The sequence below is a fragment of the Chthoniobacterales bacterium genome, assembly GCA_036569045.1.
Classification (GTDB): Bacteria; Verrucomicrobiota; Verrucomicrobiia; order Chthoniobacterales; family JAATET01; genus JAATET01.
The window spans coordinates 1-168368 of the sequence record DATCRI010000007.1 but is presented as its reverse complement, the minus strand read 5'-3'; the positions used below and the strand labels follow the sequence as shown (position 1 = coordinate 168368).

The window sequence follows — 168368 nt, the reverse complement described above, 5'->3', positions numbered from 1 at the left end:
GATTTGTTCCCCGCGCTGGACCGGGCTTTGCGGTCCGTCGGTTCGGTGGATCGCGTTGCGGTCGGCATCGGGCCGGGTTCCTACAACGGCCTGCGGACGGCGATCGCGGCGGCGGAGGGGCTCCACATTGCGACCGGCGCGGAACGGGTCGGCCTCGTTTCGCCGCGCGCGCTGGATTGCGCGGAGCGGGAGTATTTCGCGCTGGGAGATGCGCGCGGCGGCGTGCTGTGGGTGGCGCGAATCGTCGATGGGGAAGTTGCGGAGGATTTCGAATTGTTGCCCACCCCGGAGCTGCTGGCCCGGCTCGAGGCTCGGCCCGCGGTGCCTCGGTTCTCGGCCGCCCCGCCGGATGGGATTCCGAATGTCGGGCTCGCGGCGCCAAGTGCCGAGGGGCTGGCGCGGCTCGCCGTAACCAGCCCGGCGGCGACCCGGGCGATCGAGCCATTGTATTTGAAGCCCGCGCATATCACCCAGCCGCGGGCGCGGGGGAACGCGCGCTGAGGGCAGGGTTGCGGGTTGCGTTGGGCGGGCGGCTGCTTTAGCTGTGAGGGCTCCGATTTTCATGAAGCAGTTTCTTTGTCTTGCCGCCAGTTTGGGAATGATTGCCGCCGCCGGAGCCCAGGATGCCGTGCTGGACAATACGGGCCCCGTGGAGAATCCGAAGCCGACCTGGGAAACCCAGAAGCAGGCGCGCACGTGGCAGCTGGCCATCCCGGCGCCGCGCGGGCTCATCACGGACCGCAACGGCAAGCCGCTCGCGCAGTCGCGCATGAGCTACAATCTCGCGATCAGTTTTCCGACGCCGCTCGACATGGACGACCGGCAGGTCGTGGATTTTGCCCGCCAGCAGGTCACGCTCGCCAAGGGGCTGCTCGGTCGGGACATCTCGCTCAACGAGAAGGCCGTCGTCGACCACTACAAGAATCGCGGCGTGCTCCCTTACGACATCATCGAGGATCTCTCGCCGCAGGAGCTCGCCATCGTCGCGAAGGGGCTCACCCCGACGCTCATCCTGCGCCAGACCTACGCGCGTTTTTATCCCGAGGGACAGACCGCCGGCAGCGTGATTGGATATGTCGGCCGACAGGCCCCGCTTTCGCTGCGTCCGATCGAAAATGGCGACGTGATTTTTCCGCGAGTCGAGGGACGCGAGGGGCTCGAGCAGATTTACGATGACGAGTTGCGCGGTCAGCCGGGCATCCTCCACGTCACCTTCGACGCCAATGGCCGCAAGACCTCCGAGCGGATCGCGCAGCCGCCGGTGCCGGGCTACAACGTCATCACAACGCTCGACCGTGATCTCCAGGCGCTTTGCGAAGACGTGCTCTCGAAGAACGCGAAACGCGGCGCGATTGTCATCATCGATCCAAATACCGGCGAAGTGCTCGCTCTGGCCTCGTGGCCGACCTTCGATCCGAATGTCTTCGTGCCGTTCGTGGATGCGGCAAAATTCGAGGCCCTGCAGAAGGATCCCGCCGTGCCGCTACTGCCGCGTGCGTATCGTTCGGCCTATCCGCCCGGGTCGACGTTCAAGACGTTCGTCGGCCTTGCCGGCTTCGAGGACGGCAAGATCAAGCCGGGCACGGAGTTCGGCTGCCCGCCGTCACTTGGCGTGGGCAACTTCGTTTTCCGAAACTGGAAGAAGGTCGATGCCGGATCCTTGAATTTCGTGCAGGCGCTCACGCAGTCCTGCAACACGTGGTTTTATCAGGCCGGCCTGAAGATGGGCTCGAAGCCGATCATCGCCTGGACGAATCGCCTTGGCCTCGGCCAGAAAACCGGACTGCCGCTGAATGCGGAGGAGAAGGGCAACATCCCGAACGACGACTACATGATGCGCGTTCACAAGCGGAAGATTCTCCAGGGCGACGTGGCCAACATGTCCATTGGACAGGGCGACATCCTGATCACGCCGCTCCAGATGGCGCAGGCGATGGGCGTGATCGCGAACGGCGGGCAGTTTCACCAGACGCGCCTCGTCATGCAGATCCAGAGCCTCGACAACAAGGTGGTCGCCGCTTATCCGGACCGCCTCCGGGACAATCTCGCGATCAAGCCCGAGATCATGGACCAGCTCCGCAAGGCGCTGGTCGCCGTCACGGAAGACGGCAACGGCACGGCCCATCGCGCACAGGTGAAGGGCATTCACGTTGCCGGAAAGACCGGCACGGCGCAGTGGGGCGGCGGCCGCGACAGCGACAAGGCGCGCACGGCGGCGTGGTTCACCGGCTTCGCTCCGGCGGACAATCCGCGCTACGCCTTTGCGGCCGTCTACGAGGGCGAGCCGGGCGATAATGACGTCCACGGCGGTTCGCACGGTGCGCCGCTCATCGGCAAGACCCTCAAGCAGATTTTTGCCCCGTCGAAATCCGACGAGGAGTCCAAGGAAGAGGAAGCGACCGACGAGTCGGATTAAGCCGACGTCGAATTTTCGAAAACAAAAGGGCCGGTCGCGAGACCGGCCCTTTTTCGTGAACTTTTGGGGAGGCTGCTTACGTCTGGGTCGCGACGATTTCGCGGAGGACGAAGGGCAGGATGCCGCCGTGGCGGTAGTAATCCACCTCGATCGGGGTGTCGATGCGCAGCATCACGGTCTGATCGACAACGGTGCCGTCGGCCTTGGTGATGCGCAGCGTGACGTCCTGGCGCGGCGTGATTTCGTCGGACAGGCCGACCACGTCGTAGGTCTCCGTGCCATCGAGGCCGAGCGTTGCGGCGCTCACGCCTTCCGGGAATTGCAGCGGGAGGACGCCCATGCCGCAGAGGTTGCTGCGGTGAATGCGCTCGAAGCTCTGCGCGACCACGGCCTTCACGCCGAGGAGGCAGGTGCCTTTCGCGGCCCAGTCGCGGCTGGAACCGGTGCCGTATTCCTGGCCGGCGAGGATGATGAGCGGCGTGCCCTCTTCCTTGTAGGCCATGCAGGCGTCGTAGATGAAGGTCGGCTTCGCGCCGGCCTTGTCGGTGGAGATTTCCTTGTCCGGCGCGGGCACGTCCCTGGCGCCGAAGTAGAGCGTGTAGCCGCCTTCGATGCCGGGGACCATCGTGTTCTTGATGCGGACATTTGCGAACGTGCCGCGGGTCATCACGCGATCGTTGCCGCGGCGGGAGCCGTAGCTGTTGAAGTCCTCGACGGCGACGCCGTTCTCGAGGAGGAACTTGCCGGCCGGGCTGGTCTTCTTGATCGCACCAGCGGGCGAAATGTGGTCCGTCGTGACGCTGTCGCCGAAGATGCCAAGCGGGCGGGCGCCGGTGATCTCGGCGATCGTGCCGGGCTGCATGCCGAAGCTCGTGAAGAACGGCGGCTCCTGGATGTAGGTGCTCGCTTCGTCCCATTCGTAGATCGCGCCGGTGGAGGAGGGGATCTCGTTCCACTTCGGATTCTGCTCGGCAAAGTCGGTGTAGAGCTTGCGGAAGACCTCGGGTTTGAGGGCGGAGGCCATCGCGTCGCGGATCTCGCCGAGGGTCGGCCAGATGTCCGTCAAGTAGACGTCCGCACCGTCGCTGCCCTTGCCGATCGGCTCGCTGCTGAGGTCGATGTCCACCGTGCCGGCGAGCGCGAAGGCGACGACGAGCGGCGGCGACATGAGGAAGTTTGCGCGGATGTTCTGGTGCACGCGGGCCTCGAAGTTGCGGTTGCCCGAGAGGACGGACGCGGCGACGAGGTCGTTCTTCGTGATCGCCTCCTCGAGCGCAGGATGGAGCGGGCCGGAGTTGCCGATGCAGGTCGTGCAGCCGTAGCCCACCGTTTGGAAGCCGAGCTTATCGAAATAGGGCTGGAGGCCGGTCTTTTCGAGGTAGTCGGTGACGACGCGCGAGCCGGGCCCAAGCGAGGTCTTCACGAACGGGTTCACCGTCAGGCCCTTTTCGACGGCCTTCTTCGCGAGCAGCGCCGCGCCGAGCATGACGGACGGGTTGCTCGTGTTCGTGCAGCTCGTGATGGCCGCGATGAGCACGGTGCCGTTGCCCACGGTCACGTCGGCCGTCTTGTAGGGCGAGGGGTAGTCGCTCACCTTGTCGCCGGTCGGGCGATTGGTGGTCATTTCCTCCTTGGAGAGCGGTTCGCCTTCGGTCATGTGGCCGGCGCCCTTGGAGTCGGTGGAAAGCAATTCGGGCTCGGTGCCGGCGCTGGCGCCGTTGATGTGCACGGGAATCTTCACCGCCATGTCCTCGGCCTTTTTGCCGTAACCGCCGTCGGCGACGGTCTTCTCGATGAGGCCTTCGAAGGTCGACTTGAGCTCGGGGAGGTTGATGCGGTCCTGCGGGCGCTTCGGGCCGGCGACGCCGGGAACGATGGTGCCGAGATCGAGCGAGAGTTCGACGGTGTAATCGACTTCGCCGACGCGCGGAATGCCCCAGAGGCCCTGCGCCTTGTAGTAGGTCTCGAAGGTCGCGCAAAGCTCTTCGCTGCGGCCGGTGCCCTTGAGGTAGGCGACGGTCTCCTCGTCCACGCCGAAGAAGCCCATCGTCGCGCCGTATTCCGGAGCCATGTTGGCGATGGTCGCGCGGTCGGTGACCGAGAGCGCGGCGGCGCCTTCGCCGAAGAACTCGACAAATTTGCCGACGACCTTCTGCTTGCGGAGCATTTCGGTCACGCGGAGCACGAGGTCGGTCGCGGTGACGCCTTCCTTCAGCGAGCCGGTAAGATTCACGCCGACGACTTCGGGCGTGAGAAAATACACGGGCTGGCCGAGCATGCCGGCCTCTGCCTCGATGCCGCCCACGCCCCAGCCGACGACGCCGAGGCCGTTGATCATGGTCGTGTGGGAGTCCGTGCCGACGAGGGTGTCGGGATAGTAGAAGCCGCCCTTTTCGAGCACGCCCTTGGCGAGATACTCGAGATTCACCTGGTGAACGATGCCGATGCCGGGAGGCACCACGCCGAAGGTCTCGAAGGCTTGCTGGCCCCACTTGAGGAACTGGTAGCGCTCGCGGTTGCGGGCGAACTCGATCGCGAGGTTTTGCCTGAGGGCGTCGGCGCTGCCGAAGAAGTCGACCTGCACGGAGTGGTCGACCACGAGATCGACGGGGACGAGCGGTTCAATCACTCCGGCATTCTTGCCGAGCTTGTTGACGGCGCTGCGCATGGCGGCGAGGTCCACAAGGAGTGGCACGCCGGTGAAATCCTGCAGGACGATACGCGCGACGACGAAGGGGATTTCCTCCAGCGCGGGCGATTTGGCATTCCAGTTCGCGAGCGTTTCGACGTCCTTCGGCGTGACCTTTTTGCCATCGCAGTTGCGCAGCACGCTCTCGAGAACGATCCGAATCGAGATGGGCAGCCGCGAGATCGGCCCGACGCCCGCTTCCTCCAATGCCGGCAGCGAGAAGTATTTGCCCTCTTTGCCATCCCCCGTAGTAAACGTGCGAACCGTCGAAAATGCGTCAGACATGTTGGGAAAAAAGAAAGCGTGAATCGTGCCGACGCGGCAAGGAAAATGGCGGCGGGTTGCGATTCATGCGCGGCGAATTGCGGTGGGGCGAGCGGGATGCCTTAAGCCTGGCGGGGCAAGGTGATTGCAACGAGGGAACGAGCGTCACGTTCTCGAGCCCGTCGCCCTGTCGGAGCTCGTCGAGTTCGCAAAAACAAACTTTTCGCGGAGGGAGCCATTGTTAGGGTGAGCGCGTTCATGAACCGGGTGTTTTCCCTCTTCGCTCTGGCGCTGATGTCGGCGTCCGGGGTTCGTGCGATGAATACGCCGCCGTTCGTGGCAGGCGTTTCCAACCAGACGCAAAGTTCCGGAGCGGCAATCGGGCCGCTGAGTTTCTTCCTGGCGGATGCGGAGACCGATTCCGATGCGCTCACCATTTCCGCGGCGTCCTCGAATCCGACCTTGCTGCCGTCGGCGGGGATCGTGCTCGGCGGCAGCGGCACGACCCGCACGATCACGCTCGCTCCGGCGACGAACGAGTTCGGCACCGCCGTCGTGACGCTCACGGCCAGCGACGGCTCGCTCTCGGGCAGTTTCTCGTTCGCCGTGACGATCAACAACGGCGCGAGCGTAAGCGGCAATGCGCCTCCGATCATTGGTGGCGTGGCGAGCCAGGTCGTCGCGGCGGGTCAAAAGGTCGGCCCGCTGAATTTCGTTGTGGCGGATGCGGTGACAAACAACGGGAGCCTGACCGTGACCGCCCTCTCGTCGAACCCGACGCTCACGCCCACGATCCAGGTCGGCGGCACGGCCAGCAGTCGCACAGTCACGTTGACCCCGGCGGCCGGACAGACCGGCACGGCCACGATCACTCTCTCGACGACGGATGGAGGCGGCCTCGTGGCAAAGACGGCGTTTCTTGTCACCGTCACGCCCGCCCAAACCCCGCCCTCGATCGCCGGGCCAGCGAATCAGATTGTTACGCTCAGTTCCGTGCCGCCGTTGCTGAACTTCACCGTGAGCGACGGCGAGACGCCGGCGGCGCGGTTATGGGTGACGGCGCGGTCCTCGAATCAGGCCCTGCTTCCGAATTCGGGACTCGCGCTCGGCGGGGCCGACGGGTCTCGCACGCTGGCCTTTACGCCGATGGCCGGTCAGACCGGCGCAGCCACGGTGACTCTCACGGTCACCGATGATGGCGGGATGAGCGCGATGGAACGCTTCCTTTTTGTCGTCACCGATCCCTCCGCACCGGCCTCCCGGTTCCTGCGACCGAAAGGGATCTACTCGCTCGATAGCGCGCTGGGCGGCACCTACAACGGCTCGAGTTTGCGCGACGGCAATATTCGCGATTATCCGTTTGTCGACGGCTACGTGCTGCATGTCGCGTGGGACACGGTGGAAATCAGCCCCGGCGTTTACGACTTTTTCATCATCCAGAACGCGCTGAACAAGCTGCCGATCGGACAAAAACTCTCGCTCATTCTCTCGCCCGACGAGCCGGCCGATATCGCCACGACGCCGGACGTCACCACGTGGGTGGATTCCTCCGGCGGCTCGCCCGTCACGCGCGCGGTGCCGTGGGATCCCTATCTGCGCCAGCGTCGCGCCGCCTTCCTGCACGCCCTGGCCTCCACGTTGTTCGATGGCGTGGCGTTGCGCGATCACCCGCGTCTTTCCGCCCTCAATCCCTTCCTGCCCGGCGGTAACGGCGGCCTGCGCGATCCGTTGCCCCAGACTCTCGATGGCCTGCCGGGCTACACGCGCGCGAAGCTCCTTGGCGCGGTGCAGGATGAGTTGCGCACGCTTTCGGCGGAGTTTCCGCGCACCTACGTGCAGATGGGATTCTGGCCCGTCCTCGACGGCGAGAATGCGGCCTACGGCGGCTTGTCCGCCTGGGAATGGATGCGCCAGCAATTGCTCGCCGAATTCAATGGCCTCGTCCGGCCGCACATCGGATTTTTCATGGATAACCTTTCCGCGAATCGGCAGGCGCCCGGCCAGGACCCGCCCACGGGCTTTCCCAACACCTCTTTTGCCGCGCCCATGTTCCTGTCGCGTGACGCGGAGTTCAATGGCTTCCAGGCGCTCGGCCCGTGGATTCAGCCCTTCCGATCCGGCACGAGCAACAACATGGCGACCAATACGCTGAACGGCACGCCCGCCGATGGCATCGAGACGGGCTACAACACGTTCGGCGCGACGTATGCGGAGATCTACGCGATCGATCTCGACGTGGCTGCCTTCCAGCCGCTGCTCCAGCGCTGGCACGATTTTTTTGCCGGGATCGAGCCGGATGCCGCGTCGGATGAGGACGGCGACAGCCTGCCGCTCGGTTGGGAACAGGAGAACAACCTCGATCCCCGCGTGAATTCCGGAGACGACGGCGCTGCCGGCGATCCCGATGGCGACCAGAAGACGAACAAGACGGAATTTGTCGCCGGCACGCTTCCGCGCGACGCGACGAGCCGGTTCGAGATCGGGCCCACGAAGATCAATGCCGACGGTTCCGTGAGCGGCACGTATCCCGTCGTCGCAGGCCGGAGCTACACCGTCCAATATTCCACCGACATGGCGATCTGGAGCAAACTGCACGACGCCGTTGCGTCGGTCACCGGAACGGCCGATTTCACCGATCCTTCGCCTGGAGACGCCCGCCGTTTCTATCGCGTCGTGACGCCCGCCGTGCCGTGAACGCTTCGCTTCCGCCGCCGCGCGGTGGCGGCCTGGACTTTGGTTCGTGAATCCGGACCTCTCCGCCCGCATCGACTTCCTGCTGGATTACGTCCTCCGGCTCGTTGCCGTGCACGACCTCGGCGAGATTCACGCGGGCGATACCTGCTGCTACGACGTCGCGGTGGGCGTGAAGTCGGGCGTCGGCCGGGACCGGGTTTCGTCGAAATGCTTGACGTCGCGACCGGGAGGCGGCCGATATCAGGGACGGCAAACCGGCCTGGGCGAAGAATTTCGCGGAGTCGCGCAGGGGCCGAAAACGGCCTGGTCTGGCCGGCCGGGCGCTCGATTCAGGGAAGCGCGCGGAGCTTCCCGAGGCTCGCCTGGCCTTCCGGAGTGTCGGAGGCGGGGGCCTTTTCCAATGCGGCAATTGCTGCGGGAACGAAGAGGTGTGGCGGGAGTCGCGGACTGACGATCCGCCAGCGGCCCTTGCTTTTCTCGAGCGAGAAAAAGACCTCCTTCAGGGCGGGTTTGGCGGTGAAGGTCGCTCCAGTGACGAATCCGAGCACGTGGTAGGTGATTTGGACGTCGGCTTTGTTGCCCGTCCACCCGACCTCGCCAATGTCGTAGGATTCGACGACCGCAAAGCTGTCGAACTTGTCGAGTTGCCGCCACATGGTGAATTGGAGCAGCTCGGGTGCGGTCCGGCTTGCCAGGGCCTGTCCGGCGCCGTCTGCCTCGAGATAGGCTGCGGTCACGGAGGCGGGTGCTCCGGGATAGTCGTCAGCCCGGGCGATATCGATGAGCAGGAGGCCGCTCAGGAGGACGAGGAGGGTGGCGAGACGTTGCCGGCTCGATCGAGTCGCCTGGAATGCGATCGGTGAAACGATTCTCGGGACCAACGCGAACATCCTAATTTTCGAAAAGTGGGGGTGTGTCGGCCACGGCCGGAGCGCGGGAGGTCGAGGATCTGGCAGAGCCGGCCACTCGCGCCAGCGGTTTGTCGAGCAGGCGAATGAGATCGTCGGGAGTGAGGCCCCGTGACTGGGTGAGATCGACCAGCTTGCGCAGAGCCAGCGCCCAGTTGGGGTCCTTGATCGTGAGGGCGCGGAGTTCGTGGACGGGTGGGCGAAGGTCGTAGCGGCGCAGCGATTCCAGCGGCTGATTGAGGGTTCTTGCAAGCGCCGCGAGCACCTCGGCCGAGGGATGACGAAATCCGCGTTCCAGATCGGCCACGAAGGCGACCGACTTCAGGCCGGCTCCCTGGGCGAGGGCGCGCATGGAGAGGCCGCGCTCGAGACGGAGCGTCTTGATGCGTTCGCCGAGGGAGGGGGATTCGATGCTCATCGGGTCATTTCGAAGAAATACCCGCAGAATACGCAGAGCTGCATACATCGCAATGATGCAGATAAAGCGCCGCTGGCATATGGAGCCTTGGGTGGCGAGATTTTCCGGATACTTCCTGAATTCAGAGTAAATGATATATCGCCTTGTTCGCATTGATGCGAACAAGGCGATATATGCGAACGGATTTGCCGTGACGATCGCAGCTTCGGCGCCGTCGTGCGACCCAGCCCTCTAAGGGCTCCCGCAGCGCGCTATGCGAAACGCGGACTCAGGCGAGCGTGCGAAAGGAAATTGATCCCGCGATTACGCGGGTGCCCCGGACGGTGCGTCGCCGCGCGGTAGGCGGAGCCGAAAAGGCTGCGGGAAAAATCGAGGGACCGCCCGAGTCGGGGGCTAGCGGGAGCCTTTGACGCGCTCGATGTTCGCGCCGAGCTGGTTCAATTTGTCGTCGATGCCCTCGTAACCGCGGTCGATGTGATAGACGCGATTGATCTCGGTGGTGCCTTCGGCCTGGAGGCCGGCGAGGACGAGGGCGGCGCTTGCGCGGAGATCGCTAGCCATTACGGGGGCGCCGCTGAGTTGGGCGACCCCTTTGATGACGGCGGTGGCGCCTTGCAGCTCGATGTCGGCGCCCATGCGCTTGAGTTCCGCGAGGTGCATGAAGCGCTGGGGAAAGACATGCTCCGTGATGACGCTGATGCCCTCGCTCGTGGCGAGCAGGGCGCACATTTGCGCCTGCATGTCGGTCGGGAAGCCGGGATAGGGCTGCGTCTCGAGCTCGAGCGGGAGTTTGCCGCCGTTTCTGCGAACGGTCATCCTGTCGCCATTCGTCGTGACGCTGTAACCGGCCTTTTGAAGCGGATCCGTGACGGAAACGAGGTGGTCGGGCACGACTTTTTGAAGGGTCACCTCTTCGCCGGCAATGGCGGCGGCGACCAGGAACGTGCCAGCCTCGATGCGATCGGGAATGACGGTGTGTTCGGCTCCGTGGAGCTCCTTCACGCCCTCGATGATGATGCGGCGGGTGCCGGCGCCTTCGATCTTTGCGCCCATTGCGGTCAGGAAATTCGCGAGGTCGACGACTTCGGGTTCCTCCGCGGCGCCGTCGATGACGGTGGTGCCCTCGGCGAGCACGGCGGCCATCATGATGTTATCGGTGCCGAGCACGGTGGAGCCGAATTTGCCGCGCATGTTGATCGTGGTGCCGTGGAGTTCGGGGGCGAGGACCTTGACGTTGCCGGCCTGCACGCGGACAGCCGCACCGAGGGCCTCGAAGCCTTTCAAATGCAGGTCGATCGGGCGATCGCCGATGACGCAGCCGCCCGGCAGGGAAACGGTGGCTTCCTTCTCGCGACCGAGGAGCGGGCCCAGCACGCAGACCGAGGCGCGCATCTTGCGGACGATGTCGTAGGGGGCGTCCGTGATGACGTTCTCGGCCTTGATCTGGACGGTGCCGCTGGCGCGTTCCACCTCGGCGCCGAGTTCGCTCAGGATGGTGAGCATGTAGTGGATATCGCTCAGGTCCGGCACGCGGTGGATGATGCACGGCTCCTTGGTAAGGAGGGTGGCGGCGAGAATGGGCAGGGCGGAATTTTTAGAACCGCTGATGCGAACGTTGCCACTCAGGGATGCGCCGCCGTGAACGAGTATTTTATCCATGTTGAAAAATCAGAGATCGGCGCGCGGGAGCGGCCTGATCGTGCGGAATAACGCGGAATCGTCCGTTCGTCGACTCAGGAAATGAAATCGATGAGGTTTGGCACGCCGGGTGCGGGCCGGACTGACTCGCCGTGCAGTGAGGGCGATTTCCCCCTCGCCGCCGTTGAAGAAAATGACAAGTCTTCGCGCCACGATGAATCGCTCCCTCTTTGGCAAACGCTGCGCCGTGATCGGTATGGTCCATCTGCCCGGTCTCCCGGGAACGCCGCATCATCGCCTGTCGCTACCGGATATCGTTGCCGTGGCGCGCCGCGAGGCGGCCGATCTGGCGGGCGCGGGCGTGGACGCGCTGCTCATCGAGAACATGCACGACCGTCCCTATTGCCGGGGTGGGGTGGGGCCGGAGATCGTCGCGGCGATGACGGCGGCGGCCTGCGCGGTGAAGCGCGAAGTCTCGCTGCCCTGCGGGGTGCAGGTGCTCGCTGCGGCCAACGAGGCGGCGCTTGCCGTTGCGCTCGGGGCTGAGCTGGATTTCATCCGTGCCGAGGGCTTCGTGTTTGCGCACGTTGCGGACGAAGGGGTGATCGAGGGCTGTGCCGCGTCGCTCCTTCGCGCCCGGAAGGCGTGGGGCGCGGAGCACATCAAGCTCTTTACCGATATCAAGAAGAAGCACAGCTCGCACGCCATCACGGCTGACGTGAGCATTGCGGAGACCGCGCACGCCGCGGAATTTTTCTGCAGCGACGGCGTGATCGTGACCGGCGCCGCTACGGGCGACCCGGTGAGCATCGACGAGCTCGCCTCGGTGGCGGGCGCGACCGAATTGCCGGTGCTCGTGGGGTCCGGCGCGACGACGGAAGGCGCCGCCGCGCTGTTTCCGCACGCGAATGCGCTGATCGTGGGCTCTTATTTCAAGCGCGGCGGCCGCTGGGATGCGCCGATCGATCTGCGCCGCGTGCGCGAATTCGTGCGGCACATCGCGTTCCTGCGCGGCGGTTGATTTCCGACGTCAGGCGGGACGTTGCGCGGTGGCGAAGCGGAGCACGCCCTGCAGGTCGCGATGCGTGGCGGCGTGCGCCAGACCGGCGGCGGCGCAAAGGTCCGCCGTGGCCTGCGCCTGATCGTGGCCGACCTCCAGAAAGATGCGGCCGGTCGGGGAGAGGAATTCGGCCGCATGGCTCACCAGACGTCGCACGAGGTCGAGACCGTCGGCGCCGCCATCGAGCGCGAGAAGCGGATCGCGCTGCACTTCGCGGGAGAGTCGGGGAATCTCGTCAGTCGCGATGTAGGGCAGGTTCGCAACGATGATGTCGAACGAAGCGGCGTCCGGCGGCAGGAGATCGGCCTGATGAAAGGTGATGCGTTCGGCCGCGCCGAGTTGGGCGGCGTTCTCCTGCGCGAGCGCAAGCGCGTCGGGAGAGACGTCCACGGCGTGCACCTCGGCCTCGGGAAATTCCAGCGCGAGGGTAATCGCAATCACTCCGCTGCCGGTGCCCACATCGAGAATCCGGGAATTGGGATTCGGGATTTGGGATTGGACCAGCTCGACGAGCTGCTCGGTCTCGGGGCGGGGGATGAGGCCGCGGCCATCGCAGAGAAACGTGCGCCCAAAAAACTCGGCGGTGCCGAGCAGATGCTGCAGCGGGATGCCCTGGCCGCGCTGGCGCACGAGGTCGCGAAGCGGAGCGCGCTCGGCGTCGGAGAGGGGACGATCGAACTCCAGGTAGAGGTCGAGGCGTTTGCGTTTTCCAAGGGCGTGAGCGAGCAGGTATTCAGCGTTCAATCGGGCATCGGCCACGCCGTTTTTCTCGAGGTAACCGGTGGCGGATTGGATGACTTCGAGAACGGTCATGCAGAAGGGAAGGGCGGTCTCAAGATGCGCCGGAGCGTAGCGACAGAAGCGCGGGCGGACCAAATGGAAAACTCGGAGAAATCGTCGAACGGTGTCGTCCTCATCATGCGGACCGACATGAATCCGCGCGGCGGGCGGGGGATTGTGAGGATCTCGCGAGCGAGCGCGTGATCGTTACGCGACGAGCGTCGCTTCTTCCAGTCGCGTCTCGACGTCGGAGGCGTAGAGCGCGTCGATCATCTCGCCGATTTCACCCTCGATGAACTGGTCGAGATTGTAGAGCGTGAGGCCGATGCGGTGATCGGTGACGCGATTCTGCGGAAAATTGTAGGTGCGGATCTTTTCCTCGCGACCGCCTCCGCCGATGAGGCTCTTGCGATGGGCGGAGTATTTCTCCTCTTCCTCGCGGCGTTTGTCCTCGAGCAGGCGCGAACGCATGATCTTGAGCGCGGCCTCCTTGTTCTTCTGCTGGCTGCGGCCGTCCTGGCAGCGCACGATGCGGCCGGTCGGGATGTGCATGACCTGCACGGCGGAGTCCGTCGTGTTGACGCCCTGCCCGCCGGGACCGCCGGCGCGGCAGACTTCGATGCGAAGATCCTGCGGCGGGATCACGAGATCGACTTCCTCGGCCTCGGGAAGCACGGCAACCGTGGCGGCGGAGGTGTGGATGCGGCCCTGCGCCTCGGTGGCGGGCACGCGTTGCACGCGATGGACGCCGCTTTCGTAGCGCATCTTGCGAAAGACGGATTCGCCGCTGAGACGAAAGATGACTTCCTTGAGGCCGCCGAGGTCGGACGGGCTGTTCTCCATCATCTCGACCTTGAGGCCGTTCACTTCGGCGAAGCGGCAATACATGCGGTAGAGATCCGCGGCAAAAAGGGCGGCCTCGGTGCCGCCCGTTCCGGCGCGAATTTCCACGATGGCGTCCTTGTCCTCGTCGGGCTCGGGCGGGAGCAGGGCGACGCGAAGCTCGAGCTCGAGTTTCGGAATGAGCGCCTGGAGGGATTTCAGCTCCGCCTGGGCGAGTTCGGCCATCTCCTCGTCATCCCCGGAGGCGAGCTCCTCGTTCTCGACGATCTCGCGCTGGGATTTCTCGAAAAGCTCCCACTTCTCAAGCAGGACGCGCAGGCGGGAGTGCTCGCGAAGGACTTCCTGGGCGCGTTTCGGGTCGTCGAAGAGATCGGACGAGGAGACGGCGGCGTCCAGTTCGGCGAAGCGGTCGCGTTTGCGGGCAACGAGGGCGGAGAAATCCATGGCTTGGATGACCTTTTCTGAAAACAGAAACGGTGACGCTGGCATGAGGCCGGGCGTCACCGTTTCTTGGGTGGGGAAAGGAATCTAGGCGGACTTCTTCGCGGCGCGGGTGGCCTTGACGCTGCCGTAGCGGCGGGCAAATTTTTCGACGCGGCCAGCCGTGTCGACGAACTTCTGCTCACCGGTGAAGAACGGGTGGCAGGCGGCGCAAATGCCGATCTTGAGATTGTCGCGCGTCGAACGCGTGCGATACGCGGCACCGCACGCGCAGGTGATGACGGTGTCGACGTAGTTGGGATGAATGTCAGCTCTCATGGAAAGTGGGATTAGGGATAATGCCCGAGATCGACGCGGATGCAAGGGTAAAGTGCCTGATCGATCTTCGGCGTGAAGAGAGCCTGCCGGCTGGCGATTGGGCACAGTAACGATTTGCCAAGGTGCAAGCGACGCGGCAAGCTCGCCAACAGTGTCGACATCACTACCGGGAGACAACAATCCAGCAGCGGACGGCGCGGGCGACGCGTTGAATTTCCAGCATTTCTCGGTGGCGCTCGTCGACGGGCACCCGGTGGAACTCGGACGGGGGGCGATGGGCATCACCTACAAGGCCTACGATCGCAACCTGCACGTGCACGTGGCGTTGAAGGTGATCAATGGCGCGGTGCTGACCAGCGACACGGCGAAGGACCGCTTCCTGCGCGAGGCGCGGTCGGCCGCGGCGCTCCGGCATCCCAACGTGGCGGCCGTGTTTTACCTCGGCGAGCAGGACGGCAGCGTCTTCTACGCAATGGAGTATGTGGACGGCGAGACGATCGAGGCGTGCATCCGCCGGGAGATCGGGGTGTCGCCGGTGATGGCGTTGAAGATCGTTGCCCAGGTCGCCTCGGCTCTCGCGGCCGCGCAGAAGGAGGGCATCATCCATCGCGACATCAAGCCATCGAACATCATGCTCATGAAGTCGGACGACGGCGAGGTGAGCGTGAAGGTGATCGATTTCGGCCTCGCGAAGAGCATCGAAAGCGACCCGAATTCCGCGACCGTCACGCTCACGCAGGGCGGGTTCCTCGGAACGCCGCACTTCGCGAGCCCGGAGCAGCTCGAGGAAGGCGAGGTCGATACGCGGTCGGACATTTACTCGCTCGGCGTGACGCTCTTTTACATGCTTGCGGGCAAGACGCCGTTCAGCGGCTCCATGGCGCAGGTGATGAGCCAGCACCTTTACCGGCAGCCGCCGCTGGAGCTGCTCGAAGGCCAGCCGGCAGTCGTGATGGAGTTGCTCAAATCCATGCTGGCGAAGGATCCCGCGGATCGGCCGCAAACGGCGCTGGAATTGAAGAAGCGCGCGGAGGCCTGCCTTGAAGAGCTCGCTTTCCTCGGGGAGACGGCCGTCACCCGGGTTCCCGCCGAGCGGCCGGACATCGGCGAGGTCGTCGGGGGACGTTTCACGCTGGAAGCGGCGCTGGGAAGTGCCGGCGAGTTCCTGCGGTTCCGGGCTCGAGATGCGGAGAATCCCGACAGACTGGTCGAGGTCGTGATGGTCGACCCGGCTGCAACAATGATTCCCGGACTGCGCGACGAGGTGCGGCAGCGGCTCGGCGTCATCGAGCGGATCGAGGCAGATGCCGTGCGGCATGTGGTCGCACAGGGCGGATCGGGCCGGGGCTGGTATTTTGCGATCGAGAGCGTGGAAGGGATTTCCCTGCTTCGGGTCATGAAGGCGCGGCGCAGTCTCGAGCTCGAGGAGGCGCTCGTGGTGCTGCGCCCCCTCGCGCTGGCGGCCGACGCTTTCGACGCGGCGCCGGCGCCCCGGCCCGAGCTGGCCCCGCACGAAATCGTTCTGACCCCCGCCGGTGACCTCTCGCTGCCGCTGAACGAGTGGCCGGATTTGTCGGTAAAGATCGATGCCCTGCGCATCGAGCATCTGCTGGACGTGCCTGCCGACGTGACGGTGGTGCATTCGTCCGCCGCGACCCTGCGCCGCGGAGATGGCGAGGACGCCGGAAACGCGGCCTTCGCGGTGGCGGGGCTTGCCTGTGAACTGCTGGGAGGCGCTCGGTTCGATGCCCGGAGTTCCGGCCAATGGACGCCGCTGTCCGAACTCACGCAGGATGGAAATCTCGTGGTGCGCCGGGCGCTCGACGGCGGCTTTGCCACGGCGGCGGAATTCGTCGAGGCGCTCGTCGGGGAGGGGACTTCGCGGCCGGCAACCCCGGTGGCGCGTGTTCCCGAGGCGATGCCGCCTCCGCTGCCGCTTCCGGAGAAGCCCGCTCCGGCTTCGTCTGCGTGGATCCTTGCAACGGTGCTCGGAATCTGTGCGCTGCTGCTGGCCGCGGGGATTTATTTTCTCTGGCCGAATTCCCGGCCCGCCGAGCCAATGGCCGGACCTTCCGCGACGCCAACGCCCGGAGCCTCGCCGACCGCAACACCGCTGGTGACTTCCGAGCCCAACCAGACCCCGACCGCCACGCCGGGCGCGGCTCCCGAGCGCGAGGCGTATGCCGCGGCCGAGGTCCAGGCGGCGAGTCTCGAGGCTGCGGGGAACGATGGACCGGCGCTGCTGGCCTACGCGCAGTTGTCCGCCGCGCACCCGGAAGACGGCGCCTTGTTCGAGGCGGTGAAGCGCATCGCCCAGAAAATCGAGACGGAGCATCCGAAGGGCGTCGACGCGGCGCAGTTGCCGGCTTTGCGGCCGGGACTCGAGGCCGCCGGCTGGCGGGGAAGCGTGAATGCCTGCGTCGTGCTGGGGCATTCCCTGTTGAAGAGTGATCCGGTGGCGAGCCTTCAGTGGTTTCAGGAAGCGGCGAAGGGCGGGCGCTCGGACGCGATGGCTCTCGCGGGAATGATGCTTTCGAGCGGTCGCGGCGTTGCGAAGCCGAATCCGGAGGCCGCGGTCGGCTGGTTCAAGGCGTCGGCCGAGCGCAACGACCCGAACGGCATCACCTATCTCGGTGAGTGCTATTCGCTCGGCTACGGCGGCTTGCCGAAGGACGACAGGCGCGCCGTGGAGCTGCTGACGATCTCCTCCGACATGGGCGACGATCGCGCCATGGGCCTGCTGGGTCGGCTCTACGAAAGCGGGCGCGGCGTGGAAAAGGCGGACCCCGGGAAGGCCTTTGCTTTGTATCAAAGCGCTGCGGCGAAGGGAAACATGAACGCCCAGGCCCAACTCGGCCGCCTCTACATCAGCGGCGTCGGCGTGGAGCGGAACACTGCGGAGGCTGTGCGCATCTGGCGCGAGGGCGCGGAGAAGGGCGATGCCGAATGCATGCGCCTCTATGCGATCTCGCTCGAGGATGAGAGCATCTCGAACGATCCCAGGCAGGCGCGCGAGTGGTATGTCAAATCCGCGCGGCTCGGGAATGATCGAGCCATCGCGTGGTGCCAGGAACACGACGTGCCTTTCGAGGTTTCTCCCGAAGCCACGGCGAGCCCCACACCGTAAGGGCTCTTGACAGTTTCCAGGGGGGCTAGCACGCTCTCCCGACCGCATGAATGCCACCCTTTTGAAGAGTGCAGGGATCGCCGCCGTTCTGGCGATCGGAACGTCCGGATGTTCCAATCTGACTCCCGGGGAAAACGCCGGAGTTTTCGGCGCATTGACCGGGGTCGCTGTCGGCGTGCCGCTTGCTGCGGCGGGGGTCGATCCGAGCATTGGCATCCCGATCACCCTTGGCGCCGCGGCCCTCGCGGCGACGACGGCTTACATCGTTGCCAAGCACCAGGCCGACGAGGAGCAGCGCCGCATTGCCGAAGCCCGGGCGCGTCTCTACATGGCGAAGCTCGAAAAGCAGCAGCAGGAGGATGAGGCCGAGGCCCGCCGCGCCGCGCAGGCCTCCGCCACCAAGCCAAAGCCCGTGGCCAAAAAGCCCCGCTACATCGCGGTGGAGACCGAGAAGGGCTCCGACTACAAGGGCAAGACGGCCGTGATGATCTACGATACGCAGTCCGAGAAGCTCGTCGGCAACGACGTGTATGATCTCAAGAGCACGCCGAAGGCTGGCACGGTGTCGAAATACGACTCCGTCCAGGCCCAATACGTCGGCGCCGGCACGTAGCCGCGAGGCGAGATTTTTGCGAAGGCCGCGCGAGTCCCGCGCGGCCTTTGTTTTGCCTAGACCGGGGCGTCGGCCAGGGGCGCCTGCGCCCGCTGGTGCCACTCGCGATAGACGTGGGGCGAAATTTCGGAGGGCTTGATCTCGCTACGCCCGCCCCAGAAGACATTGGTGTAGGTCACCGGAATGCCCGCCGCTTCGAGATGACGGTCGATCGCCGCCTTGTGCTCGAGCAGGCGATCCCGGTCCGTGCCGTGGGCGACGGCCATGATGTTCACGTTGTTGAATTCCGGCCCGCCTTCGCGCCAGTAGCAATGCGTGAGAATGTCGTGCCGGCCGATCTCGGAGCCGGCCTCGACCTCGCGACCCGCAGGCACCGCCCAGTGGAACAGGCCATTGAAACGCGTGACCCGCACGCCGCCCTGCGAGGGTTTGACGTGTTCGAGGAACGTCGAAAAGCGGCCGATCACCTTGCGGGCGTTCAGCGACTCCGCAATCTCGTAGAATCGCTCCAGCGAGACCCCGGCGGCGGCGGCGCGGCCGGTCCACACGGGTTCCTGAATTTCGTCGATGGCGAACTCCCGCTTGAGCTCGATGAGGACGTCCCACTCCTCGGGCGTGAGATGCACGGTTTCGACCTTCAACATCTGCGCGGGCGCTTCCGATTTGTCGCCGGGCTCGATCGTTTTCCGACGCACGTGGCCGACGCCGAGGGCGAAAATGCCATTCGCGGGCATCAGCCGGTAGGCTTCCGCCCCGGTGCGCGCGAGCAGGTCGTCGCAATGCTCGGTGAGTGATTCCCCGGCGGGAACTTTCACGGTCGTCCAGAGTTTGTAGGCCTGGCCGGGAATTTTGGCATCCGTCGAGCGGACGACGACGTGGCCCGAGAAGGGATCTTCCTTCGACATGAAGTCGAACGCATCGTCGAGACGATCGGCCGGCACCTTCCAGGCAACGAGGGCGCCCTCGGCGAGATTCGTGGCGACGAGCGTCTGCCGCACGCGGCGGATCGTGCCGGCGGCCAGCATCGCGCGGATGCGCTCGAGCACGACGGGGAGTTCGACACCGGAGAGCCGGGAAATTTCGTGGAACGGTTCGCGGACAAAGCCACGGATCTTGTCCTCGGAAATGGCGAGGATGCGGGAATTGACGGGGTCGTTGTGCTCGATGGGCGTCATGGACGGAGAAGCGACACTTTGAATTCTCGGGCGTCTTGACGCAAGGGCGATGCCCACTCGAAATCGCAAGGGATTGACAATGAGCGCGTGATGGCGAATTTTTTCGCCCCCTCATTTCCTTCCCGTCGTCTTCATGGAACGTTGCCCACTCCAACGGATTTTTTCCGTCGTCTCTATCCTGGTCGTCGTTGTCCTGATGACCTTGCCGGCGAGAGGGGGCACAAAGGTGCGCATTGCGACCACAATCGGAAATATCGATTTCGAACTCTACGATCAGGACAAGCCGGTCACCGTCACGAATTTCCTGCGTTACCTTAAAGCGGGCCGCTACAGCGGATGCTTTCTCCACCGCCTGAGCCCGGGATTTGTCCTGCAAGGCGGCGGCTACGGGCTGACGGCGAATCCGGACGGCACTTACGCTGTCACTGCCGTCGAAGCCTATGCCCCCATCGTGAACGAGTTTTCCGTGGGAAAGACCTACAGCAACACCTACGGAACCATTGCGATGGCAAAATTGCCCGCCGAGGACGGTGACGGGAATCCCGTTCCCGGGGGCGGGCCTGACTCTGCCACCTCGGAATGGTTCCTCAATCTCGCGGATAACTCCGCGAGTCTCGACAGTCAGAACGGCGGCTTCACGGTTTTTGGCCGGGTGATTGCCGGTTTCGATGTGCTCGCTCTGTTCAATACGGCCTTCGTCGACGAGGCGAATGATGGGGTGGGAGTTTACAATGCGAGCGGCGCGCTGGGGAACGCCTTCACGAACCTTCCGTTGCTGGCAAATGGCCTCAATACGGACAACCTCGTTTTCAGCGAGATCATGATCCTGCCGGAAACCTCCGTGCCAATCCTTCCGTCGATTGCCATCAAGGGAGCCGCCAGGTTGAGCACGGGGAAATCGATTCTCACGCTCAAGGGCACGGCATCATCCAGCGTGGCGAAAATTGAATGGCGTCTCGGCAAAAAGGGAAAGTTTCGCCTCAGTTCCGCAGGCTCGACTTGGAAACTTCGCGTGAAGGGTCTCGAGATGGGGAAAAATATCGTGACGGTGCGCGGCGTCGGTGCTGACGGTGTTCGCGGTGCGCCAAAGAAGCTGCGAATCCTCCGGAAATAGCGCGTCCCGCGAGACTGGCTGTCCGATTCGAAACCTGCCGCGAGATGGGCGGGTGATTTCCAATTCCGGCTCTCATGGCCTCCCGACATCTTCCCCCTTATTTCGATTTTTCCTGAAGGGAATCCTCCCGGTTCTCGCTTTCCTTTTCACCTCGTTAGCGATTTTCGCTGCAGATGGAGGTCAGCGACAAGTTGACCGGACTGTGGGCCGGCGTGCCGGGGTTCTCGCTCGCGCAACTGCGGGCTACGAGGGCCCGGAATGTTATCAGCTCAAGCCCGTGACCGACGGCAAGCCCGCCGTCTGGTGCCTCGTGCTCGATCGATACAGCAAGAACGCCGGTTATCATCCCTTCGTCACCGAGGATCTCGCCGCCGGACAATTCACACCCGCGCCGGATTTCCGCTTTCTCTTCCTCTTCCGTCACGGCTCGATTCTTCCGCTCAGCCCCGAGGAATTCACCCGCCTCGAATCGGCATTTGGGAAACCCGGCTCCCTGAAAACGCCGTGACCCTCGCTACTCGCTCATTGCGCGGCGTTTCCTTCGGCGGCGTCCACGGGGTCCTTCATGCGATTTTTGGCAACGGAGAGAAGTTTTGTGCGGAGACTTGTCCAATTTTCCTTGCTCCCCGCATGGGTGCGCACGTAGTTTCCCGGGTTCTGATCTCGATAGAGAAACTGGACTTGGGTTGACTCTCAGGCGGGGTTTTTCTTCGGCTTGTTTTCGGGCGGCTGCAACGCCCCTGGCAACAACCGGAGATAACGACCGTATAGAAAGTCAATGCAGGGTAAAATCCGGAATTGGAAATCGTTAAAATTCAGAAGGGAGGGTGGCTGAGTCCGGTTTAAGGCACACGACTCGAAATCGTGCGTGGGGTTAAACTCACCGTGGGTTCGAATCCCACCCCTTCCGCCATTTATCCCACCGCCTGAGTGTTCGATTCAGGGTTTCATGGTGTGTCTTTCGGTTGATGTTTGGGCCACGTCTTGTGGTTTCATCCGGTTAAAAGACGGCACGCTCTTCACCCCTCATGATTTCGTCGAATCGCACATGATTATTTGATTTCGATCAAAAATCTGCCCGGCAGGCTCGCTTGAGCACCGGTAAAAGATTTTGAGGGATCGCGAAAAATGCTTCGTTGAAGAAGATCATGAGGAACAGAAGTCTCGATGAAGCCTTGGAAAAGCTTGGACGCGAAAGCCAGGCTCCGGCTCTCCCTGCGAATTTTGAAACGAACGTTTGGCGGGCGATTCGAGAGCGGCGCGCGACTGCGAGCAAGACGTCGATCTTGGATGGCCTGTTGGCGATCTTGTTTCGTCCAGCCGGGGCATTTTCGGCGGCAATGGTCACGGTCGCGATTGCGATCAGCGTAGGTTCCCTTGAAAGTGCTGGAGCTTCTTCGAGGAGCGCCTCCGAAATGTCGATCTTCGCCGCCAACGCGCCGTCGCTTCCGTCGACCTTGATCGGACAATCCAAGTGAAGAAGACCTTTCAATTTATTGGACTGCTCCTGGTCGTCGCTCTGGTTGCGAGCGCGAGCTGCATGCTCACCCGGATGCTTTTTCATCCCCAGCGTGCATCGGGAACTCATGAGTGGATCCACAAGGAACTCGGGGCCACGAACGAGCAGGAGCGGACGCTAGAGCCCATCGAAAACGCATTCGAGCAACGCAAGGCCGTCCTGAGTCAGAGAATCCGCGAGGCCAACGGAGAGCTGGCGGACGTCATCCTCACGGATCAACAAGACTCGGCGCGCGTCAATGCCGCCATCGAAAAGATTCACGCCGCCCAGGGACAACTGCAGATGGAAACCATCGCGCATGTGTTTGCTATGAAGGCGGTCCTCACGCCGACGCAGTTTGAAAAATTGCTTCAGCTCACGGCGGCCGCTCTTCGCTCGAATTCGGACGACAGTCATTGATCGCGGTGTCGGACGCAGACCTTTCTCTCGTAGAGGCGCTGCAGAATGGCGATGACGCCGCGCTCGACGAGTTGATGGGGCGGCACAAGAGACCACTCTTCTCGTTCATTTACCGCTATGTGCTCAATGCCGAGGATCTCACGCAGGAAGCCTTCGTTCGCGTGTATTTGAACATTCGTTCGTTCAAGCCCAACGCGAAATTTGTGACCTGGCTCTATACGATCGCGGCGAATCTGTGCCGGGACCATGCCCGCAGCAAGTCACACAAGGAAGCGGGACAAACCCGCTCGATCTACGAAGGCGAGAAACCTCTGGAGCTGCCATCGAACCAAGCGGCTCCGGATCAGACCGCCGTCACTCACGAGACGCTCGACGATGTCCGAAAGGCCATCGACGCGCTTCCCCATGACCTGAAGGTTCCACTGATTCTCACCGCGTTGGATGGGCTTTCGCAAATCGAGGCTGGCGAACGCTTGGGAATATCTCCGAAGGCTGTGGAGGCCCGCGTTTATCGGGCGAGGCGGCGGTTGGAAAAGGTTCTGAAGGTCAGTTGACCGAACCTGCGAGGCATCCCTCGCGATATTCCGTTCATTCAAAATGGAAATCACGCCTTGACCCCGGACATAACTACAGGGTTTAGGCTCGAAGCATGGAAACCGATTTTTTGACCACAGGCGCCCTCGCTGCAGAAGCGGGCGTCAATCTTGAAACGGTGCGATTTTACGAACGCAGCGGACTCCTGAAAAAGCCAAGGCGCACGGCGGCGGGCTATCGTCAATATCCCAGTGCGGACGTGGTCAGACTCCGATTCATCAAGCGCGCGCAAGAGCTGGGATTCTCGCTCAAAGAAATCGCCGAACTTCTCTCATTGCGGGCGGCTCCCGCGCGCAATCGCTCTCGGGTGAAACGTCTCGCCGTGGACAAACTCACGGTAATCGAAGGCAAGATTCGCGACCTGATGCGCATGCGGGACACGCTCGCATCGGTTTCCTCCGCGTGCGATGGCCGGGGCTCGGTCGTCGATTGCCCCATCATCACTGCGCTGGAGAACGATCAGTAGGAAAGCGCCGTCCATTGCATCGGGATGGCGCAGTCACCCGGCAATTCACAAGCGATCACTTAGATCAACAATCACGAAGCAATTTTTTAAGAAAGCCCGCGAGAGGGCAATGAGGAGGGAAACGACTATGAAAAAACACGCGACAGTTTATCGGATGGTGACGTCGAATCACCTTTGTCCCTGGGGAATCAAGTCCCTCGATCTTTTGAGGCGCAGCGGCTACGAGGTCGAAGATCACCATCTGCGGACGAAAGAGGAAAACGAGGAATACAAGAAGAAGCACGGCTACGACGAAACCCCACAAATCTTTCTGGAGGGCAAACATCTCGGCGGCTACGACGCGCTTCGCGAGTATCTTGGAAAGGGCCCCGATCCAAGAGAGGGAAAAACCTATCAGCCGGTAATTGCGGTTTTCTCCGTCACGCTGCTAATGGCGGCAGCCGTGACTTGGGGCTCATACGGTTCGCTCGTCCCGGTTCGGATCCTTGAGCTTTTCGTGGCTTTCAGCATGTGCGTTTTGGGGATTCTCAAACTCCAGGACCTGCTCTCCTTTGCCACGAGCTTCGTTCAATACGACCTGATCGCCCGGAGATATGTGCCTTACTCGTATGTGTATCCTTTTGTCGAAGCGGGCGCTGGTATCCTGATGATTGCAGGATGGGCGACGTGGGTCGCCGCGCCCGTCGCCCTTTTCGTCAGCAGCGTTGGCGCGATTTCGATTATCCAGGCCGTATACATCGAAAAGCGCGACCTGAAATGCGCCTGTGTCGGGGGCGGCAGCGCCGTGCCGCTTGGGTTTATTTCCCTGACCGAGAATCTCATGATGATGGCAATGGCGGTGTGGATGATCGCCAAAGGGCACTGACATCTCGGAGGCTCGACGCCTCTCGATGCTCTTTATCCCAAATTAGCCATTCCGTCCCGGGCGCGACGACAGCTCTGGGCCGCGTTCCGGTTATGGACGCCGGCCAGAGCCACGCCGTCCATATCAGAAAAAATTTCTCAAAAAATCGTGAGGGATTTTCATCGGGGCCTCGTTTGCAACGGTATGAAAGTTGTAACACCCCTTGCCGCCGCAGCCTTGATGCTCGGCTCCTCCGCGGCGTTCGCTGGAACTCCTGTCGCGGTTGCCACCGGCAGCCGAAATGTCACCGCTCACGTTTCCTCCGCGGAAAAGGGGATTCGTGTGGGGGGGGGCGGTGGCTCGCACTCTCGGTCTTGGATGTAGCGGCGGAACGATTCGCGTCTGCGTCTATTCCCCGGAAGGCAAAATGGTCTCGTGCAAGACAACGCGGGTGACCTACTCGAACCGCCGCCCGATCGTCCGCAGCCGCGTTGGCCACTATTCCACAACGGTGCAAGCCGCTCCCGGCTCGACCATCCGCGTCGGTGGCTGCTCGCACTGCTAATGCTCTCGCCTCAACACCACATATATACACCACCATGAAAATCACCTGCCTGCTCGCAGCCATCGCGATGATCGCTGCTCCGCTCACCGTCAAAGCCGCCGATCCCACGCCGAAGCCTTACCCGCTCACGACGTGCTTCATTTCTGGCGAAAAGCTCGGAGAGATGGGCAAGCCCGTCGTCTTCACCTACGAAGGCCAGGAGATCAAGCTGTGCTGCAAGGACTGCAAGAAGCAGTTCGACAAGGACCCCGCCGCAGCCATGAAGAAGTTCAACGAGGCTGCTGCAGGATCGAAATCATCGGGCCACTCGATGAGCAACATGTAATTCCACGTGCGGCGGTGCGTCTGAGTGGCGCGCCGCCGCTGACTCTATGTTCTCGGAACTCCAGCATCCGGGCTATCTCCACATCCTCATCAATCACCTGCCCATCATCGGCACGGCGATGGGGGTTTTGGCATTGCTCGTCGGCTTGGCGCTGCGCTCACGCGCGGCGCTGTTGCCCGGCCTTGTGATCGTGCTCGTTGCCGGAATCTCGGCGTGGCCTGTCTACGAAACCGGATCAGACGCGTATAAATCGATCCGCAAGATCTCCGACTACGATGGCTCCGACTGGCTGGATGAGCACATGGATCGGGCGGACAAAACCGTCTGGACGTTTTACGCCATGGGCCGGTCTCGCCATCGCTTTTCCGAAAAGATGGCCGAGGGCCGGTATTCCCCTGGCAGCCGCGACCGCCATTGCCGCCGTGATCTGCACGGGAGTTTCCGGGTATATTGCGCAGCCGGGCGGATTGGTGAGACACACCGAGTTTCGCTCCGCCACTGCCCCTCAACGGACCGAGCCACTTCACGACCATTCATGATAAAGCGCCTCTTCCTTCTCGGTGTTGCACTCGCACTGAGCGCGTGTGCTGTGACCTCGCTTCCGAAGCTCCCACCTACTCATCCGGCAAGCCCGGATGCGGCCCCCGCCCCCGTGCGGCCTCGCGACTCGCTTTCCGCCGATGAGGCCACGTGCACCACGGACGAGCTTCTTTCAACCGGGCCATCATCGACGCCCCCTGACTCCGGCTCCGACAATATGTCGGACATGCCAGGAATGCCGGGGATGAACCACTGACGCCCATGAGACTGACGGCCCTCGCATTGCTCACCACGATCGCATTGCCGCTTCAGGCCAGGCCGAAGAACGATGCCGGGCGCACCGAAACCGAGGTGCGCGCCCGGACCGGAGCCGACGTTCTGTGGCAAAAGGACGAAGCCGCGCGTGCCGAAGCCGCGATAGTCGTCAGGCGTCTGCTGCGAAAGCCGCTCACCGTATCCAGCGCGGTCCAGATCGCACTTCTCAACAACCGCAAACTGCAGGCCACGTTCGAGGAGATCGGTGTCGCGAGCGCCGACGTGCTCGAGGCGGTCACGGTTCCGAATCCCTCGATCGAATTCGAGGTCCAGTTTCCATTCACGGCCGACACGCTCAATCGCTACGCGTGGCTCGTCGCGCAGGAATTCGTGCAGATCGTCATGATTCCGCTCAAGAAGCGCGTCTCGGAAGAAGCGCTCGAGGCGGCGCAATTGCGCGTGGCGGCGCAGGTGCTCGGCCTCGTTGCGGACGTGAAGCGCGAATACTTTTCCGCACAGGCCGAGCAGCAGCTTCTCGGGCGGCTGAAGGTCATCCAGGAGACGACTTCGACGTCACTCGAACTCTCCCAGAAGCAATTCAAGGCGGGCAACATCACCGAACTTGCCTTGCTGCAGATGCAGTCCACCTACAGCGAAGGGAGGCTCGATATCCAGCAGTCCGAAACGGAGCTCGACGAGCACCGCGAGGAACTCAACAAGCTGCTTGGGCTCTGGGGCTCGCAGACGGATTGGGAAATCGAAGGCGATCTTCCCATGCCGCGGAAAGAAACCTTCTCGCAACCGCGACTGGAGTCGCTCGCCGTCTCCAATCGCCTCGACCTGCGGGCCGCGCAGCGCGATTTGACGTCGCTGGTTTCCGCACTCGGTCTCACGAAAACCTTCCGCTGGGTGCCGGTGCTCGACTTTGGCTTTGCCGGAGAGCGCGATGTGGATGGCGCGCTCAACATGGGGCCGCAGTTCCGCATCGAGCTACCGATTTTCAATCAAGGCCAGGCAAGGATCGCGAAAGGTCAGACGCAGCTCCGGCGCGCGTCCGCTGAATTCGAGGACCTTGCCATCGACATTCGTGCTGACACACGCAAGTTCAATCGTCGCCTTGCGGACCTGGGCGAACGCTCGAACTTTTATCACGGGGTGCTGCTGCCCGCGCGCATCAAGATCGTGAACCAAAGCATCCTTCAATATAACGCGATGCAGATCAGCCCGTTCGAGCTCTTCACGGCGAAGGCCGAAGAACTGCGCGTGGAGCGAGCCTACATCGATGCGCTTCGCGAATATTGGATTACGCGTGCCGAACTCGAAAAAGCCGTGGGAGGCTCCCTCAATCCCCGTTCTTCGACCGACAAGAACATCGTCCCCAAACAAAAGAAATGAATCCCCTGACTCGACGAAATTTTGTGAGCGGCTCGGCGTTTCTGGCGGGAGCTGCGGCTCTTCCTTCCATTCTCCATGGCCAGCAGACACCTCAGGCCGCATCCGACGAACAGCGATCGTCCGTAAGCGTCGAGAAGACCTATTCGCCGGTTTGGAAAAAGCCGCCGCTTGCGCCTGGCCGTCCTGGCGTGGACTACAAACCCACTGTCACACTCAACGGCTCAACGTTGCCGTTCAGGATTGTGGACGGCGTGAAGGTGTTTCATCTGACGTGCGAAGAGGTCGATCACGTCTTCGTGCCCAAAACCAAAGACAACGACGAATTGCGTGCGTTCTGCTGGGGCTTCAACGGCAGCGTTCATGGACCGACCATCGAATGCGTCGAAGGGGATCGGATTCGCATCTATGTCACGAATAAGCTCCCGGCCGCCACCAGCATCCACTGGCACGGCATTCTCCTCCCCAGTGGCATGGACGGCGTGGGTGGGCTGAGTCAGGCACCCATCGATCCAGGCAAGACTTTCAAATACGAGTTCACGGTCTGGCAGCACGGCACGTTCATGTATCACTCGCACCACGACGAGATGACACAGATGGCCATGGGCATGCTCGGCATGTTCATCATTCATCCCCACAAGTCGAAAGGTCCGCCGCCCGACCGTGACTACGTCTACATGCTCAGCGAGTGGCGCATCAACGTCGGCACTCGCCGTCCCGACCCGAATGAAATGGTCGAGTTCAACACGCTCACCCTGAACGGACGCGCCTATCCTGGCACCGCGCCGCTGCTCGCGAAGCTCGGTGACCGCGTGCGCATTCGTATCGGAAATTTGTCCGCAATGGATCACCACCCCATCCATGTCCACGGTCACGCGTGGAAGATCGTAGAAACAGATGGCGGTCTGATTCCGGAGGCCGGGCAATGGCCGGAGACGACCGTGCTTGTGCCGACCGGATCGACTCGGACGGTGGAGTTCGCCGCCGACAACCCAGGCGACTGGGCGATGCACTGCCACATGATTCATCACGTCATGAATCAAATGGGGCACGGCACGCCGAATTTGGTCGGCATCGATCCCGGCAAGCTCGACAAGCGTGTCCGGCAGTTCCTGCCCGGTTACATGACGATGGGACAGGACGGCATGGGGGACATGGGCGACATGGGTATGAAAATCCCGAAGAACAGCGTGCCGATGGTCGGCTCGCAGGGCCCTCACGGCTACATCACGATGGGCGGCATGTATACAAACCTCAAGGTGCGGGAGGATCTCGGCGATTTCGACGCGTCCAAAGGCACCGACTTCACCTACGGCGGCTGGTATACGAACCCGCCCGGAACACAGGCCATGGAAGCATCGTCGTCAGAGTTGCAACGAGATCTGGCCTGACGACTATCGCTAGATGTTCAGTCCCGGAGAGAGGTGGAGAGGCGAGCTGAAATGAATTGCAGCGGAATTCCCATGGCCGTTCGGCGTGGGGCCAGCGGTATTTGTTGGACGAGCTGGCGCGCGAGCCGAACAACATGACGAGCAAGTATCATGCGGCCTTTGCTCAAGGGCGGGGTTCCGCATGGGACAAGGATGGGACGTTCAATCAGCTCCACGCCATCCCGGTCACCGACGTGTCATCCTGGATCAATGCAACCTTGCTTCGGGCCGTGGCGAGTTTTCTTCGGAGCACGAAGATGGACACCACTTCCATTCGCGCGCCATGTTGGGCCTGGCGTCAGATGGTGGGATGAGTTCAAACAAGAAAGGGACGGCTTTTCGGCCGTCCCTTCCCTTTGAGGGTGTCGCTGGGGCCTACTGGCAGGCTTCGCACTCTTCGCCGCGGCGCATGGCCTCGATGCTGCAGGCCGTTTTTTCGGCGGCGGTGTATTCCTTCTTCGGCTGCTCGCCGGCGACGCCGCGGACTTCCTTCTTCGTCGTGGTGGTGGCGCTTTCGATGTTCGAGGCGCCGGTCGAGCGGAGGTAGTAGGTGGTCTTGAGCCCGGTGTGCCAGGCGCGGCGATACATGTGGCTGAGGACCTTGAGGTCGGGCTCGCCGATGAAGAGGTTGACCGATTGGGACTGGTCGATCCACTTCTGCCGGCGGGCGGCGGCGTCGATGAGGAACTGGTAGGGGATGTTGAAGACGGTGAGGTGCTTCTTCTTGATGTCCGCCGGGATGCCCTCGATGTCGGTGAGCTCGCCGCCGAAATACTTCACGTCCTCGCGCATCTTGTCGTCCCAGAGGCCGAGCTTCTTGAGGTCGCGAACGAGTTCGCCGCTGAGGATGGTGAACTTGCCGCCGAGGTTTTCCTTCACGAAGAGGTTCTTGAAGTTCGGCTCGATGCACGGGGTGGTGCCGGTGATGTTCGAGATGGTGGCCGTGGGCGCGATGGCGAGGACGTTGCTGTTGCGCATGCCCTGCGCCTTGATCTTTTCGCGGACGGGCGTCCAATCCATCTTGCCGCCGCGGGGAACGTCGATCCGGAGGCCGCGTTCTTTCTCGAGGAGGTCGATGGTGTCCTGCGGGAGCAGACCGCGGTCCCACTTCGAGCCGCGATAGCTGCTGTAGGCGCCGCGCTCGGCGGCGAGGTCGCTCGACGCGCTGTAGGCGAAGAAGGCGATGGCCTCCATGAACTCGTCGTTGAACTCGACGGCTTCCTCGCTGGCAAAGGCGAGGCCGCGGGCGAAGAGCGCGTTTTGCAGGCCCATCACGCCGAGGCCGATGGGGCGGTGGCGGAGGTTGCTGCGCCTGGCGGCTTCCGTCGGGTAGAAGTTGATGTCGATGACGTTGTCGAGGGCGCGGACGGCGACGGTGATCGTCTCGCGGAGCATGTCGAGATCGAGCTCGCCATTGGCCTTCATGTGGCTGTCGAGGATGACGGAGCCGAGGTTGCAGACGGCGGTCTCGTCTTCGCTCGTGTTGAGCGTGATCTCGGTGCAGAGGTTCGAGCTATGGATGACGCCGGCGTGGTCCTGCGGGCTGCGGAGGTTGCAGGGGTCCTTGAAGGTGATCCAGGGATGCCCGGTGGCGATGAGCATCTTGAGCATCGTCTTCCAGATATCGAGGGCGGGCACCTTGTGGCCGTAGATTTTGCCTTCCTCGGCGAGCTGCTCGTAATGCGTGTAGCGGGCCTCGAATTTCTGGCCGTAGAGTTCGTGGAGGTCGGGCGTCTCGTTGGCGCGGAAGAGCGTCCAATGCTCGCGGGCCTCCATGCGCTTCATGAACAGATCGGGGATCCAGTTCGCGGTGTTGAGGTCGTGCGTGCGGCGGCGTTCGTCGCCGACGTTGTCGCGGAGCTTGAGGAAGTCCTCGATGTCGTTGTGCCAGGTCTCGAGGTAGGCGCAGCCGGAGCCGCGGCGCTTGCCGCCCTGGTTGACGGCGACGAGCTGGTCGTTGTGGAGCTTGAGGAAGGGAATGACGCCCTGCGATTCGCCGTTCGTGCCCTTGATGTAGCCGCCGGTGCCGCGGACGGCCGTCCAGGAGCCGCCGAGGCCGCCGGCCCATTTCGACAGGTAGGCGTTCTCGGCGATGCCGCGCTGCATGATGGACTCGATGGAGTCGTCGATCTTGTAGAGGTAGCAGCTGGAGAGCTGGCTGTGGAGGGTGCCGGAGTTGAAGAGCGTGGGCGTGCTCGAGCAGAAGCGGCGGCCCTTGTAGAGGTTGTAGAGGCGGGTGATCCACTCCTCGCGGTCCTTGGGCTCCTCGATGAAGAGGCCCATGGCGACGCGCATCCAGAAGAACTGGGGCGTCTCGATGCGACGGGCCTTCTTGCCGGTCTTGTCGACGATGAGGTAGCGGTCATACATCGTCGAGATGCCGAGGTAGTCGAAGTCGAGGTCGGCGCTGGGGTCGAGGGCGTCGGCGAGTTTCTCGAGCTGGTAGCCGAGGAGCTTCGGCGAGAGGCGCTCGATGCTGACGCCGTGGCGCAGGTAGCTCTTGAAGGCCTTGCGGTGGGCTTCCTTGAGGCCCTCGATGCCGTCGGTGAGGATGTTCCAGCCGAGGACTTCCTCGTAGATGAAGGTGAGGAGGATGCGGCCGGCGAACTTGGCGAAATCGGCGTCGCGCTCGATGAGGGACTTCGCGTTGAGGATGATGGTGTCGCGGAGGCCCTGCTCGGTGGTCTCGGCTCCGATGGAGCGGCGGAGTTCGCGCTCGATCTGGGCGGCGTCGAGGTTGAGGTCGAGGCCGATGGTGGCGAACTGGATGCGGCGCTTGAGGTCGGCGCCGTCCCAGAAGGCGCTGTCGCCATTGGGCTTCACGACGACGACGAGGGAGTCCTGCTGCTCGACGTCGGTCTTTTCGCTGGCCTCCGTCTCGCGCTGGGCGGAGCGGTGGGCGCGGTAGAGCACGTAGCTGGCGGCGACCTTGTAGAAGCCCTGGCGCATGAGCTCTTCCTGCACCATGTCCTGCACGTCCTCGATGTGGACGAAGGCGTGGTCGCCGGCGCGCACGCGCTCGGTGATGGCGCGGGCGAGGGCTGGGGCGGGCTCGGCATCCTCACGCATCTCGAGGAAGGCCTTGCGGATGGCGGTCTCGATCTTGCCCTCGATCCACGGCACGACGGAGCCGTTGCGGCGGATGAGGCGGACGTTCATCGGCGGGTGGGCCGCCTCGAGCTTCGCGTGCAGGCCGCCCTTCGCGGACCGGCTGAAGACGAGGCTCTTCGCGACATCGTGGGCGTCGTTCTCGATGAGGGCCTTCTCGATGAGGAGCGAGAGGTCGTTCTCGGAGAGCTTGAGCGTGCGGCCTTCGGCGACCTGCTCGGCAAGGCGCTCGGCGACGGAATGCGCGACGCTGGCGACGAAGCCACGGTTCTTCTCGGTGAAGATGTCGTCGGACTGGTCGCGGGAGAGGAGAAGGTCGGTGAGGGCGTTGCCGATCTCGTCGGCAACGTCGGCGAGGTTGAAGGCGTGCTCCTCGGTGCCGCGGGTGACCTTGATCTCGGGGCGTTCGACGAGGGTGGGCAGGACTTCGCGCCAGGCAAAGTCGGGTTTCTGGGCTCGGGGCGTGGTGACGAGGCGCTTGAGGGCGATGTCTTCTTCGAGGGCGACTTTGCGGATCATGGCAGGCGGCGGGTTAGGGTTTTGGGGCGGAACGAAATTTTAGAGTTCGTCGTCGTCAGCGTCCTTGATGGCGGCGGCGCGGCGGTAGTCGGTGACGCGGCTTTCGAAGAAGTTCGATTCCTTGCGGAGGTCCATCATCTCGGCGAGCCAGGGCAGGGGATTCGTGATCGGGCCGTTGAGCGGCTCGAGGCCGACGCCCTCGAGGCGGCGGTCGCCGATGTAATCGATGTAGGTGAGGAATTCGTCCTTCGTGAGGCCGACGGCGGACACGGGCAGGCAGTCGGCAATGAAGTCCTTCTCGAGGCGGACGGCCTCGCGCATCGTCTCGCGCAGCTCCTCGCGGAAGGCGTCGGTCCAGATGTCGGGATTCTCGTCGACGAGGTCCATGAGGAGATTGCGGAAGACCTCGATGTGGTTCGATTCGTCGCGCAGCGTGTAGCTGAACATCTGGCCGATGCCGGGGAACTTCGTCTGGCGGTAGAGCGCGAGCACCATGCCGAAGAGGCCGTAGAACTGCGTGCCCTCCATGCACTGGCCGAAGAGGAAGATGTTCTTCGCGAGTGCCTGCTTGTTCTCGAGCGTGCTGAGATCGATGTCGCGGCGCAGCGCGCGGCTGTTCTTCACGACGAACTCCGTCTTCTGCTTGATCGTCGCGATGTCCTCGAACATCGCCTCGCACTCGTGCGGGTTGATGCCGAGCGAGCTGATCATGTAGACGAGCGAATCCGCGTGAATGTTCTCTTCGTGGGCATGACGGCCGAGCACGAGCTTGAGCTCCGGCGCGGTGACGAGTTCCCGCACGACGTGCTGGATGTTGTCGCCGACGATGCCTTCCGCCGCGGAGAAATAGCCAATGGCCATCTTGATGATCCAGCGATCGGTATCCGAGATCTTGCCCGAGACGTCGCGCCATTGCTCGATGTCGCGCTGCATCTGGATGTCCTCGGGCTCCCAGTGGTTCGCCTTCATCGTCTTGTAAAGGTCGTAGGCCCAGCCGTATTTGAGCGGCAGGATGTTGAAGAACATCGTGTCGCGGCCGTTGATCACGCGCTTGGCGGCGTAGGCGGCCTCGGCTTTCTCCTGGTCGAGCACGAATGTGCGGTCTCCGATCTGAATGGTAGTGGTCTGGGCCATTGGCAAATTTACAGGGTAAAAATCTGGTCGGGCGGCCTCCCTGGGGATAGCCAACCCATCACTGATCGGGGCGAAGACAACCCGCGCGTCCCCTGGCGCTCGACGCCCCCAATCGGCAGGGGAAAGATGCCGCGCCGGGGAAGGGGGAGTCAATCGAAAAGCGCTGTAAAAACCACAACATATAGTGGTCTTATTTTTTACAGACACTATACAGAGGATGTTTGAGAGTAAAAAGTGAATTAAGCCCTTGACCCTGTGAATAACCGGCCGGGAGTCGTGAATATCGTGGTTTTGGCGAGGGGATCGACGCGCGATCCCCAAAAATTCGGGCACGAGAGGGATTGCCATCGGGGACGCGCGATCTAGCCTTGGTTCATGGACGAAGTGAGCCTGCGAAACATGTCCGAAGCCGAGCTGGGACTCGCGGTCGAGTGGGCGGCGCGCGAGGGATGGAATCCTGGTCTCGATGACGCGAAGGCGTTCTTTGCTGCGGACCCGAACGGATTTTTTTGCGCGGAGGCGGGTGGCGAGACGGTCGGCACGATCTCGGCTGTGGCCTACGGGGAGCATTTTGGCTTCGTCGGTTTTTACATCGTGAAGCCGGAACGCCGAGGGCATCGCGACGGACTTCTGCTGGCCGAGCGGGCGATGAAGCAGCTGGACGGCCGCAATATCGGCATCGACGGCGTGCTTGCGAAGGAGCGCCAATACGCCAAGTTCTTCGGCTTTCAGTTTGCCTACCGGAACCTGCGCTACGGCGGCGCGATCGTTCCCGGTCCGGTGCCCGCCGGCGTCGTCCCGCTTTCCCAGATCCCGTTCTATGCGCTGGCCGAGTATGATCGGCGACATTTCCCGGCGGAGCGGACGGCCTTCCTGCTCGCCTGGCTGGCGATGCCGCACGCCGAGGGATTTGCCGTCGAGCGGGACGGCGTTCTTTCCGGCTACGGCGTGGTTCGGAAATGCCGCGAGGGCTTCAAGGTCGGACCCCTCTTCGCGGATGATCCCGAGATCGCGAGCGATCTTTTCCGGGCGCTTACGGCGAAAACGGGCGGGGAGCCGGTCTTTCTCGATCTGCCTGAGGTGAATGCCGCGGCGCTGGAGCTGGCTCGCCGCCACGGCATGAAGGAAGTGTTCGCGACGGCGCGCATGTATAACCGCGAGATTCCCGCGCTGCCGCTCGACGCCATCTTCGGCGTCACGACGTTCGAGCTGGGCTAGCCGATCCAGCGAAACGCCGTCGGCTTCTCGACTTCGGGGTGCAGGCTCAAGGCGACCGGGCAGTGGATCGCGACGCGCTCGAGATCAGCGCGCTGCGGGTGGTCGGCGGGCAGGGGAATCTCGATATCCACCTCGATGCGCGCGATCCTGCGCGGCGGCTCGGACGTCATGATCTTGCGGACCGCGAGCTTCGCGCCGGCGGGAAAATCGAAGCCCTGGCGTTGCGCGTAGATGGCCATGGTCGTGACCATGCAGACGCCGAGCGAGGTGGCGCAGAGGTCGGTGGGGCTGAAGGACTCGCCCTTGCCGAGGTTATCCGTCGGCGCGTCGGTCGTGATCTTGCAACCGGAGGGGCCATGGGTCGCGGAGCAGCGCAGCCCGCCGTCGTAAGTGAGGAAGAATTCGACCATGATTAGTTCTGTGCCGTCGCGGGGGTGCCGCCGTCACGAACAATCTTTTCGGTCTGGGCAAGGAATGCCTCCTTGGAAAACGTGTCGTTCACCTGCAACAGGCGCTTGCCATCGGCATCGACGAGCACCATCGCGGGAATGTAGCCCCATTCGCTGCGCGGGATGTCCGGGGCGCTCTTTTGATCCAGAGCGAGAGCGGGCCAGGGCATCCGCAATTCCTTCATGTAGGCGACCTCGTCCTCCTGCGTCCGGTCGCTCGGCGAAAGAATGATCGCGAGACTGGCATTCCGTGCCTTCATTTTTCGCGCGAATCTCACGAGTTCCGGCGTGAAGGCGTGGCATGGTCCGCACCACGATGCCGAGTAGTAGAAGAGGTAGTATTTGGGAACGCCTGCCTTCGTGTCCAATGCTGTCGGCTTCCCGCGGTCGTCGATGAGTTTGCCGGCGAGGGCGGCGGGAATCTTCGCCGTTGCCGGCACGCTTTCAGTTGCAGAATTGTCGGGAGGGGTGGAGCTGCTGGCGTTCTCGGCGATCCATCGGGCGTCGGCCTCGCTGATCATCGCGAGGGGAATCACCCGAGTGCGGCCGTTGGGGAGAATGAGAGTCACCTTTTCGGCGTCCGATTTGAAGTAGGTCGCGGTGAGGGTCGCGGTGCCGTCCTTGCTCGTCCAAAGGCGGGGAGGGACGGCGATGGCCGAAGCGAGCATGGAAGCCCAGAGTGCGGCAGAGAGCAGAAGTTGCGAGTTCATGGGCATGGGAACTTCTTGCGATGTAGCACGACGTGATTTCGGGCGAAAAGCGGAATTCCCCTGGGACCGAAGGTTGTCGGGACGGAATGGGCCTGCTATTCAGCCACCTTATGGGGGAGAATATGCTGACGGTCGAGAACCGGGCAGAAATGTCGCAGGGAATCAGCGGCGGGGATGCGTTTTTCGAGTTTGCGATCCGGCAGTTCCGAGGCTTTTTGAGTTCCGATCTCTCCGTGTTGGATCTGGGATGTGGCGTCGGGGGATTTGGGCGATTTCTGGAACGGGAGTTCGGCATTCGGGCCACGGGAGTGGACGTGATTCTCCACAAGGGGTTCGACGAGAAATCCTACCGGGATTTTCAGCAGATCGATCTGAACCGGCTGAGCGCGGCGACGCTTCCCGGGAGCTGGGACGTCGTGACGGCCATCGGCGTCATCGAGTATCTCATGGATCCGCGGGCATTCATTCAGGCGGCGGCGAGGCTCCTCCGAAAAGGGGGGCGTCTGATGATCACCTCGCCCAATCCCGCGTCGGCCCGGAGTCTCGTCACGCTCTTGCGTCACGGAGAGTATAGCGCCTTCAAGGAGAGCACGAACCCCGCCTCGATCACCCCGGTTCTGCCGAAGGACGCCGTCCGGATGTTTCGGGAAGCGGGACTCGAAGAGATCGAGCTGGATTATTCGCGACACGGGGGCATCCCCGGACTTGGCGGGACGACGTGGCAGCGATTTTTCCCGTCGCTGGGAGGGCGGTTGTTTTCCGACGACTTTTGCGTGACGGGCCGTGCCGTCTAGCGGTCGGCGAATTTACCACCAGTGCGCGGGCAGGAAGCGAAAGGCGGCAGCCCAGGCCGGCCTTCGGTGACTGGCCATGTGGCGGTGGAGCCGCAGAGGATCGGTCCCGGCGGTGTTCAATCCCGGGATGGTCGAGCAGGCGGTTTTGTAGCCAGCGGCTTCGACGAGCGCGCGGATCTCGGAATTCTGATCGCCGTAGGGGTAGCAAAAGTGCTCGACCGGCACCTGGAACCGATCTTCGAGGCTCTTTCTGGACGAGAAAATTTCTTCCCGGGCCTGGGCGAGTGAAAGTTGGGTGAGGTGCGGATGCGTGAGGGTGTGGGCGCCGATTTGCTGGCCGGCCGCAAGCCATTCGCGGACTTCGGAATCGCTCATCAGCGGGACCGATTTGCCGCCGGGGGGCACATCCCAGGCGTTCACCTGGCGATCGGCGACGAGGAACTGGATGGCCTGCCAGCGGTGGCGACCGAGGATGGGCAGGGCATTGGCGAGGACGTTGCGGAAGCCGTCATCGAAGGTGAGGACGATGCGGCGGGTGGAATCCGCCAGGGGCAGGGCATCCAGCGAGGCGGACGTGTATCCCGCGAAGGCGAGTTCCTGAATTTGCGCCTGAAAAAGTCCGGGGGAAACGCAGAGGCCTCGATTGCCTCTTCGCAGGGAGGGGCGGGCGATCTGATGATACATCAGGATCGGAAGGCCGGGAGTGGTGGCTTCGCTAAAAGAGGTGAGCGAGAAGTAGAAGGGAGAAGGAGTGGGCGACATGGCGGACCTCCGCAAGAATGACGGCAAGATAGCGTCGACAGATGTGCTCGCTGCGGAAGGGCGCAAGGTGGGCCGCGGCCGGACTTTGCAGCGCGGCGATGCGCTCTGGGGAGCCCAGGAGTTCCGCCAGACGATCCGCCAGCTTCCCGGCATCGCCCGAGGGAAAGCTCACGCCGCAGGGGCCGGCAATTTCCTCCAGCGCACCCGAGGTCGAAACGATCACCGCGCAGCCGCAGGCGATGCCCTCCAGCACGACGAGGCCGAACGTCTCGGCGACGAGCGAGGGCACGACGAGAATGCGATGGCCGTTCAGAAGTCGGGCGCACTCCTCGCGATTCCGGGTGCCCTCGAAAACGACCTGCCTCTCGAGACCCGTCTCGCTGACCTCCCGATGGAGGGCTTCCTCCGCATTGCCCTGCCCGACGACGGTGACGGTCGGGCGAAGCCCGCGTTCGCTCAAAATGCGAAGCGCTTCGAAAAGCAAATGGCAGCCCTTGTCGCGATTGAGGCGGCCGAGGAACATGATGTCGCGGGCGCGAGGCGTCTCCGGCTCTCGGTGGAAGATTTCCGGATCGTAGCCGTTGCCGATGACGAGTGTCGGCTGCGGCAGGTCGCGTGCCATCGACTGGCTCACCGCGATATTCCGGGCAAAGCGGGTGCAGAAGCGCTTCACGTGATCGAGCCAGATCATCTCGCCGGTGACGCGGGTGATGCGGCTATGGTGAATGATGACCCACGGGCGTCGCAGGAAGAGCAGGGGCCACGCGCCGCGCATCCCGAGGTTGCTGTGCACGTAGACGCTCGACCATCTCACGAGCCGGAAGAGCTCCCACCGCGACGGTGAGTAATGGATCGGGTAAGGGAAGCTTTCGGTCGCGGGTCCCTGGGAGCGCGTGACGATCTGCACCTCATGTCCGGCGGCGACGATGCCGTCGGCAAGAAGACGGCCGGCGTTCTCGCTGCCACCCACGCTGGGATGAAATGCGTGGGAGTAGATGAGAACGCGCGCCGGAAAATTCATTGCGAATCTCCCTGGATGGATTTCGAGGCCGGCGAGCGCACGGCCCCGGAAAATAGCCACTCTGGCGGATTGAGCAATGAAAAGGCGCGGGGCTTTTCGGCGCCGAATTTTCGCGCCCGAGCGAGGCGGTATCCCTACCGCTTCCGCTTCTTGGCCGTGCTGCCGAACTTCATGCCCTTGTGCGTGCGGACGCCTTTCGCGCCCTTGAGCACCTGCTTCACCCGGGCCTCGTCGAAGACCGCGGAATACACGTAGTCGAAGCCCGCGAGCTTCGTGCGCTCGACCTTCTGGCCGATGAAGCGCTCGATGTCCTCCACGTGCGGCAGTTCCTCGGCCGTCATGATCGTGAACGCGTCGCCGGTCGCCTCCGCGCGGCCCGTGCGGCCGATGCGGTGGACGTAGTCCTCGGGATGCTGCGGCACGTCGTAGTTGATCACGTGGCTCACGCCCGCAATGTCGATGCCGCGGGCGGCGATATCCGTCGCGACCATCACCTCGTATTTGCCGGATTTGAAGCCATCCAGCGCGTCGATGCGCTCCTGCTGCGTGCGATTGCTGTGCAGCGAGGTCACCGAGTGCTTCTCCTCCTTGAGCTTGCGCATGATGCGGTCCGCCCCGTCCTTCGTGCGCGTGAAGATGAGGATGCTGTGGTAATTCGTCGCCTCGAGCAGCGCCAGCAGCAGGTCGAACTTCTGGTCCGCCGCCACGGGATAAATCGCGTGCGTCACGCTCTCCGCCGGGGACCGCCGCGCGCCGATCTCGATCTTCTCGGGATCGCGCAGGCACCATGTCGCCAGGCTCTGGATCTCGTTCGGCACCGTCGCCGAGTAGAGCAGCGTCTGCCGATCCTTCGCGCATTTCTCGATGATGCGCCGCACATCCGGGAGGAAGCCCATGTCGAGCATGCGGTCCACCTCGTCCAGCACGAGGATCTCGATCTTGTCGAGCTTCACGTCGCCCTGTTCCATGAAGTCCAGCAGGCGGCCCGGCGTCGCGCAGAGGATGTCCGCACCGGCCTGAAGTTCCTCGCGTTGCTTGCCGTAGCCGACGCCCCCGAAGAGGCACGTCACGTCGATGTGCATGAAGCGCGAATAGTCGCGGAAAGCCGTCTCCACCTGCATCGCCAGCTCGCGCGTCGGCTCTAGCACGAGGCAGCGCGGATACCCGTGGCCATTGCCGAGGCGGGTGAGAATCGGGAGGGCGAATGCGCCGGTCTTGCCCGTGCCCGTCTGGGCAGAGGCAATGAGATCGCGCTTGGAAAGAACGACGGGAAACGAGCGCAGCTGGATGGGGCTCGGATCGACATAGCCCATGCGTTGCGCGCCGTGAACGACCGCTTCGGAGAGGCCTAAATCTTGGAATGACATAATTAGCGAAGGCGGAAGATGCCACGGTTCCGCCCCGGTAGCGAAGGGAAAATGCCCGGCCCCCTCCGCTCGGGCCTCCGCGCCGAATTGAAGTGCCAATCGAAAATCCAGAATCCAAAATCCGAAATTCCCATGGACGACCCCTTCGCACTTCTCGGCCTGCCTCGCCGTCCGTGGCTGGATCCCGCCGCCGTCCGCGCTGCGTTCCAGCAGCGCTCCCGCGCCGCGCATCCCGATGCCGCCGGGGGCGACGCCGGGGTCTTTGCCGCCCTCAATGCCGCGCAGCGCGAACTCTCCGTCCCCGCCAGCCGCCTCCGCCGGCTGCTTCCCGGCGCCGTCATTCCCGCTGCCCCGCCCGATATCGAGATGGGCTTCCGCATCGGCGCCTTCCTCCGCGAGGCCGACCACGCCCTCGCCACCCACGCCGCCGCGAAGACGCCGCTCGACCGTGCCCTCGCGATCGGAACGCTCGCCAAAGCCCGCCGCGTCGCCGCCGACATCCTCGCCGCCGTCGAGGCCCACCAGGCCGAGGCGCACCGCCAGCTCCGCGCCCTCGATGCCGCGTGGCCCGACATCGCGGAAGCGGACCTCGCCGCCCTCGCCGGCGCCTTCACCTTCCTCGATCGCTGGACCGCCCAGCTCCGCGACCGCCGCGTCTCCCTCGAGATCACCGGCGGCCCCGCCGTCTGATAAATCCGCCCCTCCGCCCGGAACATCCAAAATCGAAAATCCCCAATGACTTCCGCCGCCATCCTACTCTACCCCGGCGCCGAGGAACTCGACGCCCTTGCGCCCTACGAAGTCCTCCAGGCCGCCCGCGCCCTCGGCGCCGACCTCCAGACCCGGCTCGTCACCGCCGGCGATCCCCAGCCCCTCACGCTCGCTCACGGCGCCATCATCACTCCCCACGCCCGCCTCACCGAGACCGAGCTCCTCATCGTCCCCGGCGGCGGCTGGGCCAGCGGCGCGGCCGCCGGCGCCCGCGCCGAGACCGGGAATCCCGCCACCCTCCGCCTTCTTCGGGATCTTCACCGCGAAGGCGCCCTCCTCGCCGGCGTTTGCACCGGCGCCATGCTCCTCGCCCACGCCGGCCTGCTCGAGGGCCGCCCCGCCATCACCCACCACAGCGCCATGGACGACCTCGCCGCCACCGGCGCCGTTCTCACCCCCGCCCGCGTCGTCGACGCCGGCGACATCGTCACCTGCGGCGGTGTCACCAGCGGGCTCGACCTTGCCCTCTGGCTCGTCGAACGCCTCTGCGGCGCTCCGCTCGCCATGCAGGTTGAAGGCTACCTCGAATACGAGCGCCGCGGCATCGTCTGGCGCATCGACTAACTTCCCGCCGCCTCTCGATGATCCGCGCCCCCCGACGCGCGCCGCCATCCTCACAAAGTTTGCCAACTGACGTCGTCATTCCGGTCTGGAAAGGCGGGTGAAAGGCCGGCCGGGCGGAACCGCCCCTTGTGTGAGACCGCACAGCTTGCCACGAGCACGCCCATTACTATCATCCGCCGATGAGCGAAAAGGTTTGCCCCGAGTGCGAGATGAACGAGGTGTTGGAACACGCGGAAAAATGGGAGTGCATGACCTGCGGGCACGAGTGGCCGCGCGAACCGGAGCCGGAGGCAGCCCGCGTGGTGAAAGATTCAAACGGTAATGCTCTTGCTGATGGCGACCGCGTGGTTCTTGTCAAGGATCTGCCTCTCAAAGGCTCTCAGGTTCTCAAAGGCGGGATAAAGACCGGCCCCATCCGGTTGGTCGATGGCGATCACGAGATTTCCTGCAAGATCGACGGTATCGGTGCGGTCGGGCTGAAAGCCTGCTTCGTTCGCAAGGCGTGACAGCGCACCGGTGTTTCTGACGTTAGGAAAACGATTTTTAGCGATTTGATCGTTTTCCGCCAAGTCCACCCTTCGTGGGGGCGCGGCGATTTTTCGCGCGTTGCCTGCCCGGGAATTCGAGCCCTCCCTGTGGCGAGAGAGCGTGCGCTTTTGATGGCGGAAGGCCTGGCATCGATTTTTTGAGGGCCGGGCGAGGGGGCCAAAAGGACTATTTGGTTTTATATCTCAGTCTTTTTGTCGTAAGTCTGATCGGCAGTCCCCCTGTCCGGGTCGCCAACTAATTGGCTCGTTTCTGAGCAATTGCTCGAGGAATCGGTTTGCCGGTAGGGGGCCTTGGAAATCATGAAACCTGTCTTCTGCGATCGTGAACCGGCGAGGGTGGGGTATTTCCAATCGGTGCTCGAGAATGCCGGGATCCTCTCATTCATCCGGAATCAGCACACGAACACGACGATGTCGGAGATGCCGAGCGGGCTGTTCTTTCCGGTGCTGTGCGTGGTGAACGACGACGACTTCGCCCGGGCCATCGATCTCATCCGCGAGATTCGCGACGGCACGCCGCCGGGGCGGCCGGATTGGACGTGCGAACGCTGCCACGAATCCGTTCCCGGAGGCTTCGACCTCTGCTGGAACTGCGGCACGGAACGCCGTCACGACGGGACGATCCCGGACTGAACATTCTCCCCCTTGAACATGAAGCCCTCCCGTTCCCCGCAAAGATGCGCCGGCCTGACGCTGGTGGAAGTGCTGGTGCTCCTTGCGGTCGTCGGGGTGCTCGTGTGGATGGTGATTCCTCAGACTTCCCCCAATCTCATTGGGGGACAAATGACGGGCACCCTTAACAATGCCCGTCAGCTCCAAATCGCGACCCAGATGATGGCGCTGGATACGAAGGCCGCGGACGGCAAGGGATTGGATTGGACGACGATCACAGTGAACGGGAAATCCGAGCCGGTTTCGCTGGCCGCCTATTTCCAAGCGCTCACCGAGAATAATTACCTCAGCGACTCGGACCTCCGAAAATTGCTTCGAGCTCCGGGACGTTCTCCGGGCAACGGCCCTCTCACGACGGAGACGATCCCGTTTCGCTTTTTCGTGATCGATGGAAAATCTCCCGAGAACCAGCCCTTCGTGGTGACGACGAATTGGAAGGATCGCGTGCTTACCAGCGAAATGCCTTATGGGAAAAAGGGCTTCGTGGTCTTCGGTAAAGGGGGCAGCGGCGGCATTTATCGACGCTCAGAGGACGCTTCCAGTTCCGAGATTTTTCCGACGGGTCCCAGGTATCGCTACCAGACTCTGCGATAGGCACCGTCGTCGCTCCGTGGTCGGGAAATTTGTCGGAGATGTCCCGCGAGAGCGCGGCGGTTCGTCGTAGTCTCGAGAGTCCAAAAAATCCTGCTCATGACTTCCATTCCTGTCCTTTCCGGTGGTTGCGCCTGTGGCGCGCTGCGTTACGAATCCTCCGCGGCACCCGTGATGATGCTGCATTGCCATTGCCGCGATTGTCAGCGGGCCACGGGTGGGGCGCATTCCGCGCTCGTCGTGGTGCCGGTGGCGGCATTCACCGTGCGACAGGGCGAGCCGCGGTTCCATGCCTCGCCGAGCGAGGCGGGTGGGATGACGCGTCGCGCGTTCTGCCCGGAATGCGGGGCGCCGGTCTTCGGAAAACCCGATGCGGTGCCGGACATCGTGGCCCTGCACGCCGCGAGCCTGGACGACCCTAGCAACTTCCGGGCGCAGATGGATGTGTGGACCTGCGACGCGCAATCATGGGGCGCGATGGACCCGGCTCTTCCGAAGTTCGATAAATATCCGGTGAGTGGCGGTTGAGGTTCGAGGCGGGGCGTGGGTTTTGCCCTTGGCAAGGGCGGGCTGTCGGCGGTGGGATGGGGCGCATGACGTGGAAGGAGCTCGAAGCGCTGCTGATGCGGATGGCGATGCGGTTGCGCACGGACTCGGACGGCGCGGTGATCCCGAAACTGCCGCCGCCGATCTCGGAGGAGGTGGCGGAACGGGGACAGGCGTGGCTGATCGAGTGGCTGGCCGACACGGACCGGCCCCGGCCGGGCGGCGAGGTGCAGGCGGCGGCGTTTGCCCGGGTGTATTGCGCGGCGATCTCGGCGGCCAATGCGGCGCACATCGGGATGGAACCGCTACCGAAGCTGCCGACGAGCCAGTTGCTGGAGTTCCTGCTCGTCGTCATGTGGCCGCAGCAGGCGCACCTGTGGGACGCGCACTGGGAGCTGGCCTACGGGGAGTGACGGCCCGGCCCCGGGCCTATTTCCCGGCGATTTCCACGAGCAAACGGCTCATCACGATGCTCTCGGCGAGCTGCGTGGTGACGAGGGTCTTGTTCGCACGGGCGCAGGCCAGAAACGCGGCCTCCAGCTCGGGAAGGGTGTAGCGGGCGCTGTTCGCGGCGGCGATGCCGAGCGGGTAGGCGTTCAGAGTGCCGTCCTTTTTGCGAGGCAGGTGCGCGGTGGCGCCCTCGGGCAGGCGATCGAGCGCGCCCTTGAAGAATTGCGGCTGGGCCGGCGGCTGCATCCGGTGCGTGACCATGAGGTCCTTCACGACGAGGAGGTTCCGCACCGTCGGCATGACGGCGGCGAGGAGGATGCCGACGGCCTTTTCGCCCTGCCGGAAGAGCTGGTCGAGCGTGGTGAGGCAGAGGCGGAGGTCGCGTTTGGCGAGGGCGTTGCTGAGGTCGAAGATGCCGCCGGCGCGGGTGGCGGGCACGAGCTCGCGGATTTGCTCGCCGGTGAGCGCGGTGTCGTTGCCAAAAGTAAGGGCGAGTTTTTCGATCTCGTTGTCGAGCTGGCGCGTCTCGGCGCCGACGCGGGCGGCGAGCACGGCGGCGGCGTCGGGGCTGAGGCGAAGGCCGGCGACGCGGGCGCGATCGGCGACCCAGTCGACGACGTCGGCCTCGGTGGCGCCCCAGCCGAAGTCGGGTTTGTCGTGGAGGTGGACGGTGGCGAGCTTGCCGAGCGTCTTGTAGGCGGTGCGGCGCTTGTCGGGATCGATCGCGCTGATGAGGAAGGTGATGCCCTCGGGCAGGCCTTTTTCGAGGACGGCGAGGAGCTTCTCGACGGCGGTGGTCGTCGTCTCGCTGCGGCCCATTACGCTATCGCTGAACATCGTCGCGCTTTTGAGCCAGACGAGCTTTCCGGCGCCGCCGAAGAAGGGGACAGTAAGCAGCGCCTCGATGGTGGCGTGAAGGCGGGACTGGGCCTCGTCGACCGTGGCCGCGGCGCCGTCGATCACCTCGATGCCGAAGGGATCGTCACCGGGAGCGAGCTTCGCGGCGAGGCCGGTGGCGGCTTTCTTGACCTCGGCCTCGTCACTGCCGGTGACGAAATGAATGCCGGTGTCGGCCTTGGCGGCTTTCTTCGCGGGCGGCATTAGCGGGTGGCCGGGGCGGGGCGAGGCAGGCTGAAGCCGATGCCGATCGCGGCAACGAGCGAGAGGATGGCGACGGCGCCGGTGAGGACGGTGAGCCGATCGAGCGCGCCGATGACGAGCAGCCATTCGCCGACGATGCGGGTGAGCGCGAGGAGCTTGCCGCGACCGATGGCCGGCCAGGTGAGCGGAAGATCGATGCGGAAGAATCGCCCGACTGGACCAAGCCCGAGCAGGCGGGCGGTGTCGCGGTAGTCTTCGCTCGTGCGGGTGAGCGCGATGCGCGCCGGAAGGTAGGCGAGCGGCGCGGCGGTGAGCGCGGCGGCGAGCATCCAGGGGACGAGGCGATTCGTGTCGGCCGGCGCGATGGCGGCGAAGGCATTCGCCAGCACGGGAACGGGGATAAGGACGAAAAGGAGGACGACGATGTCGAGGATGACCCAGCCGCTGGCGCTGCGCCGGGCACGCAGCAGGGCGAGCCCGATGCCGAGCATCGCCGCGACGACGTAGGCGAGGAGCGGAGGGAGGATGAGGTCGGTGGGCGAAAGCATCGACGGCGATCTTGGCGGGTCGACGCAGGAAGGGCAATCCCGCGGGCGGGGGAGGGCGAGGCTCCGGCCGAGCCAATTTTTTGAGCGAGGATCTTTGAGCGATGGCTCGGCGGGAGCCTCGCTCTCCCGGTTACCAGGGGAGATGATGAATCTCGCCCTGGTGCGGCCAAGCTTCGGCGCTGGTGGCGAGATTGGCGCGAACGGGGTTTTCGCAAACGTAGGTCCATTTCTCGGAGTAACTTTCTCCGCGGCGGAGGCGGGTGTCCCAGTGATCTGTCTGCCAGCGCCAGTCCGGGCGGCCGGAGGTGCGGCGGAACTGGCTTTTCCAGTAACGGACCCATGCGTCGAGGGATATCTCGCTGTCGGTGGGCGCGCAGAACAGATGGAGGTGATCGGGCATGAGGAGGTAACGCCCAACGCGCCAGGCCGTCGCGCCGGTCCAAATCTGGCTGAGGGATGCGTCGGCCTCCTCGCAGGCCAGCCATGGCTGGCGGCCCCTGGTGCAGACGGTGAGAAAGACGATCGTGGGTTCGCGCAGCGTGATATGCACACCATGGGCCGGATGGTGCCGCCCGATCTCGTCCATGCGTCTTGGTTACGGGAGGGCGAGGCTCCGGCCGAGCCGAAATTCTTACGGGCTGTTCTTTTATCTGCTCCTTTTGGGAGAGACGGCTCGGCGGGAGCCTCGCCCTCCCGAGTATTTGACGGGCTTCGGCGTGGTCGTGATCTTTTCGAGGCCGTTGCCGGCCTTCAGCTCGGCGATCTGGTCGCGGATGAGCGCGGCGCGTTCGTATTCGAGATTTGCGGCGGCGGTGGCCATGTCGCGCTCGAGTTCCTGCATGAGCTCGTGGAGATCGAAGTCCGGCGCGGTCTCGGCGACGATGGATTTCTCGAGGTCGCGGCTGCTCTTGAGGATGACGTGGAGGCTTTCCTGCACGGCGCGGACGACGCTTTTCGGTTCGATGCCGTGCTCCTTGTTGTAGGCGATCTGGCGGCCGCGGCGGTAGTCGGTGATCTCGATGAGCGCGCGGATGCTGCCGGTGATGACGTCGGCGAAGAGGACGACTTCGCCGTTGAGGTGACGCGCGGCGCGGCCGGCGGTCTGGATGAGGCTGGTCTGGCTGCGGAGGTAGCCTTCCTTGTCGGCATCGAGGATGCAGACGAGCGAGACCTCGGGCAGGTCGAGGCCTTCGCGGAGGAGGTTGATGCCGACGAGGACGTCGCATTCGCCGGCGCGCAGGCTGCGGAGAATTTCGACGCGCTCGATGGTGTCGATGTCGCTGTGGAGGTAGCGGACCTTCATGCCGACGTCGCGCAGGTAGTCCGACAAATCCTCGGCGGTGCGCTTCGTGAGCGTGGTGATGAGGACGCGCTCGCCGATCTCGATGCGCTGGCGGCAGCGCTCGATCGTCTCGTCGATCTGGCCCTTGAGCGGACGCACGGTGATCCTGGGGTCGAGCAGGCCGGTGGGACGAATAATCTGCTCGGCGACGAGTGGCGCGCCGGGCGTGTGGCAGTCGAACGCGGCGACGAGCTCCATCGGGTTGTATTGCCCGGCGATGCGCGCGGCCTCGACCTGCTCGGGGAAATTCTTGTCGGGGTTTGCGATGTAGCCCTTGTTGCCGACGACGCTGTTGCGGATCTCGAACGGCCCGGGCGTGGCGCTCACATAGACGATGTCGTGCGTCTTCGCCATGAACTCGTCGAAGCGCAGCGGGCGGTTGTCCATCGCGCTGGGCAGGCGGAAGCCGTGCTCGACGAGCACCGACTTGCGCGAGCGATCGCCGGCATACATGCCGCCGATCTGCGGGATCGTGGCGTGGCTCTCGTCGATGATGAGCAGGGTGTCCTCGGGCAGGAAATCCATCAGCGTGTAGGGCGTGCTGTTCGGCGGACGGCCAGTGAGGTGGCGCGAGTAGTTCTCGATGCCGTTGCAAAAGCCCATCTCCTGCATCATCTCGAGGTCGAACTCGGTGCGCATCTTGATGCGTTGCGCCTCGATGAGCTTGCCGTCGCGCTCGAACTCCATCACGCGCTGGTCGAGCTCGGTGCGGATGTTGCGCATCGCGGCGTTGAGCTTGTCGTGCGGGGTGACGAACTGCTTCGCCGGAAAGAGCGTGAGGTTCGTGAGCCGGGCGGTGACGTCGCCGGTGAGGGGATCGAACTCGCTGATGCGGTCGATCTCGTCGCCGAAGAATTCCACCCGGATCGCGCGGTCGTCGTTCTGCGCGGGATGCACCTCGACGGTGTCGCCGCGCACGCGGAACCGGCCGCGCTCGAACGCGATGTCGTTCCGCTCGTAGAGCATGTCGACGAGCTTGCCGAGGAAGGCCTCGCGCGTCATTTGGAGGCCCTCGCGGATCGTGACGAGCATCTGGAGGAAATCCTCGGGCGACGCGAGGCCGTAGATGCACGAGACGCTGGCGACGATGAGCACGTCACGCCGCGAAAGCAGCGAACTCACCGCGGAGAGGCGCAGGCGCTCGATCTCCTCGTTGATCGACGAATCCTTCTCGATGTAGGTGTCCGACCGGGGGATGTAGGCCTCGGGCTGGTAATAATCGAAGTAGCTGACGAAATACTCGACGGCGTTGCGCGGGAAGAACTGCTTGAACTCGCTGTAGAGCTGCGCGGCAAGCGTCTTGTTGTGCGACATGACGAGCGTCGGCCGGTCGAGCTCGCGAACGATGTTCGCGGCGGTGAAGGTCTTGCCCGAGCCGGTGACGCCGAGCAGCGTCTGGTGGCGATTCCCCGCGAGCAGCGAGCGGGTGAGTTTGTCGATGGCCTGGGCCTGGTCGCCCCGGGGCTGGTAGTTCGACGCGAGCTCGAAAGGCATAAGCGGTCAACATACGTGGCGACCGGTTCCGCGCAAGGCCGCGACACGGGGAACCGGCGAGACCAAAAAAATATGAACGGAGCGGGAAATGGCGTTGTCGGACGCTTCGTGAAGCATTCAACGGTGACGATTCCCTGGGAAGCAGGCCTCCACCTCCGCCCCGCCGCCCGGTTGGTGCGAGTGGCGCAGTGTTTTCGATCCACGATCTCCCTCCGGTCCGGCGGGCGGATCGCCGACGTGCGCAACATCCTCAGCGTGGTCGCGCTCTGCGCCACGATGGGCACGACGCTCGATCTCGTGACGAACGGTGACGATGAACAGGCTGCCGCCGCGGCCGTGGAGCAGGTTTTCCGGGTCTCCGACGACGGCCATCGCGATGCGGGGCCGGGTCAGCGCGCCTGAGGCGCCGGATTATCTGGTCGTCGCCGCGGCGCATTCGGCCTGGAGCTCGTCGAGGAGCTGCCGCTTGCGGCGGGCATCTTCGACCGCGAGGAGTTCGCGCCTGATCCGAGACCCGGCGGCCTGCCTGAAGATCGCGTGCGCGCGAGGGGTCGGTTGCAATCCGGCATTGCGATGAGACGCCAAGTCGTGAAAAGTTTCGCGGTCATCACCTTATGAATCTCCGCCTGTTGTCTCCCGAGCTGCTGCCCATTCACGAGAAGGTGGCGTCGGGTGAACGCATCTCCGACGCGGATGCGACCGTGCTCTACGAGAGCCACGACGTGAACGGCATCGGCGCGATCGCGAACATCATTCGCGAGCGCAAGAACGGGAATGTCGCGACCTACATTCACAATCGCTACATCAACTACTCGAACGTCTGCATCCTCTCGTGCCAGTTTTGCGCATTCGGCGCGAAGAAGCGCGAGGCGCATGCCTTCGAGCTGGCGATCCCCGAGATCGAGGCCAACGTGAAGGAAGGTCTCGCCGAAGGCATCACCGAGATTCACATGGTCGGCGGCCTGCATCCCACGCTGCCCGGCGAGTGGTATCTCGAGTTGCTGCGCGCGCTGAAGGCGCTCGACCCCGCGCTGCACATCAAGGCGTTCACCGCCGTGGAAATTCGCCATCTCGCCGAGCGCGTCTTCAAGCTTTCGATCCGCGAAACGCTCGAGTTGCTGCGCGAGAACGGCCTCGGCGCCATCACCGGCGGCGGCGCGGAGATCTTCGATCCGGAGATTCGCGACCAGATCTGCCGCGGCAAGGAAACCGCCGACGAATGGGCCGAGGTGCATCGCACCTGGCATCAGATGGGCGGAAAAAGCACGTGCACGATGCTCTACGGCCACATCGAGCAGACGCGGCATCGCGTCGATCACCTGCGGCGCCTGCGCGAACTGCAGGACGAGACCGGCGGCTTCACGGCGTTCGTTCCGTTTGCGTTCGAGCCGGACGGCGCCCGTCCCTCGCTGAAGGACATCCCGCACGCGACGGGCTTCGAGGAGCTGCGCAACCTCGCGGTGAGCCGCATCTACCTCGATAATTTTCCGCACATCACGGCGTATTGGATCAGCCTCGGACTGCCGCTCGCGCAGCTCGCGCTGAACTACGGCGTGGACGATCTGCACGGCACGATCCGCGAGGAGAAGATCTTTCACATGGCCGGCGCGACGACGCCGCAGCTGCAGACGATCTACGCGATGGAGAAGGCGATTCGCGAGGCCGGGCGCGAGCCGATGCAGCGGAATACGTTCTACGAGCGCCTGCCTTCGCCGACGGAGTTGCAGGCGGCGTGAGCGACGCTTTTGCCGGTCGCCGGATCGGCTCGGTGCCCTATCTCAACGCGCGACCGCTCATTGCCGGTCTCGAGGATCGCGTCTCGCTCGATCTCCCGTCGCGTCTCGCCGAGCGCTTCGCCGCGGGTGAGCTGGATGCCGCGCTCGTGCCGGTCTACGAGGCGGTGGAGCGGCCGTCTGCGACGATTGCCGACGGCATCGCCATCGCCGCGTGCGGTGCGGTTTTCAGCGTCTACGTCGCTCATCGGGGACCGCTCACGGCCCAGGAAACGATCGCGCTCGACCCCGCCTCCCACACGTCGAATCACCTGCTGCAATGCCTGCTTGCCGAGTTTTATGACTTCGAGCCCGCTTATCTCGACGCTCCGGCGGACGAACTCGGCGCCCGCTTGCTCATCGGGGACGCCGCGGTGAAGTTCCGGCAGACGCACGCCGCGGACGGCTGGGAGTTCTTCGATCTCGGCGCGGAGTGGATGCGTTGCACCGGTCTGCCTTTCGTTTTTGCGTGCTGGGTTTTCCGGCCGGAACTGCCTGCTGCCGCCGCGCTCGCGGACGCGTTGCGGGATACGAAGGTTCGCGGGCTCGCCGAGCGGGAGCGCATCGCGGCGGAGTATCCCGACCCGGCCTTCGTGCGCCGGTATCTTTCCGAGTTCATTCGCTTCGATCTGGGCGCCGAGGAGAAGCAGGCGATCGCGCTCTTCGCGACGCTCCTGCGCAAGCATGGTTTCGTGAACGTGAGCGGCGAAGCCGATCTGCGCTACGTCTGACTGGCTCTTCGAGTCAGGCCCGAACGACTTTGGCGGTGAGCATTCCGAGCGGCGCCGGCCAATGCCGGAAGGCCCGCAGGGCGAGCGAAGTGAGGCGCGGATGCTCGCCGGCGAAGCGGGCGAGGCGGTTCACCCAAAGCCGGCCGCGATACATGGCAGCGTGGTCGCGGCGATAGCGGGCCGCCGCGTCGCCGCCGGCCAGGACCGCGCTGGCCGCGAGTTCGCCCGAGCGCATCGCGTAGGAGATGCCTTCGCCGGTGAAGGGCTCGACGACGCGCGCGGCATCGCCCAGCAGAAACAGGCCGTCCGCGGCGATCGGGAATCCGTCGCGACGGGTGAGCGGAGCAATCGTGCGCCATTCGAGCGGCCCGAATTCCCGCTCGGCGCGGGCGCGCACGGCGGCGAGATTCTTGGGGCGCGCGACGAGGCAGACATTGATCTCGTCGGCGCTCACGCGGGCGGTGCCGCCGTAGCCCCCGGGATGAAAGAGCATCCGCACGGCATCGCCGTGCCAGTCCGGACGCACGGTGTGGCCCTGGATCGCGGTGCGCTCGCGCCGGGCTGCGGGCAGCCGGTCGGTGAGGCGGGCGACGGTGGAATTCCGGCCGTCGGCGGCGAAGAGGAATGGCGCGACGAATTCCTCACCGTTGGCTTCCACGCGCCAGCCGGGGGCCACGCGAGTGACGGCCATGTCGTCGCGAAATTCCGCGCCGAGCTCGATCGCGCGGGCCACGAGCAAAGCGTCGAGATCCCGACGCTTTACCACGATTTCCGCGCCGGGCGGGATGGGAAACGAAACGGGGCGCACGCCGATGCCGTGGAAGCTGACCTCGCGGGCGGCGACATGCGGCAGCGCGAGCAGACGTTCGCGAAGCTCGAGGCGGTCCAGAATCGGCAGCGCCGAGGGGTTCAGGCAATCGCCGCAGACCTTGTCACGAGGGAAGCGCGATTTCTCGAGCAGGAGAACGCGGCTTCCGGCGCGTGCCAGCGCCGCGGCGCAGACCGATCCCGCGGGGCCGGCGCCGACGATGATCGCGTCGTAGCGGTTGTTCACACGAAGGTCTCGGCAATGGCGTCGGCCACCATTTTTCCGGAGCGCGTGAGCACCCAGCGGTCGCCGTGGGCCTCGAGATAGCCCGCGTCGCGGAGCCGGAGAACTTCGGCGGAGTTCTCGTCGATGCCGACGTTCGTGCGCAGGGCGAAGGCGAGCTGCTCGGCGCGACGCGTGCGGGCATCGACGCGCTCGCGGTAGTCGGCGGCATCCGTGCCGGCGTCGATCCGGGCCACGTAATCGGAGGTGTCGCTCACGTTCTTCCAGCGGCTCTCACCGACGGTCGAGAAGGCGCTCGGGCCGAGACCGACGTAGTCCGCGGCGGTCCAGTAGGCGAGGTTGTGCCGGCATTCGCGACCGGGTTTCGCGTGATTCGAGATCTCGTATTGGGCGTAACCGGCGGCGCCGAGGAGGTCCATCGTGAGCTCGAAGAGATCGGCGTCGAGGCCCTCGTCGGGACGCATTTCGCCGCGCTGGAGGCGGAGGAAAAAATCGGTGTCCTCCTCGTAGGTGAGGCAGTAGGCGGAGATATGGTCGGGCTCGAGGGCGAGGGTGCGCTCGAGTGAGGCGCGCCAGCTTTCGCGGGACTGGCCGGGCACGCCGAAGATGAGGTCGAGGTTGACGTTAGGCACGCCGGCCTCGCGGAGGATGCGATACGAACGCTCGGCCTGCGCGGCGGTGTGCACCCGGCCGAGAATCTTCAACTCGCCGTCGTGCCAGGATTGCACGCCCATGCTGATGCGATTGACGCCAAGGTCGAGCAGCGCGCGGGCCTTTTCGTGCGAGACAGTGGCCGGGTTCATCTCGAGGGTCCATTCGGTGACCGCGGAGAAATCGAGGCGCTCGCGGAGGCCGGCGAGCAGGTATTCGAGCTGGGAGGTGCTGAGCGCGCTGGGCGTGCCGCCGCCGAAGAAAATCGTGCGGGGCTGGAGGGTGGCGGCGTGGCTCTCCGCCTCGAGGAGCATTGCGTCGAGGAAGGCGCGCGTCTTGTTCCGGTCACTCGCCTCCTTGTAGAAGCTGCAATACGGGCACACCTTCGGGCAGAAGGGAATATGCGCGTAGAGGTGCTCGATCACGGCGGCAGGGTCGTCCATCCGGAAACGCCGCGCAATGGCATTCGCGCCGGTTTGACAGCTCCCGTGGCTCCGTCGACACTCTGCGCCGTGATCCGTCGTTTCGTCTTTCTGTTCGCGCTCTGGCCGCTGGTTGTGGGGGCGCAGCTGGCGGAGGAGACGCCCGTAGCGCGGGCGATTGCCGCCCGGTCGCAGGTATATTACGCGGCGGATCCGCGGGCGCTCACGAACGGCTTCACCCCCACGCCGGCGGTCGTGCAGAAGATGGTGGACGATGTGGTGATGGCGGTGACGAAGCGATCCTCGGTCGCGGCGGCGTGGCTGGCGCTGGTGAAGCCGACGGACGTCGTGGGCATCAAGGTCGCGGCGGCGCCGGGCGCGATGAGCGGGACGCATCCGGCGGTCGTGCGGGCGGTGGCGCGCGGATTGCAGGCGGCGGGGGTGCGACCGGATCGCATCATCGTGTGGGACCGGAACATCGAGGACCTGCGCGCGGCGGGGTTTTCGGAACGCGATCCGGATTTTCGCGTGGAGGGGATCGATCCTTCGACGGGCTACGACCGGCAGGCGATGCTGACGGCGCCGGTGCTGGGAAGATTGATCTGGGGTGACAGCAAGTTCGGTGAGAAAAAGGGCACGCGCATGGAGGATATTCTTTCGAGGGGCGATCAGCTGAGCAGCACGAGCTTTTTTGCGACGGTGCTGAGCCAGCGGGTGACGAAGGTCATCAATCTGCCGTCGCTGTGCGACAGCTTCATGTGCGGGTTGAACGGCGCGCTGGCAAACATGACGCTGTGGAATGTGGACAACTGGCGACGATTCATTCGCGAGCCGGATCACGGGAATCCCTACGTCGGCGAGATCTACAAGGACGCGATGGTGCGGGACAAGGTGGTGCTGACGATCATGGACGGGCTGGCGCTGCAGTTCGCCGGCGGGCCGTTTCCGAATCCCAATTTCACGCGGCAGAATTTCACGATCTATGCGAGCATCGATCCGGTGGCGATCGATGCGACGGCCCTGCGGCTGATCGACGAGTATCGCGGGCCGAACAAGCTGCCGCCGGCGGCGCCGGTCGCCGCCCATGTCGAGACGGCGTCCGCGATGGGGCTGGGAAATTTTCTCGAGCCGGAGATCGATCTGATCCGGGTGGGGGCGGACACGCCCGGGATGCGCTGATGAACTGGAAGCTTCTGCGGGATGTTTCGCGGTCGTTTTACATCACGATTCGCGTGCTGCCGCCGGCGGTGCGCGAGCCGATTGCCCTCGGTTATCTGCTGGCGCGAGCCTCGGATAGCATTGCGGATACGTCCGGGGCCGAGGTGGAGCGGCGGGTGGAAGCGCTTCAGCAGCTGCGCCATGGCGACATCGCCCACCATGCGCTGAGCGCGCTGGTGAAGCATCAGGAGAAACCGGCGGAGGCGGAGTTGTTGCGTCGGCTGCCGGAGCTGCTCGATGCGCTGGAGGAATCGCGGGCGCAGGAGCGGCTGTGGGGCGTGTGGAACCATATCCTGCACGGGCAGCTTTTCGACCTCGTGCGCTTTCCGGAATCGGCGGAGCCTTTGAACGGGGACGAGCTCGAGGAATACACGTTCCTGGTGGCCGGGAGCGTCGGTGAATTCTGGACGCGGCTGTGCGCGGACCTGCTGCCGGATTTCACGCATCGACCGATCGAGGAGCTGGTGGCGCTCGGGGTGGCCTACGGCAAGGGCCTGCAGCTCGTGAACATCCTGCGCGACCGGCTGGCGGATGCGGCGATTGGGCGCGTTTACGTGCCGGACGCGGACTTCATCGACGTGAAGCGACGGGCCCGCGTGGGCCTCGAGAGCGGCCTGCAATGGGCCGCAGCCGTGGAGAACGGGCGGGTGCGCTTCGCGAGTCTGCCGCCGGCGCGGATCGGTCTCGAGACGCTGTCGCGCATCGAGATCGACTCGGGGCCGGTGAAGGTTTCGCGCGGAGACGTGCGCCGGGTGCTCCTGCTCGCTTTGCCCGCGCTGTGGCGGCGGTAGATCAGTCCTCGTTCTCGAGCTCGGTGTCGAGTTCCTCGGCGCGGGCAAGCTTCGTGATCGCATTCGCAATGGCCTCGACCGCGGGCTCGTCCATCATTTCCGGGCCACTGCATGGCACCTGATAGAACTGCGCGTCGCGGCAGGTGGCCGTCCAGCCGATCTCGACAACGCGGAAGGGCGGGAAATTCTGCTCGGGCACGAAGATGTGGGCGGCAAGGGCGGACGCCGGCGGGGAGTATTTGCGCGCGGCCTCTTCGTTGACGCGAGAGATCGGGCTCTCCGACGTGCGGCGGCGGCGCGGGGTTTCCTCGGTCTTGCGGCCGAGGAGCGAGGCGAGCGAGCGCTTCCAGCCGCCGGCGAGGAATGCGGCGGCGGAGTTCGTGGCGGGGGGCTCGGTGGCGAGACCGACGAGCAACGGGACGCTCGCGCCGGCGGCGCTGAGCTGGCGGGCCATCTCGAAGGCGACAAGGCCGCCGAAGCCGTAACCGAGCAGGCGATAAGGGCCGGTGGCATCGAAAACGCGGAGCGCCTCGACGTAGGCGCGGGCCATTTCCTCGACGGTGGCATGGCTGGCATCGGGATCGGCGAGGCCGCGGGCCGTGATCGCGTAGCAGGGCTGGTCTTCCCCGAGCTGGGCGACGAGCGGCGCGTAGCCCTTCGAGGTGCCGTCGAAATCGTGAATGAAAACGAGGGGCGGGAGTTTGCCCGAGGCGCGGAGCGGCTGGATCGGCGTCCAGGCGCTGACCGGAGCGGCGGCAGCGGGAGTGCCGGCGGCGCGGCCACGGCCACGGACGTTACGCAGGAGCGAGCGGACGGAGAAGCCCGTCGTGAAATCGGCCAGTTCGACACGGGGTTCGTCGCGCAAGACGGCTTCGAAGAGAAGTTTCGCGACCTGGGGTTTCGTGCGGCCGTCGGTGAGGATTTCGTCGAGTTCGATGCGGCGGCCGCCGAGGGCGCGGGAGATGGCCTGACGCACGCGTTCCTCGGCCTCGGTGCCCTTGCGCGCGGCGGGGGTAGCGACGTCGTCGGGCAGTTGCTCGACGAGGGCGGCGACGTCGAGATTGCCGGCGTCGTCGAGCGGGAATCGAGGCAGCGCGCGGATGCGGCGCGGAGCGGCGGGCAGGCGTGCCGTAAGCCATTCGCGCAGGTCGTGCGGTTCGCCGCGCTCGGAATCGCGGGGAACAATCCACAGGCACCATTCCTGGCGGGCGGCGATGAGGCGTTGCTCGACATGGGCATCGAGCACGCCGGGGTGCGTGATCGCGACGTGGCGGATGGTCTCCGCCGCGCCCTGGCCGATGGGGCCGACGACGAGTTCCTGCAACGCGGTGCGGTCGTAGAAAATGCCCTCGGGTGAAACAAAGGCCTCGATGCCGAGCGTGGCGGGCTTGTCCGGCGATCTGGCGGGTGCGACCTCGACCGTGCCGGCGAGGCCGAGCGGAAGGGCGAGACCGTGGCGATCCACGATGCGGGCGACGGCGGCCGGCGTGGGCCGGCCAAGGCTGCAGGCGGCGAGAGAATCCTCCGCGGACCAGTCGGAGCCGAGACCGAGGCCGCCGGTGACCGATGACGTGACCCGGTGCAGCCAGTGCGTGGAGCCCGCGACGGCGCGCCAGGCGAGCACGGCATTCGGTGCGGCAAGGCTGCCGGTGGTGGCGGCGAGTCGGAGCGACGCGGGCACCGTGAGGGACAGCTCGGTGAGGTAATGCGTCCACTGCGTCCAGAAAGCGACGGGGATCGTGAGCGCGGTGATGTTCTTCTCCTGCACGAATTCCTGGAATGCGGTGCGGGTGGGCCAGCGGTCGCCGGAGCGCAGGACGAGCGTCGCGCCGCTCAGGAGCGAGGCGAGCGTTTCCTCGACGGCGGGGAAGGTGCCGGTGGGAGCGAACTGCAGCACGCGGTCGGCGGGCTCGAGGGCGAGCAACCCGGCGAGGCTTTGGAGGGCGCGGGCGAGAACTTCGTGCGTGAAGGTGTGGGGCTTGCCGTCGACGAGGGCGACGAGCGCCTGCGGATCGGCCTTCGCGTCGGTCTGGACGCCGCGGGCCTTTTCGTTCGAGAGCGCGCCGGCGTCGGCGATCATCTGCACGACGGGCTTCGGACGCGCCTCGCCTTCGGGCAATGCATCGACGATCCATGCATCGACGTCGGCCTCGCCGGTCTCGGGGCTCAGCGGCACGATCACACCGCCGGCCTTGAGCGCGCCGAGCAGGGCGACGACCCAGCGCGGGGAGCGGGGCATGGCCACGCCGATGCGAGCGCCGGCCTGCACGCCCCGCTTGCGAAGAAGCCGGGCGACCTGGTTCGCGGAGTTGTTGAGCTGCGCGAAGGTGAGGGTCTCTTCGTCCATCTCGACGGCGATCGCGTCGGGGCTCTCGGCGGCGGCGTCGGCAAAAGTTTCGTGGATGCCCTGGACAATGACGAGAGAGCGGAACGCGCCGGGGACGTCGGGCGTCTCGACCTCGGCGGGCGTGCCGGGGAGGGCGAGGGTGGCAAGCTCGAGTCTGGGATCGGCGACGAAGGCTGCGAGGGTGCCGAGGAAGGCGTCGAAAAGCGTGCGGGCGGCGGCGTCGGAGAGCAGGGCGGAATCGTAATCCAGCGCGACCTCGGGGCGATCGGAGGCGACGACGCGGAGCGCCAGCGGTGGCGCGGTTTTCTGGAAAAGCTGGGTATCGGCGGCCATCCAGCGCGGCACCTCGAGCTGGAGGCGGTCGTTGAGCGTGTGCTCGCGGAAGATGTAGGCGGAGACGAGGGTGTCGGCGGGCGGGAGCGGAAGCTCGGAAATCTCGGCGAAGGCGTGAACGAGGTCGCGGGCGGTGGCGTGGGATTCGACCGGGCGGCGGCGGAGCGTGAAAGTCTCGAAGCGGCCGAGGCCCTCGGGCGGGCGCGAGGTTTCGAGCAGGAGAGCTTCGTCGGAAGACGTGGCGCGGGCGAGAACGAAGGCCCAGGCGGAGCCGAAGAGCGCGGAGAGACTGCCGCCGAGCTTCTTCGCGGCGGCGACGAATTCCCGACGCTCGGGGCGCTCGAAGGTTTGCGAAACGGAGCGGCGGGTGCCGGCGGTGATCGCCGGATCTGGCAGGGGAAGGACGATGAGCGGGCGCGGCGGAACGAAGTCCTCGGGCGTGGCGAGTTCGGCTTCGGCCTCCGCGGATTCGGCAGACGATTCGAATTCCGGAGCGTCCGCGCCGGTGCGCAGGCAATCGTAGGCGTGCAGCCAGCGGTGCAGAGCGGCGGAGATGGAGTCGTTGTCGAGCAGTGCGGCGTGGAAGGACCACAGCGCGTGGCCGTGGCCGTTCGGCAGGACGATGAAGGTGATGCGGCAGGTGGGCTCCTCGCCGACGGCGATGGGCGTGGCGGCATCGGTCTGGACAAGCGTCTGCCACTCGGCGCCGAGGTCGGCGGGGGCGCCGGTCTGCCAGTTGCGTTCGTTCCAGACAAAGGCGGGATTCGCGGTATCGGTGACTCCGCCGGCGGCGTCGAACTTCCGCCGGAGGGCCGGATGGGCCTGGGCGATCAGCTCCCAGGCGGCACGGAGCGCGCCGGCCTCGATGGTCTCTCCGAAACTGATCGAGACCTGGGAGGTGTGGAATGGAGAGCCGGCGGGCTGTCTCGAAATCTCGAGATGGCGACGCACCGGCACGAGGGAATCGCGCATGATGGAAGAGTTCTAGAAGCCGGCGTCCGTGACCGCGCCCTGCGAGGCGGTGGTGACGTGCGAGGCATATTTGGCGAGCACGCCGCGACGGTAGCGCGGCTTGGGTTTTTTCCACGCGGCAAGGCGGGCTTTGATCTCCGCGGCCGGGATGTCGAGCGTGAGCTCGTGGGAGATGGCGTCGATGGTGATCGGGTCGCCATTCTTCACGATGGCGAGCGGGCCGCCTTCGAAGGCCTCGGGCGTGATGTGGCCGACGACGAAGCCGTGCGTGCCGCCCGAGAAGCGGCCGTCGGTGATGAGGGCGACGGATTTGCCGAGGCCCGCGCCCATGACGGCGCTGGTGGGCGAAAGCATCTCGCGCATGCCGGGACCGCCGCGCGGCCCTTCGTAGCGGATGACGATGACGTTGCCGGCCTTGATCTTGCCTTCGAGCACGGCGGCGAGCGCCTTTTCCTCGGACTCGAAAACGCGGGCGGTGCCGCTGAATTTCTCGCCTTCCTTGCCGCTGATCTTGGCCACGGCGCCCTCGGGAGCGAGGTTGCCGCGCAGGACGACGAGGTGGCTTTCCTTTTTGATCGGCTTGCTGAGCGGCAGGATGATGTCCTGGCCTTTCGGGTAGCGTTTGAAGGGAGCGAGGTTCTGCTTGAGCGTCTTGCCGGTGACGGTGAGGCAGTCGCCGTGGAGCAGGCCGGCGCCGAGGAGTTCCTTCATGAGCGGAACGATGCCGCCGATCTCGACGAGCTGGCTCATCAGGTATTTGCCGCTCGGCTTGAGGTCTGCGAGCACGGGGACGCGTTTGCCGATGCGCGTGAAATCGTCGAGCGAGAGCTTCACGTTCGCGGAGTGCGCGATGGCGAGTAGGTGGAGGACGGCGTTCGTCGATCCGCCGAGGGCGATGACGGTCGTGATGGCGTTCTCGAAGGCCTCCTTGCAGAAAATGTCGGAGGGCTTGATGCCGCGGCGGAGCATTTCGATGACGGCGGCGCCGGCGTTGCGGCAGTCGTCCTTCTTGTGCTGCGAGACGGCGGCCTGCGCGGAGCTGTTCGGCAGGCTGAAGCCCATGGCCTCGATCGCGGAGGCCATCGTGTTTGCCGTATACATGCCGCCGCAGGAGCCCGGGCCGGGGATCGCGCAGCTCTCGACCGCATGCGCCTCGCCGTCGGTGATCTTGCCCGCGGCCTGCTGGCCGACGGCTTCGAAGACCGAGACGACGTCGAGGTTGCGGCCGTTGAGACAGCCGGGAAGAATCGTGCCGCCGTAGACGAACACTGCGGGGCGGTTCAGGCGGGCGATGCCGATCATGCAGCCGGGCATGTTCTTGTCGCAGCCGCCGATGGCGACGAAGCCGTCGTAGCCCTGGCAGCCGACGACGGTCTCGATCGAGTCGGCGATGACTTCGCGAGACACGAGCGAGTATTTCATGCCCTCGGTGCCCATCGAGATGCCGTCGGAGATCGTGATGGTGTTGAAGATCGTGGCCTTGCCCTTCGCGGCGTCGATGCCCATGGCGGCCTCGCGGGCCAGGAGATCGATGTGCATGTTGCAAGGCGTGACCATGCTCCAGGTGGAGGCGACGGCGATCTGCGGCTTGTCGAAGTCCTTGTCGGTAAATCCGACGGGGTAGAGCATGGCGCGACTGGGCGCGCGGTGCGGCCCGTCGAGGACGATCGAGGAGTGCGGGCGCATGTTGGCGGCGGGTGCTTTCGACTTCATAGAAAGGTGTAGGGGTTGCGAAATTAGCGCCTCCTTGAGGGGAGGGGAAGCGCTGGATTGCCGAACGAAATTATTGGCTGAGCTGCCCGGCCCGCTCGCGAACGGTGGAAATCGCGGTGTCGAGATCGGCGCGCTGCTGGTCGCTGAGATTGGGGGCCTTCGCGGCGAGCTCGAGCTGCTCCAGGGCGGGACGGGGCAGGCCCTGGTGCGCAAAGCATTGGCCAAGATAAACGCGGTAGTCGCCGGTCGGGAGATTCTGTTTCTCGGCGAGGGCGATGAGCCGCTCGAGGGAATCCTGCTCGGCGCTGTAGGCGTGGGCCGCGCTCGCGAGACGGGCGTGGAGGAAGAGGACGTTCATGTCGTCGGCCGGAGCGCGGGATTTCAACTCCGTGGCAACAGCCCAGGCCTGATCCGCGGCACCCGCGGCGGTGAACGTGCGGGCGGCGATCTCGAGCGCGCCGAGGTCGTGGGGATTCAATGCGAGGGCCTGCTGGACCTGTTTGAGGGCCGGCTGGTAATCCTTCCGCGTCAGGGCGAGGGCGGCGGCCGCAACATGCACGATGGGCTCCTTCGGCGCGGTATCCAGCGCGGCGGCAGAATAGGCCTTCGCAGCGGCGACTTCATCGACGGCCTGCAGCATGAGCGCCATTCGCGCGAGATACGCGCCGCGATCGGCGTCGGAAAGATCACGCGCCACCGATCCGGGCGGCGGCGGGGTGTAGGCCGCCGGCGTTCCTCGCACGAAAAGCGCGCCCCAGTTGTCCACGCGCACGAGGCGGAAGTCCGGCGACGTCACGAGGTGGCTGAGAAGCGGCTGGAACTCTCCCGCGGGGCCAGCGAGCAGCACGGCGTCGAAGCGATCGGCGCGATCGAGGCGGCGCCAGGTCGAAGGCGACTGGAGCGCGGCGGCATCGTCGGGACGCTCCGGCGCGAAGGCGAGGGACTGGCCGGCGAGCAGGGCCTTTGCGCGAGCGTTGGCAAAGATGCGCTCGAGCTTCTGCGGCGCGGCTTCCTTCGCGAGTTCGATCGGCGAGGCAAGACGGGCATCCACGGGCGGCGACGGCCGGCAGCCGACGAGGCCGGCGGCGAACGCGATGGGCAGAAAAAAGGAGCGAACCAGACGCATGGGGATGCGCACGGTAAGGTCGCATGCGAGAAATATCAAAGCTCCTCCGGGAATAAAGCTCCGCCGAATGACTTCATCCGTATCAGAATAACCATGAAAAGCCGCCTCCTCCTTCCTGCCATGATCTTTGCCAGCCTCTTTGGAATGAATCTCCGGGCCATGCCCCTTGCCGTCGGGGCTGCCGTGCCGGACGTGACCGCGCCGGATGAGAACGGCCAGCCGGTGAATCTGACGGAGGCGACGGCAAAGGGATTGACGCTGGTTTATTTTTATCCGAAGGCGGGGACTCCGGGTTGCACCGCCCAGGCCTGCTCGCTGCGCGACGGGATCGTTGACCTGAAGAAAGTCGGCGTGAAAGTGATCGGCGTGAGTCACGACAAGCCCGAGGCACAGAAGGCGTTCAAGGCGAAATACGATCTGCCTTTCACGCTCATCGCGGACGCCGACGGGAAGGTCATCGCCGCTTTCGGCGTGCCGACGCTTCCTCTTGGCATGGCGCAGCGGCAGTCGTTTCTCATCCGCGACGGCAAGGTCGTGCAGTATTTTCCGAAGGCCCAGACGAAGACCCACGCGCAGGAAGTCGAGGCCGCCGTGGCGGCCCTGAAGTAACGAGAGCGAATTCCCTGCTTGCCCTGAGGGAGCGCGATGGTTACTTTCCGCGGCTCGTCAGATTTTTCCAGTGGGTTGGTAGCTCAATGGTAGAGCAGTGCCCTTTTAAGGCATTGGTTCTGGGTTCGAGTCCCAGCCAACCCATCTCCCCAATTACTCTGGGATCAGCTTAAATGCAGGCTGTAGAGACGGTTCATTGGGTGTTTCTGTTTGACGTTGTTCGCCTCGGAAAAATGCTATTTTGCGCCGAAATACACAAAAAATTGGCAGCGAATTGGCAGCGAATAAGGTCAGTCTGTTGAGTGGTTCTGCAGCGACTTTCGAATTGCGTGCAACAGATCTTCAAATTCCGAGAGTCCCTCTAGGAGTTCGATTTTTTTCTCCTGCTCAAGAGCCAAGATCGCATTTCTCCCGCCGATTCGTTTCAGCCAGTGCTCGAAGTTGGCGCGGGGTTGATGCAGGAACGTGAGACCGCCGCTGCCGGCGCCGCTGGTCTTTTTTCGGCGCGTTTGAGGTCCCCAGCGACTTCCATCGCCTAGCGTTCGGGATGAATTCTGCTCCTTGATCCAAGTTCGCAGCTCTTCGGTGTCTGGGTATCGGAAATGGTATCCGTTCGTGCGAACTGCGCCTGGAATTTTTCCTTCACTCGCGAGTTGCGCGATCCTCCGCCTTTTTAGGCCGACGAGGTGAGCAAGGGTTTCAACGGGGATTGCATCGACCATGATGTGCAATGTGCAAAATTGACAGTGCGCGTCGAATCGATGAAAACAAAAGCGAATTCTGTCGATGGGCGGTTATTGAGCGCAGTTGAAATGGCAATGGAGCTGGATCCGACGGGGCGTCGAATCACGGCGCGAAGTATCCGGCGGCTGGCGTGCCAGAGGAAAATTCCTGTGGTCAGACTCGGATATCGATCGGTCTTCTTTGATGCCAATGCCGTTCGGCGGGCTCTTGAGATCTACGAGGTGAAAGAAATTCACTGAGGGACGTGCATTTTCTTTTCTCTCGGGCCGGCGGCCGCCGGCGTCGATCTGACCAAGCTGACAGCGTGCCTCTCCTCGCGTGATGGACAGTCTCGAGCGTTGTAAACAAAAGCTGCCAATGCCGGATCTTTGGCGCGTGCTGGGGTTGCCCGGCGTGCCGAAGAAGGTGATGCGCAGCCCGTTCCGTGAGGATCGGAACGAGTCCTTCAGCGTCTTTGAACGGGATGGGCGCTGGTTTTTCAAGGACCACGCAGTCGACGAGCACCATGGTGACGAAGTCACCCTCATCGAGCTTGCTCGATCCATCTCCAATCGCGAAGCGATCACACTCTATCACTCCCTCGCCGGGGTGGCGTCGTCCCGCGGCGGCGGCTCGCCTGCTGAGGCAGGCAGTAAGCCAGTCAGGCGCAAAAATCGTGCCACCGTGGCCGAAGAAAAAAAACCGGAGAAGCCTCGCGACACGAGCATTCAGCCGGAGTGGGCCAGGACGCTACGCTTCGAGCAGGGCGGCCGGTGCTACGTCATTTCGACGATCTACGACTATCTAGACAGTGACGGCGAGGTGTTGCACCAGACGGTGCGCTTCCAATGGGAGAGTGAGGATGGAGAGAAGCGGGACAAGACGTTCCGCCAGCGTCGAAAGCCGAAGCCAGGCGAGCGGCCGGCGGTGGATGGCTGGGTGTATTTCCTCGATGGCATCGAGCCGGTGCTCTACCGGCTGCCGGAGATCGAGGCGGCCGGAGAGGGCGAGCCGATCTTCCTCGTCGAGGGAGAGAAGGATGCGGACACGCTGAAGGAGCTGGGCCTCCTCTCAACCACGGTGCCGATGGGCGCCGGCAAGTGGCGCGACAGCTACCTGCGCACGCTCAAGGGCAAGTGGGTGGTCGTGCTCGGGGATAACGATGACGCGGGCCGGAACCACGTAAACAAGGTCTGCAAGGCCCTCCGAGAGGCCTGCGGCCGCCTCGGCGCCGTTTATCTCGCGGAGAAGTGGCCAGAATGCCCGGATAAAGCCGACATCACTGACTGGCTGGGCTTTCTCGACGAGCGGCCGGACGTCGTCGGCCTCGGGGATTCCTGTGAGGCGGAGGAGGTGCGCGATGCGGCGTATCTGGCGCTCAAGGCTTGGGCGGAGACGGCGAGGCCGCCGGAGGAGATCCGGTATTCACATTGCTTCTCGTATGGTGATCGTGGGGGACTGAAGGTCCACCAGGACGAGCTCGCGGGCGTGCTGAGTGAGGAATTCGTCGCGCGCTACGCCGGCGAGGAGTGGTGGCAGTGGGAGCGAACGCGCTGGCGCCGATTGGACGTTCAGCGCGAGCCGCGCCGATGGATCATGGCCGCGTTGCGATCGCACCTCGACGCGCGGAAGGAAATGACGAGCTACCTTGTGAACTCGATCGAGGACCTCATGGCGAACCGCGTGGCGATGCACGTCGACCGTTTCAATTCGCACGATGCGGACCTCATCAACTGCGCGAACGGGATGCTCCACATGCGGGACCTCACGCTCACGCCGCACAATCCGAAATACCTCTCGACCGTTCAGATCCCGCACGCCTACGAGGGCGAGGCGGAGTGCCCGCGGTTCAAGGCCTGGCTCGAGCAGATGCTGCCGGCGGCCGATGTTCAGCGGCAGGTGCAGGAGATCTTTGGCTACTGCCTGGCGCCGCAGCTGAATTATCACAAATTTTTCTTCTTCTACGGCGATGGCGGCACGGGCAAGTCGACGCTGATCGAGGTGCTCACGAAATTGATCGGTGAGGATAACTCGATGGCCCTGCGCCTGCAGGAGCTCGACAATCCCTTCCAGCGAGCGCAGCTCGTCGGCAAGCGGCTCTACCTCGCGACGGAGCTCAATCGCGACTCGTTCAAGCACATCGATCTCATCAAGGCGATCACCTCGGGCGAGCAAATCGGCGTGGATGTGAAGCACAAGGCCGGCTACAGTTACCGGCCGCAAGGGCGCTTTATTATGGCCTCGAACGTGCGGGCATCGACGTCAGACACGAGTGACGGGTTCTTTCGTCGACTGTGTCAGGTGACCTTCGAGAACAAGATCCCGGAGGATCAAAAGGACTACAGCCTGGTCGCGAAGTTCGAGGCGGAGATGAGCGGCATTCTCCGCTGGGCGCTCGAGGGTCTGCACCGGCTCATGGAGCGAGGGCACTTTGAGCAGACGGCCGACAGCGCGCGAGCCGCGAAAGAGATCCAGATGCACCGCTCGAGCGCGAAGGCCTTCTGGGAGGCGTGTGTGGAGTTGGTTGATAGTGCTGATTCTGCAAAGGTTTACCTCACGGTGGAGCAGCTCTTTGCGGAATATAAAGAGTGGTGTGAGTGGGAGGGTGTGAAGCCTCACTTCCAGGACAGCGATTCTCTGTCACGTGAGTTTATAAATAAAATGCCTCACCTGAAAGAGTTTAAGAAAAAGGCAAGTATTTGGTTCGAAGGATGCAGGAAACAACCGATGAGTTATTTTGGATTCCATTTCCGAAATTGGCGGCCGCAAGGAGCGAGTGAGTAAGAATTTCTGACTTAGATGATCGGATTAGGGCGCGGGCCATTGGCCTAGCGCCCATTTTCTTTTTGAGGAGCACCGTTGTGAAGGATCATCATTCACAGTATGTCATTGGTAAGAGTTGTCATTCACAGTTGTAAGTTGTTTTGCACGACAATTTTATGAGTTTTTGTGAAGGGTGAGAAAGATATGGGCTCATAAAAAAGGAAAGTTTGGAATTACTGTGCTGTAAAACAGGAGAAGTAGACTCGCCATTCATCCTAAACACCTTTCACGCTCGCCATTCTACTCTGTATTTCGGATGTGCAGCATCCGATGTGCGTGCAGGATCGAGCTGGGTGAACGTCACGGTTGACATTTTGCGCTGGGCGGGTCAGCGCCCGTCCGTTTTGAGTTCGGGACCGCAGGTGCGGTGGGCGCTGGCCTATTCTTTTCCATGAAGCGAAACAGACCGATGCGAATCAGAGGAGTTGCCAAAGTGCTGAAGCAGCTGCGGCGGCGATTCACAAATGCCGATTTTCAGATCGAGATTCGCCGTGCTAATGGCGAAGTTGTGTGCGCGACTCTCTTCGAGGCAATTGAAATCCACTCGCCGGATTTCGACCCTGGAATCATCCTGATCGCGCGCGAATAAGTTAACCACCGCGGTGGTAAAGGAATCTATTAAGTCGTCTTGTTAACAGGTGTGCCGTAGGCAGGTGCCGTGTTTACCCATGAGGGGTATTTTTTGAGTTAAGTTCAGTTGATTTGACAGGATTCTTACCAAAGATTGTGATGTTTGGTTATGGCGGAAAATCCTGACGATTCGGATATCGTGACGATTGGTCTTGATGAGCTTCGTCGTGATTGGCCGCGGATTGAAAAGCGGCTGTCGCAGGGCACCGTTTATCTTTTGCGAAGTCACAAGCGATCGGTCGCCTGGCTCATGCCGGCGTCGGCCGATAGCTTAGTTCCTCTGAGTGGTGCAGCTCTTCGAGAAATTGGAACTCGCCTGGCTGTTTTTTCGTGTGGGCAGCCTGGGCAGGATCGCGCCAGCTAACTGACTGACTGTCTATTTTTGATTCAGAGCGGCGGCGGCGAGCGATCCGATTTCTTTGTTCGAAAGCCACTGGACGAGACGCACGGAAAAAGGATCCTCGGCGTCGTAGATCTCGAAATGGAGGTATTGTGGCGCCTCTGGGAAAAAGCGGAGCAGGCATGGGCCGAGCCAGCCATCCTTGTCCATTTCCCGGCAGTGGTAACGGTTCCATTCACCGTCCTCCTGGGCGCGGGATTCCTTCCAGATCAAAGTCAGGCGGGTGGAAGGATTGAATTCTCCCCCGAAGAGAAGCACGGGGTTTGGCACAGGGAAGGGCTTCTCGGCGATCACGGCGTCGATCAGCTCTGTCATTCCTCCTACGAACAGCTCCCGCTCCAACCCCAGATCGTGGCGATCAAAGCACCAGAGGCCCTCTGCCCTGTAGAGTCGAAGAAAATCGAGGTCGGGAAGAATCTTTGCCAGCATGCAAGAATCTCGCCAGCCGAATGAAATGCGCAAGAGGCGCGTGGGAGCCTATTAGGCGTCTAAAGTCCCGTTCGTTCTATGTGGAACGGTCGAGTTTAATTGGAAGTGATCTCTCGAATTGCGTGGCTATCGGTGCCCCAGGGAGTTTGGTGAATTTCCGTGATTCCTTGGAGGATCATGTAGCGCCCAAAGTTGCCGCGCCGTTCGATGCTCTCTCGAGTTTCGAAATCTGTCTCGACCTCCCAAGCTTTCTTCCCGCTTCGAGCAATCCACGCGCGGGCCGCGCGGGCGGATTTGAAAGGGCCGGAAACTTCGTTGTCGTCCAGGTCGACCGCGAGGAATGATCCGATTCTAATGGCTGCTTGTTCCTTCATTAGACGCCTTATGGGGGCCGCCGCGGCGGGATTCAATTTCAAATTTCGATCTGAACTGCGATCCCTTTGTCCGGACAAAGAGGTCGTAGATCGATGGGGCGCACGGGTGCTTGATGGGGATGTGCGTGTAGCGGATGTGTGCCAAAAATTGGGCCAGAATTTTTTTTCGGAATTGACAGCCTCCGATTGAAATGGCCGAGAGCGTGCTTCCGCAGAAAGGGCGTGGATTTTCAGAGGATGAGCAAGAATGCCTTCTGCTTGTGAGGGCGGCCTTCTTGAGTTGTTCGCGTCGCGAGAGGCCGAGGGGGCGTGAGAGCACGGAGGAATGCCTTTGTCGCGAACTGAGGGGGGTCGCTCACGAGGTCGCGAATGAGATCTTGGATGGGGCGGCAGGAGACACTTCCAAGCTTGAGAAGCTATTTTTGGAACTCGATGCTCTTCGCAGCAGCGCTGCCAGTGAGGAGTGTATGTCCGATGAGGAGATCGATAGCCTCGTTGAAGCGCTTCGGGATTACGTCGACGCGTGCTGCCGAGGAATCTTGTTGAAGGCGAGCGGGCGACTCCAGGGAGAAGGGATCTCGTTGGTGCGAAAGCTCGATCGTGTGATTGATCGGATCGATTTTGGAGACGGAGCATCTCTTGAGGAGGTCTGTGGAATTTACACGGAGGTCCGCTCTTACATGGATCGAATTTTGCGGCAGAGTTGACGCCGAAGCGGTGTGCATGAGCAGCACAACTCGCCGAAAAATTGACTCCTTTTATTCCGCCCTCGATGCTCGTTTTTTAGAGATCGATTCCATGTTTGCGGCTGTCGACCAAGCGGATGCCGCGGCGGTCGAGGCCCGCGCTTTGTTTGAGAGAGAATCGACCATCGAGCGACTTGAGGCGGTCGCGGCGGCGGACGCGCGAGCCAGTGCGATGCGGGCTGCGGTGGGAGGAAAAACGAGTGATGACTTTAAGGCCGGGGAACAGCGACGATGCCTGGGTGGAAACCCTGCGGCTTGGCAGGCATTGGCCGACGATTTTGCGCTCATTCAGCCGGCGGCGAAGACGAATCTTTCTCGCGCGGAGGATGCTGCTTTGGCGGCTCTTCCGGCTGCCGTGAAAGCGGGGGTGGACTTTCTTGGTAGCGGAGATTTCTATCCCTCGGGAAGTGGAGAGGAGGCGGCTTGGCGGGCTCTTGAGCCTTGCCTGCGCTCCTTGCGCGATGCCCGCAAGCTAACGCTGCATGTGAACTCCTGTCGTGCGCGGTGCTTGGAGGCCGCGAAAAACTTGCCAAGTGATGACCGGTTCGAAGCGCTGTGCGTCGAACTGGCGGAAGTGGCAAATCAGGTTGAGCAACGCAAATAGTTCCAGTGATGCGCGCGCTGCTCAATTGGGAGGAATCCGCGCCGGCGGAAAGGGTTCGTGTGGGGCTGCAAAGCTTGTCGCGCGAGAATTTGCTGGGTGAGATCGTTGGCGTAGCGGCGGGTGTCGCGGACGCGGATCGCGCGATGAGCACCGGGTTCAAAAAGCTCGGGCTGCTCCTCGTTGAGCTGCGGCGGCGGGATGGAGACGCTTTTCAGCCGTTTCCCGCGCTTCGCGAACTCGGAATCCCGAAAGGCACTATCTCTACAGGTGTCGCGACCTCGGGCATTGCGGCGTTGTTTCTCGAGGGGCGTATGACAAACGAGCAATGGCGGGCCTTGTCCTGGCGCGATGTCGTTGAACTCAACAAGGTTCAAAGCTGCGGCAGACTTTCGATCATGGTTGCCGCGCGGTTGGAAGTTCCTTTGCCTGCGGCCCATTTGCGGGCCGTGGAGCGTGCGAAGACGGCGGATGATGCGGCTAAATGGGCGCGAGCGGTGGTGCAGCATGGCCTGTCAGTCGGGGAACTAGCCGCGTCCATTGAGGCTGGTGAGGTGAAAAAGTCTGTCGGCGAAAGAAAAGGAGGGTGGCACCCTGTAGGAGTCGGAAGGAGAACCGTTTTGCTCGGGCGCGTCGTCGCGGATTTCGATACCTGGCGTGGTCAACAGAAGCTTCGAAGCTGGACCCGCGAGCGTTGCGAAGCTGCGCTTTGTGAGATGCGGCCGATGCTGGAATTTGCCGCTCTCATCCGTGAGCGCATGGAAAGCCTGTAGAGCGTGATTACCCGCGAAGATGATTCGGGCTGGCGGGATCGTGCCCGTGCGGAATTTGACGGGTGGTTGCAATCGCTGCCGGCCACGGAGCGGGAGCGACTCCGAGCGAAAGGAATCAAAGATTTCGATGGGCTGAAAGTTGGCTTCGACTGCGTAAGGGAAGGCGATGACAGGGATGTCGATGAGGTCGTGAGTTCCTTGATCGCGCGAGCCGAAGGCTACGATTTTCAAGAGAAGTTTTTTGAAACACTTGGTGAAGGGAGTCGCGACGCTGAAGACGAGCGGGCGGACGGGCTTCGATTCGCTATTGTCGAATTGGCTGAGAGCGAGCCGGGAGAAGGGTATGCTAAACTCCTCGCTCTGGCAGTTGCGAGCAAGTGGGGCGTCGCTGACGGTTTCGACCGAAAGTGGGCAGAATCCGCGGTCAGGGTGCCTCCAGAACGGTTTGATCGACTCGAGAAATTTTGGCGGGAGCATCTTGATTTTGCCGACCGGCGAAAGGTCGCGGTGCTTCATCGTCTCCTCGACGAGCTCATTCCGGGCGGGTGTTCACAAACAAAAATTGTGGCGCTCGACATCGCGACTGGAGGTTGGCTTCGCGGGAATGGGGAGATTGTTTCCATAGCGGCGCGGCGGTTAGGAGTTTCACGGCAGGCACTCTCCAAGGCTGTGCGTGGATGGCGCGAGCGTCTGGGGGAGTGTGCGGGATATTTTCGAACGAAGTCCGATTCGGCGATAGAGGGGTTTCGGCAAGCTCAATTGAAAAACGGATGGCGGCTGCGCGGAATTAACGAGGGGCGCGACGGGGCGCGGTTGAGTTGACACCGCGCGGCGAGAATGCCTGCCTCTGCTTCTCGAATCCCGCGCCACCGGGTGCTGCTATCTCGGTTGCCTCTTTTTGCATTTTCGGAGTCCGATGAGCCACAACGCAAAACTCCGGCTTGGTTGCAGGCTGGCATCTCCGCCGGCCTGAGTGGCGCTGCGCTTGGGTTGATCCCAGGATTCCGACGCGGATCCAATGTCAGAAGCGTTCTGAAGTCGGTCGGCGCGGCTGCGGGGGCTGGTGCGGCGATCGGTGGGGGCGGGACTTTCGTTGGTGGGCAGATTCTCGGTCGGCCTGGAGAGGACGAAGGTGGGGCGACTACAAAGCGCGCGGCGGTGGGAGGTGCCGTCGTGGGGGCGGGACTAGGCGGTGCGGCCGCCATTGCATTGCGGCAGGGGGCGAAGCTTCCGGGGCTGGGCAGTCTCGATTCTGCCGCACGCAAGTGGCGACCCGCGGCTTTTTTGAAAACGGCGTCCACGCCGACTGCCATCGCGACAGGAGCAGGAATCGGCGCGGTTGTTGGCGGTGCGCATGCAGCGGACGAGGGCCAGCAAGTGGACACGATCAATGCGATCAAACGCGACCGGAAAAATCGTCAGTCTCAGCGGCGGGAATTCGCCGACGCGCGGCCGCGTGACGGCATGGGGCAGTTTACTCCGGCGGCGCAGGCGGCGCTTACGCCCGGGACGATGGCGGCTGCCTACGGCAACGTCCAGGCCGAGAAAGTCGCGAGACGGAGGAATTTGCTCGCACGGTTGGGTCTCCTTCGTGGCGTCGGTCGGGACGCTGCGGGCCTGGCGGCGTCGGGGGCTGGCGGTCTCCGGCCCCCGACGTTCGCGCCCGCGAAAATCGCGGCACAGAGCGCGCGGCTGTTGTCGGTGCCAGCGAAGAGTGCCGCGCGCTTGAGCTTCGCGCGGCGCGCCATCCACGAACTCAATTTTTAACGACTCATGAAAACGATCGCTGAATTGCTGGACCGTCACGCGCCGATGAATCGTGTGTATGACGGCATCGAAAAACAAACCGTCGACCGCTTGATGATGCGGCTTGGAATCGACCACGAGGCGCTTATGGCCTTGATCCAGGCGGGCATTCTATGCCCTTTCGGAGGTCCGAGGGGCTCTGGCGACGCTGCGGAATTTCCTTTCAAGACCAGCTCCCTCAACGAACTCAAGCGGGCGCTGCTGTCGGCTGCTCTCGTTTCGCTCGCGGAGGAAATGGATCTCGATGATAGCCCCGACATGGAGCGCCGTTTTGTCCAGGCGGCCGATTTCTTGCTTTGTCAGAACCGCGACGACATGCGCAAGCGAGGTAATCGCGCGAACGACGAAGAAACGAAGCGACGCCGAGGGGAAGCAAACATCGAGCTTCGCAGGGCGGCGCGAAGCGGGAGTGCGCGCGAATTTTCCTCGGCGGGTCCGACGGAAAAATCCGTGATTCACGTTCTCGGTGCGCGCCTGGTCGGGATCGAATTCGACGGGCAACCTCTCACCGGAAAGCTCGCGGCGGATCGCTATCGCAAAAAGATTCGCGACGACGACGAATCTCGACGGGATGCAAATCTCCTCCGGTCGGGTGCGCTGGGTGCGGCAGCGGGTGTGCTGGCGCCCGCGCGCGGTCTTGCGCCTGGTCGTCGAGCTATCCTCGGGGGAATCCTGGGGGCGGGCAGCGTGCTTGCGGTGCGTAGGGCTACCGAAGGCACAAAAGATATGTATGGCGATCGCAGTCGTGAGGCGAAGCAGGTGGAGGGAGCGGTGCCGTTTGTAGCCGGGGCGGCCGCGACTGGAATTGCCGCTGCACGCTTGAGCGAGGTCGTCAGACAAATCATGCGGCGAACAGCGACATCGAAATTCTCCGAGACCGCTCGCTCAGTCTTTCTGAATGCGCTGGCGAGAGAGGGTCATCACGAGCGGAAACTATTTCTCGCCGATGCGCGGGCGGCTGGATTTTCCTTCGATGAGAAGAGGGCTCAAAGCTCGCACTACGTGTTCTTCGGAGTGGCCGGAAGTGTCTTCGATCATGTTCTGAAGATGATTCGGAGCGGAGCGATCAATCTGCGGACGCCTGGCACGACGCTGAATGGTGCCGCTCGGGGCGCGCTGAAAGGTGTCGGCGTGGGAGCCGCCATTGGAGCGGGGAGCGCTGTCGTCGATGGCGATCCGGAAACCGGGTTGCTTGGAGGTGGCGCGCGCGGAGCTGCCGTTGGCGCGGGGATTGGAGCCGGAGTTGGCGCGCTTCGTGGAATGTCGCCTGGTGGGAAGGGGTGGCTCCGCAGGATCGCGACGGGAAGACCCTGAGCCATGAGCGATCGAGGTGACTTTCCGGAGTATGGTCCGGGAGTGCAAAGTGTGAAGGAGGGGGCAGAGGGTTTGTCGCGAATGGGTGACGCGCTTGATGCGGCGAGGGCAAAGGGTGGCACTCTTCTCAAGATTCTGAACGACTTTGCGGGGCCGCTGGCTCTCGCGAGCGGAGCGGCGTTGGGGTTTGCCTTGAACCTTGGCAATGTTGTTCGGCAGAGCGAGTTGGTGAGAAAGTCGCTCGAATCCCTGGCGAAGATGCAGCTCTATCGGGATCAGCTCAAAGGGTTGCTTGGTGGGCTGGATGCCGCTAACCGCCGTCTGCGCGAGACGGCAGAGTGGGCAAAGCGCTCGCCGTTTTCGTTCGACGATGCGGCCGTGGGGGCGCGGAATTTGCAGGTGCTCACGGGAGGGCTGTTGGCGACGCGCCGGGGTATGGACCTGGTGGGAGATGCAGCGGCGAGAAACGGCGCGCCATTTAGCGACATGGCGGCGGCGGTCGGCACGCTCTACGATAACCTTCAAAATGGTCGGCCGGCAGACAATGCCGCCCAGGCGCTTGCGAACATGGGGGCGGTGTCGCAAAGCACTGCCGGCCAGATCGCGATCCTTTCTGCGAGTGGAGCCGATTTTTCGACGATGTGGCGATTGGTCGAGGGCGATCTTGCGCGGAGTAGTGGCGCGATGAAAACGGCAGCGAATGAAATCGCGGGCCTCCAGGCGAAGCTGTCGAGCACGCAAGAACGCAGCAACCAAGAAGTTGGAGAGGCATTTGAGGGTGGGGCGAAGATCGGGTTGGAATCACAGATCAAGTCGGCTGAGGCTCTTGCTCCGGTTCTCAAGTCGGCCAGCCAGGTTGTGGGGCTTTTTTATGCTGCGTGGGAGCGGGTGACCGGGGCGGTTTCCGTTTTTGCGTCGACCATTCCCGGCCTGCGATCCGGCGTGGTCGCCGTGACGAGTGCGCTCGGCGTGGCTATTACCGCCCTGGCGGTGTTTAGTGCGCTTATGGCTGTCCAGGGCGTGATCCAGTTCGCTGTGGCCATTACGGGCTGGGCGACGGCGAGTTCGGCAGCGGCAGGGGCGATGGGGATTCTGGCGCGCTCCGTTCTTTGGCTAGGTAACGCGACAAAACTGGCGATGGGGCCGGTGGGATGGGCGATCGGGTTACTTACGGCGGTGGCGGCGGCGTGTGGAGATGCGTGGATGTCGGCTCAGGATTATTCGAAAGGCCAGTCCGAGATGCGGCGGTCGACGGAGCAGTCAAACGCAAAGCTCCAGGACCAGATTGAGCATGTGAGGACGTTGGCCGATCGCGCGGCAGTGCTTGCCGCGGCCTACAAAGGGGTTGCGGATGCGCAGGCGAATCTGGATGCCGCCAAAAAGGAGGATCGGGAAAACCAGAATCCCTTCAAGGATACCGGCAAGGCGGTGAAAGATCGGGAAGGCGAGCTTCAAACCGCGAACGCCAATCTCGAGGCGGCTGTCGAATCTGGCGCGGGCGCGGCGGTCGCTCTCGACGAGAAACGGCTGTCCCTCGCGAAGGAGCGGTTGGAACTCGAGCGGCAGATTCGCAACGAGGTTCAGGAATCCGTGATCGGCAATCTCAAGGGCGATGCGAAGCAGAAGGCTCTTGAGGAGCGGGCGGCGGAAAAGCAAGCTGCCTCGGCGAAGGCGGATTCCCAGACGCAGTTGCTCGCGGAAGATCGACTGGCAGTGCAGCCGCGCGAGGCTGCGTTGACGCAGGCGAACGACACGCTGGCGACGGCAACGCCCGATCTCGAAGCAAAGAAAAAGGACCTTGCAGCGTATCAGAAATGGGCGGACCCGGATCCCGCCATTATGCGGCAAAAGCAGGCGGATGTGGCGGCAGCGCAGTCGGTGGTGGATAACGCGGCCGCGCAACGAGACGCTGCCCATGCGGCCATTGCCGGCTACCAGGGGAAGAGCGAGGAATACCAGGCGCAGGCGGCGTTGAGTGCAGTGACCGCGCCGGGTTCCGGCGCTACGGAGGAGGAGAAGAATGCGGCGCAGATGCGGCTCGAGCAAGTGCGCGTGGAGAACGATCCGTCGCGAGCGGCGACGGAGAGTGCGGCTGCCGTGCGGGCACGGGACGCGGGCGTGCTGGAAAACCTCCAGGGTAAGGCCGAGTCGGGGGCCGCAGATCAGGAAGTCGCGGCTGCGCAGAAGATCGCTGGTTTGCGCGGGCAGGGTGTGGAGCGAGCGAGAGAAGAGGCGAAGATCCGACTCGAATTACTCGACCAGGAGCAGGAGCGGCTGCGGCGGCAGGCGAAGGCATTGGCGGCCGTGGACAATCCTGCGGACACTCGCGATCTCGTAATCAAGCAGCGCGATGTGGCGCGTGAAGGCGCTCTGGGTAAGACGCCGGCGCAGGTGACGCAGGAAATGAGGGAAAACGCGGTGGCGAGAACGGATGTGCTCGATGGGCTCGATACGGCGGAGAACCGGGAGAGCACGCGGAAAGCCGATGAGGCCGCGGCGGCAAAACGGCTCGACGCGGAACAAAAGACCGCGGCGCTGCGATCGGAGGGTATTGCGCGGGCGAGGGAGGAAAGCCAGATTCGAGCAACGCAGCTTTCCAGCGAGCTGGAGGCGCTTGAGAGGCAGAAGAGTGCGGTCGAGGAGACGCGGCGGGCGCAGGTGGAGGCGGCAGCGAATCCCGGCGACGCCAAGAAGCGGGAGGCCTTAAAAACGGCACTAGCCGCGCAAGCTGCAACGGGGGCGGAGGGCGAGACGGTGGAGGGACTTGCGAACAAGGTGTCAGCGAAGCGTAATGAGATTGTCACCGAGAAGGCGAATGCTTCGAGTCTCGTCTCGGAATCCGCCAGCGCCGAGCGCGAGGCGGCGCTGACGTTGAGACGTTACGACATTGAAAGGCAGATTGCCGGATTGAAGGAGGAAGGTTACGACCGCGCGGTAAAGGAGGCGGCGCTGCGAAAGGAATCCATCAATACCGAGGTTTCCGACCTTCAAAACCAGCGAAAGGCGCTCGAGAGCGGTGACCGGAACAAGATCAAAGCTGCGGGCGCGGAGGGCAAAACTGTCGCCGGGATAGACGCGGAGATTGGCGGTCGCCGTGCGGAGATCACGGGCATCGATGCGGATCTCGCGAATCAGCGACGTGATGGGTTGCGAACAAAGCACCAGGCGGAAGGCGAGTTGCGGGCAGCAGGAATGGAGAATCGAGGCAACAAAGAAGGCGCCGCGCGGCTACGGGAGCAACTCCAGATCGAGCAGCGTATTCTCGAGCTCAAGCGGCAAGGGCTCACCAATGAAGAGGCGGTGAAGCTGGCGCGAGCGGAAGGTCGCGAAACGCGGAGAGAACGGCTGCGTAATCGTAGCCAGGCTTCCTCCGGCGGTAGGGCAGTCACTGCGGATGACTGGAACGGCGGCCAGGTGAAGCGTGCCAACGAGGCAGAGGCCCGGAATGCGATCGACTCGATCCGCGTGGATTCCATGACGGGGATCGGCGGCAATTCCGGCGGTGGCGAGGGGGTGACGAACCTCCTGCAGAAGATCCTCGACGCGCTCAATCAGGCAAATCGAGGCGACGTGCGGGATCCATCCCTGCAGGTGCCGAAGTGGGACACGCCGCCTTCCACCGGGCCGACATCGCCATTTTAGCGGCGTGGAATTAGAAGGCTACGCAGCCTTGCAGGGCAGGGCAACGACGTTCGCTGGTGTGGCCGGCACGATTGCGAAGTAAGCCTTGGCGGCGGATGGCTTCACGAGTTCGAGATAGTGTTGGCGGATGATGGCTGGCGAGTTCCCGGCTTCTAGAGCCACGGCGGCAATGTCGCGGGACTGTGCCAGGCGGTAGCTGATAGCCGAATGACGCAGTGCGTTGTCAGGCCAGTCCGTGAGCTTCGTCTTGTGCTTCTTCGCGGCGGCAATCAACCTCTGCAGCTCGGAGTCGGTGCGCCCGAAAAACGATGGCTTGAATCCAGCACGGACGCGCACGCGATCGAAAGCGTTGCGGTGGCCAGGTGGCATGAGTTTCCCGGCTTCCTTCGAGTGAGGGAGTAGCCATTCGACGGCATTCTCCGGGATGGTGACGGTGCGCCTGGATGAGGTTTTCGCAATCCGGGCGTCCACGCTCACGATTCGCTCGGCGAGGTCAATGGCTTGCCAGTCCAGCTTCTCGAGTTCGGACTGTCGCAGGGGGCAGAATGCGGCGAGGGCCAAAGCTGGAACAGTGCTGGCCTCGTGCTTGGTAGCAAGGGCAAGTAAGTTCGAGATTTCGGCGGGCGTCAGGATGCCGGGAGTTTCATCCACCGTCTTGGCGATGGTTGTTTTCTTGGCGATGGATGCGACTGCCCATCCGTGCTTTTCGGCAAAGCTCCAAAGGGTGCAGAGGTCCCGACGATGTGTGTTGCGGGTTCCTGGGTTCGTAATCGTCACAAGAAGAGCGTCGAGTTCCGCTGTTGTAATCGTGGCGAGGTTCCGGCCTTCGAACGTAGGGAGAAGTTTTCCGCATCGGGCGGCTAGGGTTCGGCAGTAGGTTTCATCTCGGCCGTTCCCGCGTTTTGAGGCGACGAGCCCTGCAATGGCGTCGGCAATCGAAACGCTGGCAGCCTGCTTGCGGTAATGATCGAGAGTGAATCGAATGGCGTCGGCGATGGTCAGGCCGAATCTCGCAAGCTCGGCATCGTCGAATGCAGCATGCCCTTCATTGTCTCGTCGGACGCGCTGGACTTGCGCCCACGTTTCCGCCTCACCTTTGGTGGGAAAAAACCGTCGTTCACCTGCCCCGTTCTTTCGGGTATCCACCAGAAACATGACGCGACCATGATTGATGACTTTTCGGATTTTCGGCCAAGATTGCTTTGATGCCATAGATGGGGTTAATTTTTGGCAGCATGGCAGCAAAATGGCAGCGAGGTAAAGACTACTCTGATATTCAACTCCCTTTTAAGGCATTGGTTCTGGGTTCGAGTCCCAGCCAACCCATCTTCCCGGTTTCCGGAAAAGCGGCTTGAATGCAAGCTCCGGGGCAATTCGGGGATTTTTTTCCTTCTTCGCCATTGCTTTTACCGGCGTCAGTTTCTAGTCCTCCCGCCGATCCCTCGATTCCCCGGGGTGCCCCCAATTTTCAATCCGGCGAGGACGATCACCTCAAAACCCAATTCACATTCTCATGGCTAACATTCATTTCATCGGCGGCGAAAAAGGCGGCGTCGGAAAATCCCTCGTGGCGCGCGTTGTCGCCCAATACTTCATCGACAAGGGCACGCCCTTTCTCGGCTTCGATACCGACCGCTCGCACGGCTCCCTGCTCCGGTTCTACGCGGGCTACGCCTCGCCGGTAGTGATCGATCGCTTCGAAAGTCTCGACCTGATCCTGGAGGCGGCTGCGGCCAATCCCGAGCAGCGAATCCTCGTCGATCTCGCCGCGCAGACGCACGACCCGCTGGTAAAATGGTTCGATGAGTCCGGAGTGTTCGATCTGACGGGCGAACTCGGACTTTCGCTCACGTATTGGCACGTCATGGATTCCGGAAAGGACTCCGTGGACTTGCTGGCGAAGCTCCTCGATCGGTTCGGGGCGCGGGTGAATTACGTCATCGTGCTCAATCAGCTGCGCGGCGACGATTTCGACCTCCTCGAGAAGTCCGGCGAATTGGAGCGCGCGCGCGGAATGAATGCCCGGGTGGTGACGCTCCCCCGCCTGCACCAGGCGTCCCTGGCGAAGATCGACGCCACGAGTTCCAGCTTCTGGGCGGCTTCGAACAAGAGCGCGGGCGGCAATGTGCTCGGCATGCTCGACCGCCAGCGCGTCAAGGTCTGGCTCCACAATGCCTACGCGCAGATCGACAGCATCGGAATCTAGGTTCCAGTCACTTTGGATGCCCCGTCAGGTGCACTGGCGGGGCGTCTCTTTTCCGGGCCGGGCGGGTCAATCGTTCGAGAAGTTCAGATGCATCATCAGAACACTCTGGAGCATGGCGTCTCCCACGAGTCGGCGGAGATATTCCTCCTCGGAACAGTGGCGGGTGCTGGTCCGGCCACGAATCGCATCGAGCTGGACGGCGGTGAGTTCCACCTCGACGCGGGCGAGGATGCCGTGGGGTCGTGAAACCGTGGAATTTGGCGGGAACTTTTTCATCTCGAGGGGAGCTGGTTCCTTTCCGGAAGGTTAACGCAAATTTCGGAAAAGTCTGCAAAAGTTAAGGGGGCCGCGCGTATCCTTGATGTGGCAACGATGACTCCCGCGATGGTTTCCGAGCTCGCCGACGTGCTGGCGGCGGAATTGGTCGACCTGATGCCGCGCCGGATGGCGCTGACGCTACCGATCTCGACGTTGCGATTCATCGACGCGCAGTGCGCGGAACGGGGATTGAGCCGTGGCGAGTATCTCGGCACCCTGATCGCGGAGATCGACTGAGCAGCGGGTTGCGACCCGAGGGAAGCGAGCTGGTCGGACAGGAAATCAGTTCATTGCCGGGGTGCCTTCGGCACGAGGCCGGCGGCCCGGACCCCACAGAAGCTGCTGCGGGCGAGCGCGGAGGCTTTCCATGAAGGCGCGGGCGGATTGGACGGTGGCCCGGAGTTCGCTGATGGTTTCCTTCGTCTCGCTGATCGTCGTCGTGACGTTGCCGGCGTTGGATTTGATGAGGGTGTCGGTGCGCCGGGCGAGTTGATCGAGAGAATTGGCGGCAGTGGAGAGTTGCGCGATCATGCGATCGATCGCGGCGCGGTTCGAGTCGATGAGGTTCTGGCCGCTGGCGACGAGGTGGTCGGCGTTCGTGACAAGCCCCTCGCCGTTCTTCACGAGGCCGTTGGCATTGCCGATGAGGCCGTTTCCGTTCGCGACAAGGGCCTCGGCGAGATTGACGGTGGTCGTGAGCTGGGTGAGGAGCGCGTCGACCTTTGGAATGATGCCGTCGAGGGCGTTGCCATCCGCACTGCCGATGAGCTGGCGGATGGAGGCGAGGGCGTTCGAGAGATCGCGGAGGATGGCGTCGAAGGTGACGGGGGCGACGCTGGCGATGAGGGCGTCGTTGGCAAGATCGGGGGCCTTGGGGTCGCCGCCGGTGAGGAGGACGAACTTGTCGCTGAGGAGCGTGTCGGAAGCGACGCTGGCGAGGAGGCCGGTGCTGAGGGCGGGGACGTTTCGGTTGAGGGAGAGGGTGATCTCGATGGCGTTTTCTGGATGGCCGGAGGAGAGGCGCTCCTTGGGGGTGAGCATGCGGACGGCGTGGACGGTGCCGGCGGTGGCTCCGGCGTATTTCACGAGCGAGCTGACCTGGACGCCGGTGACGTCGGGAAATTGGGCGCGCAGCGTGCGGCTGGGGCGATTGAACGGGTTGCCCTGGAGCGCAAAGGCGAGGGCGACAAAAAGCACCACGCTGCAGGCGACGACCGTCAGGGCGATGGCCCAATCTCCGAGTTTCTTCATTTCAGGGGCGAATCTTTAGCCTCCCGGCCTCCAAGACACAACGGCTGGATGGGGTTTCGACGAGGAATCATATTTCTTTTTCGCCGGGGTGGGGGTTTCCGAGGAGGCGTTCGAGGTAGTCCTCCTTGGCGAGCTTGAGTGGGATGGGGCCGTCGGGATGGCCGTTGATGAATTGCTGGACCTCGCCGTCGGGGCTGTTGCGAATCTCGTCGGGAGTGCCCATGGCGATGATTTTGCCCTGTTTCTTGCCGGTGCCGAGCATGATCATCTTCGTGCCGATGCGGAAGGCGCTGACCATGTCGTGGGTGACGACGACGGCGGTCATGTGCAGCTTGCGGGTGAGGTCGAGGGTGAGCTGATCGATGACGGCGGTCATGATGGGATCGAGGCCGCTGGTGGGTTCGTCGCTGAAGAGGAGCTCGGGGTCGAGCGCGACGGCGCGGGCGAGGCCGACGCGTTTGCGCATGCCGCCGCTGATTTCGGAGGGCTTCAGGTGCTCGAAACCGGTGAGGCCGACGAGCTCGAGCTTCAGCTTGACGACGAGATCGACGATGTCGGGGGCGACGCGGCTGTTCTCGATGAGGGGCAGCGCGACATTCTGGCCGACGGTGAGGGATTGGAGGAGCGCGCCGAACTGGAAGTTCATGCCGAAGCGCAGGCGGAGTTTTTCCAACTCGGCGGTCTTCATCGTGGTGACTTCCTCGCCGAAGATTTTCACGGAGCCGCTGCTGGGCTGCATGGAGCCGATGATGTGGCGCAGGAGCGTGCTTTTACCGCAGCCGCTGCCGCCCATGATGATCAGAGTCTCGCCCTTTTCGACCGTGAAGGAGATGCCGTTCAGCACCGTGCGGTTGCCGAATTTGCGAACGAGGTCGCGGACTTCGATGACGGGCTCGCTCATGTCTCGGCGAAGAAAAACGCGGCGGTGAGGATCGCGTTGGCAATGAGCATCGCGAGGATGCAGACGACGACGGAGTTCGTCGTGGAGCGGCCGACGCCCTCGGCGCCGCCTTTGACGCCGAGGCCATAGAAGGCGGCGATGGTGGCGATGAGCCAGGCGAAGAAGAAGCTTTTGACCGTGCCGCTGTAGAGATCCATCGGATGAGAACTCTCGATGAGGCGGCGGATGTAGGCGAGCGTCTGCATGTCGAGGGTGAAGTGGCAGATGGCCCAGCCGCCGACCATGCCGATGCAACTGCCGAAGACCGTGAGGGCGGGCAGCATGATCATCATCGCGAGGAAGCGCGGGACGACGAGGAAGCGCACGGGGTTGATGGACATCACTTCGAGGGCCTCGATTTCCTCCGAGACTTTCATGGTGCCGAGCTCGGCGGTGATGGCGGAACCGCTGCGGCCGATGACGACGACGCCGACGAGCAACGGGCCGAGCTCGCGGAGAAGCGAGATGGCGACGAGGTCGGGCACGTAGCTCGTGGCACCCATGCGGGCCAGTTCTTGCGCGCCCTGCATGGCGAGGGTGATGCCGATGCTGAGCGAGGTGAGGGCCGCCATGGGAAAGGCCTGCACACCGATGCGGACCATCTGCTCGAAAACATGGGACGGGCGAACCGGACGCCCACGAAAGGGGGCGATGAGCAGCCAGTAGAGAATCTGAGCGTTGAGGCTGAGGTAGTCTCGCACGCGGCAGGAACTATCAGGCCGCGGCGACGGCGGCGAGAGCGGCTTCCTTGGACTCGGCGATCGTGAACAGCTCGTTCAGGCGCACGAGTTCGAAGACCATTTTGACCTTGGGCTGGAGGCCGAAGAGGGCGAATTTGCCGCCGAATGCCTTGCTGTCGCGGACGTATTCGATGAGCGTCGCGAGGCCGGAGGAGTCGATGTAGGCGACGGCAGTGAAGTCGATGAGGAGGACGGGCGTCCTGGCCTCGACGAATTCGTGAAGTCCGGCGCGCAGGGTCGGGGAGGCGTGAAGATCGATTTCTCCCTCGATCTGGAGAATCGGGGTGCCTTGTTCCTCGGACTTACGGATTTCCACGGAGTTTGGATTAGCGGGCGACCGCGATGGTGGGAAGCGGAATGTGGTCGGAACGTGGCTCAGGTCGCCGCGGGCGTCGTGAGCGCGGTGACGATCTGGCGGATGACGCGGGCATCGAGGACCATGAGCGCGTGCAGGGGGACGGGGAGGGATTCGTTCCGGGCCCAACTCAGGGCGGAGCTGGAGGCCGGGAGGATCATCAAATCGAGCGGGGTGCGGAGGGTGATCCATCGTGTCGCGGTGAAGCGGACGGCATCCGCATCGACGGCGGCGAGGAAGGGGCTGCCCGGGCGCATGTCGCGCACGCCCGGAGCGGCGGAGAACCACGCGAGCCAGGTGCCGCGGTGGGGCGAGGCGATGCTGACGAAGGTGTCGATGCGGGCCGGATCGCCGAACTGGCGAAGGTAGGAGCGGGAGACGAGGCCGCCCATGCTGAAGCCGACGATCGAGAAGCGGGCGGATGCGGGAACGTGGGTGGTGACGACCTCGTGAACCCCCGCAGCGAGGGTGTCGAGGCTGGCGCGGCCGTTGTTTGGCGAGAGCGGGACGATGGCGGGCTCGAGACCGGCCTTGCGAAGGGCGTCGGCCATCCTGCGGAGGGTGCCGACGGTATCCCAGATGCCGGGCACGAGGATGACGTGCTTTGTGCTGGGTGACGATTCGCTCATTGGCTACACGACGGCATGGCGAACTTCGGCGCGATTTTTGACTGGGACGGCGTGATCATCGATTCCTCGGCGCAGCACGAGCGATCGTGGGAGTTGCTTGCGGCCGAGAGGGAGCTTCCGCTGCCGGAGGGGCATTTCAAGCGGGGATTCGGCAAGAAGAACGAGGTGATCATTCCCGATCTGGGCTGGGCGACGGATCCCGAGGCGGTGCGGGAACTCGGCTTGCGCAAGGAGGCGCTGTATCGTGAGCTGGTGCTTCGTGACGGCGTGACGCCGCTGCCGGGCGCGCGGGAATTGCTCGCGGCGCTACGCGAGGCGGGCGTGCCGTGCGCGGTGGGCTCGTCCACCCACCGGCAGAATATCGAGACGATCTTCGATGCGACCGGGTTGCGGCCCTTTTTCGCGGCGGTGGTGACGGGCGAGGACGTGAAGCACGGCAAGCCGGCGCCGGATGTGTTCCTCGCAGGCGCGGAACGGATCGGGCTGCCGCCGGGGCGCTGCGTGGTTTTCGAGGACGCTTTCGTCGGCATGGACGCGGCGCATGCGGCTGGGATGAAGTGCGTGGCCGTGGCGACGACGAATCCGCTCGAGGCGCTGACCCCTCGTGCGGAGCTGGCGGTCGCGAGCCTCGAGGAAGTCACGGTCGAGCGGCTGGCGGAGCTGGTCGGAAGGTAGGACGTCACAGCCATTTGCGGAGGGTCTCGGCGAAGCGGTTGTAGAGGAAGCCAAGGGCGAGCAGGACGCCGCCGAGGACGAGGAAGCTGAGGATGCGGTAGAGGGTGGCGAGCTGCCAGACGTCCACGATGAAGATCCGCGTGACGGCGGCACCAAGCAGGACGAGGCCAAGCTGGCGGTAGGAGCGTTCCTTGAGCGCGAAGCCGACGCCGAGCAGGACAAGCGCGAGCAGCGACCAGGCGATCGTGACGAGAAACCCGCCGGCGACGTCTGCGGCAAGGCGGTGGAGCAGGATCCAGGCGCCCAGGCCCGCAATGAGGCAAAGGCTGGCCTGCACGCCGGCGCCGAAGCGGCCCGCCGGGGTGAGGCGACGGCGACCGAGGCGTTGGGCGACCGCGAAGGCGAGGAACCCGAAGGCGTCCGTCCAGCTGGCGGGGGCGACGGGAATGCGGGCCGTCCAGATGACGAGGGCGAATGTGCCGAGGGCGGCTGCGTAGAAAAGGGCCTCCGCCGAAAGCGTGAAGCTCGCCGCGACGAAGAATGCGAAACCAAGACCGGCGAGCGCGAGGAACCACGAGGCCTCCGGCAGGTAGGCGAAGACCATGCCGACGCCGAGGGCGAGGGTGGCAAAGTGCAGGCCGCTACGAAGGGTGCCCGAGGTGGTTTCGTCGAGGCCGACGCGGTTTCCGAAACGGCTGATGAAAAGCGAGGGCGCTCCGATGAGGGCGATGGCCAGGGCGGGATCCGCCCACGGAAGGTGATTCGCGATGGCGACCGCGGTGGTGGCCATGGCGACCAGCGAGAACGGAATCGCGGCGGCGGCGAGCACGCCCTGGCGGCTGACCAGGCCGAGCGCGAGCACACCGAGAGCCATGGCGGCGAGGATCGGCGAGCGCGGGCCGGTGGAGAGTTGCGTCAGGTTCCACGCGAGGCCGAGACCGATGGGGCCGAGCAGGTGCAGGGATTGCCAGATGCGCCGGCCGGCGAATCCGGCGCGGGATTGCCAATCCCAGAGGAACAGGAAGCCGAGACCCGCAAGAGCTGAGGTGAGTGTGGCGGGATTCGGGTCCGTGATGAATCGAATCGCGAGCAGCGTCTGCCCGAAAAAGGCGAGCGGCTGGGCGAGATAGGCGGCCTCCGGCAGACGATGCCAGCGCACAAGGACGAGTGCGACGGCGGCAACCGCGAGCAGGCGGAGGGCGCTGGAGAAGACGGCGGTGTCGAGACAGGCCGCGGCGGCGAGTCCGGCGGCGAGGGTGACGAAGCCGAATGTGCGCCAGTCGAGCCGAGGGCCAAAGCCGGTGGCGCGTTTCAGCAACCAGCCGTCGATGGTGAGAATTGCGGCGACACCGGCCGCGACGAGGCGGGAGTGGTCGTGACCGCGGACGAGATCCGCCAGAGCAAGGTAGCTCGCGGCCAGCGCGCTCGCGCCGGCGAAGAAGCGGTAGACGCCGCCGTGGCGCAGGCGACCGAGCCCGATGAGCGTGGCGCTGGCCATGGCAAAGCCGAGGGCGAGTTGCCAGCCGCTGAATTTGAGGAACGCGCCGAGCATGACCATGGTGAGGCCTTGCGCGAGGTAGGCGCGGTCGAAGCGAAGCTCGGCCGGAGCGAGGCGGGCGGCGACCGCGGCGAGGGCAAGAAGCGTGGCGCCGAAGCCGACCGTGGCGAGCCAGAAGGCGTCGGGATACGTCCCGGCGATCATTGGACCGGCCAGGGCGAAGAGCGCGGCGTTGTTGATGGTCAGGAAGGCGGGGCGGGCCTGCGGGGCGAGGCCGTTCATGCGGCGCAGCAGCACGGCGACCGTGTGGACGGCCCAGTAGGAAAGCGGGAAGAGCAGCGCGGTCCAGAACGTCGCGGCGTCCGGCGCGGGAAAAGGAAGCAGCGTGCCGGTGGCGTGGAAGCGCCAGAACGCGAACGATCCGTAACTGCCGGCGAGGCTGAGGAAGGTGACCGAGATCCAGCGTCGGCGGGCCAGCAGCGCGACGGCGACCGCGCTGATGATGAGGTTGCCGAAAAGCGAGAAGTTGCCACTGGGGTTGATGGCGGCGGTGTAGAACGAGAGGGCGATCGTGGCGCCGGCGAGGAGTTGCGAGCGGCGGCGATCCGCCAGCACGGCGAAGATTCCTCCGAGCGCGAGCAGGAGAGCGCCGCCGATTAGCGGCGAACTGATGACCCGGAGCGTGGGGACGAAATGCGCAGCGTAGGTCGCGTAGTAAATCGTCGCGCAACCACCCGCGAGGAGCACGCGGCCGTAATTGCGCATCGCGGCCTGGCGACGGGCGAGCCAGCCGCCGAACGCGCCGAGCGCGGCACCGGCGAGGTAGATGAGCGCGAGTTTTCCGCCGGCACCGAGGCGGCCGATGAACTCCTGGTAGGCGTAGTTGCCGAGGAAAACGAGACCGGTGAGCAGGATGACGATGCCGATGCGCACGAGCCAGACGCGGCCGAGGTGAAGCTCGAGGGATTCCGGCTCGGATGGCGTTCCGAGCTGGCGCGCCTTCGGAGTGGGAAGCGGCTCTGGCAGCGGCGGCGGCTCGGCTTTGAAAATGGGCTCCGGCCTGGCGATCTGCGCGGCCGGCGGGCGTGGCTTGGGGGATTCCCTGGTGACGAAAATGGGCCGTGGCGCCGGCTCGGGGGCGGGCGGATGTTCCAAGGCGCGGATGCGGCCATCGAGGCTGTCCAATTGATTGCGCAGGCGATTGTGTTCTCCGCGCAGGGCGATGATCTCTCCCGGTATGTCCATGCCTCCGCTTTAACGGAGGTTGGCGAATTCGCCTCATCGATAAATTTTGCGGCAATATCGATCGAGCGGCAGCCGGTCAGGGCCGGAGGAAGCGCGGCATGGAGCCGGCGATCACAAGGCCGGGGAGTCGGAAACGAGTTCGACCTCGAACAATGCGGGAGACTGGAACCCGGACAGCGCGGCGAGGATCGAATGCGGAAACGTTTCGCAGCGGCGGCGATAGTTTTTTGCCGCGGCATCGTAGTCCTGGCTCGCGGACCGGATGGCGTCCTCGATCGGGCCGAGCGGAGCAAGGAGCTCCGGGCGGGTGGCGATGGCGGTGCGCATCGCGGCGACGAACTCCCGCTCGTCGCGAGCCCTTGTGCTGATGGGGCCGCGGTTCGCCCGGCAACGTTCGCGTGGACCCGCGACCTCGGCGAGGTCCGCCACGAAGTCGTGGCGGGCGCGGAGGGCGGCGTCGAGCGCGGCCCAGGCCTCGCGGGTGCGATTCCGGGCCGCGGTGAGGTGGTTGTGAAAGACGATTCCGAGAAACGGGATGGCGACCGCCAGCAGGAGAATCGGAATGTAGAAGAGGCTTTCCATTCGGAGGCTCCTGGGAACTTCGAGCCGGAATGGCGTCAGTTCTTGTCGAGGCTGTAGCGACCGGGCCCGATGAGCAGCAGGGCGAGGAAGACGATGCCGAGCTCGATGGGGTGGGATGCCGCGGCGAGCGTGCCTTCGGTCTTGAGATGCATCGTGGCGGCCACGGCCATCGTGAAGGCGAGCGCCCCGCAGGCCGGTCGGAAGAGCAGGCCAAGAACGAGGAGAATGCCGCCGCCGAATTCCGCGAGTGCGGCGAGCAGGCCCCACATCTCCGGGGCGAAGTGAATGCCGAGATTGCCCATCGCTCCGCCGACTTTTTTCCAGGCGCCAGCTCCGGCGGTGAGTTTCGGCCAGCCGTGGACGACGATGAACATGGCCCCGATGCCGAGGCGAAGGAGAAGCAGGCCGAAGTCGCGGTATTTGGTCAACCAGGTGAGCATCATCGTGGGACGTTGGCGGAACGATGGGGTGAAATCGAGGACGAAGCTCGGCGCATTGGTGATTGCGGATGCGATCGGGAATCCGCTTTGAATGGGGCATGGCCAACGCCGCTCCCGTCGCCTATCTCGGCCCCATCGGCACATTCTCGCACCTGGTTGCTCGCAAGCGCTTTCGTTCGGACGAGCGGTTGGTGGCATGTCCGAGCATCGGCGCGATCTTCGAGTTCCTGCTCGGCGATCCGGCGGCGCTGGCCGTGGTGCCGGTGGAGAATTCGTCCGGCGGCACGATCTACGATACGGTCGACCTGCTCATCGAAAATGCGGGAACGCTCTTCGTGATCGAGGAGATGGCGCTCGACGTGCGCATCGCGCTGATCGGCCGGTCGGGGAAGCCGGTCCGTCGCGTGTTCTCGCATTTCGTGCAGCTCCAGCACCATCGCGACTGGCTGCGGGAGCATTATCCCGACGCCGAGGTCGAGGCCGTGAGCAGCACCGCCACCGCCGCCGAACGCGCGGGAGCGACGCCCGGAGGCGCGGCCCTGTCGGCCCCCGGCGCGGCGGAGCTCTACGGGCTGGACGTGCTTGCCCGGCCCGCGCTCGGCGGCAAGGTCAATGTCACGCACTTTCTCGTGCTCGCCCGGAGGGAGCGCCCGCCTGCTTCCGCAGAGGACGCCCGCACCGCGCTGGCGGTTTCCTTCGGGAACGAATGCGGCAGTCTCTACCGGTTTCTCGAGCCGTTCGCGAAGGCGAAGGTGAATATCAATCGGATCATTTCGCGCCCTTATCCGGGTCACACGGACCGCGCGGTCTTCTTCATGGAGGTCGATGGCGCTCCCGGCGCGCCGGCCTACGATGCGGTGATCGGCAAGGCCCGGAAGCGCAGCCTGGAGTTCGCCGAGTTCGGTTCCTACCCCTGGCGCCGCCGTTTCCGATCCTGAGCTCGACCGGAAAACTCTTGTCGAGTAGAAAAAGGCTGCGCTTTTTCGACAGGGTGTGCTAGTCTGGTTTTTCCCGGTTATGCAAAGAAAAAGTGCGTTTTCTCGTCGGCTTCCTGATCTCGTGACGGAGGAGCTTGTAGCGGTTCTCACCAGCAAATCCTCCTTCGAATTCAAACAACTTTTCGATGTGGTGCATGAGCGCCTGAAGGCCAGAAACGCTGCCAGCGGGGGAGAAGAGATGCTCCGCCTGCGGGCTTACGAGAAACTCCAGAATCTCGTCTCCCGCGGCATGGTCAAGAAGACCGGCAAGAAATACAAGGGTCTCGCTTCCCTGTCGAAGGCTCTGGTGCCCCCGGCCCCCATTCCGGCCGCGACCGCCAAGTAATCCTCGCTCCGCGATTGCGGAGCGTGGCGCGATTCGATATACCCCGATTGATGATTCAGGACTACGTTCCCGTCTTGCTGCATGTGCTCGTCGCCATCGGCTTCGCCACGGTCACGCTTTTCCTGAACATCCTCGTCGGACGAAAGGGCGTTCGCACCGCCAACAAGGACTCCTCCTACGAGTGCGGCGTCCTCCCCGAGGCTGGCACTCAGCCGCGCTTCAGCGTGAAGTTCTACCTCGTGGCGATGCTCTTCATCCTTTTCGATATCGAGATCGTCTTCATGTATCCGTGGGCGGTCGCCTTCACGGACACGGTGAAGCAGAATGGGCAGCTCATTCTGGGAAGCATGTTTGTATTCGTGACGGTGTTGCTCTTCGGCTACATCTACGCCATCAAGAAAGGCGCGCTGAACTGGTCGCGCTGATCGTTCGGTTCCTTCGTCCTTTTCATCGCGTTCAATGATCCACCACCTTGTCTTGTTCAAACTCAAGCCTGAGGTGGACGATGAGAAGATCGAGTGGATGATGCGGCAGACCCGCATCCAGCTGCTCAAGATTCCCGAGGTGCGGAACGTGAAGTGCGGCAAGCCGGTGACGCCGAATGCCGAATGGCCATTCTTCCTTTCGGTGGATGTCGAGAGCATGGAAAAGCTCGCGATCTATCGCGATGATCCCAACCACGTGAAATACGTCGAGGAGGTCATTCGACCGAACACGACGGCGCGGGTCGCCATCGACTACGAGATGGATCCCGGCAAGGACGTCAGGTATTCCTGAATTTTCGCGACGGTGAAGGCGATTTCGTCGCGGGTGGCGATGAAAGGCGGCGTGAGTGAAAGCACGTTGCCGGTGGGCGAACCTGCAAGAAGGATGAGCCCGTCCTTGAGGGACTGCACGACGATGGCCTGCGCGAGTTCCGTGTTTGGCGAGCCGTCGGCCCGAACCAGCGCAATCCCGCGCATCAGTCCGATCCCGCGCCGCTCCCCGATGACCGGGGCGTCCAGGGTGGCCAGCATTTCGTTCCACATCTCGGTGGCGGTGGCGGCGAGGGCGTCGGTTTCCGGACGGAGATGTTCGCGAATCGAGGCCAGCGCCATGGCGCAACCGAGCGGATTCCCGAGATAGGTGCTCGTATGGAGCGCTTCTCCGGTGCTCTCCGGCCAGGTGTCCATGATGGCGGCCCGCCCCACGCACGCGGAAAGCGGAAACCCTGAGGTCAGAGCCTTGCCGAGGCAGATGAGATCGGGCGCGACCCCGGAATGCTCGCACGCGAAGAGGCGATTCGTGCGGTGGAAGCCGGTGTAGATCTCATCGAAAATCAGGACGACCCCGTGGGCGTCGCAAATCTCGCGAAGCAGCGGAAGAAAGCCGGTCGGCGGCACGACCTCTCCGCCGCGACCCTGGACGGGCTCGACGAGAATGGCGCCGATTAGCTGCGAGCGCAGCGCCTCTTCGATCTGGGGACGCACATCCGCGAGGTTCGCCTGCCCGGAGGGGAAGGGGATCCGCACGCCAAAGCGACCGAGCTGGGGAACGAAAGGCTCGCGGAAATAGGGGATGCCGTTGGTTTCGAGGGCGCCGTGGCCGAGGCCGTGATAGCCGCCGGTGAAGGACAGGACGCCCGCTTTGCCGGTGTGCAGCAGGGCAGTCTTCAACGCGGCCTCGACGGCTTCGGAGCCGGAGTTCGCGAGGATTGTGCGGGCTTCGCCGGCGCCCCATCGCTCGTAGGTGATCTCGCTCAGCAGTCGGCAGAGTTCCGCCTTTTCGCGCGTGGGATGGACGTCGCCCATCGCGTGGATGAGCCGCTCGGACTGATGCCGCAGCGCTTCGACGACCGGTTGCGGGCTGTGGCCGAGGCTTGCCACCGCGAAAGCCGACGTGAGGTCGAGGAAGCGATTGCCATCGACGTCCCAAACATTGGCGCCGGCCGCGCGTTCCCAGAAAATCGGAAAGTCCGCGCTGGTGAAAGTGACATTCCGCGACTCGTAACGGCGTAACTCGGCGGCGAGTCGCCGCGACTCGGGGCCGGGAACGGCGGTGCGAATCTCCGGCAGCATCAGGCGGCTCGGGCGAGCCCGAAACGGGTCAGCACCGAGGCGTAGAGCGACTCGGTCGCCGCCGCGGTGGCGGCCCACGAAAAATCCGCAGCCATGGCGCGTTCGACGACGCTCTTCCAGGCTTCGGAATCCCGACGCAGGGCCGAGGTGCGCCGCACGGCATCGACGAGGCCATCCGGAGTGGGCGCGTAGAAGGGAATCGCGTAGCCGTCCGGCAGGCTGGGCGCGAGCGCCTGCAGTCCTCCGCAGGCGAGGGCGACCGGAATCACGCCATAGCGCAGGGCGCGTAACAGGACGCCCGCGTCGGCAGCGACGGGCGCGGCGCAAAGGAGCGCGTTGGAACCGGCGAGTGCGAGTCGGAGCGTGGCCTCGTCGTAGTCGGGCAGCCACGTGAGACGGCCCGCATGTTTGCGGCGGGCAAATTCCATCGCGGCGAGATTGGCTGGCGCAACGCGACCGAGCACGACGAGTCGCGCGCCGGATTCGAAGATGCGATCCAGCCCGGGAAGCAGCGTGGACATGCCGTCACCGGTCATTGCATCGGTCACGGCGAGAAGCTGCAGGCCGCCGGCGTCGATTCCCGCCTGGGCGAGCCATGGCTTCTGGTTCGCGACCTTGGCATCGGCGGTCTTGTAGCGCTTCGGCAGCGCCTTGTCGGTCGCGGGGTTCCAGCTCTCGACATCGAGGCCGTTGGGAATTCCCTCGAGCTTGGCCGCCTGCTCGCGCAGGACGGGATCGAGCCCGCAGCCGTGAGCCGGGCGCTTCGCTTCCTCGACGAGACGCGCTCCGGGCAGGACGACGCTGTTCGCGAAAAGAATGCCGGATTTCAGCAGGTTCATGCTGCCGTAATACTCCAGGCCGCGTGGCGAAAAATACTCGCCGGGCAGATTCGTGAGGCCGAAGTCGTAGCTCCAGAAATTGCCCTGATATTCGAGGGTGTGGGCGGTGAGCACGGTGCGCGCCGGGAGCCGCTGCTCGGAGGCGAAGACGGGCACGAGCGCGGCCTGCCAGTTGTGTGCGTGCAGGATCTCGGGTGCGGGGTCCATGCGTTTCGCGAGCTCGACGACGCATTTCGAGAAATAGATGAAGCGCGCGGAGTTATCCTGGTAGTCGCCTTCGGACGTGCCGTAGAGGCCCGAGCGGTCGAAGAATTCATCGCGTTCCACGAAGAAGACCTGAACGCCGCCGGGGGCCTTCATTTCCCGGATCGTGCAGGAATAGCGGGCGCCCCCGACTGGCACGGAGAATTTCACGGCGGTGCGCCTGGCCTTTCCGGCGCCGTTTTCCCGGGCGGCGCGATAGTAGGGCAGGACGACGCTGACCTCGTGGCCGCGGGCGAGAAGTCCGCTGGAGAGCGCGCGCATGGCGATGGCGAATTCGCCCTCGCCGGTGAAGGGTTCGAGTTCCGAGGCGGCAAGCAGGATCTTCATGCTGGAGATGGTGTTAACAGGTTTGTCAGCTGATGCCAGCCCGCGTGTGCCCGGGATGCCTCGCTTTCTGTTTGCAACCGCCCGGGTTTGCGGGAGGCCAGGATTGTCCGGAAGGGGTCAGGCTGACGGTCGCGTAGTCGCGGCGATCCAGGCGAGGGCGTCTTCGCGGGTGCGAAGGGCGCCTTCGAGCTGTTGGGTCTGCACGGCCTCGAGGATTTCCTTGAAACGGGGACCGGGCCGCCAGCCGAGTGCGATGAGATCGTGGCCGGTGACGAGCGGCGGCGGGATGAGCGGCTCGTTGGCGAACTCCTCGCGCTTCGCGAGCAGGAAGTCGTAGTTGTCCAGCATGCCGTGGCTGGAGCCGCAGTCGACGCGGTGCAGTTCGAGCTCGTCGTCCATCGTCTCACGGGCGAGGAAGCGCTTGAGCTTCGCGACTCGCATGTGCTGGACGTCCTTGAAGGCCATGTGATTGCGAACGAGGGCGTCGGTGGCGTCGATCTCGGCATTCGAGAAACGCAGGCGGGTCATGATCTTCTGTGTCATTTCCGCGCTGACGGTTTCGTGACCGTTGAAGCGGATGCGACCGGTTTCGTCCCGCTGGAAGGTCGGCGGCTTCCCGATGTCGTGAAAGATCACGCCAAGCACGAGGGGCAGCGAGGCGTGGGCCGGCAGCATCTCGAGCATGATGCGGGTATGCACGTAGACGTCGCCCTCGGGATGGAACTCCGGCGGCTGCTCGCAGCCCTTGAGCGCGGCGACCTCGGGGAGCAGCGCCTCGAGCAGGCCGCTCGCGTCGAGCAGGTCGAGGCCGCGCACGCGATTCGGGTGCAGGAAGATGCGGGACAATTCCTCGCGGATGCGCTCGGCGCTGACATCGTGAATCGCGGGGACACCGTTTTGAATGGCCTGCCACGTGGCGGTCTCGATCTCGAAACCGAGGCTCGCGGCGAACCGGATGCCGCGCAGGAGGCGGAGCTTGTCCTCGGTGAAGCGCTGGGCGGGATCGCCAATGGCCCGGATGACGCGGGCGGCGAGGTCGGCCTGGCCGCCGACGAAATCGAGCACCCGCTCCTCGACGGGATCGTAGAAGAGCCCGTTTACGGTGAAGTCGCGGCGGAGGGCGTCGCCCTCGGCGTTGGCAAAGGTGATCGAGGCGGGGCGGCGACCGTCGAGATACTCGCCGTCTGCGCGAAACGTCGCGACCTCGTATTCGTGGCCGCCTTCGAGCACGACGATCACTCCGAACTGCGCGCCGACCGCCACGGTGCGGTGAAAAAGGGCTTCGACCTCCTCGGGCCGGGCGTCGGTGGCGATGTCGTAGTCCTTCGGTTCGGTCCCGAGCAACCGGTCACGCACGCAGCCGCCAGCGAAATAGGCCTCGTGGCCCGCGGCGCGCAGGGTGGCGACAATCTGACGGGCGCATTGCTCCATCCGCACACCATGCCCGGCTGCAGCCGCGCGGGCAAGAGACAGAGAAGGCTTGCCATTCCTGGTGGAACGACCTATGCCCGAAACACATGGCGGGTCAAAAAGAGGATCGGAAAAAGGCAGTCCTATCCTTTCTGCAAACAGCCTCGGTGGGGACGGGTGTGTTTCTTTCCCCGGCCGAACTTGCAAAAGCGATGCGGGAACACGCCCGGGAGACCGGCGATTCTCGAAAATCTCGCGCCTCCCGGCGCTCTCAGCCAGTTCCCAATGGCTTCTTCTCGCCGGTGCCGATCGCGGGCGACATCACGGCCGGTTTCGGCGATCCGCTGGATCCCGTCGAGCTCGGCGAAATCCCGGTCGATCTCGGTGCGCTGAGGATTCCGGCGTCCGCGCGGACCTTTGCCCTGCGCGTAAGAGGCGATTCGATGGTCAATGCGCAGATTGCCGATGGCGACCTCGTGATCGTCGAAGCCCGCGAGCCGAAGGCCGGCGACATTGTCGCGGCCCTGATCGACGGGGAAACGACGCTCAAGCGGCTCGTCTCCGAGGCGGGACGACTCTTTTTGCGCGCGGAAAATCCGCGTTATCCGGACCTGATTCCCGTGGGTGACCTCACCGTCCAGGGCGTGATGCGCGCCGTCGTCCGCGTCTGCGATCGGCCTTAGCCCGCGGCGTTCCTCAACGGGCCGCTGTCTTGAAAATGATCGACTCGGAGGTGATCCGATCGAGCGTGACCGTGGCGACGAAAGGTGTGGAACGGGTGGCGACGACCTCGCGGCCCTCCGAAGAGTGGTGCCCCCAATTGGCTCCCGGGGGGGTGACTTTCAGCAGCTCGTTGCCGACCGCGAGGTAATGGACGCCGCGGTTGGCGAGTGGCTCGAGGGCGAGGACGGCATAGTGATCCAGATCGAGCACCGCGACGAGTTTGCGGTGGCTCGTGTCGCTGAGGGTGATGAGGGCCCGGCGCCCGTCCAGACCAGTCACGAAAAAGTCCTGCACGGTGCCGCTCACCTGGATCGGGTGGCTGCGGAGAAATTGCATCGCGAGTTCGGGATACCGGTCACAGAGGCGGGCGAGGGTGTCGGCGGAAACGCCGGAGGAGGAAAGAACCTGCCGGAATTGCTCTTCCGGACTGGTCACCGCGGCGGTCTCGACGGTCGGACTCAGGAACTGGTAGATCGCCCATCCGACGATGCCGATGAAGAGCGCCCGAATCGTGAATGAAAACATTTCGTAGGTGAGAAAAGTGATCTGGTTGTGAGTGAAAAGGCCTGGTCGGCGCGCATTCCTGTCTGGGGCTGGGAAATTCGTCAATCGGGATCGCCGCGAAGCCGCGGATTATTCTCGGGCGTCGGCGCTACGGACAATTTTTCCCGAAGCGGTGAACGAGATGGTCTGGCTGGAGACGCTCACCATCAGGGCTTCGACGATTGGCGGGGCGATTGGGACATCCGACTTCCAGGCGACCATGAAGTTTGCGCCGGTGCCCCCAGTGCGGTCGGCCTGACTAATGACGTAGTTTTTCGTGACCAGGGGGGCGAGCACGAGCGGTTGCTCGAGGTGATGGCGGACGAGTTTGCCGTCCGTATCGTGGTAGTCGACGCGGGTGAGCGTGAGCGAGTGGTCGGGATCGATGTTGTGAATCGAGAGGGTTGCGGCGAGTTCGATGGTGCGCGCACTGTCCTTGTAAAAGATGCTCGAGTAGATTGGCACGTAGATCAGGGCGCCGCGCGAAGGATCGGGAATCGTCGAAAATTCTCCGGCGGCCGCGGCCGTATGGAAGAGGCCGACGGCGAGCAGGGAGAGGAGCGCGGGACGCAGGAAACTCATGAAGGCACGGATTGCGGCGAAGGTGCCGCCTGCGAAGCCTTGAAATCGAGAAAATTGCGCCAGCCGCCGTGGGCGGAGATCGGCGTGGCCTTGTGGGTGGCGTGTTCTTCGCAGAGGAAGCCCTTCACGCGGCGGCCATCCTTCAGGCGGATGGTTCCAATCGTCATTGGCGGCGGCACCGCGGCGACGAAGCTGCCGAAGGCGCGTTCGCTGAGACTCCAGATCTCGGTTTCGATGGAAACTCCGCGATTTTCGCCGACGCAAACGAGGCCGGGGCGAGGGGGATTGAAGCCGGCGAGGTCGAAGAGCGCGTAGTCGGGCGCGGTCTCGAGCGTCTCGATGTAGATGGCGCCGCGGTCGACCAATTGGTGATTGAGCGGGAGACCGGTGAGGTGCGCGCCGACGACGGCGAGCTCGACGCGGCCACCCGCGCGCTCGAGGGCCTTGCGCTGACGGCGCTCGGTCGGGGACTGGATCTGGCCGAGGAACTGCCGGGCGATGAGGCAGAGCTCGAAATCGGCGCAGGCCGGCCCCATGAAGGTGACGCCGAGGGGCAGGCCGTCGGCGCGGAATCCCGCCGGCACGGCAAGCGCCGAGAGGTCGAGCAGGTTCACGAAATTCGTGTATTTGCCGAGATTCGAGTTCAGCTGAACCGGCTCGGCGAGGACTTCGTCGATGCGGTAGATCGTGGGCGTGGTCGGCAGCAACAGGAAGTCGATGCTGTTCCAGACCGGGGCGACGCGCTGGCGAAGGGCCTCGAGCTTGTAGGTCGCGGAAAAGGCCTCGGCGGCGGTCATGGAGGCCCCGCCCAGAATGATGCCGGCCACGGTCGTGTCACAGGCATCCGGCTGCTTTTCGATGAATCCGCCAACGGCGGCGTAGCGCTCCGCGACCCAGGGGCCGCCGTAGAGGAGGGCGGCGGTCTCGGTGAAGGGCGTGAGGTCGATGGCGGTCGGAAGGCCGCCGAGATCGACGAGCCGGGCGACGGCCTTTTCGTAGAGCGCGGCGGCCTCGGCGTCGCCGCAGTAGTCGAGCTGGCCGGCCTCGGGCACGCCGAAGCGGAACGGACGGGAGAAGACCGAGCGGTCGGCAAACGGACGCGAATACGGATCGCTCGCATCCTCCTCGGCGACGAGGTCGAGCACCTGCTCGGCATCCTCGACATTTGCGGCGAAGATGCTCACGCAGTCGAGCGAACGGCAGGCGGGGACGACGCCCGTGGTGCTGACGATGCCGCGAGTGGGCTTCAGGCCAACGAGGTTATTGAAGGCGGCCGGCACGCGGCCGGAGCCGGCGGTATCCGTGCCGAGGGAAAAACTCACCAGGCTGGCTGCGACGGCGACAGCGCTGCCCGAACTGGATCCTCCGGAGATGAACTCGGGATTGTAGACGCTGGCGCAGGCGCCGTGGGGTGAGCGGGTTCCCACAAGTCCGGTGGCAAACTGGTCCATGTTCGTCTTGCCGATGACGAGGGCCCCGGCCTCCTCCAGGAGGCGCACGGCTGTGGCAGAGGCCTTGGGAAGGTAGGCAAACGCGGGACAGGCCGCCGAGGTGGGCATGCCGGCGACGTCGATATTGTCCTTCACGGCGAACGGGATGCCGGCGAGGGGTTTGCAGAGATGATTCGCGGCCTCTTCCGCGAGCGCGAGGGCCTCTTCTTCGGAGCGAAGGTGGAGCCAGACATGGTCGTCGCCGCGGGCCCGGATGCGGCGATAGATCTCGCGAATGACTTCGGCGGGGGTGAAATCTCCGGAGCGATAACCGGAACGGAGGAGGGAAATCTCGAGCGTGAGTTTACGAAGGTCGATCATGCGAAAGTGACGGAGATGCGAAAAAAGGAGGTTCGTCCTTTCACTAAGCAAGGAGCGGACCAGCGGATTTCGGAATCCCAAAAAATTCCGCCCCATCAGAGGGCGAGCGTGCGAGAATCGGAGATGGAATCTTGCCGGAAAGGAGTTTGGCTCAGCGGTGGGAAGAAATTGCCACGAGGTGGTAAATATTGATACATTTCCGCGCCGTTGAGGCTTTGAACGGCGTCAACCTCCCCGCCCCATCGCGATGAAAAGTCTTCGCTCCGATTTCGTGGCCGCTCCGAAGCGCTATTCGGACGTGGTCGTGGGGAATGTCGTGGTCTGCGCCGTCTACTTCGCCGCGGCTCGCCTGGGATTGCAGCTGGCGAGTCTCCACGGGAGCGTCTCGCCGTTCTGGCCTGCCTCGGGTGTTGCAGTTGTTGCATTATTGATGGGGGGCGTGCGCTGGATGCCGGGCGTCCTTGTTGGCGCCTTTCTGGCGAATGCGTTGTCGCCGATTCCCCTCGCGGTGGCCGCCGCCATCTCTATCGGCAATACGCTGGAGGCGGTGCTGGGGGCCGGAATTCGGCAGCGATTGGCGAGCTGGCGCGCGTTGCAGCCGTTCGAGGAGCTCGTGAGCTGGATTGGCGCGTCGCTGGTTGGGCCGGTGGTCGCCGCGACCGGTGGCGTGGTCGCGTTGCATCTCGGGGCGGGCGTGCCCGCCGAGAAAATGAGGGAGATCGCCTTCACGTGGTGGGCGGGCGATGCCGTGGGCATCCTGGTCGTGGCTCCGGCGGTGCTCGCGCTTCGCCACGTGCGCTTGCGCGATTTCAGCGGCCTCGCCGTGGCGAAGTTTGCAGGCCTCGTGGCGGTCGCGGCGGCGGTGGGATGGTTCGTGTTTTCCGCGCCAGGCGGGTCGTCCTTCCTCTTTGCGATCTTTCCCCTGCTGTTGCTCGCGACGGTGGGCTTCGGCGGAGCGGGGGCGATGGTGATGTGCGCGGCGCTGGCGTTTCTGGGGGTGCTCGTGACGGACGCCGGAAAGACGCCCTTCGAGGCGACGGACATGAATGGGGTGCATCTTCAGCTCGAGGCGTTTCTGTTCGCGCTCGCGTTCACCGCCCACGTGCTGGCCGTGCTGAAGGAATCGGGCGCGTTTCGGTTCTCCGCCATGGTGCTTGCGGCGGGCTGGATGCTCAGCGGCTGGATCTTCTGGAAGCTGGATCGAGATCGGCTGCGGCTGGACATGATGCGTTTCGAGAATCTCATTGGGGATGCCGAGGAGGCGATTCGGCAACGGATGCAAACCTACGAGGATGCTCTTCGCGGCGGGGTGAGCCTGTTTGCGGCTTCCGACGATGTGACGCGGGACGAGTGGCGACGGTATGCGGACACGTTGGAGCTGTCGGAGCGTTACCCGGGCGTGAGCGCGATCGGCGTGATTTTTCCCCTGCGGGAAGCGGAGGTGCCGGCCTTTCTCGCCAGGGTGCGCGCCGACGGTCTGCCGAATTTCCGAATTCACCCGATCCCCGGCGCGCCGAAGGCCGCGATGGATCCCGCGGGCTGGCAGCACTACGTGGTGACCTTCGTCGAGCCACAAGGGCCGAACCTGGCGGCGCTGGGCCTCGATGCGGCCTCCGAACCAAGCCGGCAAAGCGCGGCGCGATTTGCCCGCGACTACGGTGTCCCGCGCATCTCGGATCAAGTGAATCTTGTCGGCTACGAAAGGTCCGGGCTGGGATTTTTGCTCTACGTGCCGATCTACCAGCCGGATCAATCGCCGACCACGGTGCACGATCGGCGCATGGCGTTTCGCGGATGGATCTATGCGGCGTTCGTGACCGATGAGTTCCTGCGCGGCGTCCTCGGGAGCAGCGCGTCGGCGATCGAACTCGCCGTGTTCAGCGGGCTGACGACGAATCCGAAGAAGCTGATTTTCCGGACGCCCGGCGCGCCGAGGAGCGAGTTCGAGCAGACGACGGTGCTCCCGCTGGCGGGGCATGATTTCACCTGTGGATGGAGCCGGGGCGCAGGCTTCGAATACAAGGAGGGCGATCCGCTGATGAACGCGATCACCCTGGCCTTCGTGCCGGCGCTGCTGGCCGGGCTGGTGATGAGCCTGCGCACGTCGACGTTGCGGGCGGCGCGTCTTGTCGAGGAGCGCACGGCGGAGCTGCGCCAGGCGGAGCTCGAGGCCCGCGAAGCCCGCGCGCAGGCCGAGGAGGCGAACCGCGCGAAGAGCGAATTTCTCGCGACGATGAGCCACGAGATTCGCACGCCGATGAACGGGGTGATCGGTTACGCGGACCTGCTCGTCGAATCACCGCTCGATCCCGAGCAGAAAGGGTGGGCGCGCGTGATTCGCAGCTCCGGGCGGTCGCTGCTGACAATCATCAACGACATTCTCGACTTCTCGAAGATCGAGGCCGGGAAGCTCCGCCTCGAGCGAGTCGCCTTCGATCCCGAGGTCTGCGTGCAGGACGTGCTCGACGTGCTCCATGCGCAGGCCCACCAAAAGGGGCTCGAGCTCTCTTCCGACGGCATCGGCGCACCCGGGCGGGTGGTGGGCGATCCCACGCGCTTCCGTCAGATCCTGCTGAACCTCGCGTCGAACGGCCTGAAATTCACCGAGGCCGGCTCGGTGCGCATTTCCATGTATTGGGAGGGCGATGACGTGAGCGGCCGGCTGAATGTGGCGGTGGCCGACACGGGCATCGGCATTCCGGAGGAAAAGCGGGCGCGGCTTTTCCATCGCTTCAGCCAGGTGGACAGCTCGACGACACGGCGCTTCGGCGGCACGGGGCTGGGGCTGGCGATCTGCAAGCATCTCGTGGAAATGATGGGCGGCGAGATCGGGGTGACCAGCGTCGAAGGAGTCGGCACCACGATGCATTTCGATATTCCGTTCGAGGTGGCCGTGGCGGAACCGGCGGAGGAGGAAGTCGCGGTGGCGCCGCCGCTCGAGATGGGGCGACGGGTGTTGCTCGCCGAGGATGTGGCCGTGAACCGGCGTCTCGCCCGCACGGTGCTGTCGCGGCTCGGCTGTGAGGTGGAGACGGCGGACAACGGCCGCGAGGCCGTGGAGAAGGCGCTGGCCGGAGGGTTCGACGTGATCTTCATGGATTGCCAGATGCCGGTGATGGACGGCTTCGAGGCGACGAGCGAAATTCGCAAGCGCGAGGATACGCACGTGCCGATCGTGGCGCTCACGGCCGGGGCGCTCGACGAGGATCGCGGCCGGTGTTTCGCCGCGGGGATGGACGACTACATCACGAAGCCGTTCGTGCGGGAGGATTTCATCCGCACGCTCAATCGCTGGGCGTCGCGCTAAGCCTTCGCATTCGTGAGGATCGCGAGATGCTGCCCGGGGGCGACCGGGCGGCCCTCCGCGGCGAGGACGGAATGGATCACGCCCGCGCGCGGCGCGGTGACCTGGATTTCCATCTTCATGGACTCGACGATGAGGATCGGCTGATCGGCGGCGACGGTGTCGCCGGGCGCGACGAGCACCTTCCAGAGGTTGCCGGCGACGGCGGCGTCGACGAACCACCCGTCCACGGGCAATTCGACCTCGCCGGTGTCCGCCGCCGCGGCGACGGGATCGGCGGCCTCGAATTCGGCGGCGCTCCAACGCTCACGCTCGGCGTCGAAGGCGGCCTGCTGGCGGGCCTTGAATGCGGCGGCCTCGGGCGCGATGTCGGCGAGGAATTTGCGGTAGTCGCGCAGGCGGAAGGTGGATTCCTCGGTGCGGACGACGTATTTGCCCTGCGGGAAGTCCTCGCGCATCTGGCGAAGCTCGGCGGCGCTGACGGGGAAGAAGCGGATCTGGTCGAAGAAGCGCAGCAGCCAGGGTTTGCCGGGCTCGAGATTCGGCGTGGTGCGGAAGCTGTTCCAGATCTGGATCGTGCGGCCGACGAGCTGGTAGCCGCCGGGGCCTTCCATGCCGTAGATGCACATGTAGGCGCCGCCGATGCCGACGACGTTCGGCGGCGTCCAGGTGCGGGCGGGATTGTATTTCGTGGTGACGAGGCGGTGGCGGGGGTCGAGCGGCGTGGCGACGGGCGCGCCGAGGTAGACGTCGCCGAGGCCCATCACGAGGTAGCTGGCGTCGAAGACGATGCGGCGGACGTCGTCGATGGAATCGAGGCCGTTGATGCGGCGGATGAACTCGAGGTTGCTCGGGCACCACGGCGCGTCGGCGCGCACGCTTTGCATGTATTTGCGAATCGTCTCGAGCGTGGCCTCGTCCTCCCACGAGAGCGGGAGGTGGACGATGCGCGTGGGCACCTCCATGTCGTCGATGGGCGGCAGTTCCCCCTCGGCGGCGAGGAGGGCATCGAGCAGCGCGCGCTCGGTGAGGCGGGCGTCGAAATGGATCTGGAGCGAGCGGATGCCGGGCGTGAGGTCGATGATGCCTGGTAGCTTGCGGTCCTGCAGCCACTCCATGAGGGCGTGGACGCGGAAGCGGAGGTTCAGGTCGAGGACGATGGGGCCGTATTCGACGAGGAGGTAGCGGTCGCCGGCGCCGCGGTAGGTGACGGCGGGGCGCGACGGCGTTTCGTCGAGGCGATGGAGGATGGCCTCGTCCAAATCATTTTGGATTTTGGATTTTGGATTTTGGATTGGGGGGCGCGAGGCGGGCGCTTCTTCGAAGATGGCGGCCTGCGCGTCGTCGAGGGCGGCGGCTTCCTCGACGGTGAGGCGTTTGAAGCGGACCTTGTCGCCGGCCTTGAGCTGGCCGAGCTTCCAGCGCTCGCTCTCGATGACGACGGCGGGACAAACGAAGCCGCCGAGGCTGGGACCGTCGGGCCCGAGCAGGATGGGCATGTCGCCGGTGAAATCGACCGCGCCGATGGCGTAGGCGTTGTCGTGGAGGTTCGAGGGATGCAGGCCGGCCTCACCGCCGTCCTTGCGCGCCCATTTCGGCTTCGGGCCGATGAGGCGGACGCCGGTGCGGTTCGAGTTGTAGTGGACTTCGTAGGCCGTCGAGAACAGGACGGCGATGTCGTCGTCGGTAAAGAAATCGGGCGCGCCGTGCGGGCCGTAGAGCACGCCGAGGGTCCACTCATCCGGGAATTCGTAGTCGACGGCCCGCGAGCTGAGTTGCATTTCGATCGAGCGATCGTCTTTCCTCAAGCGCAGAACGTCGCCGGCCCGGAGCACGCGCCCGCCGTGGCCGCCGAAGCCACCGAGCGCAAAGGTGGATTTGCTGCCGAGGTAATCGGGCACGTCGAAGCCGCCGGCGATGGCGAGGTATGTTCGGACGCCGCGACCTTCGACTCTTCCGATGCGCAACGTCTGCCCGGCAGCGACGGAAACGGAGACGCCGTAGGGAACGGCGACCCCATCGAGACTCGCCGGCATCTGCGCACCGGCGAGGCAGACCTCGGTCGGGGTGTTGAAGCGTAATGTCGGGCCGGACATCGTGAGTTCGAGACCAGCGGCGGCGGAGTCGTTGCCGAGGATGTGGTTTGCGAGGCGGAACGACCGCGAATCCATCGGCCCCGACGGCGGCACGCCGACGGCCCAGTAGCCGAGGCGACCGGGGAAATCCTGCACGCTCGTCTGCGTGCCGGCCTCGAGCACGTCGATGGTCTGCGGCTGGTAGGCGAAGGTCGCGAGGTATTTCGTGGTGACGCCGCCGTGGCGGAAGGCGTCCGTATCGAGGATGGCGGCGACGTAGGCGAGATTCGTCTCGATGCCGTCGAGGCGGGTGGCGGCGAGCGCGGCGCGGAGCTTGTCGATCGCCTCGGCGCGGGTGGGCGCGTGGGCGATGACCTTCGCGATCATCGGGTCGTAGTAAGGCGTGACTTCGCTGCCGGGCTCGACCCAGCCGTCGATGCGCACGTTGTCCGGGTAGCTGACCTCGGTGAGCAGGCCGGTGCTGGGCTGGAAATCCTTGTTCGGGTCCTCCGCGTAGATGCGCGCCTCGATGGCGTGGCCGAGCGGGGCGTGGGCGTAGTCGGCGAGGGGAAGCGCTTCGCCGGCGGCGAGACGGACCATCCATTCGACGAGGTCGAGGCCGCTGACTTCCTCGGTCACGCAATGCTCGACCTGGAGGCGGGTGTTCACCTCGAGGAAGTAGAATTTCTCCTCGGCGGCGTCATACATGAACTCGCAGGTGCCGGCGGAGCGGTAGCGCGCGCTTTCGCCGAGGCGGCGGGCGGCGGCGTGGAGGCTGGCGCGGACGGCGTCGGGCAGATTCGGTGCGGGGGTTTCCTCGAGGACCTTCTGGTTGCGGCGCTGGGCGGAGCAATCGCGCTCGCCGATCACGGCGATCGTGCCCGCGCCGTCGCCGAAGAGCTGCACCTCCACGTGCCGGGCGGCGGCGATGTATTTCTCGAGGAAGAGGCCGGCGGCCTTGAAGTTGCTTTGGGCGAGGCGCTGCACGCTCGCGAATTTTTCGGCGAGCTCCGCGGCGTTTTGCACGAGCTGCATGCCGATGCCGCCGCCGCCGGCGGTGCTCTTGATCATCACCGGGTAGCCGATCTTTTGCGCGGCCGTGGCGGCTTCCTCGACGGTCTCGAGCAGGTCGGTGCCGGGCGAGACGGGGACGTCGCTCGCAATGGCGAGGGCGCGGGCGGTGTGCTTGAGGCCGAAGTCGCGCATGTTCTGCGCGGTGGGACCGATGAAGGCGATGCCGGCGGCCTCGCAGGCGTCGGCGAAGGCGGCGTTCTCGCTGAGGAAGCCGTAGCCGGGGTGGATGCCCTGCGCGCCGGTGGCTTTCGCGACTTCGAGGATCTTGTCCGCGAGGAGGTAGCTCTGCGCAGCCGGTGCGGGCCCGATGCAGACGGCCTCGTCGGCCATGCGGACGTGCAACGCGTGGGCGTCGGCCTCGGAATAGACGGCGACGGATTTCACGCCGAGCTTGCGCAGCGTGCGGATGATGCGGCAGGCGATCTCGCCACGGTTCGCGATGAGGACTTTGGTGAACATCTTTTTAGACAGAATTAACGGAATTGACGGAATTTTCTGAGGAACAGGGACGGAGCGATTTTTTCATCAATTCCCAAAATTCCGTAAATTCCGTCTAAATGCCCTTTTCCCAGATCAGCATCTCGACGGGCGTCGGGTTGTAGGCGTTGCAGGGGTTGTTGAGCTGCGGGCAGTTCGAGAGGAGGCACCAGACGTCCATTTCGGCGCGCATTTCGACGTATTTGCCGGGCTCGGAGACGCCGTCGGCGAAGCGCAGGCCGCCCTCGGGCGTGACGGGCACGTTCATGAAGAAGTTGATGTTGTGGGCGAGGTCGCGCTTCGTGAGCGGCAGGCCGCTGAGGGCGATCTGGAGCAGGAAGGTGTCGCGGCAGGCGTGCATGAAGCGCTTGTCGAGGCTGTAGCGCACCATGTTGCTCTCGGTCGCGCAGGCGCCGCCGAGCGTGTCGTGCCGGCCGCAGGTGTCGGCCGTGATCGTGAGCATGGGGCGGCCGAGGTTCGACCGGAGCACGGTGCCGGTGGTGAGGTAGATGGCGCCCTGCTCGCGAATCGTATCCTGCGCGCTGTAGCGCTCGCTGAGGTCGGCGGCGTTGTAGAAAAGCGTGTCGGCGGCCTGGTTGCCCTCGAGGTCGAGGATGCGGAGCGTCTGGCCCTTCGCGATGCGGTGCATCCAGCCGTCGCCGGCGGGGATGACCTCTCGATAGACGGCGTCCTCGGGCTTCAGCGGACTTTCGACGTAGTTCAGCGTGCTCATAGGTAGAGGCGGTCGGTGAGGGCGAGGGTGCGGGCGCACTCGGGGCGAAAGTTGCGGCAGAAGTCGTCGTCGGCCGGTGGCGCGGCGGCGTCGATCGTGAGCTGGACGCGGGCGCGGGGGTATTCGCCGACGGGCGCGAGCGGGTGGGGCGTGTTCGAGAGGACGAAGAGGACGTCCATTTCGGTGCGCAGCGTGATGGCGGCGCCGGCGGGAGCGTGGTCTTCGACGAAGGCGAGCACGCCATCGTCGTCCGCCGTGACTTTGCTGAAGAAGTTCACACTGGCGATGAGGTCGCGCAGGCCGAGGCCGTGCTTCTGCAGCTCGACGAGGAAGTTGTCGTGGGCGTTGCGATACCAGTCGTTCCGGAAATCCTGGTAGCTGTGCTCGCCGTATTTCGCGCGGACGTGGGCGGCGGTGATGTGGCCGCCGAGGGGATCGTGCCAGCCCAGGGTGTCGTCGACGATCGATGCGAGCGCGTGGCCCATGTCGCTCATGAGAATGTGGCCGCGGGTGAGCTTTGCCGTGTGGAGGGCCTTGAGCGTGTCGGGCACGTTGAGGCGGTCGAGCGGCTGGCGGGCGTTGAACAGGAGCGCGGTGAGGTTCGCACTGGCGTCGAGCGCGGTGAGGCGGACGAGGCGGTGGCGCGGGATGATCATCGACCACGGCGCGCCGCCGGGCAGGGTTTCTTCGAAGAGGCTCATTCGGGCTTTTGGGGCAGCGGGTGGAGCGGGGGAATGATGATGCTCGAGAGCGTGAGCTTGCCGGTGCGGACGCCCTTGCAGCCGAGGAGACGGTCGGTGATGCGGCGGAGCTTGTCCGCCGGCCCCTGCACGAGGATGACCTCCATGCGGTGGCTGTGCTCGAGCTGGACATGGAGCGAGCTGATGACCTCATCGATGTGCTCGCGCTCGATCTCGGCGAGCTTCTGGAGGAGCGGGCCCTTGGCCTCGTCGTAGAGGAGGGTGATGGTGCCGGCCATGATCTGGTCGCCTTTGTCCTCCTGGTGCTCGATGACGGCCTGGTTGATGAGCTCGGTGATAAGCTTCGAGCGGCTCTCGATGCCGCGCTCCTCGATCATTTCGTCGAGTTCGCGATAGACGGAATCCGGCAGCGAGATGCTGATCCGCTGAACGGGGCGTGCCGGGGGCTCGGTAGGGGCGGGTTGGCTCGTCATGGCGTGGAAGTATTACGAAAAATAAAATCGGTAATACTTTGTCAAGCAGGGGTCGGGCCAGCCGCGCGCCAGAGGGAAGTTTTTTTTGGACAGGGATGGTTTGGAGGCCGTCGAGGACGGCTCTCCGGCACCGTTTCTCTGTAAATCGTCAAAAAGGAGGTCGCCGGTGATGGACGGGCGACCTCCACGAGATTCGGCGAGGGCATCCAGCCACGACGGGCGGATGCGGAGAACGTCGGGCGGCGATTATTTTGCCCGGGCCTTGCGGGCGCGATCGGCCATCTCGAGGTAATGGTCGCGCAGCTTCTCGAGGTCCTCGTCGTCGAGTTCCTCCAGATCGAGGAGGACGTTATTCGCCTTGGTGGTGACGTGGATGAGCTCGTCGAGCTTGATCTGGATGGCCTCGGAGTCGCGGTTTTGCGTGTTCTGGATGAGGAAGACCATCAGGAAGGTGATGATGGTCGTGCTGGTGTTGATGACGAGCTGCCAGGTGTCGCTAAACCCGAAAGCGGGACCGAGGATGGCCCACAGAATGACGACGCCGGCGGCGACGGCGAAGGTGGCCGGCTTGCCCGCGAGCGTGGACGTGCGTTTGGCAAAGCGGATGAACCAGGACTGTTTCTGCGATTTGCTCATGCGGGATCACTGGGAGATCGCGGGGCGCGGCTCTGGCGGATGCGGCCCCGCTAGGAAAGATCGATCTCGCGGCGGGCGGAGGGATTCGCCAGCACGTAGCGGGCAATCTCCGCGCCGGTGGCGAACCACGCTGCGCCGTCGGCCTGGATGTCGCAGATGATGCGCTCGAGCAGGCGCACGCGGGAGGGCCGACCGCTCAGCCACGGGTGGAGCGTGAGGACGAAGCAGCAGCCAAAGTCGCGCATGGCCTCGTATTCCCGCATCCAGAGGTCGTAGACCTTCTCGCAATTCTCGGGCATCACGCCCCAGGCGGGATCAGCGTTGAAGGCGAATTGCTCCCAGTCTTCGAGCATCCACTGGCCGGGAATCTCGACAAGGCCGTTGGCGTGAAGGTAGGGCACGTCGTCTCCCATCAGGCTCGCGCTGTAGAGGAGGCGGTGGGCTTTCAGGAGATCGGGCGTGCCGGGATTGATCTCGAACCACGGCGCGCGATGGCCGACGGGGCGTGTGCCGGTGATCTCCTCGAGAATGCGCAGGCTTTTCGTAAGCACGGCCTCCTCCTGAGCGGGCGAGAGTTGGGCGAGTTTCTCGTGCAGGTGGCCGTGGGCGCCAATCTCGTGGCCGGCGGCGGCGATGGCGCGGGTCATTCCCGGGTGGTGCTCGGCGATGAAGCTCGGGATAAAGAACGTCGCCGGCACGCCGCAATGCTCGAGCAGTCCGAGCAGGCGCGGCACGCCGACGCGCGGCCCGTATTCGCATTGCGACATCGTGGTGAGGCGCTGCGCGAGGGCGGGATCCTCGGAGAGCGCGGTGGTCTCGCCGTCGACGTCGAAGCAGAGCATCACGGCGCAGCGTTTGCCGCCGGGCCAGGTGAAGCGGGGCGGCGGGGAAAAGGGGGAATTTGGAATGTGGAATTCGGAAGTGGAGTTCATTCGGTCCAGCGGCCGTTCAGGATATTTGGCGGGGTGGTGAGGTCGTAGCGTTCCCAGCCGGCGGTGATGCCGCCGTCGACGGGAAGGATCGCTCCGGTGATGTAGGAGGCCTCGTCCGAGGCGAGGAAGTGGAAGGCGGCGGCGATCTCCTCCGGCGTGGCGAGGCGGCCGAGCGGGGTGCGGGATTCGGCGAAGGGAATCTCGGGGTTGTCGGGAATGTCGAGCACGGCGGGCGTGGCGACGGTGCCGGGGCAGACGCAGTTCACGGTGATGCCGCGCGAGGCGAGCTCGACGGCGGCAAGGCGCGTGAGGTGAATGACGGCGGCCTTCGAAGCGGCATAGGCGGTGCCCTGGGGCACGCCGATCATGCCGACGAACGAGCCGGTGTTCAGGATGCGGCCGCCGACAGTCATGTGCCGGGCAGCGTGCTTCGTGCCGAGGGCGACGCCGTTCACGTTTACGGCGAATGTGCGCTCGAGGAGTTGCGGCGTGAGAGTGGCAAAATCGACGCCGAGCGGCTGGATACCGGCGTTGTTTACCATGATGTCGAGGCGGCCGTGCTCCGCGACGACAGCATCGAGCGCGGCGGCGAGCTGCGATTCGTCGGAGACGTCGCAGGGCGAGGCGGAATTGCGGTCGAGGCCGACAACGGCAGCTCCCGCGGCGCGGAAGCGCTCGGCGACGGCGAGGCCGATGCCGGATGCGGAGCCGGTGACCACGGCGACTTTTCCGGGAAGAGAGAACATTTCAGACAGAATTCACGGAATTGACGGAATTTCTGAACGGGGTGGTGGGGTCCAATTTTGGAAATTCTGTCTGATCAGCGCTGGCCGGGGGCGGCGGGCTGGTCGAGCGTGGGCCAGGTGCCGCGGATGCGGGCGGCGAGGTAGCGCTGGACGAGCCAGACGGACATCTCGAGGTGGCTGAGGCGGCCGCGCTGCGCGCCGAGCGAGGACATGCCGCGCTGGATGGCGGTGCACATTTCCATGTCCTCGAGGTGGAACTCGAAGAAGAGCGGCATCTCGGCCTCGAGCAGCGTGTCGAAGTCGGGGCGGGCGGCCGTCGTCTTCGGCACGAGCATCGTGGTGAGCAGCTTCAGGCGGCCGGGGCCGAGCGGGACGATGCGATACCAGACGATGCGGTCGGGCAGCGTGAAGATGAGGAAATGCGGGAAGACGAGAAATAGCCCGGACTCGGCTTTCTTCGGAGCGTCGAGCGCAGCGATCGTGGGAAAGCCGAAGGCGTGCTCGCGCTGGTGGAGCTCGTCGAGGACGGATTCCTTGAACGGCAGGTGGCAACGCACGGAGAGCTCGCGTTCCTGTTCGTTCCACGTGTCGCGGGCGGGCATCATCGGCTGCAGCGTCTTCGCATGCGCGCCGAGGTGGTGGTAGCTCTCCATGAAGTTCTCGACGAGCACCTTCCAGTTGAACGGGCAGTCCCACTCGCGCTGGATGACGAGCTGCATGTCGGCGGGGGCCCATTGGCCGAAGTCGGCGTTCATTTCGGCGAGGCGCGGCGCGAGGGGCGCGGCCTGGCCGTCGAGATTGACGAAGACGAAGCCGTTCCAGATCTCCGTGCGGAATTCGCGCAGGCCGTGGGCATCGCGAGTGAAGCCCTCGGCCCGATGCATCTCGGGGCAGGCTTTCAGGCGGCCGTCGAGCTCGAACGTCCATGCGTGATAGGGGCAGAGGAGGAGGCGCGTGTGACCGGCGCCGGGTGCGTCGGCCCTCGGCTCCGCGGTGCCGTGACCGTCGCGGCCGAAGCCGGGCGGCATGATGTCCATCCCGCGATGCGGGCAGGTGCGCGAGAGAGCGCGCACGACGCTGTCCTTCCCGTTCACGACGAGGAGCGGTTCGCCGAGAAGGTCGAGCGTGAGGAAGTCGCCGGCGTTCGGGATCTGCGAGAGGTGCGCGAGGCACTGCCACTCCCGTTTGAAGATGTGCTCGACCTCCCACGCGTAGAAGGCCTCGCTCGTGTAGGCCTCGGGCGGCAGCGTCGTCGCCTGCGAAAGCGGCCGGGCGGCGGTTTGCTGGATGTCGGCGAAGACTTCGTCGAGCGCGCGCTCGGGGCGGATGGATCGCGAGGGCGCGGAGCGGAGCACCGCTTCTTCGCAGGCGTTGATTTTCTCGAGCGTGTCGTTGCGCAGGGCGGCCATGGTGATGTCAGGGGTGGAGCCAGTTTTGAAATTCGCGGCGAAGGCGGTCGGCAGTCCAGACGTTCAGCTCCCAGAGATCGGCGACGGGGCGCTGGGTGAATGGCTCGCAGTGCAGGTAGCCGTCGGGGCCGAACTCGGGCGTCATGGTGATGGTGTCGAAGCCGCGGGCGCGCTGGCCTTCCCACAGCGCGCGCCACCAGCGGAGGTGGGCGTCGACGAAGCGGGCGTATTCCGGCGCGCGGGGATCGGGCACCTGCGCGCCCTGGTCGTAGCCGATGCGCGGCTGGATGTGCAGCGCGCGCTCGGCGCAGAGCGCGAGGACGTCGGGCAATTCGTCGAGCACGAGGCGCTCGGTGACGACGCACCAGTGGCTGAAGTCGATCGTCATTTCCAGATCCTCGGGGAGTTCGCGGAGGAGTTCCGCCGTGCGGACGGGATGGTAAAAGCTGCGGCTGCGATGCGTCTCGAAGCCGCAGCGGATGGCGCGATCGGCGACGAGGGCGTGGGCGCGGGTGAAGAAGTCGACGCTCTCGGAGAACGACCACAGGTCGCTGCCGCCCATCGTGCTGACGAAGAGCGGCTGGGCGGTGAGGCTGTGGTCGAGCAGGCGCTCGAATGCGTCGAGATGATCGGCGACCGTGGAACCGGGATCGGGCACGGCGAAGCCCGTCGTGGAAATCTCGGCGATGAACTGGAGATCGAAATCGGCGAGGGCGTCGAGGAATTCCTCGGGCTCGGCGGGCAGTGGACCTTCGAGGCCGTCGAAGCCATCGGCGGCGGCTTGCGCGGCGGCCTCGGCGGGCGGTGCGGTGTTTCCCCAGAGCGTTTTGAAGAAGAGCGGTTTCATGCGATCACGATGCGGAAGCCGACATTGTCGCGGCGGGTGGATGCAGGGAGCGCGTCGCGCCACGAGCTGCGGAGGAGGCGCGGGAGGTAATCCCACGCGCCGCCTCGAATGACGCGGCGTTCGCTGGCGGGATCGATCCATGTGGAGCCGTCGGCGGGCGCCGCGGCGTAGTCGGGGTGCCAGGTGTCGGCGCACCACTCGCAGACGTTGCCGTGCATGGCCTCGAGGCCGAATGCATTTGGCGCGTAGGTGCCAGCGGGCGTGCGCTGGCCGAGGCCGACGCGCAGGCCGTGCTCGTCGTAGAGGAAGTTCGCCGCGGCGGGCGTGATCTCCGCGCCGGTGTGGAAGGGCGTGCGCGTGCCGGCGCGGCAGGCGTGTTCCCATTCGGCCTCGCTCGGCAGACGCACGGGTTCGCCGGTTTCCGCCGCGAGCCAGTCGCAGTAGGCGGTCGCCTCGAGCCAGCTCACGTTCACCGCGGGCAGGTTGCCCGGCTCGTCTGCGGCGCAGTCGGGCACAAAGCGGCGCAGGTCGGCATTGGTGACGGGAAAGGCCGCCATGCGGAACGGTGCGGCGATGCGCACGACGTGGCGGGGGCACTCGGTGTCATTCGCGAATTTGTCCGCGTCGCTTTCGCCCATTTCGAACTCTCCGGCGGGAACGACGACCGTCGTCGGTGTCATACGTCAAATGAACGTGAGGCGCTTGCGGAGGTGCGCCTCGTTGATGGCGTAGAAGCCCTCGTCCCACTCCTTGAGCTTCTGCCGGTGGTAGATCTCCTTGAAGTCGCTGAAGACCTCGTCGATGAGCGCATCCTCGTCGAAGGCCTCGAGCGCGTGGAGCAGCGTGCGGGGCAGGAGGCGCACGCCGGCGGCGCGAAGCTGCGCGCGGGTGAGGTCGTAGCAATTCACGTTCAGCGGCGGACCGGGATCAAGCTGCTGCTCGATGCCCTCGAGGCCGGCGGCGAGCTGCACGGCGGCGGCGAGGTAGGGATTGCACGCGATGTCCGGGGCGCGATTTTCCACGCAGTAGCGGTTGGGCGGGAAGCGGAGCATCGCGGAGCGGTTGTTGTTGCCCCAGGCCATGATGACGGGCGCCCATGAGATGTCGGGCATGTCTCCCTGCGCGATCAGACCCTGATAGCTGTTGTAGGTCGGCGAGGTGACGGCGGTGATCGCCGGCGCGTGGCGCAGGATGCCGGCCGCGAAGTGGTAGGCGAGCTTCGCCATCGGGCTGCCGTATTTCGCGGGGAAGGGATTGTCCTCGCCGGGTTGCGGCGCAAAGAGATTCTCGCCGGTCTCGAGGCTGGCGAGGGACATGTTGAAGTGGTCGGCGGAACGGAAGTCGTCCGAGAAGGGCTTCGGCACGAAGATCGCGGTGGCGCCGATTTTGGCGGCGATGTTCTTCGCCATCGTGCGGAAGAACACGAAGCGATCGCAGGTGGTGAGGGCGTCGGCGTAGTTGAAGTCGAACTCGAACTGGCTGTGCCCGCCTTCCTGGTCGAACGAATACAGGCCCCAGCCGAGCTCCTTCATGGCGTCGGCCATGGGCTCGAGGAAATCCATCGCGCCGAAGGTGAGGTGCGCGTCGTAGGCCGGGCAGGTGCCCTCGTAGCGGTCGCGCTGCAGGATGCGGCGCTCGCCGGTCTGCGAGTCGACAAACATCACGTAGAACTCGGTCTCCATGCCGAGGTTCAGCTTCAGCCCGAGTTTCGCGGCGCGCGCGATCTGGCGCTTGAGGATGACGCGGCTGTCGTGCGCGTAGGGCGCGCCGTGGTAGTAGAGGTCGCCGAAGAACCAGGCGTGGCGGCGGTCCCACGGGCAGACGAGCATCGTGTCGAGATCGGGCACGGCGGCGCATTCGTCCTCGTGCGGGCCGACGAGGCCCATGCCCTCCATCGCGCCGACGGTGAAGAGCTCCGAGCCGTGCGCCATTTTCTCGAAGGCATCGAGCGGCGTCGCCTTCGCCTTCGCGACGCCGTGGACGTCCACAAACGTCGAGAAGCAGAACTTCACGCCGGCGGCTTCGAGCGCCTTGCGGGTGGCGGCGAGTTTGTTGGCGTCGACGGTGAAGTCCTCGGGAACGGCGAAGGTCGGCTGGGCGCTCATCTTCGCGGACCTTCCCGCATGGAGTCGCGATGCGGAATGAGAAGTTCGTCTCGATCGGGCTATTCGGCGCGACCCGCGAGCGCGGCGGCGTAGCGATTCTCGACGCCGAGTTTCTGGAAGATGAGGTAGAGGTGATTTTTGACGGTGTGACCGCTGATGCCGAGGATGGCGGCGATCTCGTCGTTCGACTTCCCCTCGGTGAGCCAGTAATGGACCTCGCGCTCGCGGCCGGTGAGGAGGCGCAGGCGCTCGCATTCCGGCGAGGTTCCCACGAATTGCACGACGGGGGTGGCGGCGGGCCGGCGGCCTGGTTTTGGCGAGACGGCCTGATCGACGCCGACGACGCCGACCACGCGGCCGCCCTCGCAGATCGGGATGATCTCGCTCGAGATGCGCATCATCTTGCCGGCGACGGCGTAGAGGTAGTCGTCCACGCGGCAGCGCTCGTTGTAGCGCTTCGGCACCCAATACCAGTCGCCCGCGCCGGGGTGTTCGTAGCCGGTGACGGGATCGAGCTTCGGGCTGCCGTAGCCGCGATGCCAATACGGCACGAAGCGGCCGGTGGCGTCGTGCCCGGCGGCGAAGCGAAACTCGGCGTCGCGCCCGTCGAAGCAATCGGGCTCCCACACGCTCCAGAGGCCGAGCAGATCGGGCTGGGTGACGAGCGCGTCGTGAAGCAGGCCGGAATACGTCTCCCTCCGGGTGATCCCGAGGCGACGCAGGGCGATGAAGGCGGTGGCGAGGGATTCGACGAGACGCTCCATGGCACGGAAGGGGAGCAGGTTCCGTTCCTCGCTCCGCTTCCTACGACTCCCAGACCCGCGCGCTGCGAGGCGTGTCGATGCGATAGTCGGAGAATTTTGCGGCGAAGAGATCGCGACCGAGGGCCTCGGCGGCCACGAGCGGATCGGTGGGGTCGAGGGTGACTTCGCCGCGGCGATTGCCGACGCCACGGACGACGCCGACGAACTCCGAATGCGTGTAGCGGGAGTATTCCTGAAGTTGATGGACGATGCCGAGCGACGCGCCGGGGTAGGTTTCCTCGGATGCAAGCGCGAGGCCGATGCGCTTGCCGGACATCCGGGCGACGACGCTGGCCGACTGCGGATAAGAGGCGGCGTAATAGCAGAACGTGCGGTCGAAGAATGCCTTTGTCTGGGCGGACAGGCCATACCAGTAGACGGGTGAGCAAAAGACGACGCCATTCGCGGGCAGGAAATCCTCGAGGAACAGGCGGCGGAAGCCGTCGTCGATGGAGCACTCGCCGTCCGCGCGGCGGCAGGTGCGGCAGTCGCGCAGGAACGAGCCGATGTGGTCGTCGAGGAAGCGCGTGGCCACCGAGGCGCCGGTGGATTCCGCCCCGCGCTGCACGGCGGCGGCGAGGGCGGCGGAGTTTCCGGTGCGGCGCGGACTACCGACAAGGACGAGCAGCTTGTTCATGGCTGGAAAAAACTCGTAGCAAGCCGCGGCACGTCCGCCCAATGCTCGGGGCCGAGCGGGGGCTCGTCGGTTTTCGCGCGTTCGACGAGGGTGGTGAGGGCCTCGCCGATCTGCGCGAAGAGGACGGCGCCATCCTCGGCGGTGGCGCGCGAGGGGAATCCGGTGACGCCATTCAGGCTCGTTTGCGCGACAGGATAGGCGAAGATGGAATTGGCCGTGCGGTCGGGATCGTCCGCCGCGGCGAGCTGGTCCATCCGCACGAGTTCCGGCGCGAGATGCAAAAGCAGGTCGGTCTCGGCCTTGTTTGCGTGGAGGTCGTCGGCATCGGCGATGAAGGCCTGCCAGATTTCCGGCGTGAGCTGGTAGGTGCTGCGAGCGGCGATCTGCAGGCGGCCGAGGTGCTCGAGGCGAATCTGGTCCACGGCGACGCGCATCGAGGCGTCGTTGCCGAAATGGGAATTCACGAGCAACAGGCGCTTCCAGCCGGTGGCCGCGCACCACGCGGCGAGCTGGCGGAGAGACGCGATGAACGTCTCGTGAAGCAGCGAAAAGGTGCCGGGCCATTTGGCGGTGTGGCCGGCCGAGACGGTGTAGGCGAGCGGCGGCAGCACGGGAACGCCGGTGCGGGCCGAGGCGAAGGCGCAGGCGGATTCCGCCAGCAGCGTGTCGGTGCAGATGGGCAGGTGCGGGCCGTGTTGCTCGGTCGCGCCGAGCGGAAGCAGGAGGAGGCCGCCGTTTTGTTCGCGCAGGGCGGCGACTTCGGGCCACGGCAGGCGGTCCAGGAGAACCGGGGCGGCCCCCGCGGCGGCGACGATGCGATCGAGAGTGGGGCCGGGCAGGCTCATGGCGCGATCATGCAGGAAATCCCGCGCCGGGCGATGAGAAGGTGCGCCTAGGCGGCCGGCGGCGTGCGCAGGTTGACGAACGTATTCGCCATGAGCGTATCGACGGAGTCCGGGCGCGTGGCCTCGATGAGAATTTGGTAGCCGAAAAAGCCCTTCCAGAGCTGGGCCAGGCGGAAGGCGAGGCGATCGACGACGGGAAGAAGGCCGGATTGGGACGACGTGAGGTCGGCGATCGGCGGGCCGAAGCACTGGATGGAATCGACGCGGAAGCCGGCGTTGCAAATGAGGCGGCGGAAGGAGGTGACCGTGAAAAGCAAGCTCGGGGGACTTGTGGCAAAAGTTTCCGGTCAATGGTTTCACCGCGCGCGGGCGCGCGGAGGTGCTATCGTCTGCGCCGATGGATGCGCTGTGGTGGATTCTGACCGTCGGATTAATGCTCTTCGGGCTCGTGGGAACGGTGGTCCCGCTGCTGCCCGGCGTGATCCTGATCCTCGGCGGCGCGGTGCTGAATCACTTCACGCTCCACGCCGTGGGCTGGCCGACCTTGCTCGGGCTGACGCTGCTCGCCACGCTGGCGATGGCTCTCGATTTCGTGAGCGGGGCGGTCGGCGCGAAATACTTCGGGGCGACGCGCTGGGGAGCGATCGGGGGAATTCTCGGGGCGATCGTCGGCCTTTTTTTCGGCGTGATCGGGATTTTTGTGGGGCCTCTGATCGGCGCTCTGCTCGGAGAGTTGCTTGGCGGCCGGGGGATCCTGCCGGCAGGAAAATCGGGATGGGGCACGTTTCTCGGCACGACGGCCGGCCTCATTGGCAAATTTCTTGTGGGCGTCGCGATGATCGCATGGTTTGCAATCGCGGCACTCCTGCCCTAAGCGGCGCCGCTCAGGGTGCGCGGCGGCCGGTGAGGAGCTGGACGACCAGCACGATCAAGGCGACGACGAGAAGGACGTGGATAAGGCTGCCAGCGACGTGAAAGCCGAAGCCGAGCGCCCAGAAGAGCAGGATGATGACGAGGATGGACCAGAGCATGGGAGAGGGTGGGTTCGAGGGTGGGAGCGGGTTGCATCAATGGTTCGCGGCCCGGCGCTTTCGTGGGCGGGTTTTAGTGAGTTCCCCGGGGTGGGTGAGTTCATCTTTGTTCACGCGGTCATCGTCATGGGAATCGGTGCGGCGTTGCTTGCGGTGAGGGGCCGTGCAGCGTGGCGGTTCGCGTTGGCCCGCGACACGAAATCGATCGGACGGCGAAAAGCCTTTGCCAAAGCGCCGCCGTGGCTGGCAAGGTCCGCGGCGAACGCATGGAAACCACCACATCCACGGGATTCATCGGATGGTGGCAGCGCACGCCGCTCTACCAGCGCATTGTCGGCGGGTTGATTCTCGGCGCGGCTGTCGGGCTCCTGCTCGGCGCCTTAAAGGGCACTCCGGAGGCTCCGAACGAGGCCGTGGTCGAGTTGCTGAGCGGCCTCGGGATTTTCAGCAAGCTCGTGCTGCGGCTGCTCGGAGCGCTTGCTCCGGCGCTCATTCTTCTGGCCATCGTGCAGGCGCTCATCAAGGCGGCCTTCGAGCCGGGAACCGCGCCTCGCCTGCTGCGGTTGCTCGTGCTGAACACGCTGGTCGCAATTTTTGTCGGTTTGTTCGTTGCCAATATTGTCCAGCCTGGCCGCTGGTCGCCGCACGAGTCCGCGCCGTCCGGCGAGGAGACCGTCGTGAAGGTCGACATCGTTTCGCAACTCGTCGAGAACGTCCCGAAGAGCCTGCTGGGCCCGCTCGGCGACGAGGGAAAGGTGATCGGCGTGATCTTCATTGCGGTGGCCTTCGGCATGGCGCTTCGCCGCAGTGTGCAGAAAGACCGCGTCGCTCCCTGGGTCGATCTCGGGCTCGATACGCTCATCATCATCCTGCACTGGATCATTGCCGTGGTGCCGCTGGCGGTGTTCGGCCTTGTGGCGAGCATCGTGGGCACCAAGGGCTTCGGCGCCTTTCACGCGCTGGGGATTTTCGTGCTCGCGGTGATTCTCGCGCTGCTTCTCCAGGCCACGTATTACCTCGTGCGCGTGCGGCTGTGCTCGTGGGTGCGCCCGCTCGACCTGTTGCGGGGCGGCCGGGATGCCCTCGTGATGGCCTTCTCGACGGGCAGCTCCACGGCGACGATGCCGGTGACCTTCGAGAGCCTGCGTGACCGCGTCGGCCTGCGGGAAAAATCCGCGAGTCTCGGTGCGCTGCTTGGCTCGAATTTCAACAACGACGGCACGGCGCTCTACGAGGCGATGGCCGCGCTTTTCATCGCGCAATTCATCGGAATAGAACTCTCCATCGGGCAGCAATTTCTCGTCGTGCTCACCTCCGTCGTGGCCTCGGTCGGCGCGGCGGGCATTCCCGAGGCCGGCCTGGTGACCATGACGCTTGTCTTTCACGCAGTGGGACTCGATCCGGTTTACATCGCATTGCTGTTGCCGGTGGACTGGTTCCTCGATCGCTGCCGCACGGCGATCAACGTGATGGGCGACATGAACGTGAGCTGCCTGCTCGACGGAAAGACGCCGAAGGCCGCCGGGGAATTGTAGGTCGAAAAAAGCGAATCGCTCCGGCTCTGGCGCGCGTAAGTCAGGCATGTCTCTTTCCGGTTTCCGCCAGGATGCTCCGTCCGTCGCTGTTATCGGAGCGGGGCTTTCGGGATTGAGTTGTGCCCGCCGGCTCGCCGCCGCGGGAGCAAAGGTCACGATCTTCGAGAAATCGCGAAGCCTGGGTGGCCGCTGCGCCACTCGTCGGTGGGGCGATCACATCGTGGACCACGGCGCCCAGTTTTTCACGATGCGAAATGCGGAGTTTCAGCGCGAAATGGAGGCCCTTTGCGGCGATGAGCTGCGCCCGATCGACGCGCCGGTGGTGAACCTCCAAGGCCGGGAAATTTCGGCCGGCGGGCCGCGGTGGTATCACGCCATGGGAAACAATCGCGTCGGAAAGGCGCTCCGGGGAGATTTGTCGGTGCGGATGGAGGCGCTGATCACCCGGGTGGAGCGTCGGGACGAGGGCTGGGATCTGGGGGAAGGAAACGGCGGTGGCTTCGCCGCGGTGGTGTGCTCCGCGCCGCTGCCGCAGACGCTGGCCGTGCTGGGGCGGGAGCCGGATTTGGCCGCGTTAGCGCCGTGCCTCACCGCGTTTTTCGCCTACGCGGGGGAATGGAGCGGCCGATCGCGAGAGGTCTATGCCCGTGTCGATCCAGTGGACGATCTCGCGTGGTCGGCCTGCGAGAATCACAAGATGGGACGCATCGCGCCGGCCACGACGGTTTTCGTGGCGCAGGCCTCGCCGGGATTCAGTCGGGAATTTCTCGAAGCAGATCCTGCCGAGTGGGCGGAACGCCTGCGGAAGCGCCTCGAGGAGCGATGGGAGCTGCCGCGAGCCGCAGCGCGGGATGTGTTCATGCATCGCTGGCGCTACGCGCGGTATTGCCGGGAGGAGGCTGCCGTGGTGTCGGATCTACCACCGGGCCTGTTTGTGACGGGGGATGCGTTTTCGGAATCCCGCGTAGAGTCCGCCTGGCTCGCCGGCCGGGCAACCGCTCACGAAGTGCTGAGCTCGATTCAACGGCGGTAGTAGCCTCCGCGGTAATAGCCGCCGCCGCGGTATCCGCCCCAGTAGCCCCGATTGTAGGCCACGTAACCTCGGCGATATCCGTAGCCGCCACCCCAGTAGGGACGATAGCCGCCTCCATAGTAGGCGTAGCGTCTTCCGTAGTAGGGACGGTATCCGGCATAGTAGCCGCCTCCGTAGACGACCGGAACCGTCGGAACGATCGGTGCGACCACCACCGGAGGAGGCGGGGGGAGGACCACCGCGCCATCAGGAGTGACAACGCAGCCCGCGAGCAGACAGGCCGATGCCGGCAGGAAAAGGATCCGGCGGAGTTGAGCGAGATGTGCAGTCATGTCTGTGAGCCGGAGAGGTCGAGGTGGCCCGGAGTTTCCATGGGAAACTCCGGGCAGAGGGTGAAGCGTCAGCTAGTCCTTGTTCTTTTTGTCGCCCTTTTTCTTGTTGTCGTTGTTGCCATTCTTTCTGTCGCCGCCGTTGTTTCGACCGCCGCCGCCATTACCGCCCCCGTTATTCTTCGGACCGCTGGAGGGCTTGCTGGCCTGGGACTTCGGTTGCGATTGTTTCTTCGGCTGAGCCTGCTGCTTGGGCCGGGAATCGTTCGACCTGGGCCTCGGCTGGGAAACGGACGCCTTGGGACGATCCTGTGATTTGGGTCTGTCGTTGCTGGCCTTTTTCGGGCTCGGGCGATCCACGCCCGGCGCCGGGGAGGACGCCCGCTTCGTGGAAGAGCTGGAAGAGCCCGATGCGTTCTGCCTCTTCGAGGGACCGTCGTTGTTCTTCTTGTTGCCGCCGCCGTTTCCGCCACCGCCGTTGCCTTTGCCACTATTCCTGGGCTCGTCGTTCGAGTTGCCGTTGCCGTTGCCCTTGCCATTTCCTTTACCGGGCTTGTTGTCGGCGTTCTTCGGCCTGTTCAGCTGACCGGGAACGTTCGGTGCCGCCGAGGGAGTGTTCACTCCGTGGTGCTTCGGTCCGTCGCCCTTGTTCTTTCCGTTGCCGTTTCCATCTCCCTTGTTTTTGCCATTGCCCTTCCCGTTCTGGTTGCCATTGGCGTTCGGGGCGAAGTTGTTCGGCTTCAGCGCTGCGGCGGTTCCGGCCTTGTCGCCGTTCTTACCCTTGCCGCCATTGTTGTTCTTTCCGTTGCCATTCTGGCCCTTGCCATTTCCGTTCTTCCCGCGGTTCGAGTTCTGGGAAAGGCGGGTGGGTTGCGGAATGCTTTTCACGGCATTGTGACGGGCAATAGAACCCTTCTTGCCGCCGTTTGCATTGCGGGCGGCACGCACTTCGGCATTCGCCTGCTGGACGCGGCGATTGTAAGCCGGGCGGCGTTGCTCGAGCTGCCGACGGCTGTTGGCGCTGGCTCTCCATGGGCGGGCCGTGGAGTTATCGATGTTCACCACGTTGACGTTGTTCACGTTGTTGACCGTGTTGTTCACCCAGTTGTTATTGTTGTTGTTCCCGCGGTCCCAACCGCCATCGCGATACCAGTCGCGGCGGTAGTCGCCGTAGTAAACGTCGCGGCGGCCCCAGTCGCAGTCGTAGTTCAGCCAGGAACCGACGGCGAAACCGACGCCGAAGCCGATGACTGGCCCAATGTAATCCGGCTCGCGCTCGACGTAGACGACCTCGGGGTCGTATTGCGGCACGTAGATGACCTCCGGCTCCGCGGGCACGATGCGGATGTAGGTCTTCTCCTCGACGACCTGCTTCACGACCTTCTGCTGTGGCGTGTCCTGCAGGTTGCCCGCGGCGTTCGCTTCCCCGCGCAGGCGCTGGATCGAGTTCATCACGTCCGCCGGCTGCGCCACGAAGGCCTCGCCGACGCTCGTCGTCCACTCGAGGTTGTCGTCCATCCATTTCACGACGTCGGGATAGTGAGCGAGCGACTTCACGCTGGGATCCCAGGACTGGTCGTCGACCTGGTCTCCGTCGCCACCATTGGCGAGATAGCGCGAGGCGAGGGTGATATCGCTGGGCACGGTCGATGCCGGCAAAATCAGCGCGATGAGAGCATCCGGGTAGAGCGCGATGGGCCCGAGCAGTTCATCCAGCGCGTCGTCCGAGAGGAGCTCGGTGCCGTCGGAGTTCGTGGAGTTCTCCACGGCGGGCGCCGGGGCATTCTGTGCGTGAATCAGCGGGCTGAAGCCGATGACGGTGGCCAGCGCGCAGCGGGCTCCCCAGCGGGTCACGGTGAGGAGGGATGCGGGTCGTATGGGAGTTTGCATAGGAGTAGTCAGGGATCGAAGGTGGCAGAGCTTTTGGATCTGCCGGGTTTTCAAATGGAACGTGGCAGGCTGGGAATCATTCAGTTTTCCGAAAAAATTTCTCGATGCGAAATCCATGGGATTCTCGAGAATCCGGTGGCCGGATGGTGATCGATCCGTATCATCTCGCCGGATTTATGATGCCGAAATCTTTCCGAGTGCCCGCTCTCGTTGCCGGATGTCTTCTCGCATTCGGCGCGCAGGCTCCGGCGGCATCGGTCAAAAAGACGATCCAGCAGCTTTCGTCGATTTTCGAGAACAGCACGCCGGTGTTCCAATACACGTTCGTGGCAAACATCGGCGACCAGCGCGGCTACACGTTCGGTTTCGTCGGCTTCACCAGCGGCACGTATTCCGGCACGTTTTTTCTCGAGGAGTATCAGCGCCTGAATCCCGGCAACGCGCTCGTGCGATTCCTGCCCGCATTCCGCCGGATCGACGCGGGTCCGCACGACAGCGAGGGGCGGAATCCGAGCACCGAAGGCCTCGAGGAATTTCCCGCGGCCTTTCAATCCTGCGGCGGCGACCCCGCCTTTCGTCGGGCGCAAATCCGTCTGGTGAACCGGCTCATCTGGAATCCCGCGATGGCCGTCGCGCGGAAGCTCCGCGTCCGGTATCCGCTCACCCAGGGCCAGATCTACGACGCCTACGTGAATCACGGCGAGGATGGCATCAACCGGCTCCTCGCGAAGGCGAAGCGACGCGCGGGCGGCACCCCTGCGACCGGGGTGAGCGAGAAGAAGTGGCTCGATGCGTTTCTCGCGGTGCGGCTCGCGGTGCTGCGGAGGGATTCCACGTGGGTTCATGCGGTGGATCGGATCGCGGTTTACCAGACGCTGCTGCGCGATCGGAATTATCGCCTGCGCCGGCCGATCGAGGTGGATTGCTACGGGAATCACTTCCGCCTCGACTGAACGAGCCGGCGCTTATTTCAAGCCCAGGGCCGCGGCGATGCGGGCGGCCAGCGGACCGTCGATGCGGATGCGATTCGAGATCGCGCGACGTTCCTGGCTGCGAATGAACGGCACGGGCACCATCTCGTCGTCGATGCGCACGGAGACGGCGCGCATGGTGTTGATTGGCAGAGCGGCGGTCGCCGTGAGGGTGACGGGAGTCGACTTGGCCGAATACGCGATTTCGTCGCAGACAATGAATTCGCCGCCTTGGATAAGGGTCAGCTGCTGGTCGAGGCTCATGCGGGCATCGTCCAATGGGAAGCGCGCCCGGGCAAGGGGAACTGCGAGGGAAAATCGAGGTTCCCCTGCGGTCCCGGCGAGGCATGATGACGGGCGCTGACATGCATGACCCCTACGCCATCCTTGGCCTCGATCGCGGCTGCACGACCGCGCAGATTCGCGCGGCCTACCGCCGACTCGCGCGCCGGCATCATCCCGATGTCAACGCAGACTCGGCCGAAGCCACCGCGCGACTGCAGGAGCTGAATGCCGCCTACGAAATCCTCTGGGATGCGGAGCAGCGGCGGATCTACGATCGCGACCATGGGGGCGGCGAGGACGTGGTTCCGCCGCGAACTGCGGGCCGGGTGGAGCGCAATATCTCGCAGGACGTGAACCTGCGCATCGAGGAGTTTTTGCGCGGCGCGGAGCTGGAGGTGCGGGTGAACGATCCCGCGAATCCGCATGGTCCCGAGACCTATTCATTCACCGTGCCGCCGGATACCGCGCCGGGTGAGCGCTTCCGTCTGCCGCGCGACGAGCCGTTTCGCGGCGGCTTCGTGATCGTCCGGGTGCGCGCCAGACCGGATTATCGGTTCAAGGTCCGCGGATCCGACCTGCGCGCGGATTTGCGGATCAGCGCCGATCGCGCGGCGCAGGGGGGAACGGAGCGGATTCCCGGGGCGACGGGCGTTCTCGTGCGGGTGGAAATTCCGGCGGGCGTGGCACGAGGGGCCATCATCCGGATTCCGGGCGAGGGCCTGCCGAAGCCGCGCGGCGGGCGAGGCGATCTGCTGGTGCGCATCCAATACCGGCCGGAGGTGCGCGTCACCCGCGGGTTTGGCAGCGGAAAGTCCGGCGGGCTGCGCCGCCTGCGTTAGCGGGGATTGGCGAGTTCCTCGCTGATGTGGGCGAGGATTTCCGTGCGACCCACGCGGTCTTTCGAGGAGCTCACGAAGCTCAGCGGGGCGGCGCCGCAGGCGTCGAGAAGCGCCTGCCGGAAGACGTCGGTGTTCTGCTCGATCTGCCGGGGCTTCAGTTTGTCGGCCTTCGTGAAGACGAGAACGAAGGGGACGCCCTCTCCGGAGATCCATGTGAGGAATTCGAGGTCGATCGCCTGCGGGGTGAGGCGTGAATCGATGAGGACGAAGGTCGTGCGCAGGTTCTCGCGGCCGGAGAGATATTCGGCAACGGACTTGCTGAACTCGCGGCGATCGCGCTGCGCGACCCTGGCGTAGCCGTAGCCGGGGAGGTCGACGAGGTGCCAGGCGTTGTTGATCGCGAAGTAATTGATGAGTTTCGTCTTGCCCGGCGTGGCGGAGACCTTCGCGAGGTCTTTCCGGTTCGTGAGCATGTTGATGATCGACGACTTGCCGACGTTCGAGCGGCCGATGAACGCAAACTCCGGCAGCGGCGAGTCCGGACAGGTTCCCAGATCCGGGGCGCTGAGGAGGAAGGTGGCGGAATGGATTTGCACGGGGCTTGTGCGGAACTCCGGCAGGGCCGGGCGAAAAATTGCGAGTGAGGTTACGGCACGAGCCAGACGTAAAGTCCGAAGGCGACGTGCAGGACGAGGGCGATGAGACAGAGGATCGCCGTGAACAGGATGCGCGGGTAGAGGAGGTAGCGAAGGAGATGCTCCCGGGTGGTCATTGCCGGCACATTAGCCGCAATCTCCAGGTCGGCCAAAAGGAATCGCGCGGCCGGCGGGATCAATCCAGCGTGCTGGGATCGTCCACGTCCAGGGCGCGCACGCGCTTGCGATCGCGCTCGCTCTGGACGGCGTTACGCAGCTTCTCGCGAACGGCCTCGACGCCGGCAATGGCCCGGATGGCGACCGTCGGCGTGCTGGCGTCGGCGCTGAGCAGCGTGAGATTGCCGAGACCGAGCATGCGCAGGAAGAAGGGTTGCTCCATCACGTAGTCCTTCACGCGATAGAGTTCGAGTTCGTCGAGGCGGCGGTTGAGGATGCCGCGGCGAATGCGCAGGCGCTGGGTGGTGAGTTCGTAGCTCGTGGCGCGGTTTGTGAACCACTGGATCGGCGCCCAGATCAGCGGCACGACGAGGCCGATGGCGGAAAGGCCGCCCGTGAACGGAATGCCCGCGAGGGCCGCAAGGGCGATGATCGCGCAGGTGAAATACGTCCAGAAATGCACCCATTGCGACGTGTAGCCATGCCAGAGCGTCGATTCGGCCGAGGCCGGTGCGGGGGATGGAATCGGGTCGGACATTTCGAGGGATCAGGGCTCGCTGCGGGTGACTTTGACGACCACCGGTTTGGACTCCTTGCCGGTCTTGTCGATGGCGCGGAATTCGATCGTCGAAGTGCCGACCTTCAGGCCGACGGTGACCTTCCAATTCGATTTGCCGGTGGCGAAGAAAGAGTCCCCGCCTTCCACCGAGCAGCCCACCCGGTCCACGCCGCCCGGCGCGGCGGCCGTGCCGGTGAGGGTGATCGTGGAGTCCGTGGTCGAGACCTGGAGGGAGCCCTTGACTGTGACGGTCGGCTTCGTGACGAGCTGGACGTTGACGATGCCAGGCGCGGAGAGCGCGCCATTCACGTCCACGGCGATGAATTCCAGGCGCGTCTTGCCCTTTTTCACCGGAATGGTCGCCTTCCAGCTCGTGGTGCCGGAGGCGCGGTAGTAACCCTTCGCGCCGATCTTGAAACTCACCCGGGCGATGCCGGCGGCGCTGCCGGCCGTGCCCTTCACGACGATGTTCGACTTCGTGGTGACGATCTTGGTCGGGGAATTAAAGGCGATGGTGGGCGGCTCGTCGGGGATGACGTTCGTCGCGCCGAAGCGCAGGACGCGATTGTTGAGCTGGTCGGCCACCCAGAGGGAACCCTCCGCGTCGACGGTGATCTGCGCGCGGGCGTCGAGCGTGAGATTCTGCGCGGAGAGGCCGGAGCCGCCGGTGACGAGCGAGGGCTGGCCGACGGCGACGCTCGCGGCGGCGCCGAAGGTGGTGGCCGATGTGATGGCGAAGCCAAGGACGCGATTGTTCGAGGAATCGGCGACCCAGACATTCGTGCCGCTCAGGAACACGGAGGAGGGGGCGGTGAACGCCGTGGCGGAGGTGCCGGCCGTGGAGGACGTGTAGTTCGTCTGCCCGAGCACCAGACCGGCCGGCGCGTCGTTCTGCGTCGGGAAGTTCGGGAAGCGGAGGACGCGGTTGTTGTCGCGGTCGGCCACCCAGAGTTGGGTGGCGCTGGCGGAGACGCCGGTGGGATTGAAGAACTGCCGCTGAGTGGTGCCGGCGGTGTTGCCGGTGAAGGTCGTCTGGCCAAGCACGCGGTCGGCGTTCGGGCCGTTGCCGAGCGTGGCGGCATTCTTGAACCCAAGCACGCGATGGCTGCCGGTATCGGCGATCCAGAGCACGCCGTTCGGATCGACGCAGAGGCCGGTGGGCGAGGCCAGCTTGCTCTGCGTGGGTGCGGCGGTGTTCGTCACGAAATCGGGCTGGCCGTAAACGCGATCGGCGAAGGCGGGCACGGCGGAGAGGTTCGCGGCGTTGGCGAACATCAGCACGCGGTTGTTACCCGTGTCGGCCACCCACAGGCGGCCGGCGCTGTCCACGAAAAGTCCGGACGGTCCCGCGAGCGAGGTTTGCGACGGTGCGCCGAGGCCCTGGTTCACCGCGCTCTCGGAGAAATTCACCTGGCCGAGCACGAGGTCGGGCGCCGCGCCGTTCGTGAGCGCTGTCTGGCTCGGGTAGCGGAGCACGCGGTTGTTGTCGCGGTCGGCGACGAAGACCTTGCCGCTGGCGGTGTCCACCGCGACGGCGGTCGGAATGTTCAGGCCCGTGGCGGTCGCGGGCGAGGGGCTGATGTTCGTCGTGAAATCCGCCTGCCCGAGCACGAGATTGGCCGTGGCGTTGGTCGGAATGGAAGTGGCGGCGACGAGGGGAGAGGCGCTGGCGGATAGCAGGGCGAACGTGGCGAAGAACCGGCGGACGGGCGTCATGAAGGCCCCTCTGTAGCGCAACGCCTCGCGAAGTAAAACCAAAGATGCTCGCCGAGGGGCATCTTTCCTCCTCCGGCGGGCTACTTCAGCGCCGTTTCGATCGCCGCGACGACGGCCGGGTCATCGGGCTTCGTCGCCGGTTCGAAGCGCGCGACGACCGTGCCGTCCTTCCCGAGCAGAAACTTGCCGAAGTTCCATTGCACGTCGCCGGGGAAGGCGGCGTCCGGGCCGGTGAGCGCGGCGTAGAGCGGCGCCTGCCCGGGGCCTTTCACGTGAATCTTCGGCAGGATCGGGAACGTGATGCCGTAAGTGCCCGTGCAGAATTGCTGGATCTCCGCGTTCGTCCCGGGCTCCTGACCTTTGAAGTCGTTCGCCGGGAAGCCGAGGATCACGAACTTCTCCGGGCCGTATTTTTTATAGAGCGCCTCGAGGGCGGGGTATTGCTTCGTGTTCCCGCACTTCGAGGCGACGTTCACGATCAGCACGACCTTGCCGGCGTAGTCCGCGAGCGTGGCCGTCTGCCCCTCCTTGATCTCGAACGGGATGTCCGTGAGGGCCGCGCCGAAGGCGGGCGCGGCCAGGGCGATCGTCGCGAGCAGGCAGAGGAGGGGCTTCATGGCGCGTCCGGCTTACTTCTTCTTGCGCTTCACGACGATCACTTTCGCCGCGGAGGCCTGGCCGAGCTTGTCGTAGGCGATCACGGTGAAGCGATTCGTGCCGACCTTCAGCTTGCCGGTGAAGAACCAGCTCGTGGTGCCGATGGCAGCCTGGAAGCCGCTCTTCGGCGCCTGGAACTTCACGGACGCCACGCCCGCCTCGGCCGAGGCGGAGCCGGCGATCTTGATCCGCTTTTTCTTCGTCTTGTAGCTGGAGCCGCCGCCGAGCGTGGGCTTGTTCGGCAGGTGCGGATTGAAGCGCATCACGCGGTTGTTGAGCGTGTCGGCCACCCACACGGTGCGGGGCGAGGCCGTGGTGTCGGAGTTGTCGACCGTGATGCCGTAGGGGAACTCGAAGCCGCGCTGCGTCGTGTGCGCCAGCTCGCCGGAGAAGGACGACTGGCCGAGCACGACCTTGGCCTTCGCGCCGTTCGTGAGGGCGCCGTTCGCGTCGTCGAAACGCAGCACGCGGTTGCGCACGCGGTCCACCACCCACAGGCTCGTCGTCGTGCCCGAGGCGTCGAGCGCGATGCCCTGCGGCCGGTAGAGGTTCGCCGCCGTCACCGCCGAGGGAACGTCGCCGCTGGTGAAATCAGTCTGCCCGAGGACGAAATCCGCGGCGCGGCCATTCGTGATCGAGGAGCCGACGGCGTCGAAGCGCAGCAGGCGATGGTTGTCCGTATCCGCCACCCAGAGGATGCCGTCGGCCGCGATGGCGAGGCCCTCCGGCGAGTTCATGCTCGAGGCCGTGGGCGGCATGGGGTTATTGCGCGTCGTGAGGTTCGTCTGGCCGAGCACCTTGCTGGCGGCGGCGCCATTGGCCAGCGACTGCGGATTCACGAAAAGCGTGACGCGGTGGTTGCTGGAATCCGCCACCCACAGGAGGATGTTGCCACCGGAGGCCTGCACGGCGACGGCCGTCGGGGCGAACATCCCCGCCGCGGCGATCGTCGAGTTCCCCGTCGTGAAGTCCGGCTGGCCCAGCACGCCGCTCGCAGCGATGCCGTCCGTCACCGCCGCGGAGGGGGCGTTGTAGCGCAGCACGCGGTGGTGGCCGGTATCCGCCACATAGAGGCGGCCGGCGTCGTCGAAGGCGAGGCCGGTGGGTTGCAGGAGGTTCGTCTGCGTGGCCGAGCTGCCGGTCGTGGTCGTGAGATTCGGCTGGCCGATCACGCGCTCCGCGGCGGCGCCTTTTGCGAGAGCCGCCGTGCTCGAGAACCGCAGCACGCGGTTGTTCTGGTAGTCGGCGACGTAGACCTTGCCGGTCGTCGGGTCCACCGCGATGGCGCGCGGGTTGTTCATTCCCGTCGCCGTCGTGCCGAGAGCGCTCGCGGTGAAGGACGATTGGCCGAGCACGACGTCTGCCGCCTGGTTCGTGGCGATGCGCGTGTAGGCGTGGAGGGAGCCGCAGGAAAGCAACAGCAAAGGAAGAAGGAGCTTTTTCATGAAAAGAAGGCCCGAGGGCGGGGACGTTGCTTAGGCGGTGCGGTGGCGGCTGTCAATTTGTCCGCCGAATCACATGTCACATGCAAAAGTCGCCGCCCCGAAGATCCCTCAGCTCACGGCCACGATCCGCGCCTTCGGGGCGGTCGTCACGTCGCCCACGCGGCGGTCGACGAGCTGCCCGCCCAGCGGCGATTCCGGCGTCAGCACGGTGATCGTTCGCCCCGCCACCGCCACCTCGGTGCCGCCCCCCGCCGGGCCGAGGAAGAACCACTCCCGGCCATCGGGAAACTCCAGCTCCACGAGCGCGCCGAGGTCGATCTCCGCGTCCGCGGCGAAGTCGCGCAGCCGCAGCTTCTCGTAGGCCGCGGCGGCGGATGCAGCGGCGGCCGCCTGTTTCGCCAGCCCATCGGCGAGATAGTTCTGCTCGATCGAGAGCGTGTCGTATTTGTTCTCCGCCTTGCTCTGCTCGTCATTGCCCGCCGCCCGCGTGCTCTTCGAGACCGCCCGGCGCACGTCGAATTCCTCACGGAGCTTTTCCAGGATGGCGGCGACAATCTGCGCTTTCATCCCCGTGTTTTAATCACACGGCGCCCGCCGAGAGCACGGAGAGTTTCCCAAAAAGGCGAGGGGAAGCCCCCCCGGCCGCACTTCTCCATGCCGTTCGCGCCTTTCGTGTGCTTCAATCACCCGCCCCGCATGCCCCTCGTCGCCCGCTCCACCTACCGCCCGCCCCCCGGCCTCGGCAACGGCCATGCGCAGACCATCCTCCCCGCGCTCTTCCGCCGCGTCCCCATCATCACCGACCGCCACCAGCGCCTCGAACTGCCCGACGGCGACTTCCTCGACCTCCATTGGCACGCGACGCCCGGCCGCGACCACGTCGCCATCCTCTCGCACGGCCTCGAGGGTGAATACCGCAACCCCTCCATCCAGGGCATGGCCCGCGCCCTCGTCCGCGCCGGCTGGGACGTCGTCGCGTGGAACTGCCGCGGCTGCGGCGCCGAGCCGAATCGCCTCCTCCGCTCCTACCACAGCGGCGCCACCGAAGACCTCGCCGCCGTCGTCGACCACGTCCTCGCCCCCGGCCGCTATGAACGCGCCGCCCTCGTCGGCTTCAGCCTCGGCGGCAACCTCACCCTCAAATACCTCGGCGACCTCGGCCCCGCCGCGGACCCCCGCCTGCGCGGCGCCGTCGCCTTCTCCGTCCCCTGCGACCTCGCCGCCAGCTCCCGCCGCCTCGAGAGCCGGGCCAACCGCATCTATATGGACCGCTTCCTCGTCGGCCTCCGGCAAAAGATCCGCGCCAAGATCGCCCGCTTCCCCGGCCAGCTCAGCGACGCCGGGCTCGACGCCATGCGCACCTTCCGCGAGTTCGACGGCGCCTACACCGCCCCCCTCCACGGCTTCCGCGACGCCGAGGACTACTGGGCCCGCGCCAGCAGCCGCCCAGTCCTCGGGCGCATCGCCATCCCCACGCTCCTCGTCCAGGCCCGCAACGATCCCTTCCTCCCGCCCGAATGCTTCCCCGAGGCCGAGGCCCGCGCCAGCGCCCACTTCCACCTGGAGATCCCCGCCAGTGGCGGCCACCTCGGCTTCCTCACCCTCGGCCGGGGCGGCGAATCCTGGAGCGAACGCCGCACCGTGGAATTCCTCGCCGCCCTCCCGTAGCCCCGCCGGGATCTTCGGGAAGACGTCCCGGCCCCGCCCGCGAGGGGGCAGGGGACCGCGCCGGCATTTCGCCCCGCCGGGCATGGCCGGAAGGCCGCTTTTACGAAAAATCCGCCCGTCCCGGCTGCTCCGACGACCCGTTTTGCGGGAAAACTGGTCATCCCGGCTCCTCCCACGACCAGATTTTTCAAAAAAGAGATCATCCCGGCATCTCCGACGACCTGTTTTGCCGCAAAACGGCTCGTCCCAGCTCCTCCGGTGCCCTCCTTTTTGGAAAAAGAAGTCATCCCGGCTGCTCCGGCGACTTGTTTTGCGGGAAAACCGGTCATCCCAGCTCCTCCCATGACCAGATTTTTCAAAAAAGAGGTCGTCCCGGCATCTCCGACGACCTTTTTTCCCGCAATTTCGACCACCCGGCCATCGCCGCCGGCTCCCATTTCCCGCGTTTACAGAGAAAAACCCCCGCCGCCGCCGCGCGAAAGTGCGTTTTTTAGCGCAGGGCCCCAGAAAGTCAGGCGGCAACATAAAAGGATTGGCGAACCGCCAGCGCTGGCCTAAGACGACACACGAATATCCTACCTATGGCATCCAACGAAATTCCTACTGGTCCTTTCAACGTCATCTTCGCCCTCGCCGAGGACGCCGCCGACGGCGCCACCGCCCACGGCAGCGCGATCAACCTCCAACAAAACACCGCCGCCGCCATCACGACGGACCTCAGCGCCGCCACCACGGCCGAGAGCCAGTTCCAGGCCGCCCGTTCGGCGAAGCAGGCCGCCAGCAACGCCGCGCAGATCGCCGACAGCAACGCCAAAGCCTACCTCGCCGCCTACAAGAAAGTCCTCTCCATCTCCCTCGGCGACGCGTGGAGCGCCGAGTGGGCCGCCGCCGGCTTCCCCGGCCCCGGCGTCGCCCTCCCCGTCAGCACCGACGGCCGCCTCGGCCTGCTGCCCCTCGCGAAGGCCTATCTCACCGCAAACCCCGGCAAGGAGAACCTCGGCCTCGGCGTGAGCGCCGCCGCCGCTGACGCGCAGGCCACCGCCCTCTCGAACGCCCGCGCCGCCGTGAACAATGCCAACACCACCGCCGGCCAGAAGAAAGCCCTCCGCGACGCCGCCGCCGAGAAGCTCCGCCAGCGCCTCATCGGCCTCGTCCGCGAGCTCACCCAGCTCATCGACGGGGACGACCCCCGCTGGTATGCCTTCGGCCTCAACCGCCCCGACGATCCCTCCACGCCCGCCGTCCCCGCCCAGCTCGTCCTCACGAACGGCGGCCCCGGCCTCGTCCTCGCCGACTGGTCCAGCGCCCGCCGCGCCGAACGCTACAAGGTGCAAAAATTGGTCATCGGCACCGACGCCGACTGGGTGGAAGACCAGCAGACCACCGACGACGAAGCCACCCTCACGGACCTCCCCGTCGGCGCCACCGTCAAAGTCCGCATCCTCGCCGCCAACAAAGCCGGGGATAGCCAGCCCGGCGACCCCGCCCAGATCACCGTCAGCTAAGTCCCGCAACCCACGGGCGGGGCAGCCGCCCCGCCCGCAAGTTGCCCATTGTCCCAGCACCCCATTCTGTCTAACATCCCGCCACCACTCCCTTAAAGATCAGCTCCCCCTACCGATCTCCCCAGCACCCCATTCAATCCAACAAGCTGTTCGGTCATTTAATGAATCCTATCACACGTCCCATTCGGAAATCAGACGTTTCTCAGGTAATTGCACTGTGGAGTGAGTTCATGCAGTTCCACTCCGATATTGATTCCATTTTTTGTGTGAACTCAGAAGCTCCTGATTTTTTCCGAGACCATCTTGAGAAAAAATTAGAGGATTCATTGTCGCTAAACATCCTCGTTGAAAATGAAGGTTCTATCCTGGGATATTGTTTAGCTCGCATTGCTGAAAAGCCGCCCGTATTTATTCATCGGAAGCATGGCTACATTTCTGATTTAGCCGTTCGACACGATCAGCGAAAGCAAGGAATCGGTGAATTATTATTCAAAGAAGCGAAGGCTTGGTTACTCGCCCAAGGAGCAGATCGAATTGAGCTTCGGACAGTCAGTGCTAACACAGTCTCAAATGCTTTTTGGAGAAAGATGGGTTTCATCACCTTCGCAGAAGAAAAGTTTCTATCTATCAAGACCGAACAAGGCGCTGCAGCTAACCCCTAGCCGCGACGCGCTACCTTTTTACGAACGTTCCGTTACTCCTCCAACGCGAGTTCCAACCCCAACCCGCGTTCGGGGCAGCTGAGCTTGGCGTTCGGTCATATAAATCATGAAATTTTTCTACGCCGTCATTCTTCTTTGCACGCTCCATCGCGCCTATTGCGAAACACCAGATGAGCTGACTGCCGATCTTCACCCTTTAGGTGTTTCAATGAAGGAAGTGGCTCCAGCCTTGGACAAACTCATGGAGCGAAACGATCCTGACGAAAGGTTTCCCCATTATACCGTTTGGACACTCCACGGGCAGAACGACACTTCTGTTTACATTACCCACGATAGTCACGGAAAAATTTACGGAGCATTTTTTCAATTCTATTTAGGCCACGATCCTCAGCGAGAGCATACCTATGATCAGTGTCTTCCTATCGCACGCTTTTTGATTCTCTCACTGATGCGAGACAACAAACCAAGTATCAATGAAATCGATAAAGCGCTTCGCGATTTAGAAAAGACCAAAAATACAAAGACATTCAGAGAGAAAGATCGCGTTATGTATTTCCGATATAAGCGCGCTTCTTCTATGCCGGAAAGTGAAGATGGCTACCGTTGCTTTAGAATCGAGATTGGAGATTCTTCGAGAACGCCTTCCGAAGATACATGAAGACCGAACAAGGCGCTGCAGCTAACCCCTAGCCGCATCGCGTCAGCTTTTCACGACCGTCTTTCCTTTCTGTCCACACTCACCCAAGAGTTCAACCCGCGCTCGGGGTAGCTGAGCTTAGCGTTAGCCCATGTTAAGTAACATCTTCGAATTGACAGCGTGGCTTCCGATAAGGACCATACCTTTCCCAGGAACTGTTGAAAAATCGAAAGCTGCTATTGCTGCGTATTGCACAGGTTTACCCCAACTTGCAAAGGCGCTACAGCCAGGCATTACGACTATATCCGCTTTAGTAAAAGCTCCTTCGGCGAAAATAATTAAGCAAATTGCTATCGGCACTCACCCTTGGATGTTTGAACAACGGTTCATAACGTTCGTTCTTGTAGAAGCTGGATTGCAATATGATTTAGATGAACTCGCGCGCCACAATCCTGACTCAAAGTTCACAGACGAAGACTTATACGGAATCGCTGCAAGTGAACTCGCATCTTTTCTTCAAGATTCTCTTATTTATGGTTCATTAGCTCATCCAGGTGATTTACACTCGTTTGCCGGCCGTGTTTTTATTCATGATCATCCGATGAACCAATGCGGTGCCGTTTCTGGATTTCCTCACAACGCAATTGATGAAGACGACACTCCAAGCTGGCCAAGTCTATCTATTTTACCATTTGAAAAAATAGTTTCTTGGGCACCATTGCTAGAGCTTCATGAAAACGGTGTAGGCCATACGAAAATTGAAAGGGCGCTAGCTTCATTTACAAATCTGCTTTCACTTTCCTCAGTAGAGGTTCCGAGCATGCTATTTTGGGCGATGCAGGGATTAGAGGCTTTTTATTGTCAAGGAGTGGGCGATCTTCGGCGCCAACTCAGTGAAAAAGTTAAAATATTTTTGGGAGAATGGCCGAACAAATCTAACATTGTAGGACAAGCTTATGATTTACGGTCACGCTTTGTTCATGGGAGTTTTCCCATACAGCGTTGGAATGATGGAGGGTTTCCAGATGGCAGTGTTGAAAAAGATTACGAAGCTCTTCACGACGCTTCAGAGCTCGCAGTATGCATGCTTACCGCGACATTACAAAAGTGTATTTTGCATGGCTTTTCTGAGGTAACATTTGACTGGAGACTCACAGCCAAATAGGGCTAACAAGGCGCTGCAGCTAACCCCTAGCCGCGACGCGCCACTTTTCACGAACGTTTCGCTACTCCCACAACGCGAGTTCCAACCCCAACCCGCGTTCGGGGTAGCTGAGCTTGGCGTTTGACCATAATTTATGAAACCAATTACAGGGTCCTGTTTATGTGGTAGGGTAGCCTTCCAGGTTACCGGAACGCCCATCAAGTTTCTCTATTGTCACTGCCGCTCATGCCAGAAATCGAGTGGTTCCCTCCATGTCGCAAACATGGCGTTTCCCAAGGATTCGGTGAGATGGACGCAGGGAGAAGACCTCATCGAGCGCTTCGTGGAGACGCTGGAGAATCCGGGATTTCCCCGTTGGTTTTGCCGGATTTGCGGTTCACCTCTGCCCAAAATGAGCCGTAATCAACAGTTCTGGGTCGTGCCCAGTGGATTATTGGAGTCGGATCCGGGTATAAGACCGCAGGCTAATATCTTCTGGGCCGAGCATGCCCCTTGGTATGTTTCGGCGGATGACCTCCCAAAATATGAAGGACCCATCGTCTAACAATGCGCTGCGGATAACCTCCAGCCTCGGCGCGTTCCTTTCTCTCGGCCACTCCGCTTTCGCACGCGCCCGCCATCTGGATTCCGCGCACGGGAGCGGGGCAAAGGGCCGGCGAGGGGAAGCCCTCGTGGCAGATGCGCCGAGGAGATGCCTTGTTGGCAGGCCGCAGGAAACTGGCTAGAATCCCCCCATGATCGAGCTTGCCGAAATCAGACAGCTCCCGCTTCGCGAGAAACTCGTCGTGATGGAGGCCCTCTGGGAAGGAATCGTCGCCCAGGAGGACCAGCTCGAAGTGCCGCAGTGGCACAAGGACATCCTGGACGAGCGGGAGAAGCTCGTGCAATCGGGTGAGGCGAAATTCGTGGATTGGGAAGTCGCCAAGCGAGAGATCCGAGAGTCTCTGCAATGAGGCTGCTGCTCCTCGATCTGGCGAAGAGGGATCTCATCGAGGGATACCGCTTCTACGAGGATCGGGAGGCGGGCCTGGGCGCGTATTTTCTCGATAGCCTGTATTCGGACGTCGATTCGCTCAGAATTTACGCGGGAATTCATCGAAAGGCCTACAGGGGATTTCATCGGGCGCTCTCCCGCCGCTTCCCCTTTGCGATTTATTACACGGTGGAGGGAGAGCTCGTTCGGGTGCGGGCCATCGTGGACTGCCGAAAGGCGCCCTCGTGGATTCGGGGGCATCTTCGCAGCGGTTGAGGGGAGATCCGGGGCGGTGCTGGTGAATCGAGCTTGTCGCTGCGGCGGGCTTCGGGGAGGTTGGTCGGCTCACATGGATGCTTTTTTCTCGGAACTCGGGCGCACGGTGCTGGCGCGCTGGAAGGCGGTGGATTTCTCGTTGCCGGCCTTCCCCCCGATCGCGCAGGCGGCGCTGGAGGAGAATCCGCCCGCCGAGCAGGTGGACCTCGCGGCGTTCATTCGGGAGTTTCTCATCGAGGATGAGCAGCCGTTCCAGACGGCGTCGGGCTTTGGCCAGCCGGAGATCGTGGCCTACGACCATCCGCGCTTTTACATCCAGCTGCTCTTCTGGATGGACGGCACGACGGACATTCACCAGCACGAGTTCTCGGGTGCGTTTCACGTGATGGCGGGATCGAGCCTGCATTCGGAGTTCGAGTTCGACAATGCGGAGTCGGTGACGGCGCATTTCCGCGTGGGCGACCTGCGGCTGAAGGGGACGGAGCTGCTGGAGACGGGCGCGACGGTGCCGATCACCTCCGGGCGGGGGTGCATCCATGCGCTGTTCCATCTCGATACGCCGTCGGTGACGGTGGTGGTGCGCACGCATTCGGACCCCGGCACGGGCCCGCAATTCACCTACCTGCCGCCGCACGTGGCGGTGGATCCGGTGCATCACGACGCGCTCACGATGCGGCGCAAGCAGCTGCTCGACGTGCTGGAGCGGGTGGGCGATCCCGACTACGCGGAGCTGGCGCTGGCGATGGTGGAGGAGCTGGATTTCGAGCGGGGGTTTTTCATTTTGCAGAATGGCATCGGCGCGCTGCGCGGCCTGGGGGCGTGGGAGGATGTGCTGGGGGCCTTCGAGGCGAAGCACGGCGCGCGGGCGCGGGGCGTGGCGGCGACGCTGGAGGAGATCCTCCGGCGCGACGGGATCGTGGCGCTGCGCGCGGCGGTGGAGGACCCGGAGCATCGCTTCTTCCTCGCGCTGCTGCTGAACCTGACGAACCGCGCGGACATTCTCGACCTGGTCGCGCAGCGCTTCCCCGGCGACGCGATCGAGACGGTCCTGCGCTGGGCGGCGGAGCTGGCCGATGCGTCGGATGGCGCCTGGCTGGTGGACGCGGAGTTCCCCGAGGAGATCGCGGTGGACGAGGAGGAGCAGGCGGACGTTTTCCTGACGGCGCTGCAGGGCTACCTCACCGGGGCGGAGACGACGGGCGACCTCGCGGCGGAGGATGCCGCGGCGCTGCGCGAGGCCCTTGCGCGGTCGAGCTGGCGCGTGCTGGCGGCGGGGTAAGGTGAAGGCTTTCGTGAGAACGGCTTAGCATGGCGGAGAAGACGCTCGAGGATCTGGGCTGGAACGTGGCCTTCGAGGAGGCCTTTGCGCCGTTTCACGCCGAGGGGTGGGTGCCGGCGCGCCTGATCCGCGACAACAAGATTTCCTACGGCGCGCTGCTGCCGGGGGACGATGGGTTTGACGAGCGGGAGGTCGTGATGAGCGGCAAGGTCTACCACGATGCGGAGACGGATGCCGACCTGCCGGCGGTCGGCGACTGGGTGGCCCTGGAGCTGGGCGATGACGAGACGGAGACGGTGATCCGCGCGCGGCTGCCGCGCCAGAAATGCCTCTCGCGCAAGATGCCGGGCCGCAGCACGGAGGAGCAGGTGATCGCCGCTAATGTGGACCTCGTGGTGGTGGTGACGGAGAGCGGGCCGGATTTCAACCTGCGGCGGATGGAGCGTTACTTCGCGATCATCGGCCTGAGCGGGGCGCGGGCGATGGTGCTCGTGAACAAGGCCGATCTTTTTCCCGTCGCGCAGAGCGAGGCGGCCGCGGAGGAAATCCGCCGGCTGAATCCCGACGCGGAGGTCTTCATCACGAACGCGACGAAGTCCCGCACGCTCACGCCGCTGCGCCAGCACCTCACGCGCGGCGTGACGATGACGTTCGTCGGCTCGAGCGGCGTGGGGAAATCCTCGGTGATCAATCAGCTGCTCGGCGGCGATTACCAGGACACGGACGGCGTGAACGAGGTGACCGGCAAGGGCCGGCACACGACGACGGCGCGCGAGCTGATGGTGCTGCGCAAGGGCGGCATCATCATCGACAACCCAGGCATCCGCGAGGTGCAGATGTGGACGAGCGAGACGACGCTGCGCGAGCGGTTCGCCGACATCGCGGAGCTGGCGGCGCAGTGCAAGTTCGCCGATTGCCGCCACGGCTCGAACGCCGGCTGCGCCGTGCGCGCGGCGGTGGAGGCGGGCACGCTCTCGCCGGCGCGCTACGAGGGATTCCTCAAGCTCGACCACGAGGTCGCGGAGCTGCGGCAGAATCGACAGAAGCGCCAGATGACCATCGACCGCCGAGAGCGCCGCGAGGTGAAGAGCAAGGCGAAGCGGTTCGCCCGGCGGCACGACGCGGATGCCGAGGCGGATGACTAGCCTTCGATCCCGAAGGTCGCCTCAGGCGCGCGTGGCGTGAATCTTGAGGTGCAGGAGGATGTGGTCGTTCACCACGTGCGGCCCGAGGAAGGCGAAGAACCGGCCCGAGCCGTAATGACTGCCCCATTGGGTGCGATCGATCTCCAGCACGGCCTGCGCGGTGAGGTGATCGGCGTCGGCCGCGGCGATGGTGGCGGGAAAGGTGATCTCGCGAGTGACCCCGCGCAGGGTGAAGGGGCCGGCGATCGCGAAGTTCGGGGTGCCCTCCGTCGCGGTGGGAATCGCCTCGGCGCGCGTCATTTCGAAACGCGCGGTCGGGTGCCGCTCGATGTCGAAAAAGTCCGGCGAGTGCAGGTGGCGGATGAGCATCGCGTTGTAGCCGGCATCCGCGAGGTCCTCGCAAACGATCTCGCGAAGATCGATGGCGAATGTCGCGGCGATCAGCGAGCCGCGGCGCCATTCGACCGCGCCCTCGGCAAGCGGGATGCGGCCGTGGTGGTGGTTGAACAGATTGCGCCCGGTCCAGCGGATCACGCTCGTCGCAGGGTCGGCGAGGTAGCGTCCGTCCGGCACGGGTGGGACGGGTAGAGCCCCATGGCCGAGGACCGGCAGAGCCGCCGCGCGCCATTCCCGCAGGCCGCCGCGGAAGTCCGAAACGTCGGTGTAGCCGGCCGCGCGCAGCGTCGTTGCGGCTTCCTCGGAGTCGAGCGAAGGCGCGCCTTCGCCGTAGACGACGATGGGGAGCGCGGGGTCAGGAGCGAGGGCGCGCACCTTCTCGAGGAAGGCGGTCTCGTAGATGCACGCATTCACGGCCCCGGCGATGTGGGCCGCGGCGAAATGCTCCGCGGGCAGGACGTGGAGGAGCCGGGGCGAATGAGGGCTGGCGAGAGCTTCGGCGAGAGCGGAGGCGTTCATGCCCGGACTCTCGCCGAAGGTTCCACACGGCGCAGGGAAAAATTCGTGCTTCAATCCGCGGTGATGGCGGCGCGGTCGTTGCCGAGGGCGCCGGTCTTCTCGAGGAAGTAGTCGTAGCCGCCGGGGTAGCCGGTGACGGTGCCGGCATTCACATGGAGGACCTTCGTCGCGAGGTGGCGGATGAAGTGGACGTCGTGCGAAATGAACACGAGCGTGCCCTCGTATTTCTCCAGCGCGAGGATGAGCGACTCGACCGTGTGGATGTCGAGGTGCGTCGTGGGCTCGTCCATGAGGAGGAGGTTCGGCGGGTCGACGAGGAACTTGATGAGGTTCAGGCGCGTCTTTTCGCCGCCGCTCAGCACGCTGGTCTTCTTGTAGATGTCGTCCTTGCGGAAGAGGAAGGAGCCGAGGATGCCGCGAGCTTCGTTCTCGGCGAGCTCGCCGTTGCTGGCCATGACTTCGTCGAGGATGGATTTGTTCGGGTCGAGCGTGGCGGCGCGGTGCTGGCTGAAATAGCCGATCTTGGCGTTGTGGCCCTCGTTGCGGACGCCTTTCTGGAACTCGAGCACGCCGGCGAGGATCTTGAGCAGCGTGGATTTGCCGGCGCCGTTCGGGCCGACGAGCACGGTGCGCTCGCCGCGCTCGATGGTGAGGTCGAGGCCCTCGTAGACCTTGTGCGCGCCGTAGGCCATGTGGATGCCTTCGAGTGAAATCGCGCGCTGGCCCCCGCGGGGCGGCTGGGGAATCTGGAAGCGGAAAGGCTTCTTGGGCGGCGTGGGTTTCTCGATGAGCTCCATGCGCTCGATTTCCTTGAGCTTGCTCATGGCCTGCGAGGCCTTCGAGGCGACCTGGCGGAAGCGGTCGTAGAACTCCTGGAGCTGGGCGATCTGCTTCTGCTGGTTCTTGTAGGCGGCGTTCTGCTGCTCGTAGCGCTGCTCGCGCTGTTCGAGGTAGGCGGTGTAGTTGCCGGTGTATTGGACGAGCTTCTGGTCGGCGATGTCGTAGACGGTCTCGATGATCTCGTCCATGAACTGGCGGTCGTGCGAGATGAGGAGCACAGCGCCGGAGTAGGTCTTGAGATACTGCTGGAGCCAGAGGAGCGAGAGGAGGTCGAGGTGGTTCGTCGGCTCGTCGAGGAGGAGGAGGTCGGGCTCCATCACGAGGAGGCGCGCGAGGTGGGCGCGCATCACCCAGCCGCCGCTCAGCTCCTTCGCCTTGCGCTCGAAGTCGCCCTCCTTGTAGCCGAGGCCGACGAGGATCTTCTTGGCCTTCGCCTCGACCTTGGGATCGACGAGGGCGGTGTGTTTGTTCGTGGCTTCCTGATACTCGGCGCTCTCGACGTCGCCGGAGGCCTCCATCTCGGCGAGGCGTTTTTCGAGGGCGGGGACTTCGCCGGCGCGGCCGGTGGCGACGTCCATCACGGTCTCTTCGCCGAGGGCTTCGCCTTCCTGGGCAAGGTGGCCGATCATGGTCCACTCGTCGCGCTCGATGGTGCCGGTGTCGGGTTCGTCCTTCTTGAGGATGAGGCCGAAGAGCGTGGATTTGCCGGCGCCGTTCGGGCCGACGAGGGCGACGCGTTCGCCGTAGTTGACCTGCATGGCGGCGTCCTCGAACAGCGTGCGGCCGCCGAGGGTTTTCTTGAGTTTGCGAATCGTGAGCATTGAGAAAATCGGAAGAAGGGTCCGCAGATTACACGGATTTGGACAGAATTCATCCAAACTGCGCTAATCTGCAAAATCTGTGGATGCATCGACCTTCTCAATCGCGGTAATCGGCGGCGGCCCGGCGGGGCTGCGGGCGGCGGAAATCGCGGCGGAAGGCGGCGCGGCGGTGACGGTGTTCGATGCGAAGGCGTCGGTAGGGCGCAAGTTCCTCGTGGCCGGCGGCGGCGGGCTGAATCTCACGAAGAGCGAGCCGACGGAGCGCTTCGCGGCGCGGTATTCCGGGCCGGAGATGCCGGCGAATTTCTGGCCGGCGCTGATCGCGGAGTTCGGACCGGAGGATTTGCGCGCGTGGGCGGCGGGGCTGGGCGTGGAGACTTTCGAGGCCTCGACGGGGCGCGTGTATCCGCGCGAGATGAAGGCGGCGCCGCTGCTGCGCGGCTGGGTGCAGCGGCTGCGGCGGGCGGGCGTGCGCTTTGCGATGCATCATCGTTTCGTGGGATGGAACGCGGACGGCGCGCTGGAATTTGCGACGCCCGACGGCCCGCGAGCGGTGAAGGCCGACGCGACGATTCTCGCGCTCGGGGGCGGCTCGTGGCCGGAGACGGGATCCGACGGCGACTGGGTCGCGGCGCTGGAGGCGCGCGGGATCGCGGTGGCGCCGCTGCGGCCGGCGAATTGCGGCTGGGCGGTGGCGTGGCTGGCGGAGGTGCTCGCGGTGGCGGAGGGGCGTCCGCTGAAGAACGTCGGCGGGCGGGCGGGCGATGCCGCGGTGCGCGGGGAGCTGATGGTGACGCGCCATGGCCTGGAGGGTGGCGCGATTTACGCGCTTGGCGCGGCGTTGCGGGCGATGGACCGGCCGGAGCTGGTGATCGATTTCAAGCCGGACGTCAGCGCGGAGGATCTCGTCAGAAAGATGGGCCCGGCGCGGCGCAACTGGATCGCCGAGGCGCGGCAGCGCTGGCGACTGGACGACGCGACGGCAGCCATTTTCGCCACGCATCCCGATGCGGCGATGTGGAATGCCGCGGCGGACGTGGCGGCGGCGGTGAAGAATTTTCCGGTGGCGTTGCTCGGGCCGCGCCCGCTGGCGGAGGCGATTTCCTCGGCGGGTGGCGTGCGGTGGAGCGAGCTCGACGAGACGCTGATGCTGCGGCGAATGCCGGGCGTATTCGCGGCGGGCGAGATGATCGACTGGGAGGCGCCGACGGGCGGCTATCTCATGCAGGGGGCGTTTGCGACGGGTAGGCGCGCGGCGCAGGGTGCGCTACGATGGGTGCGCGATGTTTGAGACGTTGATGAAACAGGATGCGCCGGTGCTGGCGCTGGCGCCGATGCAGGATGTGACGGACTGGGCGTTCTGGAAACTGATGGCGCGCTACGGCGGCGCCGATGTGTATTTCACGGAATACTTCCGGGTGACGGATACGTCGCGGCTGGACCGCGATATCCTGCGCTCGATCACGGAAAATCCCACCGGTCGCCCGGCGATCGGCCAGCTCATTGGCAACGATCCGGCGCACCTCGCGCGGGCGGCAAGGGAACTCCAGCGCCATCCGGTGGCGGCGGTCGACCTGAATCTCGGCTGTCCCGCGCCGGTGGTTTATCGCAAATGCGCGGGCGGCGGTCTGCTGCGCGATCTACCGCGCGTGGATCGCATTCTCGGCACGTTGCGCGAGGCGGTGACGATTCCTTTCACGGTCAAGACACGAATCGGCTTCGACACGCCGGAGATTTTCGAGGAGCTGCTGCCGATCTTTGCGCGGCATTCGATCGACCTGCTCACGGTCCACGGCCGCACGGTGCTCGAAATGTATCGCAGCGATGTGCACTACGAATTCATCGGGCGGGCGGTTGCGGCATTGCCATGCCCGGTGATCGCGAATGGCAACATCGATTCGGCCGGCACGGCGGAACGCGTGATCGCCGAGACCGGCGCGCGCGGGTTGATGATCGGGCGCGGGGCGATCCGGAATCCGTGGATTTTCTCGCAGATCCGCCAGCGGCAGCGGGGCGAGGAGGTGGCGCTGCCGAGCGGTCGCGAGGTGCTGGCCTACATCCGCGAGCTTTATGACGCGACGTTCCCGGCGGGCGGCACCGAGAAGCTCCAAGTCCAGAAGATGAAGAAATACCTGAACTTCCTCGGCGTGGGCGTGGAGCCGACGGGGCGCTATCTGCACGACATCCGGCGGGTCGACACGGAGGAGGATCTGTTCCGGGTGTGCGCGGAGCATCTCGACCACGACGCGCCGATGGCGCTGGCGGTATTCTGAGGGATCAGTTCGGATTCACGACCAGCGACGGGCTGGTATGCGGATGCGGCACATGGTGGGCGGGGTGGCGCACTTCCGGCGTGCCGCAGAGGCGCTTCGAAAGATCGACGGGATCGCCCACGTGCACTTCCTCGGGATCGATCTGATACGACCACACCTGGAAATTCGTGAGAACCGCGGCGCCGTAGAGCGTGGTGAAGGCGCCGTTCACGGCATCGTAACCCGCGGAGATGCGAATGCGACCGACGCGGGGTTCGTTGAAACGGGCGTCGAAGACCTGCCAGTGGCCGCCGAGGAAGACCTCCATGTAGGCGTGGAAATCCATGGGAGTGCCGGGATCGTAGCAGGCGATGTCGGGCACATAGCCGCTGACGTAGCGGGCGGGAATGTTGAACGTGCGGCAGAGCGCGACGGCGCAGTGGGCGAGATCGCGGCAGACGCCGTAGCGACGCTCGATGACGTCGTGGGCGGAAATATTCGGGCTGCCGGAGCCGGTGCGATATTCGATGTGGTGGTGCAGCCATTCGCAGATGCCGCGCACGCGGGCGAGGCCGTTCGGAAGATGGCCGAAGTTCTTCCACGCAAAATCGAGAAGTTTGTCCGAGTCGCAGTAGCGCGTGGGCAGCGTGTAACGCAGAATCGACGCGGGCAAAAGGTGCGGGGCGATCGGTTCGTCGACGTGGAGGAAATCCTCCCGCAGGCTGGGAACCATCGCGACGGCGTCGTAGCGCAGGAGATTCGTTCCGGGTTTCAGGACCGTGCGGAACACGATGTTGCCGTGGTCGTCCTCGAATTCCGTGGCCGGCAGCTCGGGTTCGAAGATCACGCTCTCCTGCCGGATCGACTGGTAGGCATCATGCCGCGGCTTGAAGGTCACGAGGGCGGGCGTCTCGGTCTCGCATTGATAGGTGAGCTCGCAGCCGATGCGCACGGCGAGATCCAGCGGGGGCAACGGCTCCGCGGCGGTTTGTGTGATGTCTTCCCTCATGTGTCGTTGCTCCCATATCGCAACGGGTCTACCTTCCGACCGTATCGACCCAATGCAAACACCAACTTTTTCGGCGGCGTGTGAGGAACGGTTACCCGCGGCGCTGAAATTCCTGCGGGGCATGGTGGAAATCAACAGTTTCACTGCGAATGCAGCGGGCGTGAACGCTGTCGGGCGCTTGATCGCCGAGACTTTCGCGCCCTTGGGATTCTCGGCCGTCACCGTGCCGGCGAAGGCTCCCGCGGGAACGCAGCGGGGCGACCATTTTTTTCTGGCGACGCCCCGGCGGGACGACCGGCCGACGCTGGCGCTCGTCTCGCACCTCGACACGGTCTTCCCCGAAGAGGAGGAGCGGCGCAACGATTTCCGATGGTGGCGGGAGGGACGGCGGATCTACGGACCCGGCACGAACGACATCAAGGGCGGCACGGCGCTCATCTGGCTGATGCTCGCGGCAATGCGCGCCGCGGAGCCGGCACTCTTCGTCGCGGCGAACTGGGTGGTGGCGCTGAATGCCTGCGAGGAGCTCGATTCCGAAGATTTCGGGGCGGCCTGCGCACAGCAGCTTCCGGCGGACCTCCGCGCGTGCCTGATTTTCGAAGCCGATGGCGGCGCGGATGACAATTGGGCGGTCGTGGCAGCGCGAAAAGGCCGGGCGACTTTCACGGTGCGCGTGGAGGGCCGGGGAGCGCACGCCGGCGGCGGTCATGCCCACGGCGCGAATGCCATCGTGCAGCTCGCGGAGACGGTCCGGCAACTGGCGGGCCTCACGGATTACGCCGCCGGGGTGACGGTGAACGTCGGGACGATTGCCGGCGGCACCGTGAACAACCGGGTGCCGCATGAGGCGACCGCGACGCTGGAAATGCGGGCCTTCGATCCGGAGGCGTTCGCGCGGACGCGGGAGGCCATCCTCGCGCTCGGCGGCGAGGGAAGCGTGAGCAGCCAGGACGGCCACGCGTGTCAGGTGACGGTGACGCCCGTCGATGAATGCCCGCCGTGGCCGGCAAACCCGGAGACGGAACGGCTGATTCGCGAATGGCAGGCGGCTGGCCGGGAGATGGGACTGACCGTGCAGCGGCAGGAGCGGGGGGGGCTGAGCGATGGAAACGTGCTCTGGCACCGCTTTCCGACGATCGATGGACTGGGGCCTCGGGGCGAGCATTCGCATTGCTCGGAACGCAGTGCCGACGGCCGCAAGGTGCCGGAGTGGGTGGATGTCGATTCCTTCGTGCCGAAGGCGGTGATGAACGCGCAGGCCATCGCCCGATTGCTCGCGAAAAAGGGGGACTAACCCTGCCGGATGCCGCTCGCGGCAAAAAAAGAAGCCCGCCGGCGATCGCTCGCGGGCGGGCTGGAAAGATTCGCTTCCGGAATCGCTTAACCGGCCGAACGGCTCGGATGAAGCAGCGCCGCGGCGTAGCGGTTTTCCACGCCGAGTTTCTGGAAGATGTGATCGATGTGATTCTTCACGGTGTGCGGGCTCACCACGAGGATCTGGGCGATGTCTTCGTTCGACTTGCCCTGGCAAAGCCAATAGTGCACCTCGCGCTCACGCTTGGTCAGGCGCAGGAGGCCGGCACTCTGCTCGGTCGCACTGAGCACCCGGACGCTCGGGTAGGAGCGGGGGATGAGGCGCGGCGAACGAGAGTCGGAACCGGCGGGAGGCTGGGGAACGAGGGTGTCGACACCGACAACGCCCAGGGTCTTGCCCGCGGCGAGAATGGGTGCGAGTTCGCTCGTGATCACGCAGACGGAGCCGGCGATCAGGACCGCGTAGGGATCCATTCCGCAGACCTCGCCGGTCTTCTTGGGAATCCAATACCAGTCGCCGCGGCCCTGCGTCTCGTAGCCGTGCACGGGGCTGAGCTCGAGGCGGCCATCCTTGCGGTGCCAGGAAGGAATGAAGCGACCGGTGGCATCGTGCGCTTCCGTGTTGCGGAATTCGTCGTCGCGGCCATCGAATTCATTGGGCTCCCAGACGCTCCAGACACTGAAAACTTCGGGGTGGCTTTCCAAGGCGTGGCGAAGGATCTCGGTATGGAGATCGCGGCTGACGATTCCCACGGAATGCAGCGCAGTGATGGTTTGGGCGAGGCGTTCGACGAAGAGTGGCATGGTGCGATGGGTTATCATAGGATACGTTTCCCTTGGGTGATTGGCGACCTTTTTTCTGTATTTTTTTAAGCTTCGATGAAACCCGGTTGCTGACTATCTGCCACGGGCAGATAATTTGTTGGTAAAATATTTCCTTGTTTTGTCCCTATGAGTGTGAGGCGGAAAGATGGCGGAGCAATCCCGGGGTGATCAGTCGAAAATCCTCACCCATTTGGGTGAAGCATTTGCGAGTCAGTAGGAATTGCGGAGGCCTCAGGTGCGCTCTTCAGCAATCACGGCGTAGCGACTTTCCACGCCGAGTTTTTGAAAAATGAGGCTGAGATGATTTTTCACGGTGTGGCTGCTGATGCCGAGAATGACGGCGATCTCATCGTTTGTTTTTCCCTGGCAGAGCCAGTAGTGGACCTCGCGTTCGCGGGACGTGAGAAGGCGCAATTTCTCCGCGGCCGCCGATCGACCAAGGGCGCGAAGCGCCGGCACGGTGGGGTCGGGGCGTCGTGCGGGCTGTGCGGCCAGATCGATCCCGACGACTCCGACGAACCGGCCCTGCTCGAAGAGCGGGGTGATTTCTCCGGTGATCCAACGTGGTTTTCCGGAGACCGGATAGAGGAAGGGCTGGGAAATCGCGCACGGCTGGCCGTAGCGGCGGGTCGTGGAATACCAGTCGCCGGGCGCGTGCGGTTCGTAGCCGGTGAGGGGCTCGCAGGCGAGTTCGCCGTTGGCGCGGTGCCAGTAGGGAACGAAGCGGCCGGAGGCGTCGTGCCCGACTGCGTTGCGGAAGTCCGCGTCGCGACCGTCGAAGGCGTTGGGTTCCCACGCGCACCAGACCGCAAAGCTCGCGGGATTGGCGATGAGAATTTCCCGTAGCATCTCGGAGTAAAGCGTGCGGCTTTTCACGCCGAGCGTGCGCAGGCGGGAGATGGTTTCGGCAAGGACTTCGACGGGACGATCGGACGGTTTCACGGAGCTGGGACTGGGGTTGGTTCCGGTGACAGCAACTTGCGTTCCCTGATTAGACGGGGGATCAAAAAAGCCGGGCATACTGGTTGATTTCCCACTGGCTGATGGATTGATGGTATTGCCGCCATTCCTCGCTTTTGTAGGTGATGAACTCCTGGCGCAGATCGGCGCCGAGAATCTCTTCGACAAAGGGATCCGCGGCAAACGCGTCCACCGCTTCCTTGAGGGTCTGCGGGAGTTCCCGAATGCCGCGCTCGGCGAGCTGGGCGGGGGTGAATTCGTAGAGGTTCTCCTCGTTGCTCGCGCCGGGATCGAGTCCTTCGCGGATGCCTTCCAATCCGGCGGCGAGAGCAAGAGTGGCAGCGAGGTAGGGATTGCAGGCGCCGTCGGCGTTGCGGGATTCCACCCGGCCACCGCCCATGGGCACGCGGACGGAATTCGTGCGGTTGTTCCGGCCATAGCTGTTGAAGACGGGCGCCCACGAGTAATAGGCCATGAGGCCGCGGCGGACGAGGCGCTTGTAGCTGTTCACGGTCGGCGCGAAGGTCGCGCAGAGGGCGGGGCCGTGGCGCAGGATACCGGCGATGAACTGGTAGCCGAGTTCGGTGAGCCCAAGGCCGCGCGGATCCTCCGCCGGGTCGCGCGCGAAGAGATTCGCGCCGGTGTGGGGATCGAAAAGCGACATGTTGAAATGCGCGCCGGTTCCGGTTTTGTCCGCGAAGGGTTTCGGCATGAACGTCGCGAGGAGGCCTTCCTCGGCGGCGTAGTGCTTCGCCATGAACCGGAAGAACGTGTAACGGTCGCACATCGTGAGCGCGTCCGCGTATTTGAAGTCGAATTCGAACTGCGAGTTGCCGTCCTCGTGGTCGAGCGAATAGAGGTCCCAGCCGAGGGTGTCGATCGCGGTCGCGACCTTGTCGAGCCACGGGTAACGATCGAGGAATCGCTTCACGTCGTAGCAGGACTTCACGAGGTCGTCGTCGGCGTTGGGAATCTCCAGGCGGCCGTCGGCGGTCTGTTTGACGACGTAGACCTCGCATTCGATGCCGAGATTGAAGCCGAATCCCATTTTCGCGGCCTCGGCGAGCTGTTTCTGGAGGGCAACCCGGGCGTTGATCTCGTAGGGCTGGCCGTGGAATTCGTTGTCGGCGGGAAACCACGCGACCTCGGGATTCCAGGGAAGCGGAAAGCCGCGGTCGAGGTCCGGCACGGAATTGATTTCGTCGTCGTTCGGGCTCTGGCCGAGTCCGTCGAGGGCGTAGCCGGTATAGAGTTCGCTGCCATGGGCGAAATGCGAAAAGTGGGAGAGTGGGACGACCTTGCCCTTCGGCACGCCGTGAATATCCACGTAGGCGCCGATGCAATATTTCACGCCTTTGGCGGCGAGATCGGCCTGAAGGGCTTCGATTTCGGAGTCGGATTTCATGATTACGTTATTACGAAATGCTGAGGGAGTAATACTGGTGTGGGCAAAATTTTTGAGGTCTCGGGGAAGGAGGTGAGAGCTATTCGACGTCGTCGCCGGCGAGGGTCATGCGGCCCATGGGCAGCTTGTCCTCTTCGGTTTCCGAGGGGGTGCCGTGGATCAGCGTGTCGAGACGCCCCTTGAGAGCCAGAAATTCCGGGGAGAGGAGTTGGTGGACGCTGCGGGGACGGGGGACGGCATTTTCGATGACTTCGCGCACGCCACCGGGATTTGTCCCGAGCACGAGGATGCGATCGGAGAGATAGATCGCTTCGTCCAAATCGTGGGTGATGAAGAGAATGGTGACATCGACCTTTTTCCAGATTTGCAGTAAATAATTCTGCATCTTGCAGCGCGTCATGGCATCAAGTGCGCCGAATGGTTCGTCCATGAGGAGGATTCGAGGCTCGTTGGCGAGAGCGCGGGCGATGGCGACGCGCTGCTTCATGCCGCCGGAGAGTTCGTGGGGATAGGAGTTTTCGAACTTCGCGAGGCCAACCATATCGATCCAGGAGCGGGCCTCGCTTTCGGCGGTTGCCTTGGTTTTGCCTCGCATTTCAAGGCCGAACATGACGTTGCGTTTGACCGTGAGCCAGGGGAAGAGCGTGTAACCTTGGAAGACCATGCCGCGGTCCGGACCGGGGCCGGAAACGGGATGGCCATCGAGCAGGATGTTGCCGCCGGTGGACTCGTCGAGGCCGGCCACAATGCGGGCCAGCGTCGATTTGCCGCAGCCGGACGGGCCGATGACGGTGATGAATTCGCGCCGGTGGATGTTCAGCGAGACGTTGTTGAAAACGACATGCCGTTCGTCGCCGGTGCCGAAGGCTTTCTCGAGATCCTGCACCTGCAGGATGACGGGGCGTTCGCGGATGCGCGCGAAACGGGCGGCGACTTCCGGGGATTGTTCACGGTAATCGGGCAGGTCGAGAAGGTGCGCGGACATGACAGATCAGGCGGTCGCGGGTTCGGCGGCGGGTTTCGGTGCGCGTTTCTTCCACCAGGTTTTCCGGGCGACCGCGGCGCCGCGGCGGCGCTTCCACGGGAAGAGTTTCGAGCCGAGGACGGCAAGAACGCGGTCGGTGGTGAAACCGATGATGCCGATCATGATGATGGCGGCGAAGACGTTGTCGTAGATGCGGTATTTCGCCTGCTGGTTGATGAAATACGTGATGCCGGAGCTGGCGCCGATGTATTCGGCGACGATGAGGTAGGTCCAGGCCCAGCCGAGCAGGATGCGCATGTCGTTGTAGAGGTCGACGGCGATGCCGGGGACGATGATGCGGAAGAGCAGGTGGAGGCGGTTGGCGCCGAGCGTCTGGGCGGCCTCGATGAGCGAGGTGTCGAGCTTGCGCGTGGTATTCGCGATGACGAGCACCTGCTGGAAGAAGGTGCCCAGAAAGATGATGGCGACCTTGGGAGGATCGTAAATGCCGAGCACCGCCACGGCGAGTGCGCCGAAGGCTGGCGCGGGCATGTAGCGGGTGAAGTCCACGAAGGGCTCCGTGATCCGCGAGATCGGCGCGTAAACGCCGCAAAGAATGCCGAGCGGCACGCCGATGAGCGAGCTGACCGTGAAGCCCCAGAAGATGACCTGAATGCTCTGCCAGAGGCTCTCGTGCAGCCATTTTTCGCCCTTGCGGCGCGGGGGTGTGGTGAAGCTCTTGTAGAACGAGATGGCGACCTCGTGGGGGGCCGGGAGGAAAACGGGATTGGCTGGTCGGCCGGTGGCGATGGGCAGACCGGCGTCGCGCATCTTTGCGTTCTCCGCCTTGAAGATTTTCCGGTCGATCAGGGTGCCGGGATGGAAATAGGAGACCCCGCCGGGTTCCTTGATCTCGACGAGCGGATGCCAGACGAAGGGCACGTAGCTCACGATCGCCCAGGCGATGAGCGGAAGAAGGAATGAGGCCCAGAGAAATGCGGCCTGTCCGGAGGCGGGCAGTTCGCCATAGGGCTTCAGCCACGGTCGCCGGGGGGCTCGTTTTCTGGATTCGGTCATCGGCCTTGCGGGATTTTGAGAAAGAGGGTGAGGACGCCGGCTGGAGGAGCCGGCGTCCGCGAAAGAGGAGTTATTTCAGCGAGCTGGTGATCGTGGGATCGATGTAATCCGCGGTCGGCTGCGGCTTCTCGTAGACCTTGTTCGCGACATTGAACTCGTCGACGACGATGTTCGATCCGTAGACCGAGTCGAGACCCTTGCCGACCTTGAGAGCGGCCTGCGCCTCGGGAAGGGTGAGGATCTTCGTGCCGTTCACAAAGGCCTTGTATTCTTCCGGCTTCAGATTCACGCGGGCCGACATGATCTTGATCGCGTCTTCGCGGGTGGCGGGATCGTAGAAATACTTCACGACCTTATACCAGACCTCGGCGACCTTCTTCCATTCGTCGGGATGGGCGGAGAGGCTGGACGGACTGACGGCGAGCACGTCGTAGATCAGACCGGGGACGTCCTTGCTGGTATAGATCGCCTTCGAGCCGGGAACGGCCTTCAAGGCCTGACCGGAGCTGGGCTGCCAGGCGCCGATCGCATCGACGTCGCCCGAGGCGAAAGCCTTCGGCGTTTCGCCAGTGGGGACGTTCACGAGCTCGACGTCGGACTCGGTCATCCCGTTGGCCTCGAGCGCCTTGAGCAGGAGGAGGTGATCGACGAAGCCGACCTCGACGCCGATCTTCTTGCCCTTGAGGTCCTTCACGCTCTCGATGCCGGGCTTCGCAACGATCATGTCGTTGCCGTTCGAGTAGTCGTTGATGATGATGGCCTTGCTCGGGGCGCCGGTGGCGCCGGTCACGAGAGCGTCGCCATTGGTCATGCTAACGGCGTCGAGTTTGCCGGCGGCGAAGGCTTCCATCGACGGAACGTATTCGAACCATTCGAAGTCGACATCGAGGCCGGCTTCCTTGAACCAGCCTTTCTGGATGGCGATTTCCCAGGCGACCCAGCCCGGCCAGTCGCTGTAGCCGATCTTGAGCGGTTCGGCGTTGGCGGCGGTGATTCCCACGGCAAGCGCGGCAGCAAGGGCGAGACGGCGGAAGGAATTTTGAAGGCGCGGTGTCTTTTTCATCGGGTGATTCAATGAGGTGGTAGTATTACGACTTTTAAAGTTCGTAATACGCGTTGCAGCACACGCCATGCCACCACCGGAGAGGTGAGGACATTTCCTGAAACGGAAAATCGCGGATCACGCGATCCGGGCGGGTCGCGAGGCCGATTACGGCGACCTTTGCGAACCGGGGTGATTTCGCACCCCGGGGTTGCCGATGCCGATGTTTGCTCGCTCAGTAGCTCTGGGGGGTGAGCTTCGTCTTCCCGCGGAAGATGTAATAGATGCAGACCGTGTAGGTGAGCACGATGGGGATGCCGATGCAGGCGATCACGAGCATGATGCCGAGGGTCTTGGGCGATGAGGCGGCGTTCGTGATCGTGAGGCTGTTTTCCGGCAGGGGATTGGACAGCACCATGTTTGGAAAATAGGTGCCGCCGAAGGCCGCCATCATGAGCGCCATGCCGATGCAGGAGGACAGGAAGGCGTTGAAGTCCCGTCCGCGGCTGAACTCGCGAGGAATGTTCAGGATGACGAGCACGGCGGCTGCCATGATGATGAGGATCCACGGGCGAGCCTGCACGGTGTGATAAACGTGCGGCAGGGCGATGAGGGTGTAGAAATTGAAGAGGATGTAGGCGGCGAGGAAGAGGCCGATGAGCGTGGGCACCCAGCCGCGCACGAGCGCGTGGAGTTCGCCCTCGGTCTTCATGACGAGATAGATCGCGCCGTGCATGGCGAAGAGGAGCACGACAGTCACGCCCATGAGGAGCGCGTAGGGGTTGAGCAGGCCGAGCAGGGTGCCGGTGAACTCGTGGTCGGCATCCAGGGGGATGCCGCGGACGATGTTCCCCATCGCGACGCCGATGAGAAACGCCGAGAGCGTGCTGCCGAGGGCGAAGAGAATGTCCCACATCTGCCGCCACCAGGGCCACGGCTCCTTGCTGCGGAACTCGATGGCCACGGCGCGAAAGATGAGTGCGCACAGCAGCGCCATGAAGGGCAGGTAGAAGCCGGAAAACACCGTTGCATAAGCCTCGGGAAAGGCCGCGAAGAGTGCGCCGCCGCCGGTGACGAGCCACACCTCGTTGCCGTCCCACACGGGGCCGATGGCGTTGAGAAACAGGCGGCGATGCTCGTCTTTCCTCGCGAAGAGTTGCAGGGTGCCGACGCCGAGATCGAAGCCGTCGAGCACCGCGTAACCGGTGAGCAGGACGCCCACGAGAATGAACCAGATGAGGTTGAGATCCATGAGGCAGGGGTGGGTTCAGTTTTGCGGTGGCGGGCTCAGGTCCGTGCCTCCTGATCGTCGGTGCGCAGCACGGCCTTCCAGCTGTCCGTCAATTCGTGATGGCCGCCCTCTTCTTCGTCGGGGCCGTGCTGGATCTTGCGGGTGAGCAGATAGACGAAGAGGATAAAGAGCAGGATATAGACTGCGGCGAACATGAGGAGCGATATGACGATTTGCTCCGCGGTGACCGCCTTCGAGAGCGCCTGGGAGGTCTTCAGCAATTCGTAAACAATCCAAGGCTGCCGGCCCATTTCCGCGGTGAACCAGCCGGCCTGATTTGCGATCTGCGGGCCGAGGACCGAGAGCACGCAGCCCCATAGCAGCAGACGGGTCGGCAGCCAGTCGGTGCGGAAAAGCCAGCCGCGCCACCAGAAGAACATCGCCACAGCGACCAAGGCGAAGAGCGCGCAGCCGACGGCGACCATGAGATGGTAGAATTGAAAGACCGCCGGAACGATCGGCCAGTAGTTGCGGCGGATGGCCGGCAGCTCCTGCGGGGTGGCCTCCGGATGATGGCGGAGCAGGAAGGCGTCCGAGGGGAGGTCCTTCAGGCCGACGACGGGCTTGGCGGGATCGTGATAGGTGAGAAGGCTCAACAAGCCGGGAATCTCCAGGGCATGCGTCGTCTCGGTCTTCGGATTCACCCAGCCGACGAGGCTGAGGGGCGCGAAGGGCTGCGTTTCGTAGAGTCCCTCGAGTGCGGCGAATTTCACGGGCTGGTTCCTCGCGACGCCTCCCGCCGTGAGGTCGCCGCTGACCATCTGCAGCAGGGTGGCCACGGTCGCAAAGGCGAGACCGACCTTCAGGGATGCTTTGGCGAAGACCGTGTGCCGGCCGCGGAGTAGAAAATACGCACTGATGCTGACGACGAGGAATGCGCCGGCCATCCATGCGCCGAGCACGACATGGGTGAGGCGGTCGACCGACGAAGGGTTGAACACCATCGCCCAGAAGTCGTCCACCACGGCGCGCACGCTGCCGAGATCCGCCGGGACCACGGCGTGGTCGGGTGGCAGGCGCACGGGTTGTCCGTCAACCATCCGCTCGAGATGGTAGCCGGCCGGCGTCTGCATCCAGGAATTCGCCACGACGATCCAGACTGCGCTGAAGTGCGCGCCGAGGCAGACCATGCAGGTCGAGAAGAAGTGCAGCTTCGGGCCGACCTTGTTCCAGCCGAAGAGCAGGACGGCGAGGAAGCCGGATTCGAGGAAGAAGGCGAAGATGCCCTCCGCCGCCAGCGCGCTGCCGAAGATGTCGCCGACGAAGCGCGAATACGTGGCCCAGTTCGTTCCGAACTCGAACTCCATCACGATGCCGGTCGCCACGCCGATCGCGAAGGTGAGCGCGAAGACCTTCGTCCAGAAGCGCGCCATGTTGTGAAAGAGGATGTTTCCGGTCTTCAGCCACAGGCCCTCCATGATCACGAGGGCCACGCCAAGTCCGATCGAAAGCGGCGGGTAGATGTAATGAAACATCACCGTGAATGCGAACTGCGCCCGAGCGAGGATTTCAGTCGTCACGGACGGCAGTTAAGCACGGGTTGATGAAATCCGCTATAAGATTTTCTAATACCTTGCGCCGGCGGCCATTTCTCGCCACGTGCGGGACGTTGAGAACCAATGGGTCGCTGAAATGGGCTCGTTGATATCCGCGAGCGGTCGATCCTGCGAAAGCCGGTTGTGGGCGCGATCGCGGGATTTGACAGAGGGAGGAGAAACCTCCAAGCCTTGGGGGTTCTTCCCATGAAAAATCTCCTCCTTGGCGGCGCTGCGGCCGTCCTTTTGCTGGTCACGACTGGATGCGACAAACAGCCGGCTGGAGCGTCGAATGCGCCCGGGGGCTCCGAGAAGATCAGGATCGGCTTCCTCGTGAAACAGCCCGAGGAGCCATGGTTCCAGACGGAATGGGCGTTTGCGCAGAAGGCGGCGGACGAAAACGGGTTTGAGCTGATCAAGATCGCGACGCCGGATGGCGAGAAGGCGCTGGCCGCGATCGACAATCTCGCAGCGCTTGGCGCGAAGGGCTTCGTGATCTGCACGCCGGACGTTCGGCTTGGGCCGGCGCTGGCGGCGAAGGCGCAAATGGCCGGGATGAAGTTCATGACCGTGGACGATCAGTTCGTCGGCCCGGATGGAAAGATCATGGCCGACGTGCCGCACCTCGGCATGTCGCCGTGGGACATCGGCCACCAGGCCGGAACGCTCGAACTGGCTGAGATGAAAAAGCGGGGCTGGAAGCCCGAGGAGACTGCGGCATGTGTCTCGAGCTTCGACGAGTTGGACACCGCGAAGCAACGCACCGACGGCGCGACGGCGGCGCTGATCGCCGGCGGCTTCCCGAAGGACAGGATCTTCCAGGCGCCGAACAAGACGACCGATCTGCCCGGGAGTTTCGACGCCGTGAACGTCTGCCTCACGCAGCATCCCGAGGTGAAACACTGGCTGATCGTCGGCATGAACGACAATGCGGTGCTCGGCGGCGTGCGGGCCACGGAGGGACGCGGATTCAGCCCTGCCGACGTGATCGGCATCGGCATCAACGGCACCGATTGCCAGAGCGAGTTTCAAAAACCGGCGCAGACCGGGTTTTACGGGTCGTTGCTGCTTAGCCCGAATCGCCACGGCAAGGAGACGGCGATGCTCGTCTATCGCTGGGTGAAGGATGGGGTCGAGCCGCCAAAGGAGACCTACATCAAGTCGGCGACGCTCATCACGCGCGATAACTGGCAGGACGAACTCCGGAAACAGGGAATGCTCCAGTAGCGTCGCGACCCGTGACGGCCGGCTATCTCCAGTTCAAGGGCATCAGAAAGCATTTTCCCGGCGTGCGGGCGCTGGATGGCGTGACGTTCGGCGTCGCGGAGGGAAGCGTCCATGCCCTGATGGGGGAGAACGGTGCGGGAAAAAGCACGTTGCTGAAGACGCTGAGCGGCGCGCATCGGCCGACCGATGGCACGCTCGTGATCGGCGGCGTGGACTGCGCATTTGCCTCGACGGCGGATGCGATCCGGGCGGGTGTGGCGGTGATTTATCAGGAGCTCCATCTCGCCCCGGAGCTCAGCGTCGCGGAGAATCTTTTCCTGGGCCATCTGCCCGCCCGTGCAGGCTGGGTCGATCGCCGCTCTCTCCTCGAGGCTGCCCGCCGGCAGCTCGAGATCCTCGGGGAGGAGATCGATCCCCGGGTGAAGGTCGGGTCGCTTTCCATCGCGCAACGGCAGATGGTGGAAATCGCGAAGGCGCTTTCGAGAGATGCGAAGATCATTGCCTTCGACGAACCCACGAGCAGCCTGACCGCGCGCGAGTCGGAGCGCCTGTTTCGCGTCATCGCCGATCTCCGAAAGCAGGGGCGGGTGATCCTCTATGTCTCGCACCGCATGGAGGAAATCTTCGCGATCTGCGACGCGGCGACGGTGTTGCGCGACGGGCGCCACGTGGAGACCTTTGCGACACTGGACCGGGTCGAACCTGGGACACTGATCAGCCGGATGGTCGGTCGCGCCATCGACGACATCTTTCACTACGAGCCGCGCGCCCGGGGAACGGCGGCGCTCGAGGTGACGCAAATGCTCGGGCCGGGGCTGCGCGAGCCGGCGAGCTTTTCCGTTGCGAAGGGCGAGATCGTGGGCTTCTTCGGCCTCGTCGGTGCGGGCCGCAGCGAACTGCTCAAGCTCATTTATGGCGCCGAGCGCACGAAGTCGGGCCGCGTGGCGGTCGACGGGCGCGCGGTGACGATTCGGCGGCCGCAGGATGCGATCGGCGCGGGAATTGTGCTGTGCCCCGAGGATCGAAAGAAGGAGGGCATCGTGCCGATTCGGTCCGTGATGGAAAATCTCAATCTCAGCGCCCGCCGGCACCATGCGCGCGCGGGTTTCATCAACGAAAAATGGGAGCGCGAGAATGCGGGCCGGCACGTGCGGGCGCTCGGTGTCAGGACGCCATCGCTCGAGCAGCCCATCGTCCACCTCTCCGGCGGCAATCAGCAGAAGGTCATTTTGGCGCGCTGGCTGAGCGAGGAGGTAAAGGTCATCATGCTCGACGAGCCGACGCGCGGCATCGACGTCGGCGCGAAGAGCGAGATCTATTCGATCATCTACGATCTCGCAAAACGGGGCGTCGGCGTGATCGTCGTTTCCAGCGAACTGCCCGAGGTCATGGGCATTTGCGATCGCATCCTCGTCATGCGGCAGGGCGTCGTCGTCGCGGAGGTGTCCCGCGAGGACGCGACGGCCGAAAAGATTCTCTCCCTGGCGCTTCCCGTTTCCACTCCGCCGCCGAACGCCTGAACCTTTTTCGAATCCTTGTGAATTCCTCGCCGCTTACCATCCGTCAACATCTGGGAAAACTTTGTGAAAACATGGGCATGCTCGCCGTGTTTCTCGTGCTGTTCGTCGGCGTTTCCCTCTTCGTTCCGAACTTTCTGAGCGTGATCAATATGCGGGGGCTGGCGCTTTCGGTGGCCACGGTGGGCATCATCTCGTGCACGATGCTCTTCTGCCTCGCGGCCGGGGACTTCGACCTCTCGGTGGGGTCCGTCGTGGCCCTGTCCGGCGTGCTTGCGGCGGTCGTCATCAATGTCACCCACAACGTCTTTCTGGGAATCGCCGCCGGAATTGCCGCAGGCGGACTCGTCGGACTGGTGAATGGCACCGTCGTTGCCGGGATCGGGATCAATGCGCTGATCACGACGCTCGCCACGATGCAGATCGTGCGCGGCTTCTCCTACATCGTCAGCGATGGCAAGGCCGTGGGAGTCGGCGAGAGTTCGTTCTTCACGCTTGGGATTTCCAGCTTTCTGAGCATTCCCACGCCCGTGCTGATCATGGTCGCCTGCTTCGTGGTGTTCGGAATTCTGCTCAACAGGACGATCTTCGGCCGGAACACGCTGGCCATCGGCGGCAACGCGGAGGCAGCGCGCCTGGCCGGCATCGACGTCACTCGCACGAAGATCATCATTTTCACCCTGCAGGGGCTGATGGCGGGCTTTGCGGGAGTGATCCTGGCCTCACGGATGACGAGCGGCCAGCCGGCGACGGCGCAGGGCCTCGAGTTGCAGGTCATCTCCGCGTGCGTGCTGGGCGGAGTCTCGCTCACCGGCGGAGTCGGCACGATCACCGGGATGATTGTCGGCGTGCTCATCATGGGCACGGTGCAGAATGCGATGAACCTGCTGAACGTGCCGCCATTCTATCAATATGTGGCCAGTGGCAGCATCCTTCTCGCTGCCGTGCTGTTTGATCGATTGAAACGGCGGCGCTGATTCCGACGCGCCCGTTTTGCGTCAAAAGCGCTTCCCGACGCCCCCGAAGGCGGTAAATGACGGGCGTTCCTTCATGAGATCCTTCTGGTTTTGGTCTCGCTCCTTATCGGGCGGGAAGCCGGTGGAGCGACCTTTGGCGCCGGAAGGATCGGAGCGCGATCGATATTGCCAACTGCCGCCAGGAGCCTGCGTGGAAATCGGGATTGCCGGGATTTTTCGCGGCGTTCGATTTGCCGCCGTCTTCTCCCTCGTCACCCGCTCCACTCAGGCGGGTGAAATCGGGCAGCCGGATGCGGAATTCGCATTTCCGCGATGTCCCGAAGATCATCTTGGGAAAACCGCCGGTGAGGGGGGGATTCGAACCCCCGGTAGCCTTTTGGACTACGGCGCTTTAGCAAAGCGCTGCTTTCGACCACTCAGCCACCTCACCCAGGCGGGCTGCCAATAAAGCCGGATTGCCCGGGCGGGTCAAACAGGAATCGGCGCCCGGGCGTTGGTTTTCAGCGCGCGCCGAACCGGTAGATCGTGGTGGACGCAAACGTCTCCCCGGGCCGCAGCGTGGTGGACGGAAAATGCGGATGGTTCGGGCTGTCCGGGAAATGCTGCGTCTCGAGGCAGAAGCCGCCGCGCCAGGGATAGACGCTCCCGCCTTTGCCGGGCTCGTCCCGCAGGAAATTGCCGGAGTAGAATTGCATGCCGGGCTCGGTGGTGAGCACTTCGAGCACGCGGCCGCTGCCGGGTTCGTAGACCTCGGCGACGGAGCGGAGGCCTTCGCCATCGAGAACGTAGTTGTGGTCGTAGCCTCCGGCGTCGAGAAGCGGCTGGAACGGCGCGTCAATGCGATCGCCGATGCGCGTGGCGGTGCGGAAATCCATCGGCGTGCCGGCGACTTCCGGGAGATCGCCCGTCGCGGCGAGACCGGCATCGGTCACCGTGAAGCGTCCGGCGCGGATGAGCATCTCGTGGTCGAGGATGGTGCCCCGGCCGGCGCCGGCGAGATTGAAGTAGGTGTGATTCGTGAGATTCACGATGGTCGGGGCGTCGGTGGTCGCGCGGTAGTCGATGCGCAGGGAATTCGTGTCCTCGAGCGTGTAGGTGACTTCGACCGCAAGCGTGCCGGGATAGCCCTGGTCGCCGTCGGGACTGACGAGGGTGAACCGCAGGCCATTGTCCAGAGGCTTCGCGTCCCAGACCTTGCGATCGAAGCCGTGGCCGCCGTGTAGGGAGTTTTCGCCGTTGTTGAGGGGCACGTAATACTCCTTCCCGTCGAGCGTGAACCTCCCCTTCGCGATGCGGTTGCCGAAGCGGCCGATCGTGGCGCCGAAGTAGCAGGTGCCTTTTTCCCACTCCCCGATGGTGTCGTAACCGAGGGCGATGTCGGCGAGAGTCTGGTCGCGGTCCGGCGCGAGGATGGAGATGATGGTTGCGCCGTAGTCGGTGAGTTCCACGACCATGCCGGCGGCGTTCCTGAGGCTGTAGAGGTGGACTGGCGTGCCGGATTGGGTGTGGCCGTAGGGGCGAGAGGTGAGGGAGGGCATGAAAAAGAGCTAAACGGTGGGAGTGGCGGCGGCGGGGTCCGGGCGCAGCCAGAGGGTGCGCTGCGGGAAGGGAATCTCGATTCCGGCCTCGTCGAAAGCTTTTTTGATCTGCGCGCGCAATTCCCGGCCCGCGGGCCATTGCTTGCCGGGAAGGACCTTCATCCAGGCGCGGATCTGCACGGAACTTTCGGCGAGATTCTGCACGCCGAGGACCTCCGGCGGCTCGAGCACCGTATCGGGATTTGCGGCGGCGTAGTCGTCGAGCAGCCGCTTGAGCAGGGCGGTGACGGCGTCGATGTCCGCGCCGTAGCCGACATCGAGATCGAGAACGAGGCGGGACCAGTCGCGGGTGAGCACGGTCACGCGATCGATCTGTCCGTTGGGAATAATGTGCACGCTGCCATCTCCATCTCTCAGGACGACGGTGCGGAGGTTCAACTCCTCGACCGCTCCGGAGTTCGCTCCGATTTTGACTACGTCACCTACCGAAAACTGCTGTTCCAAGATGACAAACACGCCACTCAGGATGTCCTTCACAAGGCTTTGCGCCCCGAGGCCGATCGCCACGCCGGCGATGCCCGCACTCGCGAGCAATGGCCCCACCGCGAAACCGAGCGCCTGGAAGATCATCAGCGCGGCCACGATGATCAGAGCGATCGTGAGCACGGCTTCGAAAAGGTTGGCGAGCGTCGTCTGGCGCTTCGAGAGCATGAGGTCGAGCAGGGGATCCTTCCCGCGCGGTCGCACGGCGATGGAGACGGAGCGGCGCACGAAGGCCCGGCCGACCTTCAATCCCACGAAGAGCAGCACGAGGACGAGCACGATGCGCAGGCCGTCGGTGACGAACCAGTCGACAGCGTCGTTCGTGTGTTTCGTCCACCACTCCGGCGAGAGCGGCGGCAGCGGGGATGCGGCGGTTTTTGCGACGGCGGGGTCGGCCATGGCGGAAGTCTGGCGGGGTCCCGTTGCGGGCGCAAGGGGAGGGTGCTACCGTCCGCGGATGAATTTTCGCGCCGCGCTGGCTGGCCTGTTTTTGTTTGTGACGGCCCTGGGCGCGGCCCACGCGCAGGTTTACCAGGGCCGCACGCTCGTCGAGCCGGCGCTGATCGCGGACACGACCGCGATCGTCCCCGGGAAGCCGTTCCGCGTCGGCCTGCGCCTGAAGATGGCGCCGGAGTGGCACACGTATTGGGAATATGCGGGCGACGCGGGCATCCCGACGCAGATCAAATGGGATCTGCCGCCGGGCTTTGGCGCGGGGCCCATCGAGTGGCCGCTGCCCGAGGCCATCCTCGAGCCCGGCGACATTCAGGTCTATGCCTACGGCGGCGAGATCCTGCTTCTCCAGACGATCCAGCCGCCGGCGAATCTCGGGCCCGGCGCGAGCGTCACGCTCCGGGCGAACGCCTCGTGGCTCGTGTGCGCCGAGATCTGCATCCCCGGTAAAGCCGCGCTTTCGCTCGATCTGCCCGTGGCGACGCAGGCAGAGCCCGCCAATGTCGAGGCGTTCGCACAGGCCGCAAAACGCCTGCCGTCGCCGGAAGCGCCGCCGTTCGAGATTTTGTGGACGCGATCCGGCGGCACGCTGACCGGAAGTTTCCCCGTCCCGGAGGGAACGACCGGCGTCGACTTCTTCCCGCTGCCCGGGAAGGACCAGGAAGTCGGGCACGCCAAGATCGAGAAAGCCGGGGAAGGCTACATTCTCCGCATCGACACGAAGGGCGACCTGCGCGGAGTGATCGCGGTGAAGAACTCCACCGGTGAACGCGGCTGGTGGGTGACCGCCTCTGCGCCGAGCGCACCCGCCGCTTCGGAAAATCCAGAATCCGAAATCCGAAATCCAAAATCGTCCCTCTCCGCTCTGCTCGCGGCGCTCTTCTCCGGATTCCTCGGCGGCATCATTCTCAACCTCATGCCGTGCGTGCTGCCGGTGATCTCGCTCAAGATCTTCGGCTTCGTGCGGCAGGCGGGGAGCAGTCACCGGAGCATCGCGCTGCACGGCTTCGCCTTCGCGGCCGGCATCTTCGCGTGGTTTCTCGCGCTGGGCCTCGTGATTGTCGGGATCAAGGCCACGGGCGCGCAGGCGACGTGGGCGTTTCAGTTCCAGAATCCGTGGTTCAATCTCGGCATCGCCACGCTCGTCTTTGCCTTTGCGCTGAATCTCTTCGGCGTCTTCGAGCTCACATTGCCTGGCCGCGCGACCAGCGCATTGAGTGAAGCCAGTGGCCGCGAGGGCTACGGCGGTTCGTTCTTCCAGGGCGTCTTCGCGACGCTGCTGGCCACGCCCTGCACGGGCCCGTTCCTCGGCTCGTCGCTCGGCTTCGCCTTCACGCAGCCCGCGCCGATCACGCTGCTGCTTTTCGCCAGCATCGCGACCGGCATGGCACTCCCGTATCTCGCGCTCTCGCTGCAGCCCGGCTGGGTGCGGTTCCTGCCGAAGCCCGGCGCGTGGATGGAGCGGCTGAAGCAATTCATGGGCTTCCCGCTGCTCGCCGCCCTGCTCTGGCTGCTCTACATCATCGGCGGCCAGCGCGGGCCGCGCGCGATCATCTGGGCCGCGGCTTTCCTGCTCGTGCTCGGGCTTGCGCTCTGGATCTACGGGCTCGTTTCCGCCCCGCATATCCGGGGCCGCGCCCGCGCGATGGGGCTGTTGGTGGCGCTGGCGTTGGTGGGCGGCGCGGGCTGGCTGTTCCTCGGCCAGTATTTCGCGAACGAAAAACTCGCGCCGGCCGCGGGAGCCGCGATCGAGAAAAACGGCGACGGCATTCCGTGGCAGCCCTACTCGAAGGCCGCCGTCGACAAGCTCCTCGCCGAGGGAAAGCCGGTGTTCATCGACTTCACCGCCGACTGGTGCCTGAGCTGCAAATTCAACGAGCGCACCGCGATCGATGTGCCCGCCGTGCGCCGGAAGATCGCCGAGCTCGGCATCGTGCCGATCAAGGCCGACTGGACGAATGCGAACCCGGAAATCACCGCTGCCCTGCAACGTTTCGATCGCGTCGGGGTTCCCTTCTACGTGCTGTATCCCGCCGGAAAATCCGACGCGCCCATCACGCTGCCCGAGCTGCTCACCGAGTCGCTCGTGCTCGATGCCCTCAGCCGCGCGAAATGAACCCTCAACGTCATCCCATCATGAAAATCCCCATCCTCGCCACCGTCGCCCTTCTCGCCGTCACCGCAGCGCTTCGCGCCGCCCCCGAGATCGGCCAGCCCGCCCCGAACTTCACGCTCAAGGACAGCGACGGCAAATCCGTCTCGCTCGCCGACTTCAAGGGCAAGACCGTCGTCCTCGAATGGTTCAACGAGGGTTGCCCCTTCGTGAAGAAGCACTACGGCTCCGGCAGCATGCAGAAGACGCAGAAGCAGGCCACCGACGACGGCGTCGTCTGGCTCTCGATCGTCTCCTCCGCCCCCGGCAAGCAGGGCTACCTCACGCCCGAGGCCGCCGCCGCGAAGAAGAAGGAGATCAATTCCACCGCGCTGCTCCTCGATCCGGACGGCGCCGTCGGCCATCTCTACGAGGCCCGCACCACGCCGGACATGTTCGTGATCAACGGCGAGGGCACTCTCGTTTACAAGGGCGCGATCGACGACCAGCCGAATCCCGATCCTGCCACCCTCGAAGGCGCGAAGAACTACGTCGTCGCCGCGCTCGCGGACCTCAAGGCCGGCAAACCCGTCACCACCGCCGAGACGAAGTCCTACGGCTGCTCGGTGAAATACTGAGCCGCGGCTGGCGGGAAGATTGCGCGTTGGAACCCGGGCTTGTGCCTGCCTCGGGTTCTCGCGCACACTGGCGATCCTCTCCGCCATGCCAAAAGACCGCGTCAATCTCGCCGAGCTCGACCAAAACACCTCGCTCGCCGAGGCCGATTACAAGGACAAGCTGAAGAAATATCAGCTCAAGCTCCTCAACCAGCAGCTCGTCCTCCGCGAGTCGAAGCGCTCGCTCGTCGTCGTCATGGAAGGCCCCGACGCCAGCGGCAAGGGCGGCGCCATCAAGCGCCTCGTCGAGCGGCTCGACCCGCGCCTGCACCGCGTCTACTCGATCATCAAGCCCACGCCCGAGGAATATTGCCACCACTACATGTGGCGCTTCTGGAACAAGCTTCCGCCCTACGGAGAAATGGCCGTCTTCGATCGGTCCTGGTATGGCCGCGTGCTCGTCGAGCGCGTCGAGAGCTTTGCCACCGAAGTCGAGTGGAAGCGGGCCTACCGCGAGATTAACGAATTCGAGCGCCAGCTCCACGACGACGGCGCGATCATCGTGAAGCTCTTCCTCCAGATCTCGAAAGACGAGCAACTCCTCCGCTTCCGCCGCCGCGAGGCGGACCCCTACAAGCACTGGAAAATCAGCGACGAAGACTGGCGCAACCGCAAGAAGTGGGACGAACACATCACCGCCGCCGAGGACATGTTCGAGAAGACCTCGACCGACATCGCCCCCTGGACCGTCATTGCCGCGAACTACAAATGGCACGCCCGCGTCCGCGTGGTGAAAACAGTGCTGGACGCGGTGGAAACGGCGTTGGGATAGATTCTCGCCTGCGGCGGATGTTTTAAACCGTCGGGGTGGAAGATTTTGCCCCTACCGGTTTGGACGCTTCCGGGGGTCAAGGAACGCTTGTCAAAAGGTGAAAGCGGAAGGCGGCCTAGTTCTCGGAGGACTGGCCGGCGCGGGGGGCGTCGGCGGGAATGGGGGCTGCGGGCGGAGGGATGGCGCTCTTGCTGCGGATCTTCGGGAGGGCCTGGATGGCTTCGTCCTGCGGGAGGAGTTCCTTGGAGAGGCCGAGCAGGGCGTCGCGGGTGGGCTGGGCGATCTGGTAGGTGGCGGTGATGGCGCCGGCGCCGGGCGGGATGAGGGCGACCTTGTCGCAGGAGAAGCAGACGAGGAGGTAGAGAATCGCGGTCTTGTCGGTCGGGCCGGTCGGGCGGAAACGGATGGCGACGCCGGGGCGCATGTGCTCCTCGTTTTTCTCGGCGGTGAAGGCGGCGGGATCGGTGAGCGCGGCGAGCAGGGCGGCGGATTTTTCGGCGGGGATGGAGACGGATTGGCCGATGACTTCGTAGCCGGCGACGAAGGCGAGGCCGGCGAGGCGCTGGTTCGGCGGCGTGTCGCTGGGCATGAGCCGGAGGATCTCGGCGGGGGTCCAGCCGGCGAGGATTTGCGCGGGGGTGTCCGCGGCGCGCAGCGGGAGGGCGAATGCGGCGATCGCGAGGGCGAGGAGAAATTTCATGGGGCGGGCCGGAGGGCGGCGAGGGATCAGCGGCTGAGCTCGAGCATGCGCCGGATGGGGAGCTCGGCGCGAGCGCGGAGATCCTCGGGGATGATGATCTCGGGCGTGAGGTTGAGCAGGCAGTCGTGGAGCTTCTCCAGCGTGTTCATCTTCATGTAGCGGCAGTCGGCGCAGGCGCAGGCGTCCGTCGGACCGGGGATGAAGGTCTTGCCGGGAATCTCGCGGCGGAGGCGATGGAGCATGCCGCTCTCGGTGACGATGATGAATGCGTCGCAAGCCGTGTCGCGGCAGTAGCTGATCATCTTCTCCGTGGAGCAGACTTCGTCGGCGAGCATGCGCACGGCGTAGGTGCACTCGGGATGGGCGACGACCTGCGCGGCCGGGTATTGCTCGCGGATCTTCGCGACGCTGTTGCGGGTGAACTCGACGTGGACGTAGCAGTTGCCCCGCCAGAGGTCCATCTTGCGGCCGGTCTTTTCCATCACCCAGCTGCCGAGATTCTGGTCGGGCACGAAGAGGATGTTCCGGTCCTTCGGCGCGGCTTCGACGATCTTCATGGCGTTGCCGCTGGTGACGATGACGTCGCTGAGGGCCTTCACGCCGGCGGAGCAGTTGATGTAGGCGATGACGTAGTAGTTCTTCTCGGCGTTTTCCTCGAGGAAGGCCTGGAGCTGCTCGGGCGGGCAGGAGTCCGACAGCGAGCAGCCGGCATCCATGTCGGGGATGACGACGGTCTTCGTGGGATTCACGATCTTCGCGGTCTCGCCCATGAAGTGGACGCCGCAGAAGGCGATGACGTCGGCGTTCGTCTCGGCGGCGTGGTAGCTGAGGCCGAGGCTGTCGCCGACGTAATCCGCGAGTTCCTGGATCTCGCGATCCTGGTAATTGTGCGCGAGGATGACGGCGTTGCGCTCCTTTTTGAGGGCGAGAATTTCTTCAACGAGATCGGTCGAGACCATGGGGAAATGTAATGCGAAATCGGGATTGCGGAATGCGGAAGTGCGCCGCAATTCCCGTTCCCGCGCGGGGAATCAGGCCGTGAGTTTCGCGACGGCTTCCTCGAGGGTGGCGAGGTTCGAGATCGAGAGCACGGGCGTGCCCTTGCGAATGCGGCTGACCAATCCCGCGAGCACGCCGCCGGGGCCGAGCTCGATGAGGAGGTCGCATTTCTCGTGGTCGAGGAGATACTCGATGCTCTCGGTCCAGCGGACGCTGCCGGTGACCTGGTCTGCGAGGGTGCGGCGGATTTCGTCGGGCTCGGAGACGGACACGGCGTCGACGTTGCAGACGACGGGAACGCCAGGCGTGGTGATGGCGGTCTCTTCGAGCGCGGTCTTCAGGCGCTGGTAGGCGGACTCCATGAGGCGGGAGTGGAACGCGCCGGCGACGGTGAGCTCCACGGCCTTGCGGGCGCCGTAGTCCTTCGCGAGCGAGACGGCGAGGGCGACCTTCGGGGCCTCGCCGGAGATGACGATCTGTCCCGGGCAGTTGAGATTCGCGACGTCGACGTCGGCGGCCGCGGCGAGGTTGCGGATGGCGCTTTCGTCCGCTCCGATGACGGCAGCCATGCCGCCGTGGGTCTCGTCGCAGGCGTCCTGCATGGCGCGGGAGCGCTTCGCAACGAGGTCGAGACCGACCTCGAAATCGAACGTGCCGGCGGCGGCGTGGGCAGTGAATTCCCCGAGCGAAAGCCCGGCGGCAGCGTGGAACGTGAAGTCGGGCAGGCGTTCGCGCAGGGCGACGAGGCAGGCGAGGCCGTGAACGTAGAGGGCGGGCTGGCAGATGGCGGTGCGGGTGAGTTCCTCGGCGGGACCCTCGAAAACGATCTCGCTGAGCGCGTAGCCGAGCTGGGCGTCCGCGCGGGAGAAAAGATCTGCGGCGGAGGGGGAGGCGGCGACGAGGTCCTTGCCCATGCCCACGGTTTGAGCACCCTGGCCGGCGAAGAGGAGAGCGATTTTTTGACTCATAAGTTTCGAGAGAGGGCGATGAGCCTAGCGACCCTTTCGGCCGCGCGCACCAGTAAAACCTTCGCATCGCGAATGGAGTCGGCGGCGGCCATGGGGCCGTCTGCGAGGGCGAACGTGGCGTCGAAGAAGTCCTCGAGGCGCCGGTCGCTGCGAATGGCGCCGGCGAAGGCGATCACGGGTTTGCGCGCCCGCTGGGCGAGATGGGCAATGCCGCCCGGGCCCTTGCCATCGAGCGTCTGGGGATCGAGCAGGCCTTCGCCGGTGATGACGAGGTCGACTTCGCCGATGAGGCGGTCGAGTTCCATCAGCTCGGCAAACGTGTCGAAGCCGGAGCGGATTTTGGCGCCGAGAAACGACTGGAGGCCGAAGCCGAGTCCACCGCCCGCGCCGCTGCCCGGCGTGGAGCGAAAATCGCAGAACAAATCGCGCTGCACGACATCGGCGAGATGCCGAAGAGCGCGCTCGAGCAGATCGACGGTCTCGGGCGAGGCGCCTTTTTGCGGGCCGTAGCCATGGCTGGCGCCGTGGTCGCCGAGCAGCGGAATCCGCACGTCGGAGATGACGACGATCTCTGAAACGAAGACGCGGGAGGGGTGCTCCACCCGCGCGATTTCGTGGAAATTGCGAGGCGAGGGGGTGAGGGGAGAGCCGCGTTCGTCGAGGAAACGCGCGCCGAGTGCGAAGGCGGCGCCCGCGCCGGCGTCGTTCGTCGCGCTGCCGCCAAGTCCGACGATGATGCGTTTCGCACCGCGCCGGGCGGCATCGATCATGAGCGTGCCGGTGCCGAAGGTCGTGGCCTGCAGGGGATCATACTCCTCCTCGCGCAGGCGCCACAGGCCGCTCGCGGCGCTCATTTCGATGACGGCTTGGTGCATGCTGGGCGTCCATCCGTAAGTCGCGGTGATCGGACGGCCGAGGGGGTCGGTGGTCTCGCATTCGACCATCTGGCCGCCGAACGAGCGCACGAAGAGTTCGGCCGTGCCCTCGCCGCCGTCGGCGAGCGGGAGCTTGTGAAGGCGCACGTCGGGCAGGGCGCGATCGAAGCCCTCGCAAATGGCGTCCACCGCCTCCATCACGGTGAGCGAGCCCTTGAACTTATCGGGCGCGACGAGGATCCGGAGATTGTTGCGCGGGTGGTGGGCCATGCTCCTGGGGGAAGAGGAAACCGGAGGCCGGTTCGGTGGAGAACGTGGAACGATTTCGCGGTGAAGGCGATCCCGAATTACCGGACGACGCGGAAAATCTCGAACGGACAATTCGGCGTGGCCTGCCGGCCGGAACGCCGGCATGCTGCGGACGTGCAAATCGGTCTCGATAGTTTTGTCGCCACGGCTCCCGACCCCGTCACCGGCGTCCGCCTCGATCCTGCGAAGCGGCTCGCAAACCTGCTCGAGGAAGTCGCTCTGGCCGATCGGACGGGTGTGGATGTCTTCGGGATCGGTGAGCATCACCGCGAAGGCTTCGCCGACTCGGCGCCGGCGGTGCTGCTCGCGGCGGCGGCCGCACGCACCGAAAGAATCCGGCTGACGAGCGCGGTGACGGTGCTCAGCGCGGACGATCCGGTGCGGGTGTTTCAGGATTTTGCGACGCTCGACCTTCTCTCAGGCGGGCGGGCGGAGATCATCGTCGGGAGAGGGTCGTTCACGGAGGCCTATCCGCTCTTCGGGCTTTCCTTCGAGGACTACGACTCGCTCTTCACCGAGAAACTCGACCTCCTGCTCCGCATTCGGAAGGACCGCAAGGTGCATTGGAGCGGGCGCCACCGGCCGGCGCTGAGCGGGCAGGAGGTGCATCCGCGACCGATCCAGAATCCGCTGCCGATCTGGATCGGCGTCGGCGGCACGCCGCAATCGTTCATCCGCGCGGGTGCGCTCGGCCTGCCGCTGATGGTCGCGATCATTGGCGGCCAACCGCACCGGTTTCGCCCGCTCATCGACATGTATCGGGAAGCCGGCCGGCGGGCCGGGCATCCGGCGGAGTCTTTGAAGGTCGGCGTGCATGCGCTCGGTTACGTGGCGGCCTCGGACGACGAGGCGGCGGAGGATTTCTTTCCCGGCTGGGCCCAGACGTTCAGCGAGATCGGTCGAGAGCGGGGCTGGCCGCCGACGACGCGGGCGCAGTTCGAGGCTGGTCGCGGACCGGCCGGGGCGTTGCT

159 protein-coding genes and 3 tRNA genes are annotated in these 168368 nt (G+C 64.3%); 74 read left to right on the top strand and 88 right to left on the bottom strand.

The annotated features are described in order from the left end of the window. On the top strand, window positions 1-501 hold a 501-nt coding region (locus VIM61_01710; GenBank protein ID HEY8899119.1), incomplete at its 5' end, for a hypothetical protein. Between the two features lie 61 nt (window positions 502-562). After that, window positions 563-2416, top strand: coding sequence for a penicillin-binding protein 2 (mrdA, locus tag VIM61_01705; GenBank protein ID HEY8899118.1), 1854 nt, complete (start codon window positions 563-565; stop codon window positions 2414-2416). A gap of 76 nt (window positions 2417-2492) precedes the next feature. On the opposite strand, the gene VIM61_01700 is transcribed toward mrdA, so the two are convergent. Next, window positions 2493-5390: an aconitate hydratase gene (locus tag VIM61_01700; protein HEY8899117.1), complete on the bottom strand. Its 2898-nt coding sequence runs from the start codon at window positions 5388-5390 to the stop codon at window positions 2493-2495. Window positions 5391-5627: 237 nt separating this feature from the next. On the opposite strand from VIM61_01700, the gene VIM61_01695 reads away from it, so the two are divergent. After that, entirely contained in the window at window positions 5628-8063 is a 2436-nt protein-coding gene (locus tag VIM61_01695) for an Ig-like domain-containing protein (protein HEY8899116.1), read from the top strand. A 329-nt stretch (window positions 8064-8392) separates the two neighbouring features. On the opposite strand, the gene VIM61_01690 is transcribed toward VIM61_01695, so the two are convergent. The 3 genes from VIM61_01690 to murA form a co-directional block, all read right to left on the bottom strand. Then, on the bottom strand, window positions 8393-8953 hold the full coding sequence (locus VIM61_01690) for a hypothetical protein (GenBank protein HEY8899115.1): 561 nt from the start codon (window positions 8951-8953) through the stop codon (window positions 8393-8395). 1 nt (window position 8954) lies between these two features. Further along, entirely contained in the window at window positions 8955-9389 is a 435-nt protein-coding gene (locus VIM61_01685) for a helix-turn-helix domain-containing protein (GenBank protein HEY8899114.1), read from the bottom strand. A gap of 393 nt (window positions 9390-9782) precedes the next feature. Continuing rightward, the gene (gene murA, locus VIM61_01680; protein ID HEY8899113.1) at window positions 9783-11048 is read right to left on the bottom strand and encodes a UDP-N-acetylglucosamine 1-carboxyvinyltransferase; all 1266 of its coding nucleotides are present in this window, start codon (window positions 11046-11048) and stop codon (window positions 9783-9785) included. Window positions 11049-11241: 193 nt separating this feature from the next. Here murA and VIM61_01675 point away from each other — a divergent pair, with 193 nt between their 5' ends. After that, window positions 11242-12048 (top strand): BtpA/SgcQ family protein, encoded by an 807-nt coding sequence (locus tag VIM61_01675; GenBank protein HEY8899112.1) that lies wholly within the window; start codon window positions 11242-11244, stop codon window positions 12046-12048. A gap of 9 nt (window positions 12049-12057) precedes the next feature. On the opposite strand, the gene prmC is transcribed toward VIM61_01675, so the two are convergent. The 3 genes from prmC to rpmE form a co-directional block, all read right to left on the bottom strand. After that, complete coding sequence (gene prmC / locus VIM61_01670; protein ID HEY8899111.1) at window positions 12058-12900, bottom strand: peptide chain release factor N(5)-glutamine methyltransferase; 843 nt, start codon at window positions 12898-12900, stop codon at window positions 12058-12060. A gap of 174 nt (window positions 12901-13074) precedes the next feature. Next, the gene (gene prfA, locus VIM61_01665; protein HEY8899110.1) at window positions 13075-14154 is read right to left on the bottom strand and encodes a peptide chain release factor 1; all 1080 of its coding nucleotides are present in this window, start codon (window positions 14152-14154) and stop codon (window positions 13075-13077) included. 84 nt (window positions 14155-14238) lie between these two features. Next, entirely contained in the window at window positions 14239-14469 is a 231-nt protein-coding gene (gene rpmE, locus VIM61_01660; GenBank protein HEY8899109.1) for a 50S ribosomal protein L31, read from the bottom strand. 151 nt (window positions 14470-14620) lie between these two features. Between rpmE and VIM61_01655 the strand changes: the two genes are divergently transcribed. Both VIM61_01655 and VIM61_01650 read left to right on the top strand, forming a co-directional pair. After that, on the top strand, window positions 14621-17596 hold the full coding sequence (locus VIM61_01655) for a protein kinase (protein ID HEY8899108.1): 2976 nt from the start codon (window positions 14621-14623) through the stop codon (window positions 17594-17596). Window positions 17597-17642: 46 nt separating this feature from the next. After that, the gene (locus VIM61_01650; GenBank protein ID HEY8899107.1) at window positions 17643-18209 is read left to right on the top strand and encodes a hypothetical protein; all 567 of its coding nucleotides are present in this window, start codon (window positions 17643-17645) and stop codon (window positions 18207-18209) included. 56 nt (window positions 18210-18265) lie between these two features. Here VIM61_01650 and VIM61_01645 read toward each other — a convergent pair whose 3' ends face one another. Continuing rightward, entirely contained in the window at window positions 18266-19384 is a 1119-nt protein-coding gene (locus tag VIM61_01645) for an Lrp/AsnC family transcriptional regulator (protein HEY8899106.1), read from the bottom strand. Window positions 19385-19517: 133 nt separating this feature from the next. Between VIM61_01645 and VIM61_01640 the strand changes: the two genes are divergently transcribed. From VIM61_01640 to VIM61_01630, 3 genes are all read left to right on the top strand, one after another. Next, entirely contained in the window at window positions 19518-20498 is a 981-nt protein-coding gene (locus VIM61_01640; protein ID HEY8899105.1) for a peptidylprolyl isomerase, read from the top strand. Window positions 20499-20775: 277 nt separating this feature from the next. Next, complete coding sequence (locus tag VIM61_01635; protein ID HEY8899104.1) at window positions 20776-21006, top strand: hypothetical protein; 231 nt, start codon at window positions 20776-20778, stop codon at window positions 21004-21006. Between the two features lie 313 nt (window positions 21007-21319). Then, window positions 21320-21411: transfer RNA gene (locus VIM61_01630), tRNA-Ser, on the top strand. 153 nt (window positions 21412-21564) lie between these two features. Here the strand turns inward: VIM61_01630 and VIM61_01625 are convergent. Further along, the gene (locus VIM61_01625; GenBank protein ID HEY8899103.1) at window positions 21565-22062 is read right to left on the bottom strand and encodes a hypothetical protein; all 498 of its coding nucleotides are present in this window, start codon (window positions 22060-22062) and stop codon (window positions 21565-21567) included. Between VIM61_01625 and VIM61_01620 the strand changes: the two genes are divergently transcribed. The 8 genes from VIM61_01620 (at window position 22051) to VIM61_01585 (ending at window position 28788) form a co-directional block, all read left to right on the top strand. Next, a complete protein-coding gene (locus VIM61_01620) occupies window positions 22051-22416 on the top strand; it encodes a periplasmic heavy metal sensor (GenBank protein ID HEY8899102.1) in 366 nt (121 codons plus the stop codon). The two genes, VIM61_01625 and VIM61_01620, sit on opposite strands and share 12 nt — an antisense overlap. A gap of 5 nt (window positions 22417-22421) precedes the next feature. Beyond that, window positions 22422-22970, top strand: a complete 549-nt coding sequence (locus VIM61_01615; protein ID HEY8899101.1) for an RNA polymerase sigma factor — start codon at window positions 22422-22424, stop codon at window positions 22968-22970. A 95-nt stretch (window positions 22971-23065) separates the two neighbouring features. Then, window positions 23066-23476, top strand: a complete 411-nt coding sequence (locus tag VIM61_01610; protein HEY8899100.1) for a MerR family DNA-binding protein — start codon at window positions 23066-23068, stop codon at window positions 23474-23476. 127 nt (window positions 23477-23603) lie between these two features. Next, window positions 23604-24341, top strand: a complete 738-nt coding sequence (locus VIM61_01605) for a MauE/DoxX family redox-associated membrane protein (GenBank protein HEY8899099.1) — start codon at window positions 23604-23606, stop codon at window positions 24339-24341. Window positions 24342-24919: 578 nt separating this feature from the next. Next, complete coding sequence (locus VIM61_01600; GenBank protein ID HEY8899098.1) at window positions 24920-25210, top strand: hypothetical protein; 291 nt, start codon at window positions 24920-24922, stop codon at window positions 25208-25210. Window positions 25211-25256: 46 nt separating this feature from the next. Then, the gene (locus tag VIM61_01595; protein HEY8899097.1) at window positions 25257-26006 is read left to right on the top strand and encodes a hypothetical protein; all 750 of its coding nucleotides are present in this window, start codon (window positions 25257-25259) and stop codon (window positions 26004-26006) included. 5 nt (window positions 26007-26011) lie between these two features. After that, a complete protein-coding gene (locus VIM61_01590) occupies window positions 26012-27400 on the top strand; it encodes a TolC family protein (protein ID HEY8899096.1) in 1389 nt (462 codons plus the stop codon). Continuing rightward, window positions 27397-28788 (top strand): copper oxidase, encoded by a 1392-nt coding sequence (locus tag VIM61_01585; protein ID HEY8899095.1) that lies wholly within the window; start codon window positions 27397-27399, stop codon window positions 28786-28788. The genes VIM61_01590 and VIM61_01585 overlap by 4 nt, the downstream gene beginning before the upstream one ends. Before the next feature lie 414 nt (window positions 28789-29202). On the opposite strand, the gene VIM61_01580 is transcribed toward VIM61_01585, so the two are convergent. Both VIM61_01580 and VIM61_01575 read right to left on the bottom strand, forming a co-directional pair. Continuing rightward, window positions 29203-32454, bottom strand: coding sequence for a ribonucleoside-diphosphate reductase subunit alpha (locus VIM61_01580; GenBank protein ID HEY8899094.1), 3252 nt, complete (start codon window positions 32452-32454; stop codon window positions 29203-29205). Window positions 32455-32493: 39 nt separating this feature from the next. Further along, the gene (locus tag VIM61_01575; GenBank protein ID HEY8899093.1) at window positions 32494-33588 is read right to left on the bottom strand and encodes a ribonucleotide-diphosphate reductase subunit beta; all 1095 of its coding nucleotides are present in this window, start codon (window positions 33586-33588) and stop codon (window positions 32494-32496) included. 375 nt (window positions 33589-33963) lie between these two features. Here VIM61_01575 and VIM61_01570 point away from each other — a divergent pair, with 375 nt between their 5' ends. Next, the gene (locus VIM61_01570) at window positions 33964-34806 is read left to right on the top strand and encodes a GNAT family N-acetyltransferase (protein ID HEY8899092.1); all 843 of its coding nucleotides are present in this window, start codon (window positions 33964-33966) and stop codon (window positions 34804-34806) included. On the opposite strand, the gene VIM61_01565 is transcribed toward VIM61_01570, so the two are convergent. Next, the gene (locus tag VIM61_01565; GenBank protein HEY8899091.1) at window positions 34803-35216 is read right to left on the bottom strand and encodes an OsmC family protein; all 414 of its coding nucleotides are present in this window, start codon (window positions 35214-35216) and stop codon (window positions 34803-34805) included. The genes VIM61_01570 and VIM61_01565 overlap by 4 nt on opposite strands. Before the next feature lie 2 nt (window positions 35217-35218). After that, window positions 35219-35965, bottom strand: coding sequence for a thioredoxin-like domain-containing protein (locus VIM61_01560; GenBank protein HEY8899090.1), 747 nt, complete (start codon window positions 35963-35965; stop codon window positions 35219-35221). A gap of 149 nt (window positions 35966-36114) precedes the next feature. On the opposite strand from VIM61_01560, the gene VIM61_01555 reads away from it, so the two are divergent. Then, window positions 36115-36759, top strand: coding sequence for a class I SAM-dependent methyltransferase (locus VIM61_01555; GenBank protein ID HEY8899089.1), 645 nt, complete (start codon window positions 36115-36117; stop codon window positions 36757-36759). 12 nt (window positions 36760-36771) lie between these two features. On the opposite strand, the gene VIM61_01550 is transcribed toward VIM61_01555, so the two are convergent. The 3 genes from VIM61_01550 to VIM61_01540 all read right to left on the bottom strand — a co-directional run bounded on the left by VIM61_01550 (window position 36772) and on the right by VIM61_01540 (window position 39909). Continuing rightward, window positions 36772-37521, bottom strand: a complete 750-nt coding sequence (locus VIM61_01550; GenBank protein ID HEY8899088.1) for a polysaccharide deacetylase family protein — start codon at window positions 37519-37521, stop codon at window positions 36772-36774. After that, window positions 37475-38542: a glycosyltransferase family 4 protein gene (locus VIM61_01545; GenBank protein HEY8899087.1), complete on the bottom strand. Its 1068-nt coding sequence runs from the start codon at window positions 38540-38542 to the stop codon at window positions 37475-37477. The genes VIM61_01550 and VIM61_01545 overlap by 47 nt, the downstream gene beginning before the upstream one ends. A 134-nt stretch (window positions 38543-38676) precedes the next feature. Further along, window positions 38677-39909, bottom strand: a complete 1233-nt coding sequence (locus VIM61_01540) for a DEAD/DEAH box helicase (protein ID HEY8899086.1) — start codon at window positions 39907-39909, stop codon at window positions 38677-38679. A gap of 132 nt (window positions 39910-40041) precedes the next feature. Between VIM61_01540 and VIM61_01535 the strand changes: the two genes are divergently transcribed. The 7 genes from VIM61_01535 to VIM61_01505 all read left to right on the top strand — a co-directional run bounded on the left by VIM61_01535 (window position 40042) and on the right by VIM61_01505 (window position 44014). After that, window positions 40042-40599: a hypothetical protein gene (locus tag VIM61_01535; GenBank protein ID HEY8899085.1), complete on the top strand. Its 558-nt coding sequence runs from the start codon at window positions 40042-40044 to the stop codon at window positions 40597-40599. 45 nt (window positions 40600-40644) lie between these two features. Further along, a complete protein-coding gene (locus VIM61_01530; protein ID HEY8899084.1) occupies window positions 40645-41244 on the top strand; it encodes a DJ-1/PfpI family protein in 600 nt (199 codons plus the stop codon). Window positions 41245-41423: 179 nt separating this feature from the next. Continuing rightward, window positions 41424-41750, top strand: coding sequence for a zinc ribbon domain-containing protein YjdM (locus VIM61_01525; protein HEY8899083.1), 327 nt, complete (start codon window positions 41424-41426; stop codon window positions 41748-41750). A gap of 342 nt (window positions 41751-42092) precedes the next feature. Further along, entirely contained in the window at window positions 42093-42425 is a 333-nt protein-coding gene (locus VIM61_01520; protein ID HEY8899082.1) for a DUF2007 domain-containing protein, read from the top strand. 18 nt (window positions 42426-42443) lie between these two features. Then, a complete protein-coding gene (locus tag VIM61_01515) occupies window positions 42444-43058 on the top strand; it encodes a hypothetical protein (protein HEY8899081.1) in 615 nt (204 codons plus the stop codon). 96 nt (window positions 43059-43154) lie between these two features. Continuing rightward, window positions 43155-43583: a GFA family protein gene (locus tag VIM61_01510; GenBank protein ID HEY8899080.1), complete on the top strand. Its 429-nt coding sequence runs from the start codon at window positions 43155-43157 to the stop codon at window positions 43581-43583. A gap of 65 nt (window positions 43584-43648) precedes the next feature. Continuing rightward, window positions 43649-44014 (top strand): hypothetical protein, encoded by a 366-nt coding sequence (locus VIM61_01505; GenBank protein HEY8899079.1) that lies wholly within the window; start codon window positions 43649-43651, stop codon window positions 44012-44014. 16 nt (window positions 44015-44030) lie between these two features. Here VIM61_01505 and holA read toward each other — a convergent pair whose 3' ends face one another. The 4 genes from holA to uvrB all read right to left on the bottom strand — a co-directional run bounded on the left by holA (window position 44031) and on the right by uvrB (window position 48536). Beyond that, window positions 44031-45152 (bottom strand): DNA polymerase III subunit delta, encoded by a 1122-nt coding sequence (holA, locus tag VIM61_01500; protein HEY8899078.1) that lies wholly within the window; start codon window positions 45150-45152, stop codon window positions 44031-44033. Continuing rightward, window positions 45152-45700, bottom strand: coding sequence for an ABC transporter permease (locus VIM61_01495; protein ID HEY8899077.1), 549 nt, complete (start codon window positions 45698-45700; stop codon window positions 45152-45154). Before VIM61_01495 ends, holA begins: the two co-directional genes overlap by 1 nt. A 130-nt stretch (window positions 45701-45830) precedes the next feature. Further along, the gene (locus tag VIM61_01490) at window positions 45831-46286 is read right to left on the bottom strand and encodes a hypothetical protein (GenBank protein HEY8899076.1); all 456 of its coding nucleotides are present in this window, start codon (window positions 46284-46286) and stop codon (window positions 45831-45833) included. Window positions 46287-46346: 60 nt separating this feature from the next. After that, a complete protein-coding gene (gene uvrB, locus VIM61_01485) occupies window positions 46347-48536 on the bottom strand; it encodes an excinuclease ABC subunit UvrB (protein HEY8899075.1) in 2190 nt (729 codons plus the stop codon). Window positions 48537-48608: 72 nt separating this feature from the next. Between uvrB and VIM61_01480 the strand changes: the two genes are divergently transcribed. The 3 genes from VIM61_01480 (at window position 48609) to VIM61_01470 (ending at window position 51039) form a co-directional block, all read left to right on the top strand. Next, entirely contained in the window at window positions 48609-48938 is a 330-nt protein-coding gene (locus VIM61_01480) for an HPr family phosphocarrier protein (protein HEY8899074.1), read from the top strand. A gap of 212 nt (window positions 48939-49150) precedes the next feature. Next, window positions 49151-50272, top strand: coding sequence for an aminofutalosine synthase MqnE (gene mqnE / locus VIM61_01475; GenBank protein HEY8899073.1), 1122 nt, complete (start codon window positions 49151-49153; stop codon window positions 50270-50272). Beyond that, window positions 50269-51039, top strand: coding sequence for a menaquinone biosynthesis protein (locus tag VIM61_01470; GenBank protein HEY8899072.1), 771 nt, complete (start codon window positions 50269-50271; stop codon window positions 51037-51039). Before mqnE ends, VIM61_01470 begins: the two co-directional genes overlap by 4 nt. Before the next feature lie 13 nt (window positions 51040-51052). On the opposite strand, the gene VIM61_01465 is transcribed toward VIM61_01470, so the two are convergent. Beyond that, window positions 51053-52093 (bottom strand): FAD-dependent monooxygenase, encoded by a 1041-nt coding sequence (locus VIM61_01465; protein ID HEY8899071.1) that lies wholly within the window; start codon window positions 52091-52093, stop codon window positions 51053-51055. Next, window positions 52090-53184, bottom strand: a complete 1095-nt coding sequence (hemW, locus tag VIM61_01460; GenBank protein HEY8899070.1) for a radical SAM family heme chaperone HemW — start codon at window positions 53182-53184, stop codon at window positions 52090-52092. The genes VIM61_01465 and hemW overlap by 4 nt, the downstream gene beginning before the upstream one ends. A 69-nt stretch (window positions 53185-53253) precedes the next feature. On the opposite strand from hemW, the gene VIM61_01455 reads away from it, so the two are divergent. Both VIM61_01455 and VIM61_01450 read left to right on the top strand, forming a co-directional pair. After that, a complete protein-coding gene (locus VIM61_01455) occupies window positions 53254-54342 on the top strand; it encodes a DUF362 domain-containing protein (protein HEY8899069.1) in 1089 nt (362 codons plus the stop codon). Further along, window positions 54342-55172: a squalene/phytoene synthase family protein gene (locus VIM61_01450; protein HEY8899068.1), complete on the top strand. Its 831-nt coding sequence runs from the start codon at window positions 54342-54344 to the stop codon at window positions 55170-55172. The genes VIM61_01455 and VIM61_01450 overlap by 1 nt, the downstream gene beginning before the upstream one ends. A gap of 1 nt (window position 55173) precedes the next feature. Here the strand turns inward: VIM61_01450 and VIM61_01445 are convergent, their stop codons facing one another. The 3 genes from VIM61_01445 to VIM61_01435 form a co-directional block, all read right to left on the bottom strand. After that, window positions 55174-58824: an AMP-binding protein gene (locus tag VIM61_01445; protein HEY8899067.1), complete on the bottom strand. Its 3651-nt coding sequence runs from the start codon at window positions 58822-58824 to the stop codon at window positions 55174-55176. A gap of 12 nt (window positions 58825-58836) precedes the next feature. After that, on the bottom strand, window positions 58837-60537 hold the full coding sequence (ilvD, locus tag VIM61_01440; protein HEY8899066.1) for a dihydroxy-acid dehydratase: 1701 nt from the start codon (window positions 60535-60537) through the stop codon (window positions 58837-58839). A 70-nt stretch (window positions 60538-60607) separates the two neighbouring features. After that, window positions 60608-61663 (bottom strand): hypothetical protein, encoded by a 1056-nt coding sequence (locus VIM61_01435; protein HEY8899065.1) that lies wholly within the window; start codon window positions 61661-61663, stop codon window positions 60608-60610. A gap of 93 nt (window positions 61664-61756) precedes the next feature. Here VIM61_01435 and VIM61_01430 point away from each other — a divergent pair, with 93 nt between their 5' ends. Beyond that, the gene (locus VIM61_01430) at window positions 61757-62272 is read left to right on the top strand and encodes a redoxin domain-containing protein (protein ID HEY8899064.1); all 516 of its coding nucleotides are present in this window, start codon (window positions 61757-61759) and stop codon (window positions 62270-62272) included. Between the two features lie 72 nt (window positions 62273-62344). Further along, window positions 62345-62416: transfer RNA gene (locus VIM61_01425), tRNA-Lys, on the top strand. Window positions 62417-62562: 146 nt separating this feature from the next. Here the strand turns inward: VIM61_01425 and VIM61_01420 are convergent. Then, window positions 62563-62994, bottom strand: coding sequence for a hypothetical protein (locus VIM61_01420; protein HEY8899063.1), 432 nt, complete (start codon window positions 62992-62994; stop codon window positions 62563-62565). A 379-nt stretch (window positions 62995-63373) separates the two neighbouring features. Here VIM61_01420 and VIM61_01415 point away from each other — a divergent pair, with 379 nt between their 5' ends. Together VIM61_01415 and VIM61_01410 are read left to right on the top strand one after the other, a co-directional pair. After that, window positions 63374-65779: a phage/plasmid primase, P4 family gene (locus tag VIM61_01415; protein ID HEY8899062.1), complete on the top strand. Its 2406-nt coding sequence runs from the start codon at window positions 63374-63376 to the stop codon at window positions 65777-65779. A 472-nt stretch (window positions 65780-66251) separates the two neighbouring features. Beyond that, the gene (locus VIM61_01410) at window positions 66252-66407 is read left to right on the top strand and encodes a hypothetical protein (GenBank protein ID HEY8899061.1); all 156 of its coding nucleotides are present in this window, start codon (window positions 66252-66254) and stop codon (window positions 66405-66407) included. Window positions 66408-66824: 417 nt separating this feature from the next. On the opposite strand, the gene VIM61_01405 is transcribed toward VIM61_01410, so the two are convergent. Together VIM61_01405 and VIM61_01400 are read right to left on the bottom strand one after the other, a co-directional pair. Further along, window positions 66825-67277 (bottom strand): hypothetical protein, encoded by a 453-nt coding sequence (locus VIM61_01405; protein HEY8899060.1) that lies wholly within the window; start codon window positions 67275-67277, stop codon window positions 66825-66827. 95 nt (window positions 67278-67372) lie between these two features. Further along, window positions 67373-67687 (bottom strand): hypothetical protein, encoded by a 315-nt coding sequence (locus tag VIM61_01400; GenBank protein HEY8899059.1) that lies wholly within the window; start codon window positions 67685-67687, stop codon window positions 67373-67375. A gap of 687 nt (window positions 67688-68374) precedes the next feature. Here VIM61_01400 and VIM61_01395 point away from each other — a divergent pair. From VIM61_01395 to VIM61_01370, 6 genes are all read left to right on the top strand, one after another. Then, window positions 68375-69001: a hypothetical protein gene (locus tag VIM61_01395; protein HEY8899058.1), complete on the top strand. Its 627-nt coding sequence runs from the start codon at window positions 68375-68377 to the stop codon at window positions 68999-69001. An 8-nt stretch (window positions 69002-69009) separates the two neighbouring features. Next, the gene (locus tag VIM61_01390; GenBank protein HEY8899057.1) at window positions 69010-69771 is read left to right on the top strand and encodes a hypothetical protein; all 762 of its coding nucleotides are present in this window, start codon (window positions 69010-69012) and stop codon (window positions 69769-69771) included. Between the two features lie 3 nt (window positions 69772-69774). Continuing rightward, the gene (locus VIM61_01385; protein HEY8899056.1) at window positions 69775-70593 is read left to right on the top strand and encodes a hypothetical protein; all 819 of its coding nucleotides are present in this window, start codon (window positions 69775-69777) and stop codon (window positions 70591-70593) included. Between the two features lie 462 nt (window positions 70594-71055). After that, window positions 71056-71538, top strand: a complete 483-nt coding sequence (locus VIM61_01380) for a hypothetical protein (GenBank protein ID HEY8899055.1) — start codon at window positions 71056-71058, stop codon at window positions 71536-71538. A 6-nt stretch (window positions 71539-71544) separates the two neighbouring features. Continuing rightward, entirely contained in the window at window positions 71545-72891 is a 1347-nt protein-coding gene (locus VIM61_01375) for a hypothetical protein (GenBank protein ID HEY8899054.1), read from the top strand. A gap of 81 nt (window positions 72892-72972) precedes the next feature. Continuing rightward, complete coding sequence (locus VIM61_01370; protein ID HEY8899053.1) at window positions 72973-76533, top strand: hypothetical protein; 3561 nt, start codon at window positions 72973-72975, stop codon at window positions 76531-76533. An 18-nt stretch (window positions 76534-76551) separates the two neighbouring features. Here VIM61_01370 and VIM61_01365 read toward each other — a convergent pair whose 3' ends face one another. After that, window positions 76552-77745 carry a site-specific integrase gene (locus tag VIM61_01365; protein HEY8899052.1) on the bottom strand — a complete coding sequence of 398 codons (1194 nt, stop codon included), beginning with the start codon at window positions 77743-77745 and terminating at the stop codon, window positions 76552-76554. A gap of 301 nt (window positions 77746-78046) precedes the next feature. Here VIM61_01365 and VIM61_01360 point away from each other — a divergent pair, with 301 nt between their 5' ends. Further along, window positions 78047-78739: a hypothetical protein gene (locus VIM61_01360; GenBank protein HEY8899051.1), complete on the top strand. Its 693-nt coding sequence runs from the start codon at window positions 78047-78049 to the stop codon at window positions 78737-78739. A 66-nt stretch (window positions 78740-78805) separates the two neighbouring features. Here VIM61_01360 and VIM61_01355 read toward each other — a convergent pair whose 3' ends face one another. Next, the gene (locus VIM61_01355; protein HEY8899050.1) at window positions 78806-79015 is read right to left on the bottom strand and encodes a hypothetical protein; all 210 of its coding nucleotides are present in this window, start codon (window positions 79013-79015) and stop codon (window positions 78806-78808) included. A gap of 87 nt (window positions 79016-79102) precedes the next feature. Here VIM61_01355 and VIM61_01350 point away from each other — a divergent pair, with 87 nt between their 5' ends. Next, complete coding sequence (locus tag VIM61_01350) at window positions 79103-79294, top strand: hypothetical protein (protein ID HEY8899049.1); 192 nt, start codon at window positions 79103-79105, stop codon at window positions 79292-79294. Window positions 79295-79339: 45 nt separating this feature from the next. Here VIM61_01350 and VIM61_01345 read toward each other — a convergent pair whose 3' ends face one another. From VIM61_01345 to VIM61_01325, 5 genes are all read right to left on the bottom strand, one after another. Next, the gene (locus tag VIM61_01345; protein HEY8899048.1) at window positions 79340-80308 is read right to left on the bottom strand and encodes an MlaD family protein; all 969 of its coding nucleotides are present in this window, start codon (window positions 80306-80308) and stop codon (window positions 79340-79342) included. 67 nt (window positions 80309-80375) lie between these two features. Further along, complete coding sequence (locus VIM61_01340; GenBank protein HEY8899047.1) at window positions 80376-81209, bottom strand: ABC transporter ATP-binding protein; 834 nt, start codon at window positions 81207-81209, stop codon at window positions 80376-80378. Next, window positions 81206-81949: an ABC transporter permease gene (locus VIM61_01335; protein ID HEY8899046.1), complete on the bottom strand. Its 744-nt coding sequence runs from the start codon at window positions 81947-81949 to the stop codon at window positions 81206-81208. The genes VIM61_01340 and VIM61_01335 overlap by 4 nt, the downstream gene beginning before the upstream one ends. Before the next feature lie 13 nt (window positions 81950-81962). Next, window positions 81963-82304, bottom strand: coding sequence for an STAS domain-containing protein (locus VIM61_01330; protein ID HEY8899045.1), 342 nt, complete (start codon window positions 82302-82304; stop codon window positions 81963-81965). A 59-nt stretch (window positions 82305-82363) separates the two neighbouring features. Beyond that, window positions 82364-82972, bottom strand: coding sequence for a hypothetical protein (locus tag VIM61_01325; GenBank protein ID HEY8899044.1), 609 nt, complete (start codon window positions 82970-82972; stop codon window positions 82364-82366). A 15-nt stretch (window positions 82973-82987) separates the two neighbouring features. Here VIM61_01325 and VIM61_01320 point away from each other — a divergent pair, with 15 nt between their 5' ends. Further along, entirely contained in the window at window positions 82988-83647 is a 660-nt protein-coding gene (locus VIM61_01320) for an HAD family phosphatase (GenBank protein HEY8899043.1), read from the top strand. 4 nt (window positions 83648-83651) lie between these two features. On the opposite strand, the gene VIM61_01315 is transcribed toward VIM61_01320, so the two are convergent. From VIM61_01315 to VIM61_01305, 3 genes are all read right to left on the bottom strand, one after another. Beyond that, entirely contained in the window at window positions 83652-86390 is a 2739-nt protein-coding gene (locus VIM61_01315; protein HEY8899042.1) for a DUF2339 domain-containing protein, read from the bottom strand. A gap of 111 nt (window positions 86391-86501) precedes the next feature. After that, entirely contained in the window at window positions 86502-86972 is a 471-nt protein-coding gene (locus VIM61_01310; protein HEY8899041.1) for a LemA family protein, read from the bottom strand. Between the two features lie 35 nt (window positions 86973-87007). Further along, on the bottom strand, window positions 87008-87415 hold the full coding sequence (locus tag VIM61_01305; GenBank protein ID HEY8899040.1) for a DoxX family membrane protein: 408 nt from the start codon (window positions 87413-87415) through the stop codon (window positions 87008-87010). 95 nt (window positions 87416-87510) lie between these two features. On the opposite strand from VIM61_01305, the gene VIM61_01300 reads away from it, so the two are divergent. From VIM61_01300 to VIM61_01285, 4 genes are all read left to right on the top strand, one after another. Next, a complete protein-coding gene (locus tag VIM61_01300) occupies window positions 87511-88350 on the top strand; it encodes a prephenate dehydratase domain-containing protein (GenBank protein ID HEY8899039.1) in 840 nt (279 codons plus the stop codon). A 121-nt stretch (window positions 88351-88471) separates the two neighbouring features. Continuing rightward, a complete protein-coding gene (locus VIM61_01295; GenBank protein HEY8899038.1) occupies window positions 88472-88735 on the top strand; it encodes a hypothetical protein in 264 nt (87 codons plus the stop codon). 50 nt (window positions 88736-88785) lie between these two features. Beyond that, window positions 88786-89160 carry an NADH-quinone oxidoreductase subunit A gene (locus tag VIM61_01290; protein ID HEY8899037.1) on the top strand — a complete coding sequence of 125 codons (375 nt, stop codon included), beginning with the start codon at window positions 88786-88788 and terminating at the stop codon, window positions 89158-89160. Between the two features lie 34 nt (window positions 89161-89194). After that, window positions 89195-89512 (top strand): Dabb family protein, encoded by a 318-nt coding sequence (locus VIM61_01285; protein HEY8899036.1) that lies wholly within the window; start codon window positions 89195-89197, stop codon window positions 89510-89512. Here the strand turns inward: VIM61_01285 and VIM61_01280 are convergent. The 3 genes from VIM61_01280 to VIM61_01270 all read right to left on the bottom strand — a co-directional run bounded on the left by VIM61_01280 (window position 89473) and on the right by VIM61_01270 (window position 93653). Then, window positions 89473-90792: an aspartate aminotransferase family protein gene (locus tag VIM61_01280; protein ID HEY8899035.1), complete on the bottom strand. Its 1320-nt coding sequence runs from the start codon at window positions 90790-90792 to the stop codon at window positions 89473-89475. The genes VIM61_01285 and VIM61_01280 overlap by 40 nt on opposite strands. Continuing rightward, a complete protein-coding gene (locus VIM61_01275; protein ID HEY8899034.1) occupies window positions 90792-92222 on the bottom strand; it encodes a glycogen/starch synthase in 1431 nt (476 codons plus the stop codon). Before VIM61_01275 ends, VIM61_01280 begins: the two co-directional genes overlap by 1 nt. A gap of 117 nt (window positions 92223-92339) precedes the next feature. Next, window positions 92340-93653, bottom strand: a complete 1314-nt coding sequence (locus tag VIM61_01270; GenBank protein HEY8899033.1) for a CCA tRNA nucleotidyltransferase — start codon at window positions 93651-93653, stop codon at window positions 92340-92342. A 281-nt stretch (window positions 93654-93934) separates the two neighbouring features. Here VIM61_01270 and VIM61_01265 point away from each other — a divergent pair, with 281 nt between their 5' ends. Continuing rightward, window positions 93935-94315: a S24 family peptidase gene (locus VIM61_01265; GenBank protein HEY8899032.1), complete on the top strand. Its 381-nt coding sequence runs from the start codon at window positions 93935-93937 to the stop codon at window positions 94313-94315. 13 nt (window positions 94316-94328) lie between these two features. Here the strand turns inward: VIM61_01265 and VIM61_01260 are convergent, their stop codons facing one another. The 3 genes from VIM61_01260 to atzF form a co-directional block, all read right to left on the bottom strand. After that, the gene (locus VIM61_01260) at window positions 94329-94880 is read right to left on the bottom strand and encodes a hypothetical protein (GenBank protein HEY8899031.1); all 552 of its coding nucleotides are present in this window, start codon (window positions 94878-94880) and stop codon (window positions 94329-94331) included. Between the two features lie 108 nt (window positions 94881-94988). After that, window positions 94989-95480 (bottom strand): DUF3124 domain-containing protein, encoded by a 492-nt coding sequence (locus VIM61_01255; protein ID HEY8899030.1) that lies wholly within the window; start codon window positions 95478-95480, stop codon window positions 94989-94991. Further along, window positions 95477-97291 carry an allophanate hydrolase gene (gene atzF / locus VIM61_01250; GenBank protein ID HEY8899029.1) on the bottom strand — a complete coding sequence of 605 codons (1815 nt, stop codon included), beginning with the start codon at window positions 97289-97291 and terminating at the stop codon, window positions 95477-95479. The genes VIM61_01255 and atzF overlap by 4 nt, the downstream gene beginning before the upstream one ends. 247 nt (window positions 97292-97538) lie before the next feature. Between atzF and VIM61_01245 the strand changes: the two genes are divergently transcribed. Continuing rightward, the gene (locus VIM61_01245; protein HEY8899028.1) at window positions 97539-100598 is read left to right on the top strand and encodes a CHASE domain-containing protein; all 3060 of its coding nucleotides are present in this window, start codon (window positions 97539-97541) and stop codon (window positions 100596-100598) included. Here VIM61_01245 and uca read toward each other — a convergent pair. The 15 genes from uca to VIM61_01170 form a co-directional block, all read right to left on the bottom strand. Continuing rightward, window positions 100595-104203, bottom strand: a complete 3609-nt coding sequence (uca, locus tag VIM61_01240; GenBank protein HEY8899027.1) for an urea carboxylase — start codon at window positions 104201-104203, stop codon at window positions 100595-100597. The genes VIM61_01245 and uca overlap by 4 nt on opposite strands. 94 nt (window positions 104204-104297) lie before the next feature. Further along, complete coding sequence (locus VIM61_01235; protein HEY8899026.1) at window positions 104298-104954, bottom strand: urea amidolyase associated protein UAAP2; 657 nt, start codon at window positions 104952-104954, stop codon at window positions 104298-104300. Further along, window positions 104951-105655 carry an urea amidolyase associated protein UAAP1 gene (locus VIM61_01230; protein ID HEY8899025.1) on the bottom strand — a complete coding sequence of 235 codons (705 nt, stop codon included), beginning with the start codon at window positions 105653-105655 and terminating at the stop codon, window positions 104951-104953. The genes VIM61_01235 and VIM61_01230 overlap by 4 nt, the downstream gene beginning before the upstream one ends. Next, a complete protein-coding gene (gene nikR, locus VIM61_01225; GenBank protein ID HEY8899024.1) occupies window positions 105652-106128 on the bottom strand; it encodes a nickel-responsive transcriptional regulator NikR in 477 nt (158 codons plus the stop codon). The genes VIM61_01230 and nikR overlap by 4 nt, the downstream gene beginning before the upstream one ends. 246 nt (window positions 106129-106374) lie before the next feature. Then, complete coding sequence (locus VIM61_01220; GenBank protein ID HEY8899023.1) at window positions 106375-106764, bottom strand: low affinity iron permease family protein; 390 nt, start codon at window positions 106762-106764, stop codon at window positions 106375-106377. Window positions 106765-106814: 50 nt separating this feature from the next. Next, entirely contained in the window at window positions 106815-107696 is an 882-nt protein-coding gene (locus VIM61_01215) for a polysaccharide deacetylase (GenBank protein HEY8899022.1), read from the bottom strand. Next, complete coding sequence (locus VIM61_01210) at window positions 107693-108442, bottom strand: SDR family oxidoreductase (GenBank protein HEY8899021.1); 750 nt, start codon at window positions 108440-108442, stop codon at window positions 107693-107695. Before VIM61_01210 ends, VIM61_01215 begins: the two co-directional genes overlap by 4 nt. 74 nt (window positions 108443-108516) lie before the next feature. Beyond that, a complete protein-coding gene (locus tag VIM61_01205; protein HEY8899020.1) occupies window positions 108517-109851 on the bottom strand; it encodes an aromatic ring-hydroxylating dioxygenase subunit alpha in 1335 nt (444 codons plus the stop codon). Window positions 109852-109858: 7 nt separating this feature from the next. Continuing rightward, window positions 109859-110698: a hypothetical protein gene (locus tag VIM61_01200; GenBank protein ID HEY8899019.1), complete on the bottom strand. Its 840-nt coding sequence runs from the start codon at window positions 110696-110698 to the stop codon at window positions 109859-109861. Further along, complete coding sequence (locus tag VIM61_01195) at window positions 110695-111378, bottom strand: formylglycine-generating enzyme family protein (protein HEY8899018.1); 684 nt, start codon at window positions 111376-111378, stop codon at window positions 110695-110697. Before VIM61_01195 ends, VIM61_01200 begins: the two co-directional genes overlap by 4 nt. Window positions 111379-111381: 3 nt before the next feature. Further along, window positions 111382-112803 carry a hypothetical protein gene (locus VIM61_01190; protein HEY8899017.1) on the bottom strand — a complete coding sequence of 474 codons (1422 nt, stop codon included), beginning with the start codon at window positions 112801-112803 and terminating at the stop codon, window positions 111382-111384. A 59-nt stretch (window positions 112804-112862) separates the two neighbouring features. Beyond that, window positions 112863-113567 carry a LuxR C-terminal-related transcriptional regulator gene (locus VIM61_01185; protein HEY8899016.1) on the bottom strand — a complete coding sequence of 235 codons (705 nt, stop codon included), beginning with the start codon at window positions 113565-113567 and terminating at the stop codon, window positions 112863-112865. Window positions 113568-113607: 40 nt separating this feature from the next. Then, a complete protein-coding gene (locus VIM61_01180) occupies window positions 113608-114243 on the bottom strand; it encodes a flavodoxin family protein (GenBank protein ID HEY8899015.1) in 636 nt (211 codons plus the stop codon). After that, the gene (locus tag VIM61_01175) at window positions 114240-115088 is read right to left on the bottom strand and encodes a creatininase family protein (GenBank protein ID HEY8899014.1); all 849 of its coding nucleotides are present in this window, start codon (window positions 115086-115088) and stop codon (window positions 114240-114242) included. The genes VIM61_01180 and VIM61_01175 overlap by 4 nt, the downstream gene beginning before the upstream one ends. A 47-nt stretch (window positions 115089-115135) precedes the next feature. Further along, on the bottom strand, window positions 115136-115405 hold the full coding sequence (locus VIM61_01170; GenBank protein HEY8899013.1) for a hypothetical protein: 270 nt from the start codon (window positions 115403-115405) through the stop codon (window positions 115136-115138). 80 nt (window positions 115406-115485) lie between these two features. Between VIM61_01170 and VIM61_01165 the strand changes: the two genes are divergently transcribed. Further along, complete coding sequence (locus tag VIM61_01165) at window positions 115486-115962, top strand: DUF456 family protein (GenBank protein HEY8899012.1); 477 nt, start codon at window positions 115486-115488, stop codon at window positions 115960-115962. 10 nt (window positions 115963-115972) lie between these two features. Here the strand turns inward: VIM61_01165 and VIM61_01160 are convergent, their stop codons facing one another. Beyond that, window positions 115973-116119, bottom strand: a complete 147-nt coding sequence (locus VIM61_01160) for a lmo0937 family membrane protein (protein HEY8899011.1) — start codon at window positions 116117-116119, stop codon at window positions 115973-115975. Between the two features lie 239 nt (window positions 116120-116358). On the opposite strand from VIM61_01160, the gene VIM61_01155 reads away from it, so the two are divergent. Both VIM61_01155 and VIM61_01150 read left to right on the top strand, forming a co-directional pair. Further along, on the top strand, window positions 116359-117654 hold the full coding sequence (locus VIM61_01155; GenBank protein HEY8899010.1) for a dicarboxylate/amino acid:cation symporter: 1296 nt from the start codon (window positions 116359-116361) through the stop codon (window positions 117652-117654). Window positions 117655-117700: 46 nt separating this feature from the next. Further along, a complete protein-coding gene (locus tag VIM61_01150; GenBank protein HEY8899009.1) occupies window positions 117701-118687 on the top strand; it encodes an FAD-dependent oxidoreductase in 987 nt (328 codons plus the stop codon). Here VIM61_01150 and VIM61_01145 read toward each other — a convergent pair. Then, window positions 118675-119019 carry a hypothetical protein gene (locus VIM61_01145; GenBank protein ID HEY8899008.1) on the bottom strand — a complete coding sequence of 115 codons (345 nt, stop codon included), beginning with the start codon at window positions 119017-119019 and terminating at the stop codon, window positions 118675-118677. The genes VIM61_01150 and VIM61_01145 overlap by 13 nt on opposite strands. A 72-nt stretch (window positions 119020-119091) precedes the next feature. Next, a complete protein-coding gene (locus VIM61_01140) occupies window positions 119092-120906 on the bottom strand; it encodes a DUF3300 domain-containing protein (GenBank protein HEY8899007.1) in 1815 nt (604 codons plus the stop codon). A 197-nt stretch (window positions 120907-121103) separates the two neighbouring features. On the opposite strand from VIM61_01140, the gene VIM61_01135 reads away from it, so the two are divergent. Beyond that, the gene (locus VIM61_01135; protein ID HEY8899006.1) at window positions 121104-121859 is read left to right on the top strand and encodes a chitosanase; all 756 of its coding nucleotides are present in this window, start codon (window positions 121104-121106) and stop codon (window positions 121857-121859) included. A gap of 12 nt (window positions 121860-121871) precedes the next feature. On the opposite strand, the gene VIM61_01130 is transcribed toward VIM61_01135, so the two are convergent. Next, complete coding sequence (locus VIM61_01130) at window positions 121872-122141, bottom strand: hypothetical protein (protein HEY8899005.1); 270 nt, start codon at window positions 122139-122141, stop codon at window positions 121872-121874. A gap of 83 nt (window positions 122142-122224) precedes the next feature. Between VIM61_01130 and VIM61_01125 the strand changes: the two genes are divergently transcribed. Beyond that, on the top strand, window positions 122225-123001 hold the full coding sequence (locus VIM61_01125) for a DnaJ domain-containing protein (protein HEY8899004.1): 777 nt from the start codon (window positions 122225-122227) through the stop codon (window positions 122999-123001). Here the strand turns inward: VIM61_01125 and yihA are convergent. The 7 genes from yihA to VIM61_01090 all read right to left on the bottom strand — a co-directional run bounded on the left by yihA (window position 122998) and on the right by VIM61_01090 (window position 128757). After that, window positions 122998-123597, bottom strand: a complete 600-nt coding sequence (gene yihA / locus VIM61_01120; protein ID HEY8899003.1) for a ribosome biogenesis GTP-binding protein YihA/YsxC — start codon at window positions 123595-123597, stop codon at window positions 122998-123000. The two genes, VIM61_01125 and yihA, sit on opposite strands and share 4 nt — an antisense overlap. Window positions 123598-123647: 50 nt before the next feature. Then, a complete protein-coding gene (locus VIM61_01115; protein HEY8899002.1) occupies window positions 123648-123773 on the bottom strand; it encodes a hypothetical protein in 126 nt (41 codons plus the stop codon). A 59-nt stretch (window positions 123774-123832) separates the two neighbouring features. Continuing rightward, window positions 123833-124351, bottom strand: a complete 519-nt coding sequence (locus tag VIM61_01110; protein ID HEY8899001.1) for a PH domain-containing protein — start codon at window positions 124349-124351, stop codon at window positions 123833-123835. A gap of 9 nt (window positions 124352-124360) precedes the next feature. Beyond that, a complete protein-coding gene (locus VIM61_01105; GenBank protein HEY8899000.1) occupies window positions 124361-126088 on the bottom strand; it encodes an NHL repeat-containing protein in 1728 nt (575 codons plus the stop codon). An 80-nt stretch (window positions 126089-126168) separates the two neighbouring features. Beyond that, entirely contained in the window at window positions 126169-126705 is a 537-nt protein-coding gene (locus tag VIM61_01100) for a glutathione peroxidase (GenBank protein HEY8898999.1), read from the bottom strand. Between the two features lie 12 nt (window positions 126706-126717). Further along, window positions 126718-128190 (bottom strand): NHL repeat-containing protein, encoded by a 1473-nt coding sequence (locus VIM61_01095; GenBank protein ID HEY8898998.1) that lies wholly within the window; start codon window positions 128188-128190, stop codon window positions 126718-126720. Window positions 128191-128298: 108 nt separating this feature from the next. Further along, window positions 128299-128757, bottom strand: a complete 459-nt coding sequence (locus VIM61_01090; GenBank protein ID HEY8898997.1) for a hypothetical protein — start codon at window positions 128755-128757, stop codon at window positions 128299-128301. Window positions 128758-128886: 129 nt separating this feature from the next. On the opposite strand from VIM61_01090, the gene VIM61_01085 reads away from it, so the two are divergent. The 9 genes from VIM61_01085 to rsgA all read left to right on the top strand — a co-directional run bounded on the left by VIM61_01085 (window position 128887) and on the right by rsgA (window position 137500). Then, window positions 128887-129858, top strand: coding sequence for an alpha/beta fold hydrolase (locus VIM61_01085; protein HEY8898996.1), 972 nt, complete (start codon window positions 128887-128889; stop codon window positions 129856-129858). 581 nt (window positions 129859-130439) lie between these two features. Then, window positions 130440-131363: a fibronectin type III domain-containing protein gene (locus VIM61_01080; GenBank protein HEY8898995.1), complete on the top strand. Its 924-nt coding sequence runs from the start codon at window positions 130440-130442 to the stop codon at window positions 131361-131363. Between the two features lie 230 nt (window positions 131364-131593). Further along, window positions 131594-132025: a GNAT family N-acetyltransferase gene (locus VIM61_01075; GenBank protein ID HEY8898994.1), complete on the top strand. Its 432-nt coding sequence runs from the start codon at window positions 131594-131596 to the stop codon at window positions 132023-132025. 106 nt (window positions 132026-132131) lie between these two features. Further along, a complete protein-coding gene (locus tag VIM61_01070) occupies window positions 132132-132683 on the top strand; it encodes a hypothetical protein (protein ID HEY8898993.1) in 552 nt (183 codons plus the stop codon). Between the two features lie 130 nt (window positions 132684-132813). Further along, window positions 132814-133827: a hypothetical protein gene (locus VIM61_01065; protein HEY8898992.1), complete on the top strand. Its 1014-nt coding sequence runs from the start codon at window positions 132814-132816 to the stop codon at window positions 133825-133827. Window positions 133828-134561: 734 nt separating this feature from the next. Then, window positions 134562-134780, top strand: a complete 219-nt coding sequence (locus tag VIM61_01060; protein HEY8898991.1) for an addiction module protein — start codon at window positions 134562-134564, stop codon at window positions 134778-134780. After that, window positions 134777-135076: a hypothetical protein gene (locus VIM61_01055; GenBank protein HEY8898990.1), complete on the top strand. Its 300-nt coding sequence runs from the start codon at window positions 134777-134779 to the stop codon at window positions 135074-135076. The genes VIM61_01060 and VIM61_01055 overlap by 4 nt, the downstream gene beginning before the upstream one ends. 73 nt (window positions 135077-135149) lie before the next feature. After that, window positions 135150-136355 (top strand): hypothetical protein, encoded by a 1206-nt coding sequence (locus tag VIM61_01050; protein ID HEY8898989.1) that lies wholly within the window; start codon window positions 135150-135152, stop codon window positions 136353-136355. Between the two features lie 29 nt (window positions 136356-136384). Next, entirely contained in the window at window positions 136385-137500 is a 1116-nt protein-coding gene (rsgA, locus tag VIM61_01045; GenBank protein ID HEY8898988.1) for a ribosome small subunit-dependent GTPase A, read from the top strand. Between the two features lie 21 nt (window positions 137501-137521). Here rsgA and VIM61_01040 read toward each other — a convergent pair whose 3' ends face one another. Next, window positions 137522-138415 (bottom strand): YceI family protein, encoded by an 894-nt coding sequence (locus VIM61_01040; protein ID HEY8898987.1) that lies wholly within the window; start codon window positions 138413-138415, stop codon window positions 137522-137524. Window positions 138416-138465: 50 nt separating this feature from the next. Beyond that, complete coding sequence (locus VIM61_01035) at window positions 138466-140076, bottom strand: ABC-F family ATP-binding cassette domain-containing protein (protein ID HEY8898986.1); 1611 nt, start codon at window positions 140074-140076, stop codon at window positions 138466-138468. Between the two features lie 79 nt (window positions 140077-140155). Here VIM61_01035 and VIM61_01030 point away from each other — a divergent pair, with 79 nt between their 5' ends. Continuing rightward, a complete protein-coding gene (locus VIM61_01030) occupies window positions 140156-141367 on the top strand; it encodes a TIGR03862 family flavoprotein (protein ID HEY8898985.1) in 1212 nt (403 codons plus the stop codon). Between the two features lie 7 nt (window positions 141368-141374). Next, complete coding sequence (locus VIM61_01025; protein HEY8898984.1) at window positions 141375-142349, top strand: tRNA-dihydrouridine synthase family protein; 975 nt, start codon at window positions 141375-141377, stop codon at window positions 142347-142349. A 4-nt stretch (window positions 142350-142353) separates the two neighbouring features. On the opposite strand, the gene VIM61_01020 is transcribed toward VIM61_01025, so the two are convergent. Next, window positions 142354-143337, bottom strand: a complete 984-nt coding sequence (locus tag VIM61_01020) for a transglutaminase family protein (protein HEY8898983.1) — start codon at window positions 143335-143337, stop codon at window positions 142354-142356. 121 nt (window positions 143338-143458) lie between these two features. Between VIM61_01020 and VIM61_01015 the strand changes: the two genes are divergently transcribed. Continuing rightward, window positions 143459-144631: a M20/M25/M40 family metallo-hydrolase gene (locus VIM61_01015; protein ID HEY8898982.1), complete on the top strand. Its 1173-nt coding sequence runs from the start codon at window positions 143459-143461 to the stop codon at window positions 144629-144631. Window positions 144632-144717: 86 nt separating this feature from the next. Here the strand turns inward: VIM61_01015 and VIM61_01010 are convergent, their stop codons facing one another. The 8 genes from VIM61_01010 to VIM61_00975 form a co-directional block, all read right to left on the bottom strand. After that, window positions 144718-145455 (bottom strand): LuxR C-terminal-related transcriptional regulator, encoded by a 738-nt coding sequence (locus VIM61_01010; GenBank protein ID HEY8898981.1) that lies wholly within the window; start codon window positions 145453-145455, stop codon window positions 144718-144720. A gap of 252 nt (window positions 145456-145707) precedes the next feature. After that, complete coding sequence (locus VIM61_01005; protein HEY8898980.1) at window positions 145708-146418, bottom strand: LuxR C-terminal-related transcriptional regulator; 711 nt, start codon at window positions 146416-146418, stop codon at window positions 145708-145710. Window positions 146419-146479: 61 nt separating this feature from the next. Further along, window positions 146480-147841 (bottom strand): type III glutamate--ammonia ligase, encoded by a 1362-nt coding sequence (gene glnT, locus VIM61_01000; GenBank protein ID HEY8898979.1) that lies wholly within the window; start codon window positions 147839-147841, stop codon window positions 146480-146482. Between the two features lie 79 nt (window positions 147842-147920). Further along, window positions 147921-148826, bottom strand: a complete 906-nt coding sequence (locus tag VIM61_00995) for an ABC transporter ATP-binding protein (GenBank protein HEY8898978.1) — start codon at window positions 148824-148826, stop codon at window positions 147921-147923. 6 nt (window positions 148827-148832) lie between these two features. Further along, window positions 148833-149882 carry an ABC transporter permease subunit gene (locus VIM61_00990; GenBank protein ID HEY8898977.1) on the bottom strand — a complete coding sequence of 350 codons (1050 nt, stop codon included), beginning with the start codon at window positions 149880-149882 and terminating at the stop codon, window positions 148833-148835. Between the two features lie 70 nt (window positions 149883-149952). Then, window positions 149953-150945 carry an ABC transporter substrate-binding protein gene (locus VIM61_00985; protein HEY8898976.1) on the bottom strand — a complete coding sequence of 331 codons (993 nt, stop codon included), beginning with the start codon at window positions 150943-150945 and terminating at the stop codon, window positions 149953-149955. 214 nt (window positions 150946-151159) lie between these two features. Then, window positions 151160-152176, bottom strand: a complete 1017-nt coding sequence (cydB, locus tag VIM61_00980; protein ID HEY8898975.1) for a cytochrome d ubiquinol oxidase subunit II — start codon at window positions 152174-152176, stop codon at window positions 151160-151162. Window positions 152177-152211: 35 nt separating this feature from the next. Continuing rightward, window positions 152212-153735 carry a cytochrome ubiquinol oxidase subunit I gene (locus tag VIM61_00975; protein HEY8898974.1) on the bottom strand — a complete coding sequence of 508 codons (1524 nt, stop codon included), beginning with the start codon at window positions 153733-153735 and terminating at the stop codon, window positions 152212-152214. Between the two features lie 222 nt (window positions 153736-153957). On the opposite strand from VIM61_00975, the gene VIM61_00970 reads away from it, so the two are divergent. The 3 genes from VIM61_00970 to araH are packed head-to-tail and all read left to right on the top strand — an operon-like array spanning window position 153958 to window position 157471. After that, window positions 153958-154977, top strand: a complete 1020-nt coding sequence (locus VIM61_00970) for an arabinose ABC transporter substrate-binding protein (protein HEY8898973.1) — start codon at window positions 153958-153960, stop codon at window positions 154975-154977. An 11-nt stretch (window positions 154978-154988) separates the two neighbouring features. Next, window positions 154989-156497 (top strand): L-arabinose ABC transporter ATP-binding protein AraG, encoded by a 1509-nt coding sequence (gene araG, locus VIM61_00965; protein ID HEY8898972.1) that lies wholly within the window; start codon window positions 154989-154991, stop codon window positions 156495-156497. Window positions 156498-156514: 17 nt separating this feature from the next. Then, a complete protein-coding gene (araH, locus tag VIM61_00960; protein ID HEY8898971.1) occupies window positions 156515-157471 on the top strand; it encodes an L-arabinose ABC transporter permease AraH in 957 nt (318 codons plus the stop codon). Window positions 157472-157813: 342 nt separating this feature from the next. Here araH and VIM61_00955 read toward each other — a convergent pair. The 3 genes from VIM61_00955 to VIM61_00945 all read right to left on the bottom strand — a co-directional run bounded on the left by VIM61_00955 (window position 157814) and on the right by VIM61_00945 (window position 159951). Next, a tRNA-Ser gene (locus VIM61_00955) sits at window positions 157814-157901 on the bottom strand. Between the two features lie 70 nt (window positions 157902-157971). Further along, window positions 157972-159009, bottom strand: coding sequence for an aldose epimerase family protein (locus tag VIM61_00950; GenBank protein ID HEY8898970.1), 1038 nt, complete (start codon window positions 159007-159009; stop codon window positions 157972-157974). Between the two features lie 9 nt (window positions 159010-159018). Then, window positions 159019-159951: a mechanosensitive ion channel family protein gene (locus VIM61_00945; protein ID HEY8898969.1), complete on the bottom strand. Its 933-nt coding sequence runs from the start codon at window positions 159949-159951 to the stop codon at window positions 159019-159021. 58 nt (window positions 159952-160009) lie between these two features. On the opposite strand from VIM61_00945, the gene VIM61_00940 reads away from it, so the two are divergent. The 3 genes from VIM61_00940 to VIM61_00930 all read left to right on the top strand — a co-directional run bounded on the left by VIM61_00940 (window position 160010) and on the right by VIM61_00930 (window position 163546). Beyond that, entirely contained in the window at window positions 160010-162121 is a 2112-nt protein-coding gene (locus VIM61_00940) for a thioredoxin family protein (protein ID HEY8898968.1), read from the top strand. A 20-nt stretch (window positions 162122-162141) separates the two neighbouring features. Continuing rightward, a complete protein-coding gene (locus VIM61_00935; protein ID HEY8898967.1) occupies window positions 162142-162735 on the top strand; it encodes a thioredoxin family protein in 594 nt (197 codons plus the stop codon). An 85-nt stretch (window positions 162736-162820) separates the two neighbouring features. Continuing rightward, a complete protein-coding gene (locus tag VIM61_00930) occupies window positions 162821-163546 on the top strand; it encodes a UDP-galactose-lipid carrier transferase (GenBank protein ID HEY8898966.1) in 726 nt (241 codons plus the stop codon). A gap of 115 nt (window positions 163547-163661) precedes the next feature. On the opposite strand, the gene VIM61_00925 is transcribed toward VIM61_00930, so the two are convergent. From VIM61_00925 to VIM61_00910, 4 genes are all read right to left on the bottom strand, one after another. Next, a complete protein-coding gene (locus VIM61_00925; protein HEY8898965.1) occupies window positions 163662-164246 on the bottom strand; it encodes a hypothetical protein in 585 nt (194 codons plus the stop codon). A 26-nt stretch (window positions 164247-164272) separates the two neighbouring features. Then, window positions 164273-165205, bottom strand: a complete 933-nt coding sequence (nadA, locus tag VIM61_00920) for a quinolinate synthase NadA (GenBank protein HEY8898964.1) — start codon at window positions 165203-165205, stop codon at window positions 164273-164275. A 72-nt stretch (window positions 165206-165277) separates the two neighbouring features. Next, complete coding sequence (gene fabD, locus VIM61_00915) at window positions 165278-166213, bottom strand: ACP S-malonyltransferase (protein HEY8898963.1); 936 nt, start codon at window positions 166211-166213, stop codon at window positions 165278-165280. Next, window positions 166210-167358 (bottom strand): glycerate kinase, encoded by a 1149-nt coding sequence (locus VIM61_00910; protein HEY8898962.1) that lies wholly within the window; start codon window positions 167356-167358, stop codon window positions 166210-166212. Before VIM61_00910 ends, fabD begins: the two co-directional genes overlap by 4 nt. A 60-nt stretch (window positions 167359-167418) precedes the next feature. Here VIM61_00910 and VIM61_00905 point away from each other — a divergent pair. Beyond that, the coding region (locus VIM61_00905) for an LLM class flavin-dependent oxidoreductase (GenBank protein HEY8898961.1) at window positions 167419-168368 on the top strand (950 nt) is incomplete at its 3' end.

What these genes read in the sequence shown, in the direction of transcription:
- mrdA (HEY8899118.1), top strand. Translation starts at nt 563, where the DNA reads ATGAAGCAGTTTCTTTGTCTTGCCGCCAGTTTGGGAATGATTGCCGCC.
- VIM61_01700 (HEY8899117.1), bottom strand. Translation starts at nt 5,390, where the DNA reads ATGTCTGACGCATTTTCGACGGTTCGCACGTTTACTACGGGGGATGGC.
- VIM61_01695 (HEY8899116.1), top strand. Translation starts at nt 5,628, where the DNA reads ATGAACCGGGTGTTTTCCCTCTTCGCTCTGGCGCTGATGTCGGCGTCC.
- VIM61_01690 (HEY8899115.1), bottom strand. Translation starts at nt 8,953, where the DNA reads ATGTTCGCGTTGGTCCCGAGAATCGTTTCACCGATCGCATTCCAGGCG.
- VIM61_01685 (HEY8899114.1), bottom strand. Translation starts at nt 9,389, where the DNA reads ATGAGCATCGAATCCCCCTCCCTCGGCGAACGCATCAAGACGCTCCGT.
- murA (HEY8899113.1), bottom strand. Translation starts at nt 11,048, where the DNA reads ATGGATAAAATACTCGTTCACGGCGGCGCATCCCTGAGTGGCAACGTT.
- VIM61_01675 (HEY8899112.1), top strand. Translation starts at nt 11,242, where the DNA reads ATGAATCGCTCCCTCTTTGGCAAACGCTGCGCCGTGATCGGTATGGTC.
- prmC (HEY8899111.1), bottom strand. Translation starts at nt 12,900, where the DNA reads ATGACCGTTCTCGAAGTCATCCAATCCGCCACCGGTTACCTCGAGAAA.
- prfA (HEY8899110.1), bottom strand. Translation starts at nt 14,154, where the DNA reads ATGGATTTCTCCGCCCTCGTTGCCCGCAAACGCGACCGCTTCGCCGAA.
- rpmE (HEY8899109.1), bottom strand. Translation starts at nt 14,469, where the DNA reads ATGAGAGCTGACATTCATCCCAACTACGTCGACACCGTCATCACCTGC.
- VIM61_01650 (HEY8899107.1), top strand. Translation starts at nt 17,643, where the DNA reads ATGAATGCCACCCTTTTGAAGAGTGCAGGGATCGCCGCCGTTCTGGCG.
- VIM61_01645 (HEY8899106.1), bottom strand. Translation starts at nt 19,384, where the DNA reads ATGACGCCCATCGAGCACAACGACCCCGTCAATTCCCGCATCCTCGCC.
- VIM61_01640 (HEY8899105.1), top strand. Translation starts at nt 19,518, where the DNA reads ATGGAACGTTGCCCACTCCAACGGATTTTTTCCGTCGTCTCTATCCTG.
- VIM61_01620 (HEY8899102.1), top strand. Translation starts at nt 22,051, where the DNA reads ATGCTTTTTCATCCCCAGCGTGCATCGGGAACTCATGAGTGGATCCAC.
- VIM61_01625 (HEY8899103.1), bottom strand. Translation starts at nt 22,062, where the DNA reads ATGAAAAAGCATCCGGGTGAGCATGCAGCTCGCGCTCGCAACCAGAGC.
- VIM61_01610 (HEY8899100.1), top strand. Translation starts at nt 23,066, where the DNA reads ATGGAAACCGATTTTTTGACCACAGGCGCCCTCGCTGCAGAAGCGGGC.
- VIM61_01605 (HEY8899099.1), top strand. Translation starts at nt 23,604, where the DNA reads ATGAAAAAACACGCGACAGTTTATCGGATGGTGACGTCGAATCACCTT.
- VIM61_01600 (HEY8899098.1), top strand. Translation starts at nt 24,920, where the DNA reads ATGAAAATCACCTGCCTGCTCGCAGCCATCGCGATGATCGCTGCTCCG.
- VIM61_01595 (HEY8899097.1), top strand. Translation starts at nt 25,257, where the DNA reads ATGTTCTCGGAACTCCAGCATCCGGGCTATCTCCACATCCTCATCAAT.
- VIM61_01590 (HEY8899096.1), top strand. Translation starts at nt 26,012, where the DNA reads ATGAGACTGACGGCCCTCGCATTGCTCACCACGATCGCATTGCCGCTT.
- VIM61_01585 (HEY8899095.1), top strand. Translation starts at nt 27,397, where the DNA reads ATGAATCCCCTGACTCGACGAAATTTTGTGAGCGGCTCGGCGTTTCTG.
- VIM61_01580 (HEY8899094.1), bottom strand. Translation starts at nt 32,454, where the DNA reads ATGATCCGCAAAGTCGCCCTCGAAGAAGACATCGCCCTCAAGCGCCTC.
- VIM61_01575 (HEY8899093.1), bottom strand. Translation starts at nt 33,588, where the DNA reads ATGGCCCAGACCACTACCATTCAGATCGGAGACCGCACATTCGTGCTC.
- VIM61_01570 (HEY8899092.1), top strand. Translation starts at nt 33,964, where the DNA reads ATGGACGAAGTGAGCCTGCGAAACATGTCCGAAGCCGAGCTGGGACTC.
- VIM61_01565 (HEY8899091.1), bottom strand. Translation starts at nt 35,216, where the DNA reads ATGGTCGAATTCTTCCTCACTTACGACGGCGGGCTGCGCTGCTCCGCG.
- VIM61_01560 (HEY8899090.1), bottom strand. Translation starts at nt 35,965, where the DNA reads ATGAACTCGCAACTTCTGCTCTCTGCCGCACTCTGGGCTTCCATGCTC.
- VIM61_01555 (HEY8899089.1), top strand. Translation starts at nt 36,115, where the DNA reads ATGTCGCAGGGAATCAGCGGCGGGGATGCGTTTTTCGAGTTTGCGATC.
- VIM61_01550 (HEY8899088.1), bottom strand. Translation starts at nt 37,521, where the DNA reads ATGTCGCCCACTCCTTCTCCCTTCTACTTCTCGCTCACCTCTTTTAGC.
- VIM61_01545 (HEY8899087.1), bottom strand. Translation starts at nt 38,542, where the DNA reads ATGAATTTTCCGGCGCGCGTTCTCATCTACTCCCACGCATTTCATCCC.
- VIM61_01540 (HEY8899086.1), bottom strand. Translation starts at nt 39,909, where the DNA reads ATGTCATTCCAAGATTTAGGCCTCTCCGAAGCGGTCGTTCACGGCGCG.
- VIM61_01535 (HEY8899085.1), top strand. Translation starts at nt 40,042, where the DNA reads ATGGACGACCCCTTCGCACTTCTCGGCCTGCCTCGCCGTCCGTGGCTG.
- VIM61_01530 (HEY8899084.1), top strand. Translation starts at nt 40,645, where the DNA reads ATGACTTCCGCCGCCATCCTACTCTACCCCGGCGCCGAGGAACTCGAC.
- VIM61_01525 (HEY8899083.1), top strand. Translation starts at nt 41,424, where the DNA reads ATGAGCGAAAAGGTTTGCCCCGAGTGCGAGATGAACGAGGTGTTGGAA.
- VIM61_01520 (HEY8899082.1), top strand. Translation starts at nt 42,093, where the DNA reads ATGAAACCTGTCTTCTGCGATCGTGAACCGGCGAGGGTGGGGTATTTC.
- VIM61_01515 (HEY8899081.1), top strand. Translation starts at nt 42,444, where the DNA reads ATGAAGCCCTCCCGTTCCCCGCAAAGATGCGCCGGCCTGACGCTGGTG.
- VIM61_01510 (HEY8899080.1), top strand. Translation starts at nt 43,155, where the DNA reads ATGACTTCCATTCCTGTCCTTTCCGGTGGTTGCGCCTGTGGCGCGCTG.
- VIM61_01505 (HEY8899079.1), top strand. Translation starts at nt 43,649, where the DNA reads ATGACGTGGAAGGAGCTCGAAGCGCTGCTGATGCGGATGGCGATGCGG.
- holA (HEY8899078.1), bottom strand. Translation starts at nt 45,152, where the DNA reads ATGCCGCCCGCGAAGAAAGCCGCCAAGGCCGACACCGGCATTCATTTC.
- VIM61_01495 (HEY8899077.1), bottom strand. Translation starts at nt 45,700, where the DNA reads ATGCTTTCGCCCACCGACCTCATCCTCCCTCCGCTCCTCGCCTACGTC.
- VIM61_01490 (HEY8899076.1), bottom strand. Translation starts at nt 46,286, where the DNA reads ATGGACGAGATCGGGCGGCACCATCCGGCCCATGGTGTGCATATCACG.
- uvrB (HEY8899075.1), bottom strand. Translation starts at nt 48,536, where the DNA reads ATGCCTTTCGAGCTCGCGTCGAACTACCAGCCCCGGGGCGACCAGGCC.
- VIM61_01480 (HEY8899074.1), top strand. Translation starts at nt 48,609, where the DNA reads ATGAACGGAGCGGGAAATGGCGTTGTCGGACGCTTCGTGAAGCATTCA.
- mqnE (HEY8899073.1), top strand. Translation starts at nt 49,151, where the DNA reads ATGAATCTCCGCCTGTTGTCTCCCGAGCTGCTGCCCATTCACGAGAAG.
- hemW (HEY8899070.1), bottom strand. Translation starts at nt 53,184, where the DNA reads ATGGACGACCCTGCCGCCGTGATCGAGCACCTCTACGCGCATATTCCC.
- VIM61_01450 (HEY8899068.1), top strand. Translation starts at nt 54,342, where the DNA reads ATGAACTGGAAGCTTCTGCGGGATGTTTCGCGGTCGTTTTACATCACG.
- VIM61_01445 (HEY8899067.1), bottom strand. Translation starts at nt 58,824, where the DNA reads ATGCGCGATTCCCTCGTGCCGGTGCGTCGCCATCTCGAGATTTCGAGA.
- ilvD (HEY8899066.1), bottom strand. Translation starts at nt 60,537, where the DNA reads ATGAAGTCGAAAGCACCCGCCGCCAACATGCGCCCGCACTCCTCGATC.
- VIM61_01435 (HEY8899065.1), bottom strand. Translation starts at nt 61,663, where the DNA reads ATGCGTCTGGTTCGCTCCTTTTTTCTGCCCATCGCGTTCGCCGCCGGC.
- VIM61_01430 (HEY8899064.1), top strand. Translation starts at nt 61,757, where the DNA reads ATGAAAAGCCGCCTCCTCCTTCCTGCCATGATCTTTGCCAGCCTCTTT.
- VIM61_01420 (HEY8899063.1), bottom strand. Translation starts at nt 62,994, where the DNA reads ATGGTCGATGCAATCCCCGTTGAAACCCTTGCTCACCTCGTCGGCCTA.
- VIM61_01415 (HEY8899062.1), top strand. Translation starts at nt 63,374, where the DNA reads ATGCCGGATCTTTGGCGCGTGCTGGGGTTGCCCGGCGTGCCGAAGAAG.
- VIM61_01405 (HEY8899060.1), bottom strand. Translation starts at nt 67,277, where the DNA reads ATGCTGGCAAAGATTCTTCCCGACCTCGATTTTCTTCGACTCTACAGG.
- VIM61_01395 (HEY8899058.1), top strand. Translation starts at nt 68,375, where the DNA reads ATGAGCAGCACAACTCGCCGAAAAATTGACTCCTTTTATTCCGCCCTC.
- VIM61_01390 (HEY8899057.1), top strand. Translation starts at nt 69,010, where the DNA reads ATGCGCGCGCTGCTCAATTGGGAGGAATCCGCGCCGGCGGAAAGGGTT.
- VIM61_01375 (HEY8899054.1), top strand. Translation starts at nt 71,545, where the DNA reads ATGAAAACGATCGCTGAATTGCTGGACCGTCACGCGCCGATGAATCGT.
- VIM61_01370 (HEY8899053.1), top strand. Translation starts at nt 72,973, where the DNA reads ATGGGTGACGCGCTTGATGCGGCGAGGGCAAAGGGTGGCACTCTTCTC.
- VIM61_01365 (HEY8899052.1), bottom strand. Translation starts at nt 77,745, where the DNA reads ATGGCATCAAAGCAATCTTGGCCGAAAATCCGAAAAGTCATCAATCAT.
- VIM61_01360 (HEY8899051.1), top strand. Translation starts at nt 78,047, where the DNA reads ATGGCTAACATTCATTTCATCGGCGGCGAAAAAGGCGGCGTCGGAAAA.
- VIM61_01355 (HEY8899050.1), bottom strand. Translation starts at nt 79,015, where the DNA reads ATGAAAAAGTTCCCGCCAAATTCCACGGTTTCACGACCCCACGGCATC.
- VIM61_01345 (HEY8899048.1), bottom strand. Translation starts at nt 80,308, where the DNA reads ATGAAGAAACTCGGAGATTGGGCCATCGCCCTGACGGTCGTCGCCTGC.
- VIM61_01340 (HEY8899047.1), bottom strand. Translation starts at nt 81,209, where the DNA reads ATGAGCGAGCCCGTCATCGAAGTCCGCGACCTCGTTCGCAAATTCGGC.
- VIM61_01325 (HEY8899044.1), bottom strand. Translation starts at nt 82,972, where the DNA reads ATGAGCGAATCGTCACCCAGCACAAAGCACGTCATCCTCGTGCCCGGC.
- VIM61_01320 (HEY8899043.1), top strand. Translation starts at nt 82,988, where the DNA reads ATGGCGAACTTCGGCGCGATTTTTGACTGGGACGGCGTGATCATCGAT.
- VIM61_01315 (HEY8899042.1), bottom strand. Translation starts at nt 86,390, where the DNA reads ATGGACATACCGGGAGAGATCATCGCCCTGCGCGGAGAACACAATCGC.
- VIM61_01310 (HEY8899041.1), bottom strand. Translation starts at nt 86,972, where the DNA reads ATGGAAAGCCTCTTCTACATTCCGATTCTCCTGCTGGCGGTCGCCATC.
- VIM61_01305 (HEY8899040.1), bottom strand. Translation starts at nt 87,415, where the DNA reads ATGATGCTCACCTGGTTGACCAAATACCGCGACTTCGGCCTGCTTCTC.
- VIM61_01300 (HEY8899039.1), top strand. Translation starts at nt 87,511, where the DNA reads ATGGCCAACGCCGCTCCCGTCGCCTATCTCGGCCCCATCGGCACATTC.
- VIM61_01290 (HEY8899037.1), top strand. Translation starts at nt 88,786, where the DNA reads ATGATTCAGGACTACGTTCCCGTCTTGCTGCATGTGCTCGTCGCCATC.
- VIM61_01285 (HEY8899036.1), top strand. Translation starts at nt 89,195, where the DNA reads ATGATCCACCACCTTGTCTTGTTCAAACTCAAGCCTGAGGTGGACGAT.
- VIM61_01280 (HEY8899035.1), bottom strand. Translation starts at nt 90,792, where the DNA reads ATGCTGCCGGAGATTCGCACCGCCGTTCCCGGCCCCGAGTCGCGGCGA.
- VIM61_01275 (HEY8899034.1), bottom strand. Translation starts at nt 92,222, where the DNA reads ATGAAGATCCTGCTTGCCGCCTCGGAACTCGAACCCTTCACCGGCGAG.
- VIM61_01270 (HEY8899033.1), bottom strand. Translation starts at nt 93,653, where the DNA reads ATGGAGCAATGCGCCCGTCAGATTGTCGCCACCCTGCGCGCCGCGGGC.
- VIM61_01260 (HEY8899031.1), bottom strand. Translation starts at nt 94,880, where the DNA reads ATGTTTTCATTCACGATTCGGGCGCTCTTCATCGGCATCGTCGGATGG.
- VIM61_01255 (HEY8899030.1), bottom strand. Translation starts at nt 95,480, where the DNA reads ATGAGTTTCCTGCGTCCCGCGCTCCTCTCCCTGCTCGCCGTCGGCCTC.
- atzF (HEY8899029.1), bottom strand. Translation starts at nt 97,291, where the DNA reads ATGATCGACCTTCGTAAACTCACGCTCGAGATTTCCCTCCTCCGTTCC.
- VIM61_01245 (HEY8899028.1), top strand. Translation starts at nt 97,539, where the DNA reads ATGAAAAGTCTTCGCTCCGATTTCGTGGCCGCTCCGAAGCGCTATTCG.
- uca (HEY8899027.1), bottom strand. Translation starts at nt 104,203, where the DNA reads ATGTTCACCAAAGTCCTCATCGCGAACCGTGGCGAGATCGCCTGCCGC.
- VIM61_01235 (HEY8899026.1), bottom strand. Translation starts at nt 104,954, where the DNA reads ATGAGCACGCTGAACTACGTCGAAAGTCCGCTGAAGCCCGAGGACGCC.
- VIM61_01230 (HEY8899025.1), bottom strand. Translation starts at nt 105,655, where the DNA reads ATGAGCCTCTTCGAAGAAACCCTGCCCGGCGGCGCGCCGTGGTCGATG.
- nikR (HEY8899024.1), bottom strand. Translation starts at nt 106,128, where the DNA reads ATGACGAGCCAACCCGCCCCTACCGAGCCCCCGGCACGCCCCGTTCAG.
- VIM61_01220 (HEY8899023.1), bottom strand. Translation starts at nt 106,764, where the DNA reads ATGAGCAAATCGCAGAAACAGTCCTGGTTCATCCGCTTTGCCAAACGC.
- VIM61_01215 (HEY8899022.1), bottom strand. Translation starts at nt 107,696, where the DNA reads ATGAACTCCACTTCCGAATTCCACATTCCAAATTCCCCCTTTTCCCCG.
- VIM61_01210 (HEY8899021.1), bottom strand. Translation starts at nt 108,442, where the DNA reads ATGTTCTCTCTTCCCGGAAAAGTCGCCGTGGTCACCGGCTCCGCATCC.
- VIM61_01205 (HEY8899020.1), bottom strand. Translation starts at nt 109,851, where the DNA reads ATGGCCGCCCTGCGCAACGACACGCTCGAGAAAATCAACGCCTGCGAA.
- VIM61_01200 (HEY8899019.1), bottom strand. Translation starts at nt 110,698, where the DNA reads ATGAAACCGCTCTTCTTCAAAACGCTCTGGGGAAACACCGCACCGCCC.
- VIM61_01195 (HEY8899018.1), bottom strand. Translation starts at nt 111,378, where the DNA reads ATGACACCGACGACGGTCGTCGTTCCCGCCGGAGAGTTCGAAATGGGC.
- VIM61_01190 (HEY8899017.1), bottom strand. Translation starts at nt 112,803, where the DNA reads ATGAGCGCCCAGCCGACCTTCGCCGTTCCCGAGGACTTCACCGTCGAC.
- VIM61_01185 (HEY8899016.1), bottom strand. Translation starts at nt 113,567, where the DNA reads ATGGAGCGTCTCGTCGAATCCCTCGCCACCGCCTTCATCGCCCTGCGT.
- VIM61_01180 (HEY8899015.1), bottom strand. Translation starts at nt 114,243, where the DNA reads ATGAACAAGCTGCTCGTCCTTGTCGGTAGTCCGCGCCGCACCGGAAAC.
- VIM61_01175 (HEY8899014.1), bottom strand. Translation starts at nt 115,088, where the DNA reads ATGAGCCTGCCCGGCCCCACTCTCGATCGCATCGTCGCCGCCGCGGGG.
- VIM61_01165 (HEY8899012.1), top strand. Translation starts at nt 115,486, where the DNA reads ATGGATGCGCTGTGGTGGATTCTGACCGTCGGATTAATGCTCTTCGGG.
- VIM61_01160 (HEY8899011.1), bottom strand. Translation starts at nt 116,119, where the DNA reads ATGCTCTGGTCCATCCTCGTCATCATCCTGCTCTTCTGGGCGCTCGGC.
- VIM61_01150 (HEY8899009.1), top strand. Translation starts at nt 117,701, where the DNA reads ATGTCTCTTTCCGGTTTCCGCCAGGATGCTCCGTCCGTCGCTGTTATC.
- VIM61_01145 (HEY8899008.1), bottom strand. Translation starts at nt 119,019, where the DNA reads ATGACTGCACATCTCGCTCAACTCCGCCGGATCCTTTTCCTGCCGGCA.
- VIM61_01140 (HEY8899007.1), bottom strand. Translation starts at nt 120,906, where the DNA reads ATGCAAACTCCCATACGACCCGCATCCCTCCTCACCGTGACCCGCTGG.
- VIM61_01130 (HEY8899005.1), bottom strand. Translation starts at nt 122,141, where the DNA reads ATGAGCCTCGACCAGCAGCTGACCCTTATCCAAGGCGGCGAATTCATT.
- VIM61_01125 (HEY8899004.1), top strand. Translation starts at nt 122,225, where the DNA reads ATGATGACGGGCGCTGACATGCATGACCCCTACGCCATCCTTGGCCTC.
- VIM61_01115 (HEY8899002.1), bottom strand. Translation starts at nt 123,773, where the DNA reads ATGACCACCCGGGAGCATCTCCTTCGCTACCTCCTCTACCCGCGCATC.
- VIM61_01110 (HEY8899001.1), bottom strand. Translation starts at nt 124,351, where the DNA reads ATGTCCGACCCGATTCCATCCCCCGCACCGGCCTCGGCCGAATCGACG.
- VIM61_01105 (HEY8899000.1), bottom strand. Translation starts at nt 126,088, where the DNA reads ATGACGCCCGTCCGCCGGTTCTTCGCCACGTTCGCCCTGCTATCCGCC.
- VIM61_01100 (HEY8898999.1), bottom strand. Translation starts at nt 126,705, where the DNA reads ATGAAGCCCCTCCTCTGCCTGCTCGCGACGATCGCCCTGGCCGCGCCC.
- VIM61_01095 (HEY8898998.1), bottom strand. Translation starts at nt 128,190, where the DNA reads ATGAAAAAGCTCCTTCTTCCTTTGCTGTTGCTTTCCTGCGGCTCCCTC.
- VIM61_01090 (HEY8898997.1), bottom strand. Translation starts at nt 128,757, where the DNA reads ATGAAAGCGCAGATTGTCGCCGCCATCCTGGAAAAGCTCCGTGAGGAA.
- VIM61_01085 (HEY8898996.1), top strand. Translation starts at nt 128,887, where the DNA reads ATGCCCCTCGTCGCCCGCTCCACCTACCGCCCGCCCCCCGGCCTCGGC.
- VIM61_01080 (HEY8898995.1), top strand. Translation starts at nt 130,440, where the DNA reads ATGGCATCCAACGAAATTCCTACTGGTCCTTTCAACGTCATCTTCGCC.
- VIM61_01075 (HEY8898994.1), top strand. Translation starts at nt 131,594, where the DNA reads ATGCAGTTCCACTCCGATATTGATTCCATTTTTTGTGTGAACTCAGAA.
- VIM61_01070 (HEY8898993.1), top strand. Translation starts at nt 132,132, where the DNA reads ATGAAATTTTTCTACGCCGTCATTCTTCTTTGCACGCTCCATCGCGCC.
- VIM61_01065 (HEY8898992.1), top strand. Translation starts at nt 132,814, where the DNA reads ATGTTAAGTAACATCTTCGAATTGACAGCGTGGCTTCCGATAAGGACC.
- VIM61_01060 (HEY8898991.1), top strand. Translation starts at nt 134,562, where the DNA reads ATGATCGAGCTTGCCGAAATCAGACAGCTCCCGCTTCGCGAGAAACTC.
- VIM61_01055 (HEY8898990.1), top strand. Translation starts at nt 134,777, where the DNA reads ATGAGGCTGCTGCTCCTCGATCTGGCGAAGAGGGATCTCATCGAGGGA.
- VIM61_01050 (HEY8898989.1), top strand. Translation starts at nt 135,150, where the DNA reads ATGGATGCTTTTTTCTCGGAACTCGGGCGCACGGTGCTGGCGCGCTGG.
- rsgA (HEY8898988.1), top strand. Translation starts at nt 136,385, where the DNA reads ATGGCGGAGAAGACGCTCGAGGATCTGGGCTGGAACGTGGCCTTCGAG.
- VIM61_01040 (HEY8898987.1), bottom strand. Translation starts at nt 138,415, where the DNA reads ATGAACGCCTCCGCTCTCGCCGAAGCTCTCGCCAGCCCTCATTCGCCC.
- VIM61_01035 (HEY8898986.1), bottom strand. Translation starts at nt 140,076, where the DNA reads ATGCTCACGATTCGCAAACTCAAGAAAACCCTCGGCGGCCGCACGCTG.
- VIM61_01025 (HEY8898984.1), top strand. Translation starts at nt 141,375, where the DNA reads ATGAAACAGGATGCGCCGGTGCTGGCGCTGGCGCCGATGCAGGATGTG.
- VIM61_01020 (HEY8898983.1), bottom strand. Translation starts at nt 143,337, where the DNA reads ATGAGGGAAGACATCACACAAACCGCCGCGGAGCCGTTGCCCCCGCTG.
- VIM61_01015 (HEY8898982.1), top strand. Translation starts at nt 143,459, where the DNA reads ATGGTGGAAATCAACAGTTTCACTGCGAATGCAGCGGGCGTGAACGCT.
- VIM61_01010 (HEY8898981.1), bottom strand. Translation starts at nt 145,455, where the DNA reads ATGCCACTCTTCGTCGAACGCCTCGCCCAAACCATCACTGCGCTGCAT.
- glnT (HEY8898979.1), bottom strand. Translation starts at nt 147,841, where the DNA reads ATGAAATCCGACTCCGAAATCGAAGCCCTTCAGGCCGATCTCGCCGCC.
- VIM61_00995 (HEY8898978.1), bottom strand. Translation starts at nt 148,826, where the DNA reads ATGTCCGCGCACCTTCTCGACCTGCCCGATTACCGTGAACAATCCCCG.
- VIM61_00990 (HEY8898977.1), bottom strand. Translation starts at nt 149,882, where the DNA reads ATGACCGAATCCAGAAAACGAGCCCCCCGGCGACCGTGGCTGAAGCCC.
- VIM61_00985 (HEY8898976.1), bottom strand. Translation starts at nt 150,945, where the DNA reads ATGAAAAAGACACCGCGCCTTCAAAATTCCTTCCGCCGTCTCGCCCTT.
- cydB (HEY8898975.1), bottom strand. Translation starts at nt 152,176, where the DNA reads ATGGATCTCAACCTCATCTGGTTCATTCTCGTGGGCGTCCTGCTCACC.
- VIM61_00970 (HEY8898973.1), top strand. Translation starts at nt 153,958, where the DNA reads ATGAAAAATCTCCTCCTTGGCGGCGCTGCGGCCGTCCTTTTGCTGGTC.
- VIM61_00950 (HEY8898970.1), bottom strand. Translation starts at nt 159,009, where the DNA reads ATGCCCTCCCTCACCTCTCGCCCCTACGGCCACACCCAATCCGGCACG.
- VIM61_00945 (HEY8898969.1), bottom strand. Translation starts at nt 159,951, where the DNA reads ATGGCCGACCCCGCCGTCGCAAAAACCGCCGCATCCCCGCTGCCGCCG.
- VIM61_00940 (HEY8898968.1), top strand. Translation starts at nt 160,010, where the DNA reads ATGAATTTTCGCGCCGCGCTGGCTGGCCTGTTTTTGTTTGTGACGGCC.
- VIM61_00935 (HEY8898967.1), top strand. Translation starts at nt 162,142, where the DNA reads ATGAAAATCCCCATCCTCGCCACCGTCGCCCTTCTCGCCGTCACCGCA.
- VIM61_00930 (HEY8898966.1), top strand. Translation starts at nt 162,821, where the DNA reads ATGCCAAAAGACCGCGTCAATCTCGCCGAGCTCGACCAAAACACCTCG.
- VIM61_00925 (HEY8898965.1), bottom strand. Translation starts at nt 164,246, where the DNA reads ATGAAATTTCTCCTCGCCCTCGCGATCGCCGCATTCGCCCTCCCGCTG.
- nadA (HEY8898964.1), bottom strand. Translation starts at nt 165,205, where the DNA reads ATGGTCTCGACCGATCTCGTTGAAGAAATTCTCGCCCTCAAAAAGGAG.
- fabD (HEY8898963.1), bottom strand. Translation starts at nt 166,213, where the DNA reads ATGAGTCAAAAAATCGCTCTCCTCTTCGCCGGCCAGGGTGCTCAAACC.
- VIM61_00910 (HEY8898962.1), bottom strand. Translation starts at nt 167,358, where the DNA reads ATGGCCCACCACCCGCGCAACAATCTCCGGATCCTCGTCGCGCCCGAT.